We start from the raw sequence: 230,686 nt of genomic DNA, 5'->3' as shown, positions 1-230,686 counted from the left end.
CGCAGTCAGCCCGGCGCCGCCGGGACGATTCTTCAGCAGGTGAACTTCGCGGTGCAGCTCTTTGAGGAGGCGGCCAATACGGCGAAGCCCATTCACGAAGAGATGGTCGAGAAGATGCGTCCGGAAAACCGCATCTCGGTGCTTCGTCAGATGGCCAGCGATAATTTCGGTCGTCCCTATACCGAGGAGGAGTATCAGGGCGTGCGCATCGTCATGGCGCGGATGTTTGAGCCTCAGGAGGCCAATTTCCGCCAGAATACCGACGCGATGCTCGACGTGCTCGCTCGCCTGGTCAAAGAGTATGGCGAGTTTAGCGTGCAGATCGAGGGCTACACTCAGCGCCGCGGCGGTGTGACCGAGAACCTGGCGACCTCGCAGTTGCGTGCCCATCGCGTCCGGGATTTTTTGGTGGAGCGTGGCGTGGAGCTCGAACGCATCAGCACCGAGGGGTTCGGCCAGGAGCGGCTGCGCTTTAGCGATGACGCCGAGAATAACGATCGCGTCGAGATTATCCTGAGGCATAGCGGTCGCTGAACGTGGTGAAGAGTAAGCGTCTGCAGTTAAGCGCGTCTCCCGTTGAGGTCACCCGAGCCCTGCTCGAGACCTCGTCGGGGGGCGTGCTTTTTTTTGATTCTCAGGCCGGGGCTGATGCGCGCTCGCGCTGGTCGATGGTGCTCTGCACTCCGACCCGTTGGCTCACTGAAGCAGAGCCTGGTGCGGGTGCGCTTGTTGAGCAACCTTCGGGGCGACCCGTCGCGGATCCCCTGGCATGGATGCGCAGTGCTCAGACGACGGTTGTCAGTGATGACGCAGGCGATTTCCCCTTTGTGGGAGGTGTCGCGGGCTTCTGGTCTTACGAGTGCGGCGCGTATCTCGACGACCTGCGTGTGGAGCTGCCGCGTCTGGATGCGCCCTTGCTGTGGGTGGGCGTTTATGGGGCGGGGCTGCTCTTCGACCATCACCTGCAGCAATGGTGGGTGGTCGGAGCGAGTGCAGACGTGGAGGCGTTGTACCTCCAGATCAAAGCCCTCGTTTTTCATACTTCACCCGGGGGAGGGGATGCGGTCGCCGGGTACGGAGTACCGCCGGAAGACGTGGGCGCTCCGATCTATCAGCGGGGCGCGCAGGCGGCGGTCGATGCGATCTTCGCCGGTGACCTCTTCGAGGTGAACTACAGCGAACGCTGGGAGGGGCACTGGAGCCCTGGTGGCTGGGCGCTCTACCAGCGCCTGCGCCAGCGCGCACCGGGCCCCTTTGGATGTTTTGCGAGTTGGGAGGGAGGAGCGTTGGCCTCGGTAAGCCCGGAGCAGTTTTTGGAGGTGTCTGCCGAGGGCATCGTGCGCACTCGCCCGATCAAAGGTACGCGTCCGCGGGGAGAGACTCCGGAGGAGGATGCGCGTTGGGCCGAGGAGCTCGTGGTCAGCGAGAAGGATCGTGCCGAAAACGTCATGATCGTGGATCTCATGCGCAACGATCTGGCCCGGGTGTGCGTGCCCGAGGAGGTGCGGGTCAGCGAGCTCTGCGGGCTGCACAGCTTTGCTTCGGTGCATCACTTGATCTCCACCGTGGAGGGGCGACTTGCGCCGGAGGCGGACGCGCTGGATGTGTTTGCCGCGTGTTTTCCGGCGGGGAGCATCACCGGAGCGCCCAAACTCCGGGCGATGGAGTGGATTGCCGAGCATGAAGCGAGTCCGCGAGGTCCCTACACAGGATCGATGTTCTACTGGTCGGGCCACGGGCGCTTCGATAGCAACGTGCTCATTCGCACGGCGACGCTCCTGGGGACGCGCGCGCTCTACGGCGCGGGCGGCGCGGTGGTTGCCGACTCTGATCCAAGCGGAGAGTGGCAAGAGGCCTGCTGGAAGGCTCGGCCCTTTGTGCATGCACTGGGGGGAGAGGAGAGCGGTGATGCGTGAGGATGACCGCAGCTTTCTCTACGGAGATGGCCTCTTTGAGACGGTGCGTGTCGAAGGTGGCAAGGTGCGTCGTCTGGAGGCACATCGGGAGCGGCTACGTCGTTCGGCTGCGGAGTTAGGGTTTGGCGTTCGAGGCATCGACGAGGCCTGTGACTTGCTGGGACGTCCGCCTGGCCAGGACGGGCTCTGGCGAGTGACTGTGAGCCGGCAGGATACCTCGATCGCATTTGGGGGAAGTGGCCAGGTCTGCGGGCGCTGGCGACCGGGGCACCTCGCTCGGCCTGCCCCTCAGTTGAAGACCTTTCAGGGGTTCTATCTGCCTGATGACCGACTTGCTGAGCATAAAACAACGAGCTGGATACGGTCGGTGGAACTTCGACGACGTGCGTGTCAGGCAGGCGCTGATGATGGGGTAGGGATCAGCAGGTGCGGGCTGGTGGGCGAAGCAAGCGCAGCCAATATCTTCGTGCAGCTAGACCAGGGCTGGGTCACCCCCGAGGTGCGCGGCATCCTTCCGGGGGTCACCCGTGGCGCGCTACTTAGACATGCGCGCCAGGTAGGATTTGAGCTGGATGAGGCTAAAGTGACGGTTGAGGATTTGCGCAGGGCCCGGGCGATTGCGTTAACGTCTGCGGGGATAGGGGTGCTCGGCGCCGCCTCAGTCGACGGGCGAGGGCTTGAGCTTGAGCGAGTGGCTAATCTTAAAGCGCTGCTTGAGGGGTGTTTGTGAAGTGGCCGCAGCGGCACGCGCGCGACTGGTCGATCTCCGGCCCCGGTCAAATCGTTCTCCTCGACAATCGCGACTCCTTTGTCTTCAACCTGGCCGCGCGCCTTGCAGAGCTTGGCGAAGTGCCTGCGGTGGTGCGAAGCGATGCGATCGACCTGAACTCTCTGCTGAACACTCGCCCCCGGGCGTTGGTGGTATCTCCGGGCCCGGGGCATCCGCGTGACGCGGGCATCAGCGAAGTCGCGATCGAAGCGCTCTCGGGCGTGGTTCCGATTCTAGGGGTGTGTCTGGGACATCAGGCCATCGCCCGGGTCTTTGGAGCGGAGGTGGTGCGTAGTGAGCACCCGCGCCACGGGATGAGCAGTCTTATCTCACATGATGGTTCAGGTGTTTTTAAGGGGATGGTTCAGGAAGTGGCGATGGCGCGTTATCACAGCCTGGTGGCTCAGGCTCCGATAAGGCCCCCTTTGATTGCCAATGCCTGGGCCGGCCCCTTTGTGATGGGCATGCGGCATCAGACGCATCCTACGCACGGCGTTCAGTTCCATCCCGAGTCGATCCTGAGTCCCGGCGGCTACGCGTTGCTGCAAAACTTTCTGGAGCTGGCCGGCCCGGCTTCGACCGAAGTCTGAGGTCAGGCTTCCCCAAAGGTACCAGGCTCGACGAGGAGTGCGCGGGCGCCGGTGGAGTGAAGTACCTCCTGGAAGGAGAGGGCGCGATCCCGGGCGAGGCCCCATGCGATGACGCAGGGCGCGCTCTCGGAGAGGCGCTCGGCGGCCGAGTGCTCAATGGATAGCAGGATGGTGAGCACCTGGTTGATGCGGCGGTCGGAGTAGCCCGGGTGGCGCAAGACCAGATCGACCAGGGGCGTGTTCGCGTCGTCGCGTTGGAGGCGAGCGTCGGTGAAATCGCCCGGGGTGAGCTTGTTGGCGCCGGAGGAAGGTGCGGTGCTGAGATCGAGGACCACTCCGGAGAGCTCCCCAGAAGAGGCGGTGGCCGCGGAGGGGCGTGGCGAACTCGGAATGTCGGAGGGAGGGGACGCGACCGGACGAGGTCCGGGGGAGGAGGGGAGCACCACCTCATTGAGCCCCAGGTACTCGCGCAAGTTTCCGCCGGCGTTGGCGAACTCTTGGATGCGTTCGCAGAAGCGCTTCAGGTCGTCGACAAGCTCAGCGACACTTCCGAGATAGGGGGCAGGGTCGACCTCAAGCACAAGGCGATTGGGCGAGGTTGAGGGCTCGTCGCGCTGGCGAGTCTGCACGTCGTAACGCGCGTGAAGGTAGTGCCCCAGGGCGCTGGTGAGTTGGCGCGTGCGTTCCTGGGAGAGTGCGTCTTCGGATGTGAGCACCAGCGTCACCGTGTCCCCATCCTGGCGCACCCCCAGATGCTCCGAGTCGGAGGGAGGGCTGCCAGCGGATGAAGTCGGCTGGCCGATGGCTTCAAATGGCGAGGGCGACTCGGCGTTGGCGGCGGATGACTTGGCTTCGGGCGCGTCTGGAGTGCTGCGGGCTGATCCCTGCAAGAAGTCCAGCCACTGTGAGGCCTGATCCACGTCGGAGGCTCGGGCGATAAACGCAAGCAGCGCGTCGAGCACCTTTTCCAACTGCGCTGGCGAGTCCGGGGACACCGCAAGCATTGCGGGCAACTCGCCGCTGACCAGCTCCCAGGAGAGCTCGGTTCGGGATGAAAGCCAGGCGTGGGCGGCCAACGCGAGTTCGGATTCTCGTCCTTGCGGAGGGCCTGCGGCCAGCTCCACGACGACGCGGACCCCATCGTGTTCGTCGGATATGAGGAGGCGAACGAAACTATGACGCTCAAAAGTGGAAAGACCCAGCCACCAGTGGCCCGCGGGTTGCCCCTCGGGGGGGCTGCTCTCGCTTAGCGAAAGTTCGCGCTCTTCAAACACATCTTTCCAGGTGGCGCTTAGCGACGTTCCCATCCTTTTTCCTCTCTGGCGAGTCGTGGCGTGTGGCTTCTGACTATGTATGCGACATAAACGCACCAGGGCAAGCGGGGCGGTGGTTCGCAGCAGGAGGAAGTGCCGCATACAAAAAAGCGCCTCCCGAAATCGGAAGACGCTCTCTTAAGGCATTCAAGCTGCGCGTGTGGCCGATGGCGTCGCGTCAGACGAGGGGCCGGTATTCATCAGGTGACAATGCTGTAGCCGTCATTCATATCGATGATGATCACCCCGCTGGAGGACTCTTCGGCCTCTTCATCATGCTCTTCGGGGGTGTCGTGGTGCCGGGGGATGTGAAGGGGCAGTCGGAGGGCTTCCGGTTGCCAGGCCGATTCGCGTTGGCGTTTGAGTTCGTCGTAGATGATCTGATCCGACAGCATGGCGCGACTCCTTCGGTGCTCGAAAGGGTTGCCCGGACAGCGGCCCGGGCGGTACTGAAACGTCACCTCTTTCTCGTTTTCCGCGAACTTAACGGCCGAGGGACTTCCAGTCTTCCTGAATCATTTTAAGGAGACTGTAATAAAAGTCCAAGGGGGCCGGCGAAGTTCTTGAAAAAAAAGCGTATCCGCGCCTTGAAAGCGCAGGAGCCAGTGTATGGCGAGACGCCGTGGAGCCCAAAAAATTCGGGAAAGATGCGTGAGTGCGCGTTGAATCAGTGGCCTTCTTTCTGATCGCTGCCGCCGTCGGACTGATTCTCGGGAGTACTCTCATCTGAGGAGGTGGGCGTCTCTTCGCCCGCATCGTCTCTCAGGAGCGGAGGAGAATCTTCATCCCGAGGCGGTAAAGGCTGCTCTGGCGTGTCTTTGGAGGGAGGAGCGTCATCGGAGGTGGTGAGTTCGGGCAAGAGTTCATCAAGCGGGAATCGGTGGGGGGAGTCGTCGGGGAGCAGGCCGCTGAGGCCTACCCCCTGGACGAAGGGGCCAGGACCGTCGTTCGAAGCGCTGAGGGTGGGATGGGCACCGCTCAAGCGGGCTTCTTCTTCAACCGAGGCGTCGTCTTTGCGATAGAACGCAAACACCGCGCCGTAAAAGAGCACGCCCAGGGCGCTGATGGCGGCCCACATCAGCAGCTCCCCGGCGAAGCGCAGCAGCGCCAGCGCCGGAGTAAGTGCGGGCCAGGCCAGTCCCAGGTTCTGAATCATCAGGACGATCCAGTACATCCCCAGCGGCACCAGCAAGAGCCCCAGGGCGTAGATGAAGAGGCGGTACATGGCCCAGAAGTTTTCCAGGACAAAGGACGCGCCTTCGAGCACGGCTTCGCCAAGCCCCAGGTTATCAATGAACATCGGCGCGCCAATCACCTCCAGGACCAGGCGGGTGAGGGCGAACCAGCTGATCAGAAAACTCAAGGGGAGCGTGATGAGTAGCGCCCGGGTCAGGGGACTGAGGGCGACGAAGTCGGGGGATTGACCGGCTCGAATCAGCGCCACAGCGGCGGCGAGGGCCAGGCAAAAGGTGACCAGGCGCACACTAAATCGAAGCAAGAAGAGCGCGAAGACGTCAGGGAAGCGCAGGAGAGCGGCGCGCCAGAAGGTACGCAGCGTCTCAATGGGGTCGTCGCGAAGTCCCGCGGCGAGTAGCCCCCAGATGCCGCCGGTGACCAGTGCGTGAATGGCCGAGCTGATGAGGGAGACGCAGAAGATGGCGCCGGTGAGCCCGGCGAGGAAGCTCGGACTGGTGGCGACGTGGCTGAGCCGGGCCAGCCAGGCGTTGAAGGTGCCTCCCAGCGCGGAGAAGTGTTGGAGATCGAGCGACACGATCGCGATAAGCACGCCCATCAACGCCAGGCTGGCTGCCCGGCCCAAAAGGTCGGCCAGCATCTTCCAGGCAAATACCCAGGGATCCTGACGTAAGAGTTCCCAGGAGCGCCTGTAAAAAGGAAGGGGGTTGAAAGTTTTATCTTTCACCCAGTTCCAGGAGCGAGCCGAGGCAGCTTTGACGGTCTGGCGAGGATCAGTGACCATGGACGTCTACGTAAAAGGTCAAACGAAGCGGATGCCCGAGGGCGCGACAATGCCAGAGTCTTAGCGTGTCGGGCGTCCGAACAAAAGGGAGAGCGTGATGGGAAGAGAAGTCTTTCGCGATAAGGTGGTGTGGATCACCGGTGGTGGCAGCGGTATCGGGGCGGCGTTGGCTCGCGAGTTTGGTTCACGCGGCGCAAAGGTTGCGGTGAGCGGTCGGCGCCGGCCTCGGCTGGAGGCGATTGTGCAGGAGCTGGAGGCCGCCGGGGTGGATGCCTTCGCGGTCTGCTGCGATGTGACCCGGGTCACCGACATCGAGGCTTCGGTGGAGGCAGTGGTGGAGCGCTTCGGAGGGCTTGATGTGGCGGTTGCCAACGCCGGCTTTTCGGTCGGCGGGCGGTTTGAAGACTTGAGCGCTTCGGAGTGGCGTCGCCAGTTTGAGACCAACGTGATCGGCGCGGCGATGACGCTTCGCTACGCGTTGCCGCATTTGCGCAAGACCCGCGGGCGTGCGGTGATCATGGGTAGTGTCACCGGCACGCTGGGGCTTCCGAGCAATGCTCCTTATTGCGCATCGAAGTTCGCTGTGCGGGGTATGGCCCAGGCGCTGGGCGCCGAGCTCGCCGGAAGCGGTGTGAGCTGCACCTTGCTGCAGCCCGGCTTTGTCGAGAGTGATATCGCCCGGGTCGACAACAAAAATCAGCTGCGCGAGGACTGGAAAGACTGGCGTCCCGCACAGCTGATGTGGCCCGCCGACCGGGCGGCCTGCAAGATGGTGGAGGCGGTTGCGGCGCGTAAACGGGAGGCTGTGATCACCGGTCACGGTAAGATCGCGACCTTTCTGGCGTATCACAGCCCCGGCCTCACCCAACGTGTGCTTGCCCGTGCCGGAGGGAAGGTGCGTCAGAAGCATGCGGGCGTGGTCGGGGAGGGCCAGGGCTGAGAAGGTCGAGACGGTGCGTCAGGGGTTGCCCGGGTCGTGAGGGACGCTGCCCCGTGGCGCCCGGAAAAACATAAAGGGTGAGTAGCGCAGGAGGTTGGAGACGCGGGAGGTGTAGATGTCTGCGTAGCGCTCCACCTGGCGGGTCAGATGGCTTTTGTCGTTTCCGGTGCGCATCAGGTAGCCCCAGCTGGCGTTAAAGGCCACGCCATCGTCCATGACAAGGGGGGCGAGTCGGGTGTCCAGGTCGACGATCTTTTCTCGAAGCTCAGCCATCTCCGTCTCCAGCGTTTCGGCGCTGACCTCGGGCTGGGGGCCGTAGCCCTGGCGCAGTCGCTGCAGGGCGAGCCGTCGGATGGAGAAAGCGTCTTCGTATTTGACCTTTTCCAGCATCATTTTTCGAATCTCAACCTGGTTCTCCGCGCATTGCTCAATGGCGTGGAGTTCGTTCTCCAGCTCGCGCATCACAAGAGCGGTGCGCCATCGCAGCACACTTTTGGTGACGTTGACGTCGGCGAAGAGATGGTCGCCGACGTAAAGAATTTCGTCGCCGGAGAAGCCCAGGGCGCCCTCAATGTCGGAGGCGCTTCCGCCCAGATAGGCACGGCCTTCTTCGAGTTGGCCCACCCAGGGTTTGAGGAGCCCCTCGTCGTTGACCACCTCGAAGATGGGAGCGGAACCGGAGAAAAAGGCCGGTTTGCGGGCTGAGACGACCACCAGGTCGAAGATGTCTCGCCAGGTCATGCCCTCGGGCAGGTAGGGATCGATGGTGTAGGCCATCATAAAGTGTGTGTAGGACCACTCGGAGTTGGTGATCAGGATGAGCTTCTTGCCGGCGTTGCGCTGGTCGAGGAGAGTCAGCGGCACTTCCGGGTCGCGATCGACGTAGACCTCGGGGTGGGCCATGATCTCGGCTTTGAGCTCCCCTTCGATGTGGGCCGCATCCAGGACGTCCTGGACACGTCCGTAGAGGTCGACGTAGCCGAGCACTTCGGGGAGCACGCCGCGGTCGAGCAGGTCGACGAGCTGGGCGTACATCACCCCGGCAGAGATCGAGAAGAAGGTGTTGAGAAAGACCCAGCGCTGATGGTCGTTGAGGTCGACCAGGGTACGGGTGTAGGCGTCGCGCATCTCGGCGTAGGGGATGATTTCGGTGCCGTGGGCCGCGCGCCAGACGTAGCCAAAGCGGTTGGCCTTGACCAGGTTGCCCAATTTCAGGTCGATGACCAGCCCACGAGTGACCCAGTTCGGATCAAAGTGGAGGTCTTCCACCGGCCAGCCTTCGGCCAGCAGGCGCAGCTTGATGTGTTCGTAGGCTCGACCTTCCCAGGCGTCGACGTGGTAATGGACCAGGGTGTAGTCCATGTCGTATCCCACGGCCTTGATCGAGCGCAGGTTGAGCGTGCGGTTACAGAAAACACCACGTTGGGGAGAGACTTCAGGGTATGCTTCAAAGATTCCGAAAGTCATGCAAGAACTCCTGCGTCGATTGCGACGTGTGCAGGTAAAGGAAACGCTGTGAGTGCGTGTGTTTAGAGTGGGTTCTCGTAGCGGCTGCGGTCGAAGAACTCGCAGCCGGTCATGGGCATCTTCTCCAAACAGTGGTCGTCGGAGAGGGTCTTTCCACCGGTCGCCAGAAACCAGCCCACCTGGTTGGTTAAGAAGGTGTGAATGTCGAATGCGTCCTCGGGCCGGGGCGCGTTGAAGGTATGTTCGCCGCCGATGCTCAGGTAGCCAAAGCGCAGCGCGCTGGTGCCGTAGTCGGTCTGCACGGTGGCCCGAAGCGGGGTCTCGGCCACCGGCTTGGGAGTGATGTTATCGGGCTGGTCGGGCCGGCGCCACTTTCCTCCGTCGAGGTTGTCTGGATCAAAGAGCGTCCCTGGATGTGAGGGGAATCGGTCGAGGTTGGCGATGCCCTCGTAGACGAAGTTTTCGATCAGGAACTGGTTCTCGGGCATGCCATAGCGGGGATCTTCGGCCAGGACCTCCACCACCCCCGCGGCGCGGGCGATGGCGATGGCCGCGCTGATGGGGACGGTTTGGTCTCCGAGGGTACCGATGGCCAGGAAGTTCGTGCCGCCAACCCGGAAGGCTTCGCTCTCGTAGGGGTAGTTCAAGGGACGCTTGAAGTAGTGGGCGGCGTAGACCGCCGGGTCGGCCTGTTCCAGGAGCATCTGGGAGAGGCCCATAAAGCTGCGAAAGCGCGGCGTCTGGCGGCGAAGTCCCCATCCTTCCGCCGGGGCTGCCAGGGGAGCGTCTGCCGGGAAGTAAAGGTTTTGCGAGATGTAGGTGTAGCCCAGTTTGTCAATGCGGTGCTTCAACTCGCCATCGGCTCCGAAGATGTCGATGATGATCGGATCCCCCAGGCGCCGGGGGTCCGTGACCACCCGACGCTCAAAGAGCTCGGCGCGTTCCGGAGCGAGTTCGCGCAGTTTGGCGGCGTCGAAGCTCGCGAAGCACTCTGCCAGGGGCTCGCAGGTTTCGTTGAGTGAGCAGTATTGCTCTTCGCCGCAGTTGTTTCGGCCGCAGGTGCTGGTAGGGGCACAGCCTATCAGGTCGGCGTAGACGTCGGTGTTTGCATCAAACCCGATTAACGCTCGCCGCGCCGACGCGCTGAGCGCGTCGGCGGCCACACCGACCCGGAAGCTGCCCTGGCGCACGTAGGTCTGACCGTAGGCTTCGTGCGCGGGTACCAGCTCGTTGGCCTCGCGGGTGAGGTTGCGCACGACCACGCGATCGCCGTCGGCCAGGGCCGGGAGCAGCGCGATGGGGGTTGAGGAGGAGCGATCGCCCTGGGGGAAGAGCCAGTCCAGGCGGGTGTTTTGCCCGTCGTTCACCGGGCGTCCGATGACCAACGGGCCCATCATGCGCAAGACCACGCCGTTGCGCACGTTGCCGATGGTGGTGCGCGTGGCGATGTCGAGGAGCCCGCCCCCTCCGGCGTTGGAGGCGCCGGCGACAATTGTCGGCTCGATGCCCGAGAGCACGCTGGCCTGAATGCCTCCCAGGGAGGTTCCCCAGGCGGCGTAGGGGCGGTCGCCGCCGAAGTCGACCTGCCCATCGCCGTTGAAGTCGCCCGCGAGCTCCGGTTGGCCGTCGGCGTTCTGGTCGAAGTTGAGTAAGAGGTGGGGGAGTTCGCGGCCCAGACGCGTGTGGGCGTTGGCCGAGGAGGGGAATCGCCGTTGACCATCAAAGGAGCGGAGGATGCGAATCAGCTGCATCTGGTCGATAGCGGTCTGCCGAATCATGTCGCGGGAGTGCAGGATGTCGGCCGAGAAATAGTCGCTGCCAGAATCACTGGTGCCGTCGTTGTCGAGGTCGCGAGCACGATGCAGGCCGATGACGTCGGCGAGGTTTTCGAGCCCCTCGTTACGACCGAGGGCGTCGACAGCTCCTCGAAACTCCGCGGGGAGTTCCAGGCCGTGTCCGGCCGCGTCAATGGTGCAGGTGGCAAATCCAAACTTCGACATGGCGCCGGCAAACGCGAGCATCTCAAAGCGGGTCGAGCCGATGGCATGGCTGTAGATGATCACCGGGAAAGGCGCCTGGCGCTGCCCCTGGGCGCGCGGAACCGTGCAGATGAAATGAACCTCGGCGTCGCGTACCTCGGCCTGGCCGCTGGCGAGGTCGATCTGGAAGAGCGCGTCGTCGTTGGCCTGATTGCCCTGGCGAGCAAGGCCTTTGGGGTCGATCAGAAAATGCGGGGAGAGGTAGGTGCCGCTGATGACGTAGTCGACGTCTTCAAAGGCCTCTTCAATGACGCGGGTGCCGGCTGCCCCCAGAGCGTCGGTCGCCAGCGGCACAATGAACTCCAGGAGCGCGTCGAGTTTAAAGGTCATCGGCTCCGGGGCGCCTTCGGACTTCAGGTTGTGGAGGGTGACGAACTCGGCGGGGTAGCGCTCCGAAAGCCAGTCCAGAGGGCCGTGACCATAGAGGCCGGCGCGTACGGCCTCGATCACTTCGGTGGGAACCTGGGTGGTGAAGGTCCAGGCGAAGCGGAGCTGGCTTAAGTCGGTGTCGAAGCGGGATGGGAAGCGCTCCGGGAGGATGCTTCGAAGCGGTTCCAGGGCCTGGCTCTGGTCCAGGTGATGCACCGTCTCAAAGGGGCTATCTACAGCCCGGCCGTCCTCGCCGGTGAGCGCGTCGGTGAGCACGAGGGCGTAGGTGGTTCCGGGGGCCAGTGGGTTGACCGGGCGCAGGATCAGCGTGTCGGTCTCGCGCTCATAAAAGTCGAGTACTTCGCGAAAGTCGCTCGGTTCGCCGCCCGGGGTGCGGGTGTTGGGGAGGTCGAGAACGCCGTCGTCGTCGGTGTCATCGCTCCAGAGGAGCTGTCCCTCAGGTCCGGTGGCCTCTTCGGCGGATTCTTCGAAGAGCAGGTTGCGATCGTCGGCCCGAGGGTCGAGTGCAAAGTAGTTGTTGGTGCGGGAGAGGGTGATGGGGAAGTTGCCCAGTCCCATGTCCAGAAGTACGACCTCGCCATAGCCCGGGCTCTTCGGATCGACGTTTACCAGGTAGATCGCGTCGTCGTCGAAGTCGGGGGTCAGCTGCTGATGGCGAGCGATGAGGTTTTCAACATCCAGGGGCGCATCGAAGGAGACGTGCATCGGGGAGAACACCCCGAAGCCGTTCTGTTCGTTGAGGGCTTTGCGGACCCTGGTTTCGGCCGCACTGGCGCCGAGTTCGCTGACGTTGAGGCGTTTGCCCGTAGGGCTCGCCGCATCGACGCGAGTGGCCAGGTCGTTGGGGAAGGGGATGTTGGGGAAGGGGCGTTCGTCGAGGTCGAAGTCGATCCGGGGCCCACCGGCGAGCTCGGCGTTGCCGAGCCCGAGCTGCGGCTCGTTGGTGGACCAGCAGGCCGCGCTCAGACTGAGCGCGGCCAGGGTGAAGAGCGTTCTGGGGATGCGGAGCACGTGTCTCTCCCGGGCTTAGCGCCGGGAGAGAGCCCGACGCTTATTCGCCAAAGTGGTCCTGGTAGTCGGCCATCGCCGCGCGCACGAGCTTATGGGCATGCTCCGCGCCGTAGATCGTGTCGACCTGAACGTTGGATGTCGTTTCGCCAGGCACCATTTTGTAGGTCAGGAAATAATGGCGCAAGCGCTCGATGAACACTTCCGGGACATCGGTGATGTCTCGGGCGTCGGCCCAGACGGTGTCGTTCTCCAGCACGGCCACGATTTTGTCGTCGGCCTCGCCGTGGTCGATCATGTGCAGCCCGCCGATGACCCGGCAGCTCACCAGGAGCTCGGCGCGGGTGATCGGGCGCTCGCTGAGCACGCAGATGTCCAGGGGATCGAGGTCGCCTTCATCGGTGGTCAGCGCAAGCTCGCCGACGCGGTCGGCGCAGTACGTGCGGGGGATGAAGCCGTAGAGGGTCGGGAGCTGGGAGGAGAAGCGCTGCGGACGATCCAGGCAGAGGTAGCCGGTCTCCTTGTCGATTTCGTATTTGACCGAATCGAAAGGAGTCATCTCGATGTAGGCGTTGACGACGTTGGGGGCGTCGTCTCCTGCGGTGAGGCCGTGCCAGGGGTGGGGGCGGAATGGGTGAAACTTGGGGTGCTTGCTCATCTTTCTTCCTGAGTTGGGTTGCATCGCATTTCAGAGCGCGGCGATGTTGGACGTGCGGCCCAAGAGTGTCAAGGTTCGGCGCGAAGATCGCTTTGTAAACATGGGCCTGTGGCCGGGGTGGAGCCTGCCGGGAAGATCCGTTGCCGGGCGCGCGCGGGGGGTAGGATGTCTGACGCGCAGCAGGTGCGGCGCACCGGTGTGAGTTGTTGGCGGATGCCACCGGGGAGATTGAGGTCGCGCCGTGGGCTTATGCCCCGGATGTCGCCAGGTAGCTGGCGACGATGGGGAGAGAGCAGTTACCCAGGGTCAGGGGCAGCACGATCTTGCGGAAGCGGTAGCCAGCCAGCGCCAGAGGGGCCGTGAGCAGGTTGTTGGCGAAGGGGGAGAAGCCCACGTAGATGAAGATGAAGATCTGGATGAAGATCTGGGGCTTGCTCTCCAGCCAGTGCCAGATGCGCTCGACTTTCGCTTCGAATCGCTCAGGAACCATCGAACGGGAGCTGACGCCGAAGTAGAAGAAGAGGGCGTCGCCCAGCGTGAGTCCGATGGCGACCAGGGGGATGAGGAGCAGGAGGTTCACCTCAGCCGCGGCCATGGCGTAGACCGCCGGGTAGGTCGAGAAGGGGGTGACCGAGCCCAGCGCCCCGAATACCGCGATGAGAAAGCCCACCAGATAGCTGTTCTCCACGCCCATCCAGGCGATGACCTGGGCGGGTTCGGTGTAGAGAAAGAGCAAGGACCACCCGACAATCAGCAGGAGTACCAGCGCAAAGAGCACGATGCGCTTCGCGCTGCGAGGCGGGCGTCTCGGCGGCGGCTGAGGAGCATTTGACGCGCCGGTGTCGTCGGCTGGTGGTGTGGCGAGTTCGTCGATGGGAGGTCCGGGGGCAGAGCGGCGCTGAAGGATAGTGTTGGTGTGAAGTTAAACATCGCGCGGCCCGGCGCTTTGTCGGGCCGCGCGTACGTGGGGGGTCAGGAGGCGCGTTTGAGAAACTCGGTTTTGAGCACGATGACCGTGCCGTTGACTCGTCCTTCGACGTAGGCCGGGTCGCCGGTGAGGTGGATGTTCTTGACGAGCGTGCCACGCTTGGCGGTGAAGGAGGTGCCCTTGACGTCGAGGTCTTTGATCAGGGTGACCGCGTCGCCTTCCTGGAGCTCGGTGCCGTTGCTGTCGAGCGTGCGGGGGGCATCGTCGTCGGTGGCGTGGAGACCATCGCGAGCCCACTGGAGCACGTCGTCGGCCAGGTAGGCCTGAGCCAGAAGATCGCCGGCCCAGGGCTCCGCGCTCAGACGGTGGAGCAGGCGGTAGCCGAGGACCTGTACCGGGGCATGTTCGCTCCAGATGGATTCCTGAAGGCAGAACCAGTGCTTTGAGTCGAGGTCGCTGTCGCCGTTGATCTGGGCGCGACAGGTAGCGCAGCACAGCGCGTTATGATCCAGGCTCTCATCGGCGTAGGGGGCTACGGCCAGGGGGGCCAGGTCGTCGGTGGCGCCGCAGAGTTCGCAGGCGTGATTGGCGCGTTGGAGAAGATCGCTTTGAGTCATGGTCGTGCTCATAGATGAGTGGGAAGGGGCGGCGCATGCCGCCGGAAAGGCTCGCTGGCGAGCGGGGGAGACTGAGGCAGGGTTTAGAGGGCCTGGCGAGCGAGCGCTTTGAGGCAGGCCGCCCAACGTTCTCGGGAGTCCTGACGGGCGCTTTCGTCCGGGAGGCTCTCGTGGGTGAATCCAATCGTGCCTTTGCCGGATGCGCTGGTGGCGGTGCGGGCGATGACGACCTGCGTGGGCAAGTCTCCGAGGGGCTGCCAGCCCAGACGAATCTGCTGGTGCGGGCGTATGCCACGCACCTCCACGCGGGTGCCATCGGGCAGCGCAAAGGTCTGACCTTCCTGTAGCGCGTCGGGCGCGTTGTCGGCCAGCCAGATTTTGAGCCCAGTCGAGGAGGTGAGCGCGCTCCAGGCCGCCTGCACGTCGGGCCAGGCGGTTTTCTGCGTGCTGACCTGAAACCCGCGGGTGGTCTGGCCGTGCTCCCGCATTCCTCGGGCGCGCTCGTAGGCGACGGTGATCGATTGCGCCCACCAGCCCGAGACGCCTTCGTGGGTCTGGAGGTGGCTGGCGATGGTGGTATGGGACATCGCCTGTGCGCCGAGGGTATCCAGGAGCGCGAACCAGTGGGCCCAGTCGTGTCCGGTGGCCTTCTGTACGGCGTCGTCGCTGATGGTGGGCATGGGAGATCCTGAGGGGAGCGAGGACGATTCAGAGGAGACGCAGGACGTCTTCGGGGGGGCGGCCGATGGCGGCGTCGCCTTCGCTGAGGACGAGGGGGCGCTCAATGAGTTTGGGGTGCGTTGCCATGGCTTCGATGAGAGCGTCGTCGGCGGCGTCTTTGAGGTCGAGTTCCTTAAAGAGCGCTTCTTTGCGGCGGACCAGTCCCGCGGCGTCGATGCCGAGCAGGGTCAGCGCGTGGCGGAGTTCGTCGACTGAGGGGGGATCGTCGAGGTAGCGGCGTACCGTAAGCTCGGCGCCGTGCTCTTCGAGGAGTTGCAGGGTCTGGCGAGATTTGCTGCACCGGGGATTGTGCCAGATGGTCAGTTTCAGGGTCATGATCTGCTCCATGGGAGAGGGGAATCGTCGGGGTATCGATACCCAGAGGGGCTTGAGGTGCGCAAGTCGATGCCGTTTGCGTTTGAGGAGCGCGTCGTTATGATGCGCGCCCAAAGTGAGAAGTGATAAAAACGAGTCCCCAACGACGAGGTGTGTGATGAAGACATGTGTTGAATCTACTCTCTGGTCGCGCGCGACCGCGATACTGGCGCTTTCGGCGATGCTTGGCGCCTGTGGTCCGTCCGAAGCTTCTCAGGCCCCCTGGAACGACGACGTCGGGAACGAAGATGTCGGCGAGCCGGATGGGAAAGGCGACCATGTTGGGGATGGAGGGTCGAACGATGCCGGCGAGGGGGACGTTGACCCGGGCGCCTCGCTGCCGGTCCATGTGTTTTGTGACCAGGCGCCCCTGCCGCAGTTTGGGGAAGATGACACTGTGGACTGGGAGAACTTCTCGAGTCGTGCCATCGCCGCGCTCAGTGACTGGCATAGCGCGCAGGATGTGATCACGCATCCGGCGCGTGAGGCTGTGCTCACCGGCAAGTTCACCTACGGTCCGACCAGCAAAGACCTGCAGGGCGAGCGGATCGAGGTGTGGATGGACGACTGCTCCGGGGAGTACGTGCGTGTGGGAGAGGGGCTCACCGATAGTGATGGGCGAGTGGCGTTGACGATGGCGCCGGATGTGCTGCCGCCGGTGGGAGCGTACGCGCTCTACCTGCGGGTGATGGGCGATAATACGTACACTCGCTCGATGATGCGGGTTCTGCCGCAGGGCACGAAGCTTCTGGTCTTTGATATCGACGCGACGCTGACGACCTCGGATACCGAGCTCTTTGCCGACATCTTCAATGATCTCTTTGAGCCGATTTTCGACGGCGATTACGTGCCGGAGGCTCGCGCCGGAGCGACGGATATCACCCAGGTGCGCCACGGTGAGCACGGCTATCAGCTGGTGTACATGACCGGTCGGCCCTACTGGCTGACCGCGCAGAGCCGGGAGTGGTTGATCGATCAGGGGATGGCGCCGGGGCATCTTCGCCTGACCAGCTCGAACTCCGAGTCGATGCCGACCGAAGGTGGGGTGGGAACGTACAAAGCGGAGTTTCTGGCGTACCTGCAGGGGCTCGGATTTGAGGTGACGGTGGCCTATGGCAACGCGACCACCGACATTTACGCCTACGCGCAGGCCGGGGTGCCGCTTGACCGCACCTATATTCTCGGTGCCCATGGTGGCGAGGAGGGAACGGTCGCGCTTGGTGAGGACTACCTGACCCATCTTCAGGACATTCAGGGCGAAGTCGCCGTGGAACAGCCCTTTACCTGGGGCCCCTGAGAGGCGGGACCCGGGATGGAGCGCAGGGATGACGGTCGGGTCAGCCCACCACCCAAGAGCGCGCTCCCGGGCGTCGCCCCATCTCACAGCAACTCGCCGGAAGTGAACTCCCGCTCCTGAGCGAGATTGAGACAGTGCAAAGCCGGCCCCCTTCCGTGGGGTCGGCTTTTTTGTGTGTTGGGTACCGGGAGTCTTCGGGGCCCGGGGAGTCCGGTCGGCGTGTTCCTGTTCTGGAGGGCGTGTGCCTGGTGCACGCAAGGGGCGGTACGCGCGCGTGCAGAGGGTATTTTTCGGGTCACAGTCTGGTTGTACGCGCGTGCAAGGGGGTGTTTGAGCTTGGAAAAGGGCGTTGTACGCGCGTGCAGGGGGTTGTGTGAGTTTGGAAAAGGGTGTTGTACGCGCGTGCAGGGGGGGGTGAGTTTGGAAAAGGGTGTTGTACGCGCGTACAAGGGGTTGTGTGAGTTTGGAAAAGGGTGTTGTACGCGCGTGCAGGGGGTTGTGTGAGTTTGGAAAAGGGTGTTGTACGCGCGTACAGGGGGTTGTGTGAGTTTGGAAAAGGGTGTTGTACGCGCGGAAGGGCGTGTTATCTGGCGGGGGAAGGCTGAGAGGCCGTGAGCGCGCATGTCTGGCGGGGGGGAGCGCGTGGGCTTTGCGGGGTGACGCCGGGGATCTGGAAGGCGAACTGAGGTTGAGGAGGCAGTGGTGAAGGGGCGATTGCAAGTGAGGGAGCAGGGGGAGGGGCCGGTAGCGCTCTTTGTGCACGGATTTATGGGGGATGGTCGCGATTGGGAGGAGGTGATCGCGGGGTGTCGGGATGTTCGCCGATGTGTGGCGGTGGATCTTCCCGGGCATGGGGGAAGCGTCGGTGCGTTGGGGGAGGAGCCGATGACACTCGGGGCGATGGCCGAGCAGGTGGCGGCGGTCGTGGCGGAGGTGAGTTCGGAGCCGGTCGATGTGGTGGGGTATTCGATGGGGGGACGCGTGGCGTTGGCGTTGGCGCTGGCGTATCCGGAGCGGGTTCGGACGGTGGTGTTGGAGTCGGCCAGCCCGGGGCTCGAGGGTGAGGGGGCCCGCAAGGTGCGGGCGGAGCTCGATCGGGAGCGGGCGGCCCGGTTGCGTGGGGTGGGAGTGAGGGGTTTTGTGGCGGAGTGGTATGAGCTCGCGCTCTTTGAGAGTTTGCGAGCGCACCCGGGCTTTGAAGCAATGAAGGGGCGTCGGCTGGAGGGGGATGCCGAGGCGTTGGCTCGCGTGATCGCCGAGGTGAGCCCGGGGCTCGAACCCGAACGGTGGTCCGAGCTGCCCGGGCTTGGGGTGCCTTCGCTATGGATTGCCGGGGCGAGTGATGCCCGCTATGCGTCGATGGCCGCGCGCGCGGCGGGGGCCAGCGGTGGAGAAGCCCGAGTGATCGGGGGCGCCGGGCATAATGTGCACCTGGAGGAGCCCCGGGGCGTGGTGGAAGCGCTGCGTGTGTTCTGGAGAAGCGCCGGGGGGTGAGGGTGCCGGGCTCAGGGTTTGAGCAGGGGGCGAACGATGGCGAAGCGCTCCAGGTGCGCCATCAGCTCTTTAAACGCGGGGACGGTCAGGGCCTGGTCGGCATCGCAACGCGCCTGTTCGGGATCGGGATGGACCTCGACCATGATGCCATCGAGGCCGGCGGCCAGGGCGGCGGCCGCCGCGCGGGCGAGGAGGTGCGGGATGCCGATGGCGTGGGAGGGGTCGATGATGACGGGGAGACGCGTTTGTTCCTGGGCCCACATCGCGCCGGCGAGGTCCATGGTGAAGCGGGTTTCGTCGCCGAAGGTGCGGATGCCGCGTTCGCAGAGGACGATGTTGCTAGAGCCTGCGCGGGCGACGTGCTCGGCGGCCAGGAGCCATTCGGTGAGCGTGGCGCCGAAGTTACGTTTTAAGACGACGGGGCGACCGGTACGGCCGACGGCCTCCAGGAGGGCGAAGTTCTGCATGTTTCGCGCGCCGATCTGGAAGGCGTCGACCTGTTCGGCGAGCTCATCGACGACGTCTTCGGAGAGGATTTCGGTGACGAAGGGGAGGTTCTGCGCGCGGGCGGCCTGGTGCATCATGGAGATTCCGGGCATCCCCAGGCCCTGGAAGCTGTAGGGAGAGGTGCGGGGCTTAAAGGCCCCGCCGCGCAGGACGTTGGCACCGAGTTCGGCGACGGAGGAGGCGGCGCGGGAAATCATCTCGGCGGATTCCACCGCGCAGGGGCCAGCGATCACCACGAAGGGGTCGGCCCCGAAGGGGACGTCGCCGATGTGGACGATATGGCGCGCGCCATCGCTGCGACGGCCCGTCAGCGGTCGACGCGGGTCGGTCGAGGAAGAGTCGGAGGTGGGGAGGGCGGGGCTGAGTTCGGCGGTGCTCATGAGGAGGTCCTCACATCGTAAAACGTCGAAGGGGCGTGCTTGAGGTTATCGTTCGCGAGGCTGACAAGGTCACGGCGACGGACTTTTCCGCTGGCAGTGCGGGGAAGCTCATCGATCAGGAACCAGCGTCGCGGGATCTTAAAGGGGGCCATGCTCTGGCGGCAGTGTTCGAGCAGCGTGGTTTGAAGGGAGTCGTTGGAGGCGTTCAGCGCCGGTGCCCGAGGGCTGGGAGGGGTTGAGGGAAGCGATGGATCGGCGAGGACCAGGGCGCAGCAGAGTTCCTGGCCCCATTCGGGGTGGTCGATGGCAAAGGCGCAGGCGTCGCTCACGAGGTTAAGTGAGCGCAGGACGCGTTCGACTTCGCGGGGATCGATGTTTTCGCCGCCGGAGACAATCCGTTCGGAGGCCCGGTGGTGTACAAAGAGAAAGCCTCGTTCGTCGAGGTGTCCGACGTCGCCGGTGCGCATCCAGCCCTGGGCGTCGCGCAGCGGCGGTGTGTCGTCGCCGAGGTAGCCTGTGCACAGGGTGGGGCCGCGCACTTCGATACTTCCGGGGTTGCCCGGGGCGACCGGCAGGCCGGCCTCATCGACGATGCGGAGCTCGGTACCGGGGAGGGGGCGGCCGGCGCTGGCCAGGGCCTCGTCGGGGGCATCGAGGGGGAGCGTCGTGATCTGGCTAGCGGCCTCGCTCATCCCGTAGGTGGGGAGGACGGGGAGGCCCCGGCGTCGGGCGGCGCGAAGATCGGTTGCATCGACGGGGCCACCGCCCACCAGGATGGCGCGCAGGGAGGTGTGGATTCGTCCACGGCCGTGGCGTAGCAGACGGTGGACCATGGTGGGGACGAGGCTGGCCAGGGTGATCGGGCGTTCGGCGAGGAGTTGAAGGATCGCGGCTTCGTCAAATCCATCGCTGAGTTCGACGCAGGTGCCGTAGATGACGCAGCGCAGGAGTGTGGCGAGCCCGCCCATGTGGCTTAAGGGGAGGCAGCAGAGCCAGCGGTCGTCGCTGAAGGTGCCGAGGCGTTCGGCGGAGGCCTGGGCGCTGGCGTCGATGTTTGCGGCGCTCAGGGGCACCGCGCTGGGGGTGCCGGTGGTGCCGGAGGTAAAGAGGATGATCAGCGGATCGTGGAGGGTGATCGGCTGCGCCTGAAGGGGTTCTTCGGGGGCGTCCTGGAGTTCGGTCAGCGAGAGCGGGGGCATCGCCGTGGGGATTGCGCTGGCGAGGTCGGAACGATCGGTGATCAGGGTGTGGAGTTGGACGCGGGCGCCCATGGTGGCGAGTTCGCTGCGGGTAGCGCGGGCGTGAAGGGGCACCAGGGCGGCGCCGCGCCAGAAGATGGCGTGGGCGGCCAGCAACCATTCCAGGCTGTTGTCGGCGAGTAGGCCCACGCGCGTTGCGGGGCCGACGCCGCGTTGGGCGAGGAGGGCCGCGCGGCGTTCGACCTCAGCGCGGAGCTGAGCGTACGAGAGTCGGGTGTCGCCAGCGACCACGGCCAGGCGTTCGGGGTAGGCGCGGGCGGCGCGTTCGAGCCAGGGGAGTGTGTTGGCGCGGTTCATGGTGCATCTCCAGGCTGTTCACTCCAGGGGCGCGGGATAAAGCCGACCCCGGGGGTATCGTCCAGGCGGAGGTGCTGGCGCGCGGTGATATCGACGCGGGGGGCGACGTCGGCGCGGAGCCAGCCACCGGTCTTGAGACCGTGGCAGCCCTGGAGGGCGTGCAGGTGTCGGTTTGCGATGACCAGGTGGGCGGCGGCCCGGCGGCCCAGGGCGCTTTCGATGAGGTTGCTGACGACAACCTGTATGTGCGCGGCGTCGGCCAGGCGGATCAGTTCCAGGGTGGGCAGGAGTCCACCGATGCTCATGGGCTTGAGGACCAGGGCGCCCACAGCGCGGGCGTCGATGAGTGCGCGCGCCTGTGCGGGCGGCGAGGCCGACTCATCGGCGGCGATGGGGACCGGGCTGGCCTGTTGGAGGTATTGAAAGGCATCGACGGAGAGTTGGGAGACGGGTTCTTCGATGAAGTCGATGTCAAATTCGGCCACGGCCCGGGCAAAGCGGAGGGTTTGCTCGGGGCTGAAGGCGCCGTTGGCGTCGAGGCGCAGGCGGGCGTTGGGGCAGTGCTCTCGGACCAACCGGATGCGTTCGAGGTCGCCCTGCAGGGGATCGAGGCCGACCTTGAGTTTGATGGCGAGTTCGGAGTTGCCGACGGCGACCGCCGCGCGTTGGGCGGTGATCAGGGGGGCGTCCAGGGCGAAGGTTGTCTGCAGGGGCACGCCCTGGTGCAGGTCGTCGGCGGTGGCGGTGCTGGCGAGCCCCAAGATCGCGGCCAGGGGCAGGCTGTGGTGGCGAGCCAGGGCGTCGAGGAGCGCGAGTTCGAGGGCGAAGCGCAGGGTGGGGAGGAGGGCCAGTTGGCCCAGCGCCTGATCGAGCTGGCCGGGGCCCAGCGAGAGGGGGGCCGAGAGGTTGGGATCGTCACGGAGCAGCGTGAGGGCGGCGATGACGTCGTCGCGCGACTCGGCGTTCCAGCCCGGCAATGGCGAGCATTCCCCGTAGCCCACGACCTCGCGGCCTTCGATGCGCACCCGTGCCCGTAGCATCACTACGTGGCGCACCCGGTAGGTGGCCGCGGCGGTGCGGATCGGGACGAGGAGATCGAGGTCGAGGGGCGCCCACTGAAGCTCGAGCACCTGCATCTCGGTCTGGATGAGGGGATGTGTCACAGGGTAAATCCGATGGCGTAGAGCAGGCCGAAGAGGGTGAGCAGACCGGCGGTGCGTGCCAGCAGGGGGTTGAGTGCGGGGCCTTCGAGGCGAGCCAGTGCGCGGATGTTTTTGAACGCGAGAGGCAGGCTCAGCAGGGGTAGGAGGACCCAGATGCTGGAGAGGCCGGCAAGGACCTGCGCAAGGGGGACAGCATACGCTCCCAGCACCGTGATGGCGTACTGTTTACGCGTGGCGGATCGCCCCAGTCGGACTGCAAGCGTGTTTTTGTGGGCGACGCGGTCAGTATCGATGTCGCGGTAGTTGTTGACGATGAGGATTGCGGTGGAGAGCAGGCCGATGGGTACCGAGGCGACCAGGGCCTCTACCGAGAAGCTCAGGGCCTGAACGTAGTGGGTGGCGGTGACGGCGATCAAGCCGAAGAAGATGAACACGAAGACGTCGCCCAACCCGTTGTAGCCCAGGGGGTAGGGGCCGCCGGTGTAGGCGATGCCCGAGAGGATGGAGAGGATGCCGATGACGAGGATCGGCCAGCCGCCGACGCCGATGAGGTAGAGCCCCACGAGGGCCGAGGCGAGAAAGGCCAGGACAGTGGCCCACTTCATGGCGTTGGGGGTGACCAGTCCGGCCTGGACAGCGCGGGTGGGGCCGAGGCGGTTTTCGTTGTCGGCGCCGCTCTTCGCGTCGAAGTAGTCGTTGGCGAAGTTGGTGCCGATCTGAATGAGCGCCGCGCCGGCGAGCGCCGCCAGAGCCGGGCCGAGGGCAAACTTCTGCTGGCCAAAGGCTACAGCGCTGCCCACGACCACGGGGACCGCGGCGGCGGGCAGGGTTTTGGGGCGGCTGGCGAGGAGCCACGATTTTACAGGGCCGGGTGTGGAGGTCATCAGCGGGATTCCTGAAGGTCGGTCGTGTTCTGGGTAGGCAGTGCCGCCCGGGCGCCGCGCTCGCGCAGGTGGGCGCGGATGTGTTTGTCGCGGGCGCGCTCGGTGCGGGCGCAGATGATCTGAAACGAGGGGGCGTTGATAAAGCGTTGCAGGGCCTGGCGAAGCCGGGCCGGGGTGTTGGCGCTGGAGACGGAGGCCAGCGCCGGTGACGAAGTATCGATCGGGGCGCGGGCCGAGGTCAGAAAGTGGCGGGTGTGCACGTCGTCAAAGTGCGCGATGGGCAGGTAATCGAAGATGGCGCCGCCTTCATTGTCGTGGACGAGCACAAGCACCGGAAGATCAAGTTCGTGAGCCAGCGCGAGCGAGGAGAGGTCGTGGCGGAGGGCCACATCCCCCAGGGCGATGACGGTGGGAGCCTGGAGGCCCGCGGCGTTGCGCGCGTAGGCCACGCCGAGTCCGGAGGCGATGATGCCGTCGATGCCGTTGACGCCGCGGTTGAAATGCACGTCGATGGGGGTGTGGCGGAGTGCCATGAAAGTATCGACGTCGCGGATGGGCATGGAGTTGGAGACAAAGAGTGCTGCGTGGTCGGGGAGGGCCTGACCGAGTTCGTGCCAGATCTGTGCGCTGGCCAGGAACTCGGGCGCCTCGTCTTCCAGGGTGGCGAACTCGTGGCCGAGGGAGGTTTGGACGTGTGCGTCAGCCTGGAGGTGCGTTTGCAGCCAGGAGCTCCGTGGCGAGGGCGTGTGGGAGATTCTGGCCAACAGGGCGCGGAGCGTGGTTCGGGGGGCGGCCTGCACGTGCCAGGCGGCCAGGTGATCGGGATCGGTGGTTTCGGGCTCGGGGTTGAGAATCACCGTGGTGGTGGCGTGCCAGGTGCGGGCCTGGCGAGCGGCGGCCCAGTTCAGGGGGGCTTTGCCTGTGCGCAGCACCAGATCCGGCGCGCCGTGCCGGGTGTAGAGTTTACTCTCAAAGAGGAGATCGCCGGTGCGCAAGGAGGAGGCATCGGCGTCGGTCAGGGCGCGGAGCCCGGAGGTGGGCTCGGCGATCAGCGGCGCGCCCAGGCGAGTGGCCAGCGCGCGCAGGTCCTCGGCGTAGGCGTGGCCATGGGGGTCGGCGCCGGCCAGGATGAGCGGGCGTTGCGCTTGCGCCAGGAGGCTGGCGAGCGCGCCGATCGTGGTGTCGTCGGCGTGCAGCTCCGGTGAGGGGAGGTGCAGGTAAGGCCGGCCATCGGGGCGCCCCCGGGCGGCCAGGGGGTGTGCGAGGGCAAAGTCGGCAGGGACCGCATCGCGATGGTGCGCGGGCAGCGCTGTCGGCTCCAGGGGCTTTCGAAAGGGGAGGTTCAGGTGGACCGGGCCGGGCTGGGGGCCCCTGGCGAGCGCGAGAGCTCGGCAAGCGATGGTGCGCAGGTAACGCAGTTTCTCGGGGGTAGGTTCGGGCTCGGCGACCTGATGGAACCAGCGGGTGTGGGTACCAAAGAGGCGCGCCTGGTCCATGGCCTGGGGGGCCCCGCAGCCGTGGAGGTGCGGCGGGCGATCGGCGGTGAGGACGAGGAGGGGAAGCGCGGAGCGAGAGGCCTCGCAGATGGCCGGGAAGTAATTGGCGCCCGCGGTACCCGAGGTGCAAAGCAGTGCAGTGGGGATGCCGGTTGTTTGACTCAACCCCAGCGCGAAGAACGCGGCCTGCCTTTCATCGATGATGGAGATATCGTCAATGTCGGGGTGGTTGGCGAAAGCGACCACCAGGGGGGTGGAGCGCGACCCCGGGCTGATGCAGACGTGACGAAGCCCGGCGCGGGCGAGTTCGTCGACCAGCGCCTGAGCCCAGAGGGTGTTGACGTTCGGCCAGGTCGGGGTGGGAGAGGTCATGGGTGGGCCTCCTGGCTGAGCACGCTGCCCAGGGCGGCGAGCTTGGCGCCGGTTTCGTCCCACTCGACCTGAGGATCGCTTTCGGCGGTGATTCCCGCGCCGGCAAAGAGGAGGGTGCCGCTCTGGGAGAGGAGTCCGCAGCGAAGGGCGACAAAGAAGCGACCTTCCCCGGCCAGGTTCATGGTTCCCAGGGGGCCGGCGTAGAGGCCCCGGTCGAACCCCTCGCGTTGGGCGATGCGCTGGCGAGCCTGATCGCGAGGCTGCCCGCAGACGGCCGGGGTGGGATGGAGGGCATCGAGGGCGTCCAGGAGTCCGAAGGCCGGGGTGAGCGGGGCATGGACGGGGGTCTCCAGGTGGGAGACGTTGGCCAGGACTTTGATCTGCGGGGCGTCGCCGTGGTGAGGTTCGGCGCCGAGTTCGCGCAGGGCCGAGGCGATCATGTCGACGACGAAGTGGTGTTCGTCGCGGTCTTTGGGACTGGCGAGCAGGGCTGCTTCGGCGGCGCGGCGTTCCGGGGAATCGGGGGCGCTGCGTCCCCGGGTGGTTCCGGCCAGGGCCATCGTGTGGAGTTGAGCGTCGCGGGCGCTGACGAGGGTTTCGGGGGTGGCGCCCACAAAGACCGGAGCCCCGTGGCGAGGGCTCAGCGCGTAGATCGCGCATTCCGGGTAGCGTTGGTGGAGTCCGTCGAGGATGGCGGGCATCCGGGCGTCGGCGACGCCCGGGCGTGCGTCGCGACGGGCGAAGACGACTTTGCCCAGGTCGGGGTTGGCCACAAAGTGAGCGACGTTTTCGGTAAAGCGTCGGTGTTCGTCGGCGAGTGCAAAGGACGATGAGGCCGGTGTGGACGCCGGGGGCGGTGCGGAGTGGGGGCTGTCCAGAACGCTGAGCCAGCGTTGAAAGACCTGTTGCGGAGGCTCACTCGCCGCGCAGACGAGGATCGTGGTGTGGTCGCCGCGTCGCAGGACCAGCAGCTCGGGCAGGTAGAGGGATTGCGGGGTGAAGTCGGCCCAGGTGGTGTCGTGTGTACGGTCGTAGGTCGGGTCAAAGGCGGTCCAGGCCAGGAGACGAAGGTCTTGCGGGAGCGCCGGGGTGTGTTGGCGCAACGCCTGTAAGGCCGGGGCCGCTGAGGCCAGGGCGCCAGGGCCCGCATACTCCCGGGCGCAGCCCAGCCCCAGGAGCTCTTCACTCTCCCAGCCTTCGCCGGCGGGCGTGCGCAGGAAGAAGGCGCGCCCGGCGTGACGCCCGCGTTCAAAAAGTTCGCGAGTATCCAGAAGCGCGAACGAAGGCTGCACATCGGGGCGCAGCCAGCGCAAGGGGGCTGGCGAACTGGCGGAGAGGTGGTTGGCCATGGGGAGACTGCTCAGACGTCGGTGAGAGCGCCCGGAGCCCATCGCCGGAGCACGCGTCGCCGGGGGGGGCGAACGCGTGGGGGCGATGGGCTCAACGGGGTCAGAAATGCCAGGGGAACTTGGTGTAATCCTGGGGTCTCTTCTCCAGGAAGGCATCGCGTCCTTCCTGGGCTTCTTCGGTGCCGTAGGCCAGGCGAGTGGCTTCGCCGGCAAAGAGCTGCTGCCCGACCAGGCCCTCGTCGGGGAGGTTGAAGGCGTACTTGAGCATGCGCATGGCGGTGGGGCTCTTGGAGTTGATGAGCTTCCCGTATTCCAGCGCGCGCTTTTCGAGTTCGGCGTGAGGAACGACTTCGTTGACCATGCCCATCTGGAAGGCTTCTTCGGCGCTGTAGTTGAGCCCCAGGAAGAAGATTTCGCGGGCGCGCTTCTGGCCGACCTGACGTGCGAGCAGGGCAGAGCCGTAGCCGCCATCGAAGCTGGCGACATCGGGATCGGTCTGTTTGAAGACGGCGTGTTCCTGGCTGGCGATGGTCATGTCGCAGACCACGTGCAGGCTGTGCCCGCCGCCGACGGCCCAGCCGGGTACCACAGCGATGACGACTTTGGGCATGAAGCGGATCAGGCGCTGAACTTCCAGGATATGGAGGCGGCCCAGGCGCGCGCGGGCCACCGGGTCGTCGGCGAGTTCGCGGCCGGCGTACTGGTAGCCATCTTTGCCGCGGACAGCCTGGTCGCCACCGGAGCAGAAGGCCCAGCCGCCGTCTTTGGGCGAGGGGCCATTACCGGTGATGAGCACGCAGCCGACGTCGGCCGACTGTCGAGCGTGTTCCAACGCGGTAAAGAGTTCGTCGACGGTTTGGGGACGGAAGGCGTTGCGAATCTCCGGGCGGTTAAAGGCCACGCGTACCGTGCCCTGATCCACCGCGCGGTGGTAGGTGATGTCTTGAAAGTCGAAGCCTTCTACAGGCTTCCAGGCGCCGGGGTCGAAGATCTCGGAGACCATGTTGAGCAACTCCTCATCAGAGACAGATTATCGGGCAGGGGAAGAGCACCAGGTATGGGCCGGGCCGATAGCGGCGCGGTCGAGGGCAGGGATTACCACGTTCTCGGGCATGTTCAAACCCGTTTGAACACCGCGAGATGTCTGTGAGAGGGGGGGCTGACGTGAGCCTTGCCGGTGGGGAGGTTGGCCCGCGGGGGGACACGGGGAACCAGAGGTGACGAGCCGGCCTTTGGGGGGCCGGCTCGTGGAGCGCGCGTGCTGTATTGTGAGATGTGAGGAGGCGCTACCAGCTGGAGCCGGCGCCTCCGCCCCCGGAGCGGCCGCCGCCAAAGGAGCCACCGCCGCCGGAGGAACGTCCGGAAGAGCCGCCGGAGGGGGGGCGGCGGTTATGGTCGTCGTCATCGTCGTGGGATGAGGACGAGCCGAAGCTGAAGAGCCCCGGGGAGGAGTCGTGCCGCTCCCGCTTGCGCTCGCGCTTGCGATGGCGGCGCCGGGGTGGCGAGTAGGAGCTCTGGACCGGGGCCTGGACCTGAACTCGCGGGGTTGCCTCGTCGTCGTGGTCTTCAAAATCGCAGTGCAGACACGTCTGGAAGATCCTTCGACGCCCGCCAGACGTGGTGGTCGCGGGGAACAGCTCTTCGACGCGAATCTTTAAGGTGAGGTAGGAGCACGAAGGGCAGGTTTTGTAGGCGGAGTTGGGCTTTTGCACAAGGTCGTCGACGTAGTGGCACTCGGGACACTCTTCGAAGAGAAAGAGACGGGAGCCGAGCTCGCGCTCCAGGCGGTGCCCTGGCGTGAGGCGACGGTCGATCTCCGCGTCGGGCATCGGCACCATCTTGTGATCGCATCTGGGGCAACGCCGGCGACGTCGGCGCTTGCGGATCCGCCAGAGGAGGACGAGCAGGAGAAGCGAGACACAGCAACACGAGGACGCGAAGTTCTCGCCCGTTTCATCTGCGGATCGCGTTTGGGAGTCGCCGCCGGAGGAGTCGACCAGGTGGGCCAGGGCGGATTTTGGAGTCTCGTCGCCGGCCGGGGAAGTGTCGGCTCGGGGAGTGGCCGAGTGCGTGCTCACCCGGGTGTTGATCGCGGCCAGGCCGCGGGTCAGGCCGGTGCCAAAGTTCCCCTTTTTGAAATGGGGGACCATGTGATTGGCCTGGGTGGCGGCGAGCCAGCCATCGGAGAGTACCGCTTCGAGGCCGTAGCCGGTTTCCATCTCCAGGCGGCGCTCACTCATGACGAGGAGGACCAGGAGTCCGTTGTCGGCCCCCTTCTTGCCGACGCCCCAGTGGTTGAAGAGGCTGGTAGCAAAGTCTTTTGGCGTGCCCGCATCTATGGTGTCGAGGGTGACGAGGGCGATCTCGACGGAGGTCTGGGCTTCGAGCTCGCCAAGCATGGTGTTGAGCTCTTCCTCTTGCGTCGGGGAGAGGATGTTGGCCTGGTCGGTGACCCAGGCGTTGGTGTGGCGGGGGTTGGGGACCTTTTCAACGCTGAGCGCGAACGCGGATGAGGCCGCAAAGCTCAGGAATGTGATGATAAGGCCCAGCAGGCGGAGATGGTGCATGTACGTCTTCCTGACAAATTAAGTGTGTAAAGCGATTCCGCGTTTCGGAGCGGTGTAAGGCGTCACGACCAGGATCATGTTGGGGGCATCTTATTAGGTCGTGAGTAGCGCTGGTACAGCATACCAGCGCTACTTCCGGGCGTCTGGTGCGTTTTGAGGCGTCGTCGCCCGAGCGCGCAGCAGCGAGGGACTACCAGCTGGAGCCAGCGCATGAGCGTCTCCCTGACTGGAGAATTATCGAAGTGGATACCGTGCTCAGGGCAGGTGGCGACACGTTCGTTTCCCGCGTTGATGGGGCATGGAGTGAATGCATCTTAGTGTAAAGTCGGTGGTGAGAGCCAGCCAGACCTTCGATGCGGGTGGTTTTGCGGGTTCGCGCTGGCCGGACAGATGGTCGACGGCGTTTGGGGGCTGTCTAACGCAACGAGCCGGCCCCTCGGGGGGCCGGCTCCCAAACGGGTTGAGCGCAGGAGAGGGATTACCAGCTGGAGCCGGAGCCCCCGCCCCCGGAGCGGCCGCCGCCAAAAGAGCCCCCACCGCCACCGCCACCGCCGCCGATGCTCCCGCCGAAGTGGATGCCGACGCGTCGGGCGGCGATCCGGAGGTAGAGCAGGAGGATGAACATGAAAGAGAGGCAGGAGCAGGAGACGCAGGTGTTCGGGGGTTGAGTTTCGACGCGGTCGTTGAAGTCGGCGGCGTTGATGCCTTCGCGAGCAACGAGGTCGAGGAGGTCGTTGAAGTCGGCGAGGCTGGAGACCGCTGCGAAATCGGCGAGGCCGGCGCCCCCGGGCCAGGCGTCCTCGCTCGTGGGGGGGAGCGCCGGACCGGGGTGAGGTGTTGGGAGGGGGTGGGGCGTGAGCCGCCTGTAGATCTCGGCGAGGCCGCTGGTCAGGCCGATGCCAAATTGACCTTCTTTGAAGTGGGGGACCATGTGTTCGGCCTGGATTGTGGCGAGCCAGCCATCGGTCAACACGCCTTCGAGGCCGTAGCCGGTTTCCATCTCCAGGCGGCGCTCGTCCATGACGAGGAGGACCAGGAGTCCGTTGTTGAGCTCCTCTTTGCCGACGCCCCAGTAGTTAAAGAGGCGCGTGGCGAAGTCCTTTGGGGTGGGGGCATCGACGCTGTGGAGGGTGACGAGGGCGACCTCGACCGATGTGAGGTGTTCGAGCTCGTGGAGCATGGTGTTGAGCTCGAGCTCTTGCTCCGGGGTGAGGATGTCGGCGTGGTCGGTGACCCAGGCATTGACGTGGCGAGGATTGGGGACCTCCTCGACGCTGAGGGCAAGTGCGGAGGAGGCCACCAGGGTCAGAACCAGCATCATCAGGCATTGGAGAGAAAGGTGGCGCATGTCATGTCTCCCTGACAGGTAAGCGTGTGAGAGCAATATTACGCCGTGAGCTTCTGCTCACGGCGTCGTTCCCTTGTCCCCCCCCATCAGGGAGAAGGGCTTAAGCGGCGCGTTTTGGACATGTTGAAGCGCTACCTTAGTGTAAGTTTGAAGTCCGGGGCCAGTCCGACAGGCAACCCCGGGTGCTGGCAGGTGAGGAGGGCGCGCTTGCGGGGCGCGCACCCGGTCATGAGGGTCGAACTTGGCTCAAAACAAGGAGGAGAAGATGGTGGAATGTGAAAAAGAGTCGGGTGAGCTGGAGGAGCTGAGGAGCGAGGCTCGGGCCTTGCTCAAGGAGGCCCGCACGGGGGTGCTGGCCACCCTGGGGCGCGCCGAAGGCACCCCCTATGCCTCGGTGGTCGACGTGGCGGGGGCACCGAAAGGGGGCGACCTGCTGCTGTTGTTGAGTGATCTGGCCGAGCACACCCGCAACCTACGTGTGGACGCCCGGGCCTCGGTGGTGGTCGCCGACGCGCAGGGGGAGGGGGAGGTGCTGGAGCGCGGTCGGGCCAGCTTTCAGGGGCGAGTGGAGAGCGTGAGAGGAGAGGCGCTGGAGGCGCTGCGCGAGCACTACCTTCGCTGCCACCCGCAGGCGCGGGGGTACGTGGGCTTTGCGGACTTCAACCTGTATGTGCTGCGGGTGGATCGGGTGCGTTTTGTCGCCGGCTTCGGTCGCATGGGTTGGATCGAAGGGGAGGTCTGGCACGCGTTGACCGAGGACTGAGCGCGCCGGCGGGCGGTCGGGCGTGCGTGCGTCTCAAACGCAGCTAAGGAATGGGCTCCCAGGGGCGTCTTGGGCCGGGCCGGCGGGCTGCCAGGGCTCCTGAAAAACCGAAATTCCGATCTGAAAATGCGGCCCGGGGCACGTAAAGCCGCATCTTCAGCCCCCGGCGCTCGTTGCCCCCAAGCATGTGATCAGTATGATGCGCGCTCGTCCGACCAGTTACCGACGTGCCGCCGGGAAACTAATCGCCCGCCAGGCAGCAGGAGCATGGATGAGCAGCTCGGGTACATGGAAAAAACTGACACGCCGTGCGGCGCGCCTGCGCCAGGAAGAGCAACGCACGCTTGGCACCTTGCTGGATGCCCCGGGGGCGCGGGTGGCCATCTACGGACCGCCCGGGGTGGGGAAGTCCCATCTCGCCAGGGAGGTGGCCGAGGCCTGGGCCGAGGCGCGCTCTCCGGGGGCGGTGCAGGAGGCCTCGGTGGCCTGGGTAGACGCGCGCTCGGCGCTGCCCGGGGAATCCTTCTTCGATACGCTGGCGCTGGCGCTGGGGCTGGGGCCCATCTCGGAGTTTGAGCGGGAACGGGCCGTCGACCTGATCGCCGAAGCGCTCGGCGAACGCGGTGCCACCCTGGTGATCTTTGATGATGCCGACCGCGTGGCCGCTGACCTGTACCCGCTTCTGGAGCGTGTGGAGGCGCTCGACGAGCTGCGCATCTTGCTGACCTCCCGTGTGGTGCTGGGCGACAAGGGGGTGCGTTCGTACACGCTCTCGCCATTGAGCCGGGAGGACGCGCGCGCTCTCTTTATCACCACGGCGCGCCAGGCCCGGCCGGTCTTTGACCCCTCGCGGGTCGATGCCGGGGCGCTCGACGCGCTGTTGGCTCATCTGGACGATCTGCCCCTGGCGATTGTGCTGGCGGCCGCGCGGCTGACGATTCTCTCGGTGGAGTCGCTGCTTCAGCGGCTGGAGAAGCGCTTTCAGATCCTGCGCCCGGCGCATGGGGGAGAAGATCGCTCCCGGCAGGCGCTGGGAGAGGCGATCGGCCTGTCGTGGGAGCTGCTCGACGAGGTGGAGCGGGCCACGCTGGCGCAATGTGCGGTGTTCTCCGGGGATTTTGACCTGGAGGCCGCCGAAGCGGTGATTGAAACCGGTCGAGAGGACGCCTGGGTGGGGGATGTCCTGCAGTCGCTGGTGCTGAAGTCGCTGGTGAATACCGCGTTGAGTGACGAGGGAGAGGAGCTGCGTTTCTCGGTGCTGGAGAGCGTGGCCCAGTACGCCGCCGCTGAGAGCGCGCCGATGCTGATCGAGGCCGCTCGCCGGCGCCACGCAAACCACTATGCGGAGCGGGCGGGGCAGCTCGATCTGGAGGTGCGCGGGCCCGAGGGGGAGCGCGCGCTGAAACGCCTGCTGGCCAACACCTCAAACCTGAGCGTGGCTGCTGAGCGCCTGCGGCTGAGCGAGCCGAAGCGGGCCCGGGAGTTGCTCTTTTGTATGCACCCGACCTTTGAGGTGCGCGGTCTGCTCGGGGCGTACCTGGAGCGCATCGAGTCCATCGGCCGGGAGCATCCCGAGGTGCCGGACTCGGCGCGGGGCGCGCTGATTCGGGCGGCGATATTACGTAGTGCGGGGCGACTCGACGCGGCGTTCGAAGCGGTGGATGAGGCGGAGCGTCTCTTTGAGAGCGCGGAAGGCGACGCTTCCCCCCGGGCGCCGAGCCGCTCGGAGTTATTGCTGGAAAAGGGGCGGGTGCTCGCCGACCTGGGGCGTATGGAGGAGGCGGCGCAGGCCTGGCATCAGGGCGCGGATGCGGGCAGTTCCCCCTTTGTCGCGATGCAACTCAACAATGAGCTGGGGCGCTATGCGATCAACCGCGCTCGCCTGGGCCTGGCGGCGCCCGATGAAGATGCGGAGGCGCTCTTTGAGCGAGGGCTGCAGCGCCTGCGCTCCTCGTACGAGGCCGCCCGGAGCGTGACGCATGTGTTTTTTCGCCTGCGGATCAGCCTGGGCTGGGCGATGGCGCTGCACGAGCAGGATAACACGCTGGCCGGCATGGCCGTGCTGCGCGAGGAGATCGAGGCCCTGCGTGAACGCGACTACCGGACTCACGAGCTCAGCGCGCTGCATCATCTCTCTTTGCTGGCCTATTATGCGGGGGATATTCGCGAGGCGATCGCGATTTCGGCCGAATCCGACCGGGGGTTTGCCGAGATGGGGCTGGGGATGCAACGCGCGCGCAACGCCTCCGCGCGTACCGTGTACCTGATGGCGGCCGCTCGCCCGGAGGAGGCCCGCGATGTGGTGGCGCAGGCCGTGGAGCTGTGCGACGCCCATCACCAGAGCTTCAGTGCGCTGGTCGCCGACGCGCAGGGCCTTCTCTGCGCCTGGGAAGTCGGCGATCACGAGCTGCTGGCGATTCACCTGCCGCGCGTACAAAAACGCCTCCGGGAGCTGCATTCGCCCGGGCATGAGGCCATCGCCGCAGCCTATGACGTCTTTGCGAAGCTGCACGGTGTGGGGGGCACGCTCACGCTCCACGAGGCGCGCACGCGTGTGGACGAGGCGGTGGAACGCTTGAGTCAGACCGGTGAGCTGCGCCGGCCGGTAGAAGCGCCGCGCTGGGAGGCGGTCGGGCGGGCCTGGCGAGCGATGGTCGAACTCTGTGCGGCCGGGGAACACCTGGAGGCCGGCCGCTGGCCCGAGGTCTACGACGCGTTGGACGAGGTCGAAGGCGTGCGCCTGCGGCAGGCCGATACCTCGATCACGGTGCCCCTTCGCCACGCACAGCAGCTGGCCGCCGAGGTCAAGAGGCGCTACGCGCTGCCGGCCCAACGTCCCACCCACCTGTTGCGTGTTCAGGAGCAGGGCCGCCGCGTGCAGCTCAACGAGGACGCCCCCATCGACCTGTCGAGCCGGTCGCCGCTGCGGCGAGTGCTGCTGGCGTTGATCGAGCGCGCGCGCAGCGGAATGCCCTCGGCGGATATGGAGGCGGTGGTGGCGGCGGGCTGGCCTGGCGAGCAGATCGAGGCCAAATCGGCGGCCAACCGGGTCTACAGCACGGTGCGCATGCTGCGAAACCAGGGGCTCGATCCGGTGATCGTCACCGATGAGGTGGGCTATCGCATCGCCGAGGGCGTACTGATCGTGGGGTGATGGTCCCATTCGCCGCACGTGTTCAAGGGCCGGGGGAGCGTGGGCAGGGCGCTGGCTTGAGCCTGGGCGATGCGTCTTGCGCCGACCCAACTCAAGCTCCACACTGCGTGGAAGAAGGCGGGCTCTCAGGAAGAGGCCGGCTTTTTTTTGGCCAGGAGGGCACCAGGCGGCGTTGAATCGGCGTTCGTCGAGCTTAGCCTGAGTGCCCTTTTTTGCGACGGAGTCAGGTATGAGCGGCATCAAACGCGACACCCCGGAGGCCTCCGGACGACGCTCGATCCGCGGGGTCGAGCTGGTGGCCGGCCCCGTGGTCTTCTTTCTGATCATGCTGGGGCAGGGCATCGAGGGGCTCTCCCCGGAAGGCAGCGCGGCGCTGGCCATCACGATGCTGATGGCCATCTGGTGGTTGAGCGAAGCCATCCCCATCTATGTCACCGCGCTGGTGCCGATCGTGCTCTTCCCGCTGACCGGAGTGCTCTCGGCCGCCGAGACCACGCTGAACTACGGGCATGAGCTGATCTACCTCTTTCTGGGCGGTTTTTTGCTCTCGATCGCCGTGGAGAAGTGGCACCTGCATCGACGTATCGCGCTCACCATCATCGCTCGGGTTGGGTTTGAGCCCTCCCGACTGGTGTTGGGCTTTATGGTGGCGACCGGCTTTTTGTCGATGTGGATCAGCAACACGGCCAGCGCCATGATGATGGTGCCCATCGGGCTGGCCGTCGTCAGCCAGGTGGGCACCCTGACCCGGCAGCATCAGCCCGAGATCGATACCAGCCCGGGCGGGTTTCATTTTGGGATGGCGCTGATGCTGGGCATTGCCTACTCGGCCTCCATCGGGGGCATCGCCACGATCATCGGGAGCCCGCCTAACGCCATCTTCGTGGGTTATGTGGACCGGGTTTACGGCGCCAAAATTTCGTTTTTGCAGTGGATGTTTTACGGGCTTCCGATCGCGGTGGTGGGGATCGGGATCGCCTGGATTTACCTGACGAAGAAGGCCTATCCCATCCGGATCGGTGGGATGGAGGGCATCTCGAAGGTCGTCGAGGAGGGACGTCGGGGGCTGGGGAAGATGCGGGTGCCGGAGCAACGGGTGCTGGCGGTCTTCGGGCTGGTGGCCGGGCTCTGGGTACTCCGCGGGGCGCTGAGTCCTTATCTGAGCGGGCTGGGGCTGGGCGGGTTCTCCGATACGACGGTGGCGATTCTGGGGGCGATTCTGCTCTTCATCGTTCCCTCGCAGGAGGAGCCCGGGCAGGCGCTGCTGGCCTGGGAAGACGTGAAAGAGGTGCCCTGGGGGATCCTCATCCTCTTTGGCGGAGGGCTCGCGCTGGCCAGCGGCATTGAGTCGAGCGGGCTGGCCAGCTGGCTGGCCGAGGGCCTGGGCTTTCTGGAAGGGGCGCCGGGCCTGCTGGTGATTCTGGTGCTGGTGGCGGTGGTGATCTTTTTGACCGAGGTGACCTCCAACACCTCCACGGCCACGATCTTTGTGCCGATCGTCGCCATCCTGGCCACCGTGGTCGGGCTGCACCCCTACGTGCTGATGATCTCGGTGGTCACCGCGGCCTCCTGCGCCTTTATGCTCCCGGTGGCGACCCCGCCCAACGCGGTGGTGTTTGCCTCTCATTACGTGACGATGCAGGACATGATGCGCGCCGGCGTGCGGCTGAACCTGGCGTTTATCGTGATCATCGCGTTGGTGGGACGCTTCTGGCTGCCGGTGGCCTGGGGGATTTGAGGGGGCTTCTGCCGCCGATGCGCCTTCAGGCCCGCACGAACTCAAAGAGCGCCAGCTCCGGGCGGCATCCCAGGCGAATCGGCAGGGTGCTGGTGCCGATGCCCCGCGACACATAGGTGAGGCCGGCGCCGGTGTGGTAGACGCCCGAGATAAAGCGCCCGCTGCCCGGCGGGCGCACCGGGGTGAGGCCAAAGAGACGCACCTGGCCCCCGTGGGTATGCCCGCTGAGCGTGAGGTCGAAGCGGGGCGCGCCCACCGGGTAGGGCTCCAGAATGCCCGGGGCGTGGGTGAGCAAGAGGCTCAGGTCGGAGGGGGGGAAGTTACGGCAGGTTTTGAGGATGTCGCCCTGGCCAAAGCTCGCGTCATCGGTGCAGGCCAACACCACGCCTTCGGGGAGGGTGACGTGCTCGTTGACGTAGAGTGCGATCTGGTGGCGCCGGTAGAGGTGGGCGATGGCCTCGACCCCAAAGCCTGCGCGGTGCTCCCAGTTGCCCAGGGTGGCGACCACCCGGCGGCCCGGGCTGGCGAGCACGTCGCAGAGCACCTCGACGTCTTCGAGTCGGCTGTCGCGCTCCAGAATGTCGCCGGTGAGCGCAACCAGCCGGGGCTCAAAGCGATCCAACGCCGCGATCATCGCGTGGTGCAGGGGGCCAAAGGTGGCCATGTGCACGTCGGTGACCTGGGCGACGCGGTAGCCCTCCAGATGAGCCGAGAGTCCCTTGATGCGCACCCGGTGGGTGGTCACCTCCAGCCAGCCGGGTTCGATGGCCAGCAGGTCGATTCCGCCGGTCAGAACGCCGGCGGTGGCCAGGCCACCCAGGCCTTTGAGGAATTCGCGTCGGGTCAGGGTCATGTCGTCAGAGATGTCGCCGGGAGAGAGGGAGGGGCGCGCGGGGGACAAGATACGCGCGAGCTCATGGGCTGGCGAGTCGGGAAGGAGGGGGGCGTTCAGGGGACGGGGTGTCGGTCTGAGGGGGGCGTCGAGTTACCATAATGAAAAATATCGACATAGGTCTCTCCGGCGAGCCATCGCGCAGTTGAAGGAGAGGCGTCGGGCACGTTGACGCGTGTGTTTCAGTTCAAAAGAGCGGCGTCACGCACTCCGACACCTGTGTTTCAGTTCAAAAGAGAGGCGTCAGGCACTCCGACATCTGTGTTTCATCCGGCAGACGGTGCATTGAGTACTCCGATGCGTGTGTTTCACTTTAAAAGAGCGGCGTCGGGCACTTTGACGCGTGTGTTTCAGTTTGAACAAGAGATGCCGACCCCTCCGACGCGTGTATTTCAGTTTGAAAGAGAGGCGACGAAGCGCATCCACGCTCAGTAAGCTCTCTTCGCCCCCCTTCGCGCTCTCCCACACAAAGAAGGCCGCCCCCACGCATGGGGGCGGCCTTCTTCGTTGAGCTCAGCCCTTGCCGCGGCGGGATCTAAGGCCGCGGCAGGGGAAGAGGCTTAGTTGATGGTGGTCGAGATCTGGAACTGACCGCTGGCGTCGGCGTTCCAGCTGTCCACCACCAGGTAGTAGGTACCGGCTTCGGTGGCGGTGAAGACCACCGTCTCGTCACCCTCGCCATAGGTGTCGGCACCGGCCTGGCAGCTGGCCCGCTCATCACCACAGTCGCTGATGAGGTAGAGCGCCAGGTCGTTGGCCGCGTCGGCGACGTTGCCGGCTGTCGCCGTGACCGACTCGCCAGCGGCCAGCGTTACGGCGAAGACCGCGTCGGCGCCCGGGGCATCAAAGCCGGTGCAGCCCCCGTAGCCCGGGTCGAAGTGGGGGGTGTAGTTGGCAAAATCACCCACGAAGTTCTGGCCACTGCTCATGGGCACCGCGTCGGGGCAGACGTTGCCCACCGGCGGGGTGCAGGCCCCTTCGGAGCAGCCCGTGGCGCAGGTCTGCGTCACAAAGCCCGAGCCGTCGGCGGCGCAGACGTTGAGGTTGCCCGCTTCGTCGCAGAAGCCTTCGGTGGGCTGGCAGAGGGCCCGGGTCACCTCGATGTCGATGTCCACCGTGCCAGAAGCCTCATTGAGGACGGAGTCGTAGGAGTCGACGACGATGAAGTAGCGCCCGGCCGTCGGGACTCGATAGCTCACCGACGAGGAAGAACCACTACGAGCGTCGTCCCCGATGACACAGGCATCCGCCATAAGCTCCGAATCGGAGCACTCCGTGGTGATCCAGATCATGTTCCAGAAGTCGGCGTTGGTGAGCGTGACATCGATCACGTCGTTACGCAGTGCATCGACGTAATAGACCATGTCGGGGCCCGTACCCTCCTTGCCGGTACAGACGTAGCCACTCCCCAGAGCAGGGTCGTAATCACGGGTGAAGGCATCAAGTTCCACGCTCAGCGAGAGCGCGTCGCCGGCGTCGATGGCTCCGTCGCAGGTGTTGTTGGCCGGACGGTTGCAAGCGTCGTTGCCGCACCCCAGGGGGCACTCCAGGGTGTCGAAGAGGCCTGCGGCGTTGCAGTACTCCAGCACGGTGCCATCCAGGCAGGCCTGCTGGTTGTGGGCGCACGCGGCGTCGTAGATGTCGAACTCCACGATATACATATCCTGCGAGGACGCGTCGCCGTCGACCACCACGAAGTAGGTGCCACCGTTCTCCGAGTGGTACGCGGTCTGGGCGTCGGGCTCGCCAGAATCGTCGGCCAGGCAGGCGTCCATGTTCTGGCAGTCCTCCACGATCGAGACTCGGGGTTCGACGTTGTTGGCGGTCGAGCGAGCACGCACGCGCACCACCTGACCCGCGGCGAGCTCCACGCGGTAGACCGCGTCGCGCCCGGAGGACGAGGAGCCGTTGCAGCGGTTGGAGTAGGTGCCGTAGTCGTTGGAGAACTCGCTGAAGTCATCAAAGAGCACGGTGGGCGCGGTGATCAAGAGGGCGTCTTCGCAGGTGTCGTTGATCTGAGCCGGAGCGGCGCAGAAATCCCGGTCGCAGCCAAACTCGCAGCTGACCTGGGTATCAAACCCGGTGCCCTCGACGTTGCAGATGCTTACCGTGCCGCCTTCGCAGCGCGACTGACCCGGCAGGCAGACCTGGCCGGCCGAGGCCGGGGTGACATGGAAGCTCACCGAACGCCCGATGTCGGCCACCGGGGTCTCCCGGCGCTCATCGACGACCACAAAGTAGGTCTGCGACTCCTCGGCGATGAAGGAGAGATCCCAGTTACCAAAGGACGCGACCTGGCAGGCCTCGTTGATCGAGCCGGAGCAGTCGTCGAGCACGTACATCACGATGTCGTCGTAGTGGTATCGGTTGGTCGCTTCGTAATCCACGTCCAGACGATCGCCAGCGTTGAGCTCGATGCTGTAGATGCGGTCCGGACCGACGCTTCCGTAGTCCTCGGTGAGGTAGCACGAGGAGCTCGCATCGAACTCAAAGCCGTTGGTCGCGCCTTCGAGCACGTGGTCCACGGTGTCGCCGTCGTTCACCGGGATGGCGTCAAAGCAGAGGTTGCCCTCGGCCGTGGCGCAGCGGCCGTCCACACAGCCATCGGCACAGGCGTAGGTGCGCTCGATGCCGCGTTCATCGCAGTACTCAATGGCGCTGCCGTCTTCCGAACAGATGTGGGTGCCCGGGGTGCAGGAGTAGAGCGAGGAGACGCTCACGCTGAGCTCGTAGGTGCTAGAGGAGGTGCTGGTGGCCCGGCGGTCGACGACGACGAATACCGTCTTGTCTTCGTCGGCGACGTACTCAAAGCCACGCTCGATTGCCGCTCTGGCGGAGTCGCCCTGCGCCAGGCAGGTGCCGATGTTGCGGCAATCCTCCACCAGGTAAGCCATTCCCTCAGAGGCCTCGGAGGTAAAGTCCACCAGGAGCACCTCATCGGCCCGCAGGCTGATCTCGTAGAAGGTGTCCGCCCCGTGGGTTTCGTTGCCCTCGGTAAAGGCACACAGGCCGGTATCGGAGCCCCAGTCGCCCAGGTTGTTGGTGCCGTTGAAGTCGCCGGTGTAGACCACGCCGGGCTCCAGCAGGATGGCGTCGCCACAGGTTTGCCCGGTGGCCACCTCACAGCGGTCGTCGGAGCAGGTGCCCTGACACTCGGTCACTTCCAGCACGCCCAGCTCGTTGCAGTACTCCACGCCGGTGCCATCCGGGGTGCAGCGGGTGATGCCGTAGGCCACACACTCGGGCTGCATCACCTCGACCTCCAGGTCGAAGGTCTTACTGGACGAAGAGCTCTGGCGGTCGGCCACCACGTAGTAGGTGCCATCGGTCTCGATCGGGATGTAGGTGTTGTGCGAGCCGGAGCGGAAGTGACCGTTGGCCATGCAGCTCTCGATCTGGCCACACTCGCTGAGCACATAGAAGAGGCTCGAGGTCTCGGTGGTGGTGTACTTCACCCGGAGCACGTCCCCGGCGGAGGCCTCCACCGAGTAGATGCGATCGTAGCCGGTGGAGCTGGACTCAAAGGTGCAGGCGCCGTAGGTGCCGCTGCTCGCGCCGATCTGGTTGGAGAGGCCGACGTTGTTGGCGCTGACCGCCACGCCGTCGCCCGGCAGGGGGATGGCGTCAAAGCAGCGGTCGCCCTTGGGAGTCGCGCAGGTCAGGGCTTCGGTGCAGGCTCCATCGCACTGGTAGTCGTCTTCGAAGATGCCAAGCTCGTTGCAGAGCTGGATGTTACCGCTCTCCGCATCGCAGCGCTGCTCCCCGGGGGTGCATTCGGCCGGGGTGACGGTGGCGTGCACCGTCTGGGTGCCCCACTCGCCATCATCATCAATGACCAGATAGACACGACGGGCCTGGTCGGCCACATAGCGCACCTCGCCACCGCTGGAGGAATACAGGTTGTCGGAGACCTGACAGGAGGTCAGCGTGAAACAGTCTTCGAGCACCATCATCTCGACGCCAAATTGTCTGGCGTTGGGAGCCACGATGTCGAGCACATCGCCGGCCTCCAGATCGATGTGACGGTAGGCCTCGCCACGGGGGTTGCTACCGGAGATCGAGCAGGCGCCCGTGTCTTCCAGGCCCGAGTCCAGCCAGCTGGTGGGGCCCTGCGTGAGCACCACGTCTTGGTTCAGCGGAAGGGGCAGGGAGTCCTGGCAGCTCATACCGTCGGGGTGCGCACAAAACCCGGCCGAGCAGGAGCCGCTGGCGCAGGCGTAGTCCTCGTAATAGTTGAACGCGTTGCAGATCTGGACGGAGCTGCCGTCGGCGCTGCAGCGCTGCTGGCCCGGGGTGCATTCCGGGGTGTTGTAGTCGGCGGTCAGGGTGAACTCGCTATCGTCGATGGCCTGGCCGGTGCGGTCGACCACCACAAAGACGGTGCGATCGCGCTGGGCGACAAAGTTCATCTGGCTGTCGCGGTCGGTGGTGGCCACGGCGATGCAGGAGTTCAGGTCGGCGCAGTCGCCCAGGATGTAGGCGCGGGAGCCGTAGACCGACGACTCCAGGTCGACGGTCAGAGCCTGACCGGCCGGCACGAAGATCGAGTAGATGGTCTCGTTGCCGGGGAGGTTGGCCGGGAAGGTGCAGTCTCCGGCCTCCTGGCCGCTGGTCGGGCTCAGGGTGTTGGTGCCCTGGAAGGTGCCGGTGACCGGCTGACCGGCGATGAGGGGAATGGCGTCAAAGCACGCGTCGCCCACCGGCTGGTCGCAGGCGCCCTGGGAGCAGGTGCCATCGCAGGGGTAGAGGTCAAAGGTGCCCTGGTCGTTGCACATCCCCAGGGTGCGGCCGTCGGCCAGACACTCCATCGCGCCCGGCGTGCAGCCGGGCTGGGAGAGGGCGACATCAAGCAGGTAGTCGCCGCCGCTGGTGTCGCGGGTGTGCGAGACGACCACGTAGAGGGTCTCGTCGGCATTGGCCTGGTAGGTGAGTTCCGGGGCGTATCCCACCTCGGCGCTCACGGCCTGGCAGCCGGCGGAGCCCTGGTAGCAGTCGTTGGTGATGTACATAAACGCCCCTGAGGAGCGGCCGCGCAGCTTCGCGCTGAGCACCTCGCCGGCGCGTACATCCACCGCGTGCACGCGGGTGACCCAGTCGGCGTAGTCCTCTTCTTCGCCGATGATCTCGGTGAAGTCACAGGCGCCGGTGGCCTGGGCATCCAGGGGCACCGCGCCGGTGCCCGTGAGGGTACCGGCGTAGGTCTGACCCGGGGTCAGCACGACGGCGTCTTCGCAGATGCGGGCGTCGGGGGTGCCGCAGCGCCCGTCGATGCAACCGTCGGTGCAGCGGTAGGCCTGGTAGTCGCCCTGCGCGTCGCAGACCGCCAGGGTCTCGCCATCGGCCATGCAGTAGGCCTCACCATGCGTGCAGCCGGTGTCGGTCGGCGTGATGCCAAAGTAGATCTCGAAGTCACCGGAGGAGCTGGTGATGGTGTCCAGGACCACGAAGAGTACCTCGTCGGCCTGGGCCGTGTAGCTGAGCTGCTGCTGAAGCGAGGTGCTGGTGCCGGTGTTGCTTACCAGACAGGTATCAAAGGCCCCACAACTGCTCTGGAGGTAGAGCAGATGAGAGGTGCCGGAGCTACGCACTTCAAGGTGCTCGCCAGCCGCCAGGTGCACCTCATAGATCGCGTCGGGACCGGACGTGGTCAGCGAGGAGGTGTACTCGGCAAAGCAGCCGTTGGGCGAGGTTTTGGGAGAGACGTCAATGTCGTCGGCCATCAGGGCCATGCTACCGGTGAAGGTGCTCGATTCGGTGACCACCTGCGCGTTGGTGCAGGTATCGGCCGGAGCGTTTCGGCACACGCCAGCGCTGCATCCCTGCAGGCATTCGTAGCTCTCCCAGTAGCCGGCCGCCGTGCAGAATTCGGCGGTGAGGCTGTCCATGCAGCGGCGCTCGCCATACTCGCAGGTGATGTCCACAACCTTGAAGTTGAGGACGTAGCCTTCGGACGAGGAGGAGTGCCGGATGTAGCGCGAGGCGACCACGAAGACCGTCTCGTCCTGCTCGGCGAAGTGCACCAGTTCGGGATTGTCTCCGCGGGTGGTGTTATCCAGGCAGGTGTCGGCCTGACCACACTCGCTCAAGATGTAGTAGACACCGCTGTAGGCGTCGTTGACACCGGTGACTTCCAGGGCCTGTCCGGCGCGCAGCGCGACCGAATAGATGGCCTGGGGCCCCAGGATCGGATCGCCTGCGTCGTAGCGGCTCTCGGAGTTGGAGAAGTCACAGGCGCCCAGGACCTCACCGGGAATCTCCACGCCGGTGCTGCGGGCGTTGAAGGAGCCGGCCACGACCTGGCCATCGGTGACCGGGATGGCGTCAAAGCAGGCGTCGCCCCGGGGGCTGTCGCAACTCATGCCGGTGCAGCCGGCGACGCAGGCGTAGTTCGCCGGAGCGCCTTGCGGGCCACAGTAGGAGAGGGTGTCGGCGTCGGCGCAGCCGAGCACTTCGCCGGGGGTGCAGCCGGGCAGGGCCAGGGTGGCCTCCAGCTCAAAGGAGCCGGTCTCACCGGACTGGGAGTCGACGATGATGAAGTAGCGTCCGTCACGGGGGGCGACAAGCTGCACGAGCTCGCCAGCGCCCACACCGCTGTCGCTGCCGGACAGGCAGGTTTCGGCCGCGCGGTTGCAGTCCGTGGTGATCCAGATCGCGGCGTCAAAGTCGCTCTCCAGACGCGCGGTGAGCACATCGCCGGCCGAAGCGTCGACGAAGAAGGTGGCGTCGCCTCCGGCGGCGCTGCGGCCGGTGCAACCGTTGGATTTCGGCGAGTAGTCGTTGCCGTAGTCCTCGATCACTCCCTGGAAGGTGCCGCCGGTGCTCAGGATATCGATGGCGCTGCGGCAAACCTGGTTGGTGCCCGGGTTGCAGGTGGCGCTGTCGTCCGACGACTCCGCGTCGCCTTCGGGATTACAGCCGAAGTTACAGGTGCGCTCAGTCTCCAGCGCGATGCCGGCGGCGTTGCAGCGGACCAGCTCGTCGCCGGAGCACTCAGCCAGTCCGGGCTCACAGACCACCGCCCCGGTTTCGATGCGGATCTCGGAGTCGCCGGTGGGCGTGATCGTGGAGGAGGCGACCAGGCGCAGGTTCTCCAAGACCTCGGAGGTGTTGGTGTAGGTGAGGCGCTGCAGGACGCGTCCGTCGGCACGCGCGGTGGTCTCGACCTGGGCAGCCAGGCAGCTCAGGTCGGCATCGGCGCAGTCGTCGAGGAGCAGCAGAGCGGTGTGGTCGCTGGTGGTGATGAGCTCGGCCTGAAGGGCGTGCCCGGCCGGAATCTGCACGGCGTAGACCACCTCAGGGCCAAAGGTGCGGGTGGCTTCAGCCGCGCTCAGGCAGCTCTCGCCGGCTTCCACGTCCCCACCTTCCAGGCTGACCTCGTCGCTGTAGTCATTCCAGTCGATCAGGCCTTCAAAGCCCGCCGAAGCATCGATGGCGTTGACGCAGGTGTCGCCGGCGTTGCCTTCGCAGAGCCCGCTTTCTTCCACGCAGCCTCCCAGGCAGGTGACTTCTTCGAAGCCGGTGCCCAGGGCGTTGCAGTAGCGGGAGGTGCCGTTGTCCAGGCAGCTGGCCGCGCCCGGCGAACAGACCAGGGGATCGATGCTCAGATCGATGTTGAAGGCGCCGCCGGTGGCGTTGCTCGGCCCCTTGACCACGGCGAAGTAGGTGCCCGGGTCGAGGGTCTGGCGGATGCGCTGAATCACGCCGGCACCTACAGCGTACTGGCAGGCCAGCTCGCTGAACTCCGACTCGCAGGTGGTGCGCAGCGAGAGGGTCAACTCCACCGAGGCCGACGGGGTCAGCATCAGATCCACGCGGCTGCGCTCGGTGACCTCAAAGGTGAAGATTTGCTCGCCGGCGGTGCTCCCCTCATCGGCGCAGGTCGGCTGCATCTGGTAGCTGGTGCTCTCGGCGCTGTTTCCGCTGGCCGAGGCGCCGTTCTCCAACACGATCGCCTGCTGGCAGACCTGATGAACCGCCTCGGGGACCACGTCGGCAAAGACCTGATAGCGGACGCCCGGGTCGCGCACCTGGCCGGCATCCCGCACCTCGATGCGATGGACGCCCATCTGCGCGGCGTTGCGCAGGCGAGCAAAGGAGGCGACGCCGCGGGCATCGGTGAGGGTGCGGCTGAGCTCGGTGCCGTCGGTGCCAAAGATGCTCACCTCCAGGTCGCCCAGACCGCGGTCTTCGGAGAGCGCACGCACGTCCACCACCAGGGTGCCGCGGACCACGCCGCGCCCCAGGGTGTCGAAGGTGAAGACGTCAACGTCGCCGCTGCAGATGCCGGCCGAGACCAGCCCTTCGACCGCGGCATCATCAATGTTGGTCGCGTCGGCGGTGGTGTCGTTGGGCTCCAGGGCGTCGGCCTCACAGGCCACGGGATCGACGCAGAGGCCGCCCTGGCAGGCGCGATCGTCGCTGCAGTCGATGGCGCTGGAGCAGCCCGCCGGGTTCTCTTCGCAGATCACCGCGAGCCCCTCGGCGTCGTAGGAGCAGAGCTGGTTGCCATCACAGGTGATGCAGGCCGCGTCCTGAGGCTGGCAGCTCCCGGCGATGCAGTAGGAGCCATCGGTGCAATCGTCGCCGCTTTCGCAAACCTCGGGGTCGACGCATTGCCCGGTGGCCGGGTCGCAGACGCCGCGGGAGCACTCGGTGGTGTCGTCGCAGAGGTTGGCCTGGCAGGTGTCTTCGTCGTTGCAGAAGAAGCCTTCGGCGCAGTTACGGTCGGAGCCTTCGCAGACCTCCGCGTTGACGCAGGCGCGCTCTTCAAGTGAGCAGACCCCGCGGCCCTCCTCGCAGCCCAGGTTGGCGCAGAAGTCGTCTTCGCTTACGCAGAGGTTTTCGTCGCAGACGAAGCCTTCCAGGCAATCGGTGGCCTGGGTGGAGATCGCGCAGGCCGGGGCGTTCTCGCACTGGCCGGTGGCCTCGGAGCACTGACCGCGCTCGCAGCTCACCCCTTCGCAGCTCGTTTCCTCGCAGCTGCCGCCCTCGCCGCAGATAAACCCTTCGACGCAGTCTTCGGCGATGGTGCAGGCGTCGCTGTTGACGCATTCGCCGGCCTGACAGACCCCGCGCTCGCAGCTGACATCCTCGCAGAGGTCGACATTCTGGGGGTCGTCGTCGCCACAGGCGACGGCGACAAGCGCCCAGCCGGTAAGCATCAACGTCGAAAGTATCCGGCGCAGAAATTGCGTCGAACCATCCGATCTCTGAAGGGGGTTTCGCTGCATGGTGAGTCCTCACGTAAAAAAATGTCTTCCTGGCCACATCAAAGCCGCGACCGAGGCCTGCGATCGCCGCAGCTTTCGCTGAAACACTGTAGTTTCGCTATGTTAGCTGGAGAGCTGCGCATCCATCACGATGATGAAGCGCAAATTTAATGTCAAGGAGATTGCAGGAATAGCGTATTTTTACATGAATTCTGTAATTTTGACGTTCCAGATTCCGTTTTCTGGAACGCAAGAAAAAAGCCGACGGTCCAGGGTGGCCGTCGGCGAGGAAAAGCACGTCGTTGTTTGAGAAGGCGTCAGTCGGTGATGTTCAGGGAGAGTTCATAGGGGCCTGCGTCTTCGGTGGTGTAGCTGTCGACCACGATCACATAGGATCCGGCGTCGGGCGCCACAAAGCCGATCGACTCGCTGACTGTTCCAAAGGTGTCGGTACCGGCCAGACAGCTCGAAACCAGGGCACAGGTTTGGAGCACGTAGAGCGAGAGGTCGTTTTGTCCGCCGTCGATGTTTCGCACAGTCGCGTCGAGGCGTTGACCGGCCTCCAGGCTGACCTCGTAGAGCGCATCGGGGCCGGGGGTATCAAAGCCGGTGCAGCTGGGGTAGCCCAGATCGATGCGCGGGGTTAGCGCGCTCAGATCCCCCTGGAAGGTGCCGCTGGCATCGACCGCGATGAGGTCTTCGCAGCGATCGCCACGAGGCTCTGTGCAGGCTCCGACCACGCACGAGCCATGGCAGGGGTAGGGCTCGTAGCTGGCGCGGTCGGCGGCGCATACGCCCAGGGTCTGCGCGTCCATGCAGGAGGTCTGGCCGTGCTCGCAGAGAGGGGCGTCGACCCAGACGTCGACCTGGAATGCTCCGGTGGCCCCTTCATCTCCAGCGTCGGCAAAGAGGTAGTATCGCCCGGCTTGTTCGGGCACAAACACCAGCTCCTGGAGTTCGCCGGGGAGCGCTCCCCGCTGGCCGGCCACACAGGAGCCGGCGTCGCCGCAGCCCTGGCCGATCCAGAGTGAGGCGCCGGTAGCCTCGGAGGTCAGGGTGAAGGTGATGCGTTCGTAGGCCTCGACGTCGACAAAGAAGAGGGCCTCCGGCCCGAGTTCGGCGTTGCCGGTGCAGCTCAGGGTGTCCGGGGCGTAGAGGGGAGTGTAGGCGCCGAGATCTGCCTGGAAGGCGAGGCCCAGGCTGGCATCGATGGCGTCCTCACACGTGTTGTTGGGGGGCGGAATGCAGCCCTCCTCTTCGCAACCGAAGTAACACTGTCGGGGCACGATGCGCCCGAGATTATCGCATTCCAGGAGGGTGAAGTCGTCCTGGCAGAGGTTTTGGCCGGGGACGCATTCGGTCGGGCCCAGTTCAAAGTCCAGGGTGTAGAGTGTGTTGTGTGTGTAGGGGGAGTCCACCACCAGGTAGAGGGTTTTATCGGTGTCGGCGGCGTACTCCAGGGTGCCGTAGGCGCCGTAAGTGCTGGCAGCCAGGCAGCTGGCCTCGGCGTCTGCGCAGTCTTCCAGGAGGTAGAGCAGAACTCCGGAGGAGGAGGTGACGCTGGAGACGCGCAGCACCTGGCCGGCCTCCAGGGGGACAGCGTAGATCGCGTCGGCCCCGGAGGTGCTGCGCCCGGTGCACGCGGTGGAGGGGAGGGTGATCGTGTTGGAGAAGCGCCCCAGGGTGTCGCTTACGCGCTGGGACTGTTCGATGAGCATGGCCTGCGGGCAGGTGTCGTTGAGCTCACTCTCCGGAGGCGCCGCGCAGCGATCGCGCTGGCAGCCGTACTCGCAGCTCATCAGGGTATCGACCTGGGTGCCGGAGGCGTTGCACCAGGCCAGGGTTTGTTCGTCGCCCTGACAGTAAGGCTGGCCGGGCTGGCAGATGCCCCCGCCGCGTAGCAGGCGAGTGCTCAAGGTGAAGCTGTAGGGGTTCCATCCCAAGGGGCTGACAATGACCAAGTAGTAGGTGCCGGTGGCCGGGATGAAGAACTCCTCGGCGGTGGTGTCGAGGTAGCCGGCGACACAGGACTCATCGACGGAAGCCTGGCAGTCGGAAAGCAGGAAAAGGCTGATATCGTTGGCCGAGGTGCTCACCCGGGCCTCCAGAATGTCACCGGCGTGGAGATCGAGGGCGAAGACGGTGTCTTTGCCCGGCGATCCCAATCGTTGACCGTAGGTGCAGGCTGCATCCCGTAGCGAGAGTTCCTTGCTGAACGACGCAAATTCGCCGGAGAACTCGTCGCCGGGGCTCAGTCGGTAGGCGTCCAGGCAGGTGTTGGCGGTGGGCTCGGTGCAGAAGCCGGCCTCGCAGTCGCTCTGGCAGGCAAAGGACTCCCAGACGCCGAATGCGTTGCAGTACTCCACGCGCTGGCGGGCGCCGTCGCAGCGACGAGCGCCGTAGGCGCATTCGGGGAACTCCATCGCTACGTTGAGCTGGTAGGTTGTCGATGTGGGGAAGGTGCTGGTGGAGTCGACGACCAGCACGGCGTCCATCGCCTGGGGGGCGACATAGAAGAGTTCGTCCTCGTAGCGAGTCGGTTGCGCTTGCAGGCAGCTGTCCATCTGGCCGCAGCTAGCGAGGAGGTACATCAGGCCTGAGTAGTAGGTCGAGGAGCTGTTGAGACGAGCGCGCAGCACCTGCCCGGCCTGCAACGAGACGTGGTAGAGGGTGTGATGCCCGCGGGGCAGGTGCCCGTTAAAGTCGCAGTCGCCGAGCTGCTCGGGATCGACGTTCAAGCCCAGGGTTCCGGACCAGCCGCCCTGGAAGGTGCCGCCGGCGGAGGCGTCGATGAGGTCTCCACAGTGACTTCCTCCGGGGATGACGCAGGCCCCATCCTGGCAGCCCCCCTCACAGGGGCGGTAGTCGTAGACTCCCGGCTCCACGCAGATGGCCAGGTCCTGAGCGTCGGCCGAGCAGGACGTGGTTCCTGGCACGCAGCTCCCTGGAGACTGGATCTCAACGCCCAGGGTGAAGGGTTCCCCCTGAGCGGAGGCGTAGCGGCTGTCTACGACCACAAAGTAGGTGCCGGTGGTCGGCGCCTGGAAGTCCAGTGTGTTGGTCGTGGTGGTGGCGCGGCTGGCCAGGCAACTCTGAGCATCAAAGCAGTCGCCGAGCACATAGAGCCAGGCCTGAGCGTAGGGGGTGTCCAGCGTGGCGCGCAGCCACTGGTCGGCGTTGAGGTCCACGGCGTAGATCGCCTCCGGGCCGAGCGGGGAGTTGAAGGAGCTAAAGTCGCAGGCGCTGTTGGCGGTCGGACTGAGCGACGAGTTTCCCTGGAAGGTGGCGCTGACCTGGTCGCCGTGGTTCAGCGCTATGGCTTCGGCGCAGCTCAGGCCGTCGGGGTTCTGGCAGGCGTTTTGTGCGCAGCCGCCGGAGCAGGGGAGGCTCTCCCAGCGTCCGTAGGGCGTGCAGCGGCGGAGTTCGGTCGCGTCATCGGAGCAGGTTTGTTCCCCGGGGGTGCACTCCTGCTCATGGACGGCGACCTCCAGGCCGAAAGGCGCGGATGATGTGGAGGAGGTGGTGCGGTCGACCGCCAGGAAGTAGCGCCCGGCCTGCGGCGCCACGAAGTCGACCCGGACGTCGGCTCCTGACTCAAAGGCCAGGCAGCCTGCGGCGTGTGCGTCACAGCTTTCCAAGAGCATCAGGGTCGGGGCGTAGGCCGATGTTGTCAGGCGCGCCTGGAGTACCTGTTCGGCCTGCAGGTCGATGGCGAAGATCGTGTCTCGTCCCGAGGTTGCAGTCCGAACGGCGCACTCTTCCTGAGCCTGGGGGGCGGCCTCCAGGTGGTTGCTTCCGGTGAAGTCGCCGTTGAGGGTGGTGTTGGCGCTGATGACGATGGGATCGTGGCAGACATCGCCTCTCGGGGTGGTGCAGGCGCCATTGAGGCAGCCGCCCGGGCAGCCGATGGAGCGCAGCTGAAGGGTATCGGCGTCGCAGTAGCTGAGGACATCGTCGCCGGTGCAGCGGAGCTCTCCCGGAGAGCAGGGTTCGTGCTCCACGGTGTAGAAAAACTCATAGGGCACCTGACTCAGGGAGTAGTTTGACGTGCGATCAAGGGCCATGATCAGCGTGCGGTCCTCTTCGGCCACAAATCGCAGCTCTCCACTGCGCCCCCGGGTCTGGCTGGCCGCCACGCAATCCTGTGGGCTGCGGCAGTCCTCCAGAAAGTAGAGCGTGGCGTCGGCTTCGGGGCTCTTAAAGTAGGCCGTGAGCGCATCGCCCTGACGAAGCGACACTTCCCAGAAGCGATCCGGCCCGGGGGAGGTCTGGGAGAGGCCGTTGGCGGCGCAGGCCGCCGAGGGAGTGCTGCTTAGATCGAAGCTGCTCGTGCCGACGAGATTGCCGCTGGCAAGCTCTCCGGCGTTTAGCGTTGCTGGCTCGAAGCATGAGGTGCCGGAGGGCAGCTGACAGCGGTCCTGGTTGCAGCCCACGCTACAGCGATACTCCTCAAAGAGGCCGTAGTCGTTGCAGTAGCCCAGGCTCACCTGGTCCGGCATGCAGGTGCGCTCCCCCGGCGAACAGCTCTGGGGGGCGACCCGTACTTGGAGTTCAAAGGTCTGGGTCAGGGGGCCGGCTACGCTGCGATCGACGACGACGTGCACGCGTTCGGCGGCCTGGGCGACGTAGTAGAGTTCGGAGGCTCCCGATGCCGCCTGGGCCAGGCAGTTGTTCCGGGCATCGCAGCCGCCGATGACATAGAGCAGGGCGGTGGAGGCGGTGGTGTCCAGTGTAGCGTGCAGTACGTCTCCGGCCTGCAAGTCCACGGCGTACACGGTGTCTACCCCGGGGGCCTCGGCGGCGGTGAGAGCACAGCCGGTGTCCGGGTTGAGACTCTCGCTGCCGCTCCAGGAGCCGCTGACCCGCTCACCACTCTGCAAGAGGGGGGCGTCTTCACAGATATCGCCCCGGGGAGTGCTGCAACGCGCATCATGACACCCCCCGTCGCAGAGGTAGGGCTCATAGAAGCCCTCCTGATTGCAGACGCCCAGGTTCGAGGCGTCCAGGCAGGTCAGCGTGCCGGTGGCGCAGCCGGGGCTCTGAAGCGAGGTGACCAGCTCAAACTCTGAGGAACTCGGAGCTCCGACGACACGGTCGACGACGATGTACACGCGCTCGTCTTGTTGGCCGGCGACGTGCCAGAGGCGATGTTCTCGTCCTTGCCGCGATGCATTGAGGCAGCTGTCGGCGTCTCCGCATTCACCAAGGATGTAGGCGATTGCGAAGGAGTTTTCCGCGCTTACCTCGACGTCCAGGCGCTGGCCGGCGGGGACGTCGATGGCAAAGATCGTCTCGGGGCCAGCGCCGGCAGCGTTGAAATCGCAGCCGCCCGCCAGGCCTTCTCCGGGGGCGATGGTGTTGGTGCCACGGAAGTCGCCCCGCACGGGCTCTCCGGCGGCGATCTGGCGCGCATCCGCGCAGATATCTCCGGCGGGTTCGGCGCAGGCGCCTGCCACGCAGCCGCCGGCACAGGTGGCGGTCTGAGGCTGGCCGTAGCGATCGCAATAGGCCAGCTCCCCGGCGCTTGCGCAGCCGGCGACCTGGCCGGGCACGCAGAGGGGCTCCAGCACCCGGGCCTCCAGCACAAAGGAGCCTTCGGGCGCCGGGGCTTCGTTGAGCGCGGCGACCCGTACGAAGTAGCGCGCCGGCGCCGGTGCAACAAAACGCAGGGTTTGTTCGCCGGCCGCCGTATTGTTCTGGGTGGCTTCGCAGCTGGCGGCGAAGTCATCGCATTGGGTGGCGACGTCGAGCGCCGCCGCAAAGTTTGCGTTAAGGGTTAGGTCCAGTACATCGCCGCTTTGAAGGTCGACAAAGAAGAGGGCGTCGGCCCCGGAGACCTCTGGCGAGCACCCGTCGACTGTCGAGAGCGTCCCGTAGTCGTCGATACGTCCCTCAAAGGCGCCCTGACGCAGGTCGTAGGCGCCTTTGCATTCCTGATTTTGCGCCGGAGCACAGCTAGCGCCCTCGTTGAGCGTCTCGCAACCATAGGGGCAGGAGCGCTCTGGTAGAAAGCCTGTCCCCGAGGGTGCGCAGACCTCCAGCCCATCGCCAGAGCAGCGGATATGGCCGGGATCGCAGATGATGTCTCCGGCAAGGATGCGCAACCGGGGCTCCTCGGCGATCAGGGCGACGCCGCTGTCGGCGACGACGTACACCGTCTGCGGGGCCGTGGAGGTGTTGATGTAGACGGCGGTCTGCTCAAAGCGTTGATGATCCGCCGGCGCGTGGGCGTTGGCGCCGGCCAGGCAGGAGGTCTGTGGTTGCTGGCAGTTCTCCAGGATGTAGATCGAAGTCTGGGCCACGTCGCTACTGAGCCAGCCTTCGACGGCCTGGCCCGGCTGCAGGGTGACGCTGTAGACGGCGTCGGAGTAGGCCGTGGCCTGAGACTGGCTGTTATTCGGGACACAGGCGCCGGGCCCGGGGTCGTAGTCGGCACTCAGGTCGCGCCAGCTGATTTCTCCCAGATATCCAGCGCTCGCGTCGATGGCGTTGACGCAGGTGTCGCCGGGCGTCCGTGTGCACGCGCCGGTCTCGGCGGCGCAGCCCTCGTCGCAGCTCTGAGGGGCAAAGCCGCTGCCGTCGGGCAGACATACCTCCGATTGCTCCTGGGTCAGGCAGCGACTCTGGCCCGGCGAGCAGCTAAGCGGGTCGATGGAAAGGGAGAGATCGAAGGCGCCACGCTCGGAGGCGCTCTGGCCCTGGACGAGCGCGTAATACTCTCCCTTGCGCAGCACGGCCTCGAGCGCCTGGCCGGCTACAACCTCATGTGGCAAGGCGCAGGCCAGCGCGCCATCTGGTGCATCACACGATCGCCGCAAGACGATGCCCAGCGCCGCGCCCCCCACCAGGCGCAGGCTCAAGCGCACCCTGCTGGTCTCTTCTACCACAAAGCGAAAGGCCCGGGCCGGAGCGTTAGAGTCGAGGCAATCGCCGGCAAGTGCTCCGAGCACACCGTTGGTGGTATCGCTGCGGTGGGTTCCGGGCTCGAGCGTGGGGGCATCGGTGCAGAGCGTGGCAGCCGTCTCTTCGACAAAGCGCGCAGCAACCGAGTAGCGCAGCCCGGCGGCCGGCGAGTCGCCCTGGTCGCTCAGTCGTACATCTACGCTGTAGACGCCAAGCTGGTGGGCTAGTACCAGATGCTCCAGGCGTAGTGCTCCGTGGGGGCTGGTCGGGGCGCGGGCGACCTCGTTGCCCGCGGGGTCGAGGAGCGCGACATCGAGCACCCCGGCGCCAATGTCTTCTTCGTGCAGCCGCACTTCAAAGACGGCTACGCCCCGGATCAGCCCCTGGCCTTGAAGGTTGTAGGCGAATCGATCCACATCTTCGGCGCAGATCGTGGCCGGCACAGGCGTCGGATCGTGTTGGAACCACGCGTTAAGGTCAGTGGCGCTTTCTGCCGTGTTATTGGGCTCCAGGGTATCGTCGTAACAGTGCTCGACGGTGGTGCATTTGCCGGCGAGGCAGCGTCGCGTGTCCAGGCAATCGGTGGAGCGCTGGCAGCCGAGGGGATTCTCCAGACAGCGCACCTCGTTGGTGTTTGGCGCCACATCACAGCTCTGATTACCCGGGCAGACCTCGCAGGCGTCGGCCGGAACTTCACAGGCGCGCGCGATACACCAGAGGCCATCCAGGCACTCCTCCTGGTGCTCACAGCGATCGGCGCTGACGCACTCTCCCGATGCCGGGTCACAGACCCCGCGGGGGCACTCCTGCGTGTCTTCATCGCAGATATTGGGCTGGCAGCGGTTGTCTGCGGCGCAATAAAATCCGGCCAGGCAGCGGGCATCGTTGTTGTAGCAGTGCTCGGCGTTGATGCAGGCACGCTCTTCGAGGGAGCAGACGCCACGATTGGCAGCGCACCCAAGCTCGGCACAAAACTGCTCATTGCTGACGCAGCGCCCCTCGTCACAGAGGTGGTCGTCGAGGCAGGCGCGCTCCTGGGTCAGGGAGGTGCAGATCACGTCGTTGACGCATTCGCCGCTGGCGGGATCGCAGATGCCCCGGGCGCAGGTGACCTCCTCGCAGAGGCCGGTCTCATCCGGGGAGCACTGGCCGGCGATGCAGGCAAAGCCGTCGAGGCAATCACGCGGGGACTCGCAGGCCGGGGCGTTTTCGCAGTGCCCGGGCTCGGCGCAGATCCCGCGTTCACAGGGAGAATCCTCGGAGCAGTCACGCAGTGGCTCTTCGTCGCCACAGGCGACGAGCGCGAGCATGAACAGGGGAAACAACAGGCAGATGGAGAAGATGCGCATGGCATGGCCTTAGAGGGCGATGCCGCGGGAAGAGGGGCCCACGGTCCGGGATATGGTGAAGGTCCGTAGAGCGTGGTCGAAAGGGGGCGGAGGGTCAAGGAGGGGATGGTGGCGGGAGGCGATGGCATTACATAAAAGAGATGAGGATCAGCCCACCCAAAAGCGGTAGAGACGATGAGGACGTAGTCCAGATGGCCGGGACGGTGGGCGTATTCGCCCCCAAAGGGCTTGGCCGGCGGCGAGTGAGGTTGATTTTAGATGGAAAGGAGCCTTGCAGGCGATGTGAGCGCGACCTGCCGGTCTATAACGCGTTTGCAGGTGACCCGATTGTGATTTCGCAGACGGGGAACTCGCTAACGTCTGCCGTAACCATGTTTTAGTTTCGGAGAACGTGTTTGCAGGGGGCGCGAACGCGATCTTCATGCAGAAAGTCGCGTTCGCATCGGCTGCGAACGGGTTTTTTGCCGGGGAAAAGCGTTCGCATCGGCTGCGAACATGTTTTTGGCCGGGGAAAAGCGTCCGCATCGGCTGCGAACATGTTTTTGGCCGGGGAAAAGCGTTCGCATCGGCTGCGAACGTGTTTTTGGCCGGGGAAAAGCGTTCACATCGGCTGCGAACGTGTTTTTGGCCGGGGAAAAGCGTTCGCATCGGCTGCGAACATGTTTTTGGCCGGGGAAAAGCGTTCGCATCGGCTGCACACGCGATTCTCAAACAAAAAACGCCCCTGCAGGCGCTGCAGGGGCGTTTCTTAACTACATAGGATTGCTTCCGCGGCAGGATCACTCGCTGCCCTGAGCCTTTGTGTCGCCTTCAGGAGCCTCGTCGGACCCGGGAGCATCGGTGGGGGCGACATTATCAGGGGAGGGGGCTTCGAACTGTGTCGGCTCAAGACGGGGAGCCACTTGCACGTCTTCGGTGGCCAGCGACTCCACCAATGCAGTGGTGCCGCTGCTGATCACGTCGCGAAACGAGATCAGCGCCAGCAGGGTTAGCGAGAGCACCGCAATCTGAAGTGCAATCGCTCCCAAACGAGGCGTTCGCCGTCGAACAGGGCGTCGATATCGGGGCATGAAACACTCGCCGCAGAATCAGGGAGTCAGAATACGATCGGGGCAGCGCTCGTCGGCACGGCGCAGACCTCGTAGATGCATCTCCAGGCGCGTGCGGCCGCGGAAGGTTGCAAAGCGTGGCACGAAGGCCACCGCCACCGGTACGTCCAAGAGCGCGGCATCCTCTGCCATAGAGAACCCGATGCCGTCGAGGGAATTTCCGCCGTCGCGAAACTTCGCCTTGAGGTGGTTGTTGCCGACCACCCGCACGTGAGAGGCCTGGCTCTGGCGGCAGAGCAATACCGGCTCGCGATTCCCGGTGCCAAAGGGCCCCAGTCGTCGCAGGTCACTGCCGAAGCGCTCATCGAGCTCTCCGAGGCAGACCTCGCAGTCGATGGTGAGGCGGGGGCGAGGAAGCAGGCGGTCTTCAAGGCCGCGACATAAGCCCTCGTCGAGGCGCTCTCGCAGTGCTTCGACGTTGTGCTGGCGCAGCGAGAGGCCGGCGGCCGCGGTGTGGCCGCCGAAGGTCTCTAACAGATCGGAGGCAAAGCGCAGCACCTCGATCACGTTGATGCCTTCAATGCTGCGCACGCTACCTTTGCCTATGCCGTCGTCGTCGATGCCGACCATCGCGACCGGACGGTGAAAGCGCTCGACCAGGCGGCTGGCAACGATTCCGAGCACTCCGCGGTGCCAGCCTTCGCCGGCCACGACCAGCATCTGGCGGCCGCGCTCGACTTGTTGTTCAGCCTGGGGCACGGCCATCTCCAGGAGCTCGCGCTCCAGAGCCTGGCGATCCTTGTTGAGGGTCTCGAGCTCCCGGGCCAGGGAAATCGCCCGGCCATAACTCTCGGTGGTGAGCAGCTCCACGCAGATGGAGGCATCGCCCATGCGTCCGGCGGCGTTGAGGCGCGGTGCCAGCCGGAAGCTGATCGTCTGCGGCGATACCGGCCCCTGTTCGACACGGGCGCGTTCCATCAACGCCGAAATCCCGGCGCGGCGGCGGCTGGCAAGCACGTCGAGGCCGTGGCGCACAAAGATGCGGTTGAGATCGATCAGGGGCACGACGTCGGCGACGGTGCCCAGCGCGACCAGATCCAGATACTCGCGGAGGTCGGGCTCCGGGATATGCGCAAACACACCGTGGTCGCGCAGAGTGGAGCGCAGCGCCACTACCAGACAGAAGGTGACTCCGACGGCGGCCAGCTGCTTGAACTCAAAGGAGCACCCGGGCTGCAGAGGGTTGAGGATGGCGTTGGCCGGTGGCAACACCTCGGGCACGGTGTGGTGGTCGACCACGACCACGCGCAGCCCGAGCTGACGGGCCAGGGCGATCTCCTCGACGTTGGAGACCCCGCAATCGGTGGTGATGACCAGCTGGTAGCCCTGGTCGGCGAAGCGGCGCACGCTGCGAGCGTTGAGCCCGTAACCGTCCTGGTCGCGCTGGGGTACGTAGTAGTCGACCTGGGCGCCGAGCTGGCGCAAAAACTGAAAGAGCAGCGCTACGCTGCAGACCCCGTCGACGTCGTAGTCGCCGTGAATCATGATGCGTTCGCCGCGGTCGATGGCCGTGAGAACTTCGACCACCGCCTCTTCCATCCCTTTCATGCCGAAAGGGTCCGCCATCTGGCCAAGGGTCGGATTGAGAAAGCGTGCCGCCTGCTCCACATCGCCGAAGCCGCGCTGCAGGAGGATGCGTGCGGTCAGCGGATGCACGCCGAGCTCATGCGCCAGTTCGCCCGGGCTGATGTCCTGGTGGCGAGTGACGACCCATTCGGGAAGGGGCTGTTCCATAGAGAGATGGCCTGCGTCTTACGCAATCAAAGGGCGCGCGGGGTGGATACCCCCAAAGGCGCGCCAGGTGACGGCTACCCTAACAGAGAACACCCCCCTCGTCATTCACCGCGAGGGTGAATCACCGCCGGAAAGGGGCGGACCCCGGCGCAAAAGAAAAGCCCCGTGGCATCTGCCACGGGGCTTCTCAGAGAGGGGTGCTCCTCACAGGCCAGGAGGCCTTAATGCGAGGTTACTGGGCGGCACCATCGGCAGCGTTGGCCTTGTCGATGAGCTCCTGAGCCTTGCGACGCTCTTTGAGGTACCCGTCCATCTTGATCATCAGCGGCGACGCGATGAAGACCGAGGAGTAGGTCCCGATGATGATGCCGATGATCAGCGCCACGGCGAAGTCCTGAATCAGACCGGTACCGATGATGGCGATCATCATCACGGCCAGCAACGTGGTCAGCGAGGTGATGAGCGTGCGGCTCAGCGTCTCGTTCATCGCCTCGTTCACCACCTGCACCAGGGGCTTGGTGCCGGCGCGATCGAGGTCTTCACGGATGCGGTCAAAGAGAACGATGGTGTCGTTTAGGGAGTAACCCACGATCGTGAGCAGCGCGGCGATGATCGGCAGGCTGATCTCGATCTGCAGGATGACGAAGAGCCCCAGCGCGATGGTCACGTCGTGAATCAGGGCGCCGACCGCGCCCGGGGAGTAGCGGATGTCAAAGCGGAACCAGATGTAAATCAGGATCGCCAGCAGAGCCACGATGATCGAGACCAGGCCGCTGTTACGCAGCTGCTCACCGGCGCGCGGACCGACCGTCTCCAGGCGCTCCAGGCCACCGCTGGCCGAGAACTTATCGCCGAAGAAAGAGGCGAACCCCTCGCGGATGATGTTCTGAAGGTCCTGGAAGCGCACGGTGTAGAAAGCTTCCTGCTCCTGGCCGGTGGCCTCCACGGTAACGCGGGAGAGGCCGGCGGCCATCACTGCCTGCTCGATCTGGGCGATGTCTTTGAGCTGGCTGAAGCGCAGGTCCATGCGGTCGGGCTGTTCTTCGTTCCACAGCGCAGCGTCCAGGTCGCCCAACGCCTCCAACTCGGTACGAATCTCGGCGACCTTGACCTCATCGACCACCGAAACTTCCTGAGTCTGGACCATAAAACGGCCCTCGTCCTCGGAGCCGTAGCGCTGCACGGTGGCGTCGGCCAGGCCGATGCTGGCGGCGGCCTCGCGCACCTCGTCGTCGGTGACGCTGGGGTCGACCTTGATGATCAGCTCGGTGCCGCCGCGAAAGTCGATGCCCCACTTCGGGCCGACCGTCACTAAGAGCACCAGGCTGGCGACCATGAGCACCAGGGAGACGATGCCGGCAATCTTGCGTTTGCCGATGATGTCGTTCTGCGCATCGTAAGGGTAAATCTGCAACATCTTCATGAAAGGTCTCGCTGCTATTTCGAGGGCGTCGCCGGATGCGGCCGCAGGGCCGATGCCGACGACGCGTTCGCGCGTCTGATAAAAAGTGCGGCTCTTAGATGCTCAGCTTCTCGCTCTTGGTGCGCTGCATCCAGTCGTCGAAGAGGATGCGGGTCACGTAGACCGCAGTGAAGAGCGTCGAGACAATCCCGATCAGGAGCGTGATGGCGAACCCGCGGATCGGTCCGGTGCCGTACTGCAGGAGCACCAGGGCGGCGATGCCAGTGGTGATGTTCGCATCGAGGACTGCCGAGAAGGCCTTGTCGAAGCCTTCCTTCACCGCCACACGTACCGGCTTTTGGTTGACCACGAGTTCTTCACGGATGCGCTCGTAGATGATGACGTTGGCGTCCACGGCCATACCGACCGTCAGAATGATACCGGCGATACCGGGCAGGGTCAGCGTGGCGCCCAGCGAGGCCAGGCCAGCCATGATCAGCACCAGGTTCAAGGTCAGCGCGATGGTCGAGATGACCCCGCTGCGGCGGTAGTAGATAAGCATGAAGAGGATGACCAGGATGCTGCCCACCAGGAGCGCGCGCATCGAGCTGTCGATGGAGTCCTGACCCAGGGTGGGGCCGACGATGGTCTCGAACTGACGCTCGATCGGTGCGGGCAGGGCACCGTGACGGAGCACAATGACCAGGTTCTGCGCTTCTTGCTGCACCTCGGTGTAGGACTGCATCGAGCCCAGCGTGATCTGGGCGCGGCCACCGGTGATGGGCTCATTGATCACCGGAGCGCTGTTGACCTCGTCGTCCATCATGATGGCGAAACGCTGGCCGGTGTATTCGGTGGTCGTCTCAGCAAAGATTTTGGCGCCTTCGGGGAAGAAGGTCAGCGAGACGTAGGGACGGTTGAACTGCTGGTCGACCGCCACGCGCGCGTCCTGGATGTACTCCCCGGTGAGCTCCGCCTCGCGGTAGACCAGGTAGGTCTTCCAGTAGGACTGCTCCTCGTCGAGGACCTTCTTCTCACGGTCCTGGTAAACCGGGTGGAACTGGTAGCCAATGGCACGGTCATCGGCGACTCGCCCGGCAAAGAACTCCTGGAGTGCTTCTTTGTCCTGGTGGGTCACCGAGAAGTATCCGCCGTCGATGCTGCGCAGGGCGAAACCGGCGGGCAGCTGGCCGCGGAACTGGCCGAAGAACTGGTTGGTGCCGCTGTCGTCGACCATCTGGAAGCGCAGCTGCGCGGTCTGACCGATAAGGTCCTTGGCGCGCTCGATGTTCTCCTCGCGGATGCCCGGGAGCTGAATGACGATGTCGCTCAGGCCCTGACGGGTCACGCTGGGCTCGGCCACGCCGAGGGCGTCGATGCGCAGACGGATCTTTTCGATGGCCTGGGTGATGGCCATCTCCTTGGTCTCTTCGATGTAGTTCGGGTCCATCTGCAGACGCAGCGTAGTGCTACCGGTGTCGCTGCGGGTGAGGCTGGGGAAGTTCGACATGAACTCTTCGGTGAAGAGCTTGCGGTCGTCGGCCTGTCCCAACGTCACATCGATGTAGGTTTCGCCGTCCGGGTGCGTGGCCTCCACCTGCACATCGGGTTGAACCTCGCGCAGGCGCTCCTCGATGCCTCCGGCCATCCGCGTGAGCTGGTCCTGAACCGCGCGGTCGACGTAGACGTGGTACTGCAGCAGCAATCCACCCTGAAGGTCCAGGCCCAGCGTCAGCGGCTGGACGTTGGTCCAGGTGATCTGCTCGGTGGTCGGGTCGACCTCTAAAAACATCGAGGCGACGCCATCGGTGCTGGCCGGCTTGCCGTCGAGAGCGCCATCGCTCCAGTCGAGAATGGTGGGGGTCAGTGCGTAGAGCGCGACCAGAAAGGCCACGACAACAAGTCCCCAGCGGTACAGTGAGCTCTTCATAAAACCGAAACTCCGTTCGAGCACCGGGCCAAAGGCCTCTCCTGGGGGAGAGGTGAATGTCCCGGCCCGGCGCTCTATCGTTAATTCGCGAGCTGAGCCCGGCACAGCTGGCGCAGACTCAGACGACATCTATCTTCGAGCACCCCTCGTTACAGGGCGCCCGGTCAGGAGCGCTCAGGCGTCCTTTTTATCCTTGGACGAATCGCTCGATGCTTCGCCTTCGGAGCCCGAGACCGGATGCAGCTTGTTGCGATCGATGCGCACCTTGGTGCCGCGGGCCACCTCCACCTGCGCGATTGCGCCGTCGATACTGACCACCTTGCCGAAGAGGCCCCCGGCGGTCACGACTTCGTCGCCGGCCTTAAGTCCCCCGACAAATTCGCGGTGCTTTTTGGCTTCATTGAACTGCGGACGCAGCACAATAAACCAGAAAATCAGTACCATGACGCCGATAAAGACCAGGTTCATCATCGGACTGACCTGGCCCTGCGCCTGCGCAAGGATCAAGAGGTGGGGGCTTTGCATAACGTGGACGGTCTCCAGACCAGAGAAATCAGCTTGAAAGAGCGAGCGCCTCGCGCCGGTGCACAGAGCGCCGGGCTGCGAGGGTTTTATTTCCCGACCCGTCGCCGGGTGAAATTCTCCAGCTCGCAAGGACGGTGTGAATTAGCAGCCTTCCGAGGGCGGGTCAAGCTCACGCCCGGGCAGGGCGGCGCCCGCAGGAAGGCTCAACATCAACGCGAGCCCCCCTCGGCCTGCAGCTGGTGGAAGCGTTTTCGGAAGGCTTCAAATCGCCCCTCGAGGATCGCTTCGCGGGCTTGCCCGACCAGGCGCAAAAAGTAGCGCAGGTTATGCAGGGTACACAGCTGCGGTCCGAGCATCTCCCGGCTTTTAAGCAGGTGCCGCAGGTAAGAGCGTGAGAAGTTCTGACAGGTGTAGCAGTCGCAGTCTGGATCAAGCGGGCGAAGATCGTCGCGATGCACGGCGTTGCGCACCACGACATCGCCGCGGCTGGTAAAGCAATGCCCGTTGCGTGCGTTGCGGGTGGGGATGACACAATCAAACATATCGACCCCCCGCGCGATGCACTCGACGAGATCCTGAGGCTTGCCCACGCCCATCAGGTATTTGGGCTTATGGTCGGGCATCATCGGAGTGGTGAATTCGACGGTGTCGTACATCGCCTGAGTTTCCTCCCCCACGCTCAGCCCCCCGATGGCCATGCCTTCAAAGGGGAGGTCGCCGAGCTCTTCGAGATGCTGGCGACGCAAACGCTCGCTGGTGCCCCCCTGGCCGATGCCAAAAAGCGCACAGTCGCGGCGAGTGCGGGCCTCCAGGCAGCGCTTCTCCCAGCGGGTGGTGCGGGCCATGCTTTCCTGCATGTAGCGCTCTTCAGCGCCGGCCGGCGGACACTCGTCAAAAGCCATCATGATGTCGCTGCCCAGGGTCTCCTGAATTTCAATGACCTTTTCGGGCGTAAAAAGATGACGGGCTCCCGAGATGTGGTCCTGAAATTCCACACCTTCTTCGCGGATCTTGCGCAGCTCTTTGAGGCTGAATACCTGGTAGCCGCCGGAGTCGGTGAGGATGGGAAGATTCCAGCCCATCATCTTGTGGAGGCCGCCGTGGAGTTTGATCACCTCCAGGCCCGGGCGCAGGTAGAGGTGGTAGGTGTTGCCCAGGATGATCTGTGCTTTGACCTCGTCGACCAGCTCGTCGGGCCGCATCGCTTTGACGGTGCCGACGGTGCCCACCGGCATAAAAATCGGCGTCTGGACGGTGCCATGCGTCAGGGTCAACTCACCGGCGCGGGCGGCCCCATCGCGGGCGACCTCCTTAAATGCGAAGGTGTCACAGCGGACATCGTTTTGAATGGTGGTCATCATGGGACTCGGGTCAGAAAGACGATGGGGAGAGCAGGGCGAGCTCAGAGCAAGAGGGAGCTGTCGCCGTAGCTGTAGAAGCGATAGCCGCGGGCGACCGCCTGCGAATAGATGCGTCGCAGCGTGGGATACCCCACGAAGGTGGCAACCAGGGCCAGGAGGGTGGAGCGGGGCAGGTGGAAGTTGGTGATCAACCCATCGCACATTTGAAAGGAGTCGCCGGGCCGGATGAAGATCGAGGTTTCGCGCCAGCCCGGGCTCAGCGGAGTCTCGCGTCGCGCCTCGGCTTCCAGGGCGCGGGCCGAGGTGGTGCCCACGGCAATCACCCGGCCGCCGGCGGCCTTGCAGGCCGCGATGCGTTCGCGAAGCCCCTCCGGGATGCGGTAGGCCTCGGCGTGCATCGGGTGATCCTCCAGGCGCTCAGAGGTCACCGGCTTAAAGGTGCCCGCGCCCACGGTCAGCGTCAGCGTGGCTCGCCCCACGCCCATGGCTTCCAGACGCGCCAGCAGTTCTTCGGAGAAGTGCAATCCGGCGGTGGGAGCCGCGACGGCGCCGGGCTCACTGGCGAGCACCGTCTGATAACGCACGGCATCGTCGACCTCAATGGCATCGTCGGCCTCGCGACGCCGCTGCTCGATGTAGGGCGGGAGCGGGATGCGACCGAAACGCTCCAGGAAAGCCAGCGCGTTGGCTTCCCAGCTCAACTCGACCAGCGCGCGGCCACCGCCGGCCTCACTCAGCGTGACCGGCCAGGTGTCGGAGCCACGTGTGACCGTCAGCACCATACCCGGGCGCAGCGCTTTAGAGCTGCGCGTCATGCAGCGCAAGCGCAGCAGGCCGGTGGCCGGCCGGGTCCACCGCTCCTGCTCCGAAGGCTCTTCGACATCAAGCACGAAAAGCTCCACGCGCCCACCGGTGTCCTTAAACGCCTCGAGGCGAGCCGGGACCACCCGCGTGTCATTAAAGATCAGCAGATCGCCGGCCCGTAGGTGCTCGGTGAGGTGTTTGAAGCGGGTATGTTCAATATCTTTCTCTCCGCGTCGGCTCACCAGCAGTCGCGCCTCTTCGCGCCGAGGTGCCGGTGTCGCGGCGATAAGCTCAGGGGGGAGGGCGTAATCGTAGGCATGGACCGAGTTTAAGTCGATCGTGTCGGTCTGGTGGGTCCAGATGTCGTCGCCCTGGTCCGTGATTTTCGCGTCTTCGCTCATCGATCTCCCTGCCACAACCTTTGTGCCGGGCGCTTCTCCTGATACACTCGCTCCCGAGGACTTTTCCGGACTCAAAACACACTTCCGTCCAGATTAAAAGTGCATTTTCATGGGTAATCCCGACGAAAGCGACGACCGTGCAAGCCGCCTGGGCCGCATCCAGACGATTGTGCACGAGGATTACGCGCGCATTCAGAGCACCGACGACCCCTACATCGTGCTCAACCTGCCGCCGGATACGGATCTAGAGCAGGTTCGGGGCCGGTACGAACGCTACGAGCGCTTCTACCGTGCCGAAAACTTCCAACGCCTGGGCGACATGGATCTGACCCGCAAGGCGCTGGATATTCGGCGAGCGATCGGCAGGGCGTTGGTTGAGATTCAGTCCGAGGGGAAGAAGGCGTTAAACACCTTCGCGCCGCCTCCAGAGCCGCGGCGCACGGAGCGTCCCGGGGTCAATCCGGATGCCGCGGCCATGGGCGATATCTACTTTCGCGACGGTCTGACCTACCTGCGCCTGGGCGACTTTAACGCGGCCCGCGACGTGCTGACCCGGGCGGTGACCTACGACCCTTCTCGCGGCATCATTCTTGCGAACCTTGCGTACACGCACTTCAAGCTCAATCCGACCAGCCGGGAGGTGGTCGATGAAACCGGGCGACTCCTGACTCAGTCGATGACCATGGAGCCGGATAACCCGGAGGTCTTTGTGATCTGCGCGCGTTTTGCCATCAACACCCAGAATGCGGCGATGGCGCGTCGCTCCATTGAGCAGATCGAGCACCTTCGGCCCGACCATCCGGGCCTGGGACGTCTCAAAGCGCGCGCGAAGCTCTGAGCCGGAAAGAGCGGCGCATTTACAGAAGAGAGACGCCCAGATAGCTGGCCCAGCGTCCGGTTGCGGGCCAGGTGGCCGCGCGCAGCGAGAATGCCCATCCCAGCTCGGGCCACCCGTAGCGCAGGTGCAGCTCGCCACCGCTCTCCGCGGGGAGCTGTACATCCCCATAGAGGCGCATTTCGGCGGCCCAGCGCTCCCAGGAAGCGAAGAAGGCCGAGGTGTGAAAGAGCGTCGACTCGGCCCCGTTGTTGGATGAGGGATGCCAGCCGGCCCACAGGTCGCTGCGTAGGCGCTCCCCTAAAAGAGGCCCGGCCAGGTGATGTGTGGGCCCGCGTTCGAGCACGTGGCGAGAGCGCAGGGGACCAAACCAGGTCACGTCCACCCGGGCGCTCAGGCTCGGGTCGGAGCATTCCACAACGCAATGAGCAGCGAGCCTCACACTCAGCGGGCGAGGCAGAAGCCCGCTAAGTTTCACGGCCCCCTGGTACATCGGTTGCCACGCTCGCCCCGCGCCCTCGTCGAACCAGATCACACTCAGGGGCACTTCCAGTCGCCAGCCCGGGTCGAAGTCCAGGGCCTGTTCGATACGGGGGCCCGCGAAGTTGAAGTTTCCTGCGGGCGCGCCTCTGAGAACGGGCGTCAGATCCAGCACGTTCGTCGGATCCGGCGCGCCTCCCCCGACGTGCAGTTGGCGCCCGGCAAGGAGTCTGGGGCTAAATGCGTGAGAGAGGGCCCCAAGCTGAGCGCGCAGCGCCAGTCCTGCATCGATCATCACACGCGCGCTCGCGCCACCGCCGTGATGCACAACATCGGCAGCGTCCGAAGCTCCGGCGCCGCGCCACCATCCCAGGGCGGCATGGAGGCCCGGGCGCACAAAGAGCCGACCTGCGTTGCCGAACACGCGATGCACGTTGAATCGGGCCAGGCCCAGGCGCCCTGAAAACTCGGTGGAGTTCAGTTCCAGGTGTGTAAGCCGCAGATCGGCCAGCGCTGACCCCAGGCTAACGGCGCCGCCAAAGTTCACCCGGAGCTCGGAGGCGCCCGGGGGAACGCTGGCACCGGTAGGTTCGATGTAGGGAAGGTCGGCGTGTGCCGCGCTGATCTGCAGGGAAAGCGCCTCGGAGCCCAGACTTGCTCCGGCGCGTTGGACACGCCAGTCGCGCAGCAACGCTCCTTGTTCCAGGCGGCGTCCTTCCCAGAGCGCGGCGTCATTTGAGCCCCAGAGTGTGTGTTGCTCCAACCGCAGCGCGAGATGGTTGCGTTCCCCCCCCAGACTCAGGGCTCCGTCGGCTCCCAGGGCCATGGCGCCCGCGGTGGTCACCCCGAAGTCCAGCCCGAAGGCCTGCTGAGCACACCGTTCCCCCGCACAGGTTGCCGGCTGTGTAAGGTAGCTCAGGCCGGCGGCTGCTCGGCGTTTGTCATCGAGCGTCACGCGCGCCAAAAGTGGGTAGCGCCCGCTGGCGACTCCAAGCTCAACCTGGGCCCCGGAGCTGCCGACCCGAAGCGTCGGCGGAAGGACGCCCGAGGTGCGGCGGTTGACGGCGAGGTCGCCGCCGAGTTTCAGAAAGGCCCCCAGGCGGGCGTCTTGCAATGTCCACCCGGCACCGGGAAAGTAGCGAGCGCGGGCCAGACGTAGCCCCGCACGACCGTCTTCAAGAGACGTCAGGCTGGTGAGCGCGTCGTCATTCTGGCAGTGGGGCGCGCGAAGGAGCGGAGGGGCGTCAGGGTTTCGGTGCCAGCGAACATCCTCCAGAATCAGTTCGCCAGAGCCTCCCTGCGCCACCGCGCGCGATGCATGCAGGATGTTTGGATGGTCCAGCCCTTGCCAGCGGAGGTCGTGGAGCGTGATCGTGTCGTGGTCACCGAACACAACCTCTTGCGCCACCCAGGCCTGGTCTCGCCCCAGGGCGCGCACCTCGGCGATGGATACGCTTTCAGGGCGGTGGCGAACGTCGAGCAGCTGAATCTTCCAGTCGGACGACTCGATACCGACGCAAGTGCAGCTCGTTTCATCCTGGGGGGCGCAGCGCCAGAGCGGAGAGCGCGTGCGGGAACGCACGCGCTCCATAACACGCATCAACTCATCGGCTCGAGGAAGCTCCAGTGCACTGGAGTGGGTCGCTACATCGCCAGACTGAGCCCACGCGTTCATCGCGGGCACCATCAGCAGCGCAAGCACCACCATCAAGAGCGGGCGATTGGGTCGCCGCATGATCCACCGTCAGCTCAAGCTCAGTTGGCGCGGGCCTGAGTGCTTCGGGAAGTCTGGTGCGGGAAGTCCAGGTAGAGGTACTCCCCATCGGTGCTGACCTGCGGGTTCACCTCTTCGCGCAGGTCGATGGTGACCTCAACCCCGCCACCGCTGAGTTCCCGGGCGTCGATGCGGGTCACCGCACGCTTAAAGAAGCTCGCGTCGATAAAGCGGCTGAAGTTACGCGTGGGGATCTCGGCGTTTTCAAAGGTGAGCACCACCTGCGGTTGCTCGCCAGCCCCGCGTTGAACCTGATAGCGCATCGGTCGCGGGCTCTGAAAGAAGACCCGCGTACGCGATGCTTCGGGCAAAAAGCCAATCCAGGTCAGCTGATTCGGGCTTCCCGTCTGGGCGCCGGCCCGACGGGCGTCGGCCAGGTGAGCCATCTCATCACGAGTCCCCGGAATGACACCGCGGTAGAGTTCGTCGGCGGGCCGAGCGGCGAGCTCCGAGGCCCGGGCGCGTCGGCCCCGCGTGCCGTAGAGCGAAATCTGATAGGAGCCCTCATCTGAGGCTTCGGCATCGCCACCAGGCTGAGAACTGGCCGCGTCGCCTGCCGCCGGCGCCGCGGCTGGCTGAGGTACGGGCATCCCCGGGATGTAAATCTGCGACTGACTGCCGTCGCCAGCATCATCAAAGCGACGAACCGTCTGGGCTTCGGCGTCAATTGAAACACCGACCATCGCGACAAGCGCGACGAGCATCAATGTCCTGGGAGCTCTCATGGGGACCTCGGGCCTAAAACGTCACAAGCGGCTTGACTTCATGGACTGGATTCCGCGTCCACGCTATCACCGCCAGGAGTGCGCGGGCAAGTTATCAGATCGCCGCAGCGGGCTCGCGGTACGGCTTGTCCTGCAGGGGATATGCACTATCTTCGCGCAGCGACGCGAGCTGCCGAGCGGCCGGATTGACAACAGAAATGGCCGATTGCTACCGTCTGCCCGTCTTTTTGTGTGAATTTTCCGGTCGCCTCGACCCTCCAACTTGTGACGACGCCCCAGACCACGGGCGACGCCCCCTCCAAGGAGCACCATTATGTCGGATATCTCCATCAAACGTCCCCACGGTATGAACACGGAAGAAGCCAAGGCCAAGGTGCATGGCATCGTCGCCGATATTGAGGGTGAGTTCCCCTCGCTGGTCAATAACATCAGCTGGAACGACGATAAGTCTCATGCCAAGGTAAAGGGCAAGGGCTTCACCGGTCAGTTTCAGGTGACGGACTCCGATGTGATGATCGACATCGACTTAAGCCTCTTTGCCCGCCCCTTTAAGGGCAAGGTCGAAGAGCGCATCGTCTCGCGCATGAGCGAGTACTTCGGGTAAGGCAAACACCGCGTGGAGGACCTCGCCGACCCGCCTGCGGGTCGGCGCTTTTGTCTGGGCGCACAACTGCACAAAGGATGTAGCGATGAAGTGGAGAGACGCTCTAACCGGAGCCGCCGTCGTGGCCATTGTAGCGCCGGCACCGGCAGCATTTGCCGCCGAACGGCAGGATGAAGCGCGCGAGATCGCCCAGGAACTCCAGGAGCACGCGGACCCGAAGGTGCGTATCGCCGCGATTCTCACGCTGGGAGAGACCGCAGACCGGGCAGGGCGTCGGGAGCTTGAGGCCAAAAAAGCAGCCGAGGCCGAACGCGAGAAGCTGGCGGTGGGGCTGGCGCTGATGCTGGCCAACGAGCGCAGCGCTACGTCGTACAGTGCCGACATCCTTAAAGAGAGTGCGACGACCTACGCGCTGGTTCGCGAGATGGTCTACGGGCTGCCCGAGGCCACCCAGACCAAGCTCCTGGAAGCCGCCCTCAAGGGAGCTGACGCCGCCACGCGTCGCGACGTCTTTCGCTACCTGGCTCAGCAGAGTGGGGCGATCTACAACCTTCTTGAATCTCCGCTGACCAGCACCGACGGGGAGCTTCGTCAGGATGCCCGGGTCGCCACGGTGTACACCGCCAGGCCGCAGGCGCTGGAGTTTGCTCAGACGATGCTTCGTAGCCGTGATGCCGGGGTGCGCGCCGATGCGATGGCGATCTCGGAGGCCTTCCTTGCGAAGAACGACCTGCGTCCCGAACTCGTAACGTTTCTAGAGGGCGCGCTTGGAAACCGCGACGAAGCGGTCTCGCTCAAAGCCGCCCGTCAGCTGGTGCGCCTGGGCGAAGCCAGGGGAGCCGCGCCGCTCTTCAAGAAGGCGGCCGGTCAGGAGCCTTCAGAACGCGCCGAGATTTTGAGCTTCCTGGTAGAAGAACGAGCGCGCGTGCGCCTCGACGAACTTCGCCCGCTCATTGCGGCCACAGAAGATCAGAGTGACCGCGAACTCCTCTACCAACTCGCCGCCCTCACCGGCGACGATGCGGTCTATCAGGAGCTTGTGGAGATGTTCCGCAGCGATGTGTTTGAGCGTCGCCTGGTGGGCGCAAAGGCTCTGGGGTTGACGCGTCGCGCCGAGGCCATGGAACTCCTCAATCGGGGCCTCTTTGAAGGGAGCCGAGAGATTCGCCTGCACAGCGCCCGCGGGCTGGGGCAGATCGCCAATGCCGGGGCGCTCACGCCGCTGCGTCGTGCCGTGACCAACGAACGGGACAAAGAGGTGCGCCTGGCTGCGGTCGAAGCTCTGGGGCAAATTCGCGAAGCCCGTGCGGTTCAGGTGATGCGCTTTTTGACCACCGATCAGGACCCCGAGATTAAACTTCAGCTGGTGGACTCGCTGATCAACACCGGCGTGCCGGAGGCCGCGCAAACACTGGAGATACTTCTCCGTGACCGCGATCTTTCGGTGCAGTGGCAGGCGTTTGTGGGGCTGTTGAAGCTCGACCCTCAGGCGGCCGAACGCCATGTGCGCACCGCGCTTCGCAATCCGCCGCCTCAGTTCGCCGATGCGCTGAACCCGCAGCAATTGAGCTCGGCCGCCCGGGAGTTCATCTACACGCATCTCTTTCGCCATAACGCCTCCCGTGTGCGCGAGGCCGCCATGGCCCAGCTGGAGCGCTACCGCGAGACGCTGCTCCCCCTGGCCCGGGAGCTGGCCACCGCCGACGACATTCAGCCCGATGTACGCTCGGAGCTGATCTACCAGCTGGCGGCCTCCAACGACCCGAAGATGACCGCCACGTTGGAGAGCGTGGTGCGCCTGCGTCCCGATGAGCCGGCGGCCATTCTGGCGGCCTGGGCGCTGGCGCGTCGGGGGGATGCCGAGCTGGAAGCGTCGTTCCGCGGTTATCTCACCCGAGATAACCCCTTGATGCGGGCGATTGCCAGCTACGGGCTCGCGCGGATCGATTAAGTTTGTTCCTTCGGAGGGGCTCGTCACGGACATGCCGTGCGGGGCTCTCCCGAGCTATTCGTCCTTGCTCGTCCTGGTTCGACGATGGGGCGTAAAGGGAAGTGCTCAACACGCAGAAGGCCCGCGCTGCAACATGCAGCGCGGGCCTTCTGTGTTCTGCGGGAGTTCTTTCCTGCGTCTTTAAAAGTCCAGACGCAGGCTCGCTCCGACCCGGTCTTTGCGGATGTCGACATCCCAGCTCATCCCCTGGGACTCGTTCGTGTCTCCACCCAGCGTACGCACAATCAGAAAACCTCCCGCGGCCAGGGCGACGCCGCCCGCAGAGAATCCCACCACCCGCAGCGTATGAGCGCGATCCATCTGCGCCTGCAGCTCCGAAGCGCGGCTCACCTCCTCGGCGGCCAGCGCGTTACGCCCGTTGACCAATTGCTCGGCATCGGACTCCAGCGCCGAAAGTTGCGTCTGCCCCAGCACGCCCACTACCAGACCAGCGACTCCCAGCGCAGCAACGCCGACTCCCGGAAGCAACGATCCCCGGGAAGCCACAGGCTCCGCATCACTGCCCAAGGCCGGCGCAAACACAAAGCGCAACGCCGGGTTCTCGCCACGTCGCAAGATCACGCGTTCGCTGAACTCTTCTCCGCCAGCGAGGCTAGCCACAATCACCGCCTCGCCAGGAGGTAACTCCCGAAGCGTCGTCGAGCCCTGACCGGCCGGCCGCCCGTTGATTGAAAGAGCTGCCGTGGCGGAGCCTTCCACCTGCACCTCAACCTGAGCCGAACGCCCGTAGAGCAGATGCTCAATCACCGCCGGAATACCAGCCTGAATCCAGGCGTCATCCCCTTTTAACGTCTGCTCTTCAACCCGGTGCAAAAAGGTGCCTGTTTCAAAATCAAAAAGGTAGAGCGAGAACATGTGCACGTCCTCAGCCCGCTGAACCGAGCCGTACACAAGGCGTTGCCCGGCAACGAAATCCTGCATGCCGCTCAGGCAGGCTTCATCCGGGGCGGAACACCCTCCCATCATGATGAGATCATCAATGGTGACCTCGCCACCGGGAGCCAGCGTCATCTCCCCGGTGTCCTCCAGCTGAGTCTGAAGTTCCGTGTAAAACTGGTCCATCACTGCCTGGTCGACGTCGCGCTCAGCGAAGCGTAGCACCACGACTTCGGCGGGAGGCTCTGTGGCGTGAGCAAATGAGACCGGCGTCAGCGCCGCAATAAGGCCGAGCAACCATCGCTTCATGGTATTCCTGATCAGACAAAAGGTAGTTCCGGGGCGCCCGACAGACGGGCGAACCTTCAGAAGAGAGCGCCTCACACGATAGCAGCGCGCCGAAATTGGTGTCAATTTGGCCGACGCTCCCCCCCGGGCAAGTCTGCATATCTGGGGCGTTGCTCATCGCGAGGGCTGTGGGTATACCTCCCGCATCCGCGACGGCCACGAGGAGCCTATGATTCGTCTCGATAACATCAGTAAATCGTATGGGAGCGACGAGCTCTTCAAAAACCTCGACTGGCAGTTCTCGCCAGGACAGAAGATTGGCCTGGTTGGGCCCAACGGCGCCGGCAAGACCACACTCTTCCGGGTCATCGTCGGGCAGGAAGAAACCGACCGCGGCCAGGTCATTCAGCCTCGCGGTGTTCGTGTAGGCTATCTGCCTCAGGAACTCGCCGTCGAAGAGCAGGGCAGTGTCATCGACCTGGTGCTCGGCGGGCGCCGCGACCTCCTGGAGATGGAAGCCGAGCTGGAACGTGCCGAAGCCGCCCTGGCTGCCGGCGAATCTTCCGAGCAGGCCAGCGCGGCCTACGCCGACCTCCAGGAGCGCTTTCGACTCCACGGCGGCTACGAGTTTCGCAGTCGCGCCCGCGAGATTGCCTCCGGAATGGGCTTTAGCAACGATGAGATGGACGCTCCCATTCAGACCTTCTCCGGGGGCTGGCAGATGCGCGCGTTGCTCTCGCGTCTGCTTCTCTTTCGCCCGGAAGTGCTCCTGCTCGATGAGCCGACCAACCACCTGGATCTGGAGAGCATCGAGTGGCTCGAGAAGTTTTTGAGCGCGTACGAGGGCACGATCGTTGTGATCAGCCACGATCGTTTCTTCCTCAACCGCCTGGTCGACACCATCGCTGAGTTGCACGCCGGTCAGGTGCACCTCTACGCCGGGAATTACGACTACTACCTGCGCGAGCGTCGCGAGCGCCGCGAGCGCCTGGTGGCTCAGGCGGCCGAACAGGCCCGCCAGATCGCTCATATCGAAGACTTCATCGAACGCTTCCGCTACAAGGCCTCCAAAGCCCGGCAGGTGCAGAGCCGAGTTAAACAGCTGGAGAAGATCGAGCGCATCCAGGTGCCACCAGACTATCAGAGCTCAATTGGCTTTGAGTTTCCGGCGCCGCCGCGCATTGGAAAGATTGCGCTGGAAGCTCGCGGTGTCTCCAAGCGCTTTGACGACAACGTCATTTATCAGGCGGTGGATTTCGCGCTTGAGCGCGGGGACCACGTCGCGCTGGTCGGTCCCAACGGCGCCGGTAAAACCACTCTGCTCAAGATGCTCGCCGGTCGACTGGTCCCGGATGAAGGTGAGGTCGTGCCGGGCCATAAAGTCGAACTTCGCTACTTCGCCCAGCACTCCGTGGATCAGCTCGATCTGAAGCGCACCGTCCTTCAGGAAATGGAGGCCAGCGCGACCATGGAGTCGGTCACTCGGGTGCGCTCGATCCTGGGGGCGTTCCTCTTCAGTGGTGATGACGTCCATAAACCCATCTCCGTGCTCTCCGGTGGAGAAAAGGGCCGACTGGCCCTGGCCAAGATGCTCCTGGAGCCGGCCGGCGTGCTGCTGCTCGATGAGCCGACCAACCATCTGGACATCTCCTCGCGACAGGTGCTCGAACACGCGTTGCGCAGCTTTGAGGGGGCCTTCTGCGTCATCTCGCACGACCGCTATTTCCTCAACGAGGTCGTGAATAAAGTCGTGCTGGTGGATGACGGGCAACTCAAGGTCTATCCGGGCAGTTACGAAGAATTTCGCTGGCGTCGTGAGCGCGAACTCGCTCAGGAAGCCGGGGAGGTGGACGCCGAGATGCCAGGGTTGCCCTCGACCGAGCAACCGATCGTGTCGAAACGCGATCAGCGCCGTGTCCTGGCAGCCATCCGAAAGCGACGCGATGCAGAGACCCGCAGCCTGCGCGCGACTTTAAAAAAGCTCGAAGAGAAGATCGAAGTCCTCGAAGAAGAGCATGGTCAGCTGCAGGCTCGCCTGGCCGACCCGGCAACCTACGACGGGGGGGACCAGGTCGCCGAACTCAATCAACGCTTCCATCAGCTCGAAGATGAACTTACCGAGGTTCTGATGGCCTGGGAGGAGCAGGGTGCCCAGGTTGAAGCCATCGAAGAACGCTACGCCGAGGAGGAAGCTCAGGTGCGCGAGGCCTGAGCAGGCGGTGCGGATAGACTTGAAGGGCTGTAGAGCTCTTGAATAGAAAAAGGCCGGCTCTGCGGAGCCGGCCTTTTTCATGCCTTTAAATCACGTGCTGATGCAGTGTGGCTTAGCGTGACGCGACGACGGGTTCGCTCTCGCGACGACGTTCGCGCTCGAGTTGATAGTAGCGGCGCACGCCTTCGCTGGCGGCCTGAGGTCCCACCATATGCCAGGCCGGATCGTTGGCCATCAGGCCGGCCACGGCCACACCCCGATCATCGCTCCATTCTTTGTGGCGCGCAAAGCCCACAAACCAGGTAAAGCGCAGGAAGGGGTCCTGGTTAGAGAGGGTGCCGGTCTTGCCACTAACCTCGACCGAACGAGGAAAGAGGCGATTGTGCCCGAAGTAGCGTCGCGCGGTGCCCTGCTCGGCGGTGGTCACCATCATTTCGCCAAGTTTGCGTGCGGTTTCCGGTCGCATGACTTCGCGGAACACACGAGGCTCAAACTCATAGAGAGTAGAGCCATCGGGCGCTTCGTAACGATCGATGAGGGTGGGGCGCATCATCACGCCATCGTTGGCCAGCGCCGCGCCGATCATCGCGCCATGCAGCGGACTTAAGTGCGAGTGCCAGAAGCCGGCCGCCGCCCGAGCCCGCTCGTGGGGATCCTCGACGCGCATCACGCGACTTACCTGCACCGGCAACTCAAAGGGGATAGGCTGGTTGTAACCAAAGCGCTCCGCCCACTCCACCAGGGAGTCGGCCGAGATGTTAGTGTAGGCCTGCTTGGCGATCAGGGAGTTGATCGACCAGGCCAGGGCGCCTTCCAGATCATTGCAGCGATTATCGTGCGCCGGGCTGCCCTCAATGTTGCGTTTGGACAACCCGCGAGTTCCTCCGTGATAGCAGACTTCCTCATGCGGATTCACGTCGTGGCCTTCCATTAGCGCCGCCGCCGTCACCACCTTAAAGACCGACGCCGAAGGAGCCTGCGCCTGCCGGGTGAAGTTGTCGTATTGCTCGCCACGCCGAGAGTTCTCAGCCATCGCCAGCACCCGCCCGGTCTGCGGCTCCAGCAGGACAACGCCGCCATGAGGCACCAGGTTGGCCTGCAGCATCTGATCCAGATAGGACTGCAGCTCCGGGTCGATCGTCAGCAACACGCGCGCGCCACTGGGCAACGTCTGGACCAGACGATCGCCCACGACCTCAGCTTTGGAAATATCGAGGCCGGCCGCCGCCCAGTCAGTGGGGAGGGCGGGAAAGACCACCGGTTCAAAGGCGGCCGCCGCGCTGACCAGTCGCTGGGCGCGCTGGCGCGCCTGGGCCTGCGCTTCTTCGCGGGCCGCGCTGAGCCGAAGCGTGCGCACGGCGCCGTCGGCCGCCGCGGCTCGTTCGGCAACCTGTTGGGCGCGCTCAACCTCATGAACCGGAGGGCTGGCCCCGGCGGTCATGACGGTCGCTCCTACGACTCCAAAGGTTAACGCGGCGGTGGTGACCATCGTGGTCCAGACGCGATCTCGTCCTGAGATTGGCTTTTTCATAAAGCGTCGCCGGAAGTGGTGAGTGTGAACGAAGGTAGCAAACGTGGTGTTTTGTGTGCCCGTACGGGGACTTCCGTTGTACCGGGGTTGACCCCCCTGTCAATTTCCTCGGGGTATTTCTCTACAGGTTGAGCAAAAAAGTGCATACCAGGTGTAAAAACCCCCTTGACGGTCCACGCAAAAGCCCCTAAATATCTGCCTCACGTCGGCGATGAAAACATCTCGCCCACACACAAGGCTACGTAGCTCAGCTGGTTAGAGCGAGCGGCTCATATCCGCTAGGTCCGGGGTTCAAGTCCCTGCGTAGCCACTCTAAAAACCCCCGCAGTGAGATTCACTCCTGCGGGGGTTTTTGCGTTTGAGTTTAGCCGGTTCCAGGCCTTCGAGCTTCGCGTTCCGGTGAGATGACGCACGTTGTCACTCGCACAACGATCCCGTAGACTTTACGGGCTTAAATCCCTGTCAGAAGGCCGCCGAAGAGGCGGTGTGATTGCCCGAGGAGCCCCCACGATGAGTCAGGATATTGAAGCCGTTCGCCAGGAGATCCGGCAGATGTACCAGCGCATCTCCCAGGCCAGCTACTACGAGCTGCTCGGCGTACAGGATGGGCTCGACCAGACGGTTATCAAGCAACAGGCCACGCGTGAATTTCGTCAGTTGGCCAAAAAATGGCACGTCGACCGCTTTAGCGCGCATGATCTCGGGGATGATAAAAAGCTCGTTCAAGAGATCTTCTCAACGCTTAACACGGCCCAGCAGGTGTTGAGCGATCCCGATAAGCGCGCCCAATACGATTTGGAGCGCTCAGGAGCCAATACTGACATCGGCTCGATTCTCAACGCGGAGAGCGCCTTTCGCAAAGGGCAGACCATGCTGGAGACCGGCGCTCACGCCGGCGCTCATGAGCAGTTCAAGATGGCCAGCGAGAATAACCCCGATGATCTGGAGTACCGGGCTCATTTTCTCTACACCGAATACCTTCAGATTCCCAAAAACCAGGACGGGACACCGCTTAAACGCACCCGGGCCCAGGCGATTTTTAAAGAGCTCGATACCATCAGTGTGGAGCTCACCGATCGCGACTGGCTCTTGACCTTTATGGGGGTGGTCTCCGAAGGGCTGGGGCGAGTTCGGGAGGCGGAGGGACTTTTCCACCAGGCCATGCAGCACAACCCGCGCAATGTGAATGCAAAGCGGCATCTGCGTCTGATTGAGATGCGTAAGGGGAAGAAGAAAGGCTTCTTTGCGCAGTTCCTCGAGAAGTTCAAATCATCCTGAGCCGAGGATAACGCATCCACACCTCATCAGGGGGCGTCGGGCATTGCGTCCGACGCCCCTCTCTTTTCTCAGACTCTTAATGTCCGATAGTGTATATTATGTTAACTCGCAGAACTGAATAAGCCAGACGCCTCATCCCGAGCTCCTGATATTGTCCGAACTCGGTGGCACATCTCCTCCGGTTAAACATGGCCGCCGTTACCTTCCCATATTACCCCTGAGCCAATCCATATGGGTCACGCCAGATGTTTACCCCACGCACATCCTTCAATCACGTCGACTCGACCAAACATCGTAGCGCCCCCCGCTTCAAGCGTGCTCTCGATTAGGAAGTGACACACACCCCACACACAAAAAGCCCCGAGACCTCTTTAAGGCCTCGGGGCTTTTGCACGTTCGCTCCGGGAACGATGAAGGATTACGCGGGTCGATCAGTACCCGGCGTACATTTCCAGACGGTCGCCCACCACAATCTCGCGGCTCGCCCGCGTGATGATGGCCGTGGAGTAATTTTCGCGCACATCCAGCACCATCACCTGGCCCACCCGTTGCCAGGGAATCTCCTTGTCGGGTTCGGTGCCCGGCCGGTTGAGGCCTTCGAAGCGCTGATAGATAAAGAAGCGATTGCCCACCCGCACACTGTCTTCGGCACCACGGTCAATGAAGACATACTGGTCGGTCCCAAAGGCAAAGCCCGGCTGCAGCGTGTCGACAATGTGCGCGATAAGGTCGTTCTCGGCCTGGCGAGGCTGCACCACCTTGAGTTGGCGCTCGTAGGGGACGAGCACATCGCCGCGTTCAATCTCACGCCAGGACTGGTCGATGAGCGCTGTCTCGGCGTGGTCTTCTGAAACTTCGGTGACGACCAGACTGCCCAGGACGATGTATTTGTGACCGAGCGTGTTGTCTTCGTCGTCCGTGATCGGGTCTCCCAGGCGCACGATGGCAAAACGCTCGCCGACGGCGACCTCCGGCTCCTCAGAGGCGGCCTGCTCCTGGTCCCCCTTCTTCTCGGAGTCCTCGTCCTCCTCTTCCCCAAAACGCACCCAGACCGAGTCGTGTTCGCCAAGCATCGAGGCCTCTTTGGGCGACCCGATGATGCGTCCGGCGAGGGTGAGTTCTTCGGCAGTGATCATTCCACCGACCGGAAGATAGGTGCCGGCGGGGGCGGCCTCTTGCCGGGCGGGTTGGGCGGCTCCTGGCGAGTTCCCTCCGGTCGTGGCCAGAGGCGCCGGGGCCTCCTGGAGGTACACGATATCACCCGGGTAGACCCAGTGGGGGTTGGTGATATGAGCATTGTAGCTCCACATCCTCGGCCACTGATAGGGGTCGCCGTAGTAGCTTCCCGAAAGGTCCCAGATCGTGTCCCCTTCACTGACCACATGATAGTCTGGAAGGTCGGAGCCATAGAAGTAGGGAGATTGTGCCTGGGCCTGGGGCAAGGCACCCGCCCCAAAGATCGCTGCCGTTGCCGCGGTCACCAACGAGCCATGGATCACACCGCGGGCGCCCCGGCGCAGGTTCAGTCCGATCTTCTTCTTCGACATAGATGCTCCAGATCTGTCTTATGCCCGGGGGCATTCAATCATCAGGTGTTGCGTTCAGTGTGCCACAGCCGCCGCTCAGGATGCATCCCGATGCGGGTGCTCTTCGAGACGTTTTGCGCCGAGCTTCCCGGCGTTGGTACCGGGAAAATCATCGGAGAGCCGGCGCAATAACTCCACCGCCCTGCCCGGCTGCCCCATCCGATCGTAGGCCAGCGACATCTTCAGCATGGCATCGGGGACCTTTGCGGCCCCGGGAAGCTCATCGAGGATGCGCTGAAACTGGGTGACGGCCTGGGTGAAGTTCCCCATGCCGAAGTGGCATTCGCCAATCCAGTACAGGGCGTTATCCAGGTAGTCCTCGCGAGGTCCTCCCGCCAGAAAGGTCTCAAAGCCCTCCAACGCGTCGCTGTAGCTCCCGGAGCGATAGCTGGTCAGCGATTCCTGATAGAGATCCAGAAGTTCGCGCTGGGTGGTCGGAGCTTTCCGGGTGGCGGGCGAAGCTGACGGTTGGGAGTCGATCTCCTGGCTGGTCGCCAGGCGTTCCTGGGTCACCGGCGCCTGGGCCCGGCGACCGCCGGCGGTGGCACCAGCGTTGGTGCGCGCCTCCGTGGGAGCCGGGGGCTGCTTTCCGAAGTAGGCCTCGAGGTCTTCGTTGGTGAACACCACCGCTTCTTCCTCGGATACCTCGGGGGCTTCGACGTGAATCTCCATCGCCTGCTGTGGGGCGGCCTGCTGGCGTCCTGACTGCTGGTCGGAGAGCGGAATATGGGTGACCGGACGTCGTTCCGCGCGTCGCGGCGCGGGCTCGCCATAGCCATATCCGAAGTCATCCTCGGGGCGGGTGGCGTAATGGGACTCGGGAGCCGGTTGAGGACGGCCCTGATCATTACGAGCAAAGGCCTCTTGGGAGTTCCGCAGGTAGCCTCGGCGCTGCAACACGATCCGGTTGGCCTCGACGCGGTCCTGCATCAGCACCAGCTGGCGCTCCATCTCCTCGATCCGCACGGTAAGGCGACCATTGGTGCGCTCGACGTCTTCTACGCGCTCCTGTACCGAAGCGATGTCCGCACGGGTGAGGACGTCTTCAACCGGCTGAGTCTGCGCGCAGGCTCCCAAGAACAACGAGGGGCCAAAGAGATAGGCCACAGCTCGGCGGGCACGGCGCCCTCTGGCAACCAGTCGATCCTGGGGAGTGTGCTTTGTCAAAAAAAGCCTCCTGACGCCCCCGGATTCGGGAGCCATCGTCGCTTGAATTCGGCGTCTGTTAGCTACTGTGCTGACATGCAGACAGGGGCGATGCTAACATGGGCGGCGATCGTGTCAAGAAAGTTGAAGACCACCTCAGCCCCGCATAAATACTGGGAAATTCCTTCGCGAACGCCCCCCGCTTGAAGCAGGAGATGACGCCATGGCAGACCCCCGCGCCGACATTGCTCGCACCATCGCGCGACTGGATCATCCCGACGCGATCCACCAGAACGAGCTTCTTGCTCACCTTAGCACGCATGGGGATGAAGCGGTGGAAGCCGCACTGGCCTCTCTCGGATTGCTCAATCCGCGGGTACACCGCGCCTTATTGCGCTGGCTCAACGGACGTTTGACCCCAAAACACGCGCTGCCGCTGATGCGCTACATCTTCGATGCGGCGACGCGTATTGAGGAACAGAGCGGGCGCACGCTGGCCATGGCGATGTTGGAGCGTCTGGTCGACGACCAGGCCGAGTATGACAGCGGCCTTCGAGGGCGCGCGCGGGCGTTTGCCGAAGATCTTTTATCGGACCGCGATCCCGACATCGTCCGTGCAGCGCTCGCCATCTTGATGACGACCGGCGACGGGCGCTCGGCGTTGAAGATCGAGTCCGCCCGGGCACACCTGGAGGCGCTGGCCCCTGAGGTGCTTCCGCGGGTCCTGGCCGCTCTGGACGGACTCTCGGTCCGCGGCGAAGCCCCTGCGACACCCGACTCTTTTGCCGCGTCGCTTCTCCGCGCAGCCGGCCCCCGCCGACGTTTGCTGGTGCGAGAGTGGCGGCGCCGAGACGATCGCAGAGACATCGCGCTGGCGATTTTGTCGAAGGGGCATGGCCCGATCGATGAAGCGCTCCAAATTCTTATCGGTTCGCCCTGTCCGCAAGCTCGTGCGGTGCTGGGCGATTACCTCTTAAGTGCGGATGCCACGCGTCTGACACTGACCCTGCGGGCGCTGGCAAGTATCGCGACGCCACCTGCCAGCCCTGCAGAGCGTGCGGCGCTCCGGAGCGCCCTCCCCCACCCCGATTCCCTGGTGCGCGAGGCCGCCGCAGCCCTGGCCGAAGGGCTCCAACTCGACGACGCGGCCGTTGAGCGCGCGTTGCTCGGCATGCTTCTGGAGTCCGATGCCCTTCTCTCGTTGGCGGCCGCCCGGGCGCTGGCCGCGGTGCCCGGCCCACTGACACCCTCGGCGTTCGGCAAACTGGTGCGGGCGGCAGATATGCTGGCTGGACGCTGGCCCGCCGGCGGAAGCCAGGAGGAGGATGAACGCGCCGCGCTGGGACTGGCCTGGACCTTGAGGGCGGCGGCGCGCAGGCTCCCCGAAGCTCTTCGCCCCGACGCCCAGGAGCACCTTGCCATGCGCGGGCTCGCCATCGTTGCGCTGAATCAGGGGCTCGGAGGCGCACCAACGGTGATTGCCTCGCTGGAGCTCTTGGACGCGCTCAGCACCGGGGCCCCGGAGCCCTGGCCCGAGGATCAACTCGTCGGATTGATTCGCCTGGGACAAAACGCCGAAGCGAAGATTGCGCGTCGGGCCGCCCGCGTACTTCTGAAGGTGGCCCCCGAGGCGTTGGAGGGCCTGGACGGCGTCGCGGAGAATGATTCCCTTGATACCTTAAGCCTGCAAATCCCCTTGCTGGAACGCAGCCGGAGCGAGGAGGCTATCAAACGCCTGCAGAGCCTGAGCGAACACCCCGATGTGGACATCAGCGAGGCCGCACACGATGCGCTGGCTCGCCAGCGTCATGCCCGCAACCAGGCGGAGTTCATCGAAGCGGAGTTCATTCCCCACAAGCGTTCATCGCCACGCGATGAGTGACCCCGGAAGGCTTAAAACTCCGCCCACCTGAAGGAGTCCATCGTCTGGACCTCGTCGAAACGGGGGGAGAAACCGGTGGCGTTGGCAAACATCGAGCCGTCCACCACCACCGGATACTTGACGTGATGAATGGCGCCGGCCGGAAGTTTCGGCAGCCCGAAGTGTCCCAGCGACCTCGCAAAGAGCGGTTCGGGAAGCGAGAGATTCTTGCGCCCCGTGGCACGAATCAAGAGCGATAGCGGCACCGGCTGGGGCCCGGCCACATTAAACACGCCCCGAAGTCGGGCCTTCATGGCGAGCGCAATGGCATGGGCGGCATCGCGCTCATGGATGAATTGGTAGAGGGGATCAAACCCCAGAACCGTGGGCACCCGGGGCCCCCTCAGGTAGGACGCCAATGTGCCCTGGCCGCTATCTCCCAGCACGTAACACAGGCGCAACACGGCGGTATCCATCTGGGGGAAACGCCACAGGGCGGATCCAGCGAAAAGATCGGCGGCGACCAGGTCGGCCAGCTCCGGAAAGGTGCTCACCGCCATCGGTGGCTCTTCCTCAGTGTGGTAGAGCGCAGATTCGGCGTCGGCTCCGTAAAAAGTGTGCCGACCGACAAAGATCGCCTGTTGAACCCCGTAGGTGTCGCAATGCTCGAAGACCACCCGTGTCCCCCCCAGGTTGATGCGGTAGCGCTCCTGGGGGCTGGCGGAAACGTGCGTGACCGTGGCCAGGTGGATGACCACCTCGGGGCGCTCCGCCCGGAACACTTCTTCGGCCGGTCGTTTGCGAACATCGTGACGAAAGAGCTGTACCCCCTCCGGAGCCCGGGGCCAGGGGCGACGGTCAATGCCCAACACCTGATGCCCCTGCTTCAGGAGCTCCGCACTCAAGAGTCGGCCCAGCGCGCTAGAGATACCGGTGATCAACACCTTCATGACGCATTCCCCTCCAACTCGCCGCGCTCCACAGCCTGGCGACGCCAGGCTCTTCCCCGGCCGATGAGTTCCTCGACTGCATCCTGAACCCGATGCACATGCGAGAGAATCTCGTCATCGGTCTCGGTCCCGGTCCCTTCAAAGACCAGCGGCTCTCCGTAAAAAATCTGACACGATACCGGCAGGGGCAGCGGTAGGCCGTAACGGGTCATCGGGATGTAGGGTGCCCCGATGAGGTTGGCCAGCCCCTTGAGATGCATCACCGTCGGAATGGCTTCCTCGCCACCAATGAACGCAAAGGGCACGATCGGCGTACGGGTCTTCATGGCCAGGCGCACAAACCCCGTGCCGAAACGCACAAGTTTGTAGCGATCGCGGTAGAGCTTGCCGGTGCCGCGGGCTCCTTCGGGAAACACCAACACGCAGCGTTCATCCTCCAGCAGGCGCTCCGCATGTTCGGGCAGCCCGGTAAACTGCCCCACCCGGCTGAACCAGTGCGAGACAAAGGGCCACCGGTTGGCAAACTTCTCGACCATCCCCTGAGCCAGCCGAGGCTGCTCCATGGCCAGGAGGAGCGAGGTCGCAACCATCGCCCCGTCTACCGGAAGCCCCCCGGAGTGATTTCCCACCACCATGACCCGCCCCCGCGGCGGGATGTTCTCCTGCCCGAAGCAACGCACCCTAAAATAGGTGCGATAGAAGGGCGCGAGCAGCGAGAAGAAGACTTCCAGATGCTCGCGGGAGATCCCGTAAGGATCGAGCCCGTAACGGTTAAAGGGAATGTCGAGCTTTCGAATCGCCTCGGCGACTTGAGCATCGACCAGAACGTCAGAGAACATCGCGCAAACGCCTCATTCATTTTGGCTAATCGTCTCACCCACGCATAGCACGTTACGACCGCCACCGGCGACCCTAACTCGTGTCCAGCGGTGGAACCCCCGCCACAGCGCTGGTACACTACACAGGCTAAATTCATGCGGAATGACATTACTCACGAGGAGAACATGCGCCCACCATCCAAGAAACTCCGCTGGCTAAGCCTGGCTCTGGCCCTGGGCCTCTGGGCCTGCGACACGCCACCGGTCACCAGCACGCCTTCGCCCCCCCCGGGAGACGAGACCCCTGATGAGACCCCCTGTCAGGGAGACGACTGTCAACCCGACGAGACTCCCGACGAGGAGCTCACCGACGAGGAGCGCTACTTCCCGGGGATCGGTGGTGCACCGGGGACCTCTCCCTGCAGCTCTGACATCGGCTGTGATTGGCAGGCCGCCGCTCCCGGCGGCGAGGCCCCCTTTAATCAGGACGAACTCGACAGCGCGGAGCTTAACGAAGACGGACACGTCACGCTGGATGCATCGCGCTCGGAGCGGAAGTTCATCTGGATCGCCAATACCGGCGAAGGCACCATCTCCAAGGTCGATAGCTCCACCGTTCAGGAGATTGCCCGCTACCGCACCGGTCCACCCAACGCCCTGGATCCCTCCCGCACCTCGGTGGACTCCTTCGGCGACGTGTACGTGGGGAACCGGGCCGGGCGCGGGGTCACCAAGATCGCCTCCGGCAGCGAGTGCGTGGATAAGAACGCTAACGGCAGCATTGAGACCTCTACCGGAGCCGGTGATATCAAGGACTGGGGCCAGGACGAGTGCGTGATCTGGCATCGCTCTCTTCCAGACGGTGGTATTATCCGGGCGCTGGCAGCGCAACAAGAAGGCGATCGCGCCGTGGTCTGGGTCGGTGGCTGGGATAGCACCATCTGGAAGCTCGACGGTGAAACCGGTGATGTTCTGCTACGGACCAGGTCGCCTGTGCCTCCCTACGGGTTTGCCCTGGATCAGGAGGGCAACCTCTGGATTGCGAACCTGGGCAACCTCCTGGGACGCATCGACACCCTGCAGTGCCTTGATGAGACCAGCTGCAACCAGGATGCCTGCGGTAATGATGGCGATGACTGCGTCAAACAACGCATCAACGCCCCTAAGAGCGGTTACGGCATTACGGTCGACTTCAAGCAGCGCGTCTGGCTGGGAGGGAACGTCATGCGCTACGATCCTGCCCAACCCCAGGGGCAACGCTGGTTTGCTGTCGAGGGCCTACCCTTCGTCCACGGCATCAGCGCCGATGAGCAGGGCTATATCTATGGCGCGTCCCTCGGGCAAGGGATTGCTCGCATGGACGCCGATAACCCCAACGATAACACCATCATTGCCGGGACCGCCGGGCAGAGCGTCAAAGGAGTGGCTGTTGACCTCGAAGGCAAGGTCTGGGGCATCAACCGCCAGCATAATAATGCCTTCGTCGTTGAACCTGGCCCTGGCCTTCATGATGGTGCCGTCAGTGAGACGCTGACCGGGCTGGTCAGTCCGTACACCTATTCAGACATGACCGGATCGCAGCTCCGCTTTGCGACCAACCAGAGTGGCGTATGGCGCCGAGTCTTCACCGGGTGTTCGTCGCGAGACGCCTACTTCCACGAGTGGCGCTACCTGCGCTTTGACGCCGATGCCCCGTCGGGCAGCTCGATCCTCTGGCAGGTCCGTGTGGCCGACAGCAGCTCGCTACTCGGGGAGCAAGCGTGGATTGACCTTGGTAGCTCCCCTGCCCTGGGCTCGCCGATCGATCTCCTCGCCCTTCTGGAGCCCTTGAACCTGCATCAAGCACGCTACCTGGAGGTTCGGGCACAACTCTCCGCGGCCCGTGACGACGTCCAACTCCACGTGCCGGTGATTCGCGCAGTCGACACAGTGTCGATCTGCCCGCCGATCATCCTCTAAGGTCTGCCCTGTCTGATATCTCAGAGCACAAAGAGCGCGCCCGCAGTGGGCGCGCTCTTTGTTTTTTCTGGGCGATTATTTTCCGGCTGCCCCTACGCCTCTCTTTTCGGCGCCGTCGCGCTCAGGAGGGGTTGGCGCAGCAACGGAAGCCGATGTTTGAGGCTCCCGAGCCCGGCGCTTTCGGTGAGGAGTAGCGACACGACGCCACATCTTCGCTGCTGTCGAAGCCCCCTCCGGCGACGCGTTGCTCTTCGACCCACTCATGAACATTGCCGGTCATATCAAAGGCGCCCGAACGGCTTCGGCACTGGGCAAAACTGCCGGCAGCCGAGACGTTTCGCTCAAAGCCGTCTTCGTCGGCGGTGTTGCAACGATCGGCGTCGAAGCTGTTGCCATAGGGATAGGCGGAGCCTCCACAGGTCGAGCGCCACTCACTGATCGTACACAGTCGCTTCGTGTCCTGTGCACAGAGCCGGCGAGCCTCAAACCAGGTGACGCGCGTCTTGGGAGTGCGGCCACGCCCGGGGTATTCGTACGCGTCCACACAGAAGTTTCCTGCGTTGGCGCGCACCAGGACCATTCCCGAGGGGCAGTTGGTCCCGCGAGCCACCGGCCGCGCGGCTTCCTCGGTGGGGCGGGAGGCGGCTCCACTTGCGGTGCGCTCGGAGGCGCGCCCGGTCGGGCTTGTCGACGAGGATCCGCCCTGCTCTGGCTGTGGCGCTGAGGTCTCGGCTTGTTGCTGGGCGGCGACGAGTTCAGCCTGTCGGGTTTCTTCAGCAAGCTCCTCTCCGCGGGTCGCCGCGGCCTGGGAGGCATCGTCAACCGCTTTATAAAGTTGCGGACCGGCGCTGGCGACCAGGCTGGCCATCGCCTCACGTCGCGCCTGCGCCGCCTCAGCAACCTCATCGCTCGCACCGGAGTCCGGCGTCACTGACGATGCATTAGCAAGTTCTTCGGGCTTAGGCTCCCCGGGACTTACGGCTTCTGCGGCGCTGATCGATGCCTGATTCGCCGCGGGCTTATCATCGCGCTGCATGGCCACCAATGCTACGATGAGCGCGATAAATATCAGGGCCACCAACGCTGCCACCGGCACCTTCCCACCGGTCTTCTTCTGAGCTGCTCCACGCGCCGCAGACGCCGGAGTTGCCGCAACCTTTCCGGCTACCCCTGGTGAGCGCTCTTTGCGGGCGGGCACCTGGCTTGGGGGCGGAGGTGCGCTGGGCCCGGTAGCGCCGCTGGACGCCGTCCCCGAAGACGTCGATGTCACGGGAGGCGCGGCGTGCGTGGCCCGGTCGACCTCGTTGGTCGGCAGCATGTCGATGAGTTCTGGCTTCTGACCGCTGCGCTTGACTTCAACGGTTGCGATGTCGTCTTCGGGGGGCTCACCAATATCGAGAGGAGTCTCCTCCTCCAGCAGCTCTGCGGACGGTGCCGCGGGGGCCATCGGAGGCGCAGGCGGCATCGGCGTTGGTGCCGCACCGTTGCCATCGCTCACCAGCCGCTGCCCCGTATCCACCACCGTGGCAAAATCTTCGCCGAGCGCTTCAACAGAGGGGTAGCGCTCGTCCGGCACCGTGGCCATGGCGCGTTGGATCAGGGCGTCGACGGCTTCGAGCTGCGAGTCGCCCCGATAGCTTCCCGGCGCATGATCCGGGCCGAAAACCATCTCTTTAAGCAGCGCGCCCACGCTGTAGACATCCGCCCGCGCATCTGGCGCGCCGGCAGCGGAGCGAAGCTCGGGAGCCATAAAGGGGCTCTGGTGCGCCCGCTCGGCGACAACCTCCGGCGCCAGCGCAGCCAGCACATAGGTATCGGTGATCTTGAGAAGGTCGGGCAAAAAGAGAATGTTCTCGGGCTTGAGATTGCCATGGGGGTAATCTCGGCCGACATGCTGCAACGCAAGCGTGATCTGCGCGACAATCGGCTCCAACTCTTCGAGCTCAAAACGTTGCCCGCGCTCCTGACGCATCTTGAGCACCTTCTGAAGGTTCAGCCCCTCCAGGTGCTGCATCGAAACCCAGGGATGCCCCTTATGCACACCGCTGTCGTGCAGGCGCACCACATTGCGCTGGGTCAGGGTTCGCGCCGCGCGCGTGGCCTTTAAAAAGCGCTCTTCATCAAGCGGAGTGCGCAGTACCTCCCGGGCGAAGAGCTTGATCGCCACCTCGCTCTCGATGAGTGTATCTTCGGCCCGATAGACCTGACCGAAGGTGCCCTCACCGATGCGTTCCGAGAGTTTAAAACGCTCCGCAATAAGCTCTCCCGGAGGGAAATACAGCCCCTTGAGATCAAGGGCCTTAAGTTCCATGGTCATGCGCCGCAGACCCTCGCCCGAAGACAGGGGTTTACGACGATTACGACGCAAACTCACCCCGCAGTTCGGGCATTGAGTCACGTCTCCTTCGACGGGGCTTCCACACTGATGACAGAGCACGGTCTTTTACCTCCCGGAAACTCCGGGCTTAAGCGTCTCTTTGCTCGCGCCGCACGGCGCAGGTATCGGAAAACAGACGCATTCCTGGACCAGATAAACGAAAAGCAGGAATTAGCAAATTGCCCCCGAAGGCGCAACCGGAGCGATCGCTGGCGACTCCTCGCGGCTGCATCAAAGCTGGCGTGGAGGCAGCGCCATCCCGTCCTCGGGAGGCAGCGTCTCGTCGCCAGGAACATCGGCGTCAGCGTCAGACTCGGGCGCATCCTCGGGCGCCGCTTCGCCCCCCTCTCGGGCCGGCGAAGACGCTGGCTCGCCCGGAGTTTCCGCCACATGCGGAGACTCGGAACTCTCGGATGAAAGGTCAACGTCGGGGCGCGGTGCAGGCGGCGAGTTCGTCGGAGCCTCTTCCTCGGAAGGCTCCGACGCCCCCGGCGAATGAGCTTCGCCTTCGGGAGATTCCGGCTGCGGCGTCGTTGCCGGCGTTTCAGGTGTTTCAGGGCCACTCGGCGTTTCAGGTGTTTCAGATGTTTCAGCCGCACCCGGTGTTTCAGGCGTTTCAGGCTCCTCGTTCAAGGGCACGGCGGGAGTACTCGGCTTCGGGGCGGGCGTGGTGGGGGGCGCCGGGCCAGGCGCTACGCTCGGGCGTGGTGGGGCGCAGCGTTCGACTGCGTCTAAACGCCCGGTGGCGGTGCCGGGCGACTGCACCACGAGTTCTTCATAGAGCGCGCGGGCCTGCTCGCAGCGCACGGCCTGCAGCGCCGAGGCCAGTTGAAGGTCGAGATTTGCCACCCGGTGAATGCGGGCGCGCAGCGCAGCCTTTCGCGGATCATCTTGCCCCGAGCCCTCCAGCGCCTGGCTTGCCTCCTCGAGTTGTCCGGCTTCAATCAGATGCCCGACGGCTGCTTCGAGGTCCGTCCACTGCGTGCCATCCTCGCCATCAGAGATGGAAGCGCTCTGGGCGTCAGCGGCATCTTGCGGCGTAGCGCGCCAGACGCTCCACCCCATCGCCAACCCGACAACGGTCACCGTGCTCAACGCTGCGACAAGTGCTCCCGAGCGTTTGCGAGCGCGCCGCCCTCGTTGCTCCCAGGGGGCATCGGTCCCACCAAACTCAAAGGGTTGGTCGGCGGAGAACTCAGGCTCCGACGGCATCACAGCTTCAAACCCCTCCATGGGGCCGGAGTCCAGGGACATGCCCACCGCTGCCAAGGGTCCGCTTTCGAAGCCCGGATCGGCCAGTGCCGGGACATCCGGCTCACTGCCCTCGCTGAATTCGCTGAGCCCGGCACCGACGCGCTGAGCCCGTTCTTTGAGGGCCTGGGCATGTGCCGCCTCCCGGGCTCCGGCCGGCGCTTCCACCCGCACTCCCGCTTCGACCTTCTCGAGTAATTCAGCGAGTTGGTCGGCGTTGGCGGGCCGATCCTCAGGGGCCTTCGCCAGGCAGCGCAGAATCACCGCTTCCAGGTTGGCGTCGACCTCCAGACCCGGCCGAACTTCCCCGGGTAAGGGCGGTGGATCATTGAGCTGCTTATTGAGAATGGCGAACTTATTTTTGCCCTTAAAAGGCAGCTTTCCGGTCGCCATAAAGAAAAGGATCACGCCCAGTGCGTAAATATCGGAGCGGGGGTCGGCCACATCCCCCCGGGCCTGCTCCGGCGACATAAACTCGGGCGTCCCAAAGATCGACCCGGTCTCGGTCATCGGCGCATCGTCATCGTCGGCGATCTTGGCGATTCCGAAGTCAAGCACCTTGACGATGAAGCGGCCCTTGCGCGCATCCATCAACATCAGGTTGTCGGGCTTTAAGTCGCGGTGAATCACCCCCTGGGCGTGCGCCGCCCGGAGCACCTCACAGACCTGAACCCCGATCGAGACGACGTTGGCAAGATCCAGGGGGCCGCGAGCGCGGAGCACGTCGGTGAGGCTCTTCCCCTCAATGAACTCGGTGATCAGGTAGAGCGCGCCGTTCTCGTGCTGCCCATACTCCAGCAAGGTTACGGCGTTTGGGTGATTCACTTTACAATAGGAGCGCGCCTCGTTGAGAAAGCGCAGCACGATACGCTCATCCGAGGTGAACTTCTGATTGAGAAACTTCACCGCGACGCGCTGCCCGAGCTTTTCATTGACGCCCAGGTACACATCACCCATTCCCCCGGAGCCGATCGGTTCAATGATCTTGAATTTTCCGCCGACAAGATCGCCGATGCAGCTATCTTTCACCGCCCGAATTGGCACCAGCGGCGCGCCGCATTTAACGCAGTAGCCACCGCCTCCGTTCTGCGAGACCATGCAGGCCTTGCAGATCTTGACGATCTGACGTGCCTCATCGGCGGCCAGCTCCCGGGGCTTATCCGAGGGCAAGGTCATCGGCGACGATGCCGCCGGTTGCGCCTCATCATGGACCGGAGCGGTGTCCCGGCGTGGGGACTGGTTTTGGGCGTCATCCTGACTCACAATTCGTCCTGGGGCTTCATTTCGGGCGTTGCGGCGGCCTGCCGAACGCGCGAAATGAGGGTTTGCCCGCGCATTTTGCCACGGCTCTGCCGGGAATCAACATTTCCCCGGCGCGGGCCAGGTTCGCTTGGCCCGCGCTCCCCGGAGAGGGCCGCTCCACCTCGGGCTCCTGGCTTTTGGTGCCCCCTGCCCTGTGCTATGCCGTGGTCCAAATGCTCTGGAGGCTCGATGCGCGAGGGTGCGTGGCCTCCACCCGAATGACCTGGTGCCTGGAGATCCTGGATGGCCCGTTCAAAAGTCTATATCGCCGATCTAGAAGACAATGCTGTGGTGGAGTCGACCTTTTTGCTCGCTGCAAAAAGCATCCGCGAGACCCGCTCCGGAGATCCTTACCTGAGCATGACGCTGCAGGATCGCAGCGGCACCATTGAGGTGCGGGCGTGGGACAACGCGCTGATGCTCGATAAACGCGCCGACATCGACGACTTTGTGGCCATCCGTGGGCGAGTGAGCAGCTACCGCGACAAGCTCCAGATCACGATCACCGACATGGAGCGCATCGACGATGCCTCGGTGGATCTGGCGGACTACATGCCGCATTCGCGCTGGTCGGCCGACGGGCTCTTTGAGCAGCTGCGCTCCCTGCTCACCCATCAGATTCAGAGCCCGGAGGTCCTGCGCTTTCTCAACGCCCTGCTGGACGATCCCGACTTCGCTCGACGCTACAAGCAGGCGCCGGCCGCCGTCACCAACCACCACAACTTCCTCGGCGGGCTCCTGGAGCACACCCTGTCCATGGCCCGGCTGGGGCTTCAGATGGCTCGGCACTACCAGGCCTATTATCCCGGGCTGGTGGACTCCGATCTGGTGATTGCCGGAGTGGTGCTCCATGACATGGGCAAGGTCGAAGAACTCTCTTACCGGCGCAGCTTCGACTACACGACCGAAGGGCGCATGGTGGGCCATATTGCCCGCGGCGCCGAGATCGTCGGACAGGTGGCCGCCGCTCTCACCCCGGAACTCGATCCGGACCTGGTCACCCACCTCAAGCATCTGGTCTTAAGTCATCACGGACGCATGGAATACGGCTCCCCGGTGACGCCGCGCACCGCTGAGGCAATGCTCCTGCACTTTTTGGACATGATCGACAGCCGCATGAACATGTGCTGGAATGCCTGCGAACCCCTGGTTTCCGGAGCGTCGGCCAGCGGCGGTTGGTCGGATTACCGCCGCGCGCTGGAAGGTTTTATGTTCGTACAACCTGCACCCGCTGGCGGCCGTTGGGGACAAGAGGGCCGCGTCATGCTCCAGGACACCGAAGGCCCGGGTCTGGCAACGAACACGTCCCCGGAGCCCGAAGCCAGGCCTGTCGCAGAGCCATCTTCGGCCCGTGCCGCCGAACCCCGCACGCCGCGTCCAGAAGACAAGAACCTGAGCCTCTTTGGCGAATGACCCCGCGAAGGGAGAGATTATGAGCATCCTTGATCGCCTCAACCTGTTGATTCGCTCCAACCTCAATGAGAGTTCGCGTGGCGAACGCGGCGGTACGCGCCGGGGCTTCCAGGATGTGGAGTCCAGCCTGCGCGATGCTCGCCGCCAACAGGCCGAGCTGCGCCGTGGCGAGAAGCAGCTCATTGAGCAGATCCGCGCCGAACGGGAAAAGGTCGACCAGTGGGAAGACCGGGCGATGCTCGCGCTGCGCAACGGCGATGAAGATTTGGCGCGGGAAGCACTCGTCGTTAAGAACCAGGCTATGACCCAGGCCCGACGTCTGCGGGATCAACTCGACGACCACCGCGCCTACATGCAAGACATTGCTCGCGCACTCGAAGCGCTGGAACACAAACTCGAGGGTACCCGGGGCAAGATGCAGGCTGCCTCAAGCCGCCAGAATGCCGGCCGCAGCACCCCGCGCAATGAGTCCGACTGGGACGCAGAGTTACGCCGACGCATGGAAGCGCGCGAGCGCGGGCAGGCACCGGAAGAAAGCCCCCAGGCCCCCGCGGGCGGCTCCCCCGAGGTCGACGACGAGACCTTTGATACCACGCGGTCGATGCGCGAGTTTGACCGAATGTCGAGCAAGATCGACAGCATGGAAGCCGAAATTGAAGCCATGCGCGAACTCAGCGACATCGGTGGCGATCCTCGCCGCGCCGAACTCGACTCGATCTTCAGTCGCCTCGAAGCGCGTAAGCCGCGTTCCAAAGCCCCCTCTCCACGCGAGGAACGCTCTCCTCGCAGCGATCACGACGATCTGGCCGACCTCAAGCGTAAGTTTCAGGAGTAGGTGACGTCCGTTACGAGGCTAGGATCACATTCTGACGAATAAAGAAGCGGCTCTCCCTTCAAGGGAGAGCCGCTTCTTTTGGTGGTGCCGCCTCCATGAACTCAGGGGCCAACCTCAATGGCCGCGCTTCGGCCGGTGGCTCCCTTCAGCACTCCGCTTCCCGGACCACCTCCCTCACCGCCTGGTCCGGGCGTCAGGGTGACATCTCCGAGATCGGCCTCGGTCAGCGGCGCCGTGGCGTAGATCGCAAACGAAGGTCCGCCGGCTCCCCCGCCGCCGGTACCTCCCTGGCCGCCATCGCCGCCATCGCCACCTTTGCCTCCGAATCCACTGTTGTTGCCCGATTCGTGGTTGCCGCCGGCTCCCCCGCCGCCACCATCGCCGCCATCGCCGCCCACACCGCCGTCTCCACCGCGTCCCCCTTCACCCCCCAGGACCTGCGCACTGCGTCCCGTAAACACACTGTTTTCCAGCACCAGCGCTATCGACGCCCCACCGTACTCGCCGCCCTGCCCCCCGGTACCGGGACACCCGCCTCCGCCCCCGCCGCCGCCGGCGCCTCCCCAGCTGTCGCATGCAAGCCACCCGGTGTCTTCATACCCTCCTCCTCCGCCGCCGCCTCCGCCGCCGCCTCCCGTCGCACCTACACCTCCATCCTCCCCACGACTTCCTGTCCACTGAAGGTTCGCAAAGCTGCCCCCGGCGTCACCCCCAGTACCCGAATCTCCTGGAGCGCCGTCCGTTCCCGCGGCTCCCTGGCCGCCGTCTCCCGAGCTAATGCTGTCAATGCCGCGTCGGCCTCCCGCGCCACCGCTGGCACCTCCTGCTCCGTTGACACCAGCGCTACCCCCCCCCACGTCGCCGTCTTCATCGCGAAATCCCGCATGTCCCCCCTGGCCGCCCCGGGCCACGCCGCCACAGGTTGCACTCCCCCCGGCTCCCGGAGAAGGCGGGTTGTCCTGATTGGTGCAGATGCCGACGCCGTTTCGACGGTCCGGCGCATTCCCCCCGCGCGCACCCGCGCTTCCGTTTCCTCCCGCGCTCCCGGGAGCCCCGGCCGCCCCCTGACCTCCGCGTCCCCCCTGCACGCGAGCATTCTCCAGCACCACCCCCTGACTATCCCGCAGCACCATGGCCACGGTGGTCTCTCCGGGGAGTGCGTCTTCGCCCACGATATCCAGGTTCACCAATCGGGTGGTGGCCTCAATGCCTTCGCCCACCATGGTGGGGCGTCCTCCGCTGACCACCACTCGCCCGGAGGGGTCATGCAACCACCCAAAAGCATATCCACCGATGATGTGGACGCCCTCACGCAGCTCAACCACCTCCTCGTAAGTCCCAACCTCCACCAAAATCAGGTCACGCTCCGGGTCGCCGGAGGCCACCTCCAGCGCCCGGCCAATCGTCGCCAGTGGGTGCTGCAACGTGCCCTCGTTGGTATCGTCACCGTAGGAGGCCACAAAATACGCCCGGGTGCCCCAGCCCTGACTCGGGCGACACGCCTCGCTTCCCTGGCGGCCAGGATTGGGAATTACGTTCTCCGAAAGACAGGCCTCCTCATCGGGCGTACCTTCGTCCGGCCCACCGTCGCCGCCGTCCGTCCCGCCATCGCCTCCCCCTCCGTCGGTGTCTGAATCGCCGCCATCCTCCCTACCGCTGTCCTCGGGATCGACGTCTTCCGAGGCATCGACGCCGGAGTCAAGCCCGGCGTCGGGAAACTCCGCCGTGACCACCGATTCTGCACAGCTCGCCAGCCCCAGAGCCAGCGTTAACCCGATCCATGACGTGCATCGCATGCGCTTCGTGTGTCGATTCACTCATCCTCCTCATTCCCCAAACCAGACTCAGGCATCACGAGGGCAAAATAGACTCTTTTACGATCGAAATCACCCCTGTACGGGGCGGTAGAAGAGCTTGTAGCTATGCAGACCTGTCGATACGCTCCCCTGAGCATATCGAGCAATGACTTTAGAATCGAGTGGACTGATGCGTATCTTACACACCTCGGACTTGCATCTGGGGGCGACACTGGAGCAAGCCTCCCTGGAAGACGAGCAGTCGCGCTTTTTAGAGTGGCTCTTTCTCACACTTCAGGAAGATCGCGTGGAGTGCCTGATCATCGCCGGCGACGTGTTTGACACCGGCCAGGCTCCTGCCCGCGCTCAGGGGCTCTATTATCGCTTCTTACAGCGCTGCAGCGGACTCCCGGCGCTTCGCAAGATTGTCGTCGTCGGCGGAAACCACGACTCCGCAAGCCAGCTCGATGCCCCGGCGCCGGTCCTTCAGTCCATCGCGGTGCAAGTCGTCGGGGGTCTCTCCTCCGATCCCGCGGGCTGGGATCGAGCGTTGATCCCGATCACCGACACCAAGGGCCATACCGAAGCGGTGATTGTGGCCACGCCCTACATCCACGAATCTCGCCTGGGCGTGGGGCGCATCGCTGGCGAGGGCGTGGATTCCGAACACACCCGCACCTTCTTTCAGGCGTTCGAAGACTTCTACACCGAGCTCGCCAGGCGCGCCCTTGCCAGCTATGGCCAGGTGCCCCTGGTCGGGGTCGCCCACCTTACCTGCCTGCCCGCTGCCCAGAAACTGCGGGATGATGACTTCAAAACCGACCTCCACCAGGTCGGCGCGCTGGGCGCCCTACCCCCTTCGATCTTTTGCGAGGACTATGCCTACGTGGCCCTGGGGCACATTCACCGCAGCTTTGCCGTCGAACGTGGCCGCGTCTGGTACAGCGGCACCCCGGTGCCGATCCGCTTTGGTGAAGCCCGCACTCCCCGGCAGGTCCTGCTGGTCGACATCGGCGAGGAGGTCGTGGTGACACCGCGCCGGGTTCCCGAGTTCCGGGCACTGCTCGAACTCCAGGACACGCCCGAGGAGCTAGAGAGGCTCGTCGGAACCCGCACCTGGGAGTCCCCCCTCCCCCCCTATCTGTCGATCGAATCACGCGTCGAAATCACTCGCCCGGGCACGCTGGACCGCCTACGCGAGCGCATCAACGAGCAATTCACTCCGGAAGAGCGGCCACGCATCATTGCCTTTCGCGAAGTGCTCACTGGCGACTCTGAAGTCAGTGAGTTCGGCGAAGCTCGAACCATCGACCTCGACACGCTGACTCCAGACCGGCTCTTTACGCGCCTCTATCGCTCCCAGAACCAGGGCCAGGCCCCCCCGCCGGAAATTCAACAGGCGTTCGCCAGCTTGCTCCCCCGCGACGACGCTCCGCTTGAACTCCCAATGGAAAACGCTCAACCATCACTTGAAGATATTTGAAGGTAATACATGCGGCTTCACCGCTTGAAGATTCAAAATCTGAACTCCTTTTACGGACTTCACCAGCTGGACTTCGACCCTGATTTAAGCGGCGTGCCGGTCTTTCTCATCCACGGCCCCACCGGTTCAGGGAAGACCACGCTGCTCGACGCGATCTGCCTGGCGCTCTTCGGTGCCACCCCACGTCTCGACGAGAGCAAGGGCAATGACGACCGTAAAAGCCACCAGGTGATGAGCTCCGGCACTGGCGAGTGTTTTGCAGAGCTGACCTTCAGCCGCCGAAACGATCAGGGACGACGAGACTACTACCGCGCCACCTGGTCTCTGCGGCGAGCCTACGGAAAGCCCGAGGGAGCCATTCAGCAGGCGGTGCGAAAGCTCGAGCAGCTCCCCGACGCGCATGCACCAGATGGCGAGGTGCTGACCGACGATAACCGCGCCAAGTATTTCGGCCCGGCCTTCGAGCAGGTGCTCAATGGCATGGAACTCGACGACTTCCTGCGCACGGTGATCTTGCCCCAGGGCAAGTTTGCCGAGTTCCTCCACGGTGATGAGGCCGTAAAAACAAAGCTCATCAAACAACTCACCGACGTCAGCGAGTTCAAGAGCATCGGCCAGGCCTGTGCGGAGAGATACAGCGAGACTCGCCAGGCAGTTCACGATCTGACGATCGAACTCAACGCCGGCGAACTTCTCAGCGACGAGGCCCGCGAGGCGCTCAGCGCCGAGCTTGCGTCGGCCCACGAGGCCCATCAGCAAGCCCGCGCAGCACATGACGCCGCCCGCGCTGCCCTGGACTGGCATCGACGCCATGACGAACTCCAGCGCGACGAGACCGCCGGCGCAGAGCGCCTCACTCGCGCACAGAAAGCCCTGGAGGAGCACTCTGAGTCGATTGCCGCGCTGGAGCTCGACCGCAACTTAAGCCCTGCCCGCGAGCCTCTGCGCGATCACGATCGAGTCACCCGAGAGTTGGCGACCCGCCAGGCGCGGGTGGTTTCGCTCGACGAAAAGCTCCCCGCCGCTCAAGAACGCGCGCGTCGGGCTGCTGAAGCCTTTCAGAAACACCGTGCCGGGTGGGCCAGCGCCGAAAAGGAACTGACCGACGCGGCCCTTCCGCTGAACGAGGCCCGTGCGCTTGATACTCGCAAGAGCGAGTGTCTGCGCGCGCTGGAAGCCTCCGACCAAAAACATCGGGAACTCAACCAGACTCTTAATGAGCTGCGGACGCGCCGAGAACGTGCGGAGCAGCAGCGCACCTCGCTGGAGCGCCAGCACCAGGCGCTCCTCCAGCGGGTGCCCGAGTCCCCATGGTCCGAATCACTTCACGAAGAAGTGCCCATCATGGGCCAACACATCGAAGCTCTCAAAGAGCGCTTTCACCAGCTGCAGCTCGACACACAGCAGATCGACGCTCGCCTCGAAGAGCTCGACAACGCCTCTCACGCCGCCAGAGAGCTAAACCTTGAGATTAAGAACTCCGAGAGTTTACTTGAGGTGTTAACTCTTCAGCACGAAGCCCACGCCGACGCGCTGACGAAACTCCTGGATGGCGCTTCCGATGCAAACGAAGCGCGGCGCGCCTGGACCGCGGAGATTCAGCGCCTGGACCGCCTGAATGCGCTCTTTGGACAAGCCTCTCGAGATGCCGACACGCTTCATTCCTTAAGCGGGGAACGCGCGCAGGCCGTTGAAGTGGCGGAAAAGGCAAAAGCAACACTTGAACTAAAATCTCAACTGGCCAAGGCGGCCCGGCAGGCGGAAGAGCAAAAGAAACGCGCCTACGATCTGGCACTGAAACAGAAAGACCGTGCCGAGCGTCGTTTCGGCCTGATTGAGGCACGCGAACTTCTGGAAAACGACAAGCCCTGCCCGGTCTGCGGCAGCAGCGAGCATCCCTATGCCGGCTCGGAACTCGGGCAGGAGGAGCTTCGCTCGGAACAAGATGACGCGCGCGAGCTCGTCGAGACTCTCACCCGGGAGCTTGAAGGCATCCGCGCAGAGGTCACGAAGACCGGCGCCGAACACAGCCACGCCAGCGCGGTTCACGACAATGCCAGCGCCACGCTGACTCAGACCACTCGACGCCTGAACGAGGGCTTCGAAGCGCTACGCCAACGGGTGGAGCCTGAGCTTGACGCCCCCCTGGAGCTTCGTAACGACTGGGAGGCCGCCTCTCTGACGTTTCAACAACGCGCCGAAGCCGCCGCCGAGCACAGCGACCGGCGCCGCCAGGAACTCGACGCGCTGGAGAGCGCGGTTGCCGAGCATCAGGCCTCCCGTGAGCGTCTCCAGGGCGCCCGCGAAGCGCTCGTCAAACTGACGCCCAGGCTCGAAAAGGAAAAAGCCGACATGGAGCGCCTGCGACGCGAGCTTGATGCGCTACAGGAGCGCGTAAATTCGGGCAACGAGACGACTCACGCTCAAACGCTCACCCTGTCGGAACGGCTCCGGGAGCTCGAACGACCAGCGGATGTAGGGCCCGAGGCCCCGCTGACGGACCAGGTCAGCGCGCTGAGCGACCACCTCAACCTCCTGAGCCGGGAGCGCGAACTTCGCAACAGCCTCTCGCGCGAGCGCGACGTTCTGGAAAAGAAGCGTGGTGAACTTGATACCGAAGACGCCGCGCTGCAGGCGCAACTCCACACCCGACAGGAATCCCTCGACGGTCTTACGCGCGAACTCGAGGGACAGCGCCAGACGCTCAAGGACATTGTCGCCACGCGCGCCCAACTCTTCGAGGGGCAGCCGGTCGATGCCATCGAGGCCCGACTCAAGACCCGGCTCAGCGAGACCCGGGCCCGCCTGGAGGATGCCCGCCAGGCCGAAACCGACGCCCGGGCCACGTCTGAAAAACTGCAGGAGCACCTGCGCGCCGAACGCGCCGAACTTCAAGCTACCCTCGACCAACGCGCCAGACTCCAGCGCGAACTTGAAGCACTGGTGACCGAGCTTGCGGTTGCCTCGCTCGATGAGCTGCGCACGGGCGTTCTCGACGAGACCACTCGCGAGGAGCTCGACCGACTGTCCACACAACTTCGTCAGGAGTACACAACGGCCAATGAGCTGCTCGACAAGATCCGCAGCGAGCGTCAGACCCATCTCCAACGTCGCCCGGACGAGCCCCGGCCTCATGGTGAGGTTCAGGAGCAGGTCGAGCGCCTTGAGCTTCAGCTTCACGCGTGTGCGCAAGCACTCGGCAAGCTACAGCAACAGCTCGAAGATGATCGGGCTCGTCAGCAGAAGATGGCGCGTGGGCGCGAACGACTGGAAGCTCTTCAGCGCGAACACGGCGTCTGGAAAACCATCCACACCCTCATCGGCACGCGCGGCGGAGAGAGTTTTGAGCGCCACGCGTTGAGCTTCCACCTCCAGAACATTGCGGTCTTCGCCAACCACCATCTTCAGGAGTTGGCGCCCCGTTATGCCCTGAAGATCCGCCGTGATCAGGAGGGGTTGCCTCAGCTCGATTTTGAGATTCTTGACCGTAACCGCGCCAACAGCGTGCGTCCGGTAACGACCCTCTCTGGCGGGGAGTCCTTCCTCATCTCGCTCTCCCTGGCGATGGCGCTGGCGGACATGCGGCAGGTGCACATGCCGCTAGAGACACTAATGCTCGATGAGGGGTTCGGCACCCTCGATCAGGAGTCGCTACAGACGGTTATCGGCGTGCTCAACTCCCTGCAGGCTCGTAGCAACCGCCAGATCGGGCTCATCAGCCATGTTGAGGGGCTCAAGGAAAGCGTGGAGTACCGCGTGCGGGTTAGCCCGGAAGGTAACGGACGCTCCAGCCTGCACGTCGAGCGCCCCGATGTTGGGCTCCTCGCCTGACGCCGCCGCTCAATCGTCGAGCTCAAAACTCACGACTTTGCCGGCGACCGCCATGCAGCGTTCCCAATCGCCTTCCAGCTGGCCCATCCCGTAGAGGATGGCCTCGCGCACCCGGGCGCCCCCCCGAAGCTCCACGCCATCTAGCACCACGTCCGGGCCTACCTGCGCGCCCGCTCCGACCATCGCGTGCAGGCCGGCGAGAATTGGTCCAGCCAGCCGCGCTTTATCGTCGATGGTGGCTTCGTTGTAGATGTAGAGCGATTGCCCCAGTGCCTGCGGTAGTGGCGCCTGTTCAAAGAGCCCGGGCTCATGAAGCACACGTCGCGTCGTCTCAAAAAAGAGGCGAGGCGTATCGAGGGCGGCCCAGAAGCCTTCGTTGACCAGCGCGTTGATGCGCTCGCCTTTTTCCAGCAGGGGGATGTAGACATCGCCCACCATACAGCCCAGCTCCAGGGGAATCTGCCTCAAGAGCTCCGGCTCCAGGAAGTGCACCCCGGTGAAGTCATACTCGGCCAACGTCTCGGAGCTCGCCTGCGGATGGCGAGCATCACGCAGACCGCGAAGCTCGCCATCCTGGTTGAGCCATACCCGTCCCGGCTGATCCTCGGCCCTGGGGCGGACAACCATGGAGGCCAGCGCCCCACTCTCACGGTGGGCCTGGAGATGGGCACGAAGGTCGATGTTCATGACGCTGTCGCCGTTGAGCACAATCAGCGTCGCCTCTGGCTCTCCGAGCCCCTGCCAGATACCACGCACACCGCCGGCGGTCCCCAGAATCTCCCACTCACGAATGTAGGTCGGTCGAAGACCGAAGTTCGCGCAGAGCCGGTCAGCCACCGGCGGCACAGCATCGGGAAGATGGTGAAGGTTCATGCCGACGCGTTCCACACCTGCTCCGACCAGATGGTTGAGAGCGTACGCCACCAGCGGCGTGTTCAGAAAAGGCATCAGCGGTTTGGGCAACACGTCGGTCAGCGGTGCCAGGCGCGAGCCGTACCCCGCGCAGAGCACGCCACCGACCGGAGCGGGCCATGATTCTGCCATCATCGAACTCCACGATCAGGCCTTTAGGGGCCTTAAAACGATCAGCGGCCGAGCGCGCCTCTCAAGGTGCGCTCGGCCGTACAGGGGGCGACACGAAACGATGATTAATCAGAACTCGTCGCTATCCCAGGAACCACGCTTGGCGGAGACCGTTTCCTTTTCTTCGACCTCCTCTTCCTCAAAGTCGAACTGGGTCTCTTTCTTCTCCTGCCCCATGCCCATCTTCGCCTTGAGGGCCATCAGCGCTTCGTCGGCGCCATGATCTTCCTCCAGCGCGTCAAACTTCGCGGCCAGGTCATCGCCGCTGAAGCCTTCGGCGAGTTCGGCGGAGGCCTCGGCTTCGGCTTCCATCTGCTCGATCTTGCCGCTCATCCGGTCGAAGGCGTCGAAGGCCGAGGTGTCGCTCAGGCCGGACATCGTCTCCTGAATGGTCTTCTGCGCTTCGGCGCGCTTCTTGCGGGCAATGAGCAGATTCTTCTTGCGGCTGGCCTCTTCGATCTTGGCGTTGAGCTGACGCAGCGAATCGCGAAGTTTATCAGCCGCGGCTTTCTGAGCTTCCCATTGCTTTTGGAACTCGGAGCTGAGGTCGTCATGCTCTTTTTTGCGTGAAAGGGCTTCCCGGGCCAAATCGTCGCGCCCGGCACGCACCGCCATCATCGCCTTCTTCTCCCAGTCGCGCGCCTTACTCAGCTCATTATCGAGCTGCTTCTTGAGCCGCTTTTCATCGGCGATGGTAACCGCGACCTGCTTCTTGGCCTGAATCAACTGCTCCTTCATATCGAGGATAAGCTGATTGAGGATCTTCTCCGGATCCTCGGCGCGGCTGATCAGGTCGTTGATGTTGGCTTTGAGGAGCGTGCCGATCCGATTAAAGAGTCCCATGTATTCTCTCCTATGTGCCCGACGCGCCGGTGGGGGGATGGCGTTCGGGCTCCAGCGATGGACGTATGCCGGGGATTGCAGTGGTGCGAGCAGCGAGCGCCTTACTCAGACCTGTGAGGACGCTTCAGCAGCGGGTCTGGATTCGCCCACGATGGCACGAAGCTCCTCGTAGTGTTCCCGCACTGCAATGGCCAACGCATCAATGGTCGCCTGAAATTCGTTATGGTCGAGGTTCTCGCTCTGCAGCGTATCAACAATGACCACGGCATCATCTTCCAGACCGTAGGCACCGGCAACCATGGACGTGGCGTTGAGCTCCAACAGCCTTTTAAAGAGCACGTCGCGGGTCGCCTTCTCGGGAGCCTCCATCAGCTTTACCCGAAAAGTCAGCACCGGAGGGGTGTGATAGACGACGATGTTGTCGATGTGATCGACCTCATCATGAATCAACCACAGCCCGTCCTGGACCTGCTCAAAAGGCAGGCCGTGCTCAATGATAAAGGTCTCAATTTTGTCGTTGGTGACCATAAACACCATCCTCCCGGATCTTCAGTGCCGAAAGCTCGTGTAAGCGACACGGTACGCGCGCCCGCGGCGCAAGAATCGCCCGGCGGTCAAGCCTAAGAACCACCCACCAGGCGCCAACTTTATTTCCTTAAAGAACGCCCGCGAATCTTAGGAGCCGGCGCAAAAGGGTGTCAAGGCAGGGTCAACGACGCGGTTGTCTTCGTGTGTCGATGAGATACAATCGCCGCCGCTCTTACCCGGTGCGCATTCTGCCCGCCACTGCTTCTCTACGCGAAAGGACCCCCACGGTGCGATCTCTTGGACCCTATCGCCTCATCGAACGAATCGGCGTCGGTGGGATGGCCGAGGTCTATCTGGCGGATGCGATGCGCTCCGGCGGATTGGTGCAGCCCTGTGTGGTGAAACTGCTTCACCGCAACCTCGCCCGCGATCAGAGCTTTACGCGCATGTTGCTCGAAGAGGCCAAGCTCATCGCCTCCTTGCGTCACAATAACATCTCCAGCCTCTATGATGTGGGGGCCGAAGATGGGAACTTCTTCTTGGTCATGGAGTACGTCAACGGACGAGACCTTCATGCCATCCTGGCCGAATCGGCTCGCCGGGGCCGCGCGCTCCCGGTGGAGGCCGCCCTCTACATCGCGCGCGAAGTCTGCAAGGGGCTTCATTTTGCCCATACGCGGGCCGGCGCCGACGGTCGGCCACTGCAGCTGGTCCACCGTGATATCAGCCCGCAAAACATCCTGCTGAGCGTGCTCGGCGAGGTGAAGATCATCGACTTTGGCATCGCCAAGTTTGATTCACGACTCCGCGAGCATACGCGGGCCGGCGTTATCAAAGGTAAGTTCGGCTACATGAGTCCGGAGCAGGCCTGGGACGAGCCCCTAGATCATCGCTCCGACCTCTTTTCGGTGGCCATCTGCCTTTATGAAATGCTCAGCGGACGCTCGGTTTACGGGCAAAGCGACGATCCGATTACGATGCTTAAACGCGCCCGGCAGGCCGAGATTCGTCCCCTTGGGGAATGGCGAAGTGACCTGCCCGACGAGCTTTTGGCAGTGCTCAAGAAGGCGCTCTCCCACAAGCGCGAGCATCGGTTTCAGGACGCCCATGCCTTCGGGCAGGCTCTCACGTCGGTCCTGGCCGGAATCGCGCCCCGCTACACCGGGCTGGAGAGTGGCACACTGATTCGCGAGTTCTTTGACGAGAAAGACCCGGCACTCGAAGCGCTTTCCCCCTCGCGGAGTCCGGGGAGTCGGCGGCGAGATCCGCGCGCCCAGACCACCCGCAAAGCCCCGCCGCGCATTGAGCCTCAGGAGATCGAAGAGCATACCGCGCCGATGCAGGAGGTCCCGGACGAGGTACGCCTCAGCGGCGCCTATGCTCAGGTCCCTGCAGAGAGCGCGGGAGCCGATGATGCGACGTACGTGAAGACGGTACCGGCGGATTTTGCTCACGAAAAAACCGAACTCTTTGACGAGGCTCGCCTCTCGGGAGCACACGGGGTCATTTCACCAGACGAGGTGCGCGACTCCCCCCGCAGGCCGGCCCGTGACATGCGTGCCCCCTCGGCCTCTGGCTCCGGGCCCGTGGCGACATACCAGGACGCCTGGGGCGATGATGGCCCGGGAGAGTTGGAGCCCGAAACCAACCCTCATCACCGCTCTCCGGGGCGCTCCGGCGCCCAGGCCCACTACAACTCCGAAGCGTCCGATGCTGCCCCGCCTTACGAGAACGCGCGAGGAGCTGCAGCAAGGCAGCCCGGGCATGCTACCTATGCAACGCCCACGCCAGTGGCCGCGTCATCGCCGACGTCCGAGCAATCCGACGCCAGCGCGTTCGCACTTAATCGACGCTCTCAGATCGCCCTGGGGATTGTCCTCGTGCTCATCGCCCTGGGATTTCTGGCCATGCGCTTTTTGTAATTGGAAGGCTTACCCCGACAGGCGCGTTACTTGTCGATGCCGAAGTCTTCGCGCACCGAGAACTGTGGCTCGTCATTGCCGGCCGGGCGCTCGCCAGCACCATCGTCGACATAGGTTTCCAGCCTGGCAAACGAGAGGGCCTGCTGATTGTAGAGGGCGCTCTCCTCGTTCTCGAACACAAAGCGCACAGCTTTGACCGGGCGCCCCTGCTCGTCTTTGCCGGTCTGGACCACGTTGGACCAGGCCTTGATCTCGTCCTTGGGCACCAGGGTGCGCGGGGTGTCAAAGGTGGGGTAAACGCGAATCCTTTCTTCGGTGGCGTCGTAATCGTTGCGAGGGATGCTCATCGTATGCTCCGCAGCTAAAGTTTCTCGGACAGTTGGGTCGTCTTCATAACATCGCGAGCAGCGCGTGCTCTTCCACGATGGGGGGCAAAGATAACACCGCGCGACGCATTTCATAGCGGAAGGTCCATGAGCGAACTCGAAATCTTTGAGCGCTACCCTCAAACCCGCGCGCTAAACCACGTGAGCCTTTGCGAGAGCCCCACGCCGGTGGATACCTACCCGGCGCTGGCCGCAGAACTCGGCGTGCGCGACCTCATGGTCAAGCGCGACGACCTCACGGGCAAACTCTACGGCGGCAACAAGGTTCGAAAGCTCGAGTTCATCCTGGCCGACGCGCTGGCTGCCGGCCATCGCCGTGTCTGGACGGTGGGCGCCGTCGGAAGCCACCATGTACTGGCGACCGCGCTCTACGCGCGACAGGTAGGCCTGGAGCCTCACGCCCTGCACTTCCCCCAGCCAGTGACCCCCCATGTACGTGAGGTGCTCCAGGCGCTGAGCACCACCGCGCCCGTACTCACCCTGATTGAGTCCAAAAACGGGTTACCCTTTGCCATGGCCAAGACCCACATCCGAGAGTGGCTCTCTCGCGACAAAAACCCTTACTTCATCCCGGGCGGGGGCTCCTCCCCGCTGGGCGTGATCGGCTACGTCAATGCCGCCCTGGAACTCGCCGCCCAGATCGAGCGCGGGGAATGTCCGACGCCCGATGTGCTCTACGTGGCCGCGGGTACCTGTGGCACCTTAAGCGGGCTGGCCCTGGGAGCCAAAATGGCCGGCCTTCCCACAAAGATTGTGGGCGTACGAGTGGTCGATAAGGTCGTCTGCAACGTCCCGCTGGCCTGTCATATGGCCAACCGCGCGGGGGATCTTCTCCGCGAGGCCGGGGTGCCAGACGTGCCCCGCATTGGAGCCGGCGACCTCACCCTCCTCCACGACTTCTTCGGGGCGGGCTATGGCAAGACCACCCCCGAGGGGCGTACGATGATAGAGCGGGTGGCTCTCCACACCGAGTTTGCGCTCGAGCCGACCTACACGGCCAAAACCTTCGCCGCGATCGCAGCCGACGCCGAGAGCCTGGCTGACAAACGCGTGCTCTACTGGCATACCTTGAGCGGCGCCGACTTAAGCGGCTTGCTCACGCGCGCCCAGGTCGATTGGGATCTCCCCCCCGAGTATCAGCACCTTTTTTGAGCAGCCGCGCTGCATCATCGCGAGGCCCCATGCCCACCCGACGCATCATCTGCATTTGTACCGGTAATATCTGCCGATCCCCGATGGCCGCAGCCCTGCTACGCGCGAAGTTGGGGCAGCAGGCGGTGGTCATCTCCGCCGGCACGCTGGGCCTTCAGGGGCGTCCGGCAGCGCCCTTTGCACAACTGGCCGTGGAGCCTTTTGGCGCGTCGCTCGATGATCACCGCTCCCAGGGAATCTCGGTGCCGCTGATGCGCATGGCCGACCATGTGATCGTGATGTCTCCGCGCCATAGTCGTCACGTGCTCGGTCTGGCTCCGGAGCTCCAGGCACGCCTGGTCGAACTCTGGAACTTTGATCCCGAGCGCCAGACCGATGGGGGCATCCCCGATCCTGTGGGCCAAAGTCGCGAGGCCTTTGAGCATTGTTGCGCGCTCATCGATCGCTGCCTCACCACCTGGCTCGATACCCTCCCCCCCATCTGACGCTTTTGTAGTAGGGATCTTCTGTGATTGTCATCGGAATTGACCCCGGCAGCCGCTTTACCGGCTACGGCGTGATAAAGAAACGCGGCCAGGAACTCGAGCATCTGGCCAGCGGCCGCATTAACGCCTCCCGCGCCAAAACCTTCATCGAACGTCTGGAGATCATCTACGGCGGACTCACCTCGGTGCTGGGCCAGTTCCCGGTCGACCAGGCCGCCGTTGAAAGCGTCTTCGTGGCGCGCAACGCCATGTCGACCATCAAACTCGGCCAGGCCCGCGGTGTAGCGCTGCTGGCGCTGAGTCACGCCAAACTCGAACTCAACGAGTACGCCCCCACGCTGATCAAGCAAGCGGTCACCGGGCGAGGCCGGGCCTCCAAGGATACGGTGGGCCAGATGGTCCGTGTTCACCTGGGGCTGCGCGGCGAACTCGCGGAAGACGCGGCCGACGCCCTGGCAGTGGCGATTTGTCATTGTCAGGCGTTCGACTTTCAGCGGCGACTCGAATAGATTACCCCTGAACATGTACTCAGGAATGGATTCCGTTTTATGATCGCACATCTTACAGGCCACCTGCTCACTTCAGAGCTCGATCACGTCATTCTCGACGTGCGGGGCGTTGGCTACCAGGTATTTATGCCGGTAGGTCATGCCGGTAAACTTCGCCCCAATGAGGCTGCCGAAGTCTCACTCTGGGTGCATACCAGCGTGCGTGAAGACGCCATCCAGCTCTACGGCTTCGCCTCGGCCGATGACCGTCGCCTCTTCGCGAAGCTAATCTCGGTCAGCGGCATCGGCCCTAAAATCGGGCTGGCCGTGCTCTCGGAGTTGGAACCCGCCGAGGTGGTGCTGGCCGTGGAGCTCGACCGCATCGACACCTTCACCAAGGTTAGCGGCATCGGCAAAAAGACCGCCCAGCGCTTGATCCTGGAGCTGAAAAACGCCCTGGGTGACTTTAGCTTTGAGCGCGGTGCCACCCCCGCCGCCGCCCAGCATTCGACGATCGACGATCTGCGCTCCGCCTTGCAGAATCTGGGCTACCCCCCGGCGATGGTCGATGACACCGTCGATCATGTCGCCCGCGAGGCCACCGGCGACGAGCCGGTCGATGTGCTTCTGCGCATGGCCCTGAAACTTTTGCGCTAATTTGCACGCATCACCCCACGTTGCTGTCACAGGAAATGCCCCCCATGGCTCGCGATCCCAATATCGAGATGACCCCCATCGAAGACGACTCCAACTTCGACGAATTCCTGCGTCCCCGGCGCTTTGAGGAGTTCGTCGGGCAGGAGGCGATCAAGGATAACCTGCGGGTGATGGTCCAGTCGGCAAAGATGCGCAACGCTCCGCTCGACCACATCCTCTTCAGCGGACCGCCCGGGCTGGGAAAGACGTCCATGGCGCAGATTCTGGCCGAGGAAATGGGGGTCAATATCCACATTACCAGTGGGCCGGCGCTCGAAAAAAAAGGGGACCTGGCAGGCATCCTCACCTCCCTGGAGAAGGGGGAGATCCTCTTCATCGACGAGTGTCATCGCCTCTCACCGGTGGTCGAAGAGAACCTCTACCCGGCGATGGAGGACTTCTACTTCGACATCGTCATTGGCGAAGGTCCTCACGCGCGCAATATGAAGCTCTCGCTTCCGCCCTTTACACTGGTGGGGGCAACCACGCGCTCAGGGCTTCTTACAGCGCCGATGCGCGATCGCTTCGGCTATGTGGCGCGCCTGGATTACTACGGCGCCGAAGATCTGACCTCGGTATTGCAGCGCTCGGCGCGCATTTTGAACATCGGGCTATCGGAGCGCGGCGCCTTTGAGATCGCGCGGCGCAGCCGGGGCACGCCGCGCATTGCCAACCGGCTCTTGCACCGGGTGCGCGATTACGCCGTGGTCGGCAAGCACGCCACCATCGACGATGAACTCGCCGACTACGCCCTGGAGCGCCTGGAGGTCGACTCGGCCGGGTTCGACTACCTGGACCGACTTTACCTCGACGCCCTGGTGGTCAAGTTCGGCGGCGGCCCGACCGGCCTGGACACCCTGGCCAGCAGCATCGGCGAGGCCAAACACACCATCGAAGAAGTCATCGAGCCCTACCTTTTGCAGCAGGGGTTCATTCAGCGCACCCCGCGCGGGCGCGTGGCCTCGGCCAGCGCGTTTCGTCACCTGGGCGTCCCCATCAACAGCGGTAATCAGAGCTCGATCTTCTGAAACGCTGCTCCCGCGGTACAGGTCCTATGAACGAAAAAGCTGTCGAACACTTTCGAGCCTTTATGAAAGCCGTGGGTCTGGAAGATTCTCAAGACCCCGAGCTTGCGCGCACCGCAGAGCGTTTCTCAGCGCTGATGGAAGAGCTCTTCTACGGACTCACGCAAGAAGCCCCGGCCATCAGTACCTTTGACGCTCCCGGGTTGGAGCGAGGCGTTTCGGTCCAACGTCCCGTACTTACCTGTGCTCTGCCCTTTCAGAGCATGTGTGTGCATCACCTGCTCCCCTTCTTTGGCACGATCGACGTGGCGTATATCCCGGCGCATTCAATCGTCGGATTTGGGAGCATCGGGCGAGTGATCGACCATTTTGCCGCCCGCCCGCAGGTTCAGGAGCGACTGATCCTGGACATCAGCGACCACCTGGAGAAGACGCTTCAACCCGCCGGGCTTCTGGTACGTCTGCGGGCGCGCCAGCTCTGCATGGAGATGCGTGGCGCTCGCAAACAGGGCGAACTCATCTCGGTAGAGGCTCGCGGCATTCTCCAGCGCGGCGATCTGCGCGCCGAGATCATGAGTCAGTTCCAGCGCGCGGAAAAAGATCTATGAGCGAGAAGGCCCGAGTGTTGGTCGTGGGCGCGGGAGCCGCCGGCGTAAGCGCTGCACTCTGGCTGCACGACTTTGGCGTGCCCTTCGACTGGGTGGATGCCAGCGGCCGCATCGGGGGGCTTTTACACCGGGTCAACAACCGTATCGACAACTACCCGGCGGCCCGCTTTGCGCACGGACGCGAACTGGCCGCCGCGCTCCGAGACCAGGCCGGCGCGCTTCATCTGGCGCCGCGGGCGGCGACCGTGGCGGCATTTCACGCCCACGACGATGGCGTCAGCGTGACCTTTGAAGCCGGCGCCCCCCGCCTCTTCGACGCGCTCTTTCTGGCCACCGGCACGCGCTACCGCACCCTCGGGGTGCCCGGCGAGGCCGAGTGCATGGGGAGCGTGGTAAGCCAGAGTTCCATGGCCGATGCCGAGCGGGTTGCCGGAGGAAAGGTCGCGGTGGTCGGGGGCGGAGACGCCGCGCTGGAAAACGCGCTTCGCCTGGCCAGCTTCCAGTGCGATGTGCACGTCTTGATGCGCAGTGCCCCCCGCGCACGCGACGCTTTTATCGAAGAAGCCCGTCGCCATCCCCGGATCCACTTCGCCCCGGCTCCCACAGAAGTTCGGCGTATCGAGCCCCTGGCAAGCGGCTGTCGCCTTCACCTGAGCGGCCCCACCTCGGAGACACTCCAGGTTGCCGCACTCTTTGTGCGCATTGGCGTTGAGCCGGTCGTTCCCGACGCCCCCGGACTTCCGCGTGATGCGAGCGGCTACATCGTCACCGACCTGGAGCGCCGCACCCACCTCAAGCGCGTCTTTGCCCTGGGCGACATACGCCAGACCCGGCTCCGCTCGGTGGCCACCGCCGTCGGAGACGGCGCGCTGGCAGCCCGCGTTATCGCCACCGACCTGGCCTACCTCTGAGCGCCCCCGGAGCCCGAGAGCTTTGACCACCCTTGCCGCACCGTGCTACCTCGCCAGCATCATATCTTCGTGTGCCACCTCTTTTATGATTCAAGGAGCTCGCTGATGTTTAACGCTGTCCTGATCGCCAACCGCGGTGAGATTGCCGCTCGCATCGCCCGCACCTGCAAACGCATGGGCATTCGCACGGTCGCCGTCTACAGCGAGGCCGACGAAGGCGCACCGCATACGCAAATCGCCGACGAGGCCTACCTTATCGGGCCGGCTCACGTGACAAAGAGCTACCTCAACGCCGAGCGCATTCTGGAGGTCGCCCGAGAGGCCGGCGTCGATGCGATTCACCCCGGCTACGGACTCTTGAGCGAAAACGCCGAGTTTGTGCACGCGGTCGAAGCCGCCGGCATCACCTTTATCGGCCCCCGCGCCGAAGTCATGGAACTGATGGGCGATAAGGCTCGCGCTCGCGAGTTCGCTCAGAACGCCGGGGTGCCGGTTGTTCCCGGCTCCGACGGCGTAGTCGCCGACGAAGACGCCGCTATTGCCCTGGCCGAGACCATCGGCTACCCCGTGCTCGTCAAAGCCTCCGCCGGTGGTGGCGGCATCGGCATGAACCTGGCGACCAACGAGAAGAAGTTGCGCAAGGCCATCAAGGCCTCGGTACGACGCGCGGAGTCGGCCTTTGGCGACCCGAGCTTCTACCTGGAGCGCTACATTGAGAACCCGCGCCATATCGAGATTCAGGTGCTCGCCGACCACCATGGCAACGCCCTGCACCTCTTTGAGCGCGAGTGCAGCGTGCAGCGTCGCCACCAGAAGGTCATCGAAGAGGCCCCTTCCCCGCTGGTCTCTCGCCATCCTGGCCTGCGCGAGCGCATGGCAGACGCCGCTCTGGCGCTGGTGCGCGCCAGCGAATACACCAACGCAGGCACCGTAGAGTTCATCGCCGACGAAGCCGGCAACTTCTACTTCATTGAGATGAACACTCGCCTGCAGGTCGAACACCCGGTCACCGAAATGATCGCCGGGCTCGACCTTGTGGAGTGGCAGCTTCGCATTGCGGCCGGCGAGGAACTCACGCTCGCGCAGAGCGAACTCAGCATTGATGGCCATGCCATTGAGTGCCGCATCTACGCCGAAAATCCCGAGAAGATGTTCATGCCGGCCCCGGGCACCATCACCACCTGGACGCCCCCCCAGGGCGAAGGCGTTCGTCTCGACAGCGGCGTGATGGCCAACTGGGCCGTCACCCCCTACTACGATCCGCTCATCGCCAAGCTCATCGTACATGCTCCCGATCGCCCACAGGCCATCGCCCGCATGAAAGCGGCCCTTGGCGAGATGAACATCGGCGGGCTGACCACCAACCTGCAGATGCACCTGGAGCTGATGGACGATGCCGACTACCTGGCCGGCGACGTGCACACCGGCTGGCTGGAGAAGCGCTGAGCGCACTCACGACTGGAAAAATACGGCGCTCCGTGCGAAGACCTCCACCTCCCCACGGAGCCCACTTACCCCATTGATGACTGGAAGGAGAAAGAGATGGCTGAAGAAGTCCGCGCGCATATCACCGGCACCGTCTGGAAGATCGAAGTCGAGATCGGCGAAGAGGTCGAAGAAGACGATGATCTCGTCATCCTGGAATCCATGAAGATGGAAATGCCGGTGCCCGCCCCCTGTGACGGAATCGTCAAAGAGATCCGTATCAAAGAGGGCGATGCTGTTGAAGAAGATCAGGTGCTGGTGATCATGGCAGAGAGCTGATCAGACGCTCGACGGCCGCCTGAAACTCCCGGCCGCGATGCGCATAGCTCTCGAACATATCAAAGCTGGAACAGGCCGGGCTGAGCACAACAGTGCTCCCCGGCCTGGCCATTTTAAAGGCCTGCTCCACGGCGTTTTCCATCGATTCTGCACTGCGAATCTTCGCTGCGCCGGCCCCTTCCAACTCGGTGCGCATGCGCTCGGAAATCTGGCCAAGGAGCACCACCGCGCCGGCCTCGCGCGCGACGTACTTCGCCCAGCTCCGCAAGTCCAACCCCTTGTCGACGCCGCCGGCAATCACCACAAAGCCCGCCTCCAGGTTCTGCAGCCCGGCCAGTGAGGCATGAGCGTTGGTGGCCTTAGAGTCATCCACAAAGCTCACCTCGTTGCCTTCCCCCACAAACTCCATGCGATGGGCCAGCGGCTCAAAACTAAGCGCAGCCTCCACAATATGCGCCCAACTCACCCCCACGCTTCTGGCGAGCGCGGCGGCACAGGCCAGGTTCAGCTGATTGTGCGAGCCAAAGAGTTCCGTCTCATCAAAGGACTCCAACCAGCAGATGTCCACGCCCTCTTCTTCGCGCGCCCATCCCTGATCCCCGTCGAACCACACGGCCTCATCCAGCGGCGCCACATCTTCCGGCCGGTCCGAGAAACCGATGATGCGTTGCCCTTGAGGCTCTCGCAGCGACTTGCGCACCAAGCGATCGCGCATCGGCACCACGGCGCTGCCTTCCCCACGCTGCAACTCAAATATACGCAACTTGGCCTGGGCGTAGTCCGCAAAGCTCTCAAAGTAATCCAGGTGATCGGCGGCCACGTTCGTAATCGCGGCTGCAAGCGGCTGCAGATGATGGCAGCTCCAGAGTTGAAAGGCGCTGAGTTCGGCCACGACCACCGCCTCCGGCCCCAGCGTCTCGACCACCGCGCAGAGGGGCAGGCCGATATTACCGGCGACCACATGCTCCACGTCGGCCTGCTGGAGCATCTGCCCCACCAGCGAGGTCGTCGTGGTCTTGCCATCGGTGCCGGTGATGCCGATCCAGCGCGCCTGGCTGGCATCATAGGCCAGCTCCACCTCTGAGATGATCGCGCAACCCTGCGCGCGCGCTCTCTCAAAGTCCGGATGCGCAGGCTTCATCCCGGGAGACGCCACAATCACCTGACTCTCACCCAGATAATTCTCGCCGCCGACCAGGCGTACCGCGCTATGCAGTCGTTCGGCCACGTCTTCAAGTTCGTCCAGCGTTTTGATGTCGCTGAGCACCACTTCTTTACCGCGACGCGCGAGCAGGTTGGCCGCTGCCACCCCACTGACGCCGGCTCCCCAGACCGCAAAACGCTCCTGCTTCAACCACTGCTCACGCATCGCTTACTCCCCTTCGTTGAGCGGGCCATCAAAGCGCGGCTGCGGCTCTTCGTCGTGTTCCGTCTCGCCGGCGCGCAGCGCCAGCTCGGCCAGAATCTGGTCGGCCTGACGGAAGAAGTCATCCCCACCGAAAAAGATCACTTTGTCGCCGGGCTCCAGCGTCTCGAGCAGGTAGGCGTTGATATCGGGTTGTTTCGGGATGAAGGTCACATTCAGACCGTTGGCCTCAATGCGATCGACCACCGTCTGGGTGTTAATCCCGGGGATAGGATCTTCTTCCGCGGCGTACATCGTGGTGATGATGACCTCATCACTGCCCTGAAAGGCCTCGCCATACTCATCTTTGAGATACTTGATCAGGGTGTAGCGATAGGGCTTAAACACACTGACCAGCCGCCCATCCACCAGGTCACGGGCCGACTCCAGCACCTTTTTTATCCCCGTGGGGTGACTGATGTAGTCTTTGACGATGGTCACCCCGCCGCCGTGAGCGATGGTGAATCGATTCTCCAGCCCTTTATAGGTCGCCAGCGCCTGACCGATGACCTCGGGCGAAATGCCAATGCGGCGCGCCACGGCCACGGCTCCCATCGCGTTCACCACATTGTAGCGCCCCGGAAGGTTGAGTTCCCACTCCCCCATGACTTCATCGCGGTGATAGCCGCGAAAGCGAATTGGGAGCTGCCCCTTGTCGATAAGCTCGCCGCGAAACTCCGCCTGGTGCTCCATCGAATAGCCCGTAGGACGCAACGCCACCTGCTCGACCAGCTGCCGATTCCCCGCGCAGTCCAGGTTTACAAAGGCCTCTTTGAGGCGAGTATTCGATTCCAAGAAGGTCGCCATCTTGCCGATGATATCGTCGAGCCCCTCATAATAATTGAGGTGGTCGAGCTCCAGGAAGTTACAGGCGACGTAGTCGCACTCGATGTTGTGGTGAGAGCCATCGCTCTCATCGACTTCAACCACCATCCACTCGCCACCGGTGTCACGAGCATTGACCCCGAAGTTGTTCAGCATCCCACCGATCACAAAGCCCGGCTCCAGGCCGGCACACTCCATGATCCAGGCGATCATCGACGATACCGTGCCTTTGCCATGGGTGCCGGTGACCCCAATCGTGCGGTAGCCACGGAGCAGCTTCGCCAGAATCGAGGAGCGGTGCTCCACGGGGATGCCCGCCTCACGCGCAGCGACCAGCTCCACGTTTTCCTCGGGAATGGCCGTGGAAACCACCACCAGGTCGGCGCCTTCGACGTTTTTAGGATCGTGGCCAATGACCACATCCATCCCTTCGGAGCGCAAGGCCTCGGTGATGGAACTTTCCCGAACATCGGAGCCGGTCACCTGCACGCCGCGCGCATGTAAAATGCGCGCAACCGCCGAGACTCCGATGCCACCAATCCCCAGCATATGCACTCGCCCTAACCCGTCTGTCATCGCCTGACCTCTTGTCTCGCGTGTTCGTTGATATCGCGCCTCAAAGGCGCCGGCGCTGTCAGGTAGCACACTTCAGAGGGGCTGGCCAATTCTCGCCAGGCCACGTTGCATCCGCAGGTGGCCCTGCGCTAGGTTTCGCATCCCTGCCAACCTGTATGCATCCGCTCGCCATCAGCGCGGCATCCCTGACGATAAGGAATTTGCTATGGCTTCCAAACCACGTTGTTTTCGGCACTCCGGGCCCTGGCTCGTCTCGCTGGCGCTGGCCACCGGCACCCTGTGCACGGCCTGTCAGAGCAGTGAGCCCCGTGTGGTGCTCACCCAGGAGCAATGGAGCCAGGTGCGGGAACATATTCTGGAAGAAGCGCCCACGCCGAAGTACCCGATTGGCGCAACGTACGACGACACCATTGAGCTCATCGGACTCGATATTGATGGCGAGCTCAAGGCCGGCCAGGAGGTGACCTTCACCTGGTACTGGCGAGCGCTCCAGGATGTGGAGCGCGACTGGAAGATCTTTGTGCACTTCGACTCCCAGTCTCAGCCCTTGCGGCAGAACCTGGATCACTACCCGGTGGGAGACCTCTTCCGCACCCCTCTGTGGAAAGAGGGGCAGATCATCCGTGACCAACAGACGGTTAAACTGCGCGAAGACTTCCCACGCGGCGAAGCACTGCCTTATATCGGCTTGTTCCGCGACGATGTGCGTGCCGAGGTTCAGGGCAAAAGCATCACCGACGACCGGCGAGCTATCGGACCGCGCCTCAACATCGATGGCGTGCCCGTCGACACCTCCACCCTGCCCCGTTACGAAGTTCATAAACTCCGCAACGAGCAGAGCGAAACACTCACTCTCGACGGCAAGCTCAATGAAGCCCTGTGGAGCGAACTAAAAGCTCTGACCATCGAGGGTTTTAACTCCCGCGCCGCCTACGAAAGCACCGTCAAGCTCGCCTACGACGACACCTACCTCTACGTAGGCGCCTACCTCCAGGATGAGCATGTCTGGGCGACGCTCTCCGGTCGCGATGCCTCGTTATGGACCGAGGAGGTCTTCGAGTTTTTCATCGCGCCGGGGGGCCCCGATGCCGCCTACGTCGAGTTGCAGTTTAGTCCTCGTAACGTCGTCTTTGATGCGCTCTTCCCGCACCGCCCGGGCACCCGCAGCAAGAGCCGCAACCAGGATATCGCCGCCGCCAAACCCTTCACGATGCAGGGCCTGGAATCGGCCGCGCACGTCGAAGGGAGCCTCAATGACGAAGGTCAAAAAGACAGCTTCTGGTCCGTCGAAGTGCGCATCCCTCTTAAGGAGCTTCCCGGAGTCGACGGCGCGCCGCCCTCCGGGACGACCTGGCGGGCCAACCTCTACCGCTTTGACCGCCCCAGTGACGATAAGACCTTCGCCTACGGATGGAGCACTCGTCCCAGACGAGACTTCCATGATGTGAACCTCTTCGGCACTCTGGTATTTGTCGATCAGAGCAACGACTGATGCTCCCACCTACAAGCCTCCCCTCCCGAGCCAGCAAACGCACTGGCAAGGGGAAGCTGACGCAGCTATAGTGCGAGCATTGGCTACATTTGAACCGGGATAACCACACCGACGAGCGAGTTGTCATGGCCAGCGATAAGCGCAAACAGAGCCTCTATTTCCCCGAAGACTACCTCGACGAAATTCGCGAAGAGTCGCTGCGACAGGACCGCTCCATGTCCTGGGTCGTGCAGAAAGCCTGGGAAATCGCGCGCGACACCATTAAACAATTCCCCGCCGCCAATGACTTCCTGCAGGGCGAGGAAGACGAACAGGACTAAGGTGCCGACGCACCGGTCGTTCTGATATCATGAGCAAGAACGAGAAACGCCGCGCTCCCCATCGGGAGCGCGGCGTTTTCTTTAGCGCCTCAACAGCCGCCTTACTCGGCGTCGGTCGCGGCCCGCGGGTCGGGATGCACTCCGAAGGTCACCACCGACCAGGTCGAAGGCTCACGGGTCAACCAGACCGGGTCTTCGCCGTTGCGCTTAACGCTCCACATATCAAAGATGCGGTCGGCCAGACCGGGATCGACCACATTGGGGTTGGTCGCCGAGAAAATCAGGTCGTTCCCCCCCGGCGAGAGCCGCGCGCTAACCTGGCGCGTCACGCAGTTGGTGATGTCGACCTGCTGCTCCAGTTCGTCATAGCATCGTGACTCGTCGAAGTCCTCGGCGCCCAGGTTGCCGAAGATCTCTTCAAAAGTACCAGTCTGAGGATCGATGACCGTAATGGCCGAGCGCGGGATGTTGTTCTCAGCCCCCTCCACTGCCGGGTCACCCAGAGGGCGCACACACTCCCGGGACGCCGTCACATAGAGGCGACCGTCGGCTCCGAAACTCATGACATCATCAATGTCGGTGAACGCAAACGAACCATCTTCCTTCGTCCAGGCACAGCCGGCCTGAATCGGCTCGCCCTGGTAAGGGAAGTTCGGAAGGCCATAGGCCACGCGCTGAGGCATGCACATCGCGCGATCGTAGTCATCATTCGACGTGTCACAACGATGGACCGGGCCGCATTCCGCATCGGAGCTGCAGGCTTCGCCCAGATTGTCGGCATTGCTTATGTCGATGATATTCACCGTCGGCTCAATCGCGGTGCAGCGGTTCGCATCTCCACACTGCTGAGCGGTTCCGGTGCAGTCAGCGTTGGAACCACACTCCTGATAGTCATTGGGCCCCACGGTGAGAAACGCCACCAGGTTGCCATCGGCGCTAAACGCGGTCGGCAACACTCCCAGGAAGTAGCTTCCGGCCTCTCCGGGGTAATTCGCGCCGCTGATCGTCACCAGATTGTCTTCGGCGCCAATCGGCGTACCCAGCTCCCCGACGAGCACGTCGACCGTCTCCAGGGTGGGCATAAAGAGCGCCGTCCGACCACTGACCGGGTCAATCTCCCAGTGCGCTACAATTGGAGACTCCTCACCCTCGCCTTCTTCGGCGACTACACCGATGATCTGGGGCTCGCCACCGATCGCTTTGTAGTACGCGGTCGTGCCATCAAGATACGCCACGCCCTGGCCACGCACCCGCGCGTCAAAGACCGACTCAACAAAGAGCTCCAGAGCTCCGCTGACTTCCAGGGTCTCCGAATCGATCGAGGCGACGTACACATTCTTTAAGCCGCCTTCAACCTGTTCCAGATACACAAAATGTGAGAGCGACTGCGTGACCCCGCACAGGTTAGGCGGCGCACAGTCCGCGCTCTCGGGGACCAGCGAATGATGGGTCTCGTCGCTGGTGGCAAAAAGACGCAGTTCATAGCCCTGACCGGATGCCACGGAACTACGAACGTACGTGATGACATAGTCTTCGTCCTCGATCACCGGCTCATCGCCGGTGTCGCCCTCGTCAGCGACGCCGCAGATGCCCGTCTCCAGGCACACATTGGGAGCCTCACAATCGGCGTTCGTCTCGCAGGCCTGACCGCCCTGGTCGCCATCATCTCCTGAGCAGGCCGTGGTGGCCCCAAGAGCAAGCGCACCGCTCACCAGCAGCGGCCAGCCCAACTTCTTCGCGTCAAATTGCATCGATCCTACTCCTTGCTATCTATTTGAGAGGCCTTCCGAGGCATGGCGTCGCCGAAGAGCGCCGGCGCGTCACACATAAGCGCTGCGCACTATAGGTCGTGGGAATCGACCGAATCAAGGCCTGGGGTGCGCTTGACCTCTTGCCAGAGCCTCTCAAGCTCATCCAGGCTTAGCGCCTCCAGACACAGCCCCCGCGCCGCCGCCAACGCTTGTACCTTAGCGAGACGCACCTCAAACCTGGCATGCGCCGCGGCCAGCGTCTCTTCGGCATCCAGATTGAGGTGGCGCGCCAGATTCACCACCGCGAGAAGCAGGTCTCCGAGTTCGGCACGCACCCGCTCCCGCGTGATATCTACGGCATCGGTGTAGGGCGGCAGCTCGGCGCGCAGCTCCGCGAGTTCTTCGGCGACCTTGGCCAGGGGACCGGCAACATCGGGCCAGTCAAATCCCCAGGAAGCGGCTTGCTCCCCACTGCGCTGCGCGCGTTGCAAAGCGCTCTCCCCCTCGGTAGACGAGACGTTGGTTCGGTCTTTCATACGAAACCTCGATTCGCCAACCGAAGCCTCTTCGGCAGTCGTGACGATTTGTTAAATTACGTTGGACCTCCCGATACCCGACACTTAGAATGCGCCGAGTTTCGAGAGCGCGCCCACTCTTCTTAAAGCGAGACCTACGCGGTGTCATCAAAAGCCATGGTTGCAGGCCGGGGGAAAGCATGGACGCAGCTCCCGCTGCGTCTGCTGGTGCTGCTGCTTTGCACATTCGCCGGGCTGCTCGCAGGGCCTTCCCTCGCCACGGCGCAGCTCGACGACGCGAACATGGAAAAGATGATCGCGCGCGTCGGCGAAACCCCAAACAACGTGGAAGAAGGGGGAGTGCTGGCGCCCTCGACCGTCGTGCCCTTGAATCTGGAAGTGCACTGGCGCCTCTGGCTCCAGATGGCACGCGCGGGCCAGCCCGGCCTCGAAGAGTTGCGTGCGCTGCGTGACGACGCGCTCAGCTTTGGCCACGTCTCGCTGCCCGAGCACGCTCTGGCGGTCCTCGCGGTAGCCCGAGAGCGCGAGACCTACGGGCTCAGCGCCGCCGATGCCGAAGCGCTTGTGCAGATGGCCATGACCATGGCACCGCAGCTCCCCTACCCGGCCCTGGAGCTCGCCAGATTACGCATCATCGAAACGCCGACCGCCCCTCATCGCGCGATCGCTCCCCTGGTTGAGGGGGTACGCCGAGGGGCACACTGGCTCGACTCAAAAACATCGTGGACGCTGAAACTTTGCCTGCTCTTTCTGACCAGCGCGCTGGTCAGCTTTGGCGCCTTCATGCTCGCGCAACTCTTGCGCTATTTCGGTGTGGCGGCCTACGACGGCGCCCGTATGTTGCCGCGAGGGTTCTCGTCAAACCAGACGGTGATCGTATTGGTCGCGCTGGTTATCGTGCCCGGGCTGGTGCTTCGCTCCCCGCTGATGTCGATGCTGATCATGCTCGCGCTGGTCATCCCTTTTCAGCGCCTCAATGAACGAGCGGTCTCAGCTGCCTTTCTGGCGCTTATCCTTGCCCTCCCCTCTCTCGACAGCGCGCTCAGTCACCACGTCCTCTACCCGGGCTCACCGGCGCAAGAACTCTCCCATACGCACCAACAATTCTGCGATACCGACTGCCTCCAACGCGCCGAAACCACTCTGAAACAGGGAGCCTCTCCGGTTGAGACGTACGCCGCGGCCGTGGCCCTTTTTCGCACCGGTCAGCCGGCAGCGATGGCGCGTATCGTTGAGCTGGGAGCCGGCGAGTCCTCGCAAAGCCCCCTACGTCTACGCGCGCAGTGGGAGAACCTCATCGGTGCAGCGCTCGCCACGCAGGGCAACCCCGAGGAGGCCCTGCGCCACTTTGAACGTGCGGCCGAACTCATGCCCAACGCCGCGGCGCCCGTGTTCAATCAGATGCGTGCCCTGCAGCTGGCCGGCGATGTGGAAAGCGGCTACGACGCGTTGGACCAGGCCGTACGCCACGACCTCGCCATGGTCAGCCGCTACCTTGACACCAGCCGACGCGACGCCAACAGCCTGCTGATCATCATGATGCTCAGCGCCGATCAGATCTGGAGCGTCCACAAAGACCATGCCAGCACCCAACCCGCCGTCTCGTTGATTTCGCCTATCTGGACCGCACTCGCCGGCCCCATGGTACCGCTCTCTCGAGCCCCCTTCCTGGCAGGCTTCGGTCTGCTGTGGTTGCTGATGACCCTGCAGCTCCCCCGTTCCAACCGGGTGAGCTCCCCCTGTCCGAAATGCGGCCTGGCTCGCGACCCGGAAGATGCCGACCGACTCGGTGGACATCACTACTGCCTGCCCTGCTATCAGACCTTTGTCTCGGGAGCGACGCTGGACTATCACGCCCGGGTGCACAGCGAGACCTCGCTGGGCCGTCGCGACCGATTCCAGTCTTTTTTAAGGCGTGCCCTCTCACTGCTCTTGCCGGGCACCGGGCACACCCTCGGTGGCCATGCGATTCGTGGCACCCTGGCCTTCGGGCTCTTGAGCTTCGGCGCTCTCTGGTGGCTCTATCCCATGGGCTTGTGGCGGGTGGCCACCGAACTCTTCGATGATCGCTGGGGCGGACAACTCGCACTCGCCACGGTGATGATAGCGCTCGGCGCCCTGATGGGCCTGTTCGGATGTTTCCGGGGGATTGAGCCCACGCGTGTGAGCCCCTCCGCCAAGCGGGAGGACGCCTGATGAGCCTTTCTCCGGGAGCTGTCCCTCCCTCCCCCGGACGTCCCTCCGGGCTGGCCGTGCTCGTACTGCACCACAGTGTGACCGTGGTCATCCTCGTGCTTTTTATCGGCATCGGCGTCTGGAGTTATTTGACCTTCCAGAAGACCGATTTCTTTGTTGCCGTCGACCGCGACAACCTCCAGGCACAATTGAGCCCCCCGCTGCTCGAGGCCCAGCGCCAGCGCATCGACATGGCGCTCCAGGTCTATGCCCGAATCCACGAACATTACCCGGCAAACCTCCGCGAACTCGTCGACCAGGGATTGCTGCTGCCTTCCGATTTGTATTACCCTGCCGGGTCCGAGCTCTGGGCCTATCAACGCGACGTGGATAGCTTTGAGCTCACGCTGATCCTTTCCCAGGGTGACCCGGCGTCGCCCTGAACCTGCCCCCCTTACACGAGGCCGTCTCAGTTGTCCGACACCGACTTGCTCCAACTTCACCTTGAGTTCGCCGACGCCGAGGTCGCGCGTTACATCTACGGGCACCGCGACGCGTTCCTAAAACTGATCGAAACTCGCCTGGATGTGCGCATCGGCGCCCGAGGCACCGACGCGCGCATTGAAGGCGCTGGCTCCGATGTCCGGGTGGCCGAGCGCGTCCTGCGCCAACTCTACAACCTGGGCAAACGCGGCCATCATTTAAGCGCCGTGGATGTCGGGCGCGCCATCGACCTGCTGGTCCGCGACCCCGAACTCAACCTGGTTGACATCTTCACCGACCGGGTTCTGGCGACCAAACATAACCAGATCATCTCCCCAAAGGGGTTGGCTCAAAAGGCCTACGTCGACGCGATCCGCAAGCACGACGTGGTCTTTGGCATCGGCCCGGCCGGCACCGGGAAGACCTACCTGGCGATGGCCATGGCCCTCTCCGCCTACTTCTCCAAAAGTGTCAAACGCATCATCCTCACCCGCCCCGCCGTGGAAGCCGGCGAGAAGCTAGGCTTCTTGCCGGGTGACCTGGCCGAAAAGGTCAACCCCTACCTGCGGCCGCTCTACGATGCGCTTCACGACATGGTAGAACTGGAGAAGGCCGAGATGATGTTGGAGCGCGGTGTCGTGGAGGTGGCCCCCCTGGCCTTTATGCGGGGCCGCACCCTCAACGATGCGTTCATCATTTTTGATGAGGCCCAGAACGCGACCAACGCTCAGGTGAAGATGTTCTTGACCCGCATTGGCTTTAACTCCCGGGCCGTCATCACCGGTGACATCACCCAGATCGACCTCCCCTCCAAACGCATGAGCGGACTGGTGGAGGCCGAACGAGTCCTGGACAACATCCCCGGCATCGCATTTTGTCGCTTTTCCCAGCACGATGTCGTGCGCCATCCCCTGGTGCAGAAGATCATCGACGCCTACGAGCGCAAAGCTCAGATGGAGCTGGAAGCCGAGCACGGCCATAAAAGCGAATCCTGAGCGGCTCCTTCCCCTCTGCGAAAGCAGGCTCTAACCTCTTCGCAGGGGGCCCCGCTCTTAGCGATCCCGATACCTACATTTTTCCCGTGACGAGAACCGGCAGGCCACAGTCACCGTAGCGCCGGCCGGACATGTCACGGCCTCGGCTCGCCGTGCCGGGCGCTGATTGTTCCCTTTCCGGAGCCTGTGATAGCTTCGCCCCCCTGACTCGTTCGCGACAACCTCGCTTCTGCCGCTTTGCGGCAGCCTGCCTCGCCACCGCCATGTCTGACTCATACGATAAGCCCCCGCCCTTCTCCCCTCCGGCTGAAGGAGGGAGGCTTCCCTTTGACATTGATGACGGCGACCTTTTCTCAAGCGTCCCTGACGATCAGGTGCTGAGCTCTGCCCCGGTGAGCCCCGCACAGCCCCCCCCGCCGACACGGGGGCGAACGACCCGCCATCCCGCTACCACTCTCCTGGTGGAAAGCCCCGGGCAGGCGCCACAACAGGTCATGGTCAGCGGGCGCCGATTTATGATCGGTGGACCTCGTGCAGATCTCCCACTCCACGATCGCTTTGTCTCGCGCTGGCATGCCCAGCTCACCCGCGAGGATGGCTCCTGGGTGCTCGAAGACCTCGGCAGCCATAACGGCGTCTATCTGCGTATCGCCGACGAATTCGTCATGGAGGACGGTGACGAAATCCTGGTGGGATCTCAGCGCCTGGCCTTTCGTACCGGCTGGGATACTTCGGGCACATCCCACACCGGGGACGTCCCCACCCTGGGCGCGCCGAGATTACCGTCGGCCCCTCGCCTGGTGGAATACGTCGAAGACGGACACATTCGTGGCATCTATCCCATCGTCGACTCCATGCTTATCGGGCGCTACAACGCCGATCTGCACTACCCTCACGATGAACACCTCTCCTCGCCACACGCCAGCTTTGAGCGACGAGACGGGCAGTTCTACCTGCGGGACCTAGTCAGCGAAACGGGCACCTTCATTCGAATTCGCGGCGCGGTCGAGCTGATCGATGGTGACTGCTTTAGCCTCGGCCGCACCCGGCTTCAGGTTCGGTACTCCTTATGAACAATCCCCCCCGGATGCGCGCCTCACTCTTGCTCCTGACCCTGGGACTGATGTCGGCCACCGCCTGTGCCAGCGCCCCCGGCCCGGCCTCTTCCTTTGATGTGGTCATGCGTGTGCAGCCCGAAGACCGCGTCAGCGACACCGCGGCTCTCACGCTCCTCGACGACGGCACCTGGCGCCTGCAATCCGATACCGGGGAAGTCTGGCGCTGGGACCTGGCTAAGGGCGACGTCGTGGAGTACCGCTCCGAGAGCAGCACGCACATCTTCGCGGTGCTGCAGACCGAGCGAAAGGCCCTGCGCCTGCAGCGTCTGGATTCGTGGCCGATGCGCCCCCGGGGAGCCGGAAAGCTGGCACGCCTTCGTGCAGGTGAGCAGACCTGCGTCGGAGAGGGCTCCTGGAGTGATGCGCGCTGCACGCATGAAAATGGTCAGCGCTGGAGCGTGTATGAACTCGCCAGCACCGATGACACGACGAGGATGGCCCCGGCCACCGATAAGGAGTTGAGCCTCCCCTACCGTCGTGCAGCCATGATGCAAGCGCACGCCCAGGGCCCGGTTTTCGAAGGATCGCTTCCCGAGGGACGCTGGCTGGCCATTGCCAGCCAGCCCCGACGCGGCCGCTTCGCGGCCGCGCCCCGCGTCGGCTTAAGCCAGCGCTGCGACCTGAACAGCCCCGACCTCCACACCGCAGCACGTTTTGTATCGGTTGAGGCCTGGCCCGCCGAGCTGAGTGAGCACCCGGTCGCCATCGAAGCGCGCGCCATCGCCTCCGGAACCGACGCCCTGATCCGTTGCCCCGCCGGCGCCTCCCCCCTGGTCGAGATGCCCTCCATCGCTCGCCCCCTGATGACCTCGTTTGACGATCGTCTCCTGGGACCTGCCGGCTTTGCCATGCAGCCCCGCGCGGTCTCCGAGGCCAGCGCCCGGGCCTGGAGCCTGAGCGCGGCCTTTGGCGCGGTGGGCGACTGGGAACTCGCCGCGTTCTGGGCCGAACGCGCCCTGGCCGAATCGCCGCCCGGGAGCGACCTGGAATCCCTCGCACTCAGCGTTATGGATCTCCTGGCCACCGGGGGAGCCACCGACGCCGCCCTTCGGGTCGCCTATCACGCCACCCGCGATGTCTGGAACCGCGACAACATCCCCGCACAACTCGACGGCGCCGCTGTGCTTCACGCGCAATTGGGCCAGGTCGACGCCTACCTCAAGCGCATCCAACGCCAGCAAGATCTTGCCGCGCGCCACCGCGATGACCGCCGCCTGGCCTGGTACCGCTGGTCCGAGCTGCGCACCCGCCACGCCGCTCGTCAGAGCTCCGAGGGCAGCGCCTACCGCGAAGACATCGTCGGGTTTGAAAAAACACACCAGCCCGACTGGGCGCTGGCCATCTGGGCCATGCTCGGAATGCACGATGAGTCGCTGCCCGCCGTCCAGGGCCCCGAAGAACTCCAAAACCGCTTCCAGGATGCCGGCGCACTCGAACTCTGGCAGGCCGTCTTTGAACCGAACTCACTCCAACGCTGCACGTCCGACGATGTACTTCGTGACTGCACGGCCACCTCCTACGGTTTGCGACCCCGCGCCGACGGGGAGCCGGCCCTCATGGACACGCTTGCCGGCGTGCCCGTGATCAGCCTGCGAAAGGCCTACCCACTCCCCCACTTTCAGAACACCGCAAACACACTGGAGAACCCGGCAGCGCGCGCAAATTACTGGATCGCGCTTCTCCCCCTTGTCCATGACGCTGACGCCCCTGCGGCCCTCAGGGAGACCCTCAGCGCCATGAGCGAGGTCTATGCCGACAAAACGAGCATCTGCGAGTTCCGGCATGCGTTTGCAGCGCACTTTGCCCATGCCGCCAACCGGGGCGATCGCCCCTTCCTGGGGCGCGCCCGACGCCAGTGGGTGGAGTTCGTGAACTGGTGGGCCGCTCAGGGAGTGGATGCCCTCTGCGAAAGTCCGAGCGCGCTGATCAACGCCCTGAACATGCGTCAACAAGACGCCAACTCCTGGACTCGGCAGGCACTCCCCCTCTTAGAAGAGCGCCTGCTTCGGGCTTCCGAAGAGAGCGTCCCGGTCGCCGAGGTCGCCGACGCGGCATCCCTTGCCAGCACGCTGGGCGACAAAGACCATTGCACCCGCTGGCACCTGGCACTCACCCTGGCCGCGTCTCAGCGAGGCCATGTCCAACTTGCGCAGAACCACCTGATTCAGGCCACCGGCTGCGCATCACAATCGGTGGAGCTACGCGCCCATCGCGATCTCCTGGCAGCCTACCTGGAGTTTGAGAGCAGCGCCGGGCGACGCGGATTCGGCCCTTCCACGGCGGGAGCCGAACTGCGAGCGATGACCCGCAAAAATCTGCCCGCATCGGGGTGCGTGGGACTGGTGCCGCTGAACTTCGATCTGGAACACCACCTGCCGGATACCCTGCGCACCCTGGCCTCTCGCATCGCGCTTAACAACCTCCGTGATCAGCCTCTGGGGGTGGTGACGGCTTCCCACCTGCTAGCGCAATCGCGCGCCGGGGTACGCGCCGGCCTGCGGGCACTGGCCACCGGCGATGTACGAAGTGCGGCCCGGGCCCTCCACGCCGCGCGCTCGGGTTTTGCCTCCCTGGATCACCGGCCCGGTCTGGCGCTCACGGACTTCATCGACCAGACGGTGTTCGGCGACCACATGCAGGCCCTGGCCGACGCTCCGGCCGACGCCTGGCAGACGATTGAACTCCCCCAAACCGGCGTCCCGCTGCGCAGCGGGCAGGCCACCGCCTGGCTGGAAGGCCTCAGCCCCCGGCACCCGGAGTATGGCAGCCCCCTCCATGTTGCGACGTTGCTCACCCTGGGACTCAACGACGAAGCCGCTCGCCTCGTCGCCGGGCGCGAGCAGACCCTGCCCCGGCTCTGCGTCTCATTAAGCTCCGAGCGATAAGCCTGCGAGCCCTGGAGAACGCTTTTCTCCCCCTGGATTTCAGCTCGGCGAGCGCGTCCCCCGGGCTAAAACCTCAAGCAATGCATCACAAAAGGCTCAACCATTTTCTCAAGATTGGCCTTCCGCCGATGTCCGGGCCTTGCGCTGCACAAGCCGTGGAGCGTCAGCGCTCGTCAGGAGTGCTCTCGTCGGGCCGAGATGAGCCCGCAAGTTGACGGCCTGCTTCCAGAAGCATCGATGCTGCTACCGGCTCCGCGCCCTCGCAACGCGCCTGCCAGTGCCGGAGCTGCGCATCCCATGCTGACGTACGCCCGTGGCGTCCAGCGTCGAGCAAGAGCGCGCTGGCGTCTTCCCGGCAATCCCTGTCCATCGCCTCGGCGTCCACCAGCTGCCCGGTAAAGGGGTCGCGGATCGTGTCGTGATTCAGCCCCTGGATCACACCGATCAAAATCGGCACAAAGAGCACCACCGCCGTGCCAAAAAAGAGCACGTAACCCGCGCGCCTGGCCTGACGTGCCACGGTCTCAACGCGTTGTTTTCGGGCATCCGGAGATGTCTCAGCGGGCGGGGTTGTCTGGGCCATGGTCGCGTCGTCGGGCGGAAGGAATGGGTTCGGCGCTGGATCTCTTCCATAAACGAAGGGCCGCTCAGGTGCAATCGCCCCGGCGGCCCTTCCAGATTCAGCGCGACGCCATAGTGGCGTTCAGCTCGCGGCTTCGAAGTCTTCGTAGAGCTCGTCGACCCCGGGCATCTCACGGAGACGCTCGCGGGCAACCTTCCACGCGGCTTCCATGATCCAGCTCAACGAGCGATCCTGACGCAGCGCCTCCTGGCGCATATCGTTCAGAAGCTCTTCGGGCAGGTACAGGGTCATTTTTTTCTTGGTGGCCATCGAGTCCTCCGTGACTTCGGCGCGGGAGCATTTGCCTGGAGAGTGAAGTGCCGTCAGTGGCGGTGTCTCTCCTACATCGGAGCACCACCCTATCCGAGGTCGCGGATCCGTCAATTTTTCTTCACTAGAACTTACTTCATGCCATATACGATTAAAAACAACCCAAGCCCCGCCCCTAACCTTCAAGCCCTACTTGAAGAAACTATGCATCAATGCGACCACCTGGCCCGTCGAGATCATGATCCGGTGGGGAGAGTCTGGGAGTATACCGATGCTGAAGACCGCGAGATTGTAGCGCTTTTCGCCAGCGGGCTGGCCTACGGGCAGGTACGCGTGTTGCGCGAGGCCATCTCCGAAGCCCTGGCGCCCCTGGGCGATCGTCCGGCCCACACACTTCGACAGCTCTCTCCCGAGGAGCTCGGTGCGCTCTGGCCAGCGTTCACCTATCGGATGACCCGGGGTGAAGACCTGGCCGATCTGGCCTGCGCCATCGCCCGGACGCTGCAACGCGAAGGCTCCCTCCGCGCGCTCTACCTCGCCGGCGCCGCGGGGCGCCGGGAGGTCGCGACGCCAACCGACCACCTGGAGGCCGCATCCCACTTCGTGCGCGCGCTGCGCGCACGCCGCATGCGCCCGGAGCTCGCCCGCGGGTTTCGCTACCTGCTGCCCGATCCGGCCGACGGAAGCACGTGCAAACGCCTGCACCTCTTCTTTCGCTGGATGAGCCGCGGACCCGACGGCATCGATCTGGGGCTGTGGCCCGAGCTCAGGCCTGGCGCCCTGGTCATGCCTCTCGACACCCATACCAGTCGCCTCTGCCGCTACCTGGGGTTACTCACGCGCAAAACCCTGGACGCCCGCGCGGCGCTCGAGGTCAGCCAGGCGCTCGCGCGCTTCGACGCTAAAGATCCCCTCAAATACGACTTTGCGCTTTGCCATCTGGGCATCGGCCGCCGCTGCATTCACCGGCGCTCCGAGGAGCACTGCCCCGGCTGTCCCATTGAGGCGGCGTGCACCCTGTAATCTGCTAATCTGCGTTTAGCTTGCGGATATCGAGGCGATCGCGTCGACGAGCACCACCTCGTAGCCCAACACCGACTGCGTGAACCAGAACCCTGCCCCGGCAAAAAGAGTGCTGGCCAGCGCCAGGATCACGCAGAGCTCAAACCACCGCCGTCCGGGCGACACGATGGCGGCCAGAGCAATCCCCAGAAAGATCGCGATCGTTAAGATCCAGAACACCAACGTGGGCTGCACCGTTGTAATCACCACCACCGGATTCATCGGGACTCCTGAGAAGGAGGAGGCTCTTCGCTCTGCGCCCGGGCGGCCTGACGCGAGATATGGGTGAGGTTGAAGTAGTTGATCGTGATGTGCGCAATGATCGGTGCCAGCACCGACCCGGTATAAAGATACATCAGCCCAAACACCGCTCCGACCCCGAGCGCCATCCAGGTCCAGGGCAAGAACTTCTCGCGATCCGGGCCAATATGCACCAGGCCGAAGACCACGCTGGACGCGACCAGCCCCACCCAGATGCCCGCGCCGCCGGCCCACTCAAACCCACTCAACGCCTGCTGCAAAAAGCCGCGGAAAAAGATCTCTTCGGCCACGCCACTGGTTAGCGCAAGCACCTGAATCTGACCAGGAGTCATCGGACCGAGCATCCGGGCGAACTCTTCGCTCAGGGTCTTACCCCACGAGGTATAGTGCTCGCTCTGGCGAGACGCCCAGACCGCCAGGAGTCCAACCCCTGCTCCCAGTGCAACCTGAAGCCCCAGGCTGACCTGCGCACGCTCCGACCACACAAGGAGGTCGAGCTCCAACCACACCACCCCCAGCAGCCAGGCCGCTCCCAGCATCAACCCGTAGAAGATCAGCGCAACCACTGCGCTCAACCCCGGCGAGGGTCTTTCGTCGTCGGGGAGCTCCCTCAAGCGTCCTCCACGCCTTCACCCAGCAACTGATTGGCCTGCTGCTCCAGGCCCGGAGAGCGCTCTTCGCCACGGAAACGAATGAGCATCGCGTCGAAGGGATGCTTGCGCCAGTCCAGGTGAAAACGCTGCTGTCGCTGCGCCCGGAAGTACCCCGCCAGCTGCTCGGCCAGGTACTCAATGGCGGCCAGCAGGCGATCGTGAGGCAAGGTAGCGGATAAAAATGAAGCGTCCTGATCCTGGACGATCACCGCCCCTTCAAGGTCCAGGCTAAAGGTCTTGTCACGACGAAAGAGGGTAAGCTTTGCGTACACAAAATCGGGCTCTTCCTCGATCGCCAGTGCGATCCTCTCTCCGGGACGCAGGTACGCGTGATAACGGGTCCGAAGACGCGCCTCAATCTTACGTAGAGCGGCCGGCGAAAGAACCACCGTCGCCCGGGGGGTCTCACGCGGCGCGTCAGATGCTGCGCTCATGGGGTACTCCTGGAATGTTAAGACATCGCGGACATGATGCGCGCGACAAGCGCCTGATGATGTCCGGTACTGGCGAAGATCTGCGCGCGCCGCTCCTGACCAGCATGGCTCAGCGCGACGATCAGCCCCTGGCCGGGCCAGGCTTGCGGAATGCGGTCGAGCCACTCCACGCACACCAACGCATCTTCGGCGTCGATATAGTCCCAGTAGGCCAACGACTCCAGATCGTCGTAATGCTCCAGCCGGTACAGATCCATATGCACCAGCTGCCCGAAGTCCCCATACTCCTGGACCAGGGCGTACGTTGGGCTGGAGACCTGCCGGGGGTCGATGTTCATACCCCGACTCAATCCCTTGATCAGCGTCGTTTTACCGGCGCCCAGATCGCCCACCAGCCCCAGAAAGGCCAGCCCCCCCTCCAGCGCGACCTGCCCTATCGCCATCCCCAGCGCCAGCGTCTCAGACTCGCCAGCCAGCTCCAGCGAGGCCGTGGCCTCGCCGGGCAATCCGGAGAAAAGTGAAGGATCGAAACTATGGCGTTCTCGCGTGCTCATCACGTTGACTCAAGCCTTACTGCACATAGAGCGGGAACTCGACACCGCGGTTCGAGATGGCGCCGTGCTCGGGGAACTTCATCGAACGGAAGCGCTGAATCATGCATTGCCCGACCGGACGGCTCTGGTACTTGCTCTCCTTGATCTGAACGCCGCCGGTGGTGCCGGAGGGCCGGATAAAGAACTGCACCGTCAACCCCTTAAACGAGGCATCGCGGCCAAGCTCACCGCGGATGCAATCGCTCATCGCGCTGAAGTCGGCCATGATCACGCGGTTGATCTCCTGATCGCTCAGATGCTTAGCCGAGCCGGAGAAATTAGCCATATCGACATCCGCCTCTCGCGTTCCGCCCGATGCGCCACCGGCCTTGGCCGAACCTTTTCGAGAGCCACTGGCGCCCCGCACTTTCTTGAGCGTTCGCGCAATCTCCTCCTCACTCGCGCGAGGGTTGAAGATGCTCTGGAGAAGATCGGCGTCGACCGCCACCGCCTGAAACTCCGAGGGAGGGGGCAAGAAGGTGTAGTCGAGCGACGCGAAGGCTTTGTCCAGCGGCATCGGCTCCGGATCGGGTTGCTGCAGCCAGAACCATCCCATCGCCGCGAGCACGACCAGGCCGGCAACAATCCCGACCACCAGCGCCGCCAGCCCGCCCTGCTTAACCTTGCGCTGAAGTTCGGCGCGAGCCTCGGCCTCCCGGCGTCGGCGCTCTTCGCGCTCCGGGATGTAGGCCTGAACCTTCGCCGTGAACACGTCCAACTCGATGAGCGGCCGCCGCTCCTGGGTCACACGATCGAGCACCAGGGAATGTTCGTGAATCTCGTCGGCGTAGAGCTGCTCAAGGATCTGCCCTTCGGTGAAGGGCCCGTAATCCAGACCGCTCTTCTGTACGAGGTAGCGCTCCGTCTCGCCATCCTCATCCGGAGGAGGCGCAATGTCACCGACATCAAAGAGATCAAACAGGCTCTCGCCCTGCACCTCCTCCTCAACCACGGCCGGCTCAATGGGCAGCGCTCCAGCCGGAGGCGGTCCACTGAGCTTCGCGCCGGCATCCCGGGCGACCTCTTCGAGTTCCTCGCGGAAGGCCTGCACGCTTGTCGGCCGCTGTGAGGGATCGCTGGCCAGACAGGTAGAAATCAGACTGAAAAGCGCCGGGGGGTATTTGGCCAACCCGTCGAGCGCCATCTCGTGAGCTTGCTTGCGATCGCTGGGCAGCCCGGTGGGGTTGAGTAACTCGGCAGCGATCATGCCCAGGCTATAAAGGTCGGCCGCTGGCCCCAGGTTCGCCGGGGACTGCGCGACCTCGGGAGCCACGTAAATACTGTCGCGAAAAGGTCCCTCGCCACGGCCGTGCAGGTGGGTGCTCACCATCCGCCCGAACGCCAGGTTGCCAACCCTTACCACCCCCTGCTTATTGACGTAGACATTGTAAGGAGTGAGCACCCCGTGGCAGCTCTTGCGCTGGTGCACAGCCGCCAGCGCGCTGCAGACGTGGGCGAGCACGGTGAAGGTGTCACGGATGCTCAGGGTGCGTCCCTCTTCGCGCCGTTGCGCCACCAGCTGCGAGAGCGTGGAGCCTTCGACGAACTCCATCGCGATGAAGATCTCACCAGACTGAGTTCGCCCCATCCCCAGTGCCGCCGCCAGGTTGCGGTGGTCCATGCTTCCCGCCAGGCGAATATCCTCGCTGAGCGCGGCAAAGGCCTCCTCCCCCGGGAATGGCATATCGAGCACTTTTACTACAACCGACTGGCGAGTCTGTCGATCGACACAGAGGTAGCTGACGCCGCCACCGGAACTTCCCAGGTAGCGTTCGACCGCAAAACGCCCGCCGACGACATCGCCGGTTTTGAGCGTGGCGGCCTCCGGAGCTTGTTGACTCCCCCGTACCCCCGGAGCCTGACGCCGCACTGCTGGCCTGGGAGGCGGTCCGGGAGGTCGTGAGGGCGGCCCACCGGGCGTCGAACTCGCACGCCCCTCCGATGCCGGGGCTTTGGGCGGCGGAATACGCGGAGGATTCTTGGCGGGATCTTCACTCATGGCCAACCTTACTCATCAGTCTCAGCGCCGGGCGCCGTAGCGTCCGGCTCACTCGTCTCAGGTTCCGCGAGGGGCGGTGCATCATCAGCTTCACCAGCCTCATCGGACAGGGGCACAAGGACGGCATCAGTGTCGACCTTCTCCAGCGGAAGATCAACGTACCAGCGCCCGTCTTCCCAGACCATCGTCGCTTCTCCCTGACGACGATCCAGTGTCTCTAGCTTAAGCGTGATCCTGGTCCCCTCGGCCAGCGGCTCCGGAATCTCGCCGTCAAGCGTGACCGCTTCGATCTCATGGGGATTGTCGAGCTGGGTGACGATGAACATGTCATCGGCGCTCAACTGCGGCTCGCTGGCAAGGGCTCGCTCAGCCTCTTGCAGCGGCTCCATCAGGCGAGCGCGGGTCGAGGGTAAAAGCGAGTTGAGCGCCTCGGCGTCTTCTCCCCGCCAGAGGTGCTCTACGAAGGAGCGAAACACCTCTTCGGGGCCTGCCGGCTCGGACTTACATCCTCCTGTCAGGAGGAGCACCGACGCGAGCAGGCTCACCGACAGCAGGTGTCGGCGCTCAGTAGGTTTCATCGTCATCTTGCGGGCCCTTTCTAAAAGTGACGGCATCTGCGGCCGCTGAGAAAATCGAGTCAAGCTCCTCATCCCAGACGCTTGCCGATCGCTCTTCGGGGGGAACTCCCGCCGAAAAACCGCGTTCCTGTCGGGTATCTTCCTCATCGGCAGGGAGCGAGAAACTCCCCTCCTCCTGGTGAGCCTGATCAAGCCCGGGGATATCGATCTCCCAGTTACTCACGGCCGTCGGTCGATCATGCGGATCTCGCGACTCCACAGCGACAATGGGCTCACCCACGTTGGACTTTCTCTTGAGAAGCTCCATGCGTTTAAGGCGCTGCACCACTCGCTCAACCGGCTCCTCGCCGGTATCGCCCAGACGGGCCCGGGCCTCGGCAAGAGTTTGCCCCTGCTCGAAAAAGGAGAGCAGTTGGCGCTCGTTGGAGGTAAGCGAATCGGGATCGACACTCACGGCGCGCCCCGTATCGAGCACCAGGCGCGTACGCGCGGTGGCCTCGGAGTGCCCGGTATCCAGCGAGACTTCCCGCAGAATTTCCAGGAGCAGCTGATCCACCTTCAGGTTCAACCCGCGAACCGGCCAGGCAAAACCCGAGTCCTGAGGTACATCCACAAAGGCAAAACCTCCGCGGCGGGTCGCACAGAGTTGGCGCAGCAGTCGGCGCGCGCGCTCTTTGCAGGCATCTCGAAGGCGCAAGTCATCCACCAGGCGCTCTCGCCGCAGGTGCATCTCCAGCGGACCACCAGCCAGCTGGCCATGGCGGAGCTGACGGGCTAGCTCTTGATACATCGAGGTATCCAGCGCGCCCTCGGCGCGCAGCACCTCCAGCAACACCCCGTCGGTGCTCTCGCCAAGCGACTCGATCTCCTGAAGGCGATTGCCCTCGAGATAGAGGACAAAACTTCTCCCGGCCATGCTGACTTCCAGTCGGCCCCGCAGACGTCGCTCCCGCACCGTATGCAGAAGGTCGACGACCGGCAAGGTCTCCAGACTTCCGGAAAACCCACGGGCTTTGGGCACCCGACGGAGCTCCGCCACCACATCGTCGAGCCCGGCATGGATCATCGCGTTGAGGAGGCGCTCCAGACGTTCCGCGCGGTCATCGGGACGCGAGGTCAGCCCGAGGCGATCCCAGTGCTCGGCGATCAGGTTGGCCACCTGATGCACGCGCGAGGGGTCAACGGGATTTAAGGCCTCCAGCGCGGTGATGGTGGTGGCCTCATGATGCGAGCCATCGAGCGTCGGCACCTCAATGGCCGCCGGAACCTCCGGAAAGGTCGAGGGACTTATCACCTGATCGATCGTCACATCGACCTCGGCGCTGGGTGGTCGAGGTGTCTCCTGCAAGGCCTGCAGGTCCAGCGGGCTGCGCCGCGCCGGTGCGACGAGCACCCCGCCCTGACCCAGGCCACCGGGCAAATCTTCGATCTCAAGGATCATGCTGCCGGTGGTGTCGAGGTCAATCACATCAAAAAGTTCGGAATCTGAGGGCTCGCCGCCCAGCGCTCCGGGGAGCAACCCGAGCTCAGCCTCGAGCTTGGAGGCATCGTCTCCATCGAGTTCCAGGGTCACCGGTTCGTGAATCTCAATGGCCCCGGGCGTGCTCTCGGAGCGCGGCGAGCCCCCCTCGCGAAGCAGCTCTTCACAGACCCGCTCAAGCTGGCGAGTGGAAAAGGGACGGGCCAGCCAGGGATAGTTCGTAAAATGTGCGCGAGAACTGGCGACCCCGCACACCAGAACCTCGCGGCCCTGCTCCTGGCAAAAGCGCAACCAGCGCCGGGCATCAACCCCGGCGCTGTCGACATCCACGATCACAAGCCGGGCGCCTTCGGCGCCCGGCGGTGGACCACGGAGTTCCTGGACCTCCAGGCCACTGGCCTGGAGCGTCTCGCGGATGATGCGAGCCACGGTGGCGTTGCCCTGAAGCAACGCCACCGTCGTACGAGGAAGAAGGCGCATCGCGGGCCTTTACTCCGCAGCCTGAGCCGCACCGCTACCAGCGCGCAGCGCGTAGGCGTGGAGCAACTTCAGACGGTTGCGATCGCGACGGGCGTCGTCACCGCTGCGGCCTTTCTCATCTTCAATCAACGCCGCGACGGCTTCGGCCAGCGCCGGAGTTGCCACGCGGTAACCGGCAAAGGTCAGGAGTTCACGCGTGTCGAGGTGCTTGGTCGTGATGGCTTTTGCCACCACCGGCGAGGCAGCCGCGCCGAGACGACTCAACTCGTAAGCCGCCTTCTCACGGACGATGGGGTTTTCGTCTTCGATCTTCGTCCCGTAGCACGCGGCCTGCGCCGCGGCATCGCCCTTGGCTCCGCACTCTGCCGCGACATCAAAGGCCGGCAAGAAGCTGACGTACTTCTCTTTGAGAGCGCCATCATCGGTAGCATCGATCAACCCCTGATACGCCTCACGATGGCTGGCTTCCGCGAGCATCGCGTAGGCCTTGGCGGCCATCCAGTTAAACTGGTAACGCTCTTCCTCTTTACCGGGCCGCCCCTGTTTTTCGAGCATCGCAAAACGACGCTCCAGATCGACAATGACACCCGTGCTGGCCATCTCCATCAACACGCCGAGCGCCTGACGATCCCCCAAACGTGCCAGCGCCGTCGCCGCATCCTGGCGCAACTGCAGCTCCACAAGCCCGTCGGTGATTTCATCCCACTCCTTTTCGAGCTTGCCACTCACGATGCGCTCAAGAAGCTCGCGCGTCGACGCGTCACCCAGATCGCCGAGCCCCAGAATCATCTCATCGGTGGCGTTGCCTTCTTTAAGACGCCAGCTCACCGACTGACGCCCCGAGAGCCCTTCGGGCGCGCTCTTGGTGTTGCTCAGATCTTCCACGAAGAGCGCCACCGCCTCCGGCGCGCGCATCGAACTAAGACGCACAGTGCTGACGAGCTTGGCCTGGTTGGCCGGGAAGGCGTAGTCCGGCCCCTGGTTGTACTTGAGCAGGAGCTGATTGACCGCCTGGTGCTCCCCGTTAAAGGTCTTCACCAGGTGGGGCACCATGGTCGGGCCGATCTGCTGAGCCGCCAGACCGCACTCACGATTGGTGTTTTGATTGGTGTTGTTACTCAGGAACATGCCGAGCACCACCATATCCCGCGCCTCTTCGCTGACGGCCGCCGGGTTTTCCTCGCCGATATTACCAAGGATCTCGCAGGCATACGCGTGCAACGCGATCGGGTAGTTATCGGCGTCGAGCTTAAGAAGCTCCACCATCGGTCCGACCATCGCCGGGTCGGGCAGGCGCGACATCCCGCTGAGCAGGGCTTGCTTGCGCTCGCTATTATCGGTCGCGCTGAGGGCCTCCAGCATCAGGGGCACCGCCTCCCGATGCCCAATCTGCCCCAACGCCACGGCCGCGGCTCCGGCATACCCGGTGGCGTCGGTCTGCATCTCTTTGACGTAGGCGTCCGCCGCCTCCTTGACGCGCCACTCTACCAGGTAGCTCATGGCCTCTTTGGCGTCGCGATCGCCAGCCTTATAAATCTCCACCAGCGCCGGGACCACCTCCGCACGGCGCTCCTCGGGGAAGCGCCGCAGGTTCTCGACCGCCAACGACTTCTCGGCGCCATCTCCCTCCAGGAGCTTCTTCGCCACGTAGTCGGGGTTCTCCCAATCCGGCGCCTCACAACCGGAGAGCGCACCCAGCGAGATCGCTGCGGCGCCCACCATCGCCATGAGTTTACCTCGGTTCGACTGGCTCTTCGCACGTTGTGACATCGCAGTTCTCCTGAGTTCTGCGCGCTCACCGACCGCAAGGCCGGCGCGCTCAATTAGTCTTCGTCTTCCAGATCGACGACCCCAATGTAGGGGATGTTTCGAGAAAATTCAGCATCGTCGAGACCGTAGCCGATGACAAACTCATCGCCGATGGTAAAGCCCACATAATCCAACGGTACGTCTTCGCGAGTATTGGCCGGCTTCGACAGCAACGTACAAACCTTGATATCTGCAGGCATCCGCGTACGCAGGTTCTCCAGCAGGTACTTCATGGTCAGGCCGGTATCGATGATATCTTCGACAATGATCACGTTGCGCCCCTTAATCGGCAAGGCCAGATCGGAGGTCATCCGCACCACCCCACTGGTTTCCTGGCTGGTGCCGTAGCTGGAGAGCCCGAGAAAGTCGATCGACACATCAATGGTCAGGTGCTTGACCAGGTCGGAGAGAAACATAAACGAGCCCTTGAGGACCCCGATGATGTGGACCGAATCGCCGGCGAAGTCCTCATTGATCTGCGCGGCAAGCTCGCGGCAGCGCTGTTGAAGCTGCTCTTCCGAAATCAGGACTTTAAGTTTGCGCTTGGGGGCTTTCATCGACGACCTCTTGCTTCGTTGGGGTGGGGTTCTGGAGCGTGATTCTGGGCATCTCCCTGAGCGGGATAGCCCCTGGTAAAGCAGCGACGACAACGCGCCTCATATTGCTGTCCGGTGCCGACAAGAACCTGTTGCGGGTCTTCCGAAAGGCGGTAGCTGCGATGCGCCGGGTTGCCGCAGTGCACGCAGATGGACATCAATTTGGTGATGTACTCAGCCACCGAAAGCAACGCGGGCATCGGCCCGAACGGCTTACCCAGGTAATCCTGGTCGAGGCCTGCCACCACCACACGGTGGCCGCTGTCGGCGAGTTCTTCGCAAAAATCGACCACGCGATCATCAAAGAACTGCACCTCGTCGATCCCCACGACGTCGACCTGAGGATCGAGCGCCTGGCGAAGTTCGCGGAGATCGGCCACTGGCACGCTGGGAAGGGAGAGCTGGCTATGACTGACAATCGCGCTGTCGTCGTAGCGGTTATCGATGGCGGGCTTGAAGATCTGCACACTCTGACGGGCGTAGGTCGCACGCTTGAGGCGGCGGATCAGCTCTTCGGTCTTGCCGGAGAACATCGGTCCGCAGATGACCTCAATCCAACCGACGTCACGGGGCTGAAGGATCATAAGGAGGGGTCGCTCAGCTGGTTTTCGCCAAAAGGTTTTCAAGGGGGGGGGGGAGTAAAACGCGCCCCCTGTGTAGCGACGATGCCCCTGAGGCGCAAGGCTCCTACAGGCCCAACTCGCTCATCAAAAATCCGCCAATCTCCAGTGCCAGGCCGATGTCCCCGCCGAGCTTAAGGCGGCGCGCAGCGCTGACCGGATCAACTCGCCCGTGGGCCACGTCCTGGAGGAGCGACCATGCCACCGAGACCCGTACTCGCCGCGCATCGGCCGGCGCTTCGTAGTCGTTGAGAACCACCTCAAAGCTGAGCGGACGCCCATCGGGAAGATCGGAAATCTCAATAACGAAGATCCCATCAAACCGCTCGAAGCGCTCGATCGTCGCCTGCGACAGGTGGACCTTTCCCCGATAATGAGCCACCTGAGCGTCGGCCGGCACGACCAGCTCTTGAATCCAGGGCAACGCCCGCTCCCAGTCTTTGAGGCTGCCGCGAGCGCTGGCCACCGGAAAATCGATGGCTTCTTCATCGATCGCTTCCATCCCCTCGGGATCAAAGGTCAATGTGAAGCGCTCGCCAGCGTCCTCGAAAAGGACGCTGAGCACGATCGTCGCACTGGAGAAGGCACGATACTCCTCCTGACGAGTCCGTTGCATCGCCGGCAAACGCTCCAGAAAGAGCGTGCGGGTGTCGATTCCCGGCTCAAAGACCTCCGACCACGTCATGGTTCAGTCCTCGTCCTTAGGCGCGTGCTTGCTCAGCCGCACGGTCGACCAGAGCAGCGCGGAGGCCACCATCATCGCCGCACCATTGGAGGCTACGGTCACCGTCTCCTGACAACCGGTCAGCATAACGAGCGCTGTCGCCAGCATCACCCACGGGGTTGCGCGCATCTTCAACTCCTTAACCTGTGTAGATTCCTGAAAAGACTTCGACGGCTGGCCCCTGCATCCAGATCTGGCCATCACGTCGCTCAAGCTCAAGGGTGCCCCCCGGCAGCTCCACAACCAGCGGAGCATCCGCATCGCCCCACCCTTTCGCCCAGATCGCGGCGGCCACCGCGCAGGCACCGGTTCCGCAGGCCTGGGTGCGGCCGACGCCCCGCTCATACACGGTCACACGCCATCCGTCATCCTGGCGCTCGACAAACTCAACGTTGGTACCTTCTTCAAACTGCGGGTGGTCTGCGTTGGCCGCCGCCCCAAGCCGGTCGATCACTTCGAGGTTTGGATGTTCAAAGATCACGGCGTGAGGATTCCCCATGTCCACCTGGACGTAGGGCCAGCGAGTGCCCTGATGGCTCAACGCCAGCTCGGGCGCCTCCTCCACAATCGCAGCGCCCATATCAACGCGGACCTGCCAGGCGGCCGGCCCCTCCCCCAGACCGACCTCGCAGTGGCGGGGACCGGCATCGCTCTCCACCACCAGGCGCTCCCCCATCCCCCAATGACGTCGCGCGTAACCCGCGGCACAACGCACCCCATTTCCGCACATCTGCGGGCGGCTTCCATCTCGGTTAAACACCACCATGCGTACGCGATCATCGCCCAGGCGAGCCAGGGCCAACACCCCGTCTGCTCCCACCCCGCGGTGGCGGTCGCAGATCGCACGCACCCAGGCCAGATCGATGGAGTCAGCGGCGCGCTCTACAATCACGAAGTCGTTTCCCAACCCATGATATTTCGCAAAGGCCCACATCGTTAGCCCTGCACGGCACACTGAGAGGCCAGCCCGAAGAGGCGCTGTCGTACCCGGGGGGCCACATCGACAAACTCGTAGGCCATCCCCGGTACAAAGTCGGCCGGAAGGCGATCGCCATACTCCGCTCCGGTCTCCGCGCGGACCACACGGGCGCGCACCGCGTACATCGACTCCCCGGCCGGGCTTCGGAAGACCAGCGTATGAACCTGCCCGGGCTCAAAGAGGAAGTTCGAGCGCACGAACATCCCGGTCGGGCAGAAGTCGATACTCTCCAGGGGAATCTCCCAGCCTTCGGCATCCTGCACAAAGACCTGGGTCCGGAGCTCGCAGCGCGGGTGTCGGCGTACACCGGCGAACGAGGGGCGAAAACTGGGCTGTCGTCGAATGCTGCCGCTGATGCGATTCATCGAATCCTCCGTAATCCGAACTGCGTGCCTGCCGGTGCGCCCTCGTGGCCACCGCCTCATAACGTCGTCCACGGTAAAACACCGGGGAACGCCGTCAATTTTTTCTCAGGACGCCGCCTCTCCCCCCCGTCGATCGGCGTAGAGTGAATCGATGATCGGGCGATAGCGCTCCAGCACCACCGGACGCCGCACCTCTCCAGATGCCGTAAGCGTCTGGTCGGCTACCGAAAGAAACTCCGGAATGACCGCGATGCGGCGCACCCGCTCAGCCACCGTGTGCCGGCGGTTGACCTGGTCCAGATGAACCATCAAGGCCTGATGAACGGTGGGATGCGTCGTCAATTCCCGTACTGACGCCCGATAATCAAGCCCCTGAGCACGCACAAAGGCCAGAAGCTCGTCGGGATTGAGCGCCACCAACGCCGAAATAAAAGGAAGCCCCTCCCCTACCAGAACCGCGTGAGCCACCAACGGAGACTCTTCGATCGCATGTTCCAGCGGTTGCGGCGCAATATGCTTCCCGGTGGAGGTCACCATGACCTCACGTTTCCGATCGACCAGGTGCAAAAAACCCTCGCGATCAAAGCGGCCGATATCGCCGGTATGCAGCCACCCATCGCGATCCACACACTTATTTTCATGCGGGTCACGAAGCCCGGCGGCCACCGTCGCTCCCCGCACCAGGATCTCCCCATCCTCCGCAATCGCCACATCCACTCCCGGAAGCGCTCTTCCCACACTCCCGATGCGAAAATCGTCGGGAAGGTTAAACGCCACCGCCCCCGAAGCTTCCGTTACCCCGTAGCCCTCCAGCAACAGAACGCCGGTCGAGAGGAAAAACTCCGTAATCTGGGGACGTAGCGGCGCGCCCCCGCAGATGAGAAAACGCATCTTACCCCCCAGACGCTCGCGCACATCCTCAAGTAAAACTTTAGAGAAAAACGCATGTTCCCAACGCAGAAGTCGCGAGGTTCGCTGCCCGCCGAGCACCCGTCGACGCACCGCCTTGCCGACCTCCAGCGCCACCGGCATCAGCGCCGCTCGCACCCCTTTTTCTTCGATTCGAGCGACAATCTCACCGTGCAGCCGCTCATATACCCACGGCACGCTCGCCATGAGCGTGGGCTGAACCGCCTGCAGATCTTCCAGCAACCAGCGGGGCCCTCGCCCAAAGGCCACCGTCATCCCGTAACCCACGCCCGCCAGGTAGAGCACCTTGGCAAACACATGCGCCAGAGGCAGAAAGAGCAGCTGAACATCGTCAAAAGTAAAGAGCCTCAGAGCCGCCATCGCCTCGACCTGAGCCACCAGGTTGGCGTGACTCAACGCCACCGACCGGGGCTCCCCGCTGGTCCCGGCGGTAAAGACCACCGTGGCGATCATCTCGGGGGTCACCTGGCGCCGCCGCGCAGCCACATAGCGCGAATCCTCGGCCAGGTGTCGACGCCCCAGATGCCCCAGCTCCTCCATTGAAAGCACGGCGATGCGCTCATCAAGCCGGAAAGCATCCATGCGCATCAGCTCCCGCGCCCTCCCGCCGCTGGCGCCAACCATCACATCGGCATCGATGTAAATCACTGCCTCCACCGAGGCCAGGGCCTCCGGCAGTGCCACCAGTTTGGCCATCTGGACCGGATCTTCCACCACGAGAACACGCGGCGCACAACTCAAGATCGCCGCCCCCAGACTGGTCTCACTGATCGCCGGATGAAGCGCCACCGAGGCAGCCCCCGCCATCACGATGCCCATATCCGCCTCCACCCAGGCGGCACGCGTGGCGGCAATCAACCCGACCCGCTCCCCTACCTCTACCCCCAACGCCATCAGCCCGGCGGCCAGCCGCTCAGAGCGTTCCCACCAGTCCCGCCAGCTACGCGACTCCCAGGCCTGGTCCTCATAAAAACGAAGCGCCATACGCACGCTTGAGCGCTGCACCTGGTCTTCAAACAACTCCACCAGCGTCTTGCCCATCGCCACGGCTCCTCGTCTCCTGGTCGTTCCATCTACCGCCAATAAAAAACCCACGTCGAAACCTCTCGACGTGGGTTGGGACCTTAGCGCCAGCGCGCGTTTTTTCACAAGCGAAGTACGGGGGGCCCCGTTTAACCGGCCAATTCGCTAAGCGCGGAACTCAGAGGGTTGATGCGCTGCTTGAGGGCTTCGGTCCGCTCTTTGAGATCCTTGACGCGGCGCTCGTAGCGCTGCAGTGCGTTATCGCCCGCCGACTTAATGAGCTCATTACGCTCCAACGGCACCAGCGCCTGCATTTCTACTTTTTGCGTCCGCGACGAATTAAGCATGCTGGCCTCCAGCATCCCTTCATCATCCCGATCGAGATTTTTAAGAGTCATCAGACGTCCGGGACGCGGCCGATACCCCTCGTTTCCGCCCTGGGTAAAGAGGTGGCGGTAATCAAAAACCACCGCCACAAGGGACTCATCCAGCACGTCGTTCTCCGAGAGCAGGCCCTCGATCTCGGCCTTATCCAGCGCCGTCAAACGACGGTGCTCGGCAATCATCTCCGAGAGCACCGCGGATTGCGCCATGTACGCGGTCAGCGGGCTAATCACATCCCGGCCGAGCAGCAAGCGATTGCTGGCGAGCACATCGCCCGAGACCACGAACTTGGCCTCACCCAGGGCTTCGGCGGCCTCAAAATCCACCTCGGTCGCCGAGAGCTTGGTGATGCGATCCGCAACGCCGGCGAACGATGTCAGCGCCGGGTCGATCGCCTCCTGCAGGGCTCTGGCATCTTCAACACGCGTCTGCTCAATCTGCCGACTCTGCTGCCCCTGTGCCGTAAAGTAGCCAAAAAAGGCCCCGACAAACGCCAGCACGACCATCCCAATGATCGCGCTCTTCGAGAAAATACCTCCCTCATCCATCCCCTTGGCCGCAGCGTCAATTTCAGCCAACTCTTTATCGCTGATCGGCCGAGGTTTGGGCCGCTCCTCAACCTTGGCCCGGGGCGGCGGCACCATGGCGGTAGGCGGAGGTCCGGCAGCAGCCGCCGGCGGACCTGCCGGACGAGTCGCAGCCGCCTGGACGGGTTGAGAGGCCGCCGGCTGTGCCTGCGGTGTCGCAGCCCTCGGTGCGGGCCTGGAGGCAGCGGCCACCGCCGTCTCACCCATGGGCGCAGACGTGGCGGGCTTTGCACTCGGAGTCGGGGTGGCCGCCCCGGCACGAGGAATCGTGGCGCGCGCGCCCGACGCACTGGCGCCCGAACCGCTGCCCGAAACAGGCTTTGATGCACCGGACTTCGCCGCGGGCTTCAATCCCAACCGCGCCTTCAAGTCCGAAAGATCTGGCTTGTTGTTATTCGTCGACAAGAGCGTTCCTCCTGCTTCACTTTCAGGATATGCGCCCCGGCACACAGGCGTGACCGATGCAAGGATGGAATAAAGCCACGTGCAAGTGGGGGTTCGCGGGGAGGGGGGGGTGTAACGTTGTTCCAAGCTAGACCAGCGCTTGAAACTTCGTCAAGACGCATCGGCGCCCGGAGCGCCTACTTTACACGACGTTAAGGGAACGCCCTCATCCCCACGATTCCCCATCCATCATCGTTCCGACCTCGCTTGAAATGAGGGACTTCATTGACCAAGATGGCCCCCCTCGCCGTCCACGCGATGCAACCTGTACACTGGCCACCAGGGCGCGGCGTCCGCTCGCGCCACCAGTCTTCTTCTACTCTGTGCTCTCTTTTACGCGGTAATCCTCATGCGCAAGCCCCTCGACTTCCCCCTGGCCTCTCTGGCGCTCTTGGTAGCGCTCACACTTCTCCCGCTGAGCCTGATGGGATGTGGCGAGGACACCGCCGCCGACGGAGCGGGCACACTGACCCTCAACGAGCTTCGCCCCGCTTCGGGTTACCCCGACGTCGAGGTAAACCTTTCCTTGAGCATCACCCCGGCACAGGGCCGAGCTGAAGACGCCTTCAGCTGGCTGGTGAATTTCGGTGACGGAACCCGGGTCAGCGGCGATGGCGTGGAAGGGGCCGCCAACCACCAGTACACATCGGTCGGCGACTACACCCTGGTCGTTGAAGCGCTCTACGAAGGCAAGGTGGCCGACCGCAAAGAGGTGACGTATCGCGTCTTTGACCCGATTGACATCGCGGTCGAAAACGCCAGCGGACGCCCGGCCAACGTGCGTACCGGCGAAGAGGCAACCCTGTCATTCGACCTGATCAACCGCACCGCCTCGGCCGTCATGACCGCGATCCCCGTGCGGGCCTACCTCTCGGTAGATGCCGAGGTCTCGCGTGAGGATCTCCCGACACTGACGGTCCTGGGCGAAACTCGTGTCGAGGCTACCTCCGAAGGCGGCGAGGTGCTCACCATGGGGGCAACTCGCAATGTGGGCTTCTCCGCCACGGTCCCGACCATCGACGCCGGCACTTACTATGTTGTCATCGCCATCGATCCAGATGGCGAGCTGGTCGACACGCACCCGGAAGACAACCTCACCGTCGGTCTCGCACCACTGCGCGTGGAAAACGTCGACTCCGGGCTTCCCGACATCAGCGTCTCTGATCTGGTCGTCAGCCCCGATCGCGCTTTCCCCGCCCTCGGCAAAGTCACCCGCGGATTTGTTCTGGCCAATCGCGGGGGCGAAGACATCTTCAACGTCGTTCACCGCACCTACCTGCAGATCGGCAACCCGGTGCGAGACGACTCCGCGACCCTGATCCACGAGAGCGCCCCCATCGGGCTTCCCGCCCTGGCCTCCCGCGTCATCGGCCCCGACGACTTCGTCCTCAACGAAGAGGTCCTCCCTCCCCTCAATGGCGAGCTTCAGGTCTATCTCTTTGTCGAGGCCTACTCGGAGGACGGCCAGATTGAAGAGAGCACCTTAACGAACAACGAAATCTCCACTCCCGAACCGATCATCGTCTCCGATCAGCTCGTCGAAGGCCCGGACATTGTGGTTCGCGACTTCGCCGTCAGCCCGCTTAACACCTACCTCGGCGGCAACCTCCAGGTGAACGCCACCATTGCCAACGAGGGCACGCTGGATGTGGGGAGCTTTTTCTGCGGCGTCTATCTGGGCCGTGAAGCCCGGGTTAACCCCGACAACGATCTTCGCCTGACCAACCTCAACATCACCTCCATGGCCAGCGCCGCCGAACGCGAGATGAGTCGATCCATCACCGTGCCCGGTCTCTTCGCACCGGGCGTGTACTTCCCCTACATCATCTGCGACCCCCTGGGGGCACTGGACGAACCCTTCCGCTCCAACAACCAGAATGTTCAGCTGGCACCGGTGACGATCACCGATGAGGCAGACATCGATCTCTTTGTGGCCAGCCTCGCCGTGCCGCAAAGCGCCGACCAGGGCGATGTTATCACGCTGCACGCGGAAATCTGCGTCGACGGATCCAACGCGTCGGGGCCCACCCGCGGGCAGCTTTTCCGCTCGCCGGGCACCGCTGTGGATTTCACCGCAGAAGCGTTCGAGAGCTTCGAGATCCCCAACATCAACCCGGGCGAGTGTCTGGAGCTGAGTTTCGAAGTCGAAGCGCAATGCGCCAACTTCGTCCCGGAACAGAGTTTTGGCATCGTGGTCGATGTTGAGGAGCGCCTCCCGGAAGCCTCGGTGAGCAACAATCGCCGCACCGGCGCCAATGTGCTTCAGGTCGACGGGCCCTTCTGCACCTGCATCGAAGACGCCAACAGCCCGAACCACCAGGTCTTCAATGGCACCGATCTCGATGAGGGAAGTTACCAGGCGGCCATCTGTGAACCGAACCGCTGTGATTTCTTTGCAGCTCAGGTCAGCGCGGGGCAGAGCCTGGTGGTAACCACCCGCTTCGACACCGACCGCGGCCCCCTGGAGACGACGCTCTACGCCCCGGACGGCTCGCAACAGCTCGATCGTAGCTTTAGCGAAGATGAGCAGCAGGTCGCCGTGTTTCTCGCACCGCAGAGCCGGCGCTACCCCTTCTCGGTTTGTGGCCAGAGCGTGGACGACCAGAATTACTACGAACTCGATGTCCAGATCCTCGACCCCGCCACGGATGTCGACGTGCTCCCACGCGACCTCTCGATTCCGCCCCGCGCGAGCTGGTCGGCCGGAGCCCTCATGGAACTGAGCGCGGAAATCGTCAACCTAGGCCAACTCCCCACCGGTGCATTCGAAGCCCGGGCCGTCCTTACCACGTCTCGCGAACTCGGCGCGCCGAGTGACATCGTGCTGGGCAACTTCCCCATCACCACCATCGCCCCCGGCTCCAGTCGCCAGATCGACCTGCCGGTGGAACTGAGCGCGGCGGTGACCGACGGAACCTACCACCTGGCACTGATGCTCGACCCGGCCGGCGAACTCAACGAGTCTCGCGTGACCAACAACGTCTCCTTCAGCCAGTCCTTTGAGGTATTCACCCGCTGCTACGATCCTTTCTCGCCAAACACCTCTTTTGATCAGGCGGCGCCACTCAGCGGAGGCACCTTCAGCAACCTCCTGGCCTGCGCTGGCCAGAGCGACTACTACGAAATCTGCGTCGATGACGGACAACAGTTCGACGCCCGCATTGACTTCCTCAACAGCCAGGGAGACCTCGACCTACGCCTCTACTCTGCGGATCGCGCCGTCGTCGATACCTCGGCCCGAAGCGGCGTGGACCAGGAGCAGGTCGGCGTCGACTATGTCAACGGTGCCCAGTGCTACTTTTTGCGCGTGTCGCTGGTCCCGCTGGACCCGGAAGCCAGCACCAACTACGAGCTGACCCTGGACGTACGCGAGGTCGATCCGGAACTCCGATGCGATGGTGACTTCGAGCCCAACGACGACTTCGACTCAGCCACCGGCTTGCGCGCCGCCCTGGACGTCCCCACCGCCCTCGACCGCTGCCCGGTGGGGGACGTCGATATGTACTATGTGGAGTTGGCCGCCGGGCAACCCGTCACGCTGCGCGCGCGACTGGATCCGCCGACCCAGCCGGGCATTCTCCGCATGCAAATCTACCGTCCAAACCGCACCCCCGATGATATCGACGAGTCGGCCCCGGGGCTCCCACTGGCGGAGCTCAACGGCTACGTTCCGCCGGTCTCCGGACGCTACTTCCTCGAAGTCTCCGTGGGAGGCAGCGCGCGCCGGGTCAGCTATCATCTGGAAGCTGAAGATCTCCCCGGAGTGGATCTCCGCGCCTCGAGCCTGACCATCGGGCCGGGCAGCTACCAGGGCGGTGACGTGGTACGTTACGGATTCACCGTGGCCAATTTGGGCGGAGACGACGCGCCCGCGCCACGCTACGAGGTGTACCTGGGCGAATCCCCCACCTGGCGCCCCGATCAGGACCAGCTCCTGGGAGACTTCGTGCTCGCCACCATCGCTGCCGGAGACGCCCACGACCTGACCGGACAGATCAACGTGCCGGGAACCCACCCCACCGGCACCGCCTATCTCCATGTGGTCGTTGACCCGCTTGATGAGTTCGGGGATGTTAACCGCGCAAATAACGTCGCCAGCCACACCATTGAATTGATTCCCGCCGGCGGCGAAACCAATCCCTGACGCGCTCCGGCTCCTGGCTGTTGAGCGCTCCTACCGCTCAACTTCAGGAGCCGCGCCATGCGCATCGGCCACATCTCCGATCTTCACATCCTTGCCATCGACCGTATTCGCCCCTGGGAGTACCTCAACAAGCGGATGGTCGGCGGACTCAACCTCCTGCTCAATCGCTCCAAAGCGCACTCCACATCCGTGGTAGAGCGCGCCCTGGAAGCGCTGGACTCCCTCAACGTCGATCACATCGTGATCAGCGGCGATCTGACCAACCTGGCGCTCGACTCAGAGTTTGCCGCCGCCGCCGAGATCATCCGCAGCATCGAGTCTGCCTTCTCCCGGGTGAGCGTGGTGCCGGGCAATCACGACTACTACACCCCGGGCGCCGCAAGCTCCGGTCGCTTTGAGCGACACTTCAAGGAGTACTTGAAGAGCGACCTACCTGAATACCAGCTCGAACGAGGATATCCCTTCTGCCATCTGCGCGAGGACGTGGCGATCATCGGACTGAACAGCGGCATCGCCACCCCCTGGCTCTTTGCCACCGGACGAGTGGACGACGATGAGCTCGAGCAGGCCGCCCGAATGCTCGACGACGAAAGGCTGAAGTCACGCTTTAAGATCGTGGTCGTACATCACCCGCTGATGGCCGATGAACATCACCGCTTCAACTTCAACCGCCGCATGATCAATGCGGAGTCGGTGCTGACCACGCTGCGTCAGAAAAACGTCGATCTGATCCTCCATGGCCACAATCACTACCTCTCCGTGCTCCAGGTCCCCAAACTTGGCGAAGCCGGCACGACTTTTGTCTGTGAAGCCGGGAGCACCTCGGTGGAGGGAGGAGGCCCGAAGATGGCCGGAAAATTCAACATCTACACCATCGACGACAGCCAACTCGTAGAGATTGAAACCCACCTCTTTGAGAGTCACGCGTCCGGCTTTCGTCCCTTCCGCTCCGAAGTCTTCCGTCGCCACATTGAGGAAGAACGAGGGTGATCGAAAACGAGCTTCCATATCACGAGGTCGGCCACCAGCTGGGGATGCAACTCGAAGCGACAACCGAGGGTATCTGGGTGGAGCGCCGCGGCATCGCCGCGCTGATCGATCGACGCGCCTTGCCCTCGCCGCAACACGCTCGGGCTCGCGCCACCGGCGCCTGGGCGCTCTACGGCATTCGCCTGGGGCTCGACTACCACCACGCTCGCCAGGCCAGACCTCCGCGCTCGCCAGGATTTCGTCGTACCGCCGTGCAACGCTATCACGAAGCGCCTCCCTTCTACGGGGACCACATCCTCCACCTCGTGCCACGCTGGACTCGACGCTGGTTTGAGGCGGTAAGCGGCGCCCCGGCGTTGCATCGAGACGCCCTGGATACCGGGGGGGCGCTGGAGGAGGTCATCCTAAAAGAGACCGGCCTGCGCCTCGACCTGCTGACTCAAAACGCGCAGGACGCCAGTGACGTTGACGGTGCCACCCGCTGGAAGAACGCCCGCACCGCCCTTTTCTACAATTCCTACAAAATTCGCGGCCAGACCTCCCGAAACCACCCGGGAGTACGCCTCCGCACTCTGCACACGACCGAGGGCTTTGCTGCCTCACGCTCGTTGATACTGCCGGAGTTTGACTATGACAGCGCTCAAGATGGCGCTTTCATCGCCCTGCCCACCCGCGATCACTTCCTGATCGCGGCTCCCGCCCCGGCTGACAATGACAATCGCGACGCATCTAAAGAGTCACTTCAAGAAAGCCTCACAAAACACTTCAACGCCCACCCCTTCCCGTTGACCGACGCGATCTGGCGTCTGGATCGCGAAGCCCTACACCTCTGCGTCGCTCCCGAGCGCTGGCCCGGCCAGGGGCTCGATACCCCCGATAATCTTCTCATCGCTCGGCGAGGCACCGAAGCGCAGTGATCTTGCCCCCCTGTACAGGTGTTTATCGTTCCCCCTGTTAAAGCGTCCCTGACTCAAGGGGTGCCCTACCATCCACGTCGATCTGACCATGACCGAACTTCTCCCCTACCTCGCTGAGTGCCTGCGTGCCGCCAACCTCCAACCCCAGGAGGTCGCAGGCACCTACAATGTTGTCCTGGGGCGCGGCCCGATGGCCCGCAAAGCCAACATCGACCCGGGACCGCTCTTTCGAGAGATCAAAGACGCCCCCGAGGCTCGTCTTAAAGCCCTGATAAGTGGGTTTGTCAGCGGTGTAGAGTACGCCCTGCTGGAACCCAAACGCTCTCAGGCCGCCAACTGGAGTTTTGTGGAGAGCGCCTCCGGCCTTATGCCCACACTTCAACCGCCCACCTTCGTGCAAGGAGTCGAGGCGGTCACTGGCGAGCGAGCCTGGGTTCAGACGATCAGCGAAGAGATCGTCTGTGCCTACGTGGTCAAGCTCAACCCCGGCCTGCGTCCGATCACCGAGCCCCAGGTCGAACGCTGGGGTGCCTCGGCCGACCGAATCGCCGCCGGCGCACGCAGCCTGCTCTTCCATCGCACCCGCGAACTTCAGACTCGCCAGTTTGAAGACTTCCTGCACGTGCGACGACTCCACGCTGGCGATGGGCATGACGCCGCCCGCGCCCTGGTCTACGCCGACGTCTTCTACAGTGAGGTCGGCGAGGGCCTGCGTTTTGCGATGCCCTCCCCGGACCACCTTTTGGTGGTCCCCGAGGCCACCGAGGGTAACCTGCAACAGCTTCGCGACGCTGTAGATCAGGTTTATGAGAGCGACGCCACTCCCCTGACTCGCGCGATCTTTGCCTTTAAGCGAAGCCGCCCCGTCGTCGTCGAGGCCCGCCATGGCTGATCAGAAGCCCTCCCCCGAGATCGACCCTACGCTTCCCGAAATGGTGCAGGACTTTCTGCGTGCGGGAGGTACCCTGGAGGAAATCCGCCTCGACGCCGGTGGCACCTGGCTCCACGAAGGGCTGCGCTTTGAGAATGAACGCGTGGTCGAGCTCTTTAGTCGAAGCGTCGACCGTACCGAAGGCGGCACCTGGGTCCTCAACGTAGGCCGGTTCACCTATCCCATCACCGTCGATGACGTGGGCTTCTTCGTAGAACGCGCCACCTGGGAGGAGAAAGAACCTCGCGTATGGCTCAGCGACGGCACCCAGGAAACCCTTAATTTGGACAGCCTGCGTTACGCCGAGGGGGGCCGCCTCTACTGCACCATTAAAGACGGACGCTTTAAGGCTCGGTTTAAACGCGGCGCATACCACGCCATCGCCAGTTATCTCGATCAGGATGACCGGGGATTCCTCCTGCGCCTGCCTTTTGAAACGGTGAGACTTTTGAGCGCGCCCTGAAACACTCGCTTCCCCACCGTGCATGATGCACATCGACCTGCAGCAAAAAGTGGGGAAAAAAGTTGCTCCCGCGATCACCTCAGATACCCTGCAGAAGTCGACAGTCCCCCACGGGCTGCCTCAGACGCTCAATGCGACCACGGATCGGTCGCCTCCCAACGATTGAATGTTTGAAGTTACTGCACGGACATGGAGGTCCAGATGAGCGCGTCCCCTCTGAACATCACCCCGACGTCTTCCACCGAGCTTCGTTCGGGCCCCGGTGCCCCGATTTTTGAACCCGGCCCCCACACCCGCATCCGTCGAAACCCGGTTCGCGCCATCGCGATGATGACCTGGGACGGCGGCCCTCGGGGAATCTTCGGACAGGTGGTTAACGTCAGCCTCAACGGCTGCCTGGTGAAGACCGAGTCCACAATCGCCGACGGTACTCGCCTGGCCATCACCGTGACCGTTATCGGCGGCCCCGAGGCCCTGAAATTCGAGCTCAACGCTGTGGTGCGTCGCCGCACCGAAGTCAGCGGACGCCGCGCGTATGGCCTTGAGTTTGTCAGCGAGACCTCCGCCGATCGCGAATTGGCCCAGCAGCTCTACGCCGAAACCTCGCGCTGAACACTGCCTCATGACCATCCTGGCCATCACCGATCTGACGTCGCTGCCCGAAGCACTCAGCCCGACGACACCTATCGCCGGGCTGAGCCTGGTGGACCGTATCGCCCGGATGTGCCTGGTCAGCGGCGTAGACACCTGCATCTTCCTTACCGCCCCCTCGACCGCGCCAATCGTCGACGACGCGATCACGGCCGCCACGCGAGCCCGTGGCGAGGTCCGCGCGATAGCGCCTGAAACCCTCCCCGCAGCGATCGACGATCTACATCCCGAGGCGGTGCTGGTCCTGCCGGCCAATCGCGTCTTTCAACGCGCGGTCATTCAAGACGCCCTCAAGGTAGCGGTCGGTCCCGGCAGTAGCCCGCGCCCCGACCTGGCGCCTCATCAGGTCCTTAGCCTCCGCGCGCCGGAGCCTGACGCCCTGCTCCAGGCGCTCGCCAGGCCCTCTGCGACGCCATCAGATGCAGACGCACATACCCCGGCGGGTTGGTCCGTCGCGCTGCGTTCTCTGTCCGACGTTGCTCGCGCCGAAGCCCGGCTCTTCAACGACTGTCGAAAGCCTCAAGATGGCATTGTCTCTCGTCATCTAAATCGTCACTTGAGCCTGGCGATGAGCCGTCGATTGGTTGGCACCTGGGTGGGCCCCAACCATATCTCGGCGATCACCTTGTCGCTTGGATTTGCTGCCGCCATCGCCGCGGGTTTTGGTGGATACACCGGATTTCTCATCGCCGGAGTACTCTATCAGCTCAATTCCGTCATTGACGGGGTTGACGGCGAACTTGCACGGGTACGCTACGAGTTCAGCGTGCTCGGCGAATGGCTCGACACCGTCAGTGACGACCTCTCGGACCTGCTGCTCTATCTGGGGCTGGGAGTCGGAGCCTGGCGCACGATGGCCACCGGCCTCGGACCTCTAGGGCCCGAAATTTGGCTCTACCTGGGTCTTGCTGCCGCCGGCGGCAAGCTCGCCAGCATGGTGGTGTACTACCGCTGGCTCATCGCCCGGGGCCGCGGAGATCTACTGGCCTTTGAGTGGAGCTTCAAAGACCAGGGCACGCCACAATCTCCCCTCAAACGCGCACTCTCAGTGCTTCACTACGCGTTTCGCAAAGACTTCATTGTCTTTGTCGCCATGATTCTGGCGTTCATCGGCACGCTACCCTACCTTCTTGTGGCCCTGGCTCCGGGCAACGTGATCGTGGCGTTGAGCGTTGTCCTGCAACAGCTCCGAGGTCCCGGCACCGGGCGTGATTGACCTCAGGCCGCTGGCCCTGAAGTTTCAGCGGCATTAAGATAGCGCTCGTTCCCTCTCCTGCATTTCTGGCAACCCCCACTTCTAAAGGTGTGTGGATGCGCGACATATGGCGACGCTCAACGCCCCTGTTTGCGATGCTGCTCAGTGCTGGAATCGTCACCCTCGCCCATGCTCCGAGAGCACACGCCGGAGCCTGGACCCAGCCCGACCGGGGACTCTACGCCAAGCTAAGCCTTGGCTTTGCTGGGGCCGACCAACAGTACAAGGAGACCGGGGAGACCTTTCAGCTCTTAAGCGATGATGTCGCCGGCACCTTCGATTCAACGGCCGCCTTTGCCTACGTCGAGTACGGCCTCCTGCCCCGTCTGACCGTCTATGCCAACGCGGGGTTTCAGTCACTGAACCTGGAGAGCGACCTGCAACGCGCTCGCGTCAGTGGCCTCTCCGACGTCTGGTTTGGTGTCCGAGCCGGCATCCTCACCGATGGCCCGGTCGTACTCTCGGCCCATGCCGTCACCAAGTCGCCAACCGGCTACACCGCTGACCCCGACCCGATGGTGCCCACCCTGGGCAACGGAGTACGGGAGCATGAGCTTGGCCTCTCGCTGGGAGCAAGCCTGTGGCCCCGCCCCTTCTACGGCTCGCTGACCGCTGCCTACCGCTTGCGCGGCTCCCGCCAGGCCGCTGGCGGCGAGCAAATCGAGATGTTCGACGAGATCCCGATCATGGCCGAAGTCGGCTGGGCTCCACATCCATCGCTCTGGATTCGCGGCCTGGCCCAGGGCGTGATCGGACTCGGCCCCCCCGAGTCCTTAGACATCTTCAACCTGACCCCGCTTACTCAGAGCTACCTGAAGGTGGGCCCCGGGCTCATCCTCACCATCCCGGGCGGCATTCAACTGAGCCTGGACGTGATGCTGACCCCATGGGGCATCAACACCGTTCAGAGTGTCGATGGCATTGTGGGTATCGCCTACGAATTCGCCCCCTGACGGAGTTTCCGGATGACGCCCATCAGCCGACGTGACTTTCTCAAGACGCTCGCCACCGGCTCCGCAGCCCTGGTCGCACTACGCTTCACCAGCGGATGCGAGTTTGTGGATGTTGAATCCTTTGGCACCGGCGGAGATCACCCCTTCGTCACGCCTCAGGACGACGGCATCTGGTTCTGGCAAAGCGGAAACTCCACCCCCAAAGAAAACGCACCACAGATCTTGCCCGACGAGTGGCGGCTCCAGCTTACGTCTGGCTCGCAAACGCTTGGCGAACTCACCTATCCTCAACTTCGTGAACTTGGCGCCCAGGGACACGAACTCACGTACTGGAAAACCCTTCGCTGCGTTTTCAGCCTGAGCCTTGGTCCGCTGCTCACGAGCCTGATCGCCAACGGGCTCTTCACAGGTGTCCCTCTCTCCGTGGTGCTTGAAGCGACCGACATTCCCGCGGAGACGCTCAAGATACGCACCTACGGCGCTGATGGATTCTCCAGCAACATTCCACTGAGCCGTATCCACGACAACGATCGCTTGCCTGTGATGCTGGCATACGAACTCAATGGCGAGCCTCTCACCCGGCTGCGCGGTGGACCGGTGCGCCTGATCATCCCCGAGATGTGGGGGTACAAAAACATGAAATGGCTGGATCGCCTGGACTTCTCGGCTAGCAGCGAACCTTTTGGCGTCTACGAGACCGTACGCTTCCGGGACGTAGACGCCATTGACGCGCCAGGTGAAATGGCGTTGGCCAACCACGTGGTCACCCTGGCGGGTCGCAATGTCACCCTTCAAGGGGCAGACATCGTCATCAGTGGCGTTGCCGTAAGTGGTGGAGCAGCCATCACTGAGGTTCGTTTTTCAGTAGACGACGGGCCTGAACAGGTCGCCACTCTGCTGGGAGACGACGCCGACGAAGTACGCCAGGCGCTGCCACCAAACCTACGCGAGCTCATGAATGACGCCGAGCAACAAGATAGTGACTGGCCTCTGACAAACGTCTGGGTGCGCTGGTCGGCGTCAATCACGGGCTTGAGCCCGGGGGCTCATACCTTTACGGTACGAGCAATCGACAGTAAGGGACGCGCTCAGGAAGTGGATTCCGGCGAGCCTCTCACCATCTCTCAGGCAATTCGGGTCCCCTTTTCAATCTCGGATTGATGCAGCCTCCCCATTGACAGCTCACATCTCGCCACCAAAATCGCCCCAACCACCGACGATTGAAAAACTCACGCACGCATCGAGGAAGCCATGGCCAACCTGCGCGGCCCCATTCAACAACTTGAGAACGAGCTAGGCGCCCTCTCCCGCGAACTGGTCCGAGTTGAAGCTCATATCCGACGCGGCGAATTCCGTGCGGCCCGCGCTCGCCTGAGTGGTTTGCGGACCCAGCTCGAACTAAGCGAGGATAGCTCTGGCCCGGCAAACCAGCTCGCCGTCATCGGGGCCCAGGTTGGCCTGATGTCCGGAGGTTCTGACTGGCTCCGAGGTCGCCTTCCCGCAGCTCTCCTTTGCGCCGCCGGCGGGTGGCTCTACGGACAGTCTCTTCTGGAAGGACGCCGCCGCGAGATGGCAGAACTTCGAGCCCATGTGGCGGGACTCGACGCCCGGGTTGAACAGGAAATCGCGGCCTCCGAAGCGCCCCCTCGCAACGCGCCCGAAGCCTGACGTTGAGCGAACACATCCGGGTGAAGCTGGTTGCATTCAGCAGGTCGAAAACTTAGGCTGAGCGCGGTTTACATCTCACGCTCATAGTGTCCGGTGGTGGCCGGCCTTAGCCTGGAGTCTCGATGCAACGCGATCGTGCACCTCGACGGCGTTCTCGCGCCGGCACACGTTTTCTGGCGCTGGTATTTTGCTTCATTTCCTCTTCCTATCTGGCCCTCGGCTGCTCGGGGGTAGACGCCCCCATCGTCACAGATGCCGGCGATGATGCATCGTCTCCGGATGCATCCACCGATGCTGATGTTTCATCCGAGCCTCGAGATGCAGAAAGTGACGGCGCGGATGATGCAGAAAACGATGCAGATCTTTGTACGGTATGCTGCGCCGGTGAATCGCGCTGTGGCGTAAACGGCGATCGCGAGACTTGTAACGACGAAGGCACCGCCTACGAGCCATCCCCGTGTGACGATGGCAGCTCGTGTAACGCAGGCACCTGTGAGCCAAACCCGGTCTGCACGCCTGGCGAAACGCGCTGCCTTGACGCCCAAACCCAGCTTACGTGCCGATCCAACGGTCTGGCCTATCGCACCGACATCTGCAGCGATGGCGAGGTCTGCGCTGGCGGAGCGTGTCGCCCCGGGCAGGTCAACGGAAGCGAATGCACTACCGATGACGACTGTGCAGGTGGAACGTGCATGAGCGTCGGCAACGTCTCGTACTGCACCAGCACCTGCGCTATGACTGCCTCCTCCTGTGCAGAGAGCGAAGTTTGCTGGCAAACCGACGGAATTGATTTTCTGGAGGCGCCCCATTGCCTGGCAGGCTGTCAGCAAAGCTGCGACCGAAGCGACCAGGCCTGTCTGACGGTTCGCACCGAAATCAATGGCCAGATCGCCTGGCGTAAAGCCTGTGTTCCCGCAGATCTCAAACCTATCGGAGCAAAATGCTCCACCGACAGCGAGTGCGCCTCGGAGACCTGCCGCCTGGACTATTTCACAGACGCCGACGATAACCCGGTCGGCTATTGCTCCCGGGAGTGCGAAGCCGGAGGATGCCCGGCCGATAGCGCCTGTGTCATAAGCTCCGGGGGCGCCCAATGGTGCCACCCGCGCTGCTCCTCCAATGAGATCTGCCCGCTGGATCCGAGCAATCTCAATCTGCGGATCGGCTGCGGCGACATGATAATCGCCGGCGAAGTCAATCCCAGCGCGGTATGCAAAGACAACGCGTCCAACAACTGAGCCCGTCCCCTTTTCGTTTCCTTGAACAACTGCGGTCATCATGCGTCACGCCAAAATTGTCTGTACCCTTGGCCCCTCCTCCAATACCCCGGAAGTTTTGGCCGAGATGATCAAGGCCGGGATGAACGTTGCCCGTCTGAACTTCTCTCACGGAACGCACGACGATCACCGGGCCACCTACACCATGGTGCGCGAGATTTCGCGTGAGCTTCGGCGCCCGGTTGCCATCCTCCAAGATCTTCAAGGTCCGAAGATTCGCGTGGGCACCTTTGAAACGGGCTCGGTAGAGCTCGTGCGCGGTGATGAATTTGTCATCACCGTCGACGATATTGAGGGTAACGAGGAGCGCGTATCCACGACCTATAAGGCCCTGCACCAGGACGTGCGCGCAGGCGACATTCTACTGCTCGACGACGGCCTGATTCGTTTGCGGGTCGTCGACGTCCAGGGTCATGACGTACGCACCCTGGTGGAGGTGCCGGGAACCCTCAAAAACAACAAGGGCATCAACCTGCCGACCGCTGCGGTCTCCGCACCAAGCCTCACAGAGAAGGATCGCGAGGACCTTGAATTCGGTATGGAGCTTGGGGTCGACTATGTCGCGTTGAGTTTTGTGCGCTCGGCGCTCGACATCCACCAGCTGCGCTCTCGGATGCCCGAAAGCATCGCTGAGTCGGTGAAGATCATCTCCAAAATCGAAAAGCCGCAGGCGATTGCCGAAATCGATGACATCATCGCAGTCTCCGATGGCATCATGATTGCCCGTGGTGATCTGGGTGTGGAGATGCCCCCCCAGAAAGTGCCCATGCTCCAGAAGATGTGCATCGCCAAGGCCAATGAGCAAGGACGCTTGACCATCACGGCCACCCAGATGCTCGAGTCGATGACCGAAAACTTCCGCCCGACACGTGCGGAAGCCTCTGATGTTGCTAACGCCATTCTCGATGGAACCGATGCCGTGATGCTATCCGGGGAAACGGCCGCGGGACGCTACCCCATTGAAGCCGTTCGTATGATGAGCTCCATCATCGAAGAGGTGGAGCGTTCTCAGATGTTCCGCAAGCTCCCCGAGCCGCGCTCCATCAGCCATCTGAAGACCTTCCCCAATGCCGTAGCCCGCTCCGCTGCAATCGCCGCCGACGAGCTGAACGTCTCAGGTCTGGTCGTTCTGACCACCTCGGGAGCGACCGCTCGCCTGATGATGACCTATCGACCGAGCAACACCATCATCGCCTGCACTCCATCCCCTCAAGTCTATCGGCAGATGGCGCTCTACTGGGGTGTCGAGCCCTACCTGCTCGAAATGTCCGAAAGCACCGACCTTATGCTCCAGCGCGCCGAGGACCTGATGCGGCGCGAGCGCGGTGCAAAGTCCGGCGACGAAATAATCGTCGTGATGGGCTCCCCTGCAGGCCTGGGCACCGAGACCAACCTGATCAAGTTTCATCGCCTGAAATAGGATTGCATCGGGCGCCGATGCGATAGGCGTCGCGGAACGAAGACAGAACCCAAAAAGGCCGGCCCCTCAAAGGGGGCCGGCCTTTTTTTCTAACCGCGCTGTGCACTCACGAAACGCTGCGCCTGACAGAACAAGGCCTCAGTCTCCGACCACCCGATTTCGTCCCGACTCTTTGGCTCGATAAAGGCGTTCATCCGCAATTTTGATAAACGCGAACGCGTTGACCTCTGCCGTCATTTCAAGCTCCTGGGGCGTCGCGAACCGCGCCAGATACTCCCGCAAATCCGTCACTCCCATGGAGAGCGTGATCGGAATATCGACATTATCAAATGTGAATGGCTCGCTGCTGATGAGAACACGAATCTTCTCTGCCAACTGAACGGCGCGCCCCTTATCGATCTCGGGCAAAAGCAGGATGAACTCTTCTCCTCCGTAGCGTGCGAAGATGTCGTCCCGCCGGATCGAGCGCACAATGCGCTGTGCAACCTGCTTGAGGATATGATCGCCGGCAAGATGCCCGTAGGTATCATTGACCGGCTTGAAATGATCGATATCGATCATCACCAGCGAAAGCTCACGCTGATAGCGAATGCAACGACTTAACTCCCGCTCGGCCTCTTTGAGGAAGTAGCGCTTGTTGTAGACTTGCGTGAGCCCGTCCGTCGTGGTCAGGCGGTAAATCTCATCGTGGTACGCCGCCTCGATGTTGCTCCCCGAAAGAAACTTAAAGATCGTCCTCCCGATCTTCACCTGATCGCCGTCCATAAGGCGGTGCTCACGTACGGGTCTATCATTGACGTACGTACCGTTGGTCGACTCCAGATCGCGCACAATGATCTCGTCTCCGAGATTATTGATCACGGCGTGATTGCGCGAGATCGAGTCTTCATCGATCTGAATATCGACCTTACTGGAGCGCCCAATGACGGTAGAAGGCTGAGAGAGGCCGTACTTTTTGCCAAGGTCACCCCCGTTGATGACGACCAGGCAGGCATCCCGTGCCGACGCTCCCCGTTTGGGGATCTGGCTAATTACCGTGACAACGGTGCTGTCCTTACCCATTCTCGCCTTCTTCGTCTCCGAACCCGCTGTGGCGGCTTCCACCGAGGTTGGCTATGCGCTCAACGTTGGTGAGCGCGGACTCTTAGAACTGCACAGGGTTCGAGCGCTCAGCACGCCCGGAATCAAACTCTGCAGGTTAGCGGGATTCATCCGTCGCAATTAAAACAAAGTCGTCGGCCGAATGCAAAGCGAAGACCTCCACCATTGAGCCCTCTTCAATCCGCGGGCCAGCGGCTAAAATGGCTCTCCGAAGGCGTCGACTCCAGATCATCCAGAAACTGACCGTGCTTCGGATGCCCGAGCAATCCATGCGCGATGATCTTCCCGAGCTCAACTCCGGGCTGATCAAATGCGTCAATGTTTAGCAACTCACCAGCCAGCGCCGTAATCGCCATCCAGCTCATGAGAAACCCTCCGACGGCAGGAGCTCCGGTGGACTCCAGGCGCCAGAGCGCTGTCGGCCGCTGCGCACGGCTGAGCGCGGCGCGTGTACCACGAGCCTCCGCTCTCAGAATCTCGTCGATTCCTCGCCCCTGAAGATGACGCAGCCCCTCGGGCATCGCGGGGCTTTCCGGCACTTGAAATCCTACCGGGTGCGAGGCGGTCTCCACAAAAAGCAGCTGCTTGTCGTTCGGCCCTTCCATATAAAGCTGAACCTGACTGTGCTGATCAACCGCCCCCATCGCTTTAATCGGCGTAATCCCAACATTTACCAATTGCCCCGAGCGATCCCTCGCCTTCCCGAGACTTTCTGCCCAGAGCTGGCGAAACCAATCGACAAGCCCACCAAGGCGATCCGCATAGGCCATCATCACCATCTGGCCGAAACCCTTCTCATAGAGGGCGATGTGCTGAGCTGAGATGTGTGCCAGACCGACCAGATCCCGGGTGCCCTGACGGACGATCAGAGCGGCGCCTCGCAAGAGAGCCTCCACGTCATAGCCGGCCAGCGCAAGAGGCACCAGCGAGACCGCGGTAAGTACGCTGAATCGACCACCTACGTTTGGCGGCACCGCGTGGGTCTCCCAGTCACGTTCGCGCGCCAGCGCACGCAGGGCTCCACGTTCTGGATCCGTAATCGCAATGACCTGGCGATCGGCCTGCACCTGACCGAGTTGACGGACCATTGCGTCGTAAAGAATCCACAACTGACTCATCGTCTCAATCGTCGTGCCGCTCTTGGTCACTACCACCAGGAGAGTGCTCGCCAGGTCGACTCGACGCAGCGTAGCCTCTAATGAAACCGGGTCGAGGTTCTCAGCAAAGTGCGTACGTATCGCCGGAATCCAGGCCGGCCCCATGGCCTCCAGCACCGCGCGGGTTCCCAGGCTTGATCCTCCGATACCCACCACGATCTGGTCGGTCCACCCCTCGGCCTGGCGGCCTTCTGCCCAGGTCATCAGCTGCCCGAGATTTTGCTCCGGCAGCTTCAGAAACCCGAGTTCTCCGCTGGATGTGCGTTGTTGAAGCGCCTCGACCGCCGCCTGACAACGTTTAGACCAGGAGGCATCAAAATTGGAGGGGAGGCCTGCCTCAACGTCAAACAGACCAGCCGCGTCATAGCTGAGCATGGGTCTCCTCATAGCGAGTCGGGTTGTAAGAAAGGACCGCCGAGCTTAATCACTGGTCCCATGCCGACAAGGAGAAACTTCAACGTGCTCCGGCCCCGCCCTCTCAGAGCGCCGCGGCAACTGCGTCGAGCGCCCGGTCCAGACTCTCAGCCGTAGTCATCTCGGTACAGGCAACCAGCATGCGGTGACTCCAGGCCGGGTTGACGCTCCCCAGATCGAAGCCCGGGATAATACCTTGTTCGAGGCAGGCGTCGATCACCTCCCTGGCTGGAGCAGCCAGCTCCACCACCACCTCGTTAAAGAAAGGACCTGTATAGACACGTGTACCCAACCCACGTTCCTCAAAGGCCTCGAGAGCATAGCGCGCCCGCGCCATATTGAGTTGGGCAAGCTCCTTAAAGCCCTCACGCCCCATCAAGCTCAAGTAAATTGCCGCCGCCAGCGCCATCAAGCCCTGGTTTGTGCAAATATTGCTCGTCGCCTTCGCGCGGCGGATATGCTGTTCGCGCGTCGACAGCGTGAGCACGTAGCCCTCACGCCCCATGGCATCGACCGTCTGCCCGGAGAGCCGGCCGGGCATGGCACGAAGATGCTTCTCGCGCGCGGCGAAGATACCCAGCGCGGGCCCACCGTAACTCAGGCCCACACCGAGCCCCATCCCCTCTCCTGCGCAGATATCAACGCCTGCGCTTCCAGGAGGCATCGCCAGCGCAAAGGCATGAGGCTCGTTAAACGCCGCCACGGTCAAAATCTTGTGTTCCTGCGCCCAGGCGACCAGCTCCCGCGGATCTTCGAGAACGCCAAAAAAGTTCGGCGTCTGGAAGATTACGCAGGCCACTTTCTTGGGGTCTTCAATGCGCGCCTTGAGATCATCAAGGTCAAGCTGTCCGGTGGTGGCGTCCACCTCAAATTCTCGATAGACGCCATCCTGGTAGCGCAGATACGTCTCAATAACCTCGCGGTACTCCGGATGCACGCTCTTAGAAACCCAGACCTGATCGCGGCGGCTCACCCGCTGAGCCATCAACGCCGCCTCGGCCGTCGCATGTGCGCCATCGTACATCGACGCATTGGCGATCGGCATCTCGAGCACCTCGGAGACCATCGACTGAAATTCAAAGATGGTCTTGGTGGTGCCCTGGCTGATCTCGGGCTGGTACGGCGTATACGAGGTCAGAAACTCTGCCCGCAGCAGAAGCTGGCTGATCGCCTGTGGCACGACGTGATCGTAGCACCCGGCCCCCAGCAATGAGACCGTCGAAGGATCGGCCGCCTGGTTCCGGGAAGCTAGTCCGCCCAGATGTCTATCGAGCGCGATCTCGCTCATCGGCGGGGGAAGCTCAAGCTGGGAGGCTTTTTCCCGAAGCTCGGCAGGAATGCTCTCGAAGAGCTCGTCGATGCTCTCAACACCAATGGCCTGGAGCATCCGAGCAATATCTTCTGCGGTGTGCGGAATGTAGCGCATGGTCAGGACTCGCCATCATTAAGAAAGGCCTGGTAGCCCGCGGCATCCATTAAGGATTCCAGCTCCGAGGGGTCGCTGATCTTAACCCGTACAATCCACCCCTTCTCATAGGGGCTCTCGTTCACCAACTCGGGAGCATCCTCCAGGTCCTCGTTGACTGCGATCACCTCGCCAGAGAGCGGAGCATAAAGATCGGAGACGGTCTTAACGCTCTCAACCACCCCGAAATCATCCTCGGCCTGAAGCTCCGCCCCGAGGGCGGGAAGCTCGACAAAGACAATGTCGCCCAACGCGTCCTGAGCGTAGTGAGTGATCCCGACCAGCGCACTTCCATCTCCCTGGTCGCAAACCCATTCGTGATCTTTTGAGTAGCGGTAGTCTTTAGGAAGTTCCATGACGACTCCTCAGCGCGAACATGAATCGCGGGTAATGATGCGCACCATCAGCGCGGACGACTGTAAAAGGGCTTTTTCGTAAGGGCTACCGGCAGACGGCGACCACGAATCTCGACTTCGGCAGCCGAAACATCGGCGTGCTCAATGTCGATGTATCCCAGGCCAATGCTTGCATCAAGGGTCGGAGCGAATCCGCCGCTGGTTAACTGCCCCACCTGGGTGTCGTTGACAAAAATGGGATAGCCCGGACGCAGCACCCCGCGTCCCTGCAGACGTACTCCTCGAAGCCGACGCGTGACACCGGCCTCTTTCGCGGCAATCAACGCGTCTTTTCCGACAAAATCATGCCCGGTGTTGAGTTTCACCACCCAGCCCAGCCCGGCCTCAAAAGGATTGACCTCAGTGCTGAGCTCCTGCCCGTAGAGAGGCAGGCGCGCTTCCAGACGCAGCGTATCACGCGCCCCCAACCCGCAGAGCGCGAGACGTTCCGGCACGTAGCGCTCAACGAGCATGTCGAAGATCGCCTCCCCTCCTTGAGGGATGTAGAGTTCAAAGCCGTCCTCGCCGGTGTAGCCAGTCCGTGCCACCAGCGCCCGCACGCCGGCAACTTCCATCCACTGGCAGCGGAAAAACGCCAACTCGGACAGCTCCGCATCCGAGTTCAGGGGGGAGAGAAGCGCTTCGGCCTCCGGCCCCTGAATAGCCAGCTGGATGTATATGTCGGACGTGTCTTCCAGCACCGCATCCATCGCCGGAAGGTGCTCTTTCATGAACGCAACGTCTTTATGGCGATTGGCCGCGTTCACACAGATGAAGACGTGATCGTGGGCCAGACGGTACACAATAAGGTCATCAATGATTCCCCCGTCAGGGGCGCACATCGTCGTGTAGAGCGCCTGGCCATCCACAAGCCCCCGCACGTCGTTGGTGACCAAGGCATCGACCGCGGCGATAGCATCTTGGCCACGCACCTCGACCTCCCCCATGTGACTCACATCGAAGATGCCCGCCCCGGCTCGGACGGCGAGATGCTCGTCTTTGATGCCGCTAAACTGCACGGGCATCTCGTAACCAGCAAAGGGCACCATACGGCCACCAAGGGCAACATGGCGGTCATGGAGCGGCACTCTCAGAAGATTCTCAGCCATAGGTTTCATCCAGACAGGGTCCAGCGGTCGAGGACCGCATCATCATCGTCCATCATTGTTGCGAGCATGTGCTTAGCTTGAGATTGGCCGCACTCGCCAGGGAGCGAGGCCCACACCTTTGTCAAAGCAAACCCCAACCGAAGCCGCCTCAACAAGCTCCCCGGCGCGGACCACAAGTCCGTGGCGCACGCAGACAGCCCGCACGACGTTTTCCATCAGGGTCGCCACGGTCATCGGCCCAACTCCGCGTGGCACCGGAGTGATCAACGCCGCTTGTTTCCGGGCAGCCTCAAACTCCACATCCCCTCGCACTTTACCCTCGACCCGGCTGATCCCCACATCGATCACAACCGCGCCTTCCCGCACCCAACTACCCTTCACCAGGCCCGCCACACCGGTGGCTACCACCAGAATCTCCGCCTCTGAGACAATCCGGTCGAGGTTACGGGTATGGCGGTGGCAGAGCGTCACGGTGGCGTTGGCTCGGGCGAGCATCAAAGACATCGGTCGACCCACAATAACGCTTCGACCAATGACGACCGCCCGTTTTCCGGTCAGCTCCACGCCGGCCGAGCTCAGCAACGTCATCACGCCGCGCGGCGTGCAGGGCTCCAGGACCGCGCGACCGCTCATCAGGCCACCCAGGTTCAGCGGATGAAAGCCGTCGACATCTTTCTGAGGGTCAATGGCGGTCAGAATATCGGCGCCGTTCATCTCTCCGGGCAGTGGCAGCTGCAGAAGGATGCCATGAACATTCGGATCTGCATTAAGGCGCGAGAGCACCTCAACGATCTCATCTTCTCGCACCGTGGCGGGGAGATGTTCGTGGCGAAAGGCAATGCCAACCCTGGCGCACGCCCGCTCCTTGTGGCGTACGTAAATATCACTGGCCATGTCGTCGCCTGCCCGCACCACCGCAAGCGTGGGCGTGATGCCACGTCTGGCCAACTGCTGAGTCGCACTCTGAACCTGCTCAAGCAACGCGTCGGCAACGGCCCTCCCGTCAAGCACCCCTTCGGGTCCTCGCCGCACCGCCTCCTGAAGCGGTTGTGTCACAATGTCGAATACCATGCGTCATCCCCTGAACACGGGTGACCGCGGCCTCCGGCCGCATGATTAAGAAAGCCCAGCTCTCTCTACAACTCAACGCGACTTCCTGCCAGCTCAGCACGCATCTGAATCATCAGGACGATCTCGACGCATCCAACGCGTCAGACGCGAGACCGTCATGCGGTGGTTCGCCACCCAGGCATAAATCCACTCACTTAACCATCGAGCTCCGGGAACCCGACGGTATCCCCACCAGAAGATGGCGTAACGTCGGCGTAGTGCCGCGGCCCTGAACACCGCCGCCGCACCGCGCCAGACTCGCCCCTGGGAGTCGACCAGATGCACCGCGTTTTCAAGCTCTTGCTGGCTGAGTTCGAGATAGCGCCCCTCCCGATGCTGAAGTGCCTCCAGCGCCAATGACGCGCCGATGTTCTGCGCCCACCGGCGTGCCCAGTAGGTGCAAAATTCGCACGTCGCATCGTAGAGCAGCGTGGGCCTCGGCGGTGGCCTTGAGACCCGTACCGATAACGCATAGCGCTCACTCACACCTACTCCACCGGAGTCACCAACATACGGGCTGCCAGACTCTCACTCACCGACACATCACTGCCGTTGACCGTCAAAAACATCTGGCCGTCGAAACTCAACACCTCCCTGACACGAACAACCCCTCCAGGGCGCAGCCCAATGCGATCGAGGTATCGAAGCACCTCCGGAGTCTGATCGAGGACCCGCTCCACGCGCACAGTCTGTCCGGCGACCACGGCGCTCAATGCCATGGACTCGCGCCTCAAGATCTCGCCATCCGCAGTGGGAATCGGGTCGCCATGCGGGTCAAACCTGGGGTAGCCCAGCGCGCAGTCAATACGCTCCACAAGCGTGTCACTGACAGCATGCTCCAGGCGTTCGGCCTCGGCATGCACCTCGTCCCAGCTGTAATCGAGGGTGTGCACCAGAAACACTTCTATGAGGCGATGATTACGGATCACCCGCAGTGCCATTTTTCGCCCCTGCTCGGTAAGCAGCGCGCCACGATAGGGAACGTAGTCAACCAACCCTTCGTCAGCGAGGGACTTGAGCATACCCGTGACCGAGGGCAACGAAATATCCAGATGGTCGGCGAGTGCCTTGGTCTTGACCCTCTCACGGGCCTCGCCTTGCAGGTGAAAGACCGCCTTGAGGTAGTTTTCAACTGAGATAGTAGGCATCTTCGCGTGATCCGGACTCGGGGGGATACGATGGTGCCGGGGGGTCTAACAGATCACCCGGAGGGCGACAAGCCATCGGGTGCTCGGGAGGAGGATCGATGGCGTTGGCGCCATAGCCACAGGCGTCCATGCCCCGGGGCGAAAACAAAGGCCACCGCGTAGAGCAGCCCTCCGACCACCACCACCGCGCCGGCCGCCGAGATATTCAGCGCAATCGCCAGGTACATCCCCACCCAGCTGGAGAGCACACCGTGTGCCACACTCACAAGGAGCATACCTTTGAGGTTGCGCGCCAGAAGATGCGCCGTGGCTCCCGGTACGATGATCAGCGCGATGACAAGCACCGCGCCCACCGCTTCAAAACCGGCGACCGCCGTCACGGTGACCGCACTCATCAATCCGTAACTGAGCGCGGAGACCGGAATCCCGAGCGCCACGGCGTACTTCGGATCAAAACTGCTGACGTTGAGCCAGCGATAGAATACCGCCACAAGCCCTAGAACTGCCGGGGCCGTCACCCCCACCAGCCCCAGCGCGCGGTCGCTTACTCCGAGCACGTCGCCATAGAGCAGACAGTGCGTATCGATATGAGCATCACGCACCCGGGTGGAGAGTAGAATGACTCCCAGTGCAAAGAGCGCGGTGAAGACCACCCCGATGGCGGCATCGCTACGAACAGTAGGACGACGGCTGACCCACTCAATGGCCGCCGCGGTCAAAAGCCCCATCAAGGCGGCTCCGGCCAGCATCACTCCGCCGTGCAGCGATTGGGTGACGAGAAAGGCCACCACGATGCCGGGCAGTGCAACGTGAGCCAGCGCATCGGCGATCAGACTCATACGCCGCAGGTACAAAAAGACCCCGAGCACCGCCGAGGTGATCGCCACCAGATTCAGCGTGAGCATGCCGCGCCACATCCAATCGCCCCACTGCCAGGGCTCAACAAGCCAACTCACAATGCACCTCCAGCCGCAAGGCTTCGGGCGCGAACGCGACGTATCGCCGACGGAAGCGCGCCTCCCACAGGTCCGAAGACCAGCGCGAACCCAAAAATCGTGACCGCCACCAGCACCATTGCCGGGCCAGTGGAGACGCCTTCGTAGATGTACGAGAGCATGGCCCCAAGCGCGCCGCTCAGCGCGCCAATCACCATCGCACCGACCATGACTCCCACAAGCCGGCCGGAAATCAAGCGTGCCGCCGAGGGAGGGATGATCAGCATCGCCGCCACCAGAATCACACCCACGGCCTGAATCGAGAGCACGACAGCGACCGCCAGCGCCGACATTAACCCCAACTCCAGCCACTGCGTAGGCAAGCCGATGGAGCGAGCAAAGCGCTCATCGAACACCATCAACGAGAGCGGTCGATAAAAGACGACGACCAGCATGGACAGCAGCAATCCCGCGCCACCCACCACCCAGATTTGCGCTGGCGTGACGGCGGCGGCGTTTCCAAAGAGGTAATCCGAGAGCCCACTCTGCTGGCCGGTGGGAGAGGTCTGAATGTAAGAAAGCAACACAATCCCAAGCCCAAAAAAGGTCGAGAGCACGATGCCGATCGCCGCCTCCGGACGCACTTTGGGCCCGCGGCTCAGCCAGGTGATCGTCATGGCCCCCAGCACCGCGCTCGCCATTGCCCCCAGCAACAACGCTGGCGCGCTCTTGGTGCCCGTAAGCAGAAAGGCCACCCCGACGCCAGGAAGGGTTGCATGCCCGGCGGCGTCCCCCACCAACGACATGCCGCGCAAGACCATAAAGGTGCCGACCAGCCCACAGATGGCACCGACCAGCACCGCGGCCACCAGGGCATAGAGGGCGAAGTCGTACTGCATCGCAAAAAACTCTAGCGCCCGCTGCCAGAACACACTCTCACTGCCACCTGCCATCGTTCTACTCCACGGCCTCGATCTGACTCTGCGCGTCGAAGATGGCCAAATGCCCTCCGTAGGTCGCGCGCATGTTCTCGGGGGTAAAGACCCGGGAGGTTGGGCCATGAGCGACGGTCGTACGATTGAGCAGGACGATTTCGTCGAAGTAGTCCGCCACCGTAACCAGGTCGTGGTGCACCACCAGCACCGTTTTGCCTGCATCACGAAGCTCACGTAACACAGCCATAATGGCCTTCTCGGTCGCGGCATCGACTCCGGCGAAGGGTTCATCCATCAAAAAGACCTCCCCCCCTTGAGCCAACGCACGTGCAAGAAAGACCCGCTGCTGCTGTCCTCCGGAGAGTTCTCCAATCTGGCGGTCTTTGAGCGACGTCATCGCGACGGCGTCCAGCGCGTCTTGTACTGCGCGGCGGTCGGCTTTTCCGAAGCGACGCAAGAGCCCCAGCCCTCCGAAGCGCCCCTGACGCACCACCCCTTCGGCGGAGATCGGAAAATCCCAGTCCACTGCCCCGCGTTGCGGTACGTAGGTCAATTTCCGACGCCCCGCTCGCCCCGTCTCTCCCACGATACGAATCGTACCGTGATCGGGGTCCTTTGCGCCGGCGATGGCTTTGATCAGCGTGGATTTTCCTGCCCCGTTGGGACCGATAATCCCCACCAGCCGCCCCTGCTCAATGTTGAGATTGACATCTTCTACTGCGCGCACAACGCCGTACGACAGGCTGAGGTCGCGGATCTCCAGAGCCAGCTGGGTGCTCATACGTCAGTCTCCCCGGCGGACTCGGGCGCATCAGGCACCACCGAACTCTCGAAGGCTTGGGGTGAACCGCCAAGCTGCCCGGTGATCAGCTGAACATTGGTCTCCACCATCTTAATGTATGTGTTCACCCCGCTTTCCACCGTTCCCAGGCTGTCAGAATAGAGCGGACCACTGACCCTTACCCCGCTCTCCCGGGCAACTTGCTCAATGAGCCCCGGTGATACCGAGGACTCGATAAACACCGCCGGCGCGTTTCGCTTTCGCACCAACTCCACCATGTTGATCACATCGCGCTGGCTGGCTTCCTGCTCGGTACTCAGCCCTTGAATCGCTTCCACATCCAGATTGTAGGCCCGCCCGAAGTAGCCGAACGCGTCGTGGCTGGTAATAAGCACACGCTGGCCCTGCGGGACGGTCGCCAACTGCGCGCGGGTCCACTCATCGAGTTCCGCCAGAGTTTTATCGTAATGAGCATGCCTCTCGGCAATGGCGTTGCGGCGAGCATCGCCCTCGTCAAAGAGCTGCTGCAGCGCCTTGCTCACGTGTTGGGCCCCTTCCCGCCAGAGGCTCACGTCAAACCAGATATGAGGGTCAACCGCTCCATCAACCTCCATCAGGCGCTCCCGGGGGATGGCATCCCCGACCACAATCACGGGTCGCTCCCCACCGGCATGGCGCACCAGGCCCTCCATCCAACCTTCGAGCAGGAGCCCGTTCATCACCACCATATCGCTCGCAGCGATCTGACGCGCGTCACCGGGCCGCGGCTGATAGAGGTGTGGGTCGGCCCCGGGAGAGAGCAACCCGGAGACCTTCACATCATCGCCCGCCAGGTGGCGAGTCATATCTTCGAGCATCGTTGTGGTGGCCACGACCATCGGGCGCTCATCCACCTCGTCTGGGGCGCGCTTACAGCCCACACTTGCCACTGCGACTAGCAGCGTCATGGCAATCCACATCCACGGTTTCATTCGCATACCTTCCTCGTATGTACAGCCGAAACCGAACTTCGGCCGGAGGGATCAAATTAGCCACCCCCATTCCCAAAGTTAAACTAGCCCCAAAAAAGAATTAGGCAAAACTAAACACGTCGACCAACACAAGAAAAAAAGAGACGCGCTCCTCAAGGGAGCGCGTCTCAATGGCACGAGAGCGCTAAACCCTCACACCTCGAGCGAACTGGGGCGGCCGGCCAATCCCAGACGATACCGCAGCTCGAGGAAAGCATCATCGTGAGCAAAGGCCAGCATTGCACGCACGCCTTCGTGGTTACGAATTCGCTTCTGTGTGGCCACCTCTTCCAGGGAAAGCCCCCAGCCTTCGAGCCGAAGCATCGCTTCGACCGCCGCCGCAGCATCCCCGCAGAGCAAGAGGCCAAAACGCGCGGCAAAGGTATCGACATCGCGTCCCCAGGCCTCGCAATGCGCCTGAGCCAACCGGGCAGTGAGCCCTTCGTGAGCCTCCAGCGCCTGGGCCAGACGCCGTCTCGCCGGGGTATTTAGCGCCCCCCCGACCTGCTCGCCGAACTCCTGACTCTGCACGTCGACGCGCTCGCTGAACCCACGACCGATCTGGCGCAGCGCCACGCCTTCCATCAAGTGCCAGACCTGACGCCCATCCAGGCTCATCAGTGGTGCCAGCGAGCTGACCACAAGCGCGGCACAATAGCCGGCCACAAAACGCAGACCGGCCTCACTCAAGCCCTCGATCATGGCTTCGTTGAGCCACACCGTGGGCGTGCTCTCCGCAAACACCACCGGGTGGTCCGGACCGCTGTCTCCCACAATCACGCGGAACTTCAGGACACCAATCGCCGCGAAGCCGTCGGCCAACGCGTCGTAGACCGGGTGGTCTCCACTGCGAAGACGTTGACCGTCGAGCGCCTTCTTCTGCGGGAGCACCTCCGAGAAGATGCGCTCCACCAGCGGCATCGACGCCTGCAAGGCCTGGAAAACCCCACCGCGCAGCCCGTCGTCGATCAGGTAACGCTCCACCAGCTCACCGTCGACTGCTCGGGAAGGAGTGGTCTTGGTGCGTAGCTCGCTGAGTTCCACGCTGGCACCGAGCGCACGCAGGGTCTGACGCGTCAGACGCAAGCGATCGTGAGCCTGCACGCGGTCGAAGAGCGTCTCCAACCCACGGTAATTCGTCGGCTCAAAGGGCTCCTCCGCGATCAACTCGCGGAAGGCAGCCATCGCCCGAGCCTCGCGTCCGGCCATACGGGCCAGACAGAAGGCGCGGCGACGGCGGAAGTAAAGGCAACGCTCCTCATCATGTTGGCAGAGCTCAATGAGGCGCTCGAAGTAACGAGAGGCCTCTTCCACATGGCCCAACTCTTCGTCGGCGGCCTCGGCCGCCCGCGCGAGCAGATCGACCTTCGCCCCGGAACTCGTGGCGTTGGAGAGTTGCGCGAGCTGCTCAACACAATCGACAACCTCACCGGCCTCGGCCGCCAGGTCGATCAACAGGTCGAGATCGGCCCGTGAGTCGGGGAAGGCACGCACAATCTGCCACTGCAGCGTGTAAGCCCCGCTGACATCGCCGAGCAGCCTGTGGCGCACATCCACCAGCGCACGCCAGTCATCGAGTTCCTCTCCGATGACCTGGAACTTGAGCACGTTCTCGAAGAGCTCCGCAGCTCGGCGACCACTACCGGCGCGCATATGCGCACGAGCCAGCAGTCGCTCAGCCCGGTGCAACACCTCCAGGCCGTCGTAATCATGGACCAGGTCTTCAAGGCAATCGATGGCCTGCTCCAGATGCGCCTCCTCTCCTGTTCCAAGCAGCAGGCGACCGAGCCAGATGGCCGACTGAATGCGCTCCTCCACCGACGTCTCCAGACGCAGCGTCAGGCGATCGAAATGGCGCCGCTGGAAGCCAATGGCGTCCTCAACGCGATCAAAGCGCGTGGCCAGCTCGACCATCTGGCGCAGATACGCCGGATCTTCGGAGATTTGCCAGCAGGTGGTCAGGGCACGCAGCGCACTCTCGTAGTCGTCCAGGTGTTCAGCGCATACGTCGGCCAGCTCTTCAAAGAGGGCCAGGCGATGCTCGCGATTCAGCCCCTCGCGACCGACGTGGGCCTGCAAGCACTCACGCAAGAGCGTGTAGCGCCGGGTCTCCCGGAGCGCCGTGTAGAGCGCCTCAATATGCGCGACATCGGTCGGAAGCACCGCCGGCGCTTCGGCGGCGGCCTCCAACTCGCGCTCGACCTGGTCGTCATCGCCACCTTCTGCGTCTCCAGCGCTTTCCATCAACTCAACAAAGGTCGCCTCACAGGCCTCACGATAGAAGCGATCGGCGTCGGCCAGTCCGTGCCGAGTAATATAACGGGCCATTTCCAGGCGGCGAGCGGCGCGTACCAGCGCGCTTTCCGCCGCCGAGGCTTCGAGAGAGGTCCAGGTCAGGTAGTGTGCATGCTCCTGCATACGACGAGCCTGCAACGCGCGAAGGCGCTGACGCTCAACATCGAGGTCGCCATCCGGCGCGTCACCGAAGAGTTCATGCCCGTGAAGCACAGCCACAAGGTCCGCGCTCAGCCCCCGCACGTCCGTTGAGGACGCGGCACTTGCCAGTTCGATCTCCTGACTCAAGAAGGCCTTCGCCGCCGAGGGTAGAAGTTCAAACTCCGCGGCCAGCGCGTCACGCTCGCCGGCACTCAGCTCAGCACGCCCCATCGCCAGCAGCGCCTGAAGCGGGTGGTGAGGTAGACGCACACGGGCCTGCGCAAGTTGGGCCCGCTCCGCGGCACACGCCATCGCGACGCGCAGCACGATCTGATTCTCCAGGCTATCGGCCGCGCCATGGGCGCGGTATGCGCGACTTGCATCGGGCGAGGCTTCAGCCCGCTCGCGAAGCCGGGCGATGATCATGAAGTAGCGGTCACGCAGCGTGGGTTCGGTGGCGTGCATCAACAAATCTTCGAGCTGATCGGCGATCTCCGCCGGCGCATGTCCCGCCCGCTTCCAGGTACGCGCCACGCCCCCCAGCCAGTGGGCGTTCGTCGGCTCGTAGCTCAGCGCTTCCAGGTAGCGCGCGCACGCTTTAGAGGCGTCGCGCAGGCGCCACTCCGCCAACATCGCCACATCTCCGCAGATCGCAGCCAACTCCGCTGCCCCACTGACCATCCCGAGGCGATGCACAAGCAGGGCCTCCAGGTGCTGCCAATCCCCCATCTGACGGTAGAGCCGGCACAGGGTGCTAAAGACGTGACCATCGGCCGGGTTCATCGCCAGGAGCTCTTCGTAGATCGCGACGGCTTCGTCGCGACGCTCCAGACGGGTCTCCAGCAACTCGGCCAACGCTCCGAGCTGGCGTGTCGCGGCGCGGGGCTCCTCGATCGTGCGGAGCTCTCGCCCCGTCATCTGCACGATCTCATCCCAACGCCCGCCACGCATGTAGATGCGGCCCAACGCCTCCAGCGCGGGTAAGAAGTCCGGCACGACCTCCAGGGCCCGACGATAGTAACGCTCGGCGCGCACCAGGTCCCCGAGTTGTTGCTCCAGGATTTCGGCGTTGCGCAACAACGTCGCTGCAACTTCCTCACGGTCCTCGATCAGCGCGATCTCACTCTCATTCAGCGCGATCAGCTCCTCCCAGCGATGGGTCCGCGCGTACAGACGCCCTAACGCCGCGTAGCAGCGCGGGTTCGCCTCATCGAGGTTGAGGATTTCCAGCCACGCGCCGATCGCGACCTCGTAATTCTTCAGCTGCTGCTCGGCAACCTCGGCCACCTTATCGAGCAGATAGAGCTTCTGGCGGCGGCTCGGAGCCACCTCGACAAGCCCCAGAAAGAGATCGGCGAGCTGAGTCCAACGTTCCAGACGACTGAGAATACGGGCCGAGCTTTTGAGCGCGGGTAAGTAGTTGGGCCGCACCTCCAGCACAAGCAAGTAGTGTTCAAGCGCCCGTTCATCGCGCTCAAGGCGATGTTCGTACACTTCGGCCAGCTGGAAGTGTCGGCGCCAACCTCCGGCGCCCTCTCCGGCCGTCGCGATCTCACGTTCGTAGAGGTCGGCAAGCCCTCGCCAGTTCTCTCGCCGGGTGTACAGGCGCCCCAGCGCGCGCAGCGCCGGCACGTGGCGCGGGTCGTACGTGAGCGCCTCCCGGTAGACTTCGGCCGCGGCCTCCGCCAATCCGGCCTCTACCTCGTAAAGACGCCCCAGGCGAGTCAGCGTGCTCACCCGTTCGCTCACCGAGAGCGGGCCTTCCAGGCGACGGTTGAGCACGTCAATCAACTCCGCCCCGCCGCCCCCGCTGGCCTCGGGTTCGCTCTCGAGCAGGTGCTCGCGCAGGCGAAGCAGTGTCCAGTCGTCGTCCTGCTCGGTGCCCTGTCGAAGAATATCACGCGCGGCGGCGGGATGATCCGAGGCCGTCAGATGCAGCATCGCCAGCGGCACCGCATGACTCCCCTGCCGCAGCTCCTGACGCGCCGAACGGCGAAGCACGCCAAAGGCCCTCCCCTCTTCGCCGGACTCAAAGCACAGACTGACGAGAAGATCATCGAGATCCCCCGGCAGCCTCCCCTGATTCGCCAGGTCGTTAAGCAGGTCACGGGCCTCATCGTGGCGCCCAAAGATATGCAACCATACGGCGCGGCGAGCCTCCAGCGCCTGGCGGATGTCCACCGAGAGTTCGGGGAGCAACGCGGCCCGGGCCAGTGCGGCCAGCGCCTGGTCGACATCCCCCATCTCCAGCAACGCATCGCAGCGAAGGTGGGTTGCCCACAGCGCGGCAAAGGCGTCCAGGCTGGCGCGCTCACCGGGCGCTTCCAACTCGTCATCACAGTGCGCCAGCAGCACCTCGGCAGGCGCTCCCATCGTCCACAGAGCCGACGCCTTCTCCAGCGCCAGGTAGGTCGGTGCCCATGACGGGGCCTGACTGAGTTCTACAGCCTGCTCCAGCGCCTGAAGCACTGCCTCATCATCGCCGAGCGCGCGGCGCAGGCGACGCACCAGATGCGCCGTCTCCCAGTCCATCACCTGCTCAATCCCGGCGCAGCGCAAAGACTCCAGCGCGCGCTCAAAATCTCCCAGGGCCTCGCATGCCCGGGCGACGGCAACATGACGACGGGCGACTTCAGCATCGTCATCGGCCACATGCGCGCGGTCTCCCAGGGACGCGGCGACAAAGGCCTCCAGCACGTCACGACGCAACGCCACGGTCTCCCGAGGGCGAAACGCTGCGCGGCGAGCCTCTTCGGCCGCCTGCTGACTCAGCTGTAGCGTGGGGGTCTGCTGGACAGGGCGCTCCTCCTCGCCGGACTTCGGCGCCACAAAGCGCGCGGTCCGCCGCTGCGCTCGTGCGCTATCGTTGGCGCGGGAGAACACGTCGGAGATACTCTGAGCCATCCTTAGCTCCTACAAGGTCCGTTCAAATCGACGTCTGCACTCGGTGGTTGCCTTCCCTGGCAACCGCGCGTGGCGTCATCGCTCCTGACCTGGCAGCGGATAGAGCGCGGGGTCGTAATCCCACGCCCCGGGGTCGTCGTCCTCGGCCAACATCCGGGCCTGACGGCGCCTGCGCACCACGCGCACCCCAAACGCTACAAGGAAAAACAGGGTGGCGCCAAAAAATAGCCCGTTGGCGTCGCCAAGGATCGCCCAGAACGAAACCCCCTCCTCCAACTCATCACGCCATTGGCGCTCCAGCGCTGCCAACGAATGACCGCTGGCCTGCTCCAACGCCTGATGAAACGGTACTCCCTCACGCACCCGGGCCATCATCTCGGCGAAAAGGTCGTCACCGAAACGCTGCTCAAGGTAGCGTACAAAGTGAAAGCTCTGGGCGTACGCCAGAGACACCGACTGATGATGCGGGGGGAAGTAGCGATCGAGCGATGCCAGCGGCATCACACTGCCCGTCGACGCGGCGCGAGTCAGCGTATCGCTTCGCTCGGGAGTCCACTCCTCGGCGTGCAACACAGCAAAGCCCTCGTTGAACCAGCGGGGCACGTGCTGGCCCTGACGCGCCCGGTCAACCGCAACGTGTGCAAGCTCGTGGACAAAGGTCTTTTTGATGTCGATCGGCTCCCCGGCCGACCCTACCCCGTGCCGAACAAGCACTGTGGATCGATCGCTGAGCGAGAGCCCGACCGCCCAGCTCGAAGGGCGATACTCGGCCCCCTGCCACTCAAAATACGTGTTCATATCGTGCAGCAGGTACACGTCGATGTTGGCCATCGTCTCCAGGCCAAGCCGGCGCTCCAGAGCCGCAACCAACAGGTCGGCGTCGCCATCGAGATGGGCGATCGCCGGCTCAAAACGTTCCGGATAGTGGTAGGTCAGCGCTGCCTGCTCTCCAGGGCGACTGACCATCCCGGGCATTCCCAGGGCCGAGGCCGGCGCTGCGCTCAGGAGGAAGACAACGAGAAGGAGCCCGACACAGACTGAGCGCAGAAATGACACAACGACCTCGTGGACATCGGAAATTGGACACGCGCCACACCACTCACTTCAGCGCGTCGCCCAGAGTGGTAGGCACATCTCTCCAACCACCAAACGATTCGAGGCCTCCTCCCTCTTTCCACCCTCGCGTCAATGATTGGTGGCCGAGCCTGCCATCATCCCCGGCGACGTCAGCCGGCGCGGACGATCTTCAACAACCGCGTCATCCTCCACTTCCTCCGCCAAAGAGCGCTCCTCTGACGCCGTATCGGACCGCGGTGCCACCGGGCTTGGGGCGTGTCCGGGGATGGGGGGCAACATCTCCATCCCCTGCGCCCGCTCTTCGAAGTGCGCAATCATCGACGCGTAGCTCTCCACCATATGTTTGAGCTCGCTCTGGAAGCGCACGCGCTGTTGGTGCAGGTCGAGCATCTCCGAGCGCAGCTGCCCCACCTTTTGTTCGGCGCGCGTGAGCATGCGCTCAGCTTTGAGTTCGGTGTCCGCCAGCACCAGCTCCGCATCACGGTCGGCCTGATGGCGGATCTCCTCGGCAACCTGCCGGGCCATTTCCAGTGCTTCGACGAGACTACGCTCCCGGCGGCGATAGTCGCGCAGCTCCCGGGTCTGTTCATCGACCTCATCCTGCATCCGACGCACAGCCTCCTGGACCTGACGCCACTCCCGGGCCAGCCCCTGCAAGAACTCGTGCACCTGGTCTGGATCGTAGCCCCGGAACTTCGTCTGAAAGCTCTGGTTGGCGATATCATCGGCGCTGAACTTGAACATCTTCTACCTCGTCCGTGGCGAAAGGGGGGGCGCAGCCTTGCGCCCGCGTCGTGCTACGTCGTGCTCAACCGCTGGCAGGCTAAGCAATCGGGCCTTCATCTTCGATTCGGCGCTCCGAGACCTCGGCGCTCAGCTCGGCGCTGCGGCGAGCGGCAGCCTCGACCGCGCGAATCAACGCGTGGCGAAAGCCGTGCTCTTCGAGAGCCACCAGCGCCGCGATGGTGGTACCTCCGGGGCTGGCGACCTGGTCCTTAAGCTCGGCCGTGTGCACATAACTTCGCTCCTGAGCCAGGCGTGCCGCCCCCTCCATCACCCCGCTGGCGAGTTCGATCGCAGTTTTGCGATCGAGCCCCATGAACACCCCTCCATCGGCCAGCGCCTCCACCGCGGTGAAGATGTAGGCCGGCCCGCTCCCGCTGATGGCGGTAAGCGCGTGGAAGTGCTCCTCATCTCGCAGGCGCACCACTTTCCCCACGGCTTCAAAGAGCGCATCGACCGCCCCCATATCGACGGTGCCGTCACCCATCACACCGGTCACTCCCGCACCGACCAACGCCGGCGTATTGGGCATCGCCCGGACCATCCCGGGCAGGGGACCTGCGGCGCGGCGCATCGCCGCGATCTTAATCCCCGCCGCAACCGAGATCACCGTATCCTCATCGGTAAACTCTTCCTGGCGCGCCTCAAGCACCGCCCGCACATCACCCGGCTTCACCGCGATCACGTACAGGCGAGGACGGCGAATGGGCTGTTGATCCTCATCGAGCTCAATCTCGGGGATAGCTTCGCGGGCGTTAAGATCGTCGGCGAGGTTTTGCGCCGCCTTCTCATGCGCGTCGAGGCACACCAGCCGGCGAGGATCGAGCATCCCGCTGTCAACCCAGCCTTCGGCCAGCGCGCGCCCCATCTTGCCGCAGCCCATCAAGACCACCAGGTAGTCCGCCAGGCGCCGGTCAAAACTGCGCTCAGCGACCGCGCTCTCCGTCGACGTCTCGCCCTCAGTCGCCGGGCTCTCAACCTTTTCATCACGCATCGTAAATCCTTTCACCAAAAAGCGCGCTGCCCACCCGGATCAGGGTTGCCCCTTCCTCAATCGCGACTTCAAAATCGCCCGACATCCCCATCGAAAGTTCGGTCAATGACGCTTCTTCATCGGGGAAGGAGTCCGCCACGAAGGCTCGCAGCACATCAAAACACTCGCGAAGTCTCCGGAAGTAGGGCCGCGCCTCTTCGGGGTCGTCGGCGTAAGGCGCCATCCCCATCAGCCCACGCACCCGTAATCCGCTTCGAGCCACTGCGCTCTCGTAGAGCGACGCCACATCCCCGGGTTCCACCCCGCCCTTACTCTCTTCCCCACTGATATTGACCTGGAGCAGCACCTCCACAAGCTCTTCGGAGCGACGGGCCAGCGCCTTGATCAGACTTTTTCGGTCCACTGAATGTATCAACGCCACGCGTCCGGTCACGAAGCGGGCTTTGTTGGATTGCAATCCACCAATGAAGTGCCAGCGAATCGCATCGCTCAGCGCCTCGGCCTTGCCCTCCCACTCCTGAACATACGACTCCCCGAAGTCGCGCACCCCGAGAGTTTGCAACGCCTGGATCGCTTCCAGCGAGTGCGTCTTGCTCACCGCGATCAGCGTCACGTCAGCGCGCTCGCGACCGGCGCGTTCACACGCCGCCTCGATGCGACGCTCCACATCTGCCAGCCGCGCCTTCATCGCCTCGAGCTCCTTCGACTCCGCGCCACTCATAGCGGGAACCCCTTTAAGCCGCCCAGCGCCTCCAGGGTCTCCACGACCTCGCAGACCGGTAGCCCCACGACACAGAAGTACGAGCCCTCGATGCGTCGTACCAACGCTCCCCCCAGGTCCTGAATCCCGTAGCTCCCCGCCTTATCCATCGGCTCACCGCTGGCCACATAGCGAACGATATGCTCTTCACTGAGCTCGCGCATCCAGACATCCGCGCGCACTGCCCGGGCCTCCTGCACCCGCGCGCTTGCCGGCTGTCCCGGCGCGCGCCAGGTCCAGCAATACGCCGTCACCACCTCGTGACGCTTCCCGGCCATCCGCCGGAGCATAGCTTCAGCGTCGGCGGCGTCCACTGGTTTCTCCAGCACGTCGCCCTCAAACACGACGATCGTGTCGGCCGAGAGCACCCACCCGGGAAGATCGCGCCGATCAGCTAACGCCTCCGCCACGGCTGCTCCCTTTTCGCGAGCCAGGCGCAGAGTATATGCTTCGGGCGACTCATCGGCACCGCGGACCTCCTCGATGTCGCTTTTGTACACCAGCGGTTCAAAGCCCAGTCGCTCCATCAACTCCAGACGACGGGGTGAGCCACTGGCGAGTACAACCTGCGGCGATGTGGCGGTGATCATGTCCATGACTCGTCCTACCTTTGATTTCGTCGTTCATCCGCCTCGACGGTACGAGCGCCCTGCCGGGGTGTCAAAAAATCCCCGGGCGCCCGCGCTAACCCCCTTTGTTACGAGCGGCACATGCCTTACCGGCCTCCTGGTCCCCGCACGCCGGGCCTTCCTCATGCCCTGTGGCTCAGCGTCCTGATAACTTCCACCACCCTGGCGCCCGTTGACGCCGGAGCCCAGGCCCCTCCTCCTGAACGCAATCTACGCTTCACCGAGGAACTTAAACTCCAGCGCGGCAGCCTTCCGCTTTCGCTCAGCGTCTACCAACGCGCCTACGCCGAGGAACGCATCTGGAACGTGGAGTTGGCCAGCGGCGCAGGACGCACCTCGGCGATCTGCCGCACGACCTTGCCCGAGGATGTCGGCCAGAGCTTCTACCGCTTCGATGTTCAAACCCGAGAACTCGACGGCCAGGGACACGCGCTCCTGCTCCAGGCCCTCGCCGATGAGGGCCGAGGACCGCTGGATCCTCCGGTCTTTCAAATCGCCATGTGGATGAAGCCCTCCGGCTCCCCTTCCGGCTGGAGTTGTGGGGTAATCGGCCGCGGTGAATTCACGCGCCTCGACGGTGGCTCATCCATGGCGTTTCGCTCCCTTGAGCTCGATGACGACCAGACGCCGACCCTCGCGCTGGTTCGCAGTGGCACCTCTCGCGGTGCACGCTTTTGCGGGCTGCAACGCGAGGAAGATCGAGGCTTTGAAGTCTTCGACCCCTCTCAGGGCCGCTTTGTCGCCGGCGACCGCATCGATCTCCGTACCGATGACGCAATCCCCTTGGACGCTACGCTCCCTCCACGCCCTCTCCACGCCCCGATGACCACCAACGTGTTTAGCTGGACGCTCGCCACCAGCGACGTACGCGGCGCTCCGGTAGGCGGGCTGCCCGCGCGGCCGATCTCACTGGGCGACGGCGACCTGATGACCGCCTGGATCGAAGGCAGCGGCGACGGTGGCGCCGGAGAATACGTCAGCGCCAACGTCACCACCGCGGTGCCCGTCCGTGCGCTGCGACTCTTCCCCGGCCACGGGCGCTCGCCAGACCATTTCGAAGGCTACGCTCGCCCCACCGAACTGCTGATCGGACTCAGCGACGGCCTGCGCTTCAACGTTAACATCCCCTCGCTCTCTCAGAAGACCCTCTTCGAGGCCGGCGGGCTCCTGATCTCCTTTCCCGAACCCGTCTACACCAACTGCCTCTCGGCGATGATCCTCGCCTCGGAACCCGGCACCATGGCCCGCGGCCCCGAAGCCGAACGTCGGCGCCTGGGCCGCTCGGTCGCCATCGCCGAACTCACCCCGATCACCAGCATCGACGCCGAGAGCGAAGCCGACACCGCGCGAAACATCGTACGCGAAGTCACGCTTGAGCCCCGCACCCCACGCCGCGATCAACTCTCACGCATGACCGGACGACTCCCCGACGCCACCATCGCCGCCGTGGCCGAAGTGCTCGCCACCGACGATGCGCAGGCCCGGGATCGCGTCGTTCCCATGCTCGCCACGCTGCCCTCGGCAAGCGCCGTCCCCCTGCTCGTCAACCATCTTGGCGAACTCCGCCCCGAGGCTGCCGACTACCGCGCCACCCAACGCGCCCTGGCGGCACATGGCAACGTGGCGGCCGGCCAGCTCATCAACCTCCTTGAGCGCCTCGACCCCGCCGAACGCCACTACGTCGACGTCGTACGACTCATCGGACGGCTGGGCTCCCGGGAGCAACTCGAGCAACTGATCGCCGGATTCGGTCAGGGCCCCGACCGACTTCGCCGAGAACGAGCACGCGCGGTCGCTGGCGGCGGCCTCCCCATGCTGCCACGCCTCTTCGCCGCGGTGGACGCCAACCTCAATCGCCCCGCCGGCGACGACGCGCTCAACGCACTGGGCCTCATCGCTCGCCGCAACCTGGATCAAGAGCCCGCGCAGAATGTCGACGGCGTCGATGTCCTGCGTCGCGTCGCCGAAGCCAGCCAGGTTCGCCGACATCGCCTGCGCGCTATCGACGCCCTCAGGTTCTTCCTGCACCCTGAAGGGGTTTCCCTTCTTGCCGACAACCTGCTCGCCAGCGATCCCGATCCCCTTATCCGCGCGGCAGCCGCCGAAGCCCTCGTGAACTACCCCGGTGACCGCCCGCGCCACGCGCTCGAACATGCCCTCCAAGACCCCTCGCCCGACGTTCGTATCGCCGCCATCGGTGCACTCGCCGGGCGATACGACGCCGAACAGGCAACCCCCTCGGTGATCGCGTACGTGTCGCGCGAACAATGGCACACCGGACTCCACCGCGCCCTGGGCCTGCTCGCGGCCTCCCATCACCCCGAGGCGCTCCCCTTCCTCGAAACAACCATCCTCGCCACGCCCAACTCCGAACAGGCCCCCATCGCCCTACGGGCCCTGCGCAACCAGGAGCGCCCCCTCTCCCGGTCCGCCATCGACGAGCTCCTCATCCTCCCCGGCTTGCGGCCATCCGTGCTCCGCCAACTCGTCAGCATGCTGGGCCTGATCGATGAACCCGGTGTCGAATATGAACTCATCAGCATCGCTCAGGCCACCCACCTCAGTGTCACGACCACCTCCACCGACGATCCCTCACTCGCCGACGAACTGCGACGCCAGGCCCTCTTCGCCCTGGGCGCGCGCCGCAACGAACCCGCGCGTGACTTCCTGCTGACCTTTGTCGAGGACGATACCGGCCCCGAAGACCTTCGGGTCGTCGCGCTGCGCGCCCTGGCCTTCTTTGCCGATCCCCTGGTCCAGGAACGTCTCCAGGCGATGGCCTCCGGCCTGCCCCTCCCCCTTCGCCCTCAACTCCGCGATACCCTGCGTCAGATCCAGGGAAGACTCGCCATCGACACCGCCTCCGACGACCTCGATCAGCTCCGAGAGTCCATGGAACAACGTCAACAGGAGCGCCACAACGCCCCGCCAACCACCGATCCCGCCGGACGTTGAACAATTCCCACTCGAAAAGTATGAATAAGCGCGCAAGCAGGGCTGTTATGGCCCCGGTTTAATGCTCCGCTCACCGCAACAACTGCCCTTGAGGAGTCCATCGTGGCTACATTTGACGAGCTCATTGAGCGCGTAAAAGCAAACATTGTCGAAACTGATACCCACGCCGTACGCGCGCTGCAGACCTCGGATGATCCCACGGTGATCATCGACGTTCGCGAGCGCGAAGAGTTCGTCGACGGCCATATCGAAGGCGCCGAGTTCATCCCCCGTGGTCAACTCGACCTCAAGATCGAGAGCGCCGTCCCCAACCGCGACACCCCGATCGTGCTCTACTGCGCCGGTGGCACCCGCTCCGCCCTGGCCACCCGCTCGCTCCAGGAACTGGGCTACACCAACGTCAAGTCGATGAGCGGTGGTTTCACCGCCTGGAAACGCTCGGGCTTCCCCGTTCACATCGCCAAGACGATGTCTCCGGAGCAACTCTCCCGCTACAGCCGCCATCTGATCATCCCGGAGATCGGTGAAAAGGGCCAACGCAAGCTCCTCGACTCCCGTGTCCTCCTCCTCGGTGCCGGTGGACTCGGGAGCCCCGCCGCCATGTACCTCGCCGCAGCCGGTGTCGGCACGATTGGACTCATCGACAGCGACGTCGTGGACCGCTCCAACCTCCAGCGCCAGATCCTCCACACCGACGAGAGCGTCGGCACGCCCAAGGTCGAGTCCGCCCGCGCTCGCATCAACGCCCTCAACCCCGATGTCGAGGTCAAAACCTACGACACCTGGCTCAGCAGCGAAAACGTGCTCGAGATCTTTGAGGGCTATGACGTGGTCGTCGACGGGGGCGATAACTTCGCGACCCGTTACCTGGTCAATGACGCCTGCGTGCGCCTGGGCATCCCCAACGTGCACGGCTCCGTCTACCGCTTCGAAGGTCAGGTCACCTCCTTCGTGCCCCATCAGGGCCCCTGCTACCGCTGCCTTTACCCCGAACCCCCGCCCCCCGAACTCGCTCCCAGCTGCCAGGAAGCCGGCGTGCTCGGCGTCCTCCCCGGCGTCATCGGCATCCTGCAGGCCATCGAAGTCATCAAACTCCTGGTCGACGTCGGAGAACCCCTGGCCGGACGCCTGCTCACCTTCGATGGACTCAAGTCGCAGTTCCGTGAACTCAAGCTGCGACGTGACCCCGAATGCTCCATGTGCGGGGAACACGCCGAGTGGAACGGCTTCATCGATTACGAAGTCTTCTGCTCCGTGAGCTAACACCTCGCAGGCACGTTTTTTATCCAGGCCCCGGCGCCACCTCTCCTGAGGTCGCCGGGGCTTTCTTTTTTGGTTGCCTTCTTGCCCCCGGTGCATCTAAGCGTGATTTCGGGCCCCGCCCCCCTCCCCGCCACCGCCCCCGGTGGCCCCCGGCAGCCTCTCCTGCTGCCCCTCCCTCCTCCCCCCCTCCTCGCGCCATGAACAACTCCGATAACACTCTGCGCAGCGGTCTGGGCTTTGCCCTGGGCGCTTATCTAATGTGGGGCTTCTTCCCCATCTACTGGAAGCTCCTGGAACACGTGCCGGCCATGCAGATCCTGGCCCATCGCATGGTGTGGTCACTGGGGTTTGTCGCCCTCATACTCGGCGTGCGAAACCGCTGGGCCTGGGTGCGCGAACTCACCCCGCGCGCGCTCCTGACCTACCTGGCAGCCTCCCTCTTTCTGGCCTTCAACTGGGGGATGTACATCTGGGCGGTCAACGCCGGCTACATCGTCGAAACCGCCCTGGGCTACTTCATCAACCCCCTGTTCAATGTCGTCATCGGCGCCATCTGGCTCGGCGAACGCCCCCGGCGCGTCCAGTGGATGGCCATCGGCCTGGCCGCCCTGGGCGTCGTGTATCTCGCCGTGATTTACGGACAGGTCCCCCTGATCGCACTGAGCCTGGCGAGCTCGTTCGCCATCTACGGCCTGATCAAGAAGAAAGCACACCAGGGCGCCATCGAAGGCGTCGCCCTGGAAAGCGCCCTGCTCTTTCTCCCCGCGCTGGCCTTCCTCGTCTTCTGGGAATGGAAAGGCCAGGGACACCTGCTCACCGGCTCGCTAAGCACCCAACTCCTGCTCATCGGCGGCGGTGCAGCCACCATGATGCCCCTCCTCTTCTTCGCCGCCGCCGTGCGCCGCCTCTCCCTCACCGTCATCGGGGTCATGCAGTACATCGGACCCACCATCCAGTTCCTGATCGGTGTCTTCATCTTCCACGAACCCCTGACCCTCACTCGCCTCGTAGGCTTCCTCTTCATCTGGGCCGGTCTCCTCGTATTCACTGCCGAAGGCCTCTTCCAAACTCGCCGTACCCGCAGGCGACGCATCCTCCCCCCGGGTACGCCCTGACCTCCGACCCAATCCCCCCAGCACCACCCCCTGTACGCGCGTACAACACCCTTTTCCAAACTCACACACGCCCCTGTACGCGCGTACAACACCCTTTTCCAAACTCACACACGCCCCTGTACGCGCGTACAACACCCTTTTCCAAACTCACACACGCCCCTGCACGCACGTACAACGACGTTTTGCACTGCAAACTCCCCCCTGTACGCGCGTACAACGACGTTTTGCACTGCAAACTCCCCCCCTGTACGCGCGTACAACGACGTTTTGCGCTGCAAACTCCCCTCTGCACGCGCGTACGCCCCATATTCTGACGGATGTTCACCCGGGCCATCGCGGTGGCAAGGGGGACTCAGCAACTCCCACCCTTGACCTTCCGCACGTACAGGGGGGCTTTTTCCTGGCGAGCATGACGCGCTGACGCGTGTGCACGACGCTCTGACTCCGTAAAAAAGAGACGTCTACGTACGCGCTGGGGGGGCTTTCGGCGCGCGAAAGGACGCACATCCTCGCGAACCGCGGGGTGTCTTGCCGAAAAACAGGTGATGTATGCGGTGGGAGGGCTCTGTGCAGGCTCAAAGGCCTTGCGAGCCATCGAGTTCAGTCTTGCGGAAGCGCGACTGGCGTTTTCGGCTCGCGCGCGGCGAGTTCGAAGAGGGAGCGAGCACTGAACCTGCCACCGTTGTGTTGGGGGCGGAGTTGTCTGGCGAGCAGAAGGATCGTCTGCGCGACAGCTTGAGCCGAGGGGAGCGTGGTCGGATCTTCATCCGGATAGGCTTCGGCTCGCATATCGGTGGCGGTGCCCCCGGGGTTCAGCGTGACCACAATCGCGTCATTCCCGAGTTCATCGGCCGCGATCTCACTGAGCCCTTCCAGGGCGAACTTCGAGATTGAGTACGCGCCCCATTGTGCGCGACCTTTTCGTCCCACACTGGAGGAGAGGTTGATCACCCGGGCGTCATCCGCGGCTTTCAACACTGGATAGCAGGCGCTGAGCACGTTAAAGGCACCGACCACATTGATCTCGAGCACGTTACGCAGCGCGTCGGCCCCGGTCGCGTCCAGTGCAGCCCGGGGGCCCAAAATCCCGGCATTATTCACCAGAAGGTCGAGCTTTCCGTGAGCCGCCCCGAGGTCACTGGCCAGTGCGCGAACAGCGTCCTCGTCCCGCAGATCAAGGGGATACGGGAGCACGCCGGGGCACGCAGCTGCCAGCGCCTGCAGTGCTTCTTCGGATCGGGCGCAGGCATAGACGGTCATACCGGCCTGAGCCAGCAGTTCTGCGCAGGCGCGCCCGATGCCCCGGCTTGCACCGGTGACGAGTGCGACCTTCCCCCGGAGTTCGGGCAGCGTCCCCATGCTCAGAGCACCGTCTCATCGGGGGAGAGCGTCAGCGGCCACCGGATCGACTGGTAGTCAGCGTTTTCTTTACCGAGTTCACGGCGAAGCATCTGACGGAAGCCACTCAAGGTATCGGCAACTTCACTGAAGGCATCGGAGCGCAGGGTGGCGAAGCGCGTGTAGTTCGCGAACGCGGAGCCTTCTTCCTTCGACTCACCCCGGGCCTTCTCTGCCTGTCGCTGCAGTTTATCGGCGTATTCGCGAGCGAAATCGATCTGTTCGGCACGATCCTCGAGGTACTCGACCATCTCGGCCACGGCGGCGAGCAGGATATTGGGGTCCCAGTACATGACGCGCTCGCTGGCGTAGCCGACGGCGCCGACGCGGGCGAGTTCGTTCTGAGTCTGACGCAGCTCGCTGGCGAGGTGTTTCCAGGCCAGCTTGTCGTCACGGCTTTCCATGCGCCACTGGGTGAACTGCCGATCGGTGGCCTTAAGCGCCTCGTTAAAGTCTCGGCGAGCCTTTCGCAGGCGCGGCCCAAAGATCGCGCAGTGTTCGCGCGTCGAATGTTCCTCGCAGTAGCGGATGCTATCGTCGAGACACTTATTTAACTCAAACACATTGGCAACGGACATCGTCATACCCTCAGTTGTTTGGCGAGCAAAGACCGCCGACTGTATGCCCCGCCAGCTTCGCGCTGTCAATCCACCGGGATCATCGACGCGATGCGGGCTCCAGCATGTGAACCAGCTCCTCTGCGGTCGCAGGAGAGTGGCCCGTGTAGTTGTTGTTCACATATCCGAGCACGGTACCGCCGTGCTCCACGAAATGACGAATGCGCGGCACCCACCAGGCGAGTTCCTCGCTGCGGTCGGCCTGAACCCGATCGAAGTGTTCGAAGGCGCGCCAGCGTCCCAGCCACCGGATGTAGCAGATCTGGGAGGTGACCCTCCAGAAGCGTTCCAGGTATTGCCCATCGGTCAGCACCAACGCGACGCGCCAGCGTTTAAGCAGGTCCGCGAACTCGTCTCGGAGCCAGGAGCGGTCCCTCACCTCCACCGCATAGGCGTAGCCATCGGGGAGGCCTTCGAAGAAGCGCTCCAGGTCATCGATTGCATCGACTTTCATCGCGGGCGGGAGCTGCAAGACCAGGGCACCGAGCTTTTCCGCGAGTTCACTCATCGTTTCGACAAAGCGCATCGCATCGTCGCTGGCGTGTACCAGCCGCGCCTCGTGGGTCACCGAGCGGGGAAACTTCGCCGAGAACACAAAGTCATCCGGCGTACGCTGGTACCAGCCCTGTACGGTACCGCGCGCGGGAATGGCGTAGAAGGTGGAGTCGATCTCCACGGTATTGAAGCGGGTGGCGTAGTGGGTCAGTCGTTCGGTGCCGCTGATATCGCCGGGGTAAAACACACCATCCCAGTCATCGTAGGCCCACCCCGAGGTTCCGATTAACACTCGTCCCTGCTCCTGGACCATTGCTTACTCCTGGACACCGGCTGCGTTACGCCAGCGCATCCGCGCCAGCTCGATCTCATCGCTGGAGGGCATATCAAACGTGCCGCTTTCGCCCATGCGATCGGGCTTCTTGAAGGTGGGGGAACGAATGGGAAGCTCGATCGTCATGGTGGTCCCCACCCCGAGTTGGCTGCTCACCCGCAGCTCACCCCCTAAACTTCGGACGAGGTCTCGGGAGATGGAGAGCCCCAGCCCGGTGCCTTTGCCGGGCTTCTTGGTGGTGAAGAAGGGTTCGAAGATGAGGGCCATATCTTCGTCGCTGATGCCGCTTCCGGTATCGCTGATCCGCAGGTCCAGGCGGTCGCCGGGCTCATCGACCACGGCGTCGATGGTCACCTGATTGGCCTCGGGGTGTCCGATCTCGATGGATTGCAGCGCATTGATCACCAGGTTGAGCACCACCTGACTGAGGCGGTTAGCGTCGGTATAGACCGCAGGTGTGTCCTGGAGTTCTACGCACAGCTCGGCCCGTCGGCTGGCATCGTGGCGCACCAGCGTGAGAGCCCCGTCCACGAGCTGAGGAAGGCCGACCCAGCCGGGTTCATGAGGCCCCTCGTGGGCCATCAGCCTCAGATCGTGGACGATCTGGTGGATGCGATGCATTCCGCCCAGACTACGCTCAAGAAGGTGGTGAAGATCTCCAAGAATATACTTCAGGTCTAGCCTTTCATGTAACGCTTGAAGCTCCAACCCCACCATGGGAGCCCGACTCATCGTTAGTCGGCCTGCTTCCTCCACGTACTCCACCACCGCCTCGGTGTACTCTTCCAGGACGCTGAGGTTGGAGATGACGAAGCTCGCCGGGTTGTTGATCTCGTGCGCGACTTCGGCCGAGAGGAGGCCCATGGCGGCGAACTTTTCGGCATGAACGAGCTGGCGCTGGGTGGTTTTAAGCTGCTGATAGGCCTGGCGCACCTGTTCATGATGGGCGGCTCGAACCAGCGCGGCGCCCAGGAGCGATGCCAACGAGCGGAGCACCGGTTCACGCTCCAACAGCGGCGTGGGCTCTACGCTGGTATCGCCCAGGACGAGCTTCCCCGGGGTCGCACCGGCGCTCCGCAGGGAAAGAAGAGCGGCAGCGCCCGCCGTCGTACTGGCGGCGGCCTTCCAGGAGGGTGCCCAACGCAGGAAATGAGGCCTGGTTGCAGGTGCTTCGACGCGCTCACACGCGTGCACCGGCCCCCGCTCCGGCGCGCGGGGTTCGCCAGCGGCCAGGTGACGTTCTCGCCGCCCGGAGTTGAGGACCACCGCACCGGCGGCAAGCTCGGCGATGAGTTGCCAATCCCCTCCCCGCTCACGTTCCCAATAGGCCAGGTAGGCGCCCGGGCAGATCTCCCGCCAGAGCTGGACCATGCCCTGGAGCACTTCATCGGCACTTTTTGCGGAGGTGACCCCTTCGCTTAAGCGCATCAGGGCGAGCATATCGCGGTTCTCGCGCTCCAACTGGCGCAGACGCATGGAGGCTTCCGGGCCTTTGGCGTTTGCCAGGTGCATCCGCAGCAGGATGTCGGCGCCCAGGTTCGGATCTTCCAGGGCCACCCCATCGACACCGCAGGCCCAGAGCCCGGCAACCGACTCCACCTCTCCCGGAGTCACGGTCGCGATGAGTAGGATGGAGTTCGAGCCTACGCGCACGGCGGAGGCGATCTTTTTGATCTCGTCACGGATGCGTGCCGACACCACCACGGCGACGACGTCGCTACCCATCTCGAAATCCTCACCGGCGGCCACCCTGCGCAGGCGCACCCCGGCGGCGTTCAGTGCCGCGCTCGCACCATCGATGATCGACGATTCAAACGACGGGTCGAACACCATGATCACTTCTGACATTGAGGCCTCTTCCCGTACAACCTACGGCATGTTCGACGCTTCAGGGCTGGCCCATCCTATGCAGCCGACGCCAATTTCGCCACCTCCAGAGCGCGACCAGCGCGGTTATCGCTCCGGCAATCCCGTAGATCCACAGCATCGCGGGCGCGCCAGCGGGCCCTGAAACCACAATGGAAGTGGCCCGCGCACCTTCATTGAGGGCGGCTCCCCACAAAGTAAACACCCCCACCCACCACAGCGCGGGATGCTCACCGCCAGCCCATCGACGCACGCCCCATCCAGCGAGTGCCCCGGCGGCAAAGAGTGCTACCATCACGGGTGCAAAAGGATAGGTCGGCAGGCTCCAGGGAGCCCCGGCATCGATCAGCCCCTGTTGAACCTGGTCGAACCAGGCCGGGGTACCGCGCGCATGGCGTTGTATGAGCCAGGCATCGCCATGAAGCACGTTTCCGAAGTCACATCCGGCGCCAACGCACCCGACCCGGGCGATGGCCAGCCCGGCAAAGCCCGCGACCATCGCTGCACCGGCGACATCCCAGGCTCGGGCCCTATGAGCCTGCTCCTTCCAAAGGCTCAGGGCCACCACCGCGCCTCCCCCCAGCACCGCTCCGGCCGTCGAGACGCCACCTCCCATGACGCGACCGAGGACCGCTCCGCCGACGAGCCCGCTGGCCATCAACACACCGAACGACGCGAGTCGCCAGCCCCTCTCCACGCCGAGCCCGGCGAGTTCCGACCACCACAGCGCGAACATCACCCACACGCCTGCACCGATCAGCACGCTACTTACTGGAAGACCGTTCACATCCCACGCGATCTGCATCGCCGCCTCACAAACATCCCTGTAAAAGCCTATCTTGACGCTATTTTTTGCACCTTGATATAGTCGCCCACGCCCTGATTTCGTGAGCCTTCGGGCTCCTTACCGCCTCTTTCCTACCGCCTATCGAGTCTGCACCATGACCTCTGATGTCTCCGTCACCATTCACGGCTCCCGCGGAAGCTATCCGGTCTGTGGGCAGGGGTTCACGCGCTATGGCGGCAACACGTCCTGTGTGAGCTTTCGCAGTGGTCAACGCGAGATCATCTTCGACGCAGGCAGTGGCATCATTGAGTACGGGCGTAAACTCGTTCGCGAGAGCTTTGAGAGTGGACGAGCCCTCCAGACGTCCATCTTTATCTCACATACCCACTTCGACCACCTGCTTGGTCTGCCCTACTTCTCGCCGGTCTACATTGCGGACGCTACGCTCCACATCTTTGGACCGCGCTTCGGCAGCGTCAGCAGCTTCGAAGACACCATCCACGCGCTGATTCGCTCGCCCTTTTACCCGGTGGCGCTCAATGAAATGACGGCGCTTAAGCACTTCTATGACATGGGCGAAGCCGAGCGCGTCTACTTTTTGTATGATCAAGAGCACCCGGTCGTGGCACGGGCATCCCACCCCGACCATCAACACTTGATTCCCGACCCCGATCAGGTCGAGATCGAGGTGCATTGCCTGCGCGGCTACAACCACCCCAAGTCCGGGGTGAATATGTACAAGGTGATTTCTCGGGGGAAGACCTTCGTCTACGCCACCGACACCGAAGGCTACGTGCATGGCGACCGCCGACTGGCGGAGTTTGCCCGGGGGGCCGACCTGATCGTTCATGACGCGATGTACACCGAAGCGCACTACACCTCGATGCCCTCCCCGACCCAGGGCTACGGCCACTCCACGGTATCGATCGCCGCGGAGCTCGCCAGACAGGCCGGTGTACGCAGGCTCTGCCTCTTCCACCATGACCCGAAGAGCACGGACGACGACCTTGACGCCATCGACGCCCTGGGCAAAAGCCTCTTCCCGGAGTCCTTTGCTGCGCGAGATGGCTTGACGATCGCGCTCTAACACGTCATCACAGCTGCCACGCACCGTCGTCTCATGTTTTACCGCGGTGCCGCATCGTCCCTTTCAATTCAATTCAGCTTCACTCTGAGGTTGCCCCGTGGCTGACCTGTCGCTTCGCTTCGATGAGGTCATCGAAGAGAACTACGATCGTATGCTCACGCGAATTCGTGAGTTCGCGCACGCGACTCCCTTGCCTGAGCGTGTCTCGCTGGAGATTGGCTCCAACCGCGCCAACTTCCTGCGCCAACTCGCGCAACGCCACCCCGATCGCCACTACCTGGGCATTGAGTGGCGCAAGAAGTATGTCGACTTCGGCAAAGTGAACCTCCTGGAGCACGGCGTCACCAACGCCGACCTGCTCCAGGCCGACGCGACCCTGGCCATTCCAATCCTCTTTGAGGCCGGACAGCTCTCCGAGCTCTTCATCCTCTTCCCGGACCCCTGGTGGAAGAAACGCCACCAGAAACGCCGCATCATTCAGCCTCACACCCTGGATCTCTTCGCGGAGAAGATGCATTCGGGCGCCCACCTCTGGCTGCGTACCGATGTGGGCACCCTGGCAGATGATTTCCGGGTGGACCTCGACGCCCACCCCGAGTTTGAGCTCTTACCCTTTGAAGAGATGCCTCTCGAGCCCTACCCCCGCACGACCCGCGAGGTGAAGATTCTGCGCAAGGGGCTGCCCGTGCACACCCTCTACTACGTACGCCGCTGAGCACGACGCCGGCCCTGAAAGCCGCATAAAAAAACTCCCCGGGCGCTGACACCTGCCCGGGGAGTTTTTTGTATCTGCGACACCCTGCCGGGAGCTCTTTAGTAGGCCAATCGATACCCGTAGAGGTAACCGAGATTGGAGAGCGCATACCCCCGCACGCTGTCGAACACCGGGGCACTCTGGAACCCGGACGAGGGATCCCACTTGGCCATCGGAAGACCATCACGGGTGCGAAGCAGGTACAGAGGGCCGGAAGCTGTCGCCACGCTGAGCACCGGCCCCGTCGAGGCCAGCGCCACCGGTGAGACTTCGGCCGAAAGTCGGAACTGCCACTGCACTTCGCCGTCGGCAGCGTTAAGCGCGAACACTCGCCCGGTCGACGCGGCACCCAACAACCAGGAGCCCTCCTGAACAAGGCCGGCGACGCTATCGATGTCTTGATGCCACAGCAGCGCCCCGCTTGAGGCCTCCACCGCGTAGACGCCTCCGGAATACGACACGGCGTAGAGCACATCACCGGCGTCGATCACCGGCAGGTCCACGTCGCCAAACTCCTGGGAGTCGTCATCACCGAGGTAGGCGGTCCACTCTTCCTCACCGCTGTCGGCAAAGAGCGACACCAGGGTGCCATCCGAAAAACCACAGAAGATTCGCGCCCCGGAGAAGACCGGTGTGCCTCCGCCCTTCACGGTAAAGAAATCGGGCTGACGACGCTGATAGTCCCAAACCAGATCACCGGTGACCACGTCGAAGGCATAGAGGACATCGGCGCTATCGGCGACCGCGACCAATCCCTGCCCCACCGCCGGACTGCTTTCCAGCGCGTTTCGCGCGCTCACCGTCCAGACAACCTCACCGGTTTCCCAATCGAGACGGTGCAACTCTCCGGTGGCCGTGGCGGCGTAGAGGTACCCCTCGGAGAGGGCCACCGCGGCATCGATCGACCCGCCAACATCGGTCGACCAGACCAGCTCCCCGCTATCCGCGCGCAGGCGATAGACCACGCCGTCCCCGGCCCCTACCGCCAGATCACCGCCGGGGGCGATAATCGGCTCACCGAACTCCCGCACGTTCATCTCCCAGGGACGGTCCGAAGACAGCGGCACTCGCCACTGCACCTCTACCCGCGCCCGGGGCGCCCGGGGCGAATCCAGCCCACTCGACGACGATGCCACCGGTGCGCAGCCTGCCGCCCAAAACGATACGAGCGCGGCCACCAGCCACGCTCGTCGTACCTTAAAGGTCAATCTCGTCACGATCGCTGTCTCGCTTCAGATTCGCCAACGTGCCTCGCCGAGAGATTTAGAGCGTCGCCAGGCGGCGCTCGATCTCCGGCTTGAAGGTGAAGTCCGGCTCTTCTTCGAGGATCTGATGATAGAGTTCCCGGGCGGCGTCGGCGTTACCGTCGCGCTCCAGAAGACGCGCCTTCTCGTACTGGGCGTACTGCGCACGCTCCGGAGCCGCGGTGGCGACCTCGTCCCAGGCCTTCGTCGCTTCATCCACTTTACCCTGGGCGGCCAGGGTATTGGCCAGCCCCACGCGAGCCATCACCTTCATCGTCTCGGTGGACTCGCCACTGAGCGCCTGCTGATAAAGCGTGGCCGCTTCCTCGTACTTCTCCAGCCGGAAAGCCGCCGCAGCCTTCGTCATACGGGCATCTTCGGCAATCGGGCCTCGATCAAAGTCCGCCAGGGTGGCGTTCGCGGCGTCGTAAATCGACTGCCACTTACTCTCATCGCTCTCAAAGATATTTTTCGGCTCAGCCAGCCCTTCCTGCGCGCGGATGGCTTCGAGTTCCGGGGAGCCCTCCACGTACCACTCGTAGGCAGCGAGGCCTTCGCTAAGGCGGGTGGAGGCCTCGACCTGCTGTCCTTCGATGTATTGAAGTCCGACAATGACCCCGATCACGCCGACGACCACGGCGATGATGCCGCCGAACACCACGCTCCGATTCTCTTCGACCCAGGCCGTAGCCTGGAGCGTGGAACGCTCAAATGCATCGAGGTCGCCACCTTCCCCGGCGCCCCCGGCGATCGGATCGCCAAACTCGTCTTCCAGCTCCTGCTCAGTGGGCTCGGGAGCTTCGCCCTGCTTCTTAATCTTGATCGCCATGCCTGGTCTCCTTAACCTGAGCCCCGCTTCAAAGCGCGTCACGCGCCACCTCTACGGCTCCATATCCGCGAGGCCTCTTCGGGCTCTCGTTTCGGGCGCTGCCGGAAACGAATGGGTGCGGACTATATGCAGCGACCTACGGAGTGTCAACGCCGAGCGCCGGCCCTCTCCAGCCCACTTCTCCCCCTGCCATTGAGACCTGATTGATGTCCATGTTCTGGCCCCCAAACTCGCAAGGGCCCCGCTCTCTGAGACGCGTTGTTTCCCTCCTTTTCGCTTCATTCATCACCTTCTTTATGCTTGTGCCGGTCCAGGCTCAAGCCTGGGAAGGTCAGGTCTGGACCGGTGTAGGCCTGAGCAACACGGTCGCCCCGGCTCCGAGCGCCCTGGGACGGTGGGGCCCCTCCCTCCACCTGGGAGCGAACCTTCAGCTGGGCGACTTCTGGAAGGTCGGCCTCGATCTCGGCGGGTCGTTTCATCCCACGCTGGAAGAGGAAGACGAGCGCTGGGAGAGCCTCCTCGTCACCAGCGTGGCGCTGGAGGCGCGCTACGCGCTCGACGTCTTCACCTACGTTCCCTACCTGGGCCTGGCGGGCGTCGTGTACCCCACCGGCCCCAGCTCGGAGCGCGCCCCCGGCGGCGAAGCGCTGGGCCTGCGCGCGAGCCTGGGGGCGGACTACCGCCAGAGTCGCGATCGTTCCCTGGGGCTGGCCTTCGATCTGCACGCGCCACTGAGCGCCCCGCAGAACTTCCCCCTCTATGTAAGCGCTCGCCTTTACCTGGCGTGGCACTTTAGAACTTTCTAAAGAATCACCTTAAGAACCCACACCCCGTTGAAGCGCTCAGCTGGCGAAACCCCGCGTTCCTCTGGAGCGCGGTTGCCTGATCAGGCACCGCGATGATAAACCCTTCGGTCCATTCCGGTTTTTATCATCGCGGTCCAAACCGGCCGTGTGGCCGGCGCCAGTAGACGCGCTTCAGGCTCTGGTGCCTCCCCCATCCCCCTTTGTGGGATCCCGGCGACGATCGCGACGCTTTCGCATGCTCGTGCCCAGGGTTCTGCATGAAACCTTTCTTGAAGCCCACTCAGCGCTACGCTCTGATCATCGGTCTGATCATCCTGCTCAGCATCGGCGTAGGACTCAGCAGCGGCGGCGATCTCAACAAGATCGACCAACGCTTCGGATTGGTCGTCTCGGCCATGGCAGCGCTGCCCTTTGGCACGGTCCCCGGGTTACTCTCCGGGCTCTGGGCTTTTCTCAATCAAATCCCCCTGGTGGTGCTGGTCCTGATCAGCGGCGCTATTTTCTTTACGTTCCGCTTCGACTTCGTGAACCTGCGCGGCGTCTCCCATGCGATTCGTGTGGTGGCCGGCAAATACGACGATCCGGACAACCCGGGTGAAGTCACTCACTTTCAGGCCCTCTCCACCGCACTCTCAGCCACCGTCGGACTCGGCAACATCGCTGGGGTGGCCATCGCCGTCGGGATCGGCGGCCCGGGCGCTGTGTTCTGGATGATGGCGGCCGCTATCTTTGGCATGACCAGCAAGTTCGCCGAGTGCACGCTGGGCCAGATGTACCGCAAGGTCGACGCCAACGGCGTGGTTCAAGGCGGGCCGATGGTCTACCTGCAAGACGGCCTGGCCGAAATCGGCCGCCCGGTCCTGGGGCGCTACCTCTCGGTGCTCTTCGCCGTCCTGTGCATTGGCGGATCCTTCGGGGGCGGCAACATGTTTCAGGCCAACCAGAGTTTTGCCGCGATGGCCAACCTGGTGCCCTGGTTCGGTGGAGAGCGCGCCGCCGGTACGGCCACCCTGGTCAGCGATGCCCCGCTGGAGATGAACTACGCCCGGCACCTGGTGCGCCTCACTGCCAACTCGCCACTGGAGAGCGAAAAAGAGCTCTTCTTTACCCCGATCGATCGGCTCGACATCAGCCTCGCCGACTGGAGCCAGACCACCGACGGGCGCTTCGCGCTCTCGCTGGCCATTGCTGCCACCGAGGCCGGCCCGCGCTTCGATATTGAAGCCGGCGCACTGACCGGCATCCAACTCGCCAGCGTCGCGGGTCGCAGCGTCTCCTGGAACTCACCGCCTACCCTGAGCGTCACCAACGACTCGCCACTTGAGGGCGGCGTACAACCCCGCAGCTGGATTTACGGTATCGTGGTCGCGCTGCTCGTGGGCCTGGTGATCATCGGCGGCATCAAAAGCATCGGCAAAGTCGCCTCCAGAATCGTCCCGGCGATGTGCGTCATCTACGTCTCAGCAGCGCTCTATATCCTCTTTAGCAACGTGACGCTGATCCCCCACGCGATCACGACGATTTTCAGCGAGGCATTCGCCCCGCAGGCGGGCCTCGGTGGCCTGGTTGGCGTGCTCATCGTCGGCATTCAACGCGCGGCCTTCTCCAATGAGGCCGGCGTGGGCTCGGCGGCCATCGCTCACTCCGCGGCTCGCACCAAGGAACCGGTGCGCGAAGGCTTTGTCGCGCTGCTGGAGCCGGCCATCGACACCCTGATTGTCTGCTTTATGACGGGCATCGTCGTCGTCATCACCGGGGTCTACGCCGACCCGGCCACCGCCGGACTCGAAGGCGTCGCCCTGACCTCGGCCGCCTTCGAAACCGTGATCAGCTGGTTCCCCTACATTCTCTCCATCGCCGTCATCCTCTTCGCGTTCAGCACCATGATCTCGTGGTCCTATTACGGAGAGCGCTGCTGGAGCTTTTTATTCGGAGCCAACAGCTCCATGATCTATCGGGTCATCTTCCTCTTCTTTGTGTTCCTGGGATCGGTCTCCAGCCTGAGCAACGTACTGGACTTCTCCGACTTGATGATTCTCTCGATGGCCTTCCCCAACATCCTGGGTGCCGTTCTCCTCTCCGGGAAGATTCGCACCGCCCTGATCTCGTATTGGAACCGACTGGAAGCCGGCGAGTTCGACGCCTGAGCGAGGTTGAGACCCGGCGCTGCCCCGGGGTGTGTACCCGCTTTGCAAGAGAATCGCGCTCTGGCATAGTCCGCGCGGTCCCGGGGCCTGTTTTTGCCCCGCTTTCGTGTTGAGGAGCACTATGCCACGCCGTCAAGACCTCGCGTCGATCTGTATTCTGGGCTCCGGCCCCATCGTTATCGGTCAGGCCGCCGAGTTTGATTACTCGGGTACCCAGGCCATCCGCGCCCTGCGTGCGGAGGGATTTCGGGTCATCCTGATCAACTCTAATCCGGCCACGATCATGACCGATCCGGAGCTGGCCGACGCGACCTACATCGAGCCCCTGACCCCGGAATTTGTGACCCGGGTGCTGGAAAAAGAACGGCCGGACGCCCTCCTGCCGACCATGGGAGGCCAGACGGCGCTCAACATCGCGATGGCCCTCCATAAGGATGGCACTCTCAACCGCCTGGGCGTCGAACTCATCGGCGCAAAGCCCGAGGTGATCGTCCGCGCCGAAGATCGCGAGGAGTTCGCCAACACCATGCGCGCCATCGGCGTGGACCAGCCGGCCGCTGGGGTGGCTCGCTCCCTGGAAGAAGCCTGGGAAATCCAGGCCCGGGTGGGCTTCCCGGCCATCCTTCGCCCCTCTTTCACCATGGGCGGCAGCGGCGGCAACATCGCCTACAACCGCGAAGAGTTCGCCGATTACGTCAAGTGGTCGCTCTCGCAGAGCCCCACTGGCGAGGTGTTGATCGATGAGAGCCTGCTCGGCTGGAAAGAGTACGAGCTGGAATTGATGCGTGACCGCAACGACAACGTCGTCATCATCTGCGGCATCGAAAACATCGACCCGATGGGCGTGCACACCGGCGACTCCATCACCGTGGCCCCGATTCAGACGCTCACCGATCGCGAATACCAGGCCATGCGTGATGACGCGTTGCGCATCATCCGCGCGGTCGGCGTAGAGACCGGTGGGTGCAACATCCAGTTTGGCGTCTGTCCGACGACGGGTCGCCGCGTGGTCATTGAGATGAATCCCCGCGTCTCGCGCTCCTCGGCCCTTGCCAGCAAAGCCACGGGTTACCCGATCGCCAAGATCGCCGCGCTCCTCTCGGTAGGCTACACTCTCGACGAGCTCCTCAACGACATCACCCAGAAGACCGTTGCGGCCTTTGAGCCGACGTTGGACTACACCGTCGTCAAGATCCCCCGCTTTGCCTTTGAGAAGTTCCCCGACGCCTCCGACACACTGACCACTCAGATGAAGTCGGTCGGCGAAGCGATGAGCATCGCCCGCACCTTCCCAGAGGCCTACCTCAAGGCGCTGCGCAGCCTGGAGCAGCGTGACAGCGGCCTCCTCCCCCGGGTGGAGCGTCCGGCCGACGACGCTTCCCTCGCTCAGGTCGAGGAGTTCTACGCCCCGCTGCTGCGTCGACCGACCCCGCGGCGCCCCTGGTACATTTTTGATGCGCTGCGGCGCGGCCTCTCCCAGGACACCGTCTACCAGTACACCCGTGTCGACCCCTGGTTCCTCGATCAGATGGCCCAGATCATCGAAGTTGAAAACCTGCTGCGCGCCGCGCCGGCTGGTGAGTGGCCGGCCGACGAAGACCTCTTCCTCGCCAAGCGTTACGGCTTTGGTGACGCCGACATCGCCCACCTCATCAACCGCAGCGAGGGCGAGGTGCGGGAACGCCGCCAGAGCCTGGGAGTCATCCCCACCTTTAAACAGGTCGACACCTGCGCCGCGGAGTTCGAGGCGCTCACCTCGTATTATTACTCCACCTACGAGACCGGCAGCTGCGAATCCACGCCCGACGACCGCCCCGGCGTGATGATTCTCGGCGGCGGCCCCAACCGCATCGGCCAGGGCATCGAGTTTGACTACTGCGCGGTGCACGCAGTCATGGCCCTTGGCGAGGCCGGATACCGCACGATCATGGTCAACTGCAACCCGGAGACTGTCTCCACCGACTATGACATCAGCGACCGCCTTTACTTTGAGCCCCTTACCCTCGAGACGGTGCTCGCGATCATCGACATTGAGAAGCCCGAGGGGGTGATCCTGCAGTTCGGCGGGCAAACGCCCCTCAAGCTCGCCAAGGCGCTCACCGAACTGGGCGTCCGAGTGCTCGGAACCTCCCCGGAGGCCATCGATCGCACCGAAGATCGCCAGCTCTTCAACGACATCGTTGAAAAACTCAACCTCAAGCAACCCGAAGCTCGCACGGTCATGACCTGGGAGCAGGCCCGGGAGGCTGCTACCGAAATCGGCTTCCCGCTGATGGTTCGCCCCAGCTACGTGCTCGGCGGCCTGGCCATGGAAGTGGTTCACGACGCACAAAACTTTGAGCGAGTCTTCCGGCGCGCGCAGGCCGAGTCGCCCGACAACCCCGTACTCCTCGACAAGTTCTTGAATCGAGCCATCGAAGTCGACGTCGACTGCATCAGCGACGGCACCCTCGCGGTGGTCGGCGGCATCATGGAACATATCGAAGAGGCCGGCGTGCACTCAGGCGACTCCGCCTGCGCCCTGCCCTCCCACGATCTGCCCGAGGTGGTACTGCGTACCATCCGCGAACAGACCATCAGCCTGGCTCGAGAGCTCGATATCGTGGGGCTGATGAACGTGCAGTTCGCCGTACAGGACCGCAACGTCTACGTGCTTGAGGTCAACCCCCGCGCCAGCCGCACTATCCCCTTCGTCTCCAAGGCCATTGGCCGCCCGCTCGCCAAACTCGCCGCCCGTGCGATGCTCGGCGAGTCTCTCGAGGCGCTGGGGTTCACCGAGGAGCGTGTGCCGGCGTTCTTCTCGGTGAAAGAGAGCGTCTTTCCCTTCACCAAGTTTCCGGAAGTCGACAGCCTGCTCAGCCCCGAGATGCGCTCGACCGGCGAAGGCATGGGCATTGACCCGAGCTACGAGATGGCCTTCTACAAAGCTCAGGTTGGCGCGGGCAATGCCCCTCCCACCACAGGCACCGTCTTTATCAGCGTGAAGGACGACGATAAGTGGGCCTCCGTGCCGATCGCCCGCGGGCTCAGCGAGCTGGGTTTTCACCTGGTCGCCACTCGCGGAACAGCAGACTACCTGCGCCAGAATGGCCTGGACGTCCGCCCGATCAACAAGGTCCGCGAAGGCCAACCCCATATCGTCGATGCGATGATCAACGGCGAAGTCGACATGGTGATCAACACCACCGTCAGCGGGCAGGCCGTCCAGGATAGCCGCACCATCCGACGGGCGGCTCTGCAGCTGGGCATGACCTACTTCACCACGCTGGCAGCCGCGCGCGGTGCCGTCGGAGCGCTGGGAGCACTGGCCCGCACCCAACCCACCGTCCACTCCATTCAGGAGCTGCACGCGACCGCCACCGCCTCTTGATCTCGGGCGCAAGCTGGCCCATACTCTAAGACATCGACGCACTCACCGAGTGCGTCGTCACCTTTTGCACATCTCGCCCCCCATCCTGGCTCGCCACGATGGGGGCGTTTTTTTACCCACCGGAGCAGCCCCTCATGGCGCTGCCGCAAACTCATGCCGAAAACGAGGCACTGCTATGCAGAAAATCCCGATGACCGTCGAAGGCCACCGCCGGCTGCGTGACGAACTCGACAACTTAAAGAAGGTGGAGCGGCCCCGCATCGTTCAAGAGATCGAAGAGGCCCGTGCTCACGGCGACCTCAAAGAAAACGCCGAGTATCACGCCGCCAAAGACAAACAGGGCTTCGTAGAGGGGCGCATCCGCGAAATCGAAGGCAAGCTGGCTCATGCTCAAGTGGTCGACCCCACCGAGTTCAGCGGCGACCGCGTGGTCTTCGGCGCACATGTGACCGTCTTCTTCATCGATACCGACGAAGAAAAGACCTACCAAATCGTGGGCGACGACGAGGCTGACATCAAAGACCTCAAGATCTCATTCTCCAGCCCGATTGCCCGCGCACTCATCGCCAAGTCGGTGGGTGATGAGTGTGTGATCAAGGCTCCCGGCGGAGACCGCGTCGTCGAGATCATGGAAGTCGAGTTTCGCTAAGGCAACGCTTGAGCCTCCCTGTGACGTCGGTCCCAGTGGAGGCTCTGCTATCCAGCATCGGATAGCATATACGCATCCGTGTATGGCGACGGCCCGGCCATAAAAAAAGGCCGCCCTAAAGGGCGGCCTTTTTTTATGCGTCAGATATACGCAGTCATTCAGCCGATGCTTTTCCGCTCTGCTCCGGAGAACCGAAGGTCCAGGCACCTTCTTCGAAGACCAGTTCGGGCAGCGCACTCACGTGCTCCACGAAATGGAAATCGAGTTCCTTCTGAATGTCTTCAGAGACATCCATCAGGTCCTTCTTATTGCGTGCCGGAAGGACGATGCGTTTGATACCCGAGCGATGGGCAGCCAACACCTTTTCTTTAATGCCACCGACCGGCAACACGTTGCCGCGCAGCGTGATCTCACCGCTCATCGCCACATCGCTGCGCACCTTCACACCGGTGAGCAGGCTCAGCAGCGAGATGTACATCGTGATCCCGGCCGAAGGGCCATCTTTGGGAATGGCTCCGGCAGGCACGTGAATGTGAATGTCGTTCTCGCGCATAAAGTTCGGCGCCAGCCCGTAGTCTTCGGCCCGACTGCGAATGTAGCTGAGCGCAGCACGCACCGACTCCTTCATCACATCACCGAGCTGGCCGGTAAGCACCAGCTCTCCCTTGCCGGGCATCCGCGTGGACTCGATGAAGAGGATGTCACCGCCGGCCGCTGTCCAGGCAAGGCCGGTGGCCACCCCGGGAGTCGAGGTACGCTGCGCGACCTCGTACTGATAGCGCTCCGGTCCCAGGTAATCGGCGACATCGCCAGCCTCAATGAGCACGCTGACCTCATCGCTCTCGCCGCCTTTATCGAGGTTCTCGGCAACTTTCACCGCGACTCCCCGCGCGATATCGGAGACGCGCCGCTCCAGGCTACGCACACCAGCCTCGCGGGTGTAATTGCGGATGATGATATCGAGCGCCTCATCGTCGATCTTGAGGTTTTCGTCGCTAATGCCGTGCGACTCCAGCGCCTTGGGAATCAGATACTGACGTGAGATATGGTGCTTGTCCTGAGCGGTGTAGCCCGGGATCTCGATCACATCCATACGGTCCCGCAGGGGCGCTGAAATCGTATCGAGCTGGTTGGCCGTGGCAACAAAGAGCACGTTGGAGAGGTCAACCGGCACCTCCATATAGTGGTCTGAGAAGTTGTGGTTCTGCGCCGGGTCCAGCACTTCCAAGAGCGCCGCGGAAGGGTCTCCACGGAAGTCACGCCCGATCTTATCGACCTCGTCGAGCATGAACACCGGGTTGTTTGTCCCCGCCTTGCGCAGCGCCTGAACAATACGCCCGGGGAGCGCACCGACGTAGGTGCGGCGGTGACCACGGATCTCCGACTCATCATGCACACCACCGAGACTGATGCGCACGAACTTGCGTCCCAGAGCTCGGGCCACACTGCGTCCCAGACTCGTCTTACCAACACCCGGAGGCCCGACCAGGCAGAGGATCGGTCCCTTCATGTCGTTTTTGAGCTTACGGACCGCCAGGTACTCAATGATGCGCTTTTTGACCTTGTCCAGGTCGTAGTGGTCTTCATCAAGGATTGCCCGCGCCTCCTTGATATCGAGCTTATCCTGAGTGGACTTACCCCAGGGCACATCGAGCAGCGTCTCCAGGTAGGTACGCGTGACGCCATACTCGCTGGACGCGGGCTGCATCATGCGCAGGCGGTTCATCTGCTTGCGGCAGACATCTTCCACCTCTTTGGGAAGGTCTGCCTCCTCGATGGCCTGGGCGATATCTTCCAGGTCACCGCCTTCGCCGTCGAGCTCGCCAAGCTGCTCCTTGATCGCCTTGAGCTGCTGGCGCAGGTAGTACTCCCGCTGATTCTTATCGATCTCTTCTTTGATCTGGCTCTGGATTTTGTCACTAACCCGCAGCACTTCAAGCTGACGAGCCAGCAAGGTCACCACCATCGTCAGACGCTCTTTAAGATCGACGGTCTCGAGAATCGCCTGTTTCTCCTCGGTGGCGATGTCCATATTGGCCGCCACGAAGTCACAGAGCTGACCGGGATCGTTTACCCCGTCCACCATCTGAGAGGCCTCCTTGGGCATCTCCGGGATGAACTTGACGACCTGCTTGGCCGTGCTCTTGAGGTTGAGAAAGAGTGCCTCAATCTCAACCTGCTGCTCCGGCGTAAGCTCAGCGCCGGCATCGAGCACATCGAAGTTCCCCACAAAGTAGGGGTCCTCCTGCTGCAGCTCGTTGAGGCGCACGCGCTTCTGGCCCTGAATGATCACGCTGTAGTTGTCGTTGGCGATCTTCACGACCTTGAGGATTCGCGCGATGGTCCCGATCTCGTAGAGGTCGCCCACCACCGGCTCATCGGTATCGGCGTTACGCTGAGTGAGCACGGCAATCGGCTTCTCGTTTTTAACCGCCTCCTCAATCAGACGCACGCTCTTGGGGCGCCCGACGGCCAGGGGGACCACCACCTGCGGAAAGAGCACGGTGTTGCGCAGCGGCAGCAGCGCCAGGTCCTGGTTCATTTCCATGGGCTCATTTTCGGTGCTTTCTTGGTCTTGCGACATATTTTTATCCTGGGCCTCGATCCGAGGCGTCCACTCTGGTGAGCGTGGCTCGCTCGTTGACAACTTGCCCCGTGGCTAACATCGTGCACCTCTCTTTTGGCGCGCCATCGCGGCGGCGTCAACCTCCGCGTGGCGACGAGCGATGCACCCACGTCGGGCCAACTCTAGACACACATTGTCTACCGCCAAGCAAATGACGTGCCCGAGTCCGGGCCCACGCAAAAGATCATGGAAGACAACTCCTCCGACAAAGGGCTTCTCACACGCATCTCCCCCCCGCTGGCGGTACGAACGCTGGGCCGGGTAGGCAAACGCGGTGTGCTCAAAGTGGGCCGGCGCGTACAACAGGCCGGCCAACAACTCGCCCGGCGAGTCGCCCACGAGCTAATCCAGCCCGAACAGATCGTGGCCCTGCAGTCCGTCCTGGCTTCGGTGGCACAATGGGGCATGGAACGAGGCTTTAAACTCGATCCGAATGCCGGACTCTTTTTTGAGTTTCTGGACTGGCTCGATCAGGAACAGGGCCGCGACCAGGTCATGCAGCGCCTGATGATCAGTCCGATGTTCCAGGACCCGGCCTTCCTGGAGGCGCTGTCGCAGGCCGCCGCCGCGCTCTCCCCTTTTATGCCGACGGAGACGCGGGGCGTCTGGGGCAGCGCGGAGCTGGAGCACTTTAAACAGCGCGGGGGCGACAAACTCCTCGACCTCCTCGTAACCCTCGTGGCCTTGCATCAGGACACGCCCCCCCCCACCGAGGCCTCGGCTCCTCGCCGCCAGAGCTTTGTCGAGGACTCGACGATACCAGAGCGCTTTAAGGTGCTCGCTCAGATGGCCCTGGGAGACGCGCTGGAGCCTCCCGGGGAAGCCGCCGCCACCAAGGCTATCGGAACCCTCAGAGCACTTCGCGGACGCCTGGCTGGCCCTACCGAACCCCAGGCCCCCCTGACCCGCTTTGTGCCAGGCGTCGGCGACCCGCACCTTCACTTCCTGGTCTATTCGACCACCTTCGTGATGCAGAGTTACCTGCTGCGCCACCTGGTGGAGTCGCTCCCCGAGATGGCCGCACGTCTGCGTGAGCTCCACCCCCATGACACCGACCCCCAACGCTAACAGCTCGCTGGGAGGGGCCCGCTCCGGCGCGCTCGCACTGATCTACACCACCTCGTTGGCCACGGTGCTGATCTTCACCTACCTGCCGCGTCATTTTGAGGCGCTGGGGCTAAGTGGCGCCACGATCGGCTTGATTTTCGCCGCGCGCACCCTGGCCCAGAGCGTGGCAAGCCCGGCCTGGGCCACCTTTGCCGACCGCCGAGACCGCCTCACCTCGACCACCCGGGGCCTCCTCATCGCCGGGGTCGCCGCTGTGGCCACCCTCCCCTTTGTCAGCGCCCCCGGCGCGCTACTCGCGGTGCTCGTCGCCTACGCCGTCAGCGCGGGCTGTGCCCTTCCGCTGATCGATGCTCTGACGCTGCGGGCGGCCGGCGCCGAAGGCTTCGCGCGCCTGCGCGCCTTCGGTTCCGCGGGCTTTGGGCTGGCCGCCCTGGGAGCGGCAGCCCTGGGACTGACCCACACACACGCCGACATTGCCGCGCTCACCCCCTGGGCGCTCGTCATCGCCACACTGCTCACCGCACTGGCCACCCTGGGGCTGCCGCCGGGGGAGCGAGAGCGAAGCCGGGCGCGTCCGGACTGGAGCATGTTCGGCACACTGTGGCGGCTGCCCCTGGTGGTGATATTCGCCATCGCCGCACTGCACTGGGCCTCACAGATGCCCTACAACCTCTTTTTGGTCTTCCTCTGCGAAGAGCGTGACTTTCCGGCATGGAGCCCCGGGCTCGCCGTGGGATTCGGCATCGCCGCAGAGATCGGCGCCTTCGCTCTGGCTCCGCGCATCTTCCGCCGCTTTGCCCCCCTGCCCCTCTTTGCGTTGAGCATCGCGTTGACTGCCGGCCGGTGGTTTATCTCCGGCACGACTCTGAGCCTGCCCGTGCTCCTGACCGTGCAGCTGATCCACGGCGTGAGCTACGGCGTCTTTTATGTGGCTATGATGGAGATCCTGGACCGGCGCGTCCCGCCCGCCGTACGAGCCACCGGTCAGGCCGCACTTTATCTGGTGATTTTTGGGCTTGGTGGCGCGCTGGGAGCCGGCCTGGGCGGACTGCTGCTCGACCAAACCCGGGCCTCCACAACCTTTCTCGCCGCCGGCTGGCTGGAGCTCATCGCCCTGCTTGGTCTGCTGGCGTCCTGGCGCTGGCTCCACCGCGCCGCAGAGTGATCTTGCGCACAACCGGCGCTCGACTACACTGCCGGCCGCCGCACCCTGAATCTTCTCACCATGGCTGAGCTGGTTATGACCTCTCCCACCCGTCACTTTATCGCATTGGCCGGCAATATCGGCGCCGGCAAAAGCACCGCCGCCAAGATCATCGCCCGCCATTTTGGTTGCGAACTTTTTCATGAACCGGTCGTCGACAACCGATTCTTACGCGACTACTACGGCGACATGACCCGCTGGAGTTTCACCCTCCAGATGGAGTTCTTACTGCGACGTGTCGAGCATCACGGGCAAATCGACCGGATGCGCGCCTCCTGCGTGCAGGACCGCACCCTGATCGAAGATCCCGAGATTTTTGCCAAGTACCTCCACGGCCTCGGTCATATGACCGATAACGAGCTCGACCTGTACTTCGACTTCTTCAAGCGCTTCAACCACACCATCCGACAGCCCAACAAGGTGATCCTGCTTCACACCCCGGACACCCGCGTGCTGCTCAAGCGCATCGCGGAACGCGGCCGCGAAGAGGAACGCGGCATCACCACCGACTTTTTGCGGGGGCTCAACGGCTACTACGAGACCTTCGCCCAGGTGGCTCGCCGCAAATACAACCTCGACGTGCTCGAGATCGATGTCACCTCCCGGGACTTCCGCAGCGGTCAAGAACGCAAACGCTTCCTGGAGGAGGTCGCCGAGTTCATCCACCGCGACCTCGCCAGAAACGAAGAACTCCCCCTGGCCATGGATTCAGAGGCCGACTGAGAACTCAGCCGGCGAAGACCTGCAAAAGCACAAATCCCACCAGAAAGAGCGCCCCCAGCCCCAGCAAGAGCATCAAGAATTTCTTGGACTGCTCGGCCTCACGATGACGCTGGGCGCTCTCTTTTTTCTTGCGACGACGTTTGGGGGCCATCCATCACTCCTTAAGGGTAATTTCATTCATCGGTGCGGCGCGCAGAGTGCGCGCCAGTGCCTGATTCAAAAGGTATCCAAGGGCCCTTCAAAGGTGCAAGCCTATTCGGCGCTCGCACCGTAGAGACGGCGCAACGCGTCGCTACGCGAGATGATGCCCACAAGCGCGTCACCATCGAGGACGGGTAACCTACCAATGTCGTGCTCGGTCATACGTCGAAGTGCCTCGCTCAGTGGCTCATCGGGGCGAGCGCTGATGACCCGCTGACTCATAAACCCGGCGACCGGTACCGCCCAGTCGCCGCGGCGAGCAGCCTGATCGACATCGCGGCGCGAGACCACTCCCACGACTTTCCCCTCCCGCACCACCGGCATCCCGTGCACGCCCCAGCGATCCAGACAGCGGCTGAGGTCTTGGAGTGGCGTCTCATGAGACACCGTCTGCACCGGCGAACTCATCACATCGGCCACATCCAGCGGATCCACCGGCCAGACACTTAGCCGCTGAGTCAACGCTTCCTCCAATACGGCGGCATCCCCCGGCTTGACCTTGGCTGCCGCGGCGGCCGGATGCCCGCCCCCGCCAAACTCTCCCATTAACGCAGACACATCGAGGTGACGGGTGTGACTGCGCGCAATGAGCTGCGCAACCTTCGAGCCACTCTGTTGCGCCACCAGCACCAGCGCGTCGACACCGGTAAGCTGGAGCACGCGCTCCACCACCACCGCCGCGCCTTTGACATAGGCCTCCCCCACGTGGGCGGCCACTGCAAAGCGCAACCCCTCACGTTCGATCTCGTGAGCCGCCCGCATGACCTCAACCAGCAAGCGTTGCTGCTCCGGAGAGAACTCCTGCTCAAGGTAGCGGTTGACCACCTCCAGTCGCGCCCCCTGCTTGCGAAGGTAGGCCGCCGCCAAAATGTCCCGCGTGGTCGTATTACTAAAGGACAGCCGCCCGGTATCAGCGTAGAGCCCCAGCATGAAGAGCGTCGCCTCGCCGGTACTTAACTCCACCCCGGCCTCTTCCAGGCGTTCGCACAACAGCGTCACGCACGCCCCCACGGGCTCGACGACCTCCACCTGCGCGTCGATGTCGTCATCTGAGGCTGCGTGATGATCGAAGACCTGCACCGTGGCCGCACGCTCCAGCAACGAAGCATAGGGCTTGATCCTCGCCCTCGACCGGGTATCGACCACCACGAGCTCCTCAATCGACTCATCGACCAGATCATCCACGCTATGGAGCTCAAAGCTATCCTTATGCAGCGCCAGATATCGCTTGACCGAGGGAGTGACCGGACTCACGAGCACGGCACGCACCTCGGGCCACAGCCGGGTCGTCGCCACCAGAGACGCCAACGCGTCGAAGTCGGCATTGGCATGAGTGATCGCTACTCGCATGAAGTCTCCACAGAGTCCGTTGCAGTTGTCGTTGGCCTCCAGGTGTGCAACCTCTGGGGCCCTGGCGCTTCAGATTAACCTTAACCCGCCTGCGAGCAAGCCCATGATGAAGGCCATCGCCGTTGAACCCCACGAAGACTCGCCAAGGTTGGTCTGGCAAACGCACCCCAAACCTGCCCCCGGCCCCGGGGAGGTCCTGATTCGAGTGAAAGCCACCGCCTGCAACCGCGCCGATCTCCTACAGGCACGGGGCCGCTACCCGGTTCCCGAAGGTGCCAGCGCAATCCTCGGCCTGGAGGCGGCCGGCGAGGTGGTAGAACTCGCGGCGGATGTCCAGGGCGTCTCGCCAGGCGACCGTGTCTGCGCGCTGCTCTCCGGCGGAGGCTATGCCGAGTACGTGACCTGCCCGGCCTCCCTGCTCCTCCCGGTGCCCGACACCATGTCGATGGAAGAGGCAGCGGCGATGCCCGAAGTCTTCTATACCGCGTTTTTAAATCTCTACCTGGAGGGAGAACTCCGCCCCGGGGAGCGCGTCCTGGTCCATGCCGCGGCGTCGGGTGTGGGCACCGCCGCCCTCCAGCTCTGTCGCCTCACCCAAAACCCGGTCATCGGCACCGCCAGCGCCGAGAAGCTCGACCACCTGCAAACACTCGGCGCCGAGCGCGCGATCGATCGCCACAACGAAGACTTTGAGTCCATCGTTCGAGAGTGGACCGGGGGACAGGGCGTCGACGTGATCCTCGATCCCGTGGGCGGAACCTACTTAGAGGCCAACATGAAGAGCCTGGCAACCGGCGGGCGTCTGGTGGTCATCGGGCTGCTCGGGGGCGCCAAAGCCCCCCTGGCCCTGAACCGCCTTCTGATGAAGCGGCTCCAAATCAAAGGCTCAGTGCTTCGCAGCCGTTCGCTGGCCGAGAAAGAGGAGATAACTCGCGCCTTCAAAGAACGCATCTGGCCACACGTGACGACAGGCGAGCTGCATCCCGTCATCGACGAGGTCCTGCCCATCGAGGACGCTGAACAGGCTCACGGGCGACTGGCAGCCAACGCAACCCTTGGCAAGATCGTGCTCCGGGTACGCGACCGTGCTTAAGAGCTGGCGGAAAGATAGATGTACGTCAGAAGCAACAGGCTAAATAGCATCACAGCGCTCAAAGCGATGAACACCAGCGTGCGATTGCTCTCCAGCAACGTACTGACTCCCGAGCGCTGATGGCGAGGCGCCCCCTGCCCATGAGACGTCGCCGTAAGCGCAGCGTGAGGCAACGCACGCTCCATCGACAGCGCCCGCTCCGGAGGCGCTTCCGCCTTCGCTCCCTCGAACGGAGGCTGAAGCGTGAGTTCGATCGGCTCTCCGGAGATCCGATTCTCGGGCACGGTCACTCGCCGGCGTCGTGTCGACGCTTCGGGAAATGGCACCTGAAGCGCCTGTGGCGAGCCTTGCCCGACGAGCCGCTCAAACGCCGCCAGCGCGACATGCGCATCGGCATAGCGATCGCCCGGGAGTTTTGCCATGCAGGTGCGCACAAAGGTCTCCAGCCCCGGCGGCACCTTTAGCCCCGACCGGGGCTTGAACTCGGGGAGAGGCGCATGCTGGTGCATACGCACCATGTCCTGAGGCGAATTGGAGATGTAGGGCAACCCGCCGCAGGTCATCTCGAAGAGCATGCACCCCAGCGCATAGATGTCTGTCGCCGGGCAAATCTCCGACTCCCCCCGACATTGCTCAGGGCTCATGTAGGCAGGTGTACCAAAGAGAAGCCCCGCCGCGGTGCGTGCTTGGTCTGTCTCCTGCTGCAGCAACTTGGCAATTCCGAAGTCGAGCACCTTAACGATCTGCTCATCGGTGGAGCGGCGATACGAAAGGATGATGTTCTCCGGCTTCAAATCGCGGTGCACGATATCCAGGGTATGCGCCTCTCGTAGCGCCATCAGCATCTGCCGGGCGATCTCCAAAATGGCATCGTTCTTCAGACCACGACGAACGGCCTTTCTTAAGGACACCCCGGCCACGTATTCCATGGCGATATAAAGAAAATTCCCGTCGGCGCTGACGCCAAAATCGTAGAGCGTCACGCAGTTGGGATGGGAAAGTTTGGCCAGGACCCGGGCCTCCTGGGCGAAGCGGTCTCGACTTCCAGGCGCGGAGGTATCGGCCGAACGCTGCCCCATCAGCGTGCCCTCAACCTTGTCGGAGTGAAAGATCTTGAGCGCCACCATGCGATCGACCTGGGCCTGATACGCCTTGTAGACGTAACCCATGGAGCCGCTTCCCAGAATCGCCGCCACAATAAAGCGCCCCCCGATCTCTCGCCCCAGAAGACGGTCGTCGGGGTGGCTGGCGTGCTCGACATCCTCAATCACGAAATAGCCGGTGCAACGGGTGCACGGCTCAAAGGCGCGCTCAGCTTGCGTCTTGCAATTCGGGCAAATGGCCATCAAGGACACCGCTGCGAGATCGGTCAAACACATTTAGATTCAGGGCACGTCACTATCGCACAGCACAGACAGGCTGACCAGCGAGTCAGACCCGGGTGATTTGACCCCCTAAAACTCGCCGTGCTAACCATGCCCGGCGCCCCGCTGCGGGCCTCTCAATTCACGCACTTGCTGTATTCTCTGACGGAGGAAATATGTCGAGCTCGATCAAGACCATTGGTGTGATTGGCGCCGGCCAGATGGGCAACGGTATCGCTCAGGTGGCCGCAGTGGCCGGCTTTAACGTGATCCTCTCCGATCTCAACCAGGACGCACTCAACGCCGCGCTCAAGAGCATCAACAAGAGCCTCGACAAGCTCGTGAGCAAAGAGCGTCTCAGTGCCGACGACCGTGACGCCGCGCTTGGGCGGTTGACCACCACCACCGACCTCAACGACTTCTCCGAGAGTGATCTCGTCATTGAAGCCATCGTCGAGAACCTTCAGATCAAACTCGACCTCTTCAAGAAGCTCGACGAGATCACCCCGGCGCATGCCATCCTGGCTTCGAACACTTCCAGCATCTCCATCACCCAGATCGCCGGTGCCACCACGCGTCCCGACAAAGTCGTGGGCATGCACTTTATGAACCCGGTCCCCCTGATGAAGCTCGTCGAACTCATCGAAGGGCTGGCCACCAGCGATGAGACCAGCGCCACCGTCAAGGCGGTTGCCGAGACCATGGGCAAAACCACCGTATTTGCTCAGGATTACGCCGGCTTTATCGTCAACCGCATCCTGATGCCCATGATCAACGAGGCGGTCTACACGCTGATGGAAGGCGTAGGTTCGGTCGAAGATATCGACACCGCGATGAAGCTCGGCACCAACCAGCCCATGGGCCCGCTGACCCTGGCTGACTTCATCGGCCTGGACACCTGCCTGGCGATCATGGAGGTGCTCCATAACGATCTCGGCGACAGCAAGTATCGCCCCTGCCCCCTGCTTCGCAATTACGTCAATGCCGGCTGGCTCGGACGCAAGAGCGGTCGTGGCTTCTACGACTACAGCAAATAAGGAGTGGTGATGACGACCTTTGAAACGCTCAAACTTGAGATCCGTGACGGAGTGGCCATCCTCCGGGTGAACCGTCCCGACAAACTTAACGCGCTCAACGCCCAGGTGCTCAGCGACCTCCATCAGGCCGCGAACATCCTGGCCGAAAACACCGACGTGCGCGCTCTCATCCTCACCGGCGAGGGCCGTGCGTTTGTGGCCGGCGCCGACATCGCGCAGATGTCCGATCTCAGCGAGAGCGAAGCGCACGAGTTCGGAAGCCTGGGGCACCGGGCGATGAATGCCATTGAAGCGCTCCCCTTCCCGGTCATCTCCGCGGTCAACGGGTTTGCGCTCGGTGGTGGCCTGGAGCTCGCGCTGACTGCCGACCTGATCTACGTCAGCGAAAAAGCCAAACTTGGCCTCCCCGAAGTGGGGCTCGGCATCATCCCGGGCTTTGGGGGCACGCAACGCCTGGGCCGGCGCATCGGCTGGCAACGCGCTCGTGAGCTGGTCTACACCGGTAAAACGCTCTCAGCCGACGACGCGCTCCGCTATGGCCTGGCGCTGGAAGTTCTCCCCCTGGAGGGCTTCCTGGACGAGGTTATCGCACGAGCCCAGGCCATGGGAGCGAAGGGCCCGCTGGCCATTCGCGCGGCCAAAAAGGCGATGACCGAAGGCGCAGAACTTCCGCTCCACGCGGCCAACCAGAAGGAAGTCGAAGCGTTCGCCGGACTCTGGAACTCCCACGACCGCAAAGAAGGCATGCAGGCCTTCCTCGAGAAACGCTCCCCCAGCTTTGAGGGGCGTTGATGGACGCGCAACTCAACCCCACCCAGGTCGATGTTCAGCGCCGCGCGCGCCAGATCGCCCGGGAGCATCTGGCTCCCCGGGCGATCGCGCGCGATGCTGCCGGGGAGTTCCCCCTCGACGATCTTCGGCGCCTGGCCGACGCCGGGCTCATGGGCGTGAACATCAACCGTGAGCTGGGCGGCCTGCAGGCGGGCGTGGTCGCCTACAGCCTGGCAGTACAAGCCATCGCCAAAGCCGATCCGGCCGTCGCCGTGACCATGGCCGTCAACAACATGGTCGGCGAGGTCCTCTCTTACTTCGGCACTCCGTCGCAAACATCCACGCTTGTGCCGAAGATGACCTCCGGCGAGTTCAGCAGCGGCTCGTTCTGCCTCAGTGAGCCGGGAAGTGGCTCCGACGCAGCGGGAATGCTCACACGGGCAACCCGCACCACCGAGGGCTGGCGACTCTCCGGCACCAAGGCCTGGATTACCTCCGGCGCCTACGCCGGCGTCTTTCTGGTCTGGGCGCAGACCTCCGTCGACGGCGACGATCAGGGAATCTCTCTCTTCATCGTCGATTCGCGCCTGCCGGGCATCACGGTCGGCCAGCCCGAAGATAAAATGGGGCAACACGCCTCCAACACCGTCTCACTGGCGTTTGATGATGTGCTCATCGGCCCCGACGCCCTTCTTGGGGAGTTGGGCAAAGGCTTTCGCATCGCCATGATGGCGCTCGACGGAGGCCGCATCGGCATCGCCAGTCAATCGATCGGGATCGCCGATGGCGCCCTGGAGTGGGCCACAAAGGCCGGCCTGGACCGCAGCGCCCGCTGTGCCGATGCCCTGGAGATGATGCACGCCCGGGTGGAGGCTGCACGTCAGCTCACCCTTCGGGCCGCCTGGCTCAAAGAGAGCGCGTCGACCAACTTCTCGCGCCAGGCCAGCATGGCCAAACTCATGGCCTCCGAGGTGGCCAACGAGGTTGCCCGCCAGTGCGTTGCCCTGGTCGGTCCCGAAGCCGCCGCCTACGATCATCCGCTGGCCAAACTCCTTCGCGACGCTCGCGTCACACGCATCTACGAGGGCACCAGCGAGATTCAGCGCGTGGTCATCGCTCGCGACCTGATACGACACGGGGTTGCTTAATCCCCCTTACCTTCCACAGGTGCTGATATGGCAGACGCCACTCACCCCACAACCTATCGCGTCCTTATTGGCAAGCCCGGCCTCGACGGCCATGACCGCGGCGCCAAGGTCATCGCCCGTGCGCTGCGCGATGCCGGCTTCGAGGTCATCTACAGCGGTCTGCATCAGACCCCTGAGATGCTCGTGCGCACGGCAATCCAGGAAGACGTTGATTGCATCGGACTCTCGATTCTCTCCGGTGCCCACAACACGCTCATGCCTGAAGTGGTACGGCAGCTCAACGAAGAAGGCGCCGGCGACATCTTCGTCTTCGGCGGAGGCATCATTCCTGCCGGCGATATCGACGCCCTCAAAGAGGCCGGAGTCCGTGCCATCTTCACCCCGGGCACACCGACCACCGAGGTCATTGAGTTTGTGCGCAACGAGTGCGAACGCAAATACGCCTGAGCCCCACTGTGGGGCCGAGCCCTTGAGCTGTAGATATGAACTTCCAGTTGTCTGAAGATCAGCAGATCCTGCGCCAGACCCTGCGTCGCTTCGCCGACGACAAGTTGGCCGAGAGCGCCTCCGCGCGAGACGCCACCCCGCAAAGCACCTGGCCAACCGGGCTCACCGAGCTGGGTCTCTGGAGTCTGGCGGTCCCCGAACATCAGGGGGGAGCCGGCTTTGACCTCCTGACCGGGGCGCTGGCCGTTGAAGAACTTGCCTCCCGAGATGCCTCGGTCGCGACGGCCATTGCCCTGAGCAACGCCGTGGTCGTGCCCGCCCTCGCCATGGGCAACCACGCGCTGCTCGAAAGCGCGGCGATGGGCACGCCCCCGGTGGCCGCCGCCTGGTGCTCTCCGGGCGCGAGTACCCAGCGCTCCATCCACATTGTCGCTCCCCCTGGTGCCACACACGCGGTGTTCCGGGCCCCTGAGGACGGCCAACGCCCGGCCTCCTGGGGACTCATCGAACTTGCACAGCCCAGCGATGCTTCCAAAACCCTCGGGCTCCGAGGCGTCTCTCGGCTGCAGATGAGCGATTCGCCGCAGGGCGAACTGCTGGTCGAGCAGACCTCCGGCGACCGCGACTTCCTGATCCGTGCTGGCGCGCTATTAGCCGCGGTAGGCGTGGGCATCGCGACCGGCGCGCTGCGCCTGGCCCTCTCCTATGCCGAGGAACGACACCAGTTTCAGCGCCCCCTTCACGGATTTCAGGCCATTCAATTCAAGCTCGCCACGATGGCCACCGAACTCGAAGGCGCCCGGCAATTGACCTACCGCGCCTGTCTTAGCGCGTCGCCTCGCGATAGCCGTCTGGCGTTTCGCCTGGCCCGAGAGTGTGCGTTCACGGTGGCAGATGAGGCCCTTCAAATCCACGGAGGCTACGGCTACACCCGTGAGTACCCGGTAGAGCGTCACTTCCGCGACGCCGTCCAACTCTCCACCCTGGCACTCTGGGAGCACTCCTGATGAATGCCGATGATCTTGCCAGTCGTATCCTCAAGGGAGAAACCCGCGCCGCCGCACGGCTGATGCGCCTGGTAGACGACGGCTCGCCACTGGCACGCCCGATACTTGCTGAGCTATCCACACATACCGGTGGAGCCTACATACTGGGGGTCACTGGCAACCCAGGCTCGGGCAAATCCACGCTGGTCAATCGCCTTATCGGTGCCCTTCGTGCGCGTGGGAAAACCGTGGGCTGCGTGGCCATCGATCCCACAAGCCCTTTTTCCGGCGGCGCGATCCTGGGCGACCGCGTCCGTATGCAGCAGCACGCCATGGATCCGGGCGTATTCATCCGCTCGGTGGCCACTCGCGGCAACCTCGGCGGCATCTCCCGCTCCACACCGGCCATGGTACAGGTGCTCGACGCCATGGGCTTTGACTGGATCATTGTTGAGACCGTCGGCGTGGGCCAGGACGAGGTCGACATTGTCCGCCTGGCCGACACCAGTGTGGTTGTACTGGTGCCCGGGCTCGGCGACGACGTTCAGGCCGACAAAGCCGGACTGATGGAGATCGCCGACATCTTCGCGCTCAACAAAAAGGATGTCGCCGGCCATGCGCGCCTCCAGCGAGAGATCCGCTCCATGCTTGCTCTGCACCGCCAGGTCACCACGGAAGAAGACGAATGGTACCCGCAGATACAGGGCACCCAGGCCAGCGACGGGACCGGCGTCGAAGCGCTGATGGAGACCATCCTGGAGCATCGAAGCTGGCTGGAAGCCAGCGCCCCCGAAGAGACGCGCCGCCGCGAGCGCGCCCGGCACCTTATCGGGCTGATCGCCCGCACCGAGCTTCACGCGCGCTTGCAGCACGTGGCGGCAGACGACCTTATCAAGGAACTCGCCGACGCCTTCATCTCGGGCCGAACCGATGCCTACGCCGCTGCCGACCAGGTGCTCAACGCCCTGTTGTCCAGCAAGCACTGATCACCAACTGAGGCCTCCGGCTTTCTCCCACTAAAAACGCCCCGAGGCCTGTAAGCCCGGGGCGTTTTTACATGCCCGCAGACAGAGGCATTCTGTCCGGCGTTTTCCCCGCTGACCTCAGTACCCCTGAGGCAGTGCCGCAACCGTCGCAGTGCGCGCCAGCACTTCAGCGCCGTCGGTCCCGGAATCCAGACTCGGGCTGATGTGAATCACCTCTCCGGCCTGTCCCTGGCGACCAACGGACTCTACAGCCTCCACGATCGGCTCAAGTGCCCGAATCGCCCACTGATTCAGATCAAACGTGAAAACCAGCGTCTGGTCCCCCGGGCTTAACTCCACGTTGGACAGCGCAAAGAAAACCGCACGGTTGCTCTCGTAGTGAAAAGGCGTCCATCCCGTGTCCGTATCCACGATCTCCACGCGCGTACGCTCAAACGGCAGCGGCAAGGGATTTCCATCTTCGTCATTACCGCCAACCTTTCCGTCCGCCACCGCGCCATAGCGAACGAGCCCGTTGAGTTCCAGGCTTCCCTCCGGCACGTCAGCAGCGTCCATCGGGTCGAGCTCGGCACGCTCCCCTTCACTTAAAGGCTCCATCCGCACGCTCACCAGGTAGCGACCGCTCTGAGGAAACTCTACCGGCATGCCCTGAATCGCACTTTCTCCGCGCGACAGATCGAAACTCAGCCCGAATGGACGTGTCGTGGAATAGGCAACCTCCGATCCGACCACCGGCTGCAGACGAATCTCGGTGATCGCGAGCCCGACCTCCTCAATGATCAGCTCCTCCGGCAACTCTCCGATGCCGCTAAGCCGAAACTCCGGGGTCACCCGAACGGACTGGTGCCCCTGCGACGTAAGGCCATCGCCTGGCCCGCCATCTTCGCCACTTTGCCCACAGGCAACCAGCCCCAGAGCAATCAACGCTATCAGTGTACGTTTCATCATGACCGCCTCACCCAACCAGGGATTCTTTCAGCGCCGTTAACGCAGGCGTGGAATTAATGATCTGGCTCAACCGTGGCCGCTTCATCTGCAGAATCTCCGCCGCGCGTGTGATGTTCCCCCCCGTCTCCTCAAGAGCTCGCTTAATGCACTCCATCTCCAAACGCTTCTTAAAGCGGGTAAGGGAAAGTCCCTCGGCCACGATCTGCTCGATCAGAGCCTCTTCCGGGTCGACACTTACCTCCGGAAAAGCATCCTTTGTGACCGGAACCATCGGAACCACATCTGCAGCCCCCGGAAAATCGCTCACCGGGTGCAGCTCGATATCCGGAAGGGCTGTGTCGATCTCGGAGCTGGAGAAAAGTCTTCAAACTCCTTGAGGTGGTGCAATTCCACACGTGGCCCTTCCACAAAAAGCAGCACACTCTGTACGAAGTTCTCCAACTCTCGAATATTGCCGCGCCAGCTGTAACGCGCCAGAAACTGCATGACCTCGGGAGCAAATCCAGGCGCCGGAGTACCAGCGCTGAACTTCGTTGCAAAATGCTCCAGCAACAGCGGTATATCCTCACGACGTTCGCGTAGCGCCGGCATCTCAATCACAAAGCCCTTAAGCCGGTAGTAGAGATCCAGGCGAAAGCCTCCCTCTTTTACAAGGGTTTCAAGATCCCGGTTCGTTGCCGCCACCACACGCACATCCACCTGGCGGGTTTCCGTACCACCTACGCGCTCAAAAGTCCCCTGTTGGAGCACGCGAAGCAGCGCCACCTGCGTCTTCGGTGAGATATCGCCGATTTCATCCAGGAAAAGCGTTCCCCCGTCGGCAAGCTCAAAGAGCCCTTCCTTCTGGCGCAGCGCACCGGTAAAAGCGCCTTTTTCGTGCCCGAACAACTCGCTGAGCAAAAGCTCTTCTACAAAAGCCGCGCAGTTGACCCTGATAAAGGGACCATCGACTCGCTCACTCTGACGATGGATTGCCTCAGCCGCCAACTCCTTGCCTGTGCCGGACTCCCCACTCAAGAGCACAGTGGTCTCACCGGGGGCGACGCGATCGATGAAGCGAAACACCTGAAACAGACGCGGATCTTGACCGACCATCGTCGCGTAGCGTGACCGCCAGACGGTCACCTGCGCGCTCTCCACGCGCTGCGACGCAACCTCGCAAGGCGCATCTCCCAGGCTCACGCGAATCTCGTCGGGAAGCTGCCCATCCAACTGCTGAAAAAGCTCGATAAGCGCACGGTGAACTGGCACCTCAAAAAATCCCTTTCGATAGGCGCTCGGAAGCGTCGATGCGCGCTCTCGCAGATCTGCCAGGCCGCGCTCTAAGAGCAGACGAGTGCGCTCTCGTTGCCCCAACTCCAACCAACGTCGAGCGCTTTCCACACGCGCACTAAGACCATCGCGGAAGAGCCCAATCCGAGTGAGTTCGACGGCCGCGGTGTCCAGCATCTCCGCAGACTCAGCCCCACAGCTCATAAGCCCCTTAAGTTTGGAGTTCAGCGCCCTGCTTTGCGGATCATCGCCGTCGCCCACGTCCACGGACTGGAACACGTCCTGTGCCCGCGCCCGCTGACCGAGCTCCAGCAACGCCTCAGCCCGCCGCAGGCGCATCTCCACGCCATAAAGCCGCGGCGACTCTGCGAGATGCTCTTCGGCCTGCGCAAACGCAGTGGCCGCTTCCTCGTAGCGCGCCTGATCAAAAAGCAGCTGCGCGCGCAACATCGGCGCCCACCGACTGGCGAAGTGCCCACGGTGACTCCGTTTCGATGCGGCGCGCTCGATCATCTCCCAGGCCACCTCAAAGGCTCCCATGTCCTGAAGCAAAGTGATCAAGTTATGAGACGCCACCTCGTAACCGACTTCGTGACGTTCCGCTTGCGCCGCCCGTAGCGAGCGCTCAAATTGCGCCAACGCACCGGCATAGTCTCCGCGACGCTGATCGACGATCCCCAGGTTCAGCCAACAATTGAGCCGCGACACAGAAGCCACGCCCCTCTGCGCTTGCTCCAGCGCACGCAAAAGCCGGCGCTGGGCCTCCCCGTAGTCACGCTGTTGCACAGCGACCACCCCCAGGTTGGCCTCCGCCCTCGCCTCCTCCCCCTCCAGGCCACAGCGTCGCGCCAGGGCTGCGCTTGCCGCAAACGCCTCACGTGCATGCGCCAGCTCACCCCGAAAAAGCCCTACCTTGCCCATCAAGCTATGCGCCCGAACGGCGAGTTCCTGCCTCCCGGACTCCGAACTCCGTTCACATTGAGCAAGTACCGCTTCAGCCTGCTGATAGGCCCGCTCATGCTGACCACGCTGATAGGCGACCTCGCCATAGCCCAAAAGCACCTTCACGCGCATCTGTCCCATATCAGCCGGAGAGTCGATACGCTCCAGATGACGAGCGGCCTCGTCATATCGGGCCTCTGCCAGTTCAGGCCGTCCCAGTTGCACCAGTAGCATCGCGATACGGAGTTCCAGTGCCACCCGATCCTTACGCTCAATGGTATACCGGCGCAGATGCCCGCAATGAGCGAGTGCCTCCAGCCACTCCCCGCGAGCTTCACCTATAGCGGCGCCGATGCGATGAAGCTCCCCAGCCTCGTCAGGCGGGAGTTCCACGGTCTGCAACTTCTTCAGAAGACCACGCGCCTCTTCCCAGCGGCCCCAGCGCATCATCTGCCGGGCCGCTGGCAACGCAAAGCGCGCACCAAGCTCCAACTCCCCGGCCGCCAACGCGTGCTTGGCAATAAACCCCGCATCGCCGTGAGAGCTGCACTCCAGCGCGCGATAAGCCAGCGCCGCGTGGAGACGGCGACGACGTTCGGCACCCAAGCCGGCCAGCGCCACCCGCGAAAGATCTGCCGAGGCGACATTGATCTGCACGCTACCCGCGTCGATTCGGCGCGTGACAAGCCCTGCGCCCCGAAGCTCGCGCAACGCTACAACACCACCGCCCTGGAGCAGACCGTCCACAAAGCTCAGCTCCAGCTCCCGTCCGGCGAGCGCAACGTAGTCGAAAAGATGCCTCGCGCCCTCGGAGAGCCGGGCAATTCGAAGCGTCGCGAGCTCATCATTAGACGCCGGCAACGCGCCCAGGATGGCTTCCAGACGTTCGGGACACCCTCCAGTGCTAGCCAACACCCGGTCAACCACGCGCTCATCGCATAAAAACGCCCGGGTCACTTCCCGCGAATACTCAGCCTGCTCCAGGTCCTCGTAGCTGAGGTCCTCTCCCAGGGGCATGCCCTGATCCGCGACCGCCACCACCAGGCGGTGAGACGCCCCGCCCCCCGGCAAAGGCTGCTCGGCATGATACGACACCAACGCCCTCAAGGCCGCTCGATCCAGCGATGTGAGCTGTTCGGCAGCCAGAACCATCAATACCACCGGCGCCGCTTCCATCAGCTCTTCGCTCAACCCTACCGTGGCATCGCATACCAGGCGCTGACGCTCCAGCGGTTGTTCCCCCGGTTGCATCCGCATCAACAACGCCAGCGTGTCGAATTGCGCCTCGGCAGCCTCTCGCCCGGAAGGATGCAGGGTGCCGATCCACATCCCGAACATCTGCTGAAGAGCACTTCGTCCAGGCTCCAGATGACGTGCATCACAGACGACATAGCGCCAACCGCGCTCTGCGAGCTGGGCCCGAGCCCCCCCCTCGCCGAGGCGTGCGCTGGCCTCGCTGAGCCCCCGGCAACGCACCACTCCGCAGCGCTCCCCCTCAATCAGCGCCGCTACCGGAATGTCACTCTTAGATTCGGGTGTGTGTCGCTGCTCGCTGTTTTGCTGCATCCACTCGCTCCTCGTCCACGAACACCGTGGAGTTCATCCTCTAACCTGCCGAGTATAGCGAATCAGCCCCTTCTCTCCAAATGCGCCTCATTCGATCCCCCCGAGGTTCTGCGCCCATCCTACGTTGTTGTGCTCCTCCCGGCCTTACTGATAGGAATGTGAGGGTCATATTTACCTGCTCCATTTTGAATCAAGAGGACCTCTTCCCATGAACCGCCCCACCCTGACACTCATCGCCGCCCTCGGGCTCGCCCCTGTGGCCTGCGGGCTCCTGGATACCGAACTCGCCACCATCACCTACGAAGAAGGCATCCCCTTCGACTTTGAAGTCGATGCTACGGCCCTCTGCCCCGCCGATGTTGACTGTGATGTTGAGACTCAGCCCGCCCACGAAACGGTTGCCCTAGACCCGATCGAGTTCGACATCGCCGTTGACATCGTGGAGGCTTCCGGAAACCCCCAGCTTCAGGGGGTTGCTCAGCGCCTTCGGTCCATCGAGATTACCAGCATCGACTACGAAATCGCCGACAACGATCTCAACTTCGATCTTCCCAGCATCGACATTTACGTCGGCCCCCTGGAAGCCCAGAGCTCCGAAGACGAAGGCGTTGTTCTGCTGACGACCATCCCGATTGCCGAAGCCGGTCAGGATGTCAGTGGGCGAGCCGAAGTAAGCGCCGAGAGCCTGGAAGTCACAAGCGAGCTCTTCAAGAGCATGCAGTTTGCCGCCATTCCCAAGAGTCAGCCGGTGATCGAAGAAGGCGAACCCTTCCCGCCTCAGGGCGCCGCGCAGGTCAAGCTGACCATTAACATCAAAATTGTGGCGAACCCGATCGATGCGATTCAATAAGCTCCCCATCTTGAGCATCGCCCTGGCGAGTCTGATAGGCGTGGCGTTTACGGGCGCCACGCCTTCGGCTCAGGCCCAGGACGATCTCCGCAAAGCGCTCCCCGACGCCGTCGAGCTTCGCTATCGAGGCCTGTTGCAAGACGAGAGCGGTGCGCCTATCAGCGGCGTGTTCCCCCTGGAATTCAACCTTTACCGAGACGACATGGCCGCTGAGCCTATGTGGACCGAAGAGCACTATGTCTCGGTGATCGAAGGGCGCTACCAGGTCCCCCTGGGCAGCCATCAGACTCTTCGAGCACGCGAGGTCCAGGGGGAGCGCTGGCTGGGCGTGGTGTTGGTCGGCGAAGGCGAACTCTTACGCGATCGCCTTACCATCATCCGGCCCGGGCGGGCATCCAGTGGCGATGCGAACGGTAAGCGCATCTCCCGGGCAGAAGTCGCTGATCGTGCCATTGAAGCCGAGCGTGCGATCGTCGCCGAAAGCGCCGACGCCCTCGGCGAATTAACCGTCGAGGAGATCGAACGCATCTCCAACCTGGCACTGGAGCGTCTGGGACAACACATCGCAGACCCCAACGCCCATGAGGCCACCGCGCGCTACAAACTCGGCACCAACAGTCAGGTCCTCGACGGCGCTGGCGGCACCGGCGGTACACACTTTAGCCTGAAGTGCCCCCCCGGACATGTGGTGACGGGCATCGAAGGCCGTGCGGGCCGAATGCTCGACTACGTCACCGCGATCTGCTCCCCACTACAATGACCCGACATATCACCTCAATTCATGGCGCTGCAGCCATGGGCGTGCTGGCACTCCTTACGGCCTGTGCCTCAGCGCCTCCTCCCTCTTCGGAGCCGGACACGAATCCGGTAGCACCTGTGCGCTCACCGGTCACCGAGCTTCCTCCGGATCCTGTCCACACGGCCGACCAGCCTCCGTCGCCGGAGGCCACTGCCGACTACACTCGAGATCTGGGGGACTCCGGCATACTCAGAGCATTATTCCACACCTCTCAGGGCACCATCTCCTGCGAGCTCTTTGAGAAGCAGACGCCGCTGACCGTTGCCAACTTCGTCGGCCTGGCTCGGGGACTCAAGGCGTTTGTCGATCCGCAGACAGACCGCTCGATCACCGGTGTTCCATACTTCAACGGACAGCGCTTCCACCGTGTGATCCCCAACTTCTTAATCCAGAGCGGTGATCCTACCGGCCTTGGATACGCAGGACCGGGCTACACCATACCGGATGAAATCAGGGAAGACCTTCGGCACGATGGGCCCGGCGTTCTAAGCATGGCGAACCTGGGCCCCGACACCGGCGGCAGTCAGTTCTTTATCACCGAGATCGCCGCACCCCACCTGGATGGACGCCACACGGTCTTTGGACAGTGCGAGGATTTAGAGGTTATCCGAGCGATCTCGCACGCCCCCACCGATGTAAACAACCGCCCCGCAGAGCCCATTACGCTCGATCGCGTGCTCATTGAGCGCGCTCCTCTCTAAGGCCCCAGATCGCTAAATCACTGTTCATCAGGATCAACAGGCTCGTCGCGCTCCTCGTCACCGCGGCCACGTAACCGCGTCCAACGACGCCCCGCTTTACGTGGCCGTTCCTCTTCCGCCACCGGCGTTCCCTCTTCATCCCCAACGTCGTCGGAGGCGCGCTCGCGCTTCACGCTTACCTTATTGCGAACGCTCGGTTTAACGGCAGCATCATTGGGAACAAAACGTACCTGCGTGCGAACTTCGAAACTCACGCTGGTCAGAATCTTGGTCAGCTCCCCGCCAAGGTCGACATTCTCAAGAAACAGGCGAACCTCTTTGGAGACAATCCGCAGCGTTTCGCGCTTCGTCGCATCGACTTGAGCAGCAATGAAGCTGGCCGCCTCCCGTGGCAACCGCTTATCGGTCACCACCGAGCGAATCCCGTCCTCACTGACCAATCCCCCCAGACCGCGTTTGACGATATCGGGCAAGAGACCTTCCAGGGCTTTCCCTAAACGAGAGACCTCTTCGGCGTCCGCCGATAACTCATCCCAATTCTCATAGAGATGCTCCCCCTCGGAACTGGTATCCATGGTCTCTCGGGCCTCGTCCTCGACCCCTTCTCCACCTTCGCCCTGTCGTGTGGTCATGCTCTCTCCCATCATCCGCTAAGGTTCGCGACCTTTTATAGCATCGCTCGCCACATCTAGATTCACACCCCGATGAGTTCACGCTGCACGCGGGCCACTCCTTTCCCGAGTTCAACGTCCAGCCCCTGATCGCGCAACGCCTGTTCGAGCGCGCTGATGGCCACAAGCATATCGCTCCCGTCGAAGAAGCCAATATGGCCGATGCGTACAAGCCTGTCGGCAAAGTCCCCCTGTCCGCCAGCAATCGTTACACCGTAGCGTTCGCGCATCGTCTGCACGACTTCCTTGGCGGAAACACCTTCAGGAACCAACGCCGCTGTCACAGCATTGGAAGGACGCTGAGCAAAACAGGTAAGTCCCAGCGCCTCAACTCCCGCACGGGCAGCACGAGCATTGCGCGCGTGGCGTTCAAAAAGTGCCTGACGCCCCTCATCTTGCATCAACGCCAGCGCTTCGCGCAGTGCCAACACAACGGAAATCGCCGGGGTGAATGCCGTCTGATGCTTCGCCTGGGCACGCCGTTCGCGCCCCAGATCAAAATAGTACCGAGGGTGATCGCTTTCGGGATAGCGCTCCCAGGCCCGCTCGCTCGCCGCCACAAAAGCCAGCCCGGGAGGAACGCCGAAAGCTTTCTGTGAACCGCTGACTAGAATATCCAGCCCCAATTCGTCCATGGGCACCGACTGTACACCCACAGCTGTGATGCCATCGACTGCCAAAAGCGCTGCAGAATGCGCTCGAACGACGTTTGCCAACTCGGCAACCGGATGCCATGCGCCGGTCGACGTCTCGCTGGCCGAGACCGTCACCATGGCCACGTCCGGCACCTTCTTTAACAAGTCACGAAGCTCGTCCGGATCCGCGCTCTGCCCCCAGGGCAAGGGCATATCTACAACGTTCATCCCGTACGCGCGACCAACCTCCCCCCATCGCTCGCCAAACTTTCCCCCACCGATGCAAATGACCGTATCGCCGCGCTTCGTGAAATTAATCATTGCGGCTTCAAAAGCACCGGTACCGCTGCAGGTGAGACTCAGCACCTGATTCGTCGTCTCGAAACTCCACTGCAGCCGCTGATGCACCTCCCCAAAAACCTCCTTAAACTGCGGTCCGCGGTGATGGATCAACTCCCGGGCCATCACAAGACGCGCAGCTTCGGGAACCGGCGTCGGTCCCGGAGCTAGTAGATGTCGCTTTTGAGTCACGTTCTCACCTCTCTTAGTGCCAGATCCATCACTTCACCCGAGCCTTATCGCAGGGAGTCCCGCCCCTATCAAGGGCAGCGTGCTGACGTCGAACTTATACACAGAGTAAACGCAACCTCTCCGCTCCGATCTGCCGCGCGACAGCACCGGCAAGTTCCAACTCCAAGATCGCACTGAGCACATCGGGGATCGCCCACTCCAATGCCGCAGTGAGCGAATCAATGGAAACGCCGGTCTCTCCATCAGCGATTTCACGCGCTGCGGCGTAGAGCGCCAGCGCCCGAGCCCCCAAACCTTCGGGCAGCGGCCTCACGCCGGGCAACGCAGGTTGCTTCTTCTCGCTTCTTCGTGAGCGCACCGCCGGTGACGATTGACGAGCCTTCCCGTCCGACTCCTCATCAAGCCATTGATGCAGATCATCAACGTTGGCGATCAGCATCGCCCCCCGCTGAATCGCATCAAAGCACCCGCGACTAAGCACATCATCCGCCTCACCGGGCACAGCCCCCACTGGTCTGCCGATCTTTTCAGCCGCACACACGGTAAGCATCGTGCCGCTCTTACGGCCCGCGCGAACGACAAGAACTGCGCGCGCCATTGCCGCGATCAGCTCATTGCGGCGAGCGAAGTGGAAGGCGCGCACGCGCTGTCCGGGTTCATACTCACTGATCAGCGCCCCTCCACTGGCAACGATACGCTCAAAGAGCCCCGCATTCTGCCGGGGCGTCGGCACTTCGAGACAACCCGGCATCACGGCCACCGTCGTATTGCCGCCGTTCAAAGCAACGTCGTGAGCGAGGGCGTCGGCTCCGATCGCGCCCCCGCTTACCACCGCGTACCCCATCGGTGCCAGCGCCTCGACCAATCTGCGGGCAACAGGCCTATCCCGAGGCCGCAGTCCCCGGGTTCCCACCACTGCTACCGCCGGAGCGATCAAAGCGTCAGCGTTTCCATGAGTCCGCACGTAGAGAGGCGGAGCGCGAAGCGCTTCCCAGCCCGGCGGATACTCCTCATCTCCCCTGACAATCAGCGTCCCGGACCAGCTTTCCATCGCCGCCAGTGCATCTGACAGACCAAGAGTCAACGTCTCAAGCCGCCGACAGGCCGCCTCTCGCAGCTCAGCCTGAAGCTGGATATCCAGCTGCGCCCCTTCGCTCCACCAACCCTTGATATCCCCCCCGGCAGAATGAGCAATGAGCTCGATATCGCGCGCATTTAATCCCGCGGCCCACCCCAGAGCAGCACGGGCCCGGCGCTCACCCCACGTCAACTCGCTCCACGTCTCGCGCTCCCGGCTCTGTGCCATATCCCCCTCTCCCCCGATCACACAGGCCACCCCCGGCCGGCATGATCAGTATTAATTTTCATCCTCAACAACTCGGGCCAGAATAATGGTGATGTTATCCGAGCCGCCGTTTTCATTGGCACGATCGACGAGGCGCTGACACAGCACCTCCAGGTCCTCGGTGTCATCGAGCAACTGAACAAGCTCGCGATCCGGGACCATGTCCGACAAACCGTCGGAGCAAAACACGAACATATCACCGGGCTGCATGGTGTGAAAATTCACATCAATCTCAACCTCATCGGTCAATCCGCAGGCCCGAGTGATGACGTTTTTATACGGGAAAAACTCCACGTCCTCTTTGGCCAGAATCCCCATGCGCACATACTCGTTGGCGAGCGAGTGATCATGAGTAACCTGCTCCAGACTTCCCTCACGATAGAGATAGCCCCGCGAGTCCCCGATATGCGCTAAATACACGCCACCTTCGGTGAAATATGCCGAGACGATCGTTGTCCCCATCCCCTCGTAGGCTTCGTCGGACTCCGCGGCCTGAAACACCGCTCTGTTCGCCATCTGCAGCGCTTCGTGAATGCGAAGCTCATCAAGATCTCGCTCCTCATCTCCTTCGCCGACGCTTTCGCCCTGATACCCATTTACGACCTGGGGCATCGTCTCACGGTAGTACTCGACGATAGCCTTGATCGCCATCGCACTCGCGACCTCACCAGAGCGGTGACCGCCCATCCCGTCGGCTACGATACAAAGGGCCTCCTCTCCATCAGAGAGGTAAAAATCGTCTTCATTATGCTCACGTGAGCAGCCGACGTCGGTGATCCCGGCACAGATTAGCTTCATCTACCTTCCTTCATCTTCGCCTCGCGATACTGGCGGCATCCGGGGCCTTCCCGTCACCTTGTTCAGCTTCGTCTGGCGAACCTCGGGGCGCTACCACCCCGGGTCGTCATCGCGCTAAACGCTCGCCACGGCTGACTTCTTTCAAACCGTAAAACCTGTTGTACGGCCTGTGAAGCCTCGTGGCAACTTTCCCGCGACACTTCTTTACCTCAATTTCCCACGCGCACTTCACCGGTGAACGTTGCGGTAAAGGGCGAGGACTGACCGCCGTCGCTGCTCTGCACCACTCCCTCGAAGAGTCCGTCTTCGATGCGATCGACCATGCCGTCGCTGGTCTCTTCGATAAGTTTGCCCTCCCCTCCCAACTGAAGCCCCATATCAAACTCCAGACCGCTGATCATCACATCCGCAAAGCTGAAGATTGTAGAGACTGCACTGTCGCAGAAATTAGCAACCGTGCTCTCCTGAAGACAATAGCCCAGCACACAAACCTCTCCGTCGGGAATGATGCTGGCAGCCAGGCCATCACAGCCAATCCAATAAGCAAAGGCCTCCGACATCGAGTGCGCATTCCCATCCGTCAGGCGAGGCAAAATCACATCATTAAGCACGTAGATGATCAGCCTTCCGTAGCGCAGGCTGACCGGGTGGCGATTAATCTGGAGTTGATCGTACGCCACGACCTGTCCGGTCCAGTTAGAACTAAGCAGCCCCAGCCCGGCAAACTGCCCGTCGGCATCAGGCACCAACTCAATCGCGCCACAGTCAGCCGGAGCATTGTCCGCACAGTCCCAGCGCCAGTACAGCGTCAAGCCCGTCCAGTTATCCTGCCCTCGAAATTCGAAGTTTGAGTTAAGTTTTCCAATCGAGAGTTCGCTGTGCACCTGCAGGTTCGCGACAACATCTCGCAGATCGCGACCGGCATCGCGAATCTGTCGCAGCACGGCGTTGTCTTCGATGAACGTGTTGATCATGTTCTGGAAGGCTTGATCCAGATTCGTCAGATCCAGGAACGTGTCGACTGTACCGCTGATGAGTCCTCCAACGAGACTTCGGATCAACGCAATAATCTCGTCGTAAATCGCCTGACCAGGATTATCAAACACGTTGAGCACGCGCATAATCACTGACCCTACTGAACCGCTCTCCGCAATGGCCTCGGTGAAGTCCCAGAAACTCACAACGTCATAGCGACCAACCGGGATCAGGGGAACGAGCTGCAGCAACACCTCAACGTCAGTCACAGTATCGGCACTGACATTCACCTGATTCACGCACCCGCCAGCCGCGATCTGACCACGCTCGCCACGAGCCACGGCCGTAACGACGTAGGGATGACGAGTCCCTAACCCGTCAAAGGAAATGGACTCCCCTTCGAAGTCGACCTGCCCCTCCACAAGCGGCGTAATGCCCTGTTGACCGTAAGGGTTGAAATAGTCGCAATTGAGCACGTCCTGGCGATAGACGCGCACGTCTATATTCCCCAGGCGCATGATCGTCGGTGCGCTATTCTCCACCCGAACTTGAAGCCCTCCGGACGCGACCGGGGTCGACTCCAGGCTGAACTCCACGGCATTGGCATATTCATGGTCGACACGCACCGTCCATTGCCCGGGCTCCACCCCGAAATAGGCCTGCACCATCGCCGCGCCACTTTCGTCGGTCATGCTCGACCGAGCCTGCAGCTGCGGACGCGTAGCCTCATCCCCTAAAACCTCAAAGGCTACCTGCTGCTGCCCCGCGGGCTCTCCAGAGAAGCGATCGTAGAGATAAATCTTCACCTCCACAGCCCCTGTCACCTCTCCCCACAGCCTCGACTCTCCGGCGGGCACCATAAAGTAGCGATCGCTAGCACGCGGGCCTGTGCCATCGCCTCCCCCTTCGCCTGCAGACAGCCCGGGCTCGCCACACCCCGCCCCCAGCACCACCCAGAGTCCCACCAACAACAGGCTTACCCAGCGTCGTGACACGTTCATCTAGAGCTCCCTCGACTGGATACGTCGTGGATTAGAATAGAAGTCATTTCAATCAGATAGAATGGCCTCACAAGTTAACACTCCACACGTAAAAAATCAACGTCGCCTCCTCAATCAGCACGCACAAAAAAAGCCCACCTGCATATGCAGGTGGGCTTTTTTTGTGTGCTTTCGCAACTACTGAAGTACGGCCTTACTCAAAGGACTGCTCGTCAGGCGCAAGCACGCTGATGCCAACGAACGTGCCGATTGCCACCAGACTGACTCCCGCGATCGTTGCCACAGTCTTCCAGGTGCTAAATTCCCGCACCTCGGCGCCGGCCACGTTATCGAGCTCAATAAGCAAATCATATTCGGGGGACACGAGCTGAACGTCGTCCATCACGAAATTAAACGGAGTCACACGCTCGCGGGTGCCATCGGTGGTCAACACGCTGAGCGCGTTGACTGTCGAAACCGGCACCACGACGCAATTGGGGTCTTGAGCCCCTGCATCCGTTGCCGTCGCTTCAGCATTCGGCTCGGCATCCACCTGAGCCAATGCCTCACCATCCATCCCTTCCAGCGAGGCCTGTCCCGTTGGCTGACAGTCCGCCAAAACCTCGACCACCTCGACCGGCTCAACCGAGCTTTCCAGCTTGGCCAACTCCTGGTTGCTGATGGTGTAGGTGTTGTAACAAGCCATCTGGCTGAGCGAGGCCAGCGCTACCAGCGCGATGCCTTTGTGGGTCCGAAGAAACATTTACTCCCTCATGTTCGTATGCCAGAATCCGCCGCACTATGGCGGCGATTCATCAGGCCGCTGATCCTAAAGTACACCCTTAGACAAGCGCAACTTAAAATGAATCGACGCTCACGACAACCCTCTGCCGCCTCTTGGCGATGGGCACTGCTCTTCTTTGTTTGCGCCTTGCTCCTGAGCCCCCCGACGCTCGCCAGCGAGGAGGCTTCCGAGGAACGCCCCTTTAACGGATCATTTTCTGAATGGAGCCTGCGCGGCTCTCTGGGAAGCGCTGCGCCGACGCTAAGTGAAGGCCTGGGCGGAGAACTAGCCTTCCGCACTTCGTTTCCCCTCTACCTGGGGGATACCCGCCTCTCCTACCGGTATACACGCCTCGGGCCCCAGATTCCTCGCCCCGTTCATGCGCTGCATCTGGGGGTTAACCTGCACCCCTTCTACCTTGCTCTGCTCTCCGAAGGGCTAGTGAGCCATGTCCTGGCCTCACTCCACCTGGAACTTGGCCTGGGCCCACAACTGGCAAGAGCCGATGACGAGACGCGGCTCGGCTTCGCCGGCAGCGTCGGAGCAGGTTTTGACATCCCACTGTCGCGGGCCAACCGCGGTCGGGGCCTCTGGCTTAGCACAACCTACCGTAGGACCTGGACCACGCTGCGCCTGGCTCCCGGGCTACCCCGTGCGCACGAACACGCCGCTCTCCTGGGCCTGAGCTGGCGCACCAACGGCGTCATCTTCTAGCTCGAGACAAACGCTCCCCGTTGCTCCTACCCCCCACTCTTCCTCGCCGCCGAGCCTTCTATGACTTCTGCGCGCCTTCATCCTATGTTTCTGGCCGTGACCTCATGCGTTGGAGCCTTCTTCAGCCCCACAGCCTCCGCACAGGACATCATCGATCAAAACCTCCCGGCGGTCGCGTGCACCGCGCCCTCATGTGAGGCGGCTTTTGCAGCCCTTGCGAATAACGACCATGCGCAGGCCGCCCGCCACTTCGTCGACTACGCCGAAACCTTCTCCTCGGGCCCAGAGCGTCAGCCCTGGCAGGTCAAAGCCGCCTACGCCTATGAGCGGGCAGGCCTTTGGAAAGAAGCCACTCGACACTACGCGCAGGCCGCCCGCGCGGGCGGTGAACTCCAGAACTACCTCTGGACCCAGGCCGCTCGCGCCCAGGCCCAGGTGAGCCTGGATGACCCCATTATTGACGAGATTCTTGCCAGTGGTGCTCTCGCAAAAGGCTACGAAGAAGGCGCGCTCACGCTGGCGCGCATCGAAGCCGCTCGCGCCCAGAGTCCCTCCCCGGAAACCACCGCCGCGATGCTAACTTCCGGCCCGACCGACGAAGCCTGTTCCTGGCTCCTCGACCTGCTGGTCCGCGCCGACGCCACCCCAAGCGTTGCGGAACTGACCAATCGGGCCTACGCGGTCTGCATCGCCCCAGAATATGATGCTCAGTTCGCGCGACTCACCTTCACCCCCTCGCCAGATTCCCGACGCGAGCGTGCCGACCGGCTCTTCTCGGCGGTACGCTTCCAGGATGCCCGTACACAACTTGACGCGCTGGACCTCGATGCGCTCTCCCCAGTCGACCAGTGCAAGGCGCGCTTTCGTCAGGCGCGCACCCTCTTTCGCCTGAAGCAGGCCGGCCGAGCCGAAGAACTCTACCGCAAGGTCGTCGATGAATGCGTAGCCCCGGAAAACGAGGACGAACGGGTACGTTCGCTCTATGCGGTGGGGAACCGCAACTACCATCGCGGTCGCCTGGAGGCAGCAGAAGCGTTCTTCAACCAACTCCTCAACGACTACCCCGCACGCTCCCATGCTGATGATGCGCTATTTTACCTGGCCCGCATTGCGCGTAAGCGCGAAAACCCTCAACAAGAACTTAACCTTTTAAAGCGAGCGCTCTCCGACTACCCCACCGGAGACATGGTTCACGAGCTGGTCTGGGAGGTGCATGAAGCGTTGTACCGCAGTGGCAACTACAGCGAGTTTATTGATCGCGTTACCTCCCTGCCGCTCCCCGAGCACGATGCGCAATACTTCAGCCAGGGCCGCCTGGAGTACTTCGTCGGCCAGGCCTATCGTCACCTTGGCCGCATCGCCCAGGCCGAACGCTACCTGCAGCGCGCCTGGGTAAAGTATCCCTTTAGCTTCTACGGCTACCTCTCACACCTGCGCCTGCTGGAGTTGGACCTCACCCCGGAGCCGCTCTCACCATCGGCCAATGACACCCGGGTAGATTGGTTTCAGGGGGAGTTTGCGACCTCCGGCGCCGGCGTGCTGGCGCGCGCGGGCCATTTCGAGGGCGCCTGCGACTACGAGCGGGCGCGCCAGCACAACGCTTCCCCCACCGAAACCGAACGCTGGCGCCTGGCTGCGCTCTGCCACCGCGCGGAGCGCTTTCCGTTGAGCCATAACATCG

General features: G+C 63.4%; 180 protein-coding genes and 1 tRNA gene (2 of these 181 only partly in view). 77 read left to right on the top strand and 104 right to left on the bottom strand.

Features of this window, described 5'->3' with window-relative positions; all coding sequences use genetic code 11:
• The 4 genes from DL240_RS05905 to DL240_RS05890 all read left to right on the top strand — a co-directional run.
• Positions 1 to 534, top strand: partial view of an OmpA family protein gene (locus DL240_RS05905; protein WP_158542380.1) — the 3' end only. The gene continues 681 nt to the left of window position 1, outside the view; 534 of the gene's 1,215 nt are visible here — the last part of the coding sequence; its start codon lies off the left edge, out of view; the stop codon is at positions 532 to 534.
• A 134-nt stretch (positions 535 to 668) separates the two neighbouring features.
• Entirely contained in the window at positions 669 to 1,916 is a 1,248-nt protein-coding gene (locus DL240_RS05900; protein WP_488253865.1) for an anthranilate synthase component I family protein, read from the top strand.
• A complete protein-coding gene (locus DL240_RS05895; RefSeq protein WP_158542379.1) occupies positions 1,909 to 2,646 on the top strand; it encodes an aminotransferase class IV in 738 nt (245 codons plus the stop codon). Before DL240_RS05900 ends, DL240_RS05895 begins: the two co-directional genes overlap by 8 nt.
• Positions 2,643 to 3,275: an anthranilate synthase component II gene (locus DL240_RS05890; RefSeq protein WP_199589753.1), complete on the top strand. Its 633-nt coding sequence runs from the start codon at positions 2,643 to 2,645 to the stop codon at positions 3,273 to 3,275. Before DL240_RS05895 ends, DL240_RS05890 begins: the two co-directional genes overlap by 4 nt.
• A gap of 2 nt (positions 3,276 to 3,277) precedes the next feature.
• On the opposite strand, the gene DL240_RS05885 is transcribed toward DL240_RS05890, so the two are convergent.
• The 3 genes from DL240_RS05885 to DL240_RS05875 all read right to left on the bottom strand — a co-directional run bounded on the left by DL240_RS05885 (position 3,278) and on the right by DL240_RS05875 (position 6,566).
• Positions 3,278 to 4,582: a hypothetical protein gene (locus DL240_RS05885; protein WP_111728946.1), complete on the bottom strand. Its 1,305-nt coding sequence runs from the start codon at positions 4,580 to 4,582 to the stop codon at positions 3,278 to 3,280.
• 206 nt (positions 4,583 to 4,788) lie between these two features.
• Positions 4,789 to 4,983, bottom strand: a complete 195-nt coding sequence (locus DL240_RS05880) for a hypothetical protein (protein ID WP_111728945.1) — start codon at positions 4,981 to 4,983, stop codon at positions 4,789 to 4,791.
• A 272-nt stretch (positions 4,984 to 5,255) separates the two neighbouring features.
• The gene (locus tag DL240_RS05875; RefSeq protein WP_111728944.1) at positions 5,256 to 6,566 is read right to left on the bottom strand and encodes a hypothetical protein; all 1,311 of its coding nucleotides are present in this window, start codon (positions 6,564 to 6,566) and stop codon (positions 5,256 to 5,258) included.
• Between the two features lie 97 nt (positions 6,567 to 6,663).
• On the opposite strand from DL240_RS05875, the gene DL240_RS05870 reads away from it, so the two are divergent.
• The gene (locus tag DL240_RS05870) at positions 6,664 to 7,506 is read left to right on the top strand and encodes an SDR family NAD(P)-dependent oxidoreductase (protein ID WP_111728943.1); all 843 of its coding nucleotides are present in this window, start codon (positions 6,664 to 6,666) and stop codon (positions 7,504 to 7,506) included.
• A gap of 18 nt (positions 7,507 to 7,524) precedes the next feature.
• On the opposite strand, the gene DL240_RS05865 is transcribed toward DL240_RS05870, so the two are convergent.
• From DL240_RS05865 to arsC, 7 genes are all read right to left on the bottom strand, one after another.
• Positions 7,525 to 8,973, bottom strand: coding sequence for an HAD-IG family 5'-nucleotidase (locus DL240_RS05865; RefSeq protein ID WP_111728942.1), 1,449 nt, complete (start codon positions 8,971 to 8,973; stop codon positions 7,525 to 7,527).
• Positions 8,974 to 9,035: 62 nt separating this feature from the next.
• Positions 9,036 to 12,413, bottom strand: a complete 3,378-nt coding sequence (locus DL240_RS05860) for an alpha/beta hydrolase family protein (protein WP_111728941.1) — start codon at positions 12,411 to 12,413, stop codon at positions 9,036 to 9,038.
• Positions 12,414 to 12,453: 40 nt separating this feature from the next.
• A complete protein-coding gene (locus tag DL240_RS05855; protein WP_111728940.1) occupies positions 12,454 to 13,068 on the bottom strand; it encodes an inorganic pyrophosphatase in 615 nt (204 codons plus the stop codon).
• Between the two features lie 247 nt (positions 13,069 to 13,315).
• The gene (locus tag DL240_RS05850; protein ID WP_111728939.1) at positions 13,316 to 13,846 is read right to left on the bottom strand and encodes a hypothetical protein; all 531 of its coding nucleotides are present in this window, start codon (positions 13,844 to 13,846) and stop codon (positions 13,316 to 13,318) included.
• Between the two features lie 194 nt (positions 13,847 to 14,040).
• Positions 14,041 to 14,613, bottom strand: coding sequence for a PhnA domain-containing protein (locus tag DL240_RS05845; RefSeq protein WP_111728938.1), 573 nt, complete (start codon positions 14,611 to 14,613; stop codon positions 14,041 to 14,043).
• 83 nt (positions 14,614 to 14,696) lie between these two features.
• Positions 14,697 to 15,293, bottom strand: coding sequence for a hypothetical protein (locus tag DL240_RS05840; protein ID WP_111728937.1), 597 nt, complete (start codon positions 15,291 to 15,293; stop codon positions 14,697 to 14,699).
• Between the two features lie 28 nt (positions 15,294 to 15,321).
• Positions 15,322 to 15,669 carry an arsenate reductase (glutaredoxin) gene (gene arsC / locus DL240_RS05835; protein ID WP_111729248.1) on the bottom strand — a complete coding sequence of 116 codons (348 nt, stop codon included), beginning with the start codon at positions 15,667 to 15,669 and terminating at the stop codon, positions 15,322 to 15,324.
• 157 nt (positions 15,670 to 15,826) lie between these two features.
• On the opposite strand from arsC, the gene DL240_RS05830 reads away from it, so the two are divergent.
• Together DL240_RS05830 and DL240_RS05825 are read left to right on the top strand one after the other, a co-directional pair.
• Complete coding sequence (locus DL240_RS05830; protein WP_146618127.1) at positions 15,827 to 17,005, top strand: LNS2 domain-containing protein; 1,179 nt, start codon at positions 15,827 to 15,829, stop codon at positions 17,003 to 17,005.
• A 702-nt stretch (positions 17,006 to 17,707) separates the two neighbouring features.
• Positions 17,708 to 18,499, top strand: coding sequence for an alpha/beta fold hydrolase (locus DL240_RS05825; RefSeq protein ID WP_111728935.1), 792 nt, complete (start codon positions 17,708 to 17,710; stop codon positions 18,497 to 18,499).
• Between the two features lie 11 nt (positions 18,500 to 18,510).
• Here DL240_RS05825 and aroF read toward each other — a convergent pair whose 3' ends face one another.
• The 9 genes from aroF to DL240_RS20210 form a co-directional block, all read right to left on the bottom strand.
• Positions 18,511 to 19,386: a 3-deoxy-7-phosphoheptulonate synthase gene (aroF, locus tag DL240_RS05820; protein WP_111728934.1), complete on the bottom strand. Its 876-nt coding sequence runs from the start codon at positions 19,384 to 19,386 to the stop codon at positions 18,511 to 18,513.
• The gene (locus DL240_RS05815) at positions 19,383 to 20,942 is read right to left on the bottom strand and encodes a class I adenylate-forming enzyme family protein (RefSeq protein WP_111728933.1); all 1,560 of its coding nucleotides are present in this window, start codon (positions 20,940 to 20,942) and stop codon (positions 19,383 to 19,385) included. Before DL240_RS05815 ends, aroF begins: the two co-directional genes overlap by 4 nt.
• Positions 20,939 to 22,105: an enolase C-terminal domain-like protein gene (locus DL240_RS05810; RefSeq protein ID WP_111728932.1), complete on the bottom strand. Its 1,167-nt coding sequence runs from the start codon at positions 22,103 to 22,105 to the stop codon at positions 20,939 to 20,941. The genes DL240_RS05815 and DL240_RS05810 overlap by 4 nt, the downstream gene beginning before the upstream one ends.
• Complete coding sequence (locus tag DL240_RS05805; RefSeq protein ID WP_111728931.1) at positions 22,102 to 22,989, bottom strand: 1,4-dihydroxy-2-naphthoate polyprenyltransferase; 888 nt, start codon at positions 22,987 to 22,989, stop codon at positions 22,102 to 22,104. The genes DL240_RS05810 and DL240_RS05805 overlap by 4 nt, the downstream gene beginning before the upstream one ends.
• Positions 22,989 to 24,857 carry a 2-succinyl-5-enolpyruvyl-6-hydroxy-3-cyclohexene-1-carboxylic-acid synthase gene (gene menD / locus DL240_RS05800; RefSeq protein WP_111728930.1) on the bottom strand — a complete coding sequence of 623 codons (1,869 nt, stop codon included), beginning with the start codon at positions 24,855 to 24,857 and terminating at the stop codon, positions 22,989 to 22,991. The genes DL240_RS05805 and menD overlap by 1 nt, the downstream gene beginning before the upstream one ends.
• Positions 24,854 to 26,206, bottom strand: coding sequence for an isochorismate synthase (locus DL240_RS05795; RefSeq protein ID WP_111728929.1), 1,353 nt, complete (start codon positions 26,204 to 26,206; stop codon positions 24,854 to 24,856). The genes menD and DL240_RS05795 overlap by 4 nt, the downstream gene beginning before the upstream one ends.
• 100 nt (positions 26,207 to 26,306) lie before the next feature.
• On the bottom strand, positions 26,307 to 27,209 hold the full coding sequence (locus tag DL240_RS05790; RefSeq protein WP_111728928.1) for a 1,4-dihydroxy-2-naphthoyl-CoA synthase: 903 nt from the start codon (positions 27,207 to 27,209) through the stop codon (positions 26,307 to 26,309).
• A gap of 283 nt (positions 27,210 to 27,492) precedes the next feature.
• Positions 27,493 to 28,773: a TPM domain-containing protein gene (locus DL240_RS05785; RefSeq protein WP_111728927.1), complete on the bottom strand. Its 1,281-nt coding sequence runs from the start codon at positions 28,771 to 28,773 to the stop codon at positions 27,493 to 27,495.
• A gap of 478 nt (positions 28,774 to 29,251) precedes the next feature.
• Entirely contained in the window at positions 29,252 to 30,121 is an 870-nt protein-coding gene (locus DL240_RS20210) for a TPM domain-containing protein (protein WP_199589752.1), read from the bottom strand.
• A 265-nt stretch (positions 30,122 to 30,386) separates the two neighbouring features.
• Here DL240_RS20210 and DL240_RS05775 point away from each other — a divergent pair, with 265 nt between their 5' ends.
• The 3 genes from DL240_RS05775 (at position 30,387) to DL240_RS05765 (ending at position 35,776) form a co-directional block, all read left to right on the top strand.
• A complete protein-coding gene (locus DL240_RS05775; RefSeq protein WP_111728926.1) occupies positions 30,387 to 30,884 on the top strand; it encodes a HugZ family pyridoxamine 5'-phosphate oxidase in 498 nt (165 codons plus the stop codon).
• A gap of 271 nt (positions 30,885 to 31,155) precedes the next feature.
• Positions 31,156 to 34,038: an ATP-binding protein gene (locus DL240_RS05770; RefSeq protein ID WP_158542378.1), complete on the top strand. Its 2,883-nt coding sequence runs from the start codon at positions 31,156 to 31,158 to the stop codon at positions 34,036 to 34,038.
• Positions 34,039 to 34,267: 229 nt separating this feature from the next.
• On the top strand, positions 34,268 to 35,776 hold the full coding sequence (locus DL240_RS05765) for an SLC13 family permease (protein WP_111728924.1): 1,509 nt from the start codon (positions 34,268 to 34,270) through the stop codon (positions 35,774 to 35,776).
• 25 nt (positions 35,777 to 35,801) lie between these two features.
• Here the strand turns inward: DL240_RS05765 and DL240_RS05760 are convergent, their stop codons facing one another.
• The 10 genes from DL240_RS05760 to queA form a co-directional block, all read right to left on the bottom strand.
• A complete protein-coding gene (locus DL240_RS05760; RefSeq protein ID WP_111728923.1) occupies positions 35,802 to 36,677 on the bottom strand; it encodes a metallophosphoesterase in 876 nt (291 codons plus the stop codon).
• 551 nt (positions 36,678 to 37,228) lie between these two features.
• A complete protein-coding gene (locus DL240_RS05755; RefSeq protein ID WP_146618126.1) occupies positions 37,229 to 45,898 on the bottom strand; it encodes a PPC domain-containing protein in 8,670 nt (2,889 codons plus the stop codon).
• Between the two features lie 296 nt (positions 45,899 to 46,194).
• Entirely contained in the window at positions 46,195 to 54,129 is a 7,935-nt protein-coding gene (locus tag DL240_RS05750) for a PPC domain-containing protein (protein ID WP_111728921.1), read from the bottom strand.
• Between the two features lie 779 nt (positions 54,130 to 54,908).
• Complete coding sequence (locus DL240_RS05745) at positions 54,909 to 55,157, bottom strand: hypothetical protein (RefSeq protein WP_111728920.1); 249 nt, start codon at positions 55,155 to 55,157, stop codon at positions 54,909 to 54,911.
• Between the two features lie 60 nt (positions 55,158 to 55,217).
• Entirely contained in the window at positions 55,218 to 56,972 is a 1,755-nt protein-coding gene (recJ, locus tag DL240_RS05740; RefSeq protein ID WP_111728919.1) for a single-stranded-DNA-specific exonuclease RecJ, read from the bottom strand.
• Positions 56,973 to 57,204: 232 nt separating this feature from the next.
• On the bottom strand, positions 57,205 to 58,395 hold the full coding sequence (gene secF / locus DL240_RS05735; RefSeq protein WP_111728918.1) for a protein translocase subunit SecF: 1,191 nt from the start codon (positions 58,393 to 58,395) through the stop codon (positions 57,205 to 57,207).
• Positions 58,396 to 58,489: 94 nt separating this feature from the next.
• Positions 58,490 to 60,304 carry a protein translocase subunit SecD gene (gene secD, locus DL240_RS05730; protein ID WP_158542377.1) on the bottom strand — a complete coding sequence of 605 codons (1,815 nt, stop codon included), beginning with the start codon at positions 60,302 to 60,304 and terminating at the stop codon, positions 58,490 to 58,492.
• Positions 60,305 to 60,478: 174 nt separating this feature from the next.
• On the bottom strand, positions 60,479 to 60,829 hold the full coding sequence (gene yajC / locus DL240_RS05725) for a preprotein translocase subunit YajC (RefSeq protein ID WP_111728916.1): 351 nt from the start codon (positions 60,827 to 60,829) through the stop codon (positions 60,479 to 60,481).
• 209 nt (positions 60,830 to 61,038) lie between these two features.
• A complete protein-coding gene (gene tgt / locus DL240_RS05720; protein ID WP_199589751.1) occupies positions 61,039 to 62,187 on the bottom strand; it encodes a tRNA guanosine(34) transglycosylase Tgt in 1,149 nt (382 codons plus the stop codon).
• 44 nt (positions 62,188 to 62,231) lie between these two features.
• Positions 62,232 to 63,395, bottom strand: coding sequence for a tRNA preQ1(34) S-adenosylmethionine ribosyltransferase-isomerase QueA (gene queA, locus DL240_RS05715; protein ID WP_111728914.1), 1,164 nt, complete (start codon positions 63,393 to 63,395; stop codon positions 62,232 to 62,234).
• A gap of 109 nt (positions 63,396 to 63,504) precedes the next feature.
• Here queA and DL240_RS05710 point away from each other — a divergent pair, with 109 nt between their 5' ends.
• Positions 63,505 to 64,233, top strand: coding sequence for a tetratricopeptide repeat protein (locus DL240_RS05710; protein WP_111728913.1), 729 nt, complete (start codon positions 63,505 to 63,507; stop codon positions 64,231 to 64,233).
• Positions 64,234 to 64,252: 19 nt separating this feature from the next.
• Here DL240_RS05710 and DL240_RS05705 read toward each other — a convergent pair whose 3' ends face one another.
• Together DL240_RS05705 and DL240_RS05700 are read right to left on the bottom strand one after the other, a co-directional pair.
• Positions 64,253 to 66,445, bottom strand: coding sequence for a hypothetical protein (locus DL240_RS05705; protein ID WP_111728912.1), 2,193 nt, complete (start codon positions 66,443 to 66,445; stop codon positions 64,253 to 64,255).
• A 20-nt stretch (positions 66,446 to 66,465) separates the two neighbouring features.
• On the bottom strand, positions 66,466 to 67,209 hold the full coding sequence (locus tag DL240_RS05700) for an AMIN domain-containing protein (protein WP_146618124.1): 744 nt from the start codon (positions 67,207 to 67,209) through the stop codon (positions 66,466 to 66,468).
• A gap of 313 nt (positions 67,210 to 67,522) precedes the next feature.
• On the opposite strand from DL240_RS05700, the gene DL240_RS05695 reads away from it, so the two are divergent.
• Entirely contained in the window at positions 67,523 to 67,813 is a 291-nt protein-coding gene (locus DL240_RS05695) for a polyhydroxyalkanoic acid system family protein (protein WP_111728910.1), read from the top strand.
• A gap of 85 nt (positions 67,814 to 67,898) precedes the next feature.
• Positions 67,899 to 69,764: a HEAT repeat domain-containing protein gene (locus tag DL240_RS05690; RefSeq protein WP_111728909.1), complete on the top strand. Its 1,866-nt coding sequence runs from the start codon at positions 67,899 to 67,901 to the stop codon at positions 69,762 to 69,764.
• 180 nt (positions 69,765 to 69,944) lie between these two features.
• On the opposite strand, the gene DL240_RS05685 is transcribed toward DL240_RS05690, so the two are convergent.
• Positions 69,945 to 71,009, bottom strand: coding sequence for a peptidase associated/transthyretin-like domain-containing protein (locus tag DL240_RS05685; protein WP_111728908.1), 1,065 nt, complete (start codon positions 71,007 to 71,009; stop codon positions 69,945 to 69,947).
• Positions 71,010 to 71,217: 208 nt separating this feature from the next.
• Here DL240_RS05685 and DL240_RS05680 point away from each other — a divergent pair, with 208 nt between their 5' ends.
• A complete protein-coding gene (locus DL240_RS05680) occupies positions 71,218 to 73,200 on the top strand; it encodes an ABC-F family ATP-binding cassette domain-containing protein (RefSeq protein ID WP_111728907.1) in 1,983 nt (660 codons plus the stop codon).
• 112 nt (positions 73,201 to 73,312) lie between these two features.
• Here the strand turns inward: DL240_RS05680 and DL240_RS05675 are convergent, their stop codons facing one another.
• Positions 73,313 to 74,731 carry a penicillin-binding transpeptidase domain-containing protein gene (locus tag DL240_RS05675; protein WP_111728906.1) on the bottom strand — a complete coding sequence of 473 codons (1,419 nt, stop codon included), beginning with the start codon at positions 74,729 to 74,731 and terminating at the stop codon, positions 73,313 to 73,315.
• A gap of 236 nt (positions 74,732 to 74,967) precedes the next feature.
• Here DL240_RS05675 and DL240_RS05670 point away from each other — a divergent pair.
• Together DL240_RS05670 and DL240_RS05665 are read left to right on the top strand one after the other, a co-directional pair.
• Positions 74,968 to 75,041: transfer RNA gene (locus DL240_RS05670), tRNA-Met, on the top strand.
• 200 nt (positions 75,042 to 75,241) lie between these two features.
• Complete coding sequence (locus DL240_RS05665; protein WP_111728905.1) at positions 75,242 to 76,009, top strand: J domain-containing protein; 768 nt, start codon at positions 75,242 to 75,244, stop codon at positions 76,007 to 76,009.
• A 431-nt stretch (positions 76,010 to 76,440) separates the two neighbouring features.
• Here DL240_RS05665 and DL240_RS05660 read toward each other — a convergent pair whose 3' ends face one another.
• Both DL240_RS05660 and DL240_RS05655 read right to left on the bottom strand, forming a co-directional pair.
• Entirely contained in the window at positions 76,441 to 77,556 is a 1,116-nt protein-coding gene (locus DL240_RS05660; protein ID WP_111728904.1) for a LysM peptidoglycan-binding domain-containing protein, read from the bottom strand.
• Positions 77,557 to 77,631: 75 nt separating this feature from the next.
• Positions 77,632 to 78,762, bottom strand: a complete 1,131-nt coding sequence (locus DL240_RS05655; RefSeq protein ID WP_158542376.1) for a tetratricopeptide repeat protein — start codon at positions 78,760 to 78,762, stop codon at positions 77,632 to 77,634.
• A 202-nt stretch (positions 78,763 to 78,964) separates the two neighbouring features.
• On the opposite strand from DL240_RS05655, the gene DL240_RS05650 reads away from it, so the two are divergent.
• Positions 78,965 to 80,623 (top strand): hypothetical protein, encoded by a 1,659-nt coding sequence (locus DL240_RS05650; RefSeq protein WP_111728902.1) that lies wholly within the window; start codon positions 78,965 to 78,967, stop codon positions 80,621 to 80,623.
• A gap of 11 nt (positions 80,624 to 80,634) precedes the next feature.
• Here the strand turns inward: DL240_RS05650 and DL240_RS05645 are convergent, their stop codons facing one another.
• Together DL240_RS05645 and DL240_RS05640 are read right to left on the bottom strand one after the other, a co-directional pair.
• Positions 80,635 to 81,552, bottom strand: a complete 918-nt coding sequence (locus DL240_RS05645) for an NAD-dependent epimerase/dehydratase family protein (protein WP_111728901.1) — start codon at positions 81,550 to 81,552, stop codon at positions 80,635 to 80,637.
• The gene (locus tag DL240_RS05640; protein WP_111728900.1) at positions 81,549 to 82,391 is read right to left on the bottom strand and encodes a lysophospholipid acyltransferase family protein; all 843 of its coding nucleotides are present in this window, start codon (positions 82,389 to 82,391) and stop codon (positions 81,549 to 81,551) included. The genes DL240_RS05645 and DL240_RS05640 overlap by 4 nt, the downstream gene beginning before the upstream one ends.
• Positions 82,392 to 82,556: 165 nt before the next feature.
• On the opposite strand from DL240_RS05640, the gene DL240_RS05635 reads away from it, so the two are divergent.
• A complete protein-coding gene (locus DL240_RS05635) occupies positions 82,557 to 84,329 on the top strand; it encodes a ligand-binding sensor domain-containing protein (protein ID WP_111728899.1) in 1,773 nt (590 codons plus the stop codon).
• A gap of 121 nt (positions 84,330 to 84,450) precedes the next feature.
• Here DL240_RS05635 and DL240_RS05630 read toward each other — a convergent pair whose 3' ends face one another.
• Together DL240_RS05630 and DL240_RS05625 are read right to left on the bottom strand one after the other, a co-directional pair.
• The gene (locus DL240_RS05630; RefSeq protein WP_111728898.1) at positions 84,451 to 86,646 is read right to left on the bottom strand and encodes a bifunctional serine/threonine-protein kinase/formylglycine-generating enzyme family protein; all 2,196 of its coding nucleotides are present in this window, start codon (positions 86,644 to 86,646) and stop codon (positions 84,451 to 84,453) included.
• 291 nt (positions 86,647 to 86,937) lie between these two features.
• Positions 86,938 to 89,220 carry a serine/threonine-protein kinase gene (locus DL240_RS05625; protein ID WP_146618123.1) on the bottom strand — a complete coding sequence of 761 codons (2,283 nt, stop codon included), beginning with the start codon at positions 89,218 to 89,220 and terminating at the stop codon, positions 86,938 to 86,940.
• Positions 89,221 to 89,502: 282 nt separating this feature from the next.
• Between DL240_RS05625 and DL240_RS05620 the strand changes: the two genes are divergently transcribed.
• Entirely contained in the window at positions 89,503 to 90,672 is a 1,170-nt protein-coding gene (locus tag DL240_RS05620) for a 3'-5' exoribonuclease YhaM family protein (protein ID WP_111728896.1), read from the top strand.
• 19 nt (positions 90,673 to 90,691) lie between these two features.
• Positions 90,692 to 91,507: a PspA/IM30 family protein gene (locus tag DL240_RS05615; RefSeq protein ID WP_111728895.1), complete on the top strand. Its 816-nt coding sequence runs from the start codon at positions 90,692 to 90,694 to the stop codon at positions 91,505 to 91,507.
• A 101-nt stretch (positions 91,508 to 91,608) separates the two neighbouring features.
• Here the strand turns inward: DL240_RS05615 and DL240_RS20660 are convergent, their stop codons facing one another.
• Entirely contained in the window at positions 91,609 to 93,324 is a 1,716-nt protein-coding gene (locus tag DL240_RS20660; protein WP_158542375.1) for a hypothetical protein, read from the bottom strand.
• Between the two features lie 169 nt (positions 93,325 to 93,493).
• On the opposite strand from DL240_RS20660, the gene DL240_RS05595 reads away from it, so the two are divergent.
• Both DL240_RS05595 and DL240_RS05590 read left to right on the top strand, forming a co-directional pair.
• Entirely contained in the window at positions 93,494 to 94,786 is a 1,293-nt protein-coding gene (locus DL240_RS05595) for an exonuclease SbcCD subunit D (protein WP_158542374.1), read from the top strand.
• Between the two features lie 9 nt (positions 94,787 to 94,795).
• Positions 94,796 to 98,617, top strand: coding sequence for an AAA family ATPase (locus tag DL240_RS05590; RefSeq protein WP_111728891.1), 3,822 nt, complete (start codon positions 94,796 to 94,798; stop codon positions 98,615 to 98,617).
• 9 nt (positions 98,618 to 98,626) lie between these two features.
• Here the strand turns inward: DL240_RS05590 and DL240_RS05585 are convergent, their stop codons facing one another.
• The 3 genes from DL240_RS05585 to DL240_RS05575 form a co-directional block, all read right to left on the bottom strand.
• A complete protein-coding gene (locus tag DL240_RS05585; RefSeq protein ID WP_158542373.1) occupies positions 98,627 to 99,661 on the bottom strand; it encodes a nucleotidyltransferase family protein in 1,035 nt (344 codons plus the stop codon).
• Positions 99,662 to 99,769: 108 nt separating this feature from the next.
• Positions 99,770 to 100,543: a PspA/IM30 family protein gene (locus tag DL240_RS05580; RefSeq protein WP_111728889.1), complete on the bottom strand. Its 774-nt coding sequence runs from the start codon at positions 100,541 to 100,543 to the stop codon at positions 99,770 to 99,772.
• A 105-nt stretch (positions 100,544 to 100,648) separates the two neighbouring features.
• Positions 100,649 to 101,071 (bottom strand): type III secretion system chaperone family protein, encoded by a 423-nt coding sequence (locus DL240_RS05575; protein WP_158542372.1) that lies wholly within the window; start codon positions 101,069 to 101,071, stop codon positions 100,649 to 100,651.
• A gap of 287 nt (positions 101,072 to 101,358) precedes the next feature.
• On the opposite strand from DL240_RS05575, the gene DL240_RS05570 reads away from it, so the two are divergent.
• A complete protein-coding gene (locus DL240_RS05570) occupies positions 101,359 to 102,993 on the top strand; it encodes a serine/threonine protein kinase (protein ID WP_158542371.1) in 1,635 nt (544 codons plus the stop codon).
• A gap of 26 nt (positions 102,994 to 103,019) precedes the next feature.
• Here DL240_RS05570 and DL240_RS05565 read toward each other — a convergent pair whose 3' ends face one another.
• Complete coding sequence (locus DL240_RS05565) at positions 103,020 to 103,340, bottom strand: hypothetical protein (RefSeq protein ID WP_111728886.1); 321 nt, start codon at positions 103,338 to 103,340, stop codon at positions 103,020 to 103,022.
• A gap of 126 nt (positions 103,341 to 103,466) precedes the next feature.
• Here DL240_RS05565 and DL240_RS05560 point away from each other — a divergent pair, with 126 nt between their 5' ends.
• The 9 genes from DL240_RS05560 (at position 103,467) to DL240_RS05520 (ending at position 110,508) form a co-directional block, all read left to right on the top strand.
• Positions 103,467 to 104,531 (top strand): 1-aminocyclopropane-1-carboxylate deaminase/D-cysteine desulfhydrase, encoded by a 1,065-nt coding sequence (locus DL240_RS05560; RefSeq protein ID WP_111728885.1) that lies wholly within the window; start codon positions 103,467 to 103,469, stop codon positions 104,529 to 104,531.
• Positions 104,532 to 104,560: 29 nt separating this feature from the next.
• Positions 104,561 to 105,016 (top strand): arsenate-mycothiol transferase ArsC, encoded by a 456-nt coding sequence (locus DL240_RS05555; protein ID WP_111728884.1) that lies wholly within the window; start codon positions 104,561 to 104,563, stop codon positions 105,014 to 105,016.
• Positions 105,017 to 105,039: 23 nt separating this feature from the next.
• On the top strand, positions 105,040 to 105,525 hold the full coding sequence (ruvC, locus tag DL240_RS05550; protein WP_111728883.1) for a crossover junction endodeoxyribonuclease RuvC: 486 nt from the start codon (positions 105,040 to 105,042) through the stop codon (positions 105,523 to 105,525).
• A 39-nt stretch (positions 105,526 to 105,564) separates the two neighbouring features.
• Positions 105,565 to 106,161, top strand: coding sequence for a Holliday junction branch migration protein RuvA (gene ruvA, locus DL240_RS05545; RefSeq protein WP_111728882.1), 597 nt, complete (start codon positions 105,565 to 105,567; stop codon positions 106,159 to 106,161).
• Between the two features lie 44 nt (positions 106,162 to 106,205).
• On the top strand, positions 106,206 to 107,228 hold the full coding sequence (gene ruvB, locus DL240_RS05540; protein WP_111728881.1) for a Holliday junction branch migration DNA helicase RuvB: 1,023 nt from the start codon (positions 106,206 to 106,208) through the stop codon (positions 107,226 to 107,228).
• 26 nt (positions 107,229 to 107,254) lie between these two features.
• A complete protein-coding gene (gene folE / locus DL240_RS05535; RefSeq protein WP_111728880.1) occupies positions 107,255 to 107,833 on the top strand; it encodes a GTP cyclohydrolase I in 579 nt (192 codons plus the stop codon).
• Complete coding sequence (locus DL240_RS05530; protein WP_111728879.1) at positions 107,830 to 108,744, top strand: NAD(P)/FAD-dependent oxidoreductase; 915 nt, start codon at positions 107,830 to 107,832, stop codon at positions 108,742 to 108,744. Before folE ends, DL240_RS05530 begins: the two co-directional genes overlap by 4 nt.
• A gap of 105 nt (positions 108,745 to 108,849) precedes the next feature.
• On the top strand, positions 108,850 to 110,190 hold the full coding sequence (locus DL240_RS05525; protein WP_111728878.1) for an acetyl-CoA carboxylase biotin carboxylase subunit: 1,341 nt from the start codon (positions 108,850 to 108,852) through the stop codon (positions 110,188 to 110,190).
• A gap of 96 nt (positions 110,191 to 110,286) precedes the next feature.
• Complete coding sequence (locus tag DL240_RS05520; RefSeq protein ID WP_111728877.1) at positions 110,287 to 110,508, top strand: biotin/lipoyl-binding carrier protein; 222 nt, start codon at positions 110,287 to 110,289, stop codon at positions 110,506 to 110,508.
• Here DL240_RS05520 and murD read toward each other — a convergent pair.
• On the bottom strand, positions 110,492 to 111,877 hold the full coding sequence (murD, locus tag DL240_RS05515; RefSeq protein ID WP_111728876.1) for a UDP-N-acetylmuramoyl-L-alanine--D-glutamate ligase: 1,386 nt from the start codon (positions 111,875 to 111,877) through the stop codon (positions 110,492 to 110,494). The genes DL240_RS05520 and murD overlap by 17 nt on opposite strands.
• A gap of 3 nt (positions 111,878 to 111,880) precedes the next feature.
• Positions 111,881 to 113,314: a UDP-N-acetylmuramate--L-alanine ligase gene (gene murC, locus DL240_RS05510; RefSeq protein ID WP_111728875.1), complete on the bottom strand. Its 1,434-nt coding sequence runs from the start codon at positions 113,312 to 113,314 to the stop codon at positions 111,881 to 111,883.
• A gap of 205 nt (positions 113,315 to 113,519) precedes the next feature.
• Between murC and DL240_RS05505 the strand changes: the two genes are divergently transcribed.
• A complete protein-coding gene (locus DL240_RS05505; protein WP_111728874.1) occupies positions 113,520 to 114,806 on the top strand; it encodes a carbohydrate-binding family 9-like protein in 1,287 nt (428 codons plus the stop codon).
• Between the two features lie 125 nt (positions 114,807 to 114,931).
• Positions 114,932 to 115,126 carry a TIGR04563 family protein gene (locus DL240_RS05500; protein WP_111728873.1) on the top strand — a complete coding sequence of 65 codons (195 nt, stop codon included), beginning with the start codon at positions 114,932 to 114,934 and terminating at the stop codon, positions 115,124 to 115,126.
• Positions 115,127 to 115,227: 101 nt separating this feature from the next.
• Here the strand turns inward: DL240_RS05500 and DL240_RS05495 are convergent, their stop codons facing one another.
• Positions 115,228 to 116,877: a hypothetical protein gene (locus DL240_RS05495; protein ID WP_111728872.1), complete on the bottom strand. Its 1,650-nt coding sequence runs from the start codon at positions 116,875 to 116,877 to the stop codon at positions 115,228 to 115,230.
• Positions 116,878 to 116,966: 89 nt separating this feature from the next.
• Complete coding sequence (locus tag DL240_RS05490) at positions 116,967 to 117,413, bottom strand: nucleoside triphosphate pyrophosphohydrolase family protein (RefSeq protein WP_111728871.1); 447 nt, start codon at positions 117,411 to 117,413, stop codon at positions 116,967 to 116,969.
• A gap of 282 nt (positions 117,414 to 117,695) precedes the next feature.
• Between DL240_RS05490 and DL240_RS05485 the strand changes: the two genes are divergently transcribed.
• From DL240_RS05485 to DL240_RS05465, 5 genes are all read left to right on the top strand, one after another.
• Positions 117,696 to 119,609, top strand: a complete 1,914-nt coding sequence (locus DL240_RS05485) for a tetratricopeptide repeat protein (protein ID WP_146618122.1) — start codon at positions 117,696 to 117,698, stop codon at positions 119,607 to 119,609.
• Positions 119,609 to 120,031: a hypothetical protein gene (locus tag DL240_RS05480; RefSeq protein ID WP_111728869.1), complete on the top strand. Its 423-nt coding sequence runs from the start codon at positions 119,609 to 119,611 to the stop codon at positions 120,029 to 120,031. Before DL240_RS05485 ends, DL240_RS05480 begins: the two co-directional genes overlap by 1 nt.
• 30 nt (positions 120,032 to 120,061) lie before the next feature.
• Positions 120,062 to 121,066 (top strand): PhoH family protein, encoded by a 1,005-nt coding sequence (locus DL240_RS05475; protein ID WP_199589750.1) that lies wholly within the window; start codon positions 120,062 to 120,064, stop codon positions 121,064 to 121,066.
• Positions 121,067 to 121,581: 515 nt separating this feature from the next.
• Complete coding sequence (locus DL240_RS21050) at positions 121,582 to 122,139, top strand: FHA domain-containing protein (protein WP_158542370.1); 558 nt, start codon at positions 121,582 to 121,584, stop codon at positions 122,137 to 122,139.
• Positions 122,136 to 125,069, top strand: a complete 2,934-nt coding sequence (locus DL240_RS05465) for a hypothetical protein (RefSeq protein ID WP_146618121.1) — start codon at positions 122,136 to 122,138, stop codon at positions 125,067 to 125,069. Before DL240_RS21050 ends, DL240_RS05465 begins: the two co-directional genes overlap by 4 nt.
• A 163-nt stretch (positions 125,070 to 125,232) precedes the next feature.
• Here DL240_RS05465 and DL240_RS05460 read toward each other — a convergent pair whose 3' ends face one another.
• Together DL240_RS05460 and DL240_RS05455 are read right to left on the bottom strand one after the other, a co-directional pair.
• Complete coding sequence (locus tag DL240_RS05460) at positions 125,233 to 125,652, bottom strand: hypothetical protein (RefSeq protein ID WP_111728866.1); 420 nt, start codon at positions 125,650 to 125,652, stop codon at positions 125,233 to 125,235.
• Between the two features lie 120 nt (positions 125,653 to 125,772).
• On the bottom strand, positions 125,773 to 125,961 hold the full coding sequence (locus tag DL240_RS05455; RefSeq protein ID WP_111728865.1) for a TIGR04563 family protein: 189 nt from the start codon (positions 125,959 to 125,961) through the stop codon (positions 125,773 to 125,775).
• Positions 125,962 to 126,165: 204 nt separating this feature from the next.
• On the opposite strand from DL240_RS05455, the gene DL240_RS05450 reads away from it, so the two are divergent.
• Complete coding sequence (locus DL240_RS05450) at positions 126,166 to 126,984, top strand: TIGR02757 family protein (protein ID WP_158542369.1); 819 nt, start codon at positions 126,166 to 126,168, stop codon at positions 126,982 to 126,984.
• 15 nt (positions 126,985 to 126,999) lie between these two features.
• On the opposite strand, the gene DL240_RS05445 is transcribed toward DL240_RS05450, so the two are convergent.
• The 16 genes from DL240_RS05445 to DL240_RS05375 form a co-directional block, all read right to left on the bottom strand.
• Positions 127,000 to 127,245, bottom strand: coding sequence for a hypothetical protein (locus DL240_RS05445; RefSeq protein WP_111728863.1), 246 nt, complete (start codon positions 127,243 to 127,245; stop codon positions 127,000 to 127,002).
• Positions 127,242 to 127,898, bottom strand: coding sequence for a CPBP family intramembrane glutamic endopeptidase (locus DL240_RS05440; protein WP_146618120.1), 657 nt, complete (start codon positions 127,896 to 127,898; stop codon positions 127,242 to 127,244). Before DL240_RS05440 ends, DL240_RS05445 begins: the two co-directional genes overlap by 4 nt.
• Positions 127,895 to 128,371, bottom strand: a complete 477-nt coding sequence (locus DL240_RS05435) for a hypothetical protein (RefSeq protein WP_111728861.1) — start codon at positions 128,369 to 128,371, stop codon at positions 127,895 to 127,897. The genes DL240_RS05440 and DL240_RS05435 overlap by 4 nt, the downstream gene beginning before the upstream one ends.
• Positions 128,372 to 128,388: 17 nt before the next feature.
• Complete coding sequence (gene tsaE / locus DL240_RS05430) at positions 128,389 to 128,925, bottom strand: tRNA (adenosine(37)-N6)-threonylcarbamoyltransferase complex ATPase subunit type 1 TsaE (RefSeq protein WP_111728860.1); 537 nt, start codon at positions 128,923 to 128,925, stop codon at positions 128,389 to 128,391.
• Positions 128,926 to 128,941: 16 nt separating this feature from the next.
• Positions 128,942 to 130,963, bottom strand: a complete 2,022-nt coding sequence (locus DL240_RS05425; RefSeq protein WP_146618119.1) for a protein kinase domain-containing protein — start codon at positions 130,961 to 130,963, stop codon at positions 128,942 to 128,944.
• A gap of 8 nt (positions 130,964 to 130,971) precedes the next feature.
• Entirely contained in the window at positions 130,972 to 131,547 is a 576-nt protein-coding gene (locus DL240_RS05420) for a hypothetical protein (protein ID WP_146618118.1), read from the bottom strand.
• Positions 131,528 to 133,501, bottom strand: coding sequence for a DUF4388 domain-containing protein (locus tag DL240_RS05415; RefSeq protein WP_111728857.1), 1,974 nt, complete (start codon positions 133,499 to 133,501; stop codon positions 131,528 to 131,530). Before DL240_RS05415 ends, DL240_RS05420 begins: the two co-directional genes overlap by 20 nt.
• Before the next feature lie 9 nt (positions 133,502 to 133,510).
• Complete coding sequence (locus DL240_RS05410; RefSeq protein WP_111728856.1) at positions 133,511 to 135,271, bottom strand: HEAT repeat domain-containing protein; 1,761 nt, start codon at positions 135,269 to 135,271, stop codon at positions 133,511 to 133,513.
• A gap of 53 nt (positions 135,272 to 135,324) precedes the next feature.
• Positions 135,325 to 135,867 carry a hypoxanthine phosphoribosyltransferase gene (gene hpt, locus DL240_RS05405; protein ID WP_111728855.1) on the bottom strand — a complete coding sequence of 181 codons (543 nt, stop codon included), beginning with the start codon at positions 135,865 to 135,867 and terminating at the stop codon, positions 135,325 to 135,327.
• Complete coding sequence (locus DL240_RS05400) at positions 135,864 to 136,490, bottom strand: thymidine kinase (RefSeq protein ID WP_111728854.1); 627 nt, start codon at positions 136,488 to 136,490, stop codon at positions 135,864 to 135,866. Before DL240_RS05400 ends, hpt begins: the two co-directional genes overlap by 4 nt.
• 103 nt (positions 136,491 to 136,593) lie before the next feature.
• Positions 136,594 to 137,211, bottom strand: a complete 618-nt coding sequence (locus tag DL240_RS05395; RefSeq protein ID WP_111728853.1) for an SCP2 sterol-binding domain-containing protein — start codon at positions 137,209 to 137,211, stop codon at positions 136,594 to 136,596.
• Positions 137,212 to 137,214: 3 nt separating this feature from the next.
• Positions 137,215 to 137,379 (bottom strand): hypothetical protein, encoded by a 165-nt coding sequence (locus DL240_RS19920; RefSeq protein ID WP_158542368.1) that lies wholly within the window; start codon positions 137,377 to 137,379, stop codon positions 137,215 to 137,217.
• A gap of 10 nt (positions 137,380 to 137,389) precedes the next feature.
• The gene (gene dapF / locus DL240_RS05390; protein ID WP_111728852.1) at positions 137,390 to 138,184 is read right to left on the bottom strand and encodes a diaminopimelate epimerase; all 795 of its coding nucleotides are present in this window, start codon (positions 138,182 to 138,184) and stop codon (positions 137,390 to 137,392) included.
• A 2-nt stretch (positions 138,185 to 138,186) separates the two neighbouring features.
• Positions 138,187 to 138,594 (bottom strand): PilZ domain-containing protein, encoded by a 408-nt coding sequence (locus DL240_RS05385; RefSeq protein ID WP_111728851.1) that lies wholly within the window; start codon positions 138,592 to 138,594, stop codon positions 138,187 to 138,189.
• Between the two features lie 105 nt (positions 138,595 to 138,699).
• Positions 138,700 to 140,565: an AMP-dependent synthetase/ligase gene (locus tag DL240_RS05380; protein WP_111728850.1), complete on the bottom strand. Its 1,866-nt coding sequence runs from the start codon at positions 140,563 to 140,565 to the stop codon at positions 138,700 to 138,702.
• Between the two features lie 131 nt (positions 140,566 to 140,696).
• Positions 140,697 to 141,509 carry a hypothetical protein gene (locus DL240_RS05375; RefSeq protein WP_146618117.1) on the bottom strand — a complete coding sequence of 271 codons (813 nt, stop codon included), beginning with the start codon at positions 141,507 to 141,509 and terminating at the stop codon, positions 140,697 to 140,699.
• A 277-nt stretch (positions 141,510 to 141,786) separates the two neighbouring features.
• Here DL240_RS05375 and DL240_RS19565 point away from each other — a divergent pair, with 277 nt between their 5' ends.
• The 13 genes from DL240_RS19565 to pyk all read left to right on the top strand — a co-directional run bounded on the left by DL240_RS19565 (position 141,787) and on the right by pyk (position 156,631).
• The gene (locus tag DL240_RS19565) at positions 141,787 to 141,996 is read left to right on the top strand and encodes a hypothetical protein (RefSeq protein WP_146618116.1); all 210 of its coding nucleotides are present in this window, start codon (positions 141,787 to 141,789) and stop codon (positions 141,994 to 141,996) included.
• Positions 141,997 to 142,311: 315 nt separating this feature from the next.
• The gene (locus DL240_RS05370; RefSeq protein WP_111728848.1) at positions 142,312 to 146,106 is read left to right on the top strand and encodes a CARDB domain-containing protein; all 3,795 of its coding nucleotides are present in this window, start codon (positions 142,312 to 142,314) and stop codon (positions 146,104 to 146,106) included.
• Positions 146,107 to 146,163: 57 nt separating this feature from the next.
• Positions 146,164 to 147,096 (top strand): metallophosphoesterase family protein, encoded by a 933-nt coding sequence (locus DL240_RS05365; protein ID WP_111728847.1) that lies wholly within the window; start codon positions 146,164 to 146,166, stop codon positions 147,094 to 147,096.
• Positions 147,093 to 148,013, top strand: a complete 921-nt coding sequence (locus tag DL240_RS05360) for a hypothetical protein (protein WP_111728846.1) — start codon at positions 147,093 to 147,095, stop codon at positions 148,011 to 148,013. The genes DL240_RS05365 and DL240_RS05360 overlap by 4 nt, the downstream gene beginning before the upstream one ends.
• Before the next feature lie 88 nt (positions 148,014 to 148,101).
• On the top strand, positions 148,102 to 148,905 hold the full coding sequence (locus tag DL240_RS05355; RefSeq protein ID WP_111728845.1) for a DUF1444 domain-containing protein: 804 nt from the start codon (positions 148,102 to 148,104) through the stop codon (positions 148,903 to 148,905).
• Positions 148,898 to 149,407, top strand: a complete 510-nt coding sequence (locus tag DL240_RS05350; RefSeq protein WP_111728844.1) for a DUF1285 domain-containing protein — start codon at positions 148,898 to 148,900, stop codon at positions 149,405 to 149,407. The genes DL240_RS05355 and DL240_RS05350 overlap by 8 nt, the downstream gene beginning before the upstream one ends.
• Positions 149,408 to 149,608: 201 nt before the next feature.
• Positions 149,609 to 150,019, top strand: a complete 411-nt coding sequence (locus DL240_RS05345; RefSeq protein WP_158542366.1) for a PilZ domain-containing protein — start codon at positions 149,609 to 149,611, stop codon at positions 150,017 to 150,019.
• A gap of 10 nt (positions 150,020 to 150,029) precedes the next feature.
• Positions 150,030 to 151,274 (top strand): CDP-alcohol phosphatidyltransferase family protein, encoded by a 1,245-nt coding sequence (locus DL240_RS05340; protein WP_158542365.1) that lies wholly within the window; start codon positions 150,030 to 150,032, stop codon positions 151,272 to 151,274.
• 95 nt (positions 151,275 to 151,369) lie between these two features.
• Positions 151,370 to 152,266, top strand: coding sequence for a hypothetical protein (locus tag DL240_RS19915; protein WP_158542364.1), 897 nt, complete (start codon positions 151,370 to 151,372; stop codon positions 152,264 to 152,266).
• A 12-nt stretch (positions 152,267 to 152,278) separates the two neighbouring features.
• Complete coding sequence (locus DL240_RS05325; RefSeq protein ID WP_111728839.1) at positions 152,279 to 153,427, top strand: molybdopterin-dependent oxidoreductase; 1,149 nt, start codon at positions 152,279 to 152,281, stop codon at positions 153,425 to 153,427.
• Between the two features lie 90 nt (positions 153,428 to 153,517).
• Positions 153,518 to 153,934 carry a hypothetical protein gene (locus DL240_RS05320; RefSeq protein WP_111728838.1) on the top strand — a complete coding sequence of 139 codons (417 nt, stop codon included), beginning with the start codon at positions 153,518 to 153,520 and terminating at the stop codon, positions 153,932 to 153,934.
• Positions 153,935 to 154,626: 692 nt separating this feature from the next.
• A complete protein-coding gene (locus DL240_RS05315; protein ID WP_111728837.1) occupies positions 154,627 to 155,172 on the top strand; it encodes a hypothetical protein in 546 nt (181 codons plus the stop codon).
• Positions 155,173 to 155,212: 40 nt separating this feature from the next.
• Positions 155,213 to 156,631, top strand: coding sequence for a pyruvate kinase (gene pyk, locus DL240_RS05310; RefSeq protein WP_111728836.1), 1,419 nt, complete (start codon positions 155,213 to 155,215; stop codon positions 156,629 to 156,631).
• A gap of 138 nt (positions 156,632 to 156,769) precedes the next feature.
• Here the strand turns inward: pyk and DL240_RS05305 are convergent, their stop codons facing one another.
• The 18 genes from DL240_RS05305 to DL240_RS05220 form a co-directional block, all read right to left on the bottom strand.
• Positions 156,770 to 157,693 carry a GGDEF domain-containing protein gene (locus DL240_RS05305; RefSeq protein WP_111728835.1) on the bottom strand — a complete coding sequence of 308 codons (924 nt, stop codon included), beginning with the start codon at positions 157,691 to 157,693 and terminating at the stop codon, positions 156,770 to 156,772.
• Positions 157,694 to 157,908: 215 nt separating this feature from the next.
• Complete coding sequence (locus DL240_RS05300) at positions 157,909 to 159,264, bottom strand: glucose-6-phosphate isomerase (RefSeq protein WP_158542363.1); 1,356 nt, start codon at positions 159,262 to 159,264, stop codon at positions 157,909 to 157,911.
• Between the two features lie 103 nt (positions 159,265 to 159,367).
• A complete protein-coding gene (gene gcvPA, locus DL240_RS05295) occupies positions 159,368 to 160,729 on the bottom strand; it encodes an aminomethyl-transferring glycine dehydrogenase subunit GcvPA (protein WP_111728833.1) in 1,362 nt (453 codons plus the stop codon).
• A gap of 2 nt (positions 160,730 to 160,731) precedes the next feature.
• On the bottom strand, positions 160,732 to 161,124 hold the full coding sequence (gcvH, locus tag DL240_RS05290) for a glycine cleavage system protein GcvH (RefSeq protein WP_111728832.1): 393 nt from the start codon (positions 161,122 to 161,124) through the stop codon (positions 160,732 to 160,734).
• Between the two features lie 47 nt (positions 161,125 to 161,171).
• Positions 161,172 to 162,272: a glycine cleavage system aminomethyltransferase GcvT gene (gene gcvT / locus DL240_RS05285; protein ID WP_111728831.1), complete on the bottom strand. Its 1,101-nt coding sequence runs from the start codon at positions 162,270 to 162,272 to the stop codon at positions 161,172 to 161,174.
• 72 nt (positions 162,273 to 162,344) lie between these two features.
• Positions 162,345 to 163,343 carry a bifunctional 5,10-methylenetetrahydrofolate dehydrogenase/5,10-methenyltetrahydrofolate cyclohydrolase gene (locus DL240_RS05280; protein ID WP_111728830.1) on the bottom strand — a complete coding sequence of 333 codons (999 nt, stop codon included), beginning with the start codon at positions 163,341 to 163,343 and terminating at the stop codon, positions 162,345 to 162,347.
• A gap of 93 nt (positions 163,344 to 163,436) precedes the next feature.
• On the bottom strand, positions 163,437 to 163,868 hold the full coding sequence (locus DL240_RS05275) for a thiol-disulfide oxidoreductase DCC family protein (protein ID WP_111728829.1): 432 nt from the start codon (positions 163,866 to 163,868) through the stop codon (positions 163,437 to 163,439).
• Positions 163,869 to 163,870: 2 nt separating this feature from the next.
• Positions 163,871 to 164,530 (bottom strand): metal-dependent transcriptional regulator, encoded by a 660-nt coding sequence (locus DL240_RS05270; RefSeq protein ID WP_111728828.1) that lies wholly within the window; start codon positions 164,528 to 164,530, stop codon positions 163,871 to 163,873.
• A 53-nt stretch (positions 164,531 to 164,583) separates the two neighbouring features.
• Positions 164,584 to 165,486 carry a metal ABC transporter permease gene (locus DL240_RS05265; RefSeq protein WP_146618115.1) on the bottom strand — a complete coding sequence of 301 codons (903 nt, stop codon included), beginning with the start codon at positions 165,484 to 165,486 and terminating at the stop codon, positions 164,584 to 164,586.
• Positions 165,483 to 166,418: a metal ABC transporter permease gene (locus DL240_RS05260; RefSeq protein ID WP_158542362.1), complete on the bottom strand. Its 936-nt coding sequence runs from the start codon at positions 166,416 to 166,418 to the stop codon at positions 165,483 to 165,485. The genes DL240_RS05265 and DL240_RS05260 overlap by 4 nt, the downstream gene beginning before the upstream one ends.
• Before the next feature lie 4 nt (positions 166,419 to 166,422).
• Positions 166,423 to 167,181 (bottom strand): metal ABC transporter ATP-binding protein, encoded by a 759-nt coding sequence (locus DL240_RS05255; protein WP_111728825.1) that lies wholly within the window; start codon positions 167,179 to 167,181, stop codon positions 166,423 to 166,425.
• Complete coding sequence (locus tag DL240_RS05250; RefSeq protein ID WP_111728824.1) at positions 167,178 to 168,158, bottom strand: metal ABC transporter substrate-binding protein; 981 nt, start codon at positions 168,156 to 168,158, stop codon at positions 167,178 to 167,180. The genes DL240_RS05255 and DL240_RS05250 overlap by 4 nt, the downstream gene beginning before the upstream one ends.
• A 186-nt stretch (positions 168,159 to 168,344) precedes the next feature.
• Entirely contained in the window at positions 168,345 to 173,531 is a 5,187-nt protein-coding gene (locus DL240_RS05245; protein ID WP_111728823.1) for a tetratricopeptide repeat protein, read from the bottom strand.
• Between the two features lie 75 nt (positions 173,532 to 173,606).
• Entirely contained in the window at positions 173,607 to 174,587 is a 981-nt protein-coding gene (locus DL240_RS05240; RefSeq protein ID WP_146618114.1) for a peptidase MA family metallohydrolase, read from the bottom strand.
• A 129-nt stretch (positions 174,588 to 174,716) separates the two neighbouring features.
• Positions 174,717 to 175,352 carry a DivIVA domain-containing protein gene (locus tag DL240_RS05235; RefSeq protein ID WP_111728821.1) on the bottom strand — a complete coding sequence of 212 codons (636 nt, stop codon included), beginning with the start codon at positions 175,350 to 175,352 and terminating at the stop codon, positions 174,717 to 174,719.
• Between the two features lie 79 nt (positions 175,353 to 175,431).
• Positions 175,432 to 176,385 carry a pyrroline-5-carboxylate reductase gene (gene proC / locus DL240_RS05230; RefSeq protein WP_111728820.1) on the bottom strand — a complete coding sequence of 318 codons (954 nt, stop codon included), beginning with the start codon at positions 176,383 to 176,385 and terminating at the stop codon, positions 175,432 to 175,434.
• Complete coding sequence (locus DL240_RS05225; protein WP_199589749.1) at positions 176,378 to 177,106, bottom strand: YggS family pyridoxal phosphate-dependent enzyme; 729 nt, start codon at positions 177,104 to 177,106, stop codon at positions 176,378 to 176,380. Before DL240_RS05225 ends, proC begins: the two co-directional genes overlap by 8 nt.
• Positions 177,103 to 177,741: a Maf family protein gene (locus DL240_RS05220; protein ID WP_199589748.1), complete on the bottom strand. Its 639-nt coding sequence runs from the start codon at positions 177,739 to 177,741 to the stop codon at positions 177,103 to 177,105. The genes DL240_RS05225 and DL240_RS05220 overlap by 4 nt, the downstream gene beginning before the upstream one ends.
• Positions 177,742 to 177,855: 114 nt before the next feature.
• On the opposite strand from DL240_RS05220, the gene DL240_RS05215 reads away from it, so the two are divergent.
• The 3 genes from DL240_RS05215 to rarD all read left to right on the top strand — a co-directional run bounded on the left by DL240_RS05215 (position 177,856) and on the right by rarD (position 183,107).
• A complete protein-coding gene (locus DL240_RS05215) occupies positions 177,856 to 180,729 on the top strand; it encodes a HEAT repeat domain-containing protein (protein ID WP_111728818.1) in 2,874 nt (957 codons plus the stop codon).
• A gap of 99 nt (positions 180,730 to 180,828) precedes the next feature.
• Complete coding sequence (gene moeB / locus DL240_RS05210; protein ID WP_430673505.1) at positions 180,829 to 181,992, top strand: molybdopterin-synthase adenylyltransferase MoeB; 1,164 nt, start codon at positions 180,829 to 180,831, stop codon at positions 181,990 to 181,992.
• A 197-nt stretch (positions 181,993 to 182,189) separates the two neighbouring features.
• Positions 182,190 to 183,107 (top strand): EamA family transporter RarD, encoded by a 918-nt coding sequence (rarD, locus tag DL240_RS05200; protein WP_199589746.1) that lies wholly within the window; start codon positions 182,190 to 182,192, stop codon positions 183,105 to 183,107.
• 600 nt (positions 183,108 to 183,707) lie between these two features.
• On the opposite strand, the gene DL240_RS05195 is transcribed toward rarD, so the two are convergent.
• From DL240_RS05195 to DL240_RS05175, 5 genes are all read right to left on the bottom strand, one after another.
• Positions 183,708 to 184,466 carry an SDR family oxidoreductase gene (locus DL240_RS05195; protein WP_111728815.1) on the bottom strand — a complete coding sequence of 253 codons (759 nt, stop codon included), beginning with the start codon at positions 184,464 to 184,466 and terminating at the stop codon, positions 183,708 to 183,710.
• 2 nt (positions 184,467 to 184,468) lie between these two features.
• Complete coding sequence (locus DL240_RS05190; protein WP_111728814.1) at positions 184,469 to 185,083, bottom strand: hypothetical protein; 615 nt, start codon at positions 185,081 to 185,083, stop codon at positions 184,469 to 184,471.
• A gap of 79 nt (positions 185,084 to 185,162) precedes the next feature.
• Entirely contained in the window at positions 185,163 to 185,930 is a 768-nt protein-coding gene (locus tag DL240_RS05185) for a DUF72 domain-containing protein (RefSeq protein WP_111728813.1), read from the bottom strand.
• Between the two features lie 3 nt (positions 185,931 to 185,933).
• Entirely contained in the window at positions 185,934 to 187,799 is a 1,866-nt protein-coding gene (locus DL240_RS05180; protein ID WP_111728812.1) for a sensor histidine kinase, read from the bottom strand.
• A gap of 40 nt (positions 187,800 to 187,839) precedes the next feature.
• Positions 187,840 to 188,622: a hypothetical protein gene (locus DL240_RS05175; protein ID WP_111728811.1), complete on the bottom strand. Its 783-nt coding sequence runs from the start codon at positions 188,620 to 188,622 to the stop codon at positions 187,840 to 187,842.
• A 136-nt stretch (positions 188,623 to 188,758) separates the two neighbouring features.
• Here DL240_RS05175 and DL240_RS05170 point away from each other — a divergent pair, with 136 nt between their 5' ends.
• Together DL240_RS05170 and trmB are read left to right on the top strand one after the other, a co-directional pair.
• Complete coding sequence (locus tag DL240_RS05170; protein WP_111728810.1) at positions 188,759 to 189,691, top strand: MBL fold metallo-hydrolase; 933 nt, start codon at positions 188,759 to 188,761, stop codon at positions 189,689 to 189,691.
• 97 nt (positions 189,692 to 189,788) lie between these two features.
• Positions 189,789 to 190,406, top strand: a complete 618-nt coding sequence (gene trmB / locus DL240_RS05165) for a tRNA (guanosine(46)-N7)-methyltransferase TrmB (RefSeq protein ID WP_111728809.1) — start codon at positions 189,789 to 189,791, stop codon at positions 190,404 to 190,406.
• A gap of 98 nt (positions 190,407 to 190,504) precedes the next feature.
• On the opposite strand, the gene DL240_RS05160 is transcribed toward trmB, so the two are convergent.
• Together DL240_RS05160 and DL240_RS05155 are read right to left on the bottom strand one after the other, a co-directional pair.
• Positions 190,505 to 191,662: an outer membrane protein assembly factor BamB family protein gene (locus tag DL240_RS05160; protein ID WP_146618112.1), complete on the bottom strand. Its 1,158-nt coding sequence runs from the start codon at positions 191,660 to 191,662 to the stop codon at positions 190,505 to 190,507.
• Positions 191,663 to 191,708: 46 nt separating this feature from the next.
• Positions 191,709 to 192,518: a tetratricopeptide repeat protein gene (locus DL240_RS05155; RefSeq protein WP_111728807.1), complete on the bottom strand. Its 810-nt coding sequence runs from the start codon at positions 192,516 to 192,518 to the stop codon at positions 191,709 to 191,711.
• A gap of 296 nt (positions 192,519 to 192,814) precedes the next feature.
• Here DL240_RS05155 and DL240_RS05150 point away from each other — a divergent pair, with 296 nt between their 5' ends.
• From DL240_RS05150 to greA, 4 genes are all read left to right on the top strand, one after another.
• Positions 192,815 to 193,324: a hypothetical protein gene (locus DL240_RS05150; RefSeq protein WP_146618111.1), complete on the top strand. Its 510-nt coding sequence runs from the start codon at positions 192,815 to 192,817 to the stop codon at positions 193,322 to 193,324.
• Positions 193,325 to 193,581: 257 nt separating this feature from the next.
• Positions 193,582 to 195,471 carry an alanine/glycine:cation symporter family protein gene (locus DL240_RS20205; protein WP_199589745.1) on the top strand — a complete coding sequence of 630 codons (1,890 nt, stop codon included), beginning with the start codon at positions 193,582 to 193,584 and terminating at the stop codon, positions 195,469 to 195,471.
• 121 nt (positions 195,472 to 195,592) lie between these two features.
• Entirely contained in the window at positions 195,593 to 198,841 is a 3,249-nt protein-coding gene (carB, locus tag DL240_RS05140) for a carbamoyl-phosphate synthase large subunit (protein ID WP_111728805.1), read from the top strand.
• Between the two features lie 175 nt (positions 198,842 to 199,016).
• The gene (greA, locus tag DL240_RS05135; protein WP_111728804.1) at positions 199,017 to 199,490 is read left to right on the top strand and encodes a transcription elongation factor GreA; all 474 of its coding nucleotides are present in this window, start codon (positions 199,017 to 199,019) and stop codon (positions 199,488 to 199,490) included.
• Between the two features lie 154 nt (positions 199,491 to 199,644).
• Here the strand turns inward: greA and lon are convergent, their stop codons facing one another.
• Positions 199,645 to 202,074 (bottom strand): endopeptidase La, encoded by a 2,430-nt coding sequence (gene lon, locus DL240_RS05130; protein ID WP_111728803.1) that lies wholly within the window; start codon positions 202,072 to 202,074, stop codon positions 199,645 to 199,647.
• A gap of 228 nt (positions 202,075 to 202,302) precedes the next feature.
• Here lon and DL240_RS05125 point away from each other — a divergent pair, with 228 nt between their 5' ends.
• The 3 genes from DL240_RS05125 to DL240_RS05115 all read left to right on the top strand — a co-directional run bounded on the left by DL240_RS05125 (position 202,303) and on the right by DL240_RS05115 (position 205,111).
• The gene (locus tag DL240_RS05125; protein WP_111728802.1) at positions 202,303 to 203,184 is read left to right on the top strand and encodes a hypothetical protein; all 882 of its coding nucleotides are present in this window, start codon (positions 202,303 to 202,305) and stop codon (positions 203,182 to 203,184) included.
• Positions 203,162 to 204,349 (top strand): MFS transporter, encoded by a 1,188-nt coding sequence (locus tag DL240_RS05120; protein WP_111728801.1) that lies wholly within the window; start codon positions 203,162 to 203,164, stop codon positions 204,347 to 204,349. Before DL240_RS05125 ends, DL240_RS05120 begins: the two co-directional genes overlap by 23 nt.
• A 75-nt stretch (positions 204,350 to 204,424) precedes the next feature.
• Positions 204,425 to 205,111: a deoxynucleoside kinase gene (locus DL240_RS05115; RefSeq protein WP_199589744.1), complete on the top strand. Its 687-nt coding sequence runs from the start codon at positions 204,425 to 204,427 to the stop codon at positions 205,109 to 205,111.
• A 4-nt stretch (positions 205,112 to 205,115) separates the two neighbouring features.
• Here the strand turns inward: DL240_RS05115 and DL240_RS19910 are convergent, their stop codons facing one another.
• Positions 205,116 to 205,262: a hypothetical protein gene (locus DL240_RS19910; protein WP_158542361.1), complete on the bottom strand. Its 147-nt coding sequence runs from the start codon at positions 205,260 to 205,262 to the stop codon at positions 205,116 to 205,118.
• Positions 205,263 to 205,363: 101 nt separating this feature from the next.
• A complete protein-coding gene (locus tag DL240_RS05110) occupies positions 205,364 to 206,662 on the bottom strand; it encodes a CBS domain-containing protein (RefSeq protein WP_111728799.1) in 1,299 nt (432 codons plus the stop codon).
• A 103-nt stretch (positions 206,663 to 206,765) separates the two neighbouring features.
• On the opposite strand from DL240_RS05110, the gene DL240_RS05105 reads away from it, so the two are divergent.
• Positions 206,766 to 207,755, top strand: a complete 990-nt coding sequence (locus DL240_RS05105) for an NAD(P)H-quinone oxidoreductase (protein ID WP_199589743.1) — start codon at positions 206,766 to 206,768, stop codon at positions 207,753 to 207,755.
• Here the strand turns inward: DL240_RS05105 and DL240_RS05100 are convergent.
• Positions 207,752 to 209,101 carry a serine/threonine protein kinase gene (locus DL240_RS05100; RefSeq protein WP_158542360.1) on the bottom strand — a complete coding sequence of 450 codons (1,350 nt, stop codon included), beginning with the start codon at positions 209,099 to 209,101 and terminating at the stop codon, positions 207,752 to 207,754. The two genes, DL240_RS05105 and DL240_RS05100, sit on opposite strands and share 4 nt — an antisense overlap.
• A gap of 194 nt (positions 209,102 to 209,295) precedes the next feature.
• Here DL240_RS05100 and DL240_RS05095 point away from each other — a divergent pair, with 194 nt between their 5' ends.
• Genes DL240_RS05095 through meaB form a run of 6 tightly spaced genes read left to right on the top strand, consistent with a single transcriptional unit; the run spans position 209,296 to position 214,494 of the window.
• The gene (locus tag DL240_RS05095) at positions 209,296 to 210,156 is read left to right on the top strand and encodes a 3-hydroxybutyryl-CoA dehydrogenase (RefSeq protein ID WP_111728797.1); all 861 of its coding nucleotides are present in this window, start codon (positions 209,296 to 209,298) and stop codon (positions 210,154 to 210,156) included.
• A gap of 9 nt (positions 210,157 to 210,165) precedes the next feature.
• Positions 210,166 to 210,948: an enoyl-CoA hydratase/isomerase family protein gene (locus DL240_RS05090; protein WP_111728796.1), complete on the top strand. Its 783-nt coding sequence runs from the start codon at positions 210,166 to 210,168 to the stop codon at positions 210,946 to 210,948.
• The gene (locus tag DL240_RS05085) at positions 210,948 to 212,075 is read left to right on the top strand and encodes an acyl-CoA dehydrogenase family protein (RefSeq protein ID WP_111728795.1); all 1,128 of its coding nucleotides are present in this window, start codon (positions 210,948 to 210,950) and stop codon (positions 212,073 to 212,075) included. The genes DL240_RS05090 and DL240_RS05085 overlap by 1 nt, the downstream gene beginning before the upstream one ends.
• A gap of 27 nt (positions 212,076 to 212,102) precedes the next feature.
• Positions 212,103 to 212,522, top strand: a complete 420-nt coding sequence (locus tag DL240_RS05080) for a cobalamin B12-binding domain-containing protein (protein ID WP_111728794.1) — start codon at positions 212,103 to 212,105, stop codon at positions 212,520 to 212,522.
• A gap of 35 nt (positions 212,523 to 212,557) precedes the next feature.
• Positions 212,558 to 213,529 (top strand): acyl-CoA dehydrogenase family protein, encoded by a 972-nt coding sequence (locus DL240_RS05075; protein WP_111728793.1) that lies wholly within the window; start codon positions 212,558 to 212,560, stop codon positions 213,527 to 213,529.
• On the top strand, positions 213,529 to 214,494 hold the full coding sequence (meaB, locus tag DL240_RS05070; RefSeq protein ID WP_111728792.1) for a methylmalonyl Co-A mutase-associated GTPase MeaB: 966 nt from the start codon (positions 213,529 to 213,531) through the stop codon (positions 214,492 to 214,494). Before DL240_RS05075 ends, meaB begins: the two co-directional genes overlap by 1 nt.
• Positions 214,495 to 214,611: 117 nt before the next feature.
• Here meaB and DL240_RS05065 read toward each other — a convergent pair whose 3' ends face one another.
• Genes DL240_RS05065 through DL240_RS05055 form a run of 3 tightly spaced genes read right to left on the bottom strand, consistent with a single transcriptional unit; the run spans position 214,612 to position 219,222 of the window.
• Positions 214,612 to 215,442 carry a hypothetical protein gene (locus tag DL240_RS05065; RefSeq protein ID WP_111728791.1) on the bottom strand — a complete coding sequence of 277 codons (831 nt, stop codon included), beginning with the start codon at positions 215,440 to 215,442 and terminating at the stop codon, positions 214,612 to 214,614.
• Positions 215,443 to 215,449: 7 nt separating this feature from the next.
• A complete protein-coding gene (locus DL240_RS05060; RefSeq protein WP_199589742.1) occupies positions 215,450 to 215,749 on the bottom strand; it encodes a helix-turn-helix domain-containing protein in 300 nt (99 codons plus the stop codon).
• Positions 215,746 to 219,222 (bottom strand): sigma 54-interacting transcriptional regulator, encoded by a 3,477-nt coding sequence (locus DL240_RS05055; protein WP_111728790.1) that lies wholly within the window; start codon positions 219,220 to 219,222, stop codon positions 215,746 to 215,748. Before DL240_RS05055 ends, DL240_RS05060 begins: the two co-directional genes overlap by 4 nt.
• Positions 219,223 to 219,430: 208 nt before the next feature.
• Between DL240_RS05055 and DL240_RS05050 the strand changes: the two genes are divergently transcribed.
• The 3 genes from DL240_RS05050 to DL240_RS05040 all read left to right on the top strand — a co-directional run bounded on the left by DL240_RS05050 (position 219,431) and on the right by DL240_RS05040 (position 221,572).
• Positions 219,431 to 220,072 (top strand): hypothetical protein, encoded by a 642-nt coding sequence (locus tag DL240_RS05050; RefSeq protein WP_111728789.1) that lies wholly within the window; start codon positions 219,431 to 219,433, stop codon positions 220,070 to 220,072.
• Entirely contained in the window at positions 220,059 to 220,832 is a 774-nt protein-coding gene (locus DL240_RS05045) for a jacalin family lectin (protein ID WP_111728788.1), read from the top strand. The genes DL240_RS05050 and DL240_RS05045 overlap by 14 nt, the downstream gene beginning before the upstream one ends.
• A gap of 116 nt (positions 220,833 to 220,948) precedes the next feature.
• Positions 220,949 to 221,572 carry a peptidylprolyl isomerase gene (locus DL240_RS05040; RefSeq protein WP_233497045.1) on the top strand — a complete coding sequence of 208 codons (624 nt, stop codon included), beginning with the start codon at positions 220,949 to 220,951 and terminating at the stop codon, positions 221,570 to 221,572.
• Positions 221,573 to 221,589: 17 nt separating this feature from the next.
• Here the strand turns inward: DL240_RS05040 and DL240_RS05035 are convergent, their stop codons facing one another.
• The 6 genes from DL240_RS05035 to DL240_RS05010 all read right to left on the bottom strand — a co-directional run bounded on the left by DL240_RS05035 (position 221,590) and on the right by DL240_RS05010 (position 228,270).
• Positions 221,590 to 222,204, bottom strand: coding sequence for a hypothetical protein (locus DL240_RS05035; protein ID WP_146618110.1), 615 nt, complete (start codon positions 222,202 to 222,204; stop codon positions 221,590 to 221,592).
• A gap of 62 nt (positions 222,205 to 222,266) precedes the next feature.
• The gene (locus DL240_RS05030; protein ID WP_146618109.1) at positions 222,267 to 223,409 is read right to left on the bottom strand and encodes a pyridoxal-phosphate-dependent aminotransferase family protein; all 1,143 of its coding nucleotides are present in this window, start codon (positions 223,407 to 223,409) and stop codon (positions 222,267 to 222,269) included.
• A 94-nt stretch (positions 223,410 to 223,503) separates the two neighbouring features.
• Positions 223,504 to 224,715 carry a DNA-processing protein DprA gene (locus DL240_RS05025; protein ID WP_111728784.1) on the bottom strand — a complete coding sequence of 404 codons (1,212 nt, stop codon included), beginning with the start codon at positions 224,713 to 224,715 and terminating at the stop codon, positions 223,504 to 223,506.
• A 51-nt stretch (positions 224,716 to 224,766) separates the two neighbouring features.
• Entirely contained in the window at positions 224,767 to 225,552 is a 786-nt protein-coding gene (locus tag DL240_RS05020; protein WP_111728783.1) for a Stp1/IreP family PP2C-type Ser/Thr phosphatase, read from the bottom strand.
• 209 nt (positions 225,553 to 225,761) lie between these two features.
• A complete protein-coding gene (locus tag DL240_RS05015; protein WP_111728782.1) occupies positions 225,762 to 227,528 on the bottom strand; it encodes a hypothetical protein in 1,767 nt (588 codons plus the stop codon).
• Between the two features lie 193 nt (positions 227,529 to 227,721).
• Positions 227,722 to 228,270 (bottom strand): hypothetical protein, encoded by a 549-nt coding sequence (locus DL240_RS05010; protein ID WP_111728781.1) that lies wholly within the window; start codon positions 228,268 to 228,270, stop codon positions 227,722 to 227,724.
• A 168-nt stretch (positions 228,271 to 228,438) separates the two neighbouring features.
• Here DL240_RS05010 and DL240_RS05005 point away from each other — a divergent pair, with 168 nt between their 5' ends.
• The gene (locus tag DL240_RS05005) at positions 228,439 to 229,005 is read left to right on the top strand and encodes a hypothetical protein (RefSeq protein ID WP_111728780.1); all 567 of its coding nucleotides are present in this window, start codon (positions 228,439 to 228,441) and stop codon (positions 229,003 to 229,005) included.
• Positions 229,006 to 229,065: 60 nt separating this feature from the next.
• Positions 229,066 to 230,686: the 5' portion of a transglycosylase SLT domain-containing protein gene (locus DL240_RS05000; protein WP_111728779.1), read on the top strand. The gene runs 590 nt beyond the window's last position; 1,621 of the gene's 2,211 nt are visible here — the first part of the coding sequence; it begins with the start codon at positions 229,066 to 229,068; its stop codon lies off the right edge, out of view.

Origin of the sequence: Lujinxingia litoralis (genome assembly GCF_003260125.1) — a bacterium.
GTDB classification, from domain to species: domain Bacteria; phylum Myxococcota_A; class Bradymonadia; order Bradymonadales; family Bradymonadaceae; genus Lujinxingia; species Lujinxingia litoralis.
This window is presented reverse-complemented; position numbering and strand designations above follow the sequence as displayed.

Coding starts and splice junctions, on each gene's coding strand:
- DL240_RS05900 (WP_488253865.1), top strand. CDS start 669: ATGGTGCTCTGCACTCCGACCCGTTGGCTCACTGAAGCAGAGCCTGGT.
- DL240_RS05895 (WP_158542379.1), top strand. CDS start 1,909: ATGCGTGAGGATGACCGCAGCTTTCTCTACGGAGATGGCCTCTTTGAG.
- DL240_RS05885 (WP_111728946.1), bottom strand. CDS start 4,582: ATGGGAACGTCGCTAAGCGCCACCTGGAAAGATGTGTTTGAAGAGCGC.
- DL240_RS05880 (WP_111728945.1), bottom strand. CDS start 4,983: ATGCTGTCGGATCAGATCATCTACGACGAACTCAAACGCCAACGCGAA.
- DL240_RS05875 (WP_111728944.1), bottom strand. CDS start 6,566: ATGGTCACTGATCCTCGCCAGACCGTCAAAGCTGCCTCGGCTCGCTCC.
- DL240_RS05870 (WP_111728943.1), top strand. CDS start 6,664: ATGGGAAGAGAAGTCTTTCGCGATAAGGTGGTGTGGATCACCGGTGGT.
- DL240_RS05865 (WP_111728942.1), bottom strand. CDS start 8,973: ATGACTTTCGGAATCTTTGAAGCATACCCTGAAGTCTCTCCCCAACGT.
- DL240_RS05855 (WP_111728940.1), bottom strand. CDS start 13,068: ATGAGCAAGCACCCCAAGTTTCACCCATTCCGCCCCCACCCCTGGCAC.
- DL240_RS05845 (WP_111728938.1), bottom strand. CDS start 14,613: ATGACTCAAAGCGATCTTCTCCAACGCGCCAATCACGCCTGCGAACTC.
- DL240_RS05840 (WP_111728937.1), bottom strand. CDS start 15,293: ATGCCCACCATCAGCGACGACGCCGTACAGAAGGCCACCGGACACGAC.
- arsC (WP_111729248.1), bottom strand. CDS start 15,669: ATGACCCTGAAACTGACCATCTGGCACAATCCCCGGTGCAGCAAATCT.
- DL240_RS05830 (WP_146618127.1), top strand. CDS start 15,827: ATGAAGACATGTGTTGAATCTACTCTCTGGTCGCGCGCGACCGCGATA.
- aroF (WP_111728934.1), bottom strand. CDS start 19,386: ATGAGCACCGCCGAACTCAGCCCCGCCCTCCCCACCTCCGACTCTTCC.
- DL240_RS05815 (WP_111728933.1), bottom strand. CDS start 20,942: ATGAACCGCGCCAACACACTCCCCTGGCTCGAACGCGCCGCCCGCGCC.
- DL240_RS05805 (WP_111728931.1), bottom strand. CDS start 22,989: ATGACCTCCACACCCGGCCCTGTAAAATCGTGGCTCCTCGCCAGCCGC.
- menD (WP_111728930.1), bottom strand. CDS start 24,857: ATGACCTCTCCCACCCCGACCTGGCCGAACGTCAACACCCTCTGGGCT.
- DL240_RS05795 (WP_111728929.1), bottom strand. CDS start 26,206: ATGGCCAACCACCTCTCCGCCAGTTCGCCAGCCCCCTTGCGCTGGCTG.
- DL240_RS05790 (WP_111728928.1), bottom strand. CDS start 27,209: ATGGTCTCCGAGATCTTCGACCCCGGCGCCTGGAAGCCTGTAGAAGGC.
- DL240_RS05785 (WP_111728927.1), bottom strand. CDS start 28,773: ATGCACCATCTCCGCCTGCTGGGCCTTATCATCACATTCCTGAGCTTT.
- DL240_RS20210 (WP_199589752.1), bottom strand. CDS start 30,121: ATGCGCCACCTTTCTCTCCAATGCCTGATGATGCTGGTTCTGACCCTG.
- DL240_RS05775 (WP_111728926.1), top strand. CDS start 30,387: ATGGTGGAATGTGAAAAAGAGTCGGGTGAGCTGGAGGAGCTGAGGAGC.
- DL240_RS05770 (WP_158542378.1), top strand. CDS start 31,156: ATGAGCAGCTCGGGTACATGGAAAAAACTGACACGCCGTGCGGCGCGC.
- DL240_RS05765 (WP_111728924.1), top strand. CDS start 34,268: ATGAGCGGCATCAAACGCGACACCCCGGAGGCCTCCGGACGACGCTCG.
- DL240_RS05755 (WP_146618126.1), bottom strand. CDS start 45,898: ATGCAGCGAAACCCCCTTCAGAGATCGGATGGTTCGACGCAATTTCTG.
- DL240_RS05750 (WP_111728921.1), bottom strand. CDS start 54,129: ATGCGCATCTTCTCCATCTGCCTGTTGTTTCCCCTGTTCATGCTCGCG.
- recJ (WP_111728919.1), bottom strand. CDS start 56,972: ATGGAACAGCCCCTTCCCGAATGGGTCGTCACTCGCCACCAGGACATC.
- secF (WP_111728918.1), bottom strand. CDS start 58,395: ATGAAGATGTTGCAGATTTACCCTTACGATGCGCAGAACGACATCATC.
- secD (WP_158542377.1), bottom strand. CDS start 60,304: ATGAAGAGCTCACTGTACCGCTGGGGACTTGTTGTCGTGGCCTTTCTG.
- yajC (WP_111728916.1), bottom strand. CDS start 60,829: ATGCAAAGCCCCCACCTCTTGATCCTTGCGCAGGCGCAGGGCCAGGTC.
- tgt (WP_199589751.1), bottom strand. CDS start 62,187: ATGACCACCATTCAAAACGATGTCCGCTGTGACACCTTCGCATTTAAG.
- queA (WP_111728914.1), bottom strand. CDS start 63,395: ATGAGCGAAGACGCGAAAATCACGGACCAGGGCGACGACATCTGGACC.
- DL240_RS05710 (WP_111728913.1), top strand. CDS start 63,505: ATGGGTAATCCCGACGAAAGCGACGACCGTGCAAGCCGCCTGGGCCGC.
- DL240_RS05705 (WP_111728912.1), bottom strand. CDS start 66,445: ATGCGGCGACCCAATCGCCCGCTCTTGATGGTGGTGCTTGCGCTGCTG.
- DL240_RS05700 (WP_146618124.1), bottom strand. CDS start 67,209: ATGAGAGCTCCCAGGACATTGATGCTCGTCGCGCTTGTCGCGATGGTC.
- DL240_RS05695 (WP_111728910.1), top strand. CDS start 67,523: ATGTCGGATATCTCCATCAAACGTCCCCACGGTATGAACACGGAAGAA.
- DL240_RS05690 (WP_111728909.1), top strand. CDS start 67,899: ATGAAGTGGAGAGACGCTCTAACCGGAGCCGCCGTCGTGGCCATTGTA.
- DL240_RS05685 (WP_111728908.1), bottom strand. CDS start 71,009: ATGAAGCGATGGTTGCTCGGCCTTATTGCGGCGCTGACGCCGGTCTCA.
- DL240_RS05680 (WP_111728907.1), top strand. CDS start 71,218: ATGATTCGTCTCGATAACATCAGTAAATCGTATGGGAGCGACGAGCTC.
- DL240_RS05675 (WP_111728906.1), bottom strand. CDS start 74,731: ATGAAAAAGCCAATCTCAGGACGAGATCGCGTCTGGACCACGATGGTC.
- DL240_RS05665 (WP_111728905.1), top strand. CDS start 75,242: ATGAGTCAGGATATTGAAGCCGTTCGCCAGGAGATCCGGCAGATGTAC.
- DL240_RS05660 (WP_111728904.1), bottom strand. CDS start 77,556: ATGTCGAAGAAGAAGATCGGACTGAACCTGCGCCGGGGCGCCCGCGGT.
- DL240_RS05650 (WP_111728902.1), top strand. CDS start 78,965: ATGGCAGACCCCCGCGCCGACATTGCTCGCACCATCGCGCGACTGGAT.
- DL240_RS05645 (WP_111728901.1), bottom strand. CDS start 81,552: ATGAAGGTGTTGATCACCGGTATCTCTAGCGCGCTGGGCCGACTCTTG.
- DL240_RS05640 (WP_111728900.1), bottom strand. CDS start 82,391: ATGTTCTCTGACGTTCTGGTCGATGCTCAAGTCGCCGAGGCGATTCGA.
- DL240_RS05635 (WP_111728899.1), top strand. CDS start 82,557: ATGCGCCCACCATCCAAGAAACTCCGCTGGCTAAGCCTGGCTCTGGCC.
- DL240_RS05630 (WP_111728898.1), bottom strand. CDS start 86,646: ATGACCATGGAACTTAAGGCCCTTGATCTCAAGGGGCTGTATTTCCCT.
- DL240_RS05620 (WP_111728896.1), top strand. CDS start 89,503: ATGGCCCGTTCAAAAGTCTATATCGCCGATCTAGAAGACAATGCTGTG.
- DL240_RS05615 (WP_111728895.1), top strand. CDS start 90,692: ATGAGCATCCTTGATCGCCTCAACCTGTTGATTCGCTCCAACCTCAAT.
- DL240_RS05595 (WP_158542374.1), top strand. CDS start 93,494: ATGCGTATCTTACACACCTCGGACTTGCATCTGGGGGCGACACTGGAG.
- DL240_RS05590 (WP_111728891.1), top strand. CDS start 94,796: ATGCGGCTTCACCGCTTGAAGATTCAAAATCTGAACTCCTTTTACGGA.
- DL240_RS05585 (WP_158542373.1), bottom strand. CDS start 99,661: ATGGCAGAATCATGGCCCGCTCCGGTCGGTGGCGTGCTCTGCGCGGGG.
- DL240_RS05580 (WP_111728889.1), bottom strand. CDS start 100,543: ATGGGACTCTTTAATCGGATCGGCACGCTCCTCAAAGCCAACATCAAC.
- DL240_RS05575 (WP_158542372.1), bottom strand. CDS start 101,071: ATGGTCACCAACGACAAAATTGAGACCTTTATCATTGAGCACGGCCTG.
- DL240_RS05565 (WP_111728886.1), bottom strand. CDS start 103,340: ATGAGCATCCCTCGCAACGATTACGACGCCACCGAAGAAAGGATTCGC.
- DL240_RS05560 (WP_111728885.1), top strand. CDS start 103,467: ATGAGCGAACTCGAAATCTTTGAGCGCTACCCTCAAACCCGCGCGCTA.
- DL240_RS05555 (WP_111728884.1), top strand. CDS start 104,561: ATGCCCACCCGACGCATCATCTGCATTTGTACCGGTAATATCTGCCGA.
- ruvA (WP_111728882.1), top strand. CDS start 105,565: ATGATCGCACATCTTACAGGCCACCTGCTCACTTCAGAGCTCGATCAC.
- ruvB (WP_111728881.1), top strand. CDS start 106,206: ATGGCTCGCGATCCCAATATCGAGATGACCCCCATCGAAGACGACTCC.
- folE (WP_111728880.1), top strand. CDS start 107,255: ATGAACGAAAAAGCTGTCGAACACTTTCGAGCCTTTATGAAAGCCGTG.
- DL240_RS05530 (WP_111728879.1), top strand. CDS start 107,830: ATGAGCGAGAAGGCCCGAGTGTTGGTCGTGGGCGCGGGAGCCGCCGGC.
- DL240_RS05525 (WP_111728878.1), top strand. CDS start 108,850: ATGTTTAACGCTGTCCTGATCGCCAACCGCGGTGAGATTGCCGCTCGC.
- DL240_RS05520 (WP_111728877.1), top strand. CDS start 110,287: ATGGCTGAAGAAGTCCGCGCGCATATCACCGGCACCGTCTGGAAGATC.
- murD (WP_111728876.1), bottom strand. CDS start 111,877: ATGCGTGAGCAGTGGTTGAAGCAGGAGCGTTTTGCGGTCTGGGGAGCC.
- murC (WP_111728875.1), bottom strand. CDS start 113,314: ATGACAGACGGGTTAGGGCGAGTGCATATGCTGGGGATTGGTGGCATC.
- DL240_RS05505 (WP_111728874.1), top strand. CDS start 113,520: ATGGCTTCCAAACCACGTTGTTTTCGGCACTCCGGGCCCTGGCTCGTC.
- DL240_RS05500 (WP_111728873.1), top strand. CDS start 114,932: ATGGCCAGCGATAAGCGCAAACAGAGCCTCTATTTCCCCGAAGACTAC.
- DL240_RS05495 (WP_111728872.1), bottom strand. CDS start 116,877: ATGCAATTTGACGCGAAGAAGTTGGGCTGGCCGCTGCTGGTGAGCGGT.
- DL240_RS05490 (WP_111728871.1), bottom strand. CDS start 117,413: ATGAAAGACCGAACCAACGTCTCGTCTACCGAGGGGGAGAGCGCTTTG.
- DL240_RS05485 (WP_146618122.1), top strand. CDS start 117,696: ATGGAAAAGATGATCGCGCGCGTCGGCGAAACCCCAAACAACGTGGAA.
- DL240_RS05480 (WP_111728869.1), top strand. CDS start 119,609: ATGAGCCTTTCTCCGGGAGCTGTCCCTCCCTCCCCCGGACGTCCCTCC.
- DL240_RS21050 (WP_158542370.1), top strand. CDS start 121,582: ATGATCGGTGGACCTCGTGCAGATCTCCCACTCCACGATCGCTTTGTC.
- DL240_RS05465 (WP_146618121.1), top strand. CDS start 122,136: ATGAACAATCCCCCCCGGATGCGCGCCTCACTCTTGCTCCTGACCCTG.
- DL240_RS05460 (WP_111728866.1), bottom strand. CDS start 125,652: ATGGCCCAGACAACCCCGCCCGCTGAGACATCTCCGGATGCCCGAAAA.
- DL240_RS05455 (WP_111728865.1), bottom strand. CDS start 125,961: ATGGCCACCAAGAAAAAAATGACCCTGTACCTGCCCGAAGAGCTTCTG.
- DL240_RS05450 (WP_158542369.1), top strand. CDS start 126,166: ATGCATCAATGCGACCACCTGGCCCGTCGAGATCATGATCCGGTGGGG.
- DL240_RS05445 (WP_111728863.1), bottom strand. CDS start 127,245: ATGAATCCGGTGGTGGTGATTACAACGGTGCAGCCCACGTTGGTGTTC.
- DL240_RS05435 (WP_111728861.1), bottom strand. CDS start 128,371: ATGAGCGCAGCATCTGACGCGCCGCGTGAGACCCCCCGGGCGACGGTG.
- tsaE (WP_111728860.1), bottom strand. CDS start 128,925: ATGAGCACGCGAGAACGCCATAGTTTCGATCCTTCACTTTTCTCCGGA.
- DL240_RS05425 (WP_146618119.1), bottom strand. CDS start 130,963: ATGAGTGAAGATCCCGCCAAGAATCCTCCGCGTATTCCGCCGCCCAAA.
- DL240_RS05420 (WP_146618118.1), bottom strand. CDS start 131,547: ATGACGATGAAACCTACTGAGCGCCGACACCTGCTGTCGGTGAGCCTG.
- DL240_RS05415 (WP_111728857.1), bottom strand. CDS start 133,501: ATGCGCCTTCTTCCTCGTACGACGGTGGCGTTGCTTCAGGGCAACGCC.
- DL240_RS05410 (WP_111728856.1), bottom strand. CDS start 135,271: ATGTCACAACGTGCGAAGAGCCAGTCGAACCGAGGTAAACTCATGGCG.
- hpt (WP_111728855.1), bottom strand. CDS start 135,867: ATGAAAGCCCCCAAGCGCAAACTTAAAGTCCTGATTTCGGAAGAGCAG.
- DL240_RS05400 (WP_111728854.1), bottom strand. CDS start 136,490: ATGATCCTTCAGCCCCGTGACGTCGGTTGGATTGAGGTCATCTGCGGA.
- DL240_RS05395 (WP_111728853.1), bottom strand. CDS start 137,211: ATGACGTGGTCGGAGGTCTTTGAGCCGGGAATCGACACCCGCACGCTC.
- DL240_RS19920 (WP_158542368.1), bottom strand. CDS start 137,379: ATGCGCGCAACCCCGTGGGTGATGCTGGCGACAGCGCTCGTTATGCTG.
- dapF (WP_111728852.1), bottom strand. CDS start 138,184: ATGTGGGCCTTTGCGAAATATCATGGGTTGGGAAACGACTTCGTGATT.
- DL240_RS05385 (WP_111728851.1), bottom strand. CDS start 138,594: ATGAATCGCATCAGCGGCAGCATTCGACGACAGCCCAGTTTTCGCCCC.
- DL240_RS05380 (WP_111728850.1), bottom strand. CDS start 140,565: ATGGGCAAGACGCTGGTGGAGTTGTTTGAAGACCAGGTGCAGCGCTCA.
- DL240_RS05370 (WP_111728848.1), top strand. CDS start 142,312: ATGCGCAAGCCCCTCGACTTCCCCCTGGCCTCTCTGGCGCTCTTGGTA.
- DL240_RS05365 (WP_111728847.1), top strand. CDS start 146,164: ATGCGCATCGGCCACATCTCCGATCTTCACATCCTTGCCATCGACCGT.
- DL240_RS05355 (WP_111728845.1), top strand. CDS start 148,102: ATGACCGAACTTCTCCCCTACCTCGCTGAGTGCCTGCGTGCCGCCAAC.
- DL240_RS05350 (WP_111728844.1), top strand. CDS start 148,898: ATGGCTGATCAGAAGCCCTCCCCCGAGATCGACCCTACGCTTCCCGAA.
- DL240_RS05345 (WP_158542366.1), top strand. CDS start 149,609: ATGAGCGCGTCCCCTCTGAACATCACCCCGACGTCTTCCACCGAGCTT.
- DL240_RS05340 (WP_158542365.1), top strand. CDS start 150,030: ATGACCATCCTGGCCATCACCGATCTGACGTCGCTGCCCGAAGCACTC.
- DL240_RS19915 (WP_158542364.1), top strand. CDS start 151,370: ATGCGCGACATATGGCGACGCTCAACGCCCCTGTTTGCGATGCTGCTC.
- DL240_RS05325 (WP_111728839.1), top strand. CDS start 152,279: ATGACGCCCATCAGCCGACGTGACTTTCTCAAGACGCTCGCCACCGGC.
- DL240_RS05320 (WP_111728838.1), top strand. CDS start 153,518: ATGGCCAACCTGCGCGGCCCCATTCAACAACTTGAGAACGAGCTAGGC.
- DL240_RS05315 (WP_111728837.1), top strand. CDS start 154,627: ATGAGCGTCGGCAACGTCTCGTACTGCACCAGCACCTGCGCTATGACT.
- pyk (WP_111728836.1), top strand. CDS start 155,213: ATGCGTCACGCCAAAATTGTCTGTACCCTTGGCCCCTCCTCCAATACC.
- DL240_RS05305 (WP_111728835.1), bottom strand. CDS start 157,693: ATGGGTAAGGACAGCACCGTTGTCACGGTAATTAGCCAGATCCCCAAA.
- DL240_RS05300 (WP_158542363.1), bottom strand. CDS start 159,264: ATGCTCAGCTATGACGCGGCTGGTCTGTTTGACGTTGAGGCAGGCCTC.
- gcvPA (WP_111728833.1), bottom strand. CDS start 160,729: ATGCGCTACATTCCGCACACCGCAGAAGATATTGCTCGGATGCTCCAG.
- gcvH (WP_111728832.1), bottom strand. CDS start 161,124: ATGGAACTTCCTAAAGACTACCGCTACTCAAAAGATCACGAATGGGTT.
- gcvT (WP_111728831.1), bottom strand. CDS start 162,272: ATGGCTGAGAATCTTCTGAGAGTGCCGCTCCATGACCGCCATGTTGCC.
- DL240_RS05280 (WP_111728830.1), bottom strand. CDS start 163,343: ATGGTATTCGACATTGTGACACAACCGCTTCAGGAGGCGGTGCGGCGA.
- DL240_RS05270 (WP_111728828.1), bottom strand. CDS start 164,530: ATGCCTACTATCTCAGTTGAAAACTACCTCAAGGCGGTCTTTCACCTG.
- DL240_RS05260 (WP_158542362.1), bottom strand. CDS start 166,418: ATGGCAGGTGGCAGTGAGAGTGTGTTCTGGCAGCGGGCGCTAGAGTTT.
- DL240_RS05255 (WP_111728825.1), bottom strand. CDS start 167,181: ATGAGCACCCAGCTGGCTCTGGAGATCCGCGACCTCAGCCTGTCGTAC.
- DL240_RS05250 (WP_111728824.1), bottom strand. CDS start 168,158: ATGCGAATGAAACCGTGGATGTGGATTGCCATGACGCTGCTAGTCGCA.
- DL240_RS05245 (WP_111728823.1), bottom strand. CDS start 173,531: ATGGCTCAGAGTATCTCCGACGTGTTCTCCCGCGCCAACGATAGCGCA.
- DL240_RS05235 (WP_111728821.1), bottom strand. CDS start 175,352: ATGTTCAAGTTCAGCGCCGATGATATCGCCAACCAGAGCTTTCAGACG.
- proC (WP_111728820.1), bottom strand. CDS start 176,385: ATGCGTGATGAAAAGGTTGAGAGCCCGGCGACTGAGGGCGAGACGTCG.
- DL240_RS05225 (WP_199589749.1), bottom strand. CDS start 177,106: ATGAGTGGCGCGGAGTCGAAGGAGCTCGAGGCGATGAAGGCGCGGCTG.
- DL240_RS05220 (WP_199589748.1), bottom strand. CDS start 177,741: ATGGACATGATCACCGCCACATCGCCGCAGGTTGTACTCGCCAGTGGC.
- DL240_RS05215 (WP_111728818.1), top strand. CDS start 177,856: ATGCCTTACCGGCCTCCTGGTCCCCGCACGCCGGGCCTTCCTCATGCC.
- rarD (WP_199589746.1), top strand. CDS start 182,190: ATGAACAACTCCGATAACACTCTGCGCAGCGGTCTGGGCTTTGCCCTG.
- DL240_RS05195 (WP_111728815.1), bottom strand. CDS start 184,466: ATGGGGACGCTGCCCGAACTCCGGGGGAAGGTCGCACTCGTCACCGGT.
- DL240_RS05190 (WP_111728814.1), bottom strand. CDS start 185,083: ATGTCCGTTGCCAATGTGTTTGAGTTAAATAAGTGTCTCGACGATAGC.
- DL240_RS05185 (WP_111728813.1), bottom strand. CDS start 185,930: ATGGTCCAGGAGCAGGGACGAGTGTTAATCGGAACCTCGGGGTGGGCC.
- DL240_RS05180 (WP_111728812.1), bottom strand. CDS start 187,799: ATGTCAGAAGTGATCATGGTGTTCGACCCGTCGTTTGAATCGTCGATC.
- DL240_RS05175 (WP_111728811.1), bottom strand. CDS start 188,622: ATGCAGATCGCGTGGGATGTGAACGGTCTTCCAGTAAGTAGCGTGCTG.
- DL240_RS05170 (WP_111728810.1), top strand. CDS start 188,759: ATGACCTCTGATGTCTCCGTCACCATTCACGGCTCCCGCGGAAGCTAT.
- DL240_RS05155 (WP_111728807.1), bottom strand. CDS start 192,518: ATGGCGATCAAGATTAAGAAGCAGGGCGAAGCTCCCGAGCCCACTGAG.
- DL240_RS05150 (WP_146618111.1), top strand. CDS start 192,815: ATGCTTGTGCCGGTCCAGGCTCAAGCCTGGGAAGGTCAGGTCTGGACC.
- DL240_RS20205 (WP_199589745.1), top strand. CDS start 193,582: ATGAAACCTTTCTTGAAGCCCACTCAGCGCTACGCTCTGATCATCGGT.
- carB (WP_111728805.1), top strand. CDS start 195,593: ATGCCACGCCGTCAAGACCTCGCGTCGATCTGTATTCTGGGCTCCGGC.
- greA (WP_111728804.1), top strand. CDS start 199,017: ATGCAGAAAATCCCGATGACCGTCGAAGGCCACCGCCGGCTGCGTGAC.
- lon (WP_111728803.1), bottom strand. CDS start 202,074: ATGTCGCAAGACCAAGAAAGCACCGAAAATGAGCCCATGGAAATGAAC.
- DL240_RS05125 (WP_111728802.1), top strand. CDS start 202,303: ATGGAAGACAACTCCTCCGACAAAGGGCTTCTCACACGCATCTCCCCC.
- DL240_RS05120 (WP_111728801.1), top strand. CDS start 203,162: ATGACACCGACCCCCAACGCTAACAGCTCGCTGGGAGGGGCCCGCTCC.
- DL240_RS05115 (WP_199589744.1), top strand. CDS start 204,425: ATGACCTCTCCCACCCGTCACTTTATCGCATTGGCCGGCAATATCGGC.
- DL240_RS19910 (WP_158542361.1), bottom strand. CDS start 205,262: ATGGCCCCCAAACGTCGTCGCAAGAAAAAAGAGAGCGCCCAGCGTCAT.
- DL240_RS05110 (WP_111728799.1), bottom strand. CDS start 206,662: ATGCGAGTAGCGATCACTCATGCCAATGCCGACTTCGACGCGTTGGCG.
- DL240_RS05105 (WP_199589743.1), top strand. CDS start 206,766: ATGATGAAGGCCATCGCCGTTGAACCCCACGAAGACTCGCCAAGGTTG.
- DL240_RS05100 (WP_158542360.1), bottom strand. CDS start 209,101: ATGGCCATTTGCCCGAATTGCAAGACGCAAGCTGAGCGCGCCTTTGAG.
- DL240_RS05095 (WP_111728797.1), top strand. CDS start 209,296: ATGTCGAGCTCGATCAAGACCATTGGTGTGATTGGCGCCGGCCAGATG.
- DL240_RS05090 (WP_111728796.1), top strand. CDS start 210,166: ATGACGACCTTTGAAACGCTCAAACTTGAGATCCGTGACGGAGTGGCC.
- DL240_RS05085 (WP_111728795.1), top strand. CDS start 210,948: ATGGACGCGCAACTCAACCCCACCCAGGTCGATGTTCAGCGCCGCGCG.
- DL240_RS05080 (WP_111728794.1), top strand. CDS start 212,103: ATGGCAGACGCCACTCACCCCACAACCTATCGCGTCCTTATTGGCAAG.
- DL240_RS05075 (WP_111728793.1), top strand. CDS start 212,558: ATGAACTTCCAGTTGTCTGAAGATCAGCAGATCCTGCGCCAGACCCTG.
- meaB (WP_111728792.1), top strand. CDS start 213,529: ATGAATGCCGATGATCTTGCCAGTCGTATCCTCAAGGGAGAAACCCGC.
- DL240_RS05065 (WP_111728791.1), bottom strand. CDS start 215,442: ATGATGAAACGTACACTGATAGCGTTGATTGCTCTGGGGCTGGTTGCC.
- DL240_RS05055 (WP_111728790.1), bottom strand. CDS start 219,222: ATGCAGCAAAACAGCGAGCAGCGACACACACCCGAATCTAAGAGTGAC.
- DL240_RS05050 (WP_111728789.1), top strand. CDS start 219,431: ATGAACCGCCCCACCCTGACACTCATCGCCGCCCTCGGGCTCGCCCCT.
- DL240_RS05045 (WP_111728788.1), top strand. CDS start 220,059: ATGCGATTCAATAAGCTCCCCATCTTGAGCATCGCCCTGGCGAGTCTG.
- DL240_RS05035 (WP_146618110.1), bottom strand. CDS start 222,204: ATGACCACACGACAGGGCGAAGGTGGAGAAGGGGTCGAGGACGAGGCC.
- DL240_RS05025 (WP_111728784.1), bottom strand. CDS start 224,715: ATGGCACAGAGCCGGGAGCGCGAGACGTGGAGCGAGTTGACGTGGGGT.
- DL240_RS05020 (WP_111728783.1), bottom strand. CDS start 225,552: ATGAAGCTAATCTGTGCCGGGATCACCGACGTCGGCTGCTCACGTGAG.
- DL240_RS05015 (WP_111728782.1), bottom strand. CDS start 227,528: ATGAACGTGTCACGACGCTGGGTAAGCCTGTTGTTGGTGGGACTCTGG.
- DL240_RS05010 (WP_111728781.1), bottom strand. CDS start 228,270: ATGTTTCTTCGGACCCACAAAGGCATCGCGCTGGTAGCGCTGGCCTCG.